This window comes from Inhella gelatinilytica (assembly GCF_016093295.1).
In the GTDB taxonomy this organism is placed as follows: Bacteria; Pseudomonadota; Gammaproteobacteria; order Burkholderiales; family Burkholderiaceae_C; genus Inhella; species Inhella gelatinilytica.
This window is the reverse complement of sequence record NZ_JAEDAL010000001.1, coordinates 221,972-445,935: the sequence shown is the minus strand read 5'-3', so window position 1 is coordinate 445,935 and position 223,964 is coordinate 221,972. Positions and strand designations below refer to the sequence as shown.

Annotated in this window: 215 protein-coding genes and 1 riboswitch (2 of these 216 running past the window's edge); of the genes, 128 read left to right on the top strand and 87 right to left on the bottom strand. The window is 67.0% G+C overall.

Translation table 11 applies throughout. The annotated features are described in order from the left end of the window. Positions 1-671: the 5' portion of a phosphatase PAP2 family protein gene (locus tag I7X43_RS02140; RefSeq protein ID WP_198099240.1), read on the bottom strand. It extends 85 nt beyond the left edge of the window; the window shows 671 of its 756 coding nt (coding positions 1-671); its start codon is at positions 669-671; its stop codon lies beyond the left edge, outside the window. Between the two features lie 117 nt (positions 672-788). Between I7X43_RS02140 and I7X43_RS02135 the strand changes: the two genes are divergently transcribed. Beyond that, the gene (locus I7X43_RS02135) at positions 789-1,652 is read left to right on the top strand and encodes a DUF6502 family protein (protein WP_198099239.1); all 864 of its coding nucleotides are present in this window, start codon (positions 789-791) and stop codon (positions 1,650-1,652) included. A 10-nt stretch (positions 1,653-1,662) separates the two neighbouring features. On the opposite strand, the gene I7X43_RS02130 is transcribed toward I7X43_RS02135, so the two are convergent. Beyond that, the gene (locus tag I7X43_RS02130) at positions 1,663-2,442 is read right to left on the bottom strand and encodes a class II glutamine amidotransferase (RefSeq protein WP_198099238.1); all 780 of its coding nucleotides are present in this window, start codon (positions 2,440-2,442) and stop codon (positions 1,663-1,665) included. Positions 2,443-2,495: 53 nt separating this feature from the next. Here I7X43_RS02130 and gshB point away from each other — a divergent pair, with 53 nt between their 5' ends. Next, on the top strand, positions 2,496-3,470 hold the full coding sequence (gene gshB / locus I7X43_RS02125) for a glutathione synthase (protein ID WP_198099237.1): 975 nt from the start codon (positions 2,496-2,498) through the stop codon (positions 3,468-3,470). A 21-nt stretch (positions 3,471-3,491) separates the two neighbouring features. Next, positions 3,492-5,396 carry an ATP-binding cassette domain-containing protein gene (locus tag I7X43_RS02120; RefSeq protein WP_198099236.1) on the top strand — a complete coding sequence of 635 codons (1,905 nt, stop codon included), beginning with the start codon at positions 3,492-3,494 and terminating at the stop codon, positions 5,394-5,396. Here the strand turns inward: I7X43_RS02120 and I7X43_RS02115 are convergent. Beyond that, positions 5,386-6,009, bottom strand: a complete 624-nt coding sequence (locus I7X43_RS02115) for a DNA-binding transcriptional response regulator (protein ID WP_198099235.1) — start codon at positions 6,007-6,009, stop codon at positions 5,386-5,388. The two genes, I7X43_RS02120 and I7X43_RS02115, sit on opposite strands and share 11 nt — an antisense overlap. A gap of 86 nt (positions 6,010-6,095) precedes the next feature. On the opposite strand from I7X43_RS02115, the gene I7X43_RS02110 reads away from it, so the two are divergent. Continuing rightward, positions 6,096-7,661, top strand: coding sequence for a GGDEF domain-containing protein (locus I7X43_RS02110; RefSeq protein WP_198099234.1), 1,566 nt, complete (start codon positions 6,096-6,098; stop codon positions 7,659-7,661). On the opposite strand, the gene I7X43_RS02105 is transcribed toward I7X43_RS02110, so the two are convergent. Continuing rightward, the gene (locus I7X43_RS02105) at positions 7,650-9,059 is read right to left on the bottom strand and encodes an aminotransferase-like domain-containing protein (protein WP_310737505.1); all 1,410 of its coding nucleotides are present in this window, start codon (positions 9,057-9,059) and stop codon (positions 7,650-7,652) included. The two genes, I7X43_RS02110 and I7X43_RS02105, sit on opposite strands and share 12 nt — an antisense overlap. A 94-nt stretch (positions 9,060-9,153) precedes the next feature. Here I7X43_RS02105 and I7X43_RS02100 point away from each other — a divergent pair, with 94 nt between their 5' ends. The 39 genes from I7X43_RS02100 to I7X43_RS01915 all read left to right on the top strand — a co-directional run bounded on the left by I7X43_RS02100 (position 9,154) and on the right by I7X43_RS01915 (position 41,257). Further along, positions 9,154-9,750 (top strand): LysE family translocator, encoded by a 597-nt coding sequence (locus tag I7X43_RS02100; protein ID WP_198099232.1) that lies wholly within the window; start codon positions 9,154-9,156, stop codon positions 9,748-9,750. An 80-nt stretch (positions 9,751-9,830) separates the two neighbouring features. Continuing rightward, positions 9,831-11,039 carry an aminotransferase-like domain-containing protein gene (locus I7X43_RS02095; RefSeq protein WP_198099778.1) on the top strand — a complete coding sequence of 403 codons (1,209 nt, stop codon included), beginning with the start codon at positions 9,831-9,833 and terminating at the stop codon, positions 11,037-11,039. Further along, the gene (locus tag I7X43_RS02090; protein WP_198099231.1) at positions 11,036-11,800 is read left to right on the top strand and encodes an SAM-dependent methyltransferase; all 765 of its coding nucleotides are present in this window, start codon (positions 11,036-11,038) and stop codon (positions 11,798-11,800) included. The genes I7X43_RS02095 and I7X43_RS02090 overlap by 4 nt, the downstream gene beginning before the upstream one ends. Next, complete coding sequence (locus I7X43_RS02085) at positions 11,797-12,264, top strand: GNAT family N-acetyltransferase (protein WP_198099230.1); 468 nt, start codon at positions 11,797-11,799, stop codon at positions 12,262-12,264. The genes I7X43_RS02090 and I7X43_RS02085 overlap by 4 nt, the downstream gene beginning before the upstream one ends. Continuing rightward, positions 12,261-13,097: a PhzF family protein gene (locus I7X43_RS02080; protein WP_198099229.1), complete on the top strand. Its 837-nt coding sequence runs from the start codon at positions 12,261-12,263 to the stop codon at positions 13,095-13,097. Before I7X43_RS02085 ends, I7X43_RS02080 begins: the two co-directional genes overlap by 4 nt. Further along, a complete protein-coding gene (locus I7X43_RS02075; protein ID WP_198099228.1) occupies positions 13,097-13,819 on the top strand; it encodes an alanyl-tRNA editing protein in 723 nt (240 codons plus the stop codon). The genes I7X43_RS02080 and I7X43_RS02075 overlap by 1 nt, the downstream gene beginning before the upstream one ends. Positions 13,820-13,825: 6 nt before the next feature. Beyond that, positions 13,826-14,326 (top strand): 2'-5' RNA ligase family protein, encoded by a 501-nt coding sequence (locus I7X43_RS02070; RefSeq protein ID WP_198099227.1) that lies wholly within the window; start codon positions 13,826-13,828, stop codon positions 14,324-14,326. 19 nt (positions 14,327-14,345) lie between these two features. Further along, entirely contained in the window at positions 14,346-14,861 is a 516-nt protein-coding gene (locus I7X43_RS02065) for a GNAT family N-acetyltransferase (protein WP_198099226.1), read from the top strand. A gap of 34 nt (positions 14,862-14,895) precedes the next feature. Continuing rightward, complete coding sequence (locus I7X43_RS02060; protein ID WP_198099225.1) at positions 14,896-15,795, top strand: SMP-30/gluconolactonase/LRE family protein; 900 nt, start codon at positions 14,896-14,898, stop codon at positions 15,793-15,795. Between the two features lie 148 nt (positions 15,796-15,943). Further along, complete coding sequence (locus tag I7X43_RS02055) at positions 15,944-16,420, top strand: ATP synthase subunit I (RefSeq protein ID WP_198099224.1); 477 nt, start codon at positions 15,944-15,946, stop codon at positions 16,418-16,420. Positions 16,421-16,438: 18 nt separating this feature from the next. Beyond that, positions 16,439-17,305, top strand: a complete 867-nt coding sequence (gene atpB / locus I7X43_RS02050; RefSeq protein ID WP_198099223.1) for a F0F1 ATP synthase subunit A — start codon at positions 16,439-16,441, stop codon at positions 17,303-17,305. 68 nt (positions 17,306-17,373) lie between these two features. Beyond that, the gene (gene atpE, locus I7X43_RS02045) at positions 17,374-17,643 is read left to right on the top strand and encodes a F0F1 ATP synthase subunit C (RefSeq protein WP_127682566.1); all 270 of its coding nucleotides are present in this window, start codon (positions 17,374-17,376) and stop codon (positions 17,641-17,643) included. Positions 17,644-17,679: 36 nt separating this feature from the next. Then, entirely contained in the window at positions 17,680-18,150 is a 471-nt protein-coding gene (locus tag I7X43_RS02040) for a F0F1 ATP synthase subunit B (protein WP_198099222.1), read from the top strand. After that, entirely contained in the window at positions 18,151-18,684 is a 534-nt protein-coding gene (locus I7X43_RS02035; protein ID WP_198099221.1) for a F0F1 ATP synthase subunit delta, read from the top strand. Between the two features lie 41 nt (positions 18,685-18,725). Beyond that, positions 18,726-20,279, top strand: coding sequence for a F0F1 ATP synthase subunit alpha (gene atpA, locus I7X43_RS02030; protein ID WP_198099220.1), 1,554 nt, complete (start codon positions 18,726-18,728; stop codon positions 20,277-20,279). Positions 20,280-20,330: 51 nt separating this feature from the next. Further along, complete coding sequence (gene atpG / locus I7X43_RS02025) at positions 20,331-21,209, top strand: F0F1 ATP synthase subunit gamma (RefSeq protein ID WP_198099219.1); 879 nt, start codon at positions 20,331-20,333, stop codon at positions 21,207-21,209. A 32-nt stretch (positions 21,210-21,241) separates the two neighbouring features. After that, positions 21,242-22,657, top strand: a complete 1,416-nt coding sequence (gene atpD, locus I7X43_RS02020) for a F0F1 ATP synthase subunit beta (RefSeq protein WP_198099218.1) — start codon at positions 21,242-21,244, stop codon at positions 22,655-22,657. A 125-nt stretch (positions 22,658-22,782) separates the two neighbouring features. Further along, complete coding sequence (locus I7X43_RS02015; protein ID WP_198099217.1) at positions 22,783-23,205, top strand: F0F1 ATP synthase subunit epsilon; 423 nt, start codon at positions 22,783-22,785, stop codon at positions 23,203-23,205. A gap of 86 nt (positions 23,206-23,291) precedes the next feature. After that, on the top strand, positions 23,292-24,056 hold the full coding sequence (locus tag I7X43_RS02010; RefSeq protein WP_198099216.1) for a beta-ketoacyl synthase chain length factor: 765 nt from the start codon (positions 23,292-23,294) through the stop codon (positions 24,054-24,056). Next, entirely contained in the window at positions 24,053-24,817 is a 765-nt protein-coding gene (locus I7X43_RS02005) for a lysophospholipid acyltransferase family protein (RefSeq protein ID WP_198099215.1), read from the top strand. Before I7X43_RS02010 ends, I7X43_RS02005 begins: the two co-directional genes overlap by 4 nt. Then, positions 24,814-25,077: a phosphopantetheine-binding protein gene (locus tag I7X43_RS02000; protein WP_198099214.1), complete on the top strand. Its 264-nt coding sequence runs from the start codon at positions 24,814-24,816 to the stop codon at positions 25,075-25,077. The genes I7X43_RS02005 and I7X43_RS02000 overlap by 4 nt, the downstream gene beginning before the upstream one ends. 10 nt (positions 25,078-25,087) lie before the next feature. Further along, on the top strand, positions 25,088-25,366 hold the full coding sequence (locus I7X43_RS01995; RefSeq protein WP_198099213.1) for an acyl carrier protein: 279 nt from the start codon (positions 25,088-25,090) through the stop codon (positions 25,364-25,366). Between the two features lie 13 nt (positions 25,367-25,379). Beyond that, complete coding sequence (locus tag I7X43_RS01990; protein ID WP_198099212.1) at positions 25,380-25,919, top strand: COG4648 family protein; 540 nt, start codon at positions 25,380-25,382, stop codon at positions 25,917-25,919. 19 nt (positions 25,920-25,938) lie between these two features. Beyond that, positions 25,939-27,657 carry an ApeI family dehydratase gene (locus I7X43_RS16305; RefSeq protein WP_246480092.1) on the top strand — a complete coding sequence of 573 codons (1,719 nt, stop codon included), beginning with the start codon at positions 25,939-25,941 and terminating at the stop codon, positions 27,655-27,657. After that, positions 27,654-28,385 carry a glycosyltransferase family 2 protein gene (locus I7X43_RS16300; protein ID WP_246480091.1) on the top strand — a complete coding sequence of 244 codons (732 nt, stop codon included), beginning with the start codon at positions 27,654-27,656 and terminating at the stop codon, positions 28,383-28,385. The genes I7X43_RS16305 and I7X43_RS16300 overlap by 4 nt, the downstream gene beginning before the upstream one ends. After that, a complete protein-coding gene (locus tag I7X43_RS01980) occupies positions 28,382-29,323 on the top strand; it encodes a lysophospholipid acyltransferase family protein (RefSeq protein WP_198099210.1) in 942 nt (313 codons plus the stop codon). Before I7X43_RS16300 ends, I7X43_RS01980 begins: the two co-directional genes overlap by 4 nt. Further along, positions 29,304-30,860, top strand: coding sequence for an HAL/PAL/TAL family ammonia-lyase (locus tag I7X43_RS01975; RefSeq protein ID WP_246480090.1), 1,557 nt, complete (start codon positions 29,304-29,306; stop codon positions 30,858-30,860). The genes I7X43_RS01980 and I7X43_RS01975 overlap by 20 nt, the downstream gene beginning before the upstream one ends. Next, positions 30,847-31,275 carry an acyl-CoA thioesterase gene (locus I7X43_RS01970; RefSeq protein WP_198099208.1) on the top strand — a complete coding sequence of 143 codons (429 nt, stop codon included), beginning with the start codon at positions 30,847-30,849 and terminating at the stop codon, positions 31,273-31,275. Before I7X43_RS01975 ends, I7X43_RS01970 begins: the two co-directional genes overlap by 14 nt. Further along, positions 31,272-31,862, top strand: a complete 591-nt coding sequence (locus I7X43_RS01965) for a LolA family protein (protein WP_198099207.1) — start codon at positions 31,272-31,274, stop codon at positions 31,860-31,862. The genes I7X43_RS01970 and I7X43_RS01965 overlap by 4 nt, the downstream gene beginning before the upstream one ends. After that, positions 31,855-34,179: an MMPL family transporter gene (locus I7X43_RS01960; protein WP_198099206.1), complete on the top strand. Its 2,325-nt coding sequence runs from the start codon at positions 31,855-31,857 to the stop codon at positions 34,177-34,179. Before I7X43_RS01965 ends, I7X43_RS01960 begins: the two co-directional genes overlap by 8 nt. Beyond that, positions 34,176-34,748: a DUF3261 domain-containing protein gene (locus tag I7X43_RS01955; protein WP_198099205.1), complete on the top strand. Its 573-nt coding sequence runs from the start codon at positions 34,176-34,178 to the stop codon at positions 34,746-34,748. Before I7X43_RS01960 ends, I7X43_RS01955 begins: the two co-directional genes overlap by 4 nt. 3 nt (positions 34,749-34,751) lie before the next feature. After that, positions 34,752-35,930, top strand: a complete 1,179-nt coding sequence (locus I7X43_RS01950; RefSeq protein ID WP_198099204.1) for a beta-ketoacyl-ACP synthase — start codon at positions 34,752-34,754, stop codon at positions 35,928-35,930. A gap of 4 nt (positions 35,931-35,934) precedes the next feature. Continuing rightward, positions 35,935-36,375, top strand: a complete 441-nt coding sequence (locus I7X43_RS01945) for a hotdog family protein (RefSeq protein WP_246480089.1) — start codon at positions 35,935-35,937, stop codon at positions 36,373-36,375. Next, the gene (locus I7X43_RS01940; RefSeq protein WP_198099202.1) at positions 36,372-37,106 is read left to right on the top strand and encodes a 3-ketoacyl-ACP reductase FabG2; all 735 of its coding nucleotides are present in this window, start codon (positions 36,372-36,374) and stop codon (positions 37,104-37,106) included. Before I7X43_RS01945 ends, I7X43_RS01940 begins: the two co-directional genes overlap by 4 nt. After that, positions 37,103-38,341 carry a beta-ketoacyl-ACP synthase gene (locus tag I7X43_RS01935; protein ID WP_198099201.1) on the top strand — a complete coding sequence of 413 codons (1,239 nt, stop codon included), beginning with the start codon at positions 37,103-37,105 and terminating at the stop codon, positions 38,339-38,341. Before I7X43_RS01940 ends, I7X43_RS01935 begins: the two co-directional genes overlap by 4 nt. Before the next feature lie 24 nt (positions 38,342-38,365). Next, the gene (locus tag I7X43_RS01930) at positions 38,366-38,803 is read left to right on the top strand and encodes an excinuclease ATPase subunit (RefSeq protein WP_198099200.1); all 438 of its coding nucleotides are present in this window, start codon (positions 38,366-38,368) and stop codon (positions 38,801-38,803) included. A 3-nt stretch (positions 38,804-38,806) separates the two neighbouring features. After that, entirely contained in the window at positions 38,807-39,421 is a 615-nt protein-coding gene (locus tag I7X43_RS01925) for a 4'-phosphopantetheinyl transferase family protein (RefSeq protein ID WP_198099199.1), read from the top strand. 43 nt (positions 39,422-39,464) lie between these two features. After that, positions 39,465-40,394, top strand: coding sequence for a polysaccharide deacetylase family protein (locus I7X43_RS01920; RefSeq protein ID WP_246480088.1), 930 nt, complete (start codon positions 39,465-39,467; stop codon positions 40,392-40,394). Positions 40,395-40,414: 20 nt separating this feature from the next. Next, a complete protein-coding gene (locus I7X43_RS01915) occupies positions 40,415-41,257 on the top strand; it encodes a D-hexose-6-phosphate mutarotase (RefSeq protein WP_198099198.1) in 843 nt (280 codons plus the stop codon). Here I7X43_RS01915 and I7X43_RS01910 read toward each other — a convergent pair. Then, positions 41,244-41,618: a hypothetical protein gene (locus I7X43_RS01910; RefSeq protein ID WP_198099197.1), complete on the bottom strand. Its 375-nt coding sequence runs from the start codon at positions 41,616-41,618 to the stop codon at positions 41,244-41,246. The two genes, I7X43_RS01915 and I7X43_RS01910, sit on opposite strands and share 14 nt — an antisense overlap. Positions 41,619-41,635: 17 nt before the next feature. Beyond that, entirely contained in the window at positions 41,636-43,042 is a 1,407-nt protein-coding gene (locus I7X43_RS01905; protein ID WP_198099196.1) for a serine/threonine-protein kinase, read from the bottom strand. 60 nt (positions 43,043-43,102) lie between these two features. Here I7X43_RS01905 and argS point away from each other — a divergent pair, with 60 nt between their 5' ends. Genes argS through I7X43_RS01855 form a run of 10 tightly spaced genes read left to right on the top strand, consistent with a single transcriptional unit; the run spans position 43,103 to position 52,567 of the window. Then, positions 43,103-44,797, top strand: a complete 1,695-nt coding sequence (argS, locus tag I7X43_RS01900; RefSeq protein ID WP_198099195.1) for an arginine--tRNA ligase — start codon at positions 43,103-43,105, stop codon at positions 44,795-44,797. Further along, positions 44,794-45,465, top strand: coding sequence for an SPOR domain-containing protein (locus I7X43_RS01895; protein WP_198099194.1), 672 nt, complete (start codon positions 44,794-44,796; stop codon positions 45,463-45,465). The genes argS and I7X43_RS01895 overlap by 4 nt, the downstream gene beginning before the upstream one ends. After that, positions 45,462-46,130 carry a thiol:disulfide interchange protein DsbA/DsbL gene (locus tag I7X43_RS01890; protein WP_198099193.1) on the top strand — a complete coding sequence of 223 codons (669 nt, stop codon included), beginning with the start codon at positions 45,462-45,464 and terminating at the stop codon, positions 46,128-46,130. Before I7X43_RS01895 ends, I7X43_RS01890 begins: the two co-directional genes overlap by 4 nt. A gap of 1 nt (position 46,131) precedes the next feature. Beyond that, positions 46,132-46,809, top strand: coding sequence for a thiol:disulfide interchange protein DsbA/DsbL (locus I7X43_RS01885; protein WP_198099192.1), 678 nt, complete (start codon positions 46,132-46,134; stop codon positions 46,807-46,809). Beyond that, positions 46,809-47,417, top strand: a complete 609-nt coding sequence (gene lptA, locus I7X43_RS01880; protein WP_198099191.1) for a lipopolysaccharide transport periplasmic protein LptA — start codon at positions 46,809-46,811, stop codon at positions 47,415-47,417. Before I7X43_RS01885 ends, lptA begins: the two co-directional genes overlap by 1 nt. Continuing rightward, positions 47,414-48,160 carry an LPS export ABC transporter ATP-binding protein gene (lptB, locus tag I7X43_RS01875; protein WP_198099190.1) on the top strand — a complete coding sequence of 249 codons (747 nt, stop codon included), beginning with the start codon at positions 47,414-47,416 and terminating at the stop codon, positions 48,158-48,160. The genes lptA and lptB overlap by 4 nt, the downstream gene beginning before the upstream one ends. Then, positions 48,160-49,620, top strand: coding sequence for an RNA polymerase factor sigma-54 (locus tag I7X43_RS01870; protein ID WP_198099189.1), 1,461 nt, complete (start codon positions 48,160-48,162; stop codon positions 49,618-49,620). Before lptB ends, I7X43_RS01870 begins: the two co-directional genes overlap by 1 nt. Beyond that, positions 49,621-50,856, top strand: coding sequence for a THUMP domain-containing class I SAM-dependent RNA methyltransferase (locus I7X43_RS01865; protein ID WP_198099188.1), 1,236 nt, complete (start codon positions 49,621-49,623; stop codon positions 50,854-50,856). It abuts the gene before it with no gap. Then, entirely contained in the window at positions 50,805-52,106 is a 1,302-nt protein-coding gene (locus tag I7X43_RS01860; protein WP_198099187.1) for an ABC transporter substrate-binding protein, read from the top strand. Before I7X43_RS01865 ends, I7X43_RS01860 begins: the two co-directional genes overlap by 52 nt. Continuing rightward, the gene (locus I7X43_RS01855; protein ID WP_198099186.1) at positions 52,103-52,567 is read left to right on the top strand and encodes a hypothetical protein; all 465 of its coding nucleotides are present in this window, start codon (positions 52,103-52,105) and stop codon (positions 52,565-52,567) included. The genes I7X43_RS01860 and I7X43_RS01855 overlap by 4 nt, the downstream gene beginning before the upstream one ends. Here I7X43_RS01855 and I7X43_RS01850 read toward each other — a convergent pair. Then, a complete protein-coding gene (locus I7X43_RS01850) occupies positions 52,535-53,263 on the bottom strand; it encodes a 16S rRNA (uracil(1498)-N(3))-methyltransferase (protein WP_198099185.1) in 729 nt (242 codons plus the stop codon). The genes I7X43_RS01855 and I7X43_RS01850 overlap by 33 nt on opposite strands. A gap of 90 nt (positions 53,264-53,353) precedes the next feature. On the opposite strand from I7X43_RS01850, the gene I7X43_RS01845 reads away from it, so the two are divergent. Beyond that, positions 53,354-54,076, top strand: a complete 723-nt coding sequence (locus I7X43_RS01845) for a PepSY domain-containing protein (protein ID WP_198099184.1) — start codon at positions 53,354-53,356, stop codon at positions 54,074-54,076. A gap of 23 nt (positions 54,077-54,099) precedes the next feature. Here the strand turns inward: I7X43_RS01845 and I7X43_RS01840 are convergent, their stop codons facing one another. Next, the gene (locus I7X43_RS01840) at positions 54,100-55,776 is read right to left on the bottom strand and encodes a long-chain-fatty-acid--CoA ligase (RefSeq protein WP_198099183.1); all 1,677 of its coding nucleotides are present in this window, start codon (positions 55,774-55,776) and stop codon (positions 54,100-54,102) included. Positions 55,777-55,874: 98 nt separating this feature from the next. Here I7X43_RS01840 and I7X43_RS01835 point away from each other — a divergent pair, with 98 nt between their 5' ends. Next, positions 55,875-56,498, top strand: coding sequence for a LysE family translocator (locus I7X43_RS01835; RefSeq protein WP_198099182.1), 624 nt, complete (start codon positions 55,875-55,877; stop codon positions 56,496-56,498). A 27-nt stretch (positions 56,499-56,525) separates the two neighbouring features. Here I7X43_RS01835 and I7X43_RS01830 read toward each other — a convergent pair whose 3' ends face one another. From I7X43_RS01830 to I7X43_RS01805, 6 genes are all read right to left on the bottom strand, one after another. Continuing rightward, entirely contained in the window at positions 56,526-57,149 is a 624-nt protein-coding gene (locus I7X43_RS01830) for a transporter substrate-binding domain-containing protein (RefSeq protein WP_198099181.1), read from the bottom strand. A 218-nt stretch (positions 57,150-57,367) separates the two neighbouring features. Continuing rightward, positions 57,368-58,807, bottom strand: a complete 1,440-nt coding sequence (locus tag I7X43_RS01825) for an NAD(P)(+) transhydrogenase (Re/Si-specific) subunit beta (RefSeq protein ID WP_198099180.1) — start codon at positions 58,805-58,807, stop codon at positions 57,368-57,370. After that, complete coding sequence (locus tag I7X43_RS01820; protein WP_198099179.1) at positions 58,804-58,998, bottom strand: hypothetical protein; 195 nt, start codon at positions 58,996-58,998, stop codon at positions 58,804-58,806. The genes I7X43_RS01825 and I7X43_RS01820 overlap by 4 nt, the downstream gene beginning before the upstream one ends. Next, positions 58,995-59,309, bottom strand: a complete 315-nt coding sequence (locus I7X43_RS01815; RefSeq protein WP_198099178.1) for an NAD(P) transhydrogenase subunit alpha part 2 — start codon at positions 59,307-59,309, stop codon at positions 58,995-58,997. Before I7X43_RS01815 ends, I7X43_RS01820 begins: the two co-directional genes overlap by 4 nt. 19 nt (positions 59,310-59,328) lie before the next feature. Continuing rightward, the gene (gene panD / locus I7X43_RS01810) at positions 59,329-59,691 is read right to left on the bottom strand and encodes an aspartate 1-decarboxylase (protein WP_198099177.1); all 363 of its coding nucleotides are present in this window, start codon (positions 59,689-59,691) and stop codon (positions 59,329-59,331) included. A 37-nt stretch (positions 59,692-59,728) separates the two neighbouring features. After that, positions 59,729-60,859 (bottom strand): Re/Si-specific NAD(P)(+) transhydrogenase subunit alpha, encoded by a 1,131-nt coding sequence (locus I7X43_RS01805; RefSeq protein ID WP_198099176.1) that lies wholly within the window; start codon positions 60,857-60,859, stop codon positions 59,729-59,731. Positions 60,860-60,941: 82 nt separating this feature from the next. On the opposite strand from I7X43_RS01805, the gene I7X43_RS01800 reads away from it, so the two are divergent. The 4 genes from I7X43_RS01800 to I7X43_RS01785 all read left to right on the top strand — a co-directional run bounded on the left by I7X43_RS01800 (position 60,942) and on the right by I7X43_RS01785 (position 62,850). Next, positions 60,942-61,403 carry an NUDIX domain-containing protein gene (locus tag I7X43_RS01800; RefSeq protein WP_198099175.1) on the top strand — a complete coding sequence of 154 codons (462 nt, stop codon included), beginning with the start codon at positions 60,942-60,944 and terminating at the stop codon, positions 61,401-61,403. A 106-nt stretch (positions 61,404-61,509) separates the two neighbouring features. Next, positions 61,510-61,941, top strand: coding sequence for a VOC family protein (locus tag I7X43_RS01795; RefSeq protein WP_310737504.1), 432 nt, complete (start codon positions 61,510-61,512; stop codon positions 61,939-61,941). Next, a complete protein-coding gene (locus tag I7X43_RS01790; RefSeq protein ID WP_198099173.1) occupies positions 61,941-62,372 on the top strand; it encodes an SRPBCC family protein in 432 nt (143 codons plus the stop codon). Before I7X43_RS01795 ends, I7X43_RS01790 begins: the two co-directional genes overlap by 1 nt. Before the next feature lie 28 nt (positions 62,373-62,400). Continuing rightward, positions 62,401-62,850, top strand: coding sequence for an SRPBCC family protein (locus I7X43_RS01785; RefSeq protein ID WP_198099172.1), 450 nt, complete (start codon positions 62,401-62,403; stop codon positions 62,848-62,850). A 41-nt stretch (positions 62,851-62,891) separates the two neighbouring features. Here the strand turns inward: I7X43_RS01785 and I7X43_RS01780 are convergent, their stop codons facing one another. Together I7X43_RS01780 and I7X43_RS01775 are read right to left on the bottom strand one after the other, a co-directional pair. After that, positions 62,892-64,676: a retropepsin-like aspartic protease gene (locus tag I7X43_RS01780; RefSeq protein ID WP_198099171.1), complete on the bottom strand. Its 1,785-nt coding sequence runs from the start codon at positions 64,674-64,676 to the stop codon at positions 62,892-62,894. A 119-nt stretch (positions 64,677-64,795) separates the two neighbouring features. Beyond that, positions 64,796-65,836 carry a helix-turn-helix domain-containing protein gene (locus I7X43_RS01775; RefSeq protein WP_310737503.1) on the bottom strand — a complete coding sequence of 347 codons (1,041 nt, stop codon included), beginning with the start codon at positions 65,834-65,836 and terminating at the stop codon, positions 64,796-64,798. Positions 65,837-65,958: 122 nt separating this feature from the next. Here I7X43_RS01775 and I7X43_RS01770 point away from each other — a divergent pair, with 122 nt between their 5' ends. The 4 genes from I7X43_RS01770 to I7X43_RS01755 all read left to right on the top strand — a co-directional run bounded on the left by I7X43_RS01770 (position 65,959) and on the right by I7X43_RS01755 (position 71,893). Then, on the top strand, positions 65,959-67,569 hold the full coding sequence (locus I7X43_RS01770; protein ID WP_198099170.1) for an FAD-binding oxidoreductase: 1,611 nt from the start codon (positions 65,959-65,961) through the stop codon (positions 67,567-67,569). 16 nt (positions 67,570-67,585) lie between these two features. After that, positions 67,586-69,088: a glycerol-3-phosphate dehydrogenase/oxidase gene (locus I7X43_RS01765; RefSeq protein ID WP_198099169.1), complete on the top strand. Its 1,503-nt coding sequence runs from the start codon at positions 67,586-67,588 to the stop codon at positions 69,086-69,088. Next, complete coding sequence (locus I7X43_RS01760; RefSeq protein WP_198099168.1) at positions 69,085-70,644, top strand: FGGY-family carbohydrate kinase; 1,560 nt, start codon at positions 69,085-69,087, stop codon at positions 70,642-70,644. The genes I7X43_RS01765 and I7X43_RS01760 overlap by 4 nt, the downstream gene beginning before the upstream one ends. A gap of 121 nt (positions 70,645-70,765) precedes the next feature. Continuing rightward, entirely contained in the window at positions 70,766-71,893 is a 1,128-nt protein-coding gene (locus tag I7X43_RS01755) for a response regulator transcription factor (protein WP_198099167.1), read from the top strand. Between the two features lie 28 nt (positions 71,894-71,921). On the opposite strand, the gene I7X43_RS01750 is transcribed toward I7X43_RS01755, so the two are convergent. From I7X43_RS01750 to sppA, 4 genes are all read right to left on the bottom strand, one after another. After that, positions 71,922-72,296 (bottom strand): VOC family protein, encoded by a 375-nt coding sequence (locus I7X43_RS01750; RefSeq protein WP_198099166.1) that lies wholly within the window; start codon positions 72,294-72,296, stop codon positions 71,922-71,924. Positions 72,297-72,369: 73 nt separating this feature from the next. Further along, positions 72,370-72,936 (bottom strand): methionine biosynthesis protein MetW, encoded by a 567-nt coding sequence (gene metW, locus I7X43_RS01745; RefSeq protein WP_198099165.1) that lies wholly within the window; start codon positions 72,934-72,936, stop codon positions 72,370-72,372. Next, positions 72,933-74,063, bottom strand: a complete 1,131-nt coding sequence (gene metX / locus I7X43_RS01740) for a homoserine O-succinyltransferase MetX (protein ID WP_198099164.1) — start codon at positions 74,061-74,063, stop codon at positions 72,933-72,935. Before metX ends, metW begins: the two co-directional genes overlap by 4 nt. A 47-nt stretch (positions 74,064-74,110) precedes the next feature. Beyond that, positions 74,111-74,185: riboswitch (SAM riboswitch) on the bottom strand. A gap of 31 nt (positions 74,186-74,216) precedes the next feature. Continuing rightward, a complete protein-coding gene (gene sppA, locus I7X43_RS01735) occupies positions 74,217-76,100 on the bottom strand; it encodes a signal peptide peptidase SppA (protein ID WP_198099163.1) in 1,884 nt (627 codons plus the stop codon). A gap of 119 nt (positions 76,101-76,219) precedes the next feature. Here sppA and I7X43_RS01730 point away from each other — a divergent pair, with 119 nt between their 5' ends. After that, a complete protein-coding gene (locus I7X43_RS01730) occupies positions 76,220-77,881 on the top strand; it encodes an FMN-binding glutamate synthase family protein (RefSeq protein ID WP_198099162.1) in 1,662 nt (553 codons plus the stop codon). On the opposite strand, the gene I7X43_RS01725 is transcribed toward I7X43_RS01730, so the two are convergent. After that, positions 77,882-78,517 carry a glutathione S-transferase N-terminal domain-containing protein gene (locus I7X43_RS01725; RefSeq protein ID WP_198099161.1) on the bottom strand — a complete coding sequence of 212 codons (636 nt, stop codon included), beginning with the start codon at positions 78,515-78,517 and terminating at the stop codon, positions 77,882-77,884. A gap of 156 nt (positions 78,518-78,673) precedes the next feature. On the opposite strand from I7X43_RS01725, the gene purB reads away from it, so the two are divergent. After that, on the top strand, positions 78,674-80,041 hold the full coding sequence (purB, locus tag I7X43_RS01720) for an adenylosuccinate lyase (RefSeq protein ID WP_198099160.1): 1,368 nt from the start codon (positions 78,674-78,676) through the stop codon (positions 80,039-80,041). After that, positions 80,038-80,385, top strand: a complete 348-nt coding sequence (locus I7X43_RS01715; RefSeq protein ID WP_198099775.1) for a translation initiation factor Sui1 — start codon at positions 80,038-80,040, stop codon at positions 80,383-80,385. Before purB ends, I7X43_RS01715 begins: the two co-directional genes overlap by 4 nt. A gap of 58 nt (positions 80,386-80,443) precedes the next feature. Here the strand turns inward: I7X43_RS01715 and vapC are convergent, their stop codons facing one another. The 3 genes from vapC to I7X43_RS01700 form a co-directional block, all read right to left on the bottom strand. Further along, positions 80,444-80,854, bottom strand: a complete 411-nt coding sequence (vapC, locus tag I7X43_RS01710) for a type II toxin-antitoxin system tRNA(fMet)-specific endonuclease VapC (protein WP_198099159.1) — start codon at positions 80,852-80,854, stop codon at positions 80,444-80,446. 13 nt (positions 80,855-80,867) lie between these two features. Beyond that, positions 80,868-81,101 (bottom strand): type II toxin-antitoxin system VapB family antitoxin, encoded by a 234-nt coding sequence (gene vapB, locus I7X43_RS01705; RefSeq protein ID WP_198099158.1) that lies wholly within the window; start codon positions 81,099-81,101, stop codon positions 80,868-80,870. Between the two features lie 140 nt (positions 81,102-81,241). Beyond that, a complete protein-coding gene (locus I7X43_RS01700) occupies positions 81,242-86,044 on the bottom strand; it encodes an NAD-glutamate dehydrogenase (RefSeq protein WP_198099157.1) in 4,803 nt (1,600 codons plus the stop codon). Between the two features lie 284 nt (positions 86,045-86,328). On the opposite strand from I7X43_RS01700, the gene I7X43_RS01695 reads away from it, so the two are divergent. From I7X43_RS01695 to I7X43_RS01660, 8 genes are all read left to right on the top strand, one after another. Then, on the top strand, positions 86,329-86,502 hold the full coding sequence (locus I7X43_RS01695) for a hypothetical protein (protein WP_198099156.1): 174 nt from the start codon (positions 86,329-86,331) through the stop codon (positions 86,500-86,502). Between the two features lie 29 nt (positions 86,503-86,531). After that, on the top strand, positions 86,532-86,894 hold the full coding sequence (locus I7X43_RS01690) for a PDZ domain-containing protein (RefSeq protein ID WP_198099155.1): 363 nt from the start codon (positions 86,532-86,534) through the stop codon (positions 86,892-86,894). After that, a complete protein-coding gene (locus tag I7X43_RS01685) occupies positions 86,891-87,901 on the top strand; it encodes an alpha/beta hydrolase family protein (protein WP_198099154.1) in 1,011 nt (336 codons plus the stop codon). The genes I7X43_RS01690 and I7X43_RS01685 overlap by 4 nt, the downstream gene beginning before the upstream one ends. Further along, positions 87,898-89,412, top strand: coding sequence for an amidohydrolase family protein (locus I7X43_RS01680; RefSeq protein ID WP_198099153.1), 1,515 nt, complete (start codon positions 87,898-87,900; stop codon positions 89,410-89,412). Before I7X43_RS01685 ends, I7X43_RS01680 begins: the two co-directional genes overlap by 4 nt. Continuing rightward, a complete protein-coding gene (locus I7X43_RS01675) occupies positions 89,409-90,641 on the top strand; it encodes a helix-turn-helix domain-containing protein (protein WP_198099152.1) in 1,233 nt (410 codons plus the stop codon). The genes I7X43_RS01680 and I7X43_RS01675 overlap by 4 nt, the downstream gene beginning before the upstream one ends. Before the next feature lie 35 nt (positions 90,642-90,676). Then, a complete protein-coding gene (locus I7X43_RS01670; protein ID WP_198099151.1) occupies positions 90,677-91,828 on the top strand; it encodes an AraC family transcriptional regulator in 1,152 nt (383 codons plus the stop codon). A gap of 129 nt (positions 91,829-91,957) precedes the next feature. Then, entirely contained in the window at positions 91,958-92,983 is a 1,026-nt protein-coding gene (locus tag I7X43_RS01665) for a CPBP family intramembrane glutamic endopeptidase (protein ID WP_198099150.1), read from the top strand. 93 nt (positions 92,984-93,076) lie between these two features. After that, entirely contained in the window at positions 93,077-94,753 is a 1,677-nt protein-coding gene (locus tag I7X43_RS01660) for a S41 family peptidase (protein ID WP_198099149.1), read from the top strand. A 44-nt stretch (positions 94,754-94,797) separates the two neighbouring features. Here I7X43_RS01660 and I7X43_RS01655 read toward each other — a convergent pair whose 3' ends face one another. From I7X43_RS01655 to I7X43_RS01640, 4 genes are all read right to left on the bottom strand, one after another. Continuing rightward, complete coding sequence (locus I7X43_RS01655; RefSeq protein WP_198099148.1) at positions 94,798-96,105, bottom strand: S41 family peptidase; 1,308 nt, start codon at positions 96,103-96,105, stop codon at positions 94,798-94,800. A 65-nt stretch (positions 96,106-96,170) separates the two neighbouring features. Continuing rightward, positions 96,171-97,196: an AraC family transcriptional regulator gene (locus I7X43_RS01650; RefSeq protein WP_198099147.1), complete on the bottom strand. Its 1,026-nt coding sequence runs from the start codon at positions 97,194-97,196 to the stop codon at positions 96,171-96,173. Between the two features lie 34 nt (positions 97,197-97,230). Further along, the gene (locus I7X43_RS01645; RefSeq protein ID WP_198099146.1) at positions 97,231-97,737 is read right to left on the bottom strand and encodes a nuclear transport factor 2 family protein; all 507 of its coding nucleotides are present in this window, start codon (positions 97,735-97,737) and stop codon (positions 97,231-97,233) included. A gap of 67 nt (positions 97,738-97,804) precedes the next feature. Then, complete coding sequence (locus I7X43_RS01640) at positions 97,805-98,818, bottom strand: S41 family peptidase (protein ID WP_198099145.1); 1,014 nt, start codon at positions 98,816-98,818, stop codon at positions 97,805-97,807. Positions 98,819-98,944: 126 nt separating this feature from the next. Between I7X43_RS01640 and I7X43_RS01635 the strand changes: the two genes are divergently transcribed. The 4 genes from I7X43_RS01635 to I7X43_RS01620 all read left to right on the top strand — a co-directional run bounded on the left by I7X43_RS01635 (position 98,945) and on the right by I7X43_RS01620 (position 103,200). Next, complete coding sequence (locus I7X43_RS01635; RefSeq protein ID WP_198099144.1) at positions 98,945-100,120, top strand: sensor histidine kinase; 1,176 nt, start codon at positions 98,945-98,947, stop codon at positions 100,118-100,120. A 2-nt stretch (positions 100,121-100,122) separates the two neighbouring features. Next, positions 100,123-100,908 carry a LytR/AlgR family response regulator transcription factor gene (locus tag I7X43_RS01630; protein ID WP_198099143.1) on the top strand — a complete coding sequence of 262 codons (786 nt, stop codon included), beginning with the start codon at positions 100,123-100,125 and terminating at the stop codon, positions 100,906-100,908. Between the two features lie 88 nt (positions 100,909-100,996). Further along, positions 100,997-102,040 (top strand): S41 family peptidase, encoded by a 1,044-nt coding sequence (locus tag I7X43_RS01625; RefSeq protein WP_198099142.1) that lies wholly within the window; start codon positions 100,997-100,999, stop codon positions 102,038-102,040. A 20-nt stretch (positions 102,041-102,060) separates the two neighbouring features. Next, a complete protein-coding gene (locus tag I7X43_RS01620) occupies positions 102,061-103,200 on the top strand; it encodes an RHS repeat domain-containing protein (protein ID WP_198099141.1) in 1,140 nt (379 codons plus the stop codon). Between the two features lie 16 nt (positions 103,201-103,216). Here the strand turns inward: I7X43_RS01620 and I7X43_RS01615 are convergent, their stop codons facing one another. After that, positions 103,217-103,741 (bottom strand): GNAT family N-acetyltransferase, encoded by a 525-nt coding sequence (locus I7X43_RS01615; RefSeq protein ID WP_198099140.1) that lies wholly within the window; start codon positions 103,739-103,741, stop codon positions 103,217-103,219. Between the two features lie 43 nt (positions 103,742-103,784). Here I7X43_RS01615 and pyrF point away from each other — a divergent pair, with 43 nt between their 5' ends. Both pyrF and I7X43_RS01605 read left to right on the top strand, forming a co-directional pair. Continuing rightward, positions 103,785-104,618, top strand: coding sequence for an orotidine-5'-phosphate decarboxylase (gene pyrF, locus I7X43_RS01610; RefSeq protein WP_198099139.1), 834 nt, complete (start codon positions 103,785-103,787; stop codon positions 104,616-104,618). Positions 104,619-104,742: 124 nt separating this feature from the next. Then, on the top strand, positions 104,743-105,471 hold the full coding sequence (locus I7X43_RS01605; protein WP_198099138.1) for a dienelactone hydrolase family protein: 729 nt from the start codon (positions 104,743-104,745) through the stop codon (positions 105,469-105,471). Positions 105,472-105,487: 16 nt separating this feature from the next. On the opposite strand, the gene I7X43_RS01600 is transcribed toward I7X43_RS01605, so the two are convergent. Then, positions 105,488-105,922: a VOC family protein gene (locus I7X43_RS01600; protein ID WP_198099137.1), complete on the bottom strand. Its 435-nt coding sequence runs from the start codon at positions 105,920-105,922 to the stop codon at positions 105,488-105,490. 132 nt (positions 105,923-106,054) lie between these two features. Here I7X43_RS01600 and I7X43_RS01595 point away from each other — a divergent pair, with 132 nt between their 5' ends. Continuing rightward, positions 106,055-107,344 (top strand): sensor domain-containing diguanylate cyclase, encoded by a 1,290-nt coding sequence (locus tag I7X43_RS01595; RefSeq protein WP_198099136.1) that lies wholly within the window; start codon positions 106,055-106,057, stop codon positions 107,342-107,344. Positions 107,345-107,351: 7 nt separating this feature from the next. Here the strand turns inward: I7X43_RS01595 and I7X43_RS01590 are convergent, their stop codons facing one another. Together I7X43_RS01590 and I7X43_RS01585 are read right to left on the bottom strand one after the other, a co-directional pair. Next, positions 107,352-107,942: an NnrU family protein gene (locus I7X43_RS01590; protein ID WP_198099135.1), complete on the bottom strand. Its 591-nt coding sequence runs from the start codon at positions 107,940-107,942 to the stop codon at positions 107,352-107,354. A 62-nt stretch (positions 107,943-108,004) separates the two neighbouring features. Then, positions 108,005-108,448, bottom strand: coding sequence for an Lrp/AsnC family transcriptional regulator (locus tag I7X43_RS01585; protein ID WP_198099134.1), 444 nt, complete (start codon positions 108,446-108,448; stop codon positions 108,005-108,007). A gap of 170 nt (positions 108,449-108,618) precedes the next feature. On the opposite strand from I7X43_RS01585, the gene I7X43_RS01580 reads away from it, so the two are divergent. From I7X43_RS01580 to I7X43_RS01560, 5 genes are all read left to right on the top strand, one after another. Beyond that, positions 108,619-109,713, top strand: coding sequence for a saccharopine dehydrogenase family protein (locus I7X43_RS01580; RefSeq protein ID WP_198099774.1), 1,095 nt, complete (start codon positions 108,619-108,621; stop codon positions 109,711-109,713). A gap of 82 nt (positions 109,714-109,795) precedes the next feature. Beyond that, the gene (gene amaB, locus I7X43_RS01575) at positions 109,796-111,322 is read left to right on the top strand and encodes an L-piperidine-6-carboxylate dehydrogenase (RefSeq protein ID WP_198099133.1); all 1,527 of its coding nucleotides are present in this window, start codon (positions 109,796-109,798) and stop codon (positions 111,320-111,322) included. Positions 111,323-111,607: 285 nt separating this feature from the next. Beyond that, positions 111,608-112,498: a DUF1338 domain-containing protein gene (locus tag I7X43_RS01570; RefSeq protein WP_246480152.1), complete on the top strand. Its 891-nt coding sequence runs from the start codon at positions 111,608-111,610 to the stop codon at positions 112,496-112,498. After that, positions 112,498-112,728: a hypothetical protein gene (locus I7X43_RS01565; protein WP_198099131.1), complete on the top strand. Its 231-nt coding sequence runs from the start codon at positions 112,498-112,500 to the stop codon at positions 112,726-112,728. Before I7X43_RS01570 ends, I7X43_RS01565 begins: the two co-directional genes overlap by 1 nt. Continuing rightward, the gene (locus I7X43_RS01560; protein WP_198099130.1) at positions 112,718-114,082 is read left to right on the top strand and encodes an FAD-binding oxidoreductase; all 1,365 of its coding nucleotides are present in this window, start codon (positions 112,718-112,720) and stop codon (positions 114,080-114,082) included. Before I7X43_RS01565 ends, I7X43_RS01560 begins: the two co-directional genes overlap by 11 nt. A gap of 42 nt (positions 114,083-114,124) precedes the next feature. Here I7X43_RS01560 and I7X43_RS01555 read toward each other — a convergent pair whose 3' ends face one another. The 5 genes from I7X43_RS01555 to I7X43_RS01535 all read right to left on the bottom strand — a co-directional run bounded on the left by I7X43_RS01555 (position 114,125) and on the right by I7X43_RS01535 (position 119,573). Next, positions 114,125-114,697, bottom strand: a complete 573-nt coding sequence (locus tag I7X43_RS01555) for a hypothetical protein (RefSeq protein WP_246480086.1) — start codon at positions 114,695-114,697, stop codon at positions 114,125-114,127. Positions 114,698-114,732: 35 nt separating this feature from the next. Further along, positions 114,733-115,818 (bottom strand): alpha-hydroxy acid oxidase, encoded by a 1,086-nt coding sequence (locus tag I7X43_RS01550; protein WP_198099129.1) that lies wholly within the window; start codon positions 115,816-115,818, stop codon positions 114,733-114,735. Further along, the gene (locus tag I7X43_RS01545; RefSeq protein WP_198099128.1) at positions 115,818-116,495 is read right to left on the bottom strand and encodes a Fe2+-dependent dioxygenase; all 678 of its coding nucleotides are present in this window, start codon (positions 116,493-116,495) and stop codon (positions 115,818-115,820) included. The genes I7X43_RS01550 and I7X43_RS01545 overlap by 1 nt, the downstream gene beginning before the upstream one ends. A gap of 10 nt (positions 116,496-116,505) precedes the next feature. Then, on the bottom strand, positions 116,506-118,809 hold the full coding sequence (locus tag I7X43_RS01540; protein ID WP_198099127.1) for a TonB-dependent receptor: 2,304 nt from the start codon (positions 118,807-118,809) through the stop codon (positions 116,506-116,508). Between the two features lie 86 nt (positions 118,810-118,895). Beyond that, positions 118,896-119,573: an energy transducer TonB gene (locus I7X43_RS01535; RefSeq protein WP_198099126.1), complete on the bottom strand. Its 678-nt coding sequence runs from the start codon at positions 119,571-119,573 to the stop codon at positions 118,896-118,898. 163 nt (positions 119,574-119,736) lie between these two features. Between I7X43_RS01535 and I7X43_RS01530 the strand changes: the two genes are divergently transcribed. Further along, complete coding sequence (locus I7X43_RS01530) at positions 119,737-120,306, top strand: thymidine kinase (RefSeq protein WP_198099125.1); 570 nt, start codon at positions 119,737-119,739, stop codon at positions 120,304-120,306. 70 nt (positions 120,307-120,376) lie between these two features. On the opposite strand, the gene I7X43_RS01525 is transcribed toward I7X43_RS01530, so the two are convergent. Continuing rightward, complete coding sequence (locus I7X43_RS01525) at positions 120,377-120,943, bottom strand: hypothetical protein (RefSeq protein ID WP_198099124.1); 567 nt, start codon at positions 120,941-120,943, stop codon at positions 120,377-120,379. A gap of 302 nt (positions 120,944-121,245) precedes the next feature. Between I7X43_RS01525 and I7X43_RS01520 the strand changes: the two genes are divergently transcribed. After that, on the top strand, positions 121,246-121,707 hold the full coding sequence (locus I7X43_RS01520) for a hypothetical protein (RefSeq protein WP_198099123.1): 462 nt from the start codon (positions 121,246-121,248) through the stop codon (positions 121,705-121,707). Positions 121,708-121,750: 43 nt separating this feature from the next. Here I7X43_RS01520 and fusA read toward each other — a convergent pair whose 3' ends face one another. The 4 genes from fusA to I7X43_RS01500 all read right to left on the bottom strand — a co-directional run bounded on the left by fusA (position 121,751) and on the right by I7X43_RS01500 (position 127,267). Then, entirely contained in the window at positions 121,751-123,793 is a 2,043-nt protein-coding gene (gene fusA / locus I7X43_RS01515) for an elongation factor G (protein ID WP_375140377.1), read from the bottom strand. 114 nt (positions 123,794-123,907) lie between these two features. After that, positions 123,908-124,702 (bottom strand): GNAT family N-acetyltransferase, encoded by a 795-nt coding sequence (locus I7X43_RS01510; RefSeq protein ID WP_198099121.1) that lies wholly within the window; start codon positions 124,700-124,702, stop codon positions 123,908-123,910. A gap of 119 nt (positions 124,703-124,821) precedes the next feature. Beyond that, positions 124,822-126,123, bottom strand: coding sequence for a guanine deaminase (gene guaD, locus I7X43_RS01505; RefSeq protein WP_198099120.1), 1,302 nt, complete (start codon positions 126,121-126,123; stop codon positions 124,822-124,824). After that, entirely contained in the window at positions 126,116-127,267 is a 1,152-nt protein-coding gene (locus I7X43_RS01500) for a GGDEF domain-containing protein (protein ID WP_198099119.1), read from the bottom strand. The genes guaD and I7X43_RS01500 overlap by 8 nt, the downstream gene beginning before the upstream one ends. Positions 127,268-127,423: 156 nt before the next feature. Here I7X43_RS01500 and I7X43_RS01495 point away from each other — a divergent pair, with 156 nt between their 5' ends. The 4 genes from I7X43_RS01495 to I7X43_RS01480 all read left to right on the top strand — a co-directional run bounded on the left by I7X43_RS01495 (position 127,424) and on the right by I7X43_RS01480 (position 132,268). Beyond that, positions 127,424-128,455 (top strand): GGDEF domain-containing protein, encoded by a 1,032-nt coding sequence (locus I7X43_RS01495; protein WP_198099118.1) that lies wholly within the window; start codon positions 127,424-127,426, stop codon positions 128,453-128,455. Between the two features lie 71 nt (positions 128,456-128,526). Then, positions 128,527-129,405 (top strand): TRAP transporter TatT component family protein, encoded by an 879-nt coding sequence (locus I7X43_RS01490; RefSeq protein ID WP_198099117.1) that lies wholly within the window; start codon positions 128,527-128,529, stop codon positions 129,403-129,405. 12 nt (positions 129,406-129,417) lie between these two features. Beyond that, positions 129,418-130,431: a TRAP transporter substrate-binding protein gene (locus I7X43_RS01485; protein ID WP_246480085.1), complete on the top strand. Its 1,014-nt coding sequence runs from the start codon at positions 129,418-129,420 to the stop codon at positions 130,429-130,431. Continuing rightward, positions 130,421-132,268: a TRAP transporter large permease subunit gene (locus I7X43_RS01480; RefSeq protein ID WP_310737502.1), complete on the top strand. Its 1,848-nt coding sequence runs from the start codon at positions 130,421-130,423 to the stop codon at positions 132,266-132,268. The genes I7X43_RS01485 and I7X43_RS01480 overlap by 11 nt, the downstream gene beginning before the upstream one ends. A 26-nt stretch (positions 132,269-132,294) precedes the next feature. Here the strand turns inward: I7X43_RS01480 and I7X43_RS01475 are convergent, their stop codons facing one another. After that, a complete protein-coding gene (locus tag I7X43_RS01475; RefSeq protein ID WP_198099116.1) occupies positions 132,295-133,341 on the bottom strand; it encodes a TerC family protein in 1,047 nt (348 codons plus the stop codon). 97 nt (positions 133,342-133,438) lie between these two features. Between I7X43_RS01475 and I7X43_RS01470 the strand changes: the two genes are divergently transcribed. Beyond that, the gene (locus I7X43_RS01470; protein ID WP_198099115.1) at positions 133,439-134,317 is read left to right on the top strand and encodes a LysR family transcriptional regulator; all 879 of its coding nucleotides are present in this window, start codon (positions 133,439-133,441) and stop codon (positions 134,315-134,317) included. On the opposite strand, the gene I7X43_RS01465 is transcribed toward I7X43_RS01470, so the two are convergent. The 4 genes from I7X43_RS01465 to icmF form a co-directional block, all read right to left on the bottom strand. Then, positions 134,318-135,091: a substrate-binding periplasmic protein gene (locus tag I7X43_RS01465; protein ID WP_198099114.1), complete on the bottom strand. Its 774-nt coding sequence runs from the start codon at positions 135,089-135,091 to the stop codon at positions 134,318-134,320. A 66-nt stretch (positions 135,092-135,157) separates the two neighbouring features. Next, complete coding sequence (locus tag I7X43_RS01460; protein WP_198099113.1) at positions 135,158-136,015, bottom strand: hypothetical protein; 858 nt, start codon at positions 136,013-136,015, stop codon at positions 135,158-135,160. Next, positions 136,012-136,296, bottom strand: coding sequence for a hypothetical protein (locus I7X43_RS01455; RefSeq protein ID WP_198099112.1), 285 nt, complete (start codon positions 136,294-136,296; stop codon positions 136,012-136,014). Before I7X43_RS01455 ends, I7X43_RS01460 begins: the two co-directional genes overlap by 4 nt. A 98-nt stretch (positions 136,297-136,394) precedes the next feature. After that, the gene (gene icmF, locus I7X43_RS01450) at positions 136,395-139,676 is read right to left on the bottom strand and encodes a fused isobutyryl-CoA mutase/GTPase IcmF (protein WP_198099111.1); all 3,282 of its coding nucleotides are present in this window, start codon (positions 139,674-139,676) and stop codon (positions 136,395-136,397) included. A gap of 142 nt (positions 139,677-139,818) precedes the next feature. Between icmF and I7X43_RS01445 the strand changes: the two genes are divergently transcribed. Further along, positions 139,819-141,312, top strand: coding sequence for a hypothetical protein (locus I7X43_RS01445; RefSeq protein WP_198099110.1), 1,494 nt, complete (start codon positions 139,819-139,821; stop codon positions 141,310-141,312). Positions 141,313-141,367: 55 nt separating this feature from the next. Here the strand turns inward: I7X43_RS01445 and I7X43_RS01440 are convergent, their stop codons facing one another. From I7X43_RS01440 to I7X43_RS01415, 6 genes are all read right to left on the bottom strand, one after another. Then, the gene (locus I7X43_RS01440; RefSeq protein WP_198099109.1) at positions 141,368-142,048 is read right to left on the bottom strand and encodes a substrate-binding periplasmic protein; all 681 of its coding nucleotides are present in this window, start codon (positions 142,046-142,048) and stop codon (positions 141,368-141,370) included. Positions 142,049-142,187: 139 nt separating this feature from the next. After that, positions 142,188-143,705: a nitrite reductase gene (locus I7X43_RS01435; RefSeq protein ID WP_198099108.1), complete on the bottom strand. Its 1,518-nt coding sequence runs from the start codon at positions 143,703-143,705 to the stop codon at positions 142,188-142,190. Between the two features lie 92 nt (positions 143,706-143,797). Further along, positions 143,798-143,986, bottom strand: a complete 189-nt coding sequence (locus tag I7X43_RS01430) for a hypothetical protein (protein ID WP_198099107.1) — start codon at positions 143,984-143,986, stop codon at positions 143,798-143,800. A 36-nt stretch (positions 143,987-144,022) separates the two neighbouring features. After that, positions 144,023-144,826, bottom strand: a complete 804-nt coding sequence (locus tag I7X43_RS01425) for a head GIN domain-containing protein (protein ID WP_198099106.1) — start codon at positions 144,824-144,826, stop codon at positions 144,023-144,025. Between the two features lie 139 nt (positions 144,827-144,965). Then, entirely contained in the window at positions 144,966-146,525 is a 1,560-nt protein-coding gene (locus tag I7X43_RS01420; RefSeq protein ID WP_198099105.1) for an ABC transporter permease, read from the bottom strand. After that, positions 146,522-147,400, bottom strand: coding sequence for an ABC transporter ATP-binding protein (locus I7X43_RS01415; protein ID WP_198099104.1), 879 nt, complete (start codon positions 147,398-147,400; stop codon positions 146,522-146,524). Before I7X43_RS01415 ends, I7X43_RS01420 begins: the two co-directional genes overlap by 4 nt. Positions 147,401-147,655: 255 nt before the next feature. Here I7X43_RS01415 and I7X43_RS01410 point away from each other — a divergent pair, with 255 nt between their 5' ends. From I7X43_RS01410 to I7X43_RS01385, 6 genes are read left to right on the top strand one after another with little or no spacing between them, the layout of a single operon-like run. Next, positions 147,656-148,843: a cation:proton antiporter gene (locus I7X43_RS01410; protein WP_198099103.1), complete on the top strand. Its 1,188-nt coding sequence runs from the start codon at positions 147,656-147,658 to the stop codon at positions 148,841-148,843. Then, positions 148,840-149,958: a YbdK family carboxylate-amine ligase gene (locus tag I7X43_RS01405; RefSeq protein WP_198099102.1), complete on the top strand. Its 1,119-nt coding sequence runs from the start codon at positions 148,840-148,842 to the stop codon at positions 149,956-149,958. Before I7X43_RS01410 ends, I7X43_RS01405 begins: the two co-directional genes overlap by 4 nt. Continuing rightward, complete coding sequence (locus tag I7X43_RS01400) at positions 149,955-150,737, top strand: gamma-glutamyl-gamma-aminobutyrate hydrolase family protein (protein ID WP_198099101.1); 783 nt, start codon at positions 149,955-149,957, stop codon at positions 150,735-150,737. The genes I7X43_RS01405 and I7X43_RS01400 overlap by 4 nt, the downstream gene beginning before the upstream one ends. Next, positions 150,734-151,960, top strand: a complete 1,227-nt coding sequence (locus I7X43_RS01395) for a cation:proton antiporter (protein ID WP_198099100.1) — start codon at positions 150,734-150,736, stop codon at positions 151,958-151,960. The genes I7X43_RS01400 and I7X43_RS01395 overlap by 4 nt, the downstream gene beginning before the upstream one ends. Before the next feature lies 1 nt (position 151,961). Next, on the top strand, positions 151,962-152,414 hold the full coding sequence (locus I7X43_RS01390) for a universal stress protein (protein WP_198099099.1): 453 nt from the start codon (positions 151,962-151,964) through the stop codon (positions 152,412-152,414). Beyond that, a complete protein-coding gene (locus I7X43_RS01385; protein WP_198099098.1) occupies positions 152,411-152,896 on the top strand; it encodes a MarR family winged helix-turn-helix transcriptional regulator in 486 nt (161 codons plus the stop codon). Before I7X43_RS01390 ends, I7X43_RS01385 begins: the two co-directional genes overlap by 4 nt. Before the next feature lie 24 nt (positions 152,897-152,920). On the opposite strand, the gene I7X43_RS01380 is transcribed toward I7X43_RS01385, so the two are convergent. Together I7X43_RS01380 and aptA are read right to left on the bottom strand one after the other, a co-directional pair. Beyond that, positions 152,921-154,417, bottom strand: a complete 1,497-nt coding sequence (locus I7X43_RS01380; protein ID WP_198099097.1) for a CoA-acylating methylmalonate-semialdehyde dehydrogenase — start codon at positions 154,415-154,417, stop codon at positions 152,921-152,923. A gap of 1 nt (position 154,418) precedes the next feature. Beyond that, complete coding sequence (gene aptA, locus I7X43_RS01375; RefSeq protein WP_198099096.1) at positions 154,419-155,774, bottom strand: omega-aminotransferase AptA; 1,356 nt, start codon at positions 155,772-155,774, stop codon at positions 154,419-154,421. A gap of 83 nt (positions 155,775-155,857) precedes the next feature. Here aptA and I7X43_RS01370 point away from each other — a divergent pair, with 83 nt between their 5' ends. The 4 genes from I7X43_RS01370 to I7X43_RS01355 are packed head-to-tail and all read left to right on the top strand — an operon-like array spanning position 155,858 to position 159,421. Then, positions 155,858-156,796, top strand: coding sequence for a LysR family transcriptional regulator (locus I7X43_RS01370; protein WP_198099095.1), 939 nt, complete (start codon positions 155,858-155,860; stop codon positions 156,794-156,796). A gap of 49 nt (positions 156,797-156,845) precedes the next feature. After that, positions 156,846-157,529: a PA4824 family protein gene (locus I7X43_RS01365; protein WP_198099094.1), complete on the top strand. Its 684-nt coding sequence runs from the start codon at positions 156,846-156,848 to the stop codon at positions 157,527-157,529. A 36-nt stretch (positions 157,530-157,565) separates the two neighbouring features. Continuing rightward, positions 157,566-158,558 carry an acrylyl-CoA reductase family protein gene (locus I7X43_RS01360; RefSeq protein WP_198099093.1) on the top strand — a complete coding sequence of 331 codons (993 nt, stop codon included), beginning with the start codon at positions 157,566-157,568 and terminating at the stop codon, positions 158,556-158,558. A gap of 2 nt (positions 158,559-158,560) precedes the next feature. Then, on the top strand, positions 158,561-159,421 hold the full coding sequence (locus I7X43_RS01355; RefSeq protein ID WP_198099092.1) for an alpha/beta fold hydrolase: 861 nt from the start codon (positions 158,561-158,563) through the stop codon (positions 159,419-159,421). Here the strand turns inward: I7X43_RS01355 and I7X43_RS01350 are convergent. The 5 genes from I7X43_RS01350 to I7X43_RS01330 all read right to left on the bottom strand — a co-directional run bounded on the left by I7X43_RS01350 (position 159,393) and on the right by I7X43_RS01330 (position 164,958). Continuing rightward, positions 159,393-159,626 carry a hypothetical protein gene (locus I7X43_RS01350; RefSeq protein ID WP_198099091.1) on the bottom strand — a complete coding sequence of 78 codons (234 nt, stop codon included), beginning with the start codon at positions 159,624-159,626 and terminating at the stop codon, positions 159,393-159,395. The two genes, I7X43_RS01355 and I7X43_RS01350, sit on opposite strands and share 29 nt — an antisense overlap. A gap of 199 nt (positions 159,627-159,825) precedes the next feature. Next, entirely contained in the window at positions 159,826-160,098 is a 273-nt protein-coding gene (locus I7X43_RS01345) for a hypothetical protein (protein WP_198099090.1), read from the bottom strand. Positions 160,099-160,219: 121 nt separating this feature from the next. Further along, the gene (locus I7X43_RS01340) at positions 160,220-160,993 is read right to left on the bottom strand and encodes a class I SAM-dependent methyltransferase (RefSeq protein ID WP_198099089.1); all 774 of its coding nucleotides are present in this window, start codon (positions 160,991-160,993) and stop codon (positions 160,220-160,222) included. A gap of 65 nt (positions 160,994-161,058) precedes the next feature. Next, positions 161,059-162,606, bottom strand: coding sequence for a methyl-accepting chemotaxis protein (locus tag I7X43_RS16485; RefSeq protein WP_198099088.1), 1,548 nt, complete (start codon positions 162,604-162,606; stop codon positions 161,059-161,061). Between the two features lie 78 nt (positions 162,607-162,684). After that, positions 162,685-164,958, bottom strand: a complete 2,274-nt coding sequence (locus tag I7X43_RS01330; protein ID WP_198099087.1) for a DUF5916 domain-containing protein — start codon at positions 164,956-164,958, stop codon at positions 162,685-162,687. A gap of 28 nt (positions 164,959-164,986) precedes the next feature. Between I7X43_RS01330 and I7X43_RS16480 the strand changes: the two genes are divergently transcribed. Together I7X43_RS16480 and I7X43_RS01325 are read left to right on the top strand one after the other, a co-directional pair. Continuing rightward, entirely contained in the window at positions 164,987-165,115 is a 129-nt protein-coding gene (locus I7X43_RS16480) for a hypothetical protein (RefSeq protein ID WP_259373354.1), read from the top strand. Positions 165,116-165,210: 95 nt separating this feature from the next. Next, a complete protein-coding gene (locus tag I7X43_RS01325) occupies positions 165,211-165,765 on the top strand; it encodes a hypothetical protein (protein ID WP_198099086.1) in 555 nt (184 codons plus the stop codon). A 63-nt stretch (positions 165,766-165,828) separates the two neighbouring features. On the opposite strand, the gene I7X43_RS01320 is transcribed toward I7X43_RS01325, so the two are convergent. Together I7X43_RS01320 and I7X43_RS01315 are read right to left on the bottom strand one after the other, a co-directional pair. Next, positions 165,829-168,492, bottom strand: a complete 2,664-nt coding sequence (locus I7X43_RS01320) for a S9 family peptidase (RefSeq protein WP_198099085.1) — start codon at positions 168,490-168,492, stop codon at positions 165,829-165,831. Between the two features lie 88 nt (positions 168,493-168,580). Continuing rightward, positions 168,581-169,774 carry an MFS transporter gene (locus I7X43_RS01315; protein ID WP_198099084.1) on the bottom strand — a complete coding sequence of 398 codons (1,194 nt, stop codon included), beginning with the start codon at positions 169,772-169,774 and terminating at the stop codon, positions 168,581-168,583. Between the two features lie 97 nt (positions 169,775-169,871). Between I7X43_RS01315 and I7X43_RS01310 the strand changes: the two genes are divergently transcribed. Genes I7X43_RS01310 through I7X43_RS01290 form a run of 5 tightly spaced genes read left to right on the top strand, consistent with a single transcriptional unit; the run spans position 169,872 to position 175,883 of the window. Beyond that, positions 169,872-171,215, top strand: coding sequence for a M16 family metallopeptidase (locus I7X43_RS01310; RefSeq protein ID WP_198099083.1), 1,344 nt, complete (start codon positions 169,872-169,874; stop codon positions 171,213-171,215). 17 nt (positions 171,216-171,232) lie between these two features. Then, positions 171,233-172,648 carry a M16 family metallopeptidase gene (locus tag I7X43_RS01305; RefSeq protein WP_246480084.1) on the top strand — a complete coding sequence of 472 codons (1,416 nt, stop codon included), beginning with the start codon at positions 171,233-171,235 and terminating at the stop codon, positions 172,646-172,648. Between the two features lie 19 nt (positions 172,649-172,667). Further along, positions 172,668-174,218, top strand: coding sequence for a thymidine phosphorylase family protein (locus I7X43_RS01300; protein ID WP_198099082.1), 1,551 nt, complete (start codon positions 172,668-172,670; stop codon positions 174,216-174,218). Next, positions 174,215-175,138 (top strand): ribose-phosphate diphosphokinase, encoded by a 924-nt coding sequence (locus tag I7X43_RS01295; protein WP_198099081.1) that lies wholly within the window; start codon positions 174,215-174,217, stop codon positions 175,136-175,138. Before I7X43_RS01300 ends, I7X43_RS01295 begins: the two co-directional genes overlap by 4 nt. Before the next feature lie 7 nt (positions 175,139-175,145). Next, positions 175,146-175,883, top strand: coding sequence for a substrate-binding periplasmic protein (locus I7X43_RS01290; RefSeq protein ID WP_198099080.1), 738 nt, complete (start codon positions 175,146-175,148; stop codon positions 175,881-175,883). Between the two features lie 25 nt (positions 175,884-175,908). Here I7X43_RS01290 and I7X43_RS01285 read toward each other — a convergent pair whose 3' ends face one another. The 8 genes from I7X43_RS01285 to I7X43_RS01250 form a co-directional block, all read right to left on the bottom strand. Beyond that, entirely contained in the window at positions 175,909-176,409 is a 501-nt protein-coding gene (locus I7X43_RS01285; protein WP_198099079.1) for a hypothetical protein, read from the bottom strand. Further along, on the bottom strand, positions 176,406-176,630 hold the full coding sequence (locus I7X43_RS01280) for a response regulator (RefSeq protein ID WP_198099078.1): 225 nt from the start codon (positions 176,628-176,630) through the stop codon (positions 176,406-176,408). Before I7X43_RS01280 ends, I7X43_RS01285 begins: the two co-directional genes overlap by 4 nt. A 55-nt stretch (positions 176,631-176,685) precedes the next feature. Further along, complete coding sequence (locus I7X43_RS01275; RefSeq protein ID WP_198099077.1) at positions 176,686-177,621, bottom strand: phosphotransferase family protein; 936 nt, start codon at positions 177,619-177,621, stop codon at positions 176,686-176,688. A gap of 14 nt (positions 177,622-177,635) precedes the next feature. Next, complete coding sequence (gene aceK, locus I7X43_RS01270) at positions 177,636-179,381, bottom strand: bifunctional isocitrate dehydrogenase kinase/phosphatase (RefSeq protein ID WP_198099076.1); 1,746 nt, start codon at positions 179,379-179,381, stop codon at positions 177,636-177,638. 71 nt (positions 179,382-179,452) lie between these two features. Continuing rightward, entirely contained in the window at positions 179,453-180,124 is a 672-nt protein-coding gene (can, locus tag I7X43_RS01265; RefSeq protein ID WP_198099075.1) for a carbonate dehydratase, read from the bottom strand. Positions 180,125-180,133: 9 nt separating this feature from the next. Continuing rightward, positions 180,134-180,511 (bottom strand): hypothetical protein, encoded by a 378-nt coding sequence (locus I7X43_RS01260; RefSeq protein WP_198099074.1) that lies wholly within the window; start codon positions 180,509-180,511, stop codon positions 180,134-180,136. Continuing rightward, positions 180,511-181,689, bottom strand: coding sequence for an isovaleryl-CoA dehydrogenase (locus I7X43_RS01255; RefSeq protein WP_198099073.1), 1,179 nt, complete (start codon positions 181,687-181,689; stop codon positions 180,511-180,513). Before I7X43_RS01255 ends, I7X43_RS01260 begins: the two co-directional genes overlap by 1 nt. A gap of 83 nt (positions 181,690-181,772) precedes the next feature. After that, positions 181,773-183,011 carry a GGDEF domain-containing protein gene (locus I7X43_RS01250; protein WP_198099072.1) on the bottom strand — a complete coding sequence of 413 codons (1,239 nt, stop codon included), beginning with the start codon at positions 183,009-183,011 and terminating at the stop codon, positions 181,773-181,775. A 46-nt stretch (positions 183,012-183,057) separates the two neighbouring features. Between I7X43_RS01250 and I7X43_RS01245 the strand changes: the two genes are divergently transcribed. Continuing rightward, a complete protein-coding gene (locus I7X43_RS01245) occupies positions 183,058-183,744 on the top strand; it encodes a pseudouridine synthase (protein ID WP_198099071.1) in 687 nt (228 codons plus the stop codon). A gap of 32 nt (positions 183,745-183,776) precedes the next feature. Here I7X43_RS01245 and I7X43_RS01240 read toward each other — a convergent pair whose 3' ends face one another. After that, positions 183,777-184,250, bottom strand: a complete 474-nt coding sequence (locus I7X43_RS01240; RefSeq protein ID WP_198099070.1) for a hypothetical protein — start codon at positions 184,248-184,250, stop codon at positions 183,777-183,779. A gap of 338 nt (positions 184,251-184,588) precedes the next feature. Here I7X43_RS01240 and I7X43_RS01235 point away from each other — a divergent pair, with 338 nt between their 5' ends. Continuing rightward, on the top strand, positions 184,589-184,873 hold the full coding sequence (locus I7X43_RS01235) for a hypothetical protein (protein ID WP_198099069.1): 285 nt from the start codon (positions 184,589-184,591) through the stop codon (positions 184,871-184,873). Positions 184,874-184,919: 46 nt separating this feature from the next. Here the strand turns inward: I7X43_RS01235 and yihG are convergent, their stop codons facing one another. Further along, entirely contained in the window at positions 184,920-185,822 is a 903-nt protein-coding gene (gene yihG / locus I7X43_RS01230) for a 1-acylglycerol-3-phosphate O-acyltransferase, YihG family (RefSeq protein ID WP_198099770.1), read from the bottom strand. A 198-nt stretch (positions 185,823-186,020) separates the two neighbouring features. On the opposite strand from yihG, the gene I7X43_RS01225 reads away from it, so the two are divergent. Then, positions 186,021-188,015 carry a PKD domain-containing protein gene (locus tag I7X43_RS01225; protein ID WP_198099068.1) on the top strand — a complete coding sequence of 665 codons (1,995 nt, stop codon included), beginning with the start codon at positions 186,021-186,023 and terminating at the stop codon, positions 188,013-188,015. Between the two features lie 56 nt (positions 188,016-188,071). On the opposite strand, the gene I7X43_RS01220 is transcribed toward I7X43_RS01225, so the two are convergent. Together I7X43_RS01220 and I7X43_RS01215 are read right to left on the bottom strand one after the other, a co-directional pair. After that, complete coding sequence (locus I7X43_RS01220; RefSeq protein ID WP_198099067.1) at positions 188,072-188,545, bottom strand: cyanophycin metabolism-associated DUF1854 family protein; 474 nt, start codon at positions 188,543-188,545, stop codon at positions 188,072-188,074. After that, the gene (locus tag I7X43_RS01215; protein ID WP_198099066.1) at positions 188,542-190,848 is read right to left on the bottom strand and encodes a cyanophycin metabolism-associated ABC transporter; all 2,307 of its coding nucleotides are present in this window, start codon (positions 190,846-190,848) and stop codon (positions 188,542-188,544) included. The genes I7X43_RS01220 and I7X43_RS01215 overlap by 4 nt, the downstream gene beginning before the upstream one ends. Positions 190,849-190,933: 85 nt before the next feature. Between I7X43_RS01215 and I7X43_RS01210 the strand changes: the two genes are divergently transcribed. The 4 genes from I7X43_RS01210 to I7X43_RS01195 all read left to right on the top strand — a co-directional run bounded on the left by I7X43_RS01210 (position 190,934) and on the right by I7X43_RS01195 (position 197,029). After that, complete coding sequence (locus I7X43_RS01210) at positions 190,934-193,102, top strand: cyanophycin synthetase (protein WP_198099065.1); 2,169 nt, start codon at positions 190,934-190,936, stop codon at positions 193,100-193,102. A 17-nt stretch (positions 193,103-193,119) separates the two neighbouring features. Next, positions 193,120-195,690 carry a cyanophycin synthetase gene (gene cphA / locus I7X43_RS01205; protein ID WP_198099064.1) on the top strand — a complete coding sequence of 857 codons (2,571 nt, stop codon included), beginning with the start codon at positions 193,120-193,122 and terminating at the stop codon, positions 195,688-195,690. A gap of 89 nt (positions 195,691-195,779) precedes the next feature. Next, positions 195,780-196,724 carry a sodium-dependent bicarbonate transport family permease gene (locus I7X43_RS01200; protein WP_198099063.1) on the top strand — a complete coding sequence of 315 codons (945 nt, stop codon included), beginning with the start codon at positions 195,780-195,782 and terminating at the stop codon, positions 196,722-196,724. Further along, the gene (locus I7X43_RS01195) at positions 196,721-197,029 is read left to right on the top strand and encodes a P-II family nitrogen regulator (RefSeq protein WP_198099062.1); all 309 of its coding nucleotides are present in this window, start codon (positions 196,721-196,723) and stop codon (positions 197,027-197,029) included. Before I7X43_RS01200 ends, I7X43_RS01195 begins: the two co-directional genes overlap by 4 nt. A 3-nt stretch (positions 197,030-197,032) precedes the next feature. Here the strand turns inward: I7X43_RS01195 and I7X43_RS01190 are convergent, their stop codons facing one another. Beyond that, positions 197,033-197,335, bottom strand: a complete 303-nt coding sequence (locus I7X43_RS01190) for a 2TM domain-containing protein (protein ID WP_198099061.1) — start codon at positions 197,333-197,335, stop codon at positions 197,033-197,035. A gap of 169 nt (positions 197,336-197,504) precedes the next feature. Continuing rightward, on the bottom strand, positions 197,505-199,184 hold the full coding sequence (locus tag I7X43_RS01185; protein ID WP_198099060.1) for a DUF885 domain-containing protein: 1,680 nt from the start codon (positions 199,182-199,184) through the stop codon (positions 197,505-197,507). A gap of 104 nt (positions 199,185-199,288) precedes the next feature. Between I7X43_RS01185 and I7X43_RS01180 the strand changes: the two genes are divergently transcribed. The 5 genes from I7X43_RS01180 (at position 199,289) to I7X43_RS01160 (ending at position 204,238) form a co-directional block, all read left to right on the top strand. Next, positions 199,289-200,053 (top strand): DUF3667 domain-containing protein, encoded by a 765-nt coding sequence (locus I7X43_RS01180; RefSeq protein WP_198099059.1) that lies wholly within the window; start codon positions 199,289-199,291, stop codon positions 200,051-200,053. 108 nt (positions 200,054-200,161) lie between these two features. Then, on the top strand, positions 200,162-201,262 hold the full coding sequence (locus I7X43_RS01175) for a sensor histidine kinase (RefSeq protein ID WP_198099058.1): 1,101 nt from the start codon (positions 200,162-200,164) through the stop codon (positions 201,260-201,262). 37 nt (positions 201,263-201,299) lie between these two features. Next, on the top strand, positions 201,300-202,088 hold the full coding sequence (locus I7X43_RS01170; protein ID WP_198099057.1) for a LytR/AlgR family response regulator transcription factor: 789 nt from the start codon (positions 201,300-201,302) through the stop codon (positions 202,086-202,088). Positions 202,089-202,256: 168 nt separating this feature from the next. Next, complete coding sequence (locus I7X43_RS01165; protein WP_198099056.1) at positions 202,257-203,429, top strand: sensor histidine kinase; 1,173 nt, start codon at positions 202,257-202,259, stop codon at positions 203,427-203,429. Further along, positions 203,426-204,238, top strand: coding sequence for a LytR/AlgR family response regulator transcription factor (locus I7X43_RS01160; protein WP_198099055.1), 813 nt, complete (start codon positions 203,426-203,428; stop codon positions 204,236-204,238). Before I7X43_RS01165 ends, I7X43_RS01160 begins: the two co-directional genes overlap by 4 nt. Positions 204,239-204,247: 9 nt before the next feature. Here I7X43_RS01160 and I7X43_RS01155 read toward each other — a convergent pair whose 3' ends face one another. From I7X43_RS01155 to I7X43_RS01135, 5 genes are all read right to left on the bottom strand, one after another. Next, complete coding sequence (locus I7X43_RS01155) at positions 204,248-205,843, bottom strand: sialidase family protein (RefSeq protein WP_198099054.1); 1,596 nt, start codon at positions 205,841-205,843, stop codon at positions 204,248-204,250. Further along, positions 205,840-207,738 carry a glutathione-regulated potassium-efflux system protein KefC gene (kefC, locus tag I7X43_RS01150; protein ID WP_198099053.1) on the bottom strand — a complete coding sequence of 633 codons (1,899 nt, stop codon included), beginning with the start codon at positions 207,736-207,738 and terminating at the stop codon, positions 205,840-205,842. The genes I7X43_RS01155 and kefC overlap by 4 nt, the downstream gene beginning before the upstream one ends. Before the next feature lie 85 nt (positions 207,739-207,823). Then, positions 207,824-208,237: a type 2 periplasmic-binding domain-containing protein gene (locus I7X43_RS01145; RefSeq protein WP_198099052.1), complete on the bottom strand. Its 414-nt coding sequence runs from the start codon at positions 208,235-208,237 to the stop codon at positions 207,824-207,826. Between the two features lie 17 nt (positions 208,238-208,254). Then, the gene (locus I7X43_RS01140) at positions 208,255-209,394 is read right to left on the bottom strand and encodes a porin (RefSeq protein ID WP_198099051.1); all 1,140 of its coding nucleotides are present in this window, start codon (positions 209,392-209,394) and stop codon (positions 208,255-208,257) included. Positions 209,395-209,523: 129 nt separating this feature from the next. Beyond that, positions 209,524-213,492, bottom strand: a complete 3,969-nt coding sequence (locus I7X43_RS01135) for a two-component regulator propeller domain-containing protein (RefSeq protein ID WP_198099050.1) — start codon at positions 213,490-213,492, stop codon at positions 209,524-209,526. Between the two features lie 146 nt (positions 213,493-213,638). Here I7X43_RS01135 and I7X43_RS16520 point away from each other — a divergent pair, with 146 nt between their 5' ends. The 3 genes from I7X43_RS16520 (at position 213,639) to I7X43_RS01120 (ending at position 217,089) form a co-directional block, all read left to right on the top strand. Continuing rightward, positions 213,639-214,631 (top strand): GGDEF domain-containing response regulator, encoded by a 993-nt coding sequence (locus I7X43_RS16520; protein WP_198099049.1) that lies wholly within the window; start codon positions 213,639-213,641, stop codon positions 214,629-214,631. Positions 214,632-214,715: 84 nt separating this feature from the next. Next, a complete protein-coding gene (locus I7X43_RS01125) occupies positions 214,716-215,840 on the top strand; it encodes a dienelactone hydrolase family protein (RefSeq protein WP_198099048.1) in 1,125 nt (374 codons plus the stop codon). A 133-nt stretch (positions 215,841-215,973) separates the two neighbouring features. After that, a complete protein-coding gene (locus tag I7X43_RS01120; protein ID WP_198099047.1) occupies positions 215,974-217,089 on the top strand; it encodes an HD-GYP domain-containing protein in 1,116 nt (371 codons plus the stop codon). Between the two features lie 80 nt (positions 217,090-217,169). Here I7X43_RS01120 and I7X43_RS01115 read toward each other — a convergent pair whose 3' ends face one another. From I7X43_RS01115 to I7X43_RS01105, 3 genes are all read right to left on the bottom strand, one after another. Beyond that, complete coding sequence (locus tag I7X43_RS01115; protein ID WP_198099046.1) at positions 217,170-218,000, bottom strand: transporter substrate-binding domain-containing protein; 831 nt, start codon at positions 217,998-218,000, stop codon at positions 217,170-217,172. An 81-nt stretch (positions 218,001-218,081) separates the two neighbouring features. Next, on the bottom strand, positions 218,082-218,972 hold the full coding sequence (locus tag I7X43_RS01110) for a hypothetical protein (protein WP_198099045.1): 891 nt from the start codon (positions 218,970-218,972) through the stop codon (positions 218,082-218,084). Between the two features lie 159 nt (positions 218,973-219,131). Further along, the gene (locus tag I7X43_RS01105) at positions 219,132-219,557 is read right to left on the bottom strand and encodes a MerR family transcriptional regulator (RefSeq protein ID WP_198099044.1); all 426 of its coding nucleotides are present in this window, start codon (positions 219,555-219,557) and stop codon (positions 219,132-219,134) included. 80 nt (positions 219,558-219,637) lie between these two features. Between I7X43_RS01105 and I7X43_RS01100 the strand changes: the two genes are divergently transcribed. Then, the gene (locus tag I7X43_RS01100) at positions 219,638-220,894 is read left to right on the top strand and encodes an NADH:flavin oxidoreductase/NADH oxidase family protein (protein WP_198099043.1); all 1,257 of its coding nucleotides are present in this window, start codon (positions 219,638-219,640) and stop codon (positions 220,892-220,894) included. A gap of 13 nt (positions 220,895-220,907) precedes the next feature. On the opposite strand, the gene I7X43_RS01095 is transcribed toward I7X43_RS01100, so the two are convergent. Further along, complete coding sequence (locus I7X43_RS01095) at positions 220,908-221,390, bottom strand: Cif family virulence factor (protein WP_198099042.1); 483 nt, start codon at positions 221,388-221,390, stop codon at positions 220,908-220,910. A gap of 194 nt (positions 221,391-221,584) precedes the next feature. On the opposite strand from I7X43_RS01095, the gene I7X43_RS01090 reads away from it, so the two are divergent. Beyond that, entirely contained in the window at positions 221,585-222,382 is a 798-nt protein-coding gene (locus tag I7X43_RS01090) for a DODA-type extradiol aromatic ring-opening family dioxygenase (RefSeq protein WP_310737501.1), read from the top strand. A gap of 10 nt (positions 222,383-222,392) precedes the next feature. Here I7X43_RS01090 and I7X43_RS01085 read toward each other — a convergent pair whose 3' ends face one another. Continuing rightward, a complete protein-coding gene (locus I7X43_RS01085; RefSeq protein WP_198099041.1) occupies positions 222,393-223,145 on the bottom strand; it encodes a transporter substrate-binding domain-containing protein in 753 nt (250 codons plus the stop codon). 326 nt (positions 223,146-223,471) lie between these two features. After that, positions 223,472-223,964, bottom strand: partial view of a DUF1643 domain-containing protein gene (locus I7X43_RS01080; RefSeq protein WP_198099040.1) — the 3' portion only. The gene runs 29 nt beyond the window's last position; 493 of the gene's 522 nt are visible here — the last part of the coding sequence; its start codon lies off the right edge, out of view — the gene reads right to left on this strand; it ends in the stop codon at positions 223,472-223,474.

Genomic DNA, 223,964 nt, shown 5'->3' with positions numbered 1-223,964 from the left:
GTGGCGAGCTGGCGCGCGGCTTCCACGTCGCTGGGGAAGTGCAAGCCACAGACCACGCGGCTGTCGGCGTACTCGGCGCCGCGCTGCAGCAGGGCGGGCGCCCGTTCGGGGACGACCCGCGCCAGCACCAGGGCCGTGACCCAGCCGAAAGTGGCGTGCCCCGACGGGTAGGAGGTGCGCTGGGTCGCGTCGGGGTCGGGCTGCGAGGCACCGCTCAGGCCGCAGACGTGATCCAGGGCCAGGCGCTGGTGCGGGCGCAGGCGGGCGTGGGTCTTTTTGGCGGCGAAGGTGGGGGTGGTCGATTCGCGCACGCTACGGTTCAGCAGGTGGACCAGGGCGGGCAACTTGTCGCGGCGAATGTCCACCCCCAGCACCGGGGCGAAGCGGTCGTAAAGCCACTTGGCGTCCAGCTCGGCCGATTCGCGGCGGGCGGCATCCCCCTTCTGCCGCGCCAACACGGCGTTCACGTCGTCGCGGTCCGCGGGGCTGTCGGGTGCGGGGGCCGGCGGTAGCCAAGCTTCCGGCCGTGAGCTGCCATCGGTGTAGGGTTTGACGTCCTTGTGGCTGACGGGGGGCGACTCCCATTCGGGAGAAGCGGCCCATGTCGAGGTGAAAGCAAGGCACAGGGTCGCGGTGAGGGCGAAACCAAAAGGCAAGGGTCGGGCAGGCATGGACGGACAATTCCAAAGTTGAAGCCGGCGCATTCTGCATTTTGTGTAAAAAAATCGCAAATAAAGAATTACCCGCCCCGTCTCCCATCCCTTTTGCCCACCCCTTGAGGGCCGCGCATGCACCCCACCGCCCGAGAACAATCGCTGTACATCGCCACCTTGCTGTTGCGCCCGTTGATTCGCATCCTGGTGCGCAAGGGGGTTGAGTTGGGCGAGCTCACGGAGCTGTCCAAGCGGGTCTACGTGGAGCAGGCCGTGCAGCTCCTGGAGCAGGAGGGGCGGCGCGTCACCGATGCGGCCGTCAGCACCTTGACCGGCGTGCACCGCAAGGACGTCAAACGCATCGGCTCCGAGGCGCCGCTCTTCCAGAGCGAGCGCCGCCGCAAGAGCCTGCTCGATGCCACGCTGTCCCTGTGGAGCGGGGACGTGCGCTTCATCGATGGGCGCGGCGCGCCCCGGCCCTTGGAGCGCCGCAGCCAGGTGCGCGAGGCTCAGCTACCGACCTTCGAGGACCTGATCGAGGAGGTCAGCAAGGGCGTGCCGCCGCGGGCCCTGCTGGAGGCCTGGCTGCAGCAGGGCGCGGTGGTGCTGGACGACGCCGGGCGCGTCTGCTGGGCCCAGCACGAGCGCGTGGAAGGCGAAGACATGCAGGTCATGGCCCGCAGCGCCCGGCTCTCGGCCGACCGCCTGCACGCGGCCTGGGACAACCTGCTGGGTCGCAACCCCGCCCACGCGCTCTACTACGTCCGGGCCGAAGGCCTGCTGGCCGAGGATGTGGCCCCGCTGAACGCCCTGGTGGCACGCTGGGGCCGCCGGTTCGCCCAGCGCGTGAACCGCCTGGTGACCCTGGCCCAGACGCGCGGACGCGAGGCCGGGGGAGACCAGCGATTCAGCTTCGGCATCCAGAGTTACGCGGTGGCGGTCGACGCGCCAGACGCCGCGCTCAGTGAGGCGGCGGCGCCCTCCGATCCGGCCGCTTGAGGTCCGGGCTTTAGCTTCCAATGCGCAGCCGGTGCGCCGTGCTGCGGCCATCGGCATGCAGACACAGCGCGGTATTGGGGGCCAGGATGTCCCAGCCCTCGGCGTCGCCCTCCAGCGGCTCGCTGGCCACGATTTGCCCGTAGGCCTCGACGCGGTGGTACAGCGTGGGCGGTTGCGCGTCGCTGGCCCAGCGAAAGGCGAATACCTCGTCCCCGTCGGCCAGGGCCGCTGAAAAGCGCAAGGGGGCTTCAACGCCGGCCGCGCGCATGCGGCCCCACACGTCCTCCAGCACCGCACTCGTCGCTTCCAGCGGGCCGAAGCCATTGATCAAGTGCTGCACGATGAGCAGAAAGATCAGTTCGGAGTCGGTGCCGCCGCGCCGCTGGTGCCACAAGGGGTCTGTGAGCTGGGCTTCCAATTCGCGGTGGACCTCGCCAAAGCCGCCAATCTGGCCGTTGTGCATGAAGAGAAAGCTCGCCGCCGCAAAAGGATGGCAGTTGGCCAGCGAGACCCCGCCGCCAGTGGCCGCCCGCACATGGGCGAAGAACAGGTGAGATCGAACATGGGCCGCCAAAGCCTTGAGGTTCTCGTCGCTCCAAGCCGGCGTGACTTGTCGATAGAGGCCGGGCGTTTCGCGGTCGCCGTACCAGCCCAGGCCAAAGCCGTCGCCATTGGTCACCAGGACCGATTGCTCAGCCCTCAGACTCTGACGCACCAGTGAGTGTTGGGGACGGCAGACCAAGTCTTCCAAGTAAATCGGGTCGCCGCGATAGGCCAGAAATCGACACATGGGGCTGCACCTGAGAGTGGCAGGGGAATGGTCAGTCTGACACACTGTCCACCATGGACTTGCTCTTCATCATCGATCCGCTGGATCACATCAAGACCCACAAGGACAGCAGCTTTGCCATGATGCGCGAGGCCGCCCGGCGCGGCCATGGCCTCTGGGTCTGCGAGACGCACCAATTGGTGTGGCAACACGGCGACCGCGTGACCGCGCGCGGCGCCCAGCGCTTGCAACTGAGCGGCGAAGCCGTGGCCAGTGCCTACGGCAGCGGGCTCAAGGACTGGTGGCAGGCGCCCATCACCCGCGACTTGCCGCTGGCGAGCGTGGATGCCGTGCTGATGCGCAAGGACCCGCCCTTTGACGCCGAGTTCATCTACGCCACCCACCTGCTGAGCCAAGCGGAGCGCGAAGGGGCGCGGGTGTTCAACCGGCCCAGCGCGCTGCGCGAGCATCCGGAAAAGCTCTCGCTGATGGAGTTTCCGCAATGGACGGCGCCGACCTTGGTGAGCCGCGACGCCGAAGTGCTGCGGGCCTTCCATGCCGAGCAGCGCGACGTGATCTTCAAACCCTTGGACGGCATGGGCGGCATGGGCATCTTCCGGGTGCGAGAGGATGGCCTGAACCTGGGCGCCATCTTGGAGCAGCTCACCCACTACGGCGCGCAAACCATCATGGCCCAGCGCTACTTGCCCGAGATTTCCGAGGGCGACAAACGCGTGCTGGTGATCGACGGCGTGCCCGTCTCGCACGCCTTGGCGCGCATCCCACAAGGCGGCGAGGTGCGCGGCAACCTGGCCGCTGGCGGCCGCGGCGTGGCCATGCCGCTGACGGCGCGTGAGCGCGAGGCCGCTGAAGCCCTGGGGCCCATCCTGGCCGCCCGCGGTCTGCTGCTGGTGGGTCTGGACTTGATCGGTGGCTTCGTCACCGAGATCAACGTCACCAGCCCGACCTGCTTCCAGGAAATCAGTGCCCAGGCGGGCTTGGACGTGGCGGCGACCTTTCTAGACGCGGTGGAGCGTCGGATCGCCTGACCACGCGGGGACAATCCCCCCATGGCTCTGTTGTCTCTTACGAATGCCCACCTTGCGTTTGGGCACTGGCCGCTGCTGGATGCAGCGGATTTTTCGCTCGAAGCGGGCGAGCGCGTGGGCTTGATTGGCCGCAACGGCAGCGGCAAGAGCTCGTTGCTCAAGGTGCTGGCTGGCTTGGAGAAGCTCGACGAGGGCTTGCTGCAGCGAGAAAAGGGCGTGCGCATCGTCTACGTGCCGCAGGAACCCGTGTTTGAACGCAATGCCACGGTGTTCGAAGCCGTGGCCGAGGGGGTGGCTGAGGCGCGCGACCTGCGCGCCCGCTACGAGGCGCATGTCGAGGGCGAGGACCTGGATGCGCTGCAGACGCGCATTGAGCAGTTGGAAGGCTGGACCTGGGAGCAGCGCGTGGACGAGGCCCTGCACCGTCTGGGCCTGGATGGCGCGCGGCCGGTGGCTGAGCTGAGTGGCGGCTACAAGAAGCGCGTGGCCTTGGCCCAGGCGCTGGTGGCGCGCCCCGAGGTGCTGCTCTTGGACGAGCCGACCAACCACCTGGACCTGGACGCCATCCTTTGGTTGGAGGAGTTGCTGCGCAGTTTCAACGGCAGCTTGCTCGTCATCACCCACGACCGCGCCTTTTTGGATGCGGTTTGCAACCGCATCGTGGAGCTGGATCGCGGCCAGTTGCGGGGCTACCCCGGCAACTTTGCCGCCTTCGAGGCCGCCAAGCAGCGCGAACTGGAGAACGAGGCCCTGGCCAACGCCCGTGCCGACAAGGTGCTGGCGCAGGAAGAAGTGTGGATTCGCAAAGGCGTGGAAGCCCGGCGCACGCGCTCGGTCGCGCGCATCGCGCGGCTGATGAAGCTGCGCGAGGAACATGCCCAGCGCCGCAACCTGCAAGGCGGGGCGCGCCTGCAAGTGGACGTGGGGGAGCGCAGCGGCAAGCTGGTGGCCGACCTGGAAGACGTGCGCAAGGCCTTTGGCGAACGCGTGATCGTCGAGGGGCTCACGGCCACCTTCATGCGCGGCGACAAGGTGGGCTTGATCGGCCCCAACGGCGCGGGCAAGACCACGCTGCTCAAGCTCATCTTGGGGGAGCTGCAGCCCGACGGCGGTCGCTTGCAGACCGGCACGCGCTTGACCGTCGCGCATTTCGATCAAATGCGTGCGGGCTTGAATTTGGACGCCACGCTGGCAGACACCATCAGCCCCGGGTCGGAGTACGTCGAAGTGGGCGGGCAGCGCCAGCACGTCAACAGCTACATGGTGAACTTCCTGTTCAGCCCGGCGCGCGCCAACAGCCCGGTGCGCACGCTCTCGGGTGGCGAGCGCAACCGCCTGTTGCTGGCGCGCCTCTTTGCACGCCCGGCCAATGTGCTGGTGTTGGACGAACCCACCAACGACTTGGACATCGAAACCCTGGACCTACTGGAGGAGATGCTGATCGACTACCCCGGCACGGTGTTCCTGGTCAGCCACGACCGGCGCTTTTTGGACCGCGTGGTCACGAGCACCCTGGTGCACGAAGGCCCCGGGCGTTGGCGCGAGTTCGAAGGCAGCGTGCAGGATTGGCTGGCCCAATCTGCGCGCAGTACGGCAGCGTCCAAGGCCGATGCCAAAACCGAGCGCAAAGGGGAGCGCGCCTCCGAAGGGACGGCTGCCGAGCCTTCGCCCTCGCCTGTACCGGTGACCGCGCCAGCCGCGGCCCCCAAACGCAAGCTGAGCTACAAGGAGCAGCGCGAACTGGAGGCGCTGCCGGCACAGATCGAAAGCTTGGAAGCTGAGCAGGCCGAACTGAGCGCGCTACTCAATGGCAGCGATCTCTACACCCAAGGGGCCGATCGCATCGCCCAGGTGACGGCGCGTGCCGCGGCGGTTGACGACGAGTTGATGCACCTGCTGGAGCGCTGGACGCTGCTCAGCGATTGACCTTGGCGGCGGGCACGAAGCCTGGCACCCCGTCGAGCTGCAGGGCTTGCTCGCCTTGTCGCAGCACCACCGCCAAGACCTTGCGCCGCTGGCCGGCGTGTTGGACCTGATCACCGACCTTGAAGGGCTGGGGCAACTGCACGGGCGGCAGTTCGATGCGCCGGCTCGGGTCCAAGCGGCCCTTGCTTTCGCGCACCATGCGGGCGGCCAGATCGGGCCGTTCCTGTCGCATCCATTCCAGGCTGGCCTGCACGGTCGCCCGCAGGGTTTCGGCGGTGAAGGGTTTGCGCTGGATGAAGCGGGCATTGAGCGCCTTGGCCCGCGCCTCGAGCTCGGGCGTGATCTCAAAGCTCATCAAGCCCAACCGACACTGCGGGTGCAGCGCGCGAATGGATTCAAAGAGCGCCAAACCGTCCAGAGACTGGCCGCTGAAGGCATCGGTGAAGACGAAGTCGGGCGCCCATTCGGTGGCGAGCAGCAAGGCGCTGTCGGGGTCCGCGCAGCCACGAATGTGGTCCGGTGCAAACCCAAAACCCTCCAGCAGGCGCTGGGCGAAGGCGCGCACGCCCTCCAAGGGGTCAACGATCAGGAACCGGAGTTTGGCTGGCGTCATCGGAAAGAAGCATGACCCCGCGGGGTGATCTGCCTATTATTCGCAGATTCCTCGCCGGGGCGGCGAGACAGGGGCGGCCACACAAAATGGGACTGCGTGCGCAAAGTCTGGCTGGCGTGCTGGTGTTTGCCTTGGGTGTGGGCGGGCTGGGGTTTTGGGGCCTGAGCGGTTATTTGGGGCGAGGCTTTGACCGCATCGAGCAGCAAGCGATGCGCAAGGACTTCCAGCGCCTGATCGCCACCCTGGATGACGCCTTGGCGCAAAAGGGCCGGGGGGCGCGGGAGTGGAGTCATTGGACCGCCCTGCGCGACTACGCTCGGAACCGGAACCCGCAGTTTGCCGAGGACAACCTCAGCCCCGCCTCGTTGCGGGCCTCGGGCTTGAGCTGGTTGGCGGTACTCAGCCCATCGGGCGAATTGATTCACGCGGTGCGGGGCGAACCGAGCGCCGGGTCAACCCAAACCGTGGCCGAAGTGCTGAGCGAGCAGACCCCAGCCGGCCGTGCTCTGCGCCAGCCGGCTCCCCCCGCAGGTCGTTGCGCCTGGGTGTTTGTCCCCAGCCTGGGGGAGGAAGTCCAGGCCCTGTGTCATCTTCCGATCATGGACAGCTCGGGACAGGGCGAACCGGCGGGCAGCTTGATCACCGCGGAGCGCATGGAGGCGGCGGCGTGGCGCGACATGGGCACCCGCGCCGCGTTGGACTTGCAGGTCTATCCCCTGGGGGCGGCGCCAGAAGCCTGGGCCGTGCTGGACGAAGTGGCACCGGGTCAGGATCGTCGACCGTTGTGGGTGCTGCCCGGTGAACCGCAACATCGCATGCGCACGCAGTTGGTGGATGGCGCGGGGGCTCCCGCTGCTTGGGTGGAATTGCGGTGGCCGCGCGAACTGCGGTTGCAAGGAATCGAGGTGTTGCGTGGGGCGGGCGGTTTGCTGGCGGGGCTGGCAGCGTTGCTGGCCCTGGGCGCGTACTGGTTGGTGGACTTGCGCCTGGTGCGCCGCTTGCGGTCGCTGCAGCGGCAAATTGCCCGGGCCCGCGCGGAGGAGGACTGGACGCCGCGGCTTCGTGTCCGGGGCGAGGACGAAATTCAAGAGCTTGCGGAAGAAGGCAACCATTTGTTGCGGCGCATCCAGCAGCAAGTGACCGCGCTGGAGGCCGTGGCGCAAACCGATGCCCTCACCGGGCTGGCCAACCGGCGGGCATTTGACCCGCGGCTGCAAGCAGCCTTGGCCCTGGTGGCGCGGCAAGGCGGCGCCGTGTCGGTGGTCATGGTGGATGCCGATTACTTCAAGCGGTTCAACGATACCCACGGCCATGCTGCGGGAGACGCCGCGTTGAAGGTGCTGGCGCAGGGCCTGAACGAAGTGGCCCGTCGCGGCAGCGACCTGGCCGCCCGCTTGGGGGGCGAGGAATTCGCGCTGCTGTTGGAAGGGGGAAATCTGGGCGAGGCCCGCCAACAAGCGCAGGCCCTGCAGCGCTGGTTGGCCGCACAAGCCTGTGGGCCTGGGCAGGCGTTGGCCCAAGCCCTGACCGTGTCCATGGGTGTGGCGCAGGCCCGCCCTGGCGAAAGCCCGGGCGAGGTGATGGCGCGGGCCGACGCGGCGCTCTATCAGGCCAAGGCGCTGGGCCGCAACCGCATCGAGTCAGCGCCCTAGCAGGCGGTCCCGGGCCCGGGCCAGCTCGGCCCAAAAGCGCGCGTCCTGGCTGGTGGCGAAATTCAACCGCAGGTGGGGCCCGCCCGTGCGCGTGGGGCTGAACAGGCGCTCGGGCGCGCAGGCCCAACCCGCCTCCAGCATCTGCTGGGCCAGGGTCTCGCTGTCCACGCCGCTGTCCAGCCAGCCGAAGAGCCCGGCGGGCGGCGTGGAGAAGCCGAAACCGTGCTGGCTCGCCAGGCGCCCGCAGCGTAGGCGCGCGGCATCCAGGCGCTGGCGCAGGGCCTCGGTTTGGCGGTTCAGCGCGCGCCGGCTGAGCAGGTGGGCCAGGGCCCGTTCCAGCACGGCGCTGGTGCACAGCTCGTGCACCATCTTGCGCTCGGTGAGGGCGGCGATCGGTTCGGCGGCGCCCGCCACGAAGCCCACGCGCAGGCCCGCGCCGAGTAGCTTGGAGTAGCCGCAGACGTACAGCGTGCGCTTCAGGCCGTCGAGGGCACTCAGTCGCGGGGCATGTGGGGCGGCGAAGGGGGCGTAGGTGTCGTCCTCGACCACCAGCACGCCCCCGGCTTCGCAGCGGCGCAGCACTTCATGCGCTTGTCCCAAGCTGAGGCTGTGCCCCGTGGGGTTGTGCAGCACGCTGACGGTCACGTAGAGCCGGGGACGGTGGGCCGCGATCAAGTGGGAGAGCACGGCCAGGTCGGGGCCATCCGCGCCGCGCGGGACGGCCAGCAGGCGCAGGCCGGCCTGGCTCAGGCGCGCGTACTCGATCGGCCAGCCGGGGTCGTCCACCAGCACGGCGTCGCCGGGTGCGGCCAAGGTATGCGCAATGAGGTCGAGCGCTTGCGTGGCGCCCACGGTGGTCAGGATTTGGTCGGGCGAGGCCCCAATCCCCACATCCACCAGGCGCTGCGCCAGCAGGGCGCGCAAACCGGGGTCGCCCGCCGGGTCGGCGTAGCGCAGCAGCGCGGCTTCTTCGCCCGGGCCGCAGGCGGCGCGCAGGCCCTGGCGCAGCGGCGTCGGGTCCAGCCAGCTCAGGGGCAGCACGCCGCTGGCCGGCGAATCCTGGTGCTCGGGTCGCATGAGGTTGCGCACCAGGGTCAGGGTGTCGAACGGGGCCGCTGCCGGACTCGGCGTGGCCTGGCGTGCCGGAGCGGCGGGGCGCGGGGCGGGTTCGCGCACAAAGAATCCGCGCTGCGGACGCGCCTCCACCAAGCCGGCGGCCTGCAGCCGGTCGTAGGCGGCCACCACGGTGCTGGGGCTCAGGCCCCGCTGCAGGGCGGCCGTACGTACCGAGGGTAGGCGGGCGCCGGGCAAGAGCAGGCGCTGGTCAATGCGCCGTGCCAGGTCGGCGGCCAGGGCCTCGGCGCGCCCCTGGGCGGTGACTGTGTGGGTCGAGGTCACGATACAGATCGGAAATGTGTGATTCAAAGTGTATTGGTTCTGTATGGATTGATTTTGCAGAATCTCATCGATCCCGCCGCCCTGTGAGACTGTCATGACCCCGGAAGTCCTGCTCGCCTTTGCCCTGTTTGCCTGGGTGTCGTCCATCACCCCAGGACCGAACAACCTGATGGTGCTGAGCTCGGGGCTGAACTTCGGCTTTCGGGCCTCGGTGCCTCATGTGCTGGGTATCTCGATCGGCTTTGGGGTGATGTTGGTGGCCGTGGGCCTGGGGCTTGCCTTGGTGTTTGAACGCTGGCCCGTGCTCTACCAAGGACTCAAGGTCGTCGGCGTGCTGTACCTGCTGTGGTTGGCTTGGGGCTTGGCCCGTGCGGGCAGCCTGGCGCTGGACCGGCGCGACGGCGCCCCGCGGCCCCTGGGGTTCTGGGGCGCCGCCGCCTTTCAGTGGGTCAACCCCAAGGCCTGGGTGATGGCGGTCTCGGCCTTCGCCACCTACATGCCGGCAAACGGCCTCGGACCCGTGCTGCTGACGGCCTCGCTCTTTGCCCTGATCAACCTGCCCTCCGTGGCGGCTTGGGCGCTGTGTGGCAGTCAGTTACGTCACTGGCTGGCCGAGCCGGCGCGTCAGCGCTTGTTCAACCGCGGGATGGCGGCCCTGTTGGTGCTGAGCCTGCTGCCCCTGTTGTTCTGACACCCGACCGAGCGGTCGGGCCTCGCGGCACTGGCCGCACAATGCAACCCTTGCCTTTCACACCGGCCTTAGCCATGAGCATCACCTGGACCCTGGCGCACCGAGCGGCGCGCATGAACCCCTCCATCATTCGCGAGATCTTGAAGGTCACCGAGAAGCCCGGCATCCTGTCGATGGCCGGCGGTTTGCCGTCGAGCGACACCTTCCCGGTCGCGGAAATCAAGGCCGCCTGCGACAAGGTGCTGACCGACAACCCGCGCGAATCCCTGCAGTACGCCGCCAGCGAAGGCTTTGCACCGCTGCGCGAGTGGGCCGCCGCGCGCGTGAACGCCGAGCTGGGCATGAACGTGACGCCCGATCAGGTGCTGGTGACCAGCGGCTCGCAGCAGGGTCTCGACTTGGTCGGCAAGATCTTGTGTGACCAGGGTGCACCGGTCGCGGTGGAGACCCCGACCTACCTGGGCGCCTTGCAGGCCTTTACCCCTTACGAGCCGCAATTTCACAGCCTGGCGAGTGACCACCATGGCCCACTGTCCGAGGCCATTGCCGAATTGCCGCGCACGGCGCCCGGCACGCGTTTCATGTACCTGCTGCCGAACTTCCAGAACCCCACGGGACGGGTGATGCCCGCGGAGCGTCGTGATGCCGTGATGGCCGCCGCGCAAGCCGCTGGCGTGCCGGTGGTGGAAGACAACCCCTACGGTGACCTGTGGTTCGACGAGCATCCGGGCGCGTCGCTCTCCAGCCGCTGGGCCGAGGGCAGCATCTACCTTGGCAGCTTCTCCAAGATCCTGACCCCCGGTTTCCGCCTCGGGTACGCCATCGCCCCCAAGGCGCTCTATCCCAAGCTGTTGCAGGCCAAGCAAGCGGCGGACTTGCACACCCCGGGCTTCAACCAACGCGTGGTCTATGAGGTGATCAAGGACGGCTTCCTGGACCGCCACATCCCCAGCATCCGCGCCCGCTACAAGGCGAACCGCGACGCCATGGCCCGTGCCATCAAGGCGCACCTGCCCGCGGCCTGCGAGTACGAGGAGCCCAAGGGCGGCATGTTCTTCTGGATCCGCCTGCCCGAGGGTCTGAATGCCATCGAGTTGCTGCCGCTGGCGGTGGAAGCCGGCATCGCTTTCGTGCCGGGTGCAGCCTTCTATGCCGCCAACCCGGACTCGCGCGCGCTGCGGCTCTCCTTCGTCACGCTGACCCCGGACCAGATCGAGACCGGTGTGGCGATTCTGGGCAAGGTGCTGCACGACGCGCTGAACAGCACGCACGTGATCCCGACGCCTTGAACACGCCGATCACCTTTGCTCAGCGCCTGTCCGCCGCCGCCCACCAGGGCTTGAAGCACGCCAATCCGCTGCCTGCTGAGGCCTTGGAGGACTTGGTGGCGCGGGTGGCGCGCCCGGGCGTTCAGCGCGTGCTGGACGTGGGCTGTGGGGCCGGCGCGTCCGCGTTGGCGCTTGCGCAGGCCGCGCCCATTGCGGTGCTGGGTTTGGACCTCAACCCCGATTTCATCGCCCAAGCACGGGCACGGAGCAAAGGCCTTCCTCTGCAAGGTGCGGTGGCGTGGCGTTTGGGAGATCTGACCGCCGTGGCGGACGAGCCGCCGTTCGATGCGCTGTGGTGCATGGGTTCGTCGCAGGCGTTCGGCGGCCCTCTGGATCTGTTGCGTGGGGCCCATGCACGGGTGCGCCCCGGCGGATCATTGATCGTCGGTGAATTGGAGTGGGTGGGCGAACCGGCGGCTGCGTTCCTCTCGGACCTGGGCCTGTCCGCTGCTGACTTGTGGTCGGATGCCGCGGTGCCGGACGTCTTTGATCAGCACGGCTGGCAGATGGACCATCGGGTGGTCGCCTCGGCGTCGGCCATGGCGGCTTATGAGGCGGGGGTGGAGGCTGGGCGTCTGGCTTTTGCCGACCGGGTGAGCGAGTCGGAGCCCGAAGGGGCGGCGCGGGTGCGTGCCCAAGTGGACGGGTGGCGGGAGTTGATGGCGCGTCACGGGAGCGGCTGGCAGTTTGCGGCGCACATCTTGCGCAGGCCCGCGGCATGACGCTGCTGACAACGGAGCGCGCGGGGCGCCGCTACCGTCTGAGCGACGCCCCTGATGACTTCGATGGCGAGGCGGTTCACGCCATGCTGACCCGGGCCTATTGGAGCCGGGGCGTGCCGCGTGAGATCGTGGAGCGTGCCATGGCGAACTCGCTGGCGTTTCACTTGTGGTGCGAGGACGCACCGCGTCGCCAGGTGGGCATCGCCCGCTGGGTGACGGACCGGGCCACCTTCGCCTATTTGTGCGACGTGTTCTTGCACGAGGACCACCGGGGACTCGGGTTGGGGGACTGGATGGTGGGCCAGGGCTTGAAGCACCCTGACTTGCAGGGGCTGCGCCGCCAGGTGCTGTTCACCGCCGACATGCATGCCCTCTACGCCCGCCATGGTTTTGTGCCGTTGGCCACGCCGGAGCGCGGCATGGAGATCGTGCGCCCCAATCTTTACCTGCCCCCTGTTACATGACCTTCTCCCGCCGCTTCCTGGAACTCGATGTTTTTGCCAGCGCGCCCTTAAAGGGTAACCCCCTGGCCGTGGTGGTGGATGCCGAGGGCCTCAGTGAAGGGCAGATGCAGGAGTTGGCCCGCTGGACCAACTTCAGCGAAACCACTTTTCTGCTGCCTCCCACCGACCCGGCGGCGGACTACCGGGTGCGCATCTGGACGCCGAATGGGGAGTTGCCGTTTGCCGGGCACCCGACGCTGGGGAGTGCCCATGCGTGGCTGAGCAGCGGCGGCCAGCCGAAACAACCCGGACAGGTGGTGCAGGAGTGCGGCATTGGGTTGGTTCACCTGCGCCAGGGGGTGGATGGACGTTTGGCCTTCAACGCCCCTCCGCTGCGCCGGGCCGGCCCCGTAGACGACGCAACCCGGGCCCAGGTGGCGGCCAGTTTGCCCGGCGCCCGTTTGCTGGATGTCGTCTGGGTAGACAACGGCCCGGGCTGGCTGGGGGTGCGCCTGGCCACGGCGGCCGAGGTGCTGGCGCTGAAGCCCGACTTCAAAGCCATGCACGGGCTCAAAGTCGGGGTGATCGGACCCCAAGCGCCGGGCGCTGACACTGCCTTCGAGGTGCGCGCTTTCGTGCCCGCTCTGGGGATTCCAGAAGACCCCGTCACCGGCAGCCTGCAGGCGGGCTTGGCACGGTGGATGATTGGCGCCGGGCTGGCGCCGGATCGCTATGTCACCGCCCAAGGCGCGGCCTTGGGGCGTGCGGGTCGGGTGCAGATCGAACGGGACGGCGACCGGATCTGGATCGGGGGTGCGGTGCTGCCGCTGGTGGAAGGGAGGCTGCGTTTGTGATGGACTCCACAGAAGAGCTGTTTCGCGAGGATGCCAACCAATGGACCTGTGAGGCCAACGTTCTGGCTTTCGAGGAGGACGGCGGTTTGATCTTGGACCGCACGGTGGCCTATCCGGTGGGCGGCGGCCAGGCGGGCGACGCGGGCGTGATCCATGCGGATGGCGTGAGTTGGCGGTTCGGTGATACCCGCAAAAGCAAACAGCACCCGGGGGCTATCTTGCATGTCATCGAGGGGGCCGCACCGTTGCCGGGCACGCGGGTGATCGTGGAAATCGACGCGGACCGCCGACAGTGCCACCGGCGCTTTCACACCGCCACGCATTTGCTGTGCGCCCTGTTGCCGTACCCCGTTAATGGCTGTTCAATCACCCAAAGCTACGCGCGTCTCGATTTCCATACGGACGAGGCCTTTGATAAGGATGCGCTGAATGCGGGCTTGGCGCACTGGGTGGCTGCCGCCCGGCCGGTGCGTCACCGCTGGATCAGCGAGGCGGAGTTGGATGCCAACCCGAGCCTCGTGCGAAGCATGAGCGTTCAGCCGCCTCGGGGGCTGGGGCGCGTTCGGGTGATCGACATTGACGGCGTTGACCTGCAGCCCTGTGGGGGGACGCATGTGAACAACACCGCTGACATTGGCGCTGTGCTTGTGACCAAAATTGAAAAGAAGGCGGCCAAGACGCGCAGGGTGGTGCTGGGGTTTGCCGCCCCGGATGTCACTTGAATTGAGATGAGTGCGGGGCTTGAGCGGCGTTTGTTCCTCGCGCTTTGGCCCGGGCGTGTCGATGCGGACCGGTGCCAGCAATGGGCTGACACCGTGGTGTGGACCTCGGGCGCCCGGCGACACGGGCCTGCCGATTTGCATCTCACCTTGCATTTTTTGGGGGCAACGGCTGAAGCGACGCGGCAGGCGCTCGAACAACAGCTGCCGCGGGACATCGACCCCATCGGGTTGCAGTTCGATCGCTGGCAGGATTGGGATGGCACGCTGGTATTGAGACCATCGGCCGTGCCGGCGGCTTTGGTGGACCTGCAGGCTGGCTTGGCCGAGACGCTCGCTTCGATCGGCCTGCCGGTGGATTCGCGGCCCTTTCGCCCGCACGTGACGGTCGCCCGCAAGGCCGGCGGTTCACGCCCTGCCACCGCGCCCAATTGGTCGTGGCGCGCCAGCCGCTTGGTGCTGGCGGAGTCCCGTCAGGGCTATCACCCGCTGTGGATCAGCCCGACCTGACTACACTTTGTGGCCCATCATGAGTGCGCCCGACATTCAATTGCTGACGCCGGCTGAGGCTGCGCAGTGGCAAGACGCCCGATTCATCATCCGTGAGTACGCCCAGGAACTGGGTGTGGATTTGTGCTTTCAGGGCTTCGAAGACGAGTTGGCCGCACTGGCCGAGCACTACGGGGAGCCGGATGGCTTGTTCTTGCTGGCGTTGGTGGATGGGGCGGTGGCGGGATGCGGCGGATTCCGGCCCTTGCCCGACGTCGACTACCCCAATGCCTGCGAGATGAAGCGCTTGTATGTCCGCCCCGCCTTTCGGCGCTTCGGATTGGGCCGAATGGTGGCGCAGGCGCTGATCGACCGTGCGCTGGAGGCGGGCTACAGCACCATGCTGCTGGACACGCTGGACGACATGGAGGCCGCGCGGGGGCTGTACGAGAACTTGGGGTTCGAAGAAGTGCCCCCGTATTACTTCAACCCCATTCCCGGAGCCCACTACCTCAAGGTGGATCTGACCGCACCGCAAAGCGGGTATTACGCGTAGCAATTACGTCGCGTTACGCCCCTAGAGTGGCGGCATGCATACCGAAACGATTCAGGTCCTGGGTTCGCACCGCTGTGAGCTGGGCGAGTCCCCGTTGTGGCACCCCCAGGAACAGGCGCTGTACGCGGTGGACATTGCGCGCCGTCACATTCTGCGTTGGCGCGACGGTGCGACGGAGCCCGAATGCTGGTCGGTGGCGTCGGAGCCCAGTTGCCTGGCTCTTCGCGCCCAAGGTGGGTTGGTCGTTGCGCGCCGCGATGGTCTCTGGTCGTTTGATGCGGCAACGGGGCGCAGCGAGTGCATGCAACCTCCGCCCTTTGACCCCGCGCGCCAGCGCTACAACGATGGCAAGGTGGACGCGGTGGGCCGCCTGTGGGTGGGCACCATCGATGATGCTCGCCGCCCCGATGCGCACTTGTACCGGCTCAATCCAGGGGGCGCCCAGGCCATGGCGGCGGGCATTACCACCTCCAACGGACTGGCCTGGAGCCCCGATGCCCAGCACCTGTACTGGGCGGACACCAAGGCCCACGCGATTTACCGCTTGCCCTATGACCTGGCCACCGGAGCGATCGGTGACCGCCAAGTGTGGGCGCAGTTTGCGGCCCGCGACTCCAGTCAACCGCTTAAAACCTATGGCGGGCGGCCGGACGGGGCGGCGGTCGACGCGGAAGGGGCGTATTGGGTGGCGATGTTTGAAGGACAGCGGCTTCTGCGCTTGAGTCCGGCGGGAACGGTGTTGGCCGAGATTCAACTGCCGGTTCGCTGTCCAACGATGCCCTGCTTTGGCGGGGCGGACCTGCGCACGCTGTACATCACAACGGCGCGAGAAGGTCGGTCAGCGGAAGAGCTGAAGAGCCAGCCCTGGGCGGGCGCGCTGCTGATGTTGCGGGTGACGGTGCCCGGAATGCCCGTCGTTCCGGCTCGAATTTGAGGCCGAGCCCCCGCCCTTTCTGCCACACCGCGGGCGCCTAGAGGCTGCGCTCAATCAAAAGTCATGGCGCCAAACCCTAGGTTTCCCCCTATACTCCCAGGGTTTTGCTGACCGGTGTTGCCGGGCGCTTCTCGCTTTCAGGTGTTGCATGACAGAACCCAACCGCTCTGCCGGCGACCCCTGGTCCGAAGAAGAGGCCCAGTCTCAGCCTGTTGCCCCTTGGACCCGCGAGCAGGTTCAGGCGCTGGAGTCGCGGCAACCTGGGTTGTCGCCGTGGCGTGTGGTGATGGTGCAGGCGCTGGTCGGCGCGGTGCTGTCGGGGTTGTGGGCTCTTTTGGGGTCCGCGCCACGTCCGCAGGCGGTTTCCGCCATGTGGGGTGCTGCTGCGGTAGTGCTGCCCTCGGCCTTGATGGCTTGGGGCTTGCGTCGACGCGGTGTGCAGCCGACGGCCGCACTCCTGGCCTTTGCGGTGTGGGAGTTGGTGAAGGTCTTGTTGACGGTGGCCATCTTGGTGGCGGCTGTCAAAACATTGCCCGCATTGAGTTGGCCAGCCTTGCTGGTGAGCTTGATTGGGTGCTTGAAGGTGCATGTGTGGGGCCTCTGGGCTTTGCGCAAATCAAATTAACGAACAGAGCGGACGACGATGAGCAGCGAACAGCACGCGCCCAGCGCCGGTGAGTACATCCAGCACCACCTGCAGCATTTGCAGAAGGACTTTGCCTTCCAGGATGTCAAGCAGACGAGCATTGTTGATTTCAGCCTGTTCAACTTTGACTCGCTGGTGTTTTCGATCTGCATCGGCGCCTTTGTGCTGTTCCTGATGTGGCGTGGCGCACGCCAGGCCAGCTCCGGCGTGCCGGGGCGCGGTCAAGCGTTTGTCGAAATGCTGGTCGAGTTGGTCGATGGCCAGGCCAAGGGCGTGATTCACAACGAACAGAGCCGCCGCTTTGTGGGCCCGGTCGCGTTGACTGTGTTCGTGTGGATTTTTGGCATGAACTTCATGGACATGCTGCCGGTCGACTTCCTGCCCCTGGTGGCGCAGAAGCTGGCCCATGATCCGCACCATGCCTACCTGCGCGTCGTGCCCTCGGCCGACCTGAGCACCACCTTGGGCATGTCCACCATGGTGCTGCTGCTGTGTATCTTCTACAGCGTCAAGATCAAGGGTCTGGGCGGCTGGGGCCATGAGCTGATCGCGGCGCCGTTTGGTGACCACTGGGCGCTGTGGCCGTTCAATTTCCTCATGCAAATGATCGAGTTCCTCGCCAAGACGGTCTCTCATGGCATGCGACTGTTCGGCAACATGTTTGCCGGCGAACTGGTGTTCATGCTGATCGCCCTGATGGGCGGCGCGTGGGCGCTCAATGCCACCGGCATCAGCCTGGCATTGGGTCATGTGGTGGCGGGCACGATCTGGACGTTGTTCCACATCCTCGTGATCGTGCTGCAAGCCTTCATCTTCATGATGCTGACGCTGATTTACCTCGGCCAGGCCCATGATGCACATTGATTGCGCCCACTAAGGCGTCTCTTTCTCTTTCTTTTCCGTTCCCTTCTCACCCTTTTGGAGATCTCAAAATGAACGACATCCTCGGTCTGGTTGCTCTGGCTTGCGGCATCATCGTTGGTCTGGGCGCTATCGGCGCTTCCATCGGTATCGCGCTGATGGGTGGCAAGTTCCTGGAGTCCTCGGCTCGCCAGCCGGAGCTGATGAACCAGCTGCAGACCAAGATGTTCATCTTGGCCGGTCTGATCGACGCTGCTTTCCTGATCGGTGTGGCCATCGCCCTGCTGTTCGCGTTCGCCAACCCGTTCGCTGCCACCTTCCTGGCCACCGTCGCGAAGTAATCACCGCTCCCTTTCACGCTTGAAAGGAATTAAGCCGTGAACATCAACGCAACCCTGTTCATTCAGTGGATTCCGTTCCTCGTTCTGGCCTGGTTTACGGCGCGCTTTATTTGGCCGCCGATCACCAAGGCCCTGGACGAGCGTGCGGCCAAGATCGCTGACGGGCTGGCTGCTGCCGATCGCGCCAAGGCCGAACTGGCCAATGCGAACAAGGCCGCAGGCGACCTGGCGGCTCAGGCCCGCACCGAGACGACCAAGCTGATTGGCGACGCCGAGAAGCGCGCTGCTGCGCTGATCGAAGAAGCCAAGCGCCGTGCCGAAGAGGAAGGGGCCAAAATTTTGGCCCAGGCCAAAGCGGACGCCGACCAGCAGGTGATCCGTGCCCGCGAGCAACTGCGCGACCAAGTCGCCGTGTTGGCGGTCAAGGGTGCCGAGCAGATCCTGCAGCGCGAAGTCAACGCCGGCGTTCACGCCGAGTTGCTGACTCGTCTGAAGACGGAGCTGTAAATGGCCGAACTCGCCACCATTGCACGTCCCTACGCGGAAGCGCTGTTTCAGGTCGCGCAAAAGCACGACCTGAACGGCTGGCGCGAGCAGATCGACGCCCTGGCCCTGGTGGCGGGCGACGACGGCCTGCGCCAATTCGCTGCCCATCCGAAGACTTCGGCCAGCCAGGTCTTTGACGTGATGGTCGAGGCGGCCAAGCTGCCGTTGGCGGATGGGGTGCGCAACTTTCTGCGCACCGTGCTCGACAACGGTCGTTTGGACGCGCTGCCCGCTGTGGCTTCGCAATTCCATGCGCTGGCCAGTGCTGCCCAGGGCGTGGCGGAGGCCACGGTCGAGAGCGCCTTCCCCATGGATGCCGCCCAACTCGGCGAGCTGACCGCGGTGCTTGAACAGCGCTTCGGGCGCAAGCTCAAGCCTGAGGTCAAGGTCGAGCCCAGTCTGATCGGGGGCGTTCGCGTCACCGTCGGCGACGAGGTGCTCGACACCTCGGTGCGCGCCCGCCTGGATCGCATGAAGACCCAGCTCACCGCCTAAATATCCAACGCCTGGGGCTGGACCCTGGGCGGGAGACCAAGATGCAATTGAACCCTGCAGAAATTTCCGAACTGATCAAGAGCCGCATCGAGGGCCTGGCCCCGAGCGCGGATGTTCGCAATCAGGGCACCGTCGTTTCGGTGTCCGACGGCATCGTCCGCATTCACGGCCTGTCGGAAGTGATGCAGGGCGAAATGCTGGAATTCGCGGCGGATGCCAGCGGCCAACCCAGCTTTGGTCTGGCCCTGAACCTCGAGCGCGACTCCGTCGGCGCCGTGGTGCTGGGTGCTTACGAGCACATCTCCGAAGGCCAAACCGTCAAGTGCACGGGCCGCATTCTGGAAGTGCCCGTGGGCCCCGAATTGGTGGGCCGCGTGGTCAACGCCCTCGGCCAACCCATCGACGGCAAGGGCCCGATCAACGCCAAGATGACGGACGTGATCGAGAAGGTCGCCCCGGGCGTGATCGCCCGTAAGTCGGTGGACCAGCCCGTGCAGACCGGCCTGAAGTGTATTGACACCATGGTGCCCATCGGCCGTGGCCAGCGCGAGCTGATCATCGGTGACCGTCAGACTGGCAAGACCGCGGTTGCGATCGACACGATCATCAACCAAAAGGGCCAGAACATGGTCTGCGTCTACGTCGCCATCGGTCAGAAGGCGTCGTCGATCAAGAACGTGGTGCGGGCTCTGGAAGCCAACGGCGCGATGGACTACACCATCGTCGTGGCCGCTTCGGCCTCGGAATCGGCGGCCATGCAGTACGTCTCGGCCTATTCGGGCTGCACGATGGGCGAATACTTCCGCGACCGCGGTCAAGACGCCCTGATCATTTATGACGATCTGTCCAAGCAAGCGGTGGCCTATCGCCAGGTCTCGCTGCTGCTGCGTCGTCCGCCCGGCCGCGAAGCCTTCCCCGGCGACGTGTTCTATCTCCACAGCCGTCTGTTGGAGCGTGCCGCGCGCGTGAACGCCGACTACGTGGAAGCGTTCACCAAGGGTGAAGTGAAGGGCAAGACCGGTTCGTTGACCGCTCTGCCCATCATTGAAACCCAAGCCGGTGACGTGTCCGCCTTCGTGCCGACCAACGTGATCTCGATCACCGACGGTCAGATCTTCCTGGAAACCAACCTGTTTAACTCGGGTATCCGTCCGGCCATTAACGCCGGTATCTCGGTGTCCCGCGTCGGTGGTGCCGCCCAGACCAAGCTGATCAAGGGCCTGTCCGGCGGTATCCGTACCGACTTGGCGCAGTACCGTGAACTCGCGGCCTTCGCGCAGTTTGCTTCCGATCTGGACGCCGCCACCCGCAAGCAGTTGGACCGCGGTGCCCGCGTGACCGAACTGTTGAAGCAGGCCCAGTACCAGCCGTTGCCCATCAGCCTGATGGCCGCGTCGATCTACGCCGCGAACAAGGGCTATCTGGACGACATCGAGGTGAAGAAGGTCCTGTCGTTTGAACATGGTTTGCACCAATTCCTGAAATCCAGCCACGCCGCTCTGTTGGCCAAGCTGGAGGAACAGAAAGCCATGGACAAGGATGCCGAAAGCGAACTGAACAACGCCATCGCGTCGTTCAAGAAGTCTTTCGCTTGATCTGACCACCCTGGGGGCCTTCGGGCTCCCGCTTCCCACTAAGGAGAAGATATGGCGGCAGGCAAGGAAATCCGCACCAAGATCAAGTCGGTCGAGAACACCAAGAAAATCACCAAGGCCATGGAAATGGTCGCGGCGGCCAAGATGCGCAAAGCGCAGGACCGCATGCGCACCGCCCGTCCTTACAGTGACAAGGTGGCGACGATCGCCGGGCATCTGTCGATGGCCAACCCCGAGTACGTCCACCCGTTCATGGTGTCCAACGACGCCAGCAAGCCGGTGGGGCTCGTGCTGGTGACCACCGACAAGGGCCTGTGCGGTGGCTTGAATACCAACATGCTGCGCACGGTGACGGGCAAGCTGCGGGAAATCGACCAAGCGGGCAACAAAGCCGAAGTCGTGGCCATTGGCAACAAGGGCTTCGGTTTCATGAACCGCATTGGTGCTTCTGTGGTGGCCCATGCGACCCAGCTCGGCGACACCCCGCACCTGGACAAGTTGATTGGCCCCGTGAAGGTGCTGCTCGACAAGTACGCAGCAGGCGAATTGAGCGCGGTGTATCTGTGCTTCACCCGTTTCATCAACACGATGAAACAGGAGCCCGTGATGCAGCAGCTGTTGCCTTTGAATGCCGAGGGGCTGAAGGCCAAAGCCAAGGCTTCGCACGCCTGGGATTACCTGTACGAACCGGACGCCCCGACCGTCATCGACGAGCTGCTGGTGCGCTACACGGAATCGCTGGTGTACCAAGCCGTGGCGGAAAACATGGCCTCGGAACAGTCGGCGCGCATGGTGGCCATGAAGGCCGCTACCGACAACGCCGGCAACCTGATCAAGGAACTGAAGCTGGTCTACAACAAGACCCGTCAGGCCGCGATCACCAAGGAACTGTCGGAAATCGTTTCGGGTGCCGCCGCCATCGGTGGCTGATGAACTGAATCAGCAAGACAAGGAAATACGAAATGACGCAAGCGACTCAAGCTCAAGGCAAGATCGTTCAGTGCATCGGCGCCGTGGTGGACGTGGAGTTCCCCCGTGACCAGATGCCCAAGGTGTACGACGCCCTCAAGATGGACGGCTCGGCCCTGACCCTGGAAGTGCAGCAGCAGCTCGGCGACGGCGTGGTGCGTACCATTGCCCTGGGTTCGTCCGACGGCCTGCGCCGTGGCTCGGTGGTGTACAACACCGGCGACACCATCAAGGTGCCGGTGGGCAAGGCCACCCTGGGCCGCATCATGGACGTGCTGGGCAACCCCATCGACGAGCGCGGCGAGGTCTCGCACGAGCTGACCGCCTCGATCCACCGCGCGGCTCCGGCCTATGACGAGCTGAGCCCTTCGCAAGAGCTGCTCGAAACCGGCATCAAGGTGATCGACTTGATCTGCCCGTTCGCCAAGGGCGGCAAGGTGGGTCTGTTCGGTGGCGCCGGCGTGGGCAAGACCGTGAACATGATGGAGCTCATCAACAACATCGCCAAGGCGCACAGCGGTCTGTCCGTGTTCGCCGGCGTGGGTGAGCGCACCCGTGAGGGCAACGACTTCTATCACGAGATGTCGGACTCCAACGTGGTGGTGCAAGAGAACCTGAGCGAGTCCAAGGTCGCGATGGTCTACGGTCAGATGAACGAGCCCCCGGGCAACCGTCTGCGCGTGGCCCTGACCGGTCTGACCATGGCCGAAGCCTTCCGTGACGAGGGCCGTGACGTGCTGTTCTTCGTGGACAACATCTACCGCTACACCCTGGCCGGTACCGAAGTGTCCGCGCTGCTGGGCCGTATGCCTTCCGCCGTGGGCTACCAGCCGACGCTGGCCGAAGAAATGGGCCGTTTGCAAGAGCGCATCACCTCGACCAAGGTGGGCTCGATCACGTCGATCCAGGCCGTGTACGTCCCTGCGGATGACTTGACCGACCCGTCGCCGGCCACCACCTTCGCCCACTTGGACGCCACCGTCGTGTTGTCGCGTGACATCGCCGCGCTGGGTATCTACCCCGCCGTGGATCCGCTGGATTCGACCTCGCGCCAGATCGACCCGAACGTGGTGGGCGAAGAGCACTACAAGACGACCCGCGATGTGCAGGCCGTTCTGCAGCGCTACAAGGAACTGCGAGACATCATCGCGATTCTGGGCATGGACGAACTGTCGCCGGAAGACAAGCAGGCCGTGGCCCGTGCGCGCAAGATCCAGCGCTTCCTGTCGCAGCCGTTCCACGTGGCCGAAGTGTTCACCGGCACGCCGGGCAAGTATGTGCCGCTGAAGGAAACCATCCGCGGCTTCAAGATGATTGTGGCCGGTGAGTGCGATCACCTGCCCGAGCAGGCCTTCTACATGGTTGGCACCATCGACGAGGCCTTCGAAAAGGCCAAGAAGATTCAATAAGCGGCGCAATCGGGCGGCAGGCGTTGTTACTGTGCTCAGCGGACATGAGTCCGCTTCCGCGCGGCGCCTCGCCTGACGCCCGTCTGCTGGCTTCTTGAATCTCTTGGATGCAAAGGAAGAAAGACATGGCAACGATTCACGTCGATGTGGTTTCCGCCGAAGAGAGCATCTTTTCGGGCGAGGCCAAGTTCGTCGCGCTGCCGGGCGAGAACGGCGAGCTGGGTATCCTGCCCCATCACACGCCGCTGATCACCCGCATCAAGCCCGGCGCGGTGCGCATTCAACGTGCAGATACCGACCAGGAAGAGTTCGTGTTTGTTGCCGGCGGCATTCTGGAGGTTCAGCCTCACGGCGTCACCGTGCTGGCTGACACCGCGATCCGCGGCAAGGACCTGGACGAAGCCAAGGCCAACGAAGCCAAGGCCTTGGCCGAAGAGGCGCTGAAGAACGCACAGAGCGATCTGGACCTGGCCAAGGCCCAGAGCGAACTGGCCGTGCTGGCCGCTCAGATCGCCGCGATGCGCAAGCTGCGCGGCATGAAGCACTGAATCGGTGGGGTTCAGTAGGCCTCAGCCGCCCTGAATCGATCGCCCGACGAGGCCCGCGTACAGCGGGCCTTTCCCTTTTTTGCGTGATGGCATCACAAGCCCGAGCACTCTCCGTCATTCGATGGTCGGCCTGGACGCCGGGATTGGCGACGCCAGAGGCCTGGTGCCGGGCGCTCAGCGATCCGAACGCCTGGCCACCATCGGCTGTCGACGAGGCTGCGGTCCCGCCCCTTTCCGAAGTGCCGCCGATGGTGCGCCGGCGGATTGACCCGCTGGGGCGCGCCGCCCTTCAGGTTGCTTACGGTGCCCAGGCGGGTGAGGCGCCCGAAACCCTTGCCAGCACGCCCGTTGTTTTCGCGTCCCGTTGGGGCGAGTTGGATCGTTCCCTGGCTCTTCTGCAGTGTTTGGCGCAGAGTCAGCCCCTGTCGCCCACTGCGTTCAGTCATGCGGTTCACAACGCCATCCCCGCGCTGTACTCAATTCAGCGGGCGATCACGGCGCCCGTGAGCGCGGTGTCGGCGGGCCGATTCAGCCTCGAAGCCGCATGGATCGAGGCGGTGACCCTGATCGCCGAGGGTGCGCCCCGTGTCTTGGTGGTGGCCGCCGAGGCGCCCCTTCCCAGCCCATACGCCCCCAGCGTTTGGGAACCCTTGCGCGGCCTGGGGCTGCTGCTCAAGGCGGCAGAGGCCGGTGAAGACGCAATCGTTCTGCGACCCAAGGAGGTGGATCTTGCCGAAGGTGTGAAATCGGCGTCCCCTTTCCCCCCCGATGTCGCCGCCTTGCGCTTCCTTCTGGGCTGGGCCCCCGAAAGAGCCTGGTGTCAAGGCCTCTGGTGCTGGAGTCGCGAATGAGCTGGTCACGCCTCTGGCGGGTTCCGGTGACGGGCGCGCTGTTTGGCACATTTGGTTTGGGCGGGGTGGTGCTGGGATTGGTTGCCTTCCCCTTGCTCAATGTGCTGATGTGGACGCCTGCGACGCGCATCCGTTGGGCGCGCCGCTGGGTCCAGCTTGGCTTTGGCGGGTTTGTTGCCTTGATGCGCTGGGGCGGCATCGTGGATACCCGCATCGTGGGTGCCGAGCGACTAAATCGTCGCGGTTTGCTGATTTTGGCCAGTCATCCCACCTTGGTGGATGTCGTGGCTTTGATCTCGGTGACGGACAATGCGGACTGCGTGGTCAAGGCGAGCTTGGCTCGCAACCCCTTCACCTGGGGCCCGGTGCGAGGCTGCAATTTCATCCTCAACAGCGGCGGCCCCGAGTTGTTGGACGATTGCCGCGCCAGCCTGGAGGCCGGTGGCAATCTGGTGATCTTCCCGGAAGGCACCCGCAGCCGCCCCGGCCAAGCTATGCAACTCCAACGCGGAGCCGCTCAGTTGGCCTTGCGTGCGGGGGCTGACATCACGCCGGTCACCATCCGTTGCGAGCCCCTGGGGCTGACCAAAGGTCGGCCCTGGTGGCGGACCCATGACCGCGTCATGCGTCTGACCTTGGAGGTGGGCGAGGACATTGCCGTCGCCCCCTTCCTGGAGGCGGCGGGTGGGGAGATGCCGTTGGCGGCGCGCCGTTTGACGGCGCACTTAAAAGATTTGTTTTCTAGGGAGCACAAGGCATGAACGAAGCCCTTGAGTTGGAAATCAAAAACCTGCTGATTGAGTCTCTCAATCTCGAAGACATGGCACCGGCGGACATTGACACCGAGGCCCCTCTGTTTGTCGAGGGCTTGGGCTTGGATTCCATCGATGCCCTGGAATTGGGCCTGGCCCTGCAGAAGCGCTACGGCCTGACCCTGTCGGCGGACTCGGCGGAGACGCGCCAGCACTTCCGCTCCATCCGTGCCCTGGCGCAGTTCGTGGCGGGCGCGCGGAAGGCCTGAGGAGAATCTCATGACGAATCAAGAAATTTTTGAGCGGCTGCGGGCCATCCTGGTCGAGACGTTCGATATCGAACCCGAACGCATCCACCCCGAAGCCAAGTTGTACGACGACCTGGACATTGACTCCATCGACGCGGTGGACCTGATCGTCAAGCTCAAACCTCTGGTGGGCAAACGCCTGCAACCCGAAGCGTTCAAAGCCGTGCGTACCTTGCAGGACGTGATCAACGCGTTGCAGGGTTTGTTGAACGAGGCCAAGGAAGAAGGCTCGCTGCCCAGCGTGGCCTGATCGAAAGCCCGGCGTGGCCAAAGTGCTGGGAGCCGCCTTGCTGGCGGCCTATCCGCTGCTCGTGTATTGGGGCCTGGTGCAGGCCCAGGCCGAGCCCCGGGAGGTGGCCTTGTTGCTGGCGGCGCTCGGCGTGCTGCGCTTCGCCCTCACGCGCAGTCGCGTGGCGTTGGCGTTAGCCGGCGGTGCGATGGTCCTGGCCGCGGCGAGCGTTTGGTTCAACGAAGGACTGCCCCTCAAGCTGTATCCGGCCGTGGTCAATCTGGGTTTTTTGGCGCTGTTCGGCTTTAGCCTCTGGCAGGGGCCGACGGTGGTGGAGCGCATCGCCCGCTGGCGCGAGCCCCATCTGGATGCGCGGGGCGTGGCTTACACGCGGCGGGTGACCCAGGTGTGGTGCGGTTTTTTCGTTTTCAACGGCGGTATCGCCCTGGGCACGGCCCTGTGGGCCTCCGATGCGGTTTGGGCGTTCTACAACGGCGCCTTGGCCTATGTGCTGATGGGGGCGTTGATGGGTGCCGAATGGTGCGTGCGGCGCCGTGTGCGCGCGGCGCCTTGACGCGGGAAGGTCGCGAGGGATGTGGCGTGAGTTGACCTTGGGCTTGGCGGCCCCGATCGCGGAGGCCCGCTTGCAGCAGCCGGTGGGCTGGCGCGGCCAGCAGCCTGTTCGCTGGTCGGATTGGCTCGCCGAGGCCCAGGCCTGGCGCCTAGCGCTAGAGCGGCAGCCTCACCCCGCGAGTGCCCTCTATTTCGAAGATGCGCTGAGCGCAGCCGCCGCGCTGTTTGCGGCCTGGCACGCCGGGCGCACCGTGTGGTGGCCGGGCGATGCGCTCCCGGCCACAGCCCGACGTTTGCAGGAGCTGGGCATCCCTTTGGTTGGGGACTGGCCCCAGGCCCTCGCGCCCCTGCGCCTGGATGAGGCCGCGTCCGCTGAGCCGGCGCTCGACCACGCCGTCTGGTCCCCATTGGATCCGGAGGCCGAGGCTTTGGTGGTCTTCACCTCGGGAACGACCGGAGAGCCGGTCGCCTTGCCCAAGCACTTGCATCAGCTGTTTGATGAGGTGCGTGCGCTGGAAGCGGCCTTTGGCATGCGCTTGCAGGGTGTGGACCGGGTGGTGGCCACGGTCAGCCACCAGCACATCTATGGCTTGCTGTTTCGGGTGTTGTGGCCCCTGGCCGCTGGCCGGCCCTTGGTGGCGCAGCGCGTGGCCTATCTCGAGGACTTGGGGGCCGGCACGGCGCGTTTGGCCGTGGTAGCGAGCCCTGCGCACCTGAAGCGGCTGGAGGCCAGCCAATTGCAGCCTTTGGCACCGCGCCTGGCGGCCTTGTTCTCCTCGGGCGGGCCGCTTCCCGCTCAAGCCCTGGCGCCTTGCTTTTCACAGCTGGGTCAGACCCCCATCGAGGTGTACGGCAGCAGCGAGACCGGCGGTGTGGCATGGCGCCAGCGCGCGCCGGGCGCCGGGGAGGACGCCGCCTGGCGCCCCTTGCCGGGCGTGACCTGGGAGCTGCGGGACGAGCGGCTCTACCTGCGCTCACCGCACTTGCCGACACCCGATTGGTGGCCCACGCAGGATCGTGCCCGTGCCGCATGGGATGGGTTTGAGTTGCTGGGGCGCGCCGATCGCATCGTCAAGATCGAGGAGAAGCGCGTTTCGCTGACGGCGGTGGAGCAGGCCCTGCGTGGCTGCGGCGAAGTCGCCGATGTGCGCCTCGTCGTGTTGCCCGGCTTGCGCCATGAGCTGGGTGTGGTCTTGGTGCCGGATGTGGCGGGATGGGCGTCAATTGAGCGCGGGGGCCGCGCGGCATGGCTCGCCCAGCGGCGGGCGGCGCTGGCCGAAGTGCTCGAACCCACGGTGCGTCCGCGCCGCTATCGGCTGATGGCCGAGCTGCCGGTGAACGCCCAGGGCAAGACCCCGCAGGCCGTTTTGCAGGCCCTGTTCGATCCGCTGCGCCCTGCGGTGCGGTCGATGACGCGCCCCGACGAGGGCGTGCGGTTCGTGCTGGATGTCGAGGCTCGTCACCCGGGTTTCGAGGGGCATTTCCCGGGTCATCCGGTGCTGCCCGGCGTGGTGCAACTCGATTGGGTGGAGCGCTTGGCGCGCGAGGTCTTTGCGGACTTGCCGCCGCACGTGAACGGCCTCGAGCAACTGAAGTTTCAGCAAGTCATTCGGCCGGACAGCTGCGTGGAGTTGCGTCTGCAGTGGGACGCCAGCAAGCGCCAGCTGCGTTTCGCTTTCAGCAGCGAAGTGGGCGCACATGCCAGTGGGCGCCTTTGCTTTTCCGGGGCGACGGCTTGAAGGTCACGGCCCTGATCCCGGTCTTCAACCACGGCACCCAAGTCGGGGCTGTGGTGCAGCGTTTGCGCGCGCAGGGCTTGCCCGTGCTCTTGGTCGACGATGGGTCGGCGCCAACCCATGCCGAGGCCCTCGATGCGCTGGCCCGCACCCCGGGTGTGCAACTGTTGCGCCTGCCGCAGAACCAAGGCAAGGGCGGGGCGATGCTGGCGGGTTTCCGCGCCGCGCAGGCGGCGGGCTTCACGCACGCTTTGCAAATCGACGCCGATGGCCAACACCACGCACCGGATGCGCAGCGCTTTGTCGAGGCCGCGCAGCAGCATCCCGAGCGCCTGATTTGTGGCCATCCGATCTACGACCACAGCGTGCCCAAGGGGCGTCTCTACGGCCGCTACGCCACCCACATCTGGGTGTGGATCAACACGCTTGGCTTTGCGCTGCGCGATTCCATGTGCGGCTTTCGTCTCTACCCGCTCGCAGCCACTTGCCGTTTGATCGATGAAGAGCCCATCGGACGACGCATGGACTTCGACACCGAGATCGCGGTGCGGCTGATGTGGCGGGGCCTGCAGGTGATCAACGTGCCCACGCGGGTGCACTACCCCGTGGACGGCGTGTCGCACTTTGACGTGTGGCGCGACAACGTGCGCATCAGTTGGATGCACACCCGCTTGTTCTTCGGCATGTTGCGCCGGCTGCCGCTGCTGCTGTGGCGCAAGGTGGTGGCATGAAGGCCACGCACTGGGCGGCTTTGGGCGAGCACACCTTTGTGGGTGGCGTCTGGCTGCTGTACGCCGTGCACCGGATGCTGGGCCGCGGGTTCTTTCGTGGCCTGATGTTCCCGGTCGTGCTGCTTCACTGGTGCACCCGTCCCGGGCTGCGCGCCGCGTCCCTGCAGTATTTGCAGCGCCTGCACCGCGCCCAGCCGGGCGTGTTCGCGCGCGCACCCGGCGCGTGGCAGGGTTTGATGCACGTGCGCCTGTTCGCGGAGACGCTGTTGGACAAGCTGTTGGCCATGGCCGGGCGCTACCCGTTCGAGCGGGTGCGTGAACAGGGTTTGGAGCAACTGGAAGCGGCGAGGGCCAGCGGGCGCGGCGGCATTTTTGTCACGGCCCACATGGGCTGCCTGGAGCTGTGCCGGGTGATGGGTCAGCGCAAGGCGGCGCTGGACCTGACCGTGCTGGTGCACACGGCGCATGCCCAGGCCTTCAATCGCATCTTGGAGCGCTTGGACCCGCAGGCACGCGTGCGTGTACTGGAGGTGAGCGACTTCGGCCCCGCCACCGCGCAGCAGCTCTTGGCGGTGGTGGAGGCTGGCGGCTGGGTGGCCATTGCGGGCGATCGCGTGCCCTTGCACTCGCAGCAAGTGGCGTGGGTGGACTTCTTGGGCCACCCGGCCCCGCTGCCCGTGGGCCCTTATGTGCTGGCCGCGCTGCTGCGGTGTCCCTTGCTGTTGTTGGCCTGTGTGCACCAAGGGGCGGGCTACTCGATCCGCGTGGCGCGTCTGGCCGAGCGCGTGCTGCTGCCGCGCGGCCAGCGTGCGCAAGCGCTGCAGGCCCACGCCCAAGCCTACGCCGATGCCTTGACCGCGCTGCTGCGCGAAGCGCCTTATGACTGGTTCAACTTCTATGCTTTCTGGGAACGTCCCGATGCCCTCCAACCTGCCTGAGGTTTTGTTCGACGGTCAGCCGCTGCGGCTGGAGGACGTGGTGGCGCTGGCCCGCCGTCAAGCGGTGGCGCGCTTGAGCGAAGCCACCGCCTTTGTGCGTCGCATCGATGCGGGGGCCGAATTCGTCGCCCGCCTGTTGGCCGAGGACGGCGTGGTCTACGGCATCACCACCGGCTATGGCGACAGCTGCACCGTCAGCATCCCGCCCGCCCTGGTCGAGCAACTTCCCCAGCACCTCTACACCTACCACGGCTGCGGTGCGGGCGCACTCTTGAGCCCCGAGCAAACGCGTGCGGTCCTGGCCGTGCGCCTGCAGTCCTTGGCGCAGGGCGTGTCGGGCGTCAGCTACGCGCTGCTGCGCCAATTGGCGGCGCTGCTGGCACACGACATCCTGCCCCAGATCCCCAGCGAAGGTTCGGTCGGCGCGAGCGGGGATTTGACGCCACTCAGCTACGTGGCGGCGGTTCTGTGCGGCGAGCGGCAGGTGTGGTTCCAGGGCACGTCGATGCCGGCCGCGCAGGCGCTGGCCGCGGTGGGCCTGACCCCGCACCGTCTGCGCCCCAAGGAGGGCCTGGCCATCATGAACGGCACGGCGGTCATGACCGCCCTGGCGTGCCTGGCCTGGCGCCGGGCGGACCAGCTCTCGCGCTTGGCCACGCGCTGCACGGCCGCGAATGTTGTGGCCAGCCAGGGCAACGCCCATCACTTCGACGAGACCTTGTTTGCGGCCAAGCCCCATCCGGGCCAGCAGCGGGTGGCCGCGCGCTTGCGTGCCGACTTGGCCAGCGATCGCCCCAGCCGCAACGAGCAACGCTTGCAGGACCGCTACTCGCTGCGTTGCGCCCCGCATGTGATCGGGGTGCTGGAAGACAGCTTGCCCTTCCTGCGCCAGCTCATCGAGAACGAGCTCAACAGCGCCAACGACAACCCCTTGATCGATGCTGAGGGCGAGCGCGTGCTGCATGGCGGTCACTTTTATGGCGGACACATCGCCCTGGCCATGGACACGCTGAAGACCGCCGCGGCCAACATCGCCGACCTGCTGGATCGCCAGCTCGCCCTCTTGGTGGATGCCCGCTTCAACCACGGCTTGCCGGCCAATCTGTCGGGGGCGGTGGGCGAGCGGGCGGCCATCAACCACGGGCTCAAGGCGCTGCAGATTTCGGTGTCCGCGTGGACGGCCGAGGCGCTGAAGCACACCATGCCGGCCTCGGTGTTCAGCCGCAGCACCGAATGCCACAACCAAGACAAGGTCAGCATGGGCACCATTGCCGCGCGCGATGCCTTGCGGGTGCTGGACCTGTGCGACCAGGTGGTGGCGGCCCTTTTGATCGCGGCCCGTCAGGGCCTGGGCCTGCGCGAGCGTTTGGCTCCGCTGAACCTGGGGCCCACCCTGCAGGCGTGGCAGGCCGATTTGAACGGCCGCATCGCCTTGATCCAAGAAGACCGCGCCCTGGATGGCGAGTTGCAGGCCCTTTTGTCGGCACTGCGGGACGAGGCCTGGCGCCCCTACGAGGATGCACATGCCGGGGCGTGAAGATCCGCGCTTGGTGCACGAGGTCGAGCTGACCCCGGCCTTCCATGACCTGGACCCGATGGACGTGGTCTGGCATGGGCGCTATGTCCAATACCTGGAGGTCGCGCGCTGCGCCCTGCTGCAGAAGTTCGACTACGACTACCCGCAGATGAAGGCCAGTGGCTATGCCTGGCCCATCGTGGATTTGCAGCTGAAGTACGTGGGCGCGGTGGAATACGGCATGACCCTGCGGGTGCGCGCCGCCATCACGGAGTGGGAGAACCGCTTGCGCGTGGACTACCTCATCACCGATGCCGCCAGCGGCCGCGTGCTCACGCGCGCCCACACCGTCCAGGTGGCGGTGGTGTGGGCCACGCGCGAACTGCAGTTTGTGTGCCCGCCGGTGCTGTGGGAGAAATTGGGGGTGACGCGATGAAGCGCCGCACGGTCTGTTGGGCCCTCGGTCTGTTGCCTCCGCTCGTGCGGGCCGACACCCTGAGCGACATCGGCAAGCGTTTGCACCAGCCGGCGCTGGCCCGCGGACGCTTCGAGCAGGAGCGTTGGGTCAGTGGCTTTGCCAAGCCGATCAAGAGCACGGGTGACTATTTGCTGCTGCGTGGCAAGGGCCTGATTTGGCGCACCTTGACCCCGTTTGCCTCGCAGCTGGCGCTGACGCGCGAGGCCATCCGCGGCGACGCGGTGCAGCTGGAGGCGAGCAAGGAGCCCAGCGTGCGCGTGGTCACACAGCTCATGCTGGCGCTGCTGGACGGCGACTTGGTCGCCCTGGGTGCGCAGTTCCACACGCAGGCCGAGTTGGTGGGCGACAAGGGCTGGCGCGCGCAATTGCAGCCGCGCCATGCCAGCCTGGCCAAACTGTTTCAGCGCATCGAATTGGACGGGGATCGGCAGCTGCGGCGCATCCAACTGCTGGAGACGCAGGGTGATCGCAGCCTGATTCGCTTGGACGACCAAGCCCGCGCTCCGGCCGCCCCCAGCCCCGAGGAGGCCCGTGCCCTTGCTTGAGCGAACCTGGCGCCGCGCGGCCTGGGGCTGGGCGGGCGTTCTGTTGTTGTTGGCTGCCGCCTTGGCCCTGGCCGCGGGGACGGGGCGCGTGCGCTTGAACACCGACGTCTTGGCCATGCTGCCCAAGGACGAACGTCGCCCCGAAGTGGAGCGCGCCTTGGGTCAGCTGGCGAAGGCGGGCGACGGCCGGGTGGTGGTGCTGGTGCAGGCCGATGACGGCGGGGCTGCGGCGGACCGCTTGGCCGCCGCCTTGCGCGCCCAGGCGCCGCAGGCGGTGGTACGCGACCGTGTGCCCGACGACCAAGCCAGCGCCTGGCTGTCTTTTTTTGCGCCTTACCCGGGGGCGCTGCTGACCGATGGGCAGCGGCGACAACTGGAACAAGGCGATCGGGCGGCCCTGGGCGCGCAGGCGCTGGCCAGCCTGTTGCAGCCGCTGGGCCTGCCGCGCGTGGTGCCGTGGCGGGAGGACCCCTTCAACACCTTGGGCGCTTGGCTGGCCCAGCGTGCCAGCCAAAACGCCGTGCGGGTCGAGGCCGGGCGCTTGCTGCTGAAGTCTGCCGATGGCGTCTGGGCGCTGGTGATGGTCGAAGGGACGGGCAGCGCCTTTGCCCTGGCCGATAACGAGCATCTGGCCGCCGCCGTGGCCGCTGGGCGCGCCGCCGCCGCACCGGCGCGGGTAATGGCCGCGGGCGTGCCCTTGCACGCCCATGCCGCGGCGGCCCAGGCGCAGCGGGAGATGCACGCCATCGCCGCCGCCTCGCTGGTGGGGGTGTTCCTGCTGAGCTGGCTTGCCTTCGCGCGCGTGCGGCCCCGCTTGTTGGTCTTGCTCTCGGTGGGCAGTGGCTTGCTGTGCGCGGTGGCGCTCACGGTGGCGGTCTTTGGTGAGCTGCACCTCATCACGCTGGTCTTTGGCGCCACCCTCGTCGGGGTGGCCGAGAACTACGCCAGCAGCTATTACGCCGCTCGTGTCGGGCGTGCGGCGGCCGACCGCTGGGCCGTGATGCGCGAGCAGCTGCCGCCCATGGGATTGGCCCTCAGCACCACCCTGGCGGGCTACCTGCTGTTGGCCGGCACGCCTTTCCCGGGCCTGCAACAGGTGGCCGTGTTTTCGGCCGCGGGCCTGGTGGCGGCCTTCGTCTCCACGGTGCTGTGGTTCCCGTTCTTGGACCGCGGCGAGGTGCCCCCGCGTCCGTTGATGCGCGGCCTTTCGCGGGTGTGGGCGGCCTGGCCTGTGGGCAGCTGGTGGATGGGGCTGCCGCTCGCCGCGCTGCTCGTCGTGGGCCTTTTGCGCGTCCAGGCCAACGACGACATCCGCTTGCTGCAGTCCACACCGCCCGAGTTGATGCGTGACCAGGTGGAGCTCGGTCGGCGCCTGGATCTCCCCAACCTGGCGCAGTTCTATTTGCTGGAAGCGGCATCGGCCGAGGCCTTGCTGCAGCGCGAAGAAGCCCTAAAGGCCCGCTTGCAGCCGCTGGTCGATCAAGGCCTGATCCGGGGCTGGCAGGCCGTCTCCGATTGGGTGCCGTCGGCGGCGCGCCAAGCCAGCGACCGGGCCCTGGTGGCGCAGCGCTGGGCCGAGGTGCGGCCGGCGCTGGAAGCGCAGTTGGATCAAACCCTGAGCGCCGCCGCGCCGCGGGGGGATGCCTGGTTGACGGTGGAGGCCTGGCGTGCTGCGCCGGTGTCGGAGACCGCGCGCCATCAATGGCTGGGCCCCGATGCCCAGGGCCACTGGCACAGCGTACTCTTGCTGCGCGGTGCGTCGGCTGCCGCACAGCCGCGGTTGGCCCGCTTGGCGCAGGACTCGGATGGGGCGGAGGGGGTCGAGCGAGCGGCCTCCGGATCGGCCGTGCGCTGGGTGGACAAGGTGGGCGAGGTTTCGACCCTGTTGGCCCGTCAGCGCGTGCGCATGGGCGTGGTGTTGGCGCTGGCCGTGGGGGCGGTGGCGTTGCTGCTGGCGTGGCGTTTTGGCCGTCAGGCCTGGCGGGCCTGGGTGCCGACCGTGCTGGCCGGCGCCGGGGCCGTGGCGCTGCTCGCGGCCTGGGGCGCGCCCCTGCAGCTCTTCCACGTGTTGGCCCTGCTCTTGCTACTCGGCGTGGGTGTGGACTACGGCATCTTTTTGTTGGCCCAGCCGGACCGGCGCGACGGCCGCAGCTTCCTGTCTGTGACCTTGGCGGCGGCCTGCACCTGGTTGTCCTTTGGCCTGCTGGCGCTCTCGGCGACCCCGGCCTTGCAGGCTTTTGGTTGGACCCTGGGCCTGGGGGTGCTGTTGGCGTGGTTCTTTACGCCCTTCTTCATCCCGCGGGAGCGTCGCCTATGAACCGACGTGCGTTCGTCTGGGTCGGCATGCTGCTGGGCTTGTGCGCCTGCGCGACGCCTGTGGCACCGCCCAGCTTGCCGGGGCTGCGCGTGGCGCCAGCGGCCTTCGGCCAAGAACTCCATTTGGCGCAGCGCTTGACCGTGCTGGAGGCGCCGGCGGCGGAGGGCGCTTCCGCCGATGGGCCTGAGCAGCGCGAGCGCCCCCTGGAGGTCGTGCTGCAGGTCGATGCGCAAACGGTGCGCTTGGCGGCCTTGGCCATGCACCAGCGCGTGCTCAGCCTGGTCTGGGACGGTGTGCACATGCAAGTGCAGCGCCATCCTTTGTTGCCCGCGGCGGTGGACCCCGAACGGGTGCTGCGCGACATTGCCTTGGTCTATGCCCCCCTGGGTGCCTTGCAGGCGCTGCTGCCGCCGGGGTGGACGCTGGAGCAAACCCACGCCGGGGAGCGCGTGTTGCGCCACGCCGGTGAGGCCCGTGTGTGTGTGCGGCGCGTGGATGCCCAGCGCGCCGAGATTGACAACCGGGCGGAACGGTATCGGCTGCGCATCGAATCGCAGCCCTTGGAATAAACCATGTCGGCCTACTTGAATCATTTGGGTTTGATCTGCGCGGCGGGCGACAGCCCGGCCGCGTTTTGGCGGGCCTTGACGGCGCCTCAGCCGTCGGGGGTGACCCCGGAGCCGTGGCGGGACGGGCGCAGCTTGCACTTGGGGCGGGTGCGGCAGCCGCTGCCGCAGCTGACGGCCGCGCCGCGCTGGCAGAGCCGCAACAACGCACTGCTGGCGGCCGCCTTGGCGCCCTTGTGCCAGCCCACTGCCGAGGCTTGCCGTCGCCATGGCGCCGAGCGGGTCGCGGTCGTGCTGGGCACCAGCACGTCGGGGGTCGGGGAGAGCGAGGCCGATTGGCAGCGTTGGGCGCGCGACGGTGCCTTGCCTGCCACCCATGACCTGCATCGGCAGGAGATGGGCAACCCGGCCGAATGGCTGGCCCAAGCCAGCGGGGCCGCCGGACCGGCCTACGTGATTTCCACCGCCTGCTCCTCGAGCGCCAAGGCCCTGGCCAGCGCCGCCCGTTTGCTGCAAGCCGGTCTGGCCGATGCCGTGCTGTGCGGGGGCGCGGACAGCCTGTGCGACTTCACCGTGGCCGGCTTCAGCGCTCTGGAGGCCGTGAGTGCCGAGCGCTGTCAGCCCCTGGCGGCCGAGCGCAAGGGCATCAACATCGGTGAAGCGGCCGCGCTGTTTCTGATGACCCGTGAACCCGCCGGGCCCGGTGCGGTGCGCCTCGCCGGTTGGGGCGAGGCCAGCGACGCGCACCACATCTCCGCGCCAGAACCCAGCGGCCGTGGGGCCGAGGCCGCCATGCGCGAGGCGCTGCGGCGCGCTGGCTTGCAGCCCCAGGACATCGGCTACATCAACCTGCACGGCACGGCCACCCCGCACAACGATGCGATGGAGAGCCAGGCCGTGGCACGGGTGTTTGGGCTGGACGTGCCCTGCAGTTCCACCAAACCCTTGACCGGCCACACCTTGGGCGCGGCGGGGGCCCTGGAGGCCGCGGTGGCGTGGTTGACCTTGCGCGGCGAGGGCAGCCTGCCGGTCCATCACCTGGGGGGCGCGCGGGACCCGGGCTTGCCGGCCCTGCGCCTGGTGCAGCCCGGGGAGCGCCTGGCGCAAGCTCCGCGTGCTGTCTTGTCAAACTCCTTTGCCTTTGGCGGCAGCAATGCGGCCCTGGTCTTGACACGCGATGACTGAATCCATGGATGCTTTTGTGCCGCATCGCGGCGCCATGAGTTGGCTCGATCGCTTGGTCGAAGTGGGTGCGGAGCACGCCGTGGCCGAGGCCACGCTGCGCCCCGACCACCTGCTGGTGCGCGACGGGGGGTTGAGCCCCAGCACGGGGGTGGAGTACATGGCCCAAACGGTGGCGGCCTGGGCCGGGGCGCAACGCCGCGCCGCCGAGGGGGCACCCACCATCGGCTTTTTGCTGGGCACGCGCCGCTACACCTGCGAGCGCGACCGCTTCCGCGTGGGGGAGACGCTGTGCATCCGCGTGCAGCGCCTGTTCCAGGCCGACAACGGTTTGGGGCAATTCGAGGCCCAGATCGAGATCGGGTCCGAGTGCGTGGCCCGTGCCCATTTGAATGTGTTCGGCCCGGACGATCCCGCGGCCTTTTTGCGAGGGGAGACACCCACATGAACGCCGATCAAACGATCTTGGTGACGGGCTCCAGCCGGGGCATTGGCCGCGCCATTGCCTTGCGTCTGGCGCGCGATGGCTACGACGTGGTGGTGCATTGCCGCAGCCGGCGTGACGAGGCCGAGGCCGTCGTGGCCGAGGTGCGCGCGCTGGGCCGCAAGGCCCGCGTGCTGCAGTTTGATGTGGCGGATCGTGCGGCCACGCAGGCGGCGCTGGAGGCCGACCTCGAACAGCACGGCTGCCCCTATGGTGTGGTGGCCAATGCGGGCATTGCGCGCGACAACGCCTTCCCGGCCATGCCGGCCGAAGATTGGGATGCGGTGATCCACACCAACCTCGACGCCTTCTACAACGTGCTGCACCCGCTCACCATGCCGCTGGTGCGGCGCAAGAAGCCGGGCCGCATCGTCACGCTGGCCTCGGTGTCGGGGATCATGGGCAACCGCGGGCAGGTCAACTACAGCGCGGCCAAGGCCGGCATCATCGGTGCCACCAAGGCGCTGGCGGTGGAACTGGCCAGCCGCGCCATCACCGTGAACTGCGTGGCGCCGGGGCTGATCGACACCGAGATGGTCGATCCGCATCTGCTGGAAGAGGCGCTCAAGATCATCCCCGCCAAGCGCGTGGGGCGGCCCGAAGAAGTGGCGGCCGTGGTGAGCTTTTTGATGGGACCGGATGCGGCGTACATCACGCGCCAGGTCATCTCGGTCAATGGAGGGATGGTGGGATGAAAACCGGGAAACGGGTGGTCTGTACGGGCGTCGGTGCGCTCAGTCCGCTGGGGCACGATTGGCCCCATATCGAGGCGCAGTTGCGAGGCCGGATCAGTGCCGTGCAGCGCATTGCCGAGTGGGACGAGATCGAGGGCTTGAACACCCGCGTGGGCGCCCGCGTGCAGCCGTTTGAGCTGCCGCGCGAGCGCTACAACCGCAAGACCATGCGCTCCATGGGCCGCGTGGCCTCCATGGCCTGTTTTGCCACCGAAAAAGCGTTGGCGCAGGCGGGCCTCTTGGGCGACCCCTTGGTCACCAGTGGCCGCATGGGCATCAGCTGGGGCAGTTGCTCCGGGGAGCCGGCGGCGTTTGCCGACTTCTCGTTGATGATCAAAGAGAAGACCACCGAGGGCATCAACGCCAACACCTACATCCGCATGATGGCCCACACGGCGCCGGTCAACATCGGCGTGTTCTTTGGCATCACGGGTCGCATCATCACCACCAGCAGTGCCTGCACCTCGGGCTCACAGGGCATCGGCTACGCCTACGAGGCCATCCAGTCGGGCAAGCAGGTGGCCATGGTGGCCGGGGGATCGGAGGAGCTGGACGCCAGCCAGGCCGCGGTGTTCGACACCCTCTTTGCCACCAGCACGCGCCACAACGACCGCCCCACCCAGACACCCAGCCCCTATGACCAGGATCGCGATGGCCTGGTGCTGGGCGAGGGGGCGTGCGCACTGATCTTGGAAGAGCGCGAGCACGCCTTGGCGCGTGGCGCGACAGTGCTGTTTGAGATCGTGGGCTACGGCACCAACAGCGACGGCGCCCACGTGACCCAACCCAAGGCCGAGACCATGGCCCAGGCCATGCGCCTGGCGCTGGAAGATGCCGGCTTGGATGCCGCGGCCATCCCCTACGTGAACGGCCACGGCACCGCGACCGAGCACGGCGACATCGCCGAGACCCAGGCCACGCAGGCCGTGTTTGGCAACCGGATTGCCATCTCCTCGCTCAAGAGCTACATGGGCCACACCCTGGGCGCCTGCGGCGCACTGGAGGCCTGGCTTTCGGCCGAGATGATGAAGTCAGGTTGGGTTTGCCCCACGCTCAATCTCGCCTCGATTGATCCTCACTGTGGGGACATCGCGTATGTCATGGGGGGCGGGTGCGACCTCGATGCTGAGTACGTCATGAGCAACAATTTCGCCTTTGGCGGGGTCAACACCTCGTTAATTCTGCGTCGTGCCTGATAGGCACCTTCATGGGAGTTCAAGATGAATGTTTTTCGACTGCTGGTTTTGACGGTGATGGCTCTGGGTGCGGGTGCCGTGCAGGCTCGCGACACGTTGCTTAACATTCCTTTGGCCGATGTTTTGGCCATGCCGGAAGCCAAACAGAAGCTGGACCCCAGCTTCCAGTTTTTCTTGGCGGGGGCCAAGACTCCCAAGGTCGAGAAGAACCTGGGCGAAGGCGTTACCAACCAAAAAACCAATGGTTTTGGTAAGTCTGACGACTTTGGCTGCCGTTGGGTTCTCCTGTCCGCTTTGATTCGCCTTCAGGAAGAGGGAAAACGCAATGGCGCCAACGCAGTCGTTGACTTGGTAAGCTACTACAAGAAAAACGAAACCAAGAGCGACACCACCCTGGAGTGCCACGCCGGTGGGATTCTGATTGGCGCGGCACTCAAAGGCCAGTACGCCAAGATCAACTGAGCCATGGCCTGGGCGCGGCTGGAGCGCGTGAGCGCGGTGCTGGCGTCCATGCCCGACCCCCAGGCCTGGTGCGAAGCGGCGGAGGTCGCGCGCAGCCAGGCTTTTTCACGGCCCGAGCGCCAACAGCGTTTCTGGGCGGGGCGCTGGCTCTTGCGGGAGTTGCTGCAGCAGGCCCGGGGTGGCGTGAACCCATTGACGGTCGATGCTCAGGGCTGCGCCTGCGACCCCCAGGGTTGGCATCTGAGCCTGAGCCACAGCGGGGACTGGATGGCCGCGGCCGTGTGCGCGATGCAGCCGATTGGGGTGGATGTCGAGGTGCCCAAGCCGCGGCGGGACTGGCAAGCCTTGGCGCTGCATTGCGACTTCGAGCCTTGCCAGACGGCGGAGGACTTCTACCGCCAATGGACCCTGGTCGAGGCGTGGTTCAAGGTGCAGCCCCCCCCGCAGGAGGCCTATGGCTGGAAGCGCTGGCGCTGGCTGGCGCATGCCCAGGGGCCGGCGGCCTGCTGGGCGGGCGAGGGGCTGAATCTGGCCTTGTATGGCTGGCCCGACGAAGGCCGCCTGCAGGCGGCCGTCACGTTGCGGCCCTTGGGGCGCTGGGCGGCCCAGTTGAAGTGAGGGTGGTTTTTTACAATCCGCCTCGATTCGGACAAGGGATTGAATGATGAACGTGGGCGACGGGGGGCGCAGCCCCCTCGACCAATGCAGGCCCACGGGGTGGCGGCTCGGCTTCGGCTTGTTGGCGCTGCTGTGGGCGGTCGCTGTGCAGGCGCAGGTGCCCATGCGCTACCTGCTGAGCTTTGACGACGGCCCCAGCGGCCGCGAGGGCGCCAGCAACCCCACCGAGCAAGTGCTCAATACCTTGGCAAACAACGCCATCCAGCCGGGCATCAAGGCGCTCTTCTTTGTGCAGACGCGCACCTCCAGCGGTGGGGCCACCGCGCGCGGCAAGGAGCTGTTGCGACGCGAGGCGGCAGAGGGGCATGTGCTCGGCTTTCACACCGCCACGCCCGGGCACCAAAGCCACCGACGCATGGAGAGCGAGGCCTTGCGCGAGGCGCTGGCGCTGGGCCTGAGCGACCATGAGACCCTGCTGGGTCGCCGTCCGACCTTGGTGCGGCCGCCCGGGTGGGCCTATGACGCCCGCACCCTGGGGCTGTATCACGAGGCGGGACTGTCCATGCTGCTGACCGATTTGAGCGCCAGTGACGGCAAGATCGTGTGGCCCTATTACTCGTGGCGGCGCCGCAGCCACCTGCGGCATCAGCTGCGGGAGCTGGGGCCCCGATTGCAGGCGTTGCCGGTGGCGGACGGCGTGCGGCCCGTGGTGGTGACTTTCCACGACCCCAACCCCTTCACGGCCGAGTGTCTGGAGGAGTATTTGCAATTGCTGGTCGAAGAGGCACGCGCCCTGGGCCTGCCACTGGATGCGCGGCAACCTTTTTATGCCGAATCGACCGCCTTGGCGCAGGCCGCCGCGGCGCGCGTGGTGCGCGACGCGGAACCTGTGCAGCACGTGGCCGGGTTTTGGTCCTCGTGGCGCGAAACTCTGTTGGGCGACTGGGGACGCACCGCTCACCAGCGACCGTAAGTTTTATTGGAACGGACGCCATGAACCCGTCTAAAAACGATGCCCTGGTGACCCTGCGCGCCCCCGACGGTGCCCAAGCCACCGTCAGCCTCCACGGCGGTCAGCTTCTCAGTTGGATCCCGGCGGGCGGCGAAGAGCAGCTGTATGCCTCGCCGCTCAGTGTCCCTGCGGCGGGGTCGGCCCTGCGGGGCGGCGTACCCGTGATCTTTCCCCAGTTTGCGCTGCAGGGGCCGTACCCCCGCCATGGCATCGCCCGAACCCGAACCTGGTCGCTGGTGCAGCGCGAGCAAGGGGTGCAGGGGGACGCATTGGCCGTGCTGCGCCTGGAGGATGACGCCGATACCCTGCGGCTGTGGCCCCATGCGTTCGCCCTGGAGCTCACGGTGCGCATTGCCGGGTCCCGGTTGGAGATGGAGCTGGCGGTGGAGAACCGGGGCGAGGCGCGCTTCAGCTTCCAAGCCGCTCTGCACAGCTACTGGCGGGTGCAGGACCTGGGCCGCGTCCAGATTGAAGGTCTGCAAGACCGGCGCTATTGCGAGAGCGACACCGGTTTGGAGGGCGTGCAGCACAGCCACCGGCTGGAGTTGCTGCCCGGCAAAGCCATCGACCGCATCGTCTATGGCCCGGCCTCCACGCTGCGCCTGGTGGAGCTGGGTGAGGCCACCACGCGTCGGCTGCTGATTGAGAGCGAGGGCTTTGACGACGTGGTGGTCTGGAACCCGGGTGCCGACCATGGCTTGCCCGACCTGCCGGCCGCAGACTGGCAGCACTTTGTCTGTGTGGAGGCCGCGCAGATCGAGCACCCCCCGGTGTTGGAACCGGGGGACGAGTGGGTGGCGCGTCAGGCCCTCACGGCGCGCTAGCCGCCGCGTCCTTCTGGCACTTTTTGACGAAGCTGTTGCGGGCCGCCCCGTGCAGCTTCTTCTCTTCGGCTTGGGCCAGGCAGGCCTCCCCCGGCTTGTCGGCTGCGGGGGCTCTGCTGGCTTCGCACTTTTTGATGAAGCTGGTGGCAGCGGCGCCATGCAGCTTTTTGGCATCGGCCTGGGCCTTGCAGGCCGACGGGCCGCCGCCCGCGTCCGCATGGCATTTCTTGAGAAAACTGGTCTTGGCGGCACCGGCGAGCTTGCGTTCGGCGGCTTGTTCTTCGCAGGTGCCGGCGAGCGCCATGTGGGGCGCCGCGAGCAAGGTCAGCAAAAGGGGGGCGAAGGAGAGGGGGTTCTTCATGAAGAGCTCCTGGGGGACTACATGATGCGGCGCGGATGCACCAGGTGTTCGTGCGCCGCATGCAAGCGACGCACCAGCACTTTGATGAAAGCGCGGTCGAAGCGGTGCTGGCATTCGCCCGAGAGCGAGCCCAGCAACTGGGGGGTGAAACTCACCGTGGTGCAGACCTCTGTGACCCGCACATCGGTGGTGTGGCGGCGAAGCTCTTCGTTGGGGGCCAAATAGGCCATTTCGCCCACCGACGTGCCGGTGCCCAATTGCGCCACGGCATGGCCATCTCGGATGACCTCAACCGCGCCCAGCGCAATGATGTGAAAGCTGTTGCCTTCCTGGCCGCGTTTGAACAAGTGATGATGGACGGGGTAGCGGCGCCACCGGGCACGGCGCACTACCTCCCACAGCTCCACGTCATCAAACTCACGGAAAAAGTCCAGGGCGCGTAACAGGTTGAAGCGCTCCGAGTCTTTCACTTCGGTGAAGCGCGCCAAGGGAATGAGCTGTTTGGCCACCAAATCCGACAACGCCTGGGCGAATGTCCCCCAGTTCGGAAAGCGATCTTCCGGACGTTTGGACAGGGCACGAAGAACAGCGGTGTCCAATTCGGGGGCGACGCCCTCTCGCCAATGGGAGAGCGGTTTTGGTTCTTGGTGGTAAATCTGATGCATCAAGGCCATCTGGGACGGTGCATCAAAGGGCGGCCGCCCGGCGATCAGGTGGTACAGCACCGCTCCGAGGGCATATTGATCGGCTCGCGCGTCCAGGTCATTGCCTTCCAGTTGTTCGGGGGGCATGTAGGCCAGCGAGCCCACGCGGTGGATTTGTGTCTGATCACTTTGCAGGTGCAGCGCTGACCCGAAGTCACTGACCTTCACGTCCACTGCTTGCCCCTGGTCGTCCAGTACGGTGAGCAGGTTGGCGGGTTTGATGTCGCGGTGGATGACGCCCTGGCGAAAACAGTAATCCAGGGCCATGGCGCACTTGAACCCCAGTTCCACGATTTGATCCAGCGGGAGCAGCCGATCCGCCCGGCAAAAGTGCCGCATGGTCACCCCGGGTACAAACTCCATCACCAAATAGGGCTCGGGGGCGTCCGTGACCGCATCCAGAATTTGCACCACATTGGGGTGAGAGAGCCGGCCGGCGAGGGACGCTTCGGCGGCAAAGAAGTGGTTGCGCATGTTCACCGAACCCTCGGCGCCGCGCGTGGCCTCCTTCCAGGGGCGTACCCGCTTGATGGCGACATGTCGGTCCTGAAACGCGTCGTGCGCCAAAAAAACATCCGCCGTGGCACCGTGCCCCAAGCACCGAATCACCTTGTACTTGCCGATGTGGCTGGGCAGGTCCAACTGCGACGGGGCTTCGCTGCCAGGGAAGGTCGAGGCCGGCAGGCTGGCTTCGGTGGGGCCGGGGGCTGGGTTGGGCATGCGCGGATCCTGCCATTCCTTGGCGCTGGCGACCATTAGGGGGTGCCTAAAATCCACAGCATGATTCATGCCACTCAGGCCCTGCTCGAAGCCTTGGGCGTTGCGCTGCGCGCAATTGCCCCCGAGACCCCCCTCACCCCCGCCTTTGAGGCCCCCAAGCAAGCCAGCCATGGTGATTTGGCGGTCACGGTGGCCATGCAACTGGCGCGCGGACTCAAGAAGAACCCCCGTGAATTGGCCACGCAGCTGGTCGAGGTGTTGAGCGCCCAGCCGGCCGTGCAGCAGTGGGTGGACGCGATTGAAATCGCGGGTCCGGGCTTTGTGAACCTGCGCCTCAAGCCCGCCGCCAAGCAGGCGGTGGTGGCCGAGGTGCTGCAGGCCGGCGCCGCGTTCGGGCGCCAGGCGCCGACCACCCGCCGGGTATTGGTCGAATTCGTGTCCGCCAACCCCACGGGCCCGCTGCACGTGGGCCATGCGCGCCAAGCCGCGCTGGGGGATGCCGTCTGCAGCCTGCTGGCCACCCAGGGCCACCAGATCACGCGCGAGTTCTATTACAACGATGCGGGTGTGCAGATTGCCACCTTGGCGAACTCAACCCAAATGCGCCTCAAGGGCTTCAAGCCCGGGGACGCCGAGTGGCCCGAGAGTGCGTACAACGGGGACTACATCCAGGACATCGCGGACGCCTTCTTGCGCCAGGAAACCGTCAAGGCCGACGACCGTGAGTTCACGGCTTCAGCGGATGTGAACGACCTGGAGGGCATTCGCCAGTTCGCGGTGGCTTACCTGCGGCACGAGCAGGACTTGGACTTGCAAGCCTTTGGCCTGAAGTTCGACAACTACTTCCTGGAGTCCAGCGTCTATGCCGGTGGGCAGCTGGAGAAGGCAGTCGAGCGCATCGTCGCCAGCGGCAAGACTTACGAAGAGGGCGGTGCGCTGTGGTTCAAGTCCACCGACTACGGGGACGACAAGGACCGCGTGATGCGCAAGCAAGACGGCGGCTTCACCTACTTCGTGCCCGACGTGGCCTACCACGTCAACAAATTCGAGCGCGGCTACACCCAGTGCATCAACATCCAGGGCACCGATCACCACGGCACCATCGCCCGCGTTCGCGGCGGCCTGCAGGCCCAGGGCCTGGGCATCCCGCAGGGCTTCCCGGACTATGTGTTGCACAAGATGGTGACCGTGATGCGGGGGGGCGAAGAGGTCAAGATCTCCAAGCGCGCCGGCTCCTACGTCACCTTGCGCGATTTGGTCGACTGGACCAGTCGTGATGCGGTGCGCTTCTTCCTCATCAGCCGCAAGGCCGACACCGAGTTTGTGTTCGACATCGACCTGGCGCTCAAGAGTACCGATGAAAACCCCGTGTTCTACGTGCAGTACGCCCACGCACGCATTTGCTCGGTGCTGAAGAACTGGGGCGGGGCGGTTCAGGCGCTGGGCTCGGCCGACCTCTCGGGCCTGACGGCGCCCACGGAGATGGCGCTGATGAGCAAGCTGGCTGACTACCCCAAGATGCTGACGCTGGCGGCGCAAGACTTGACGCCGCATGATGTGGCGTTCTACCTGCGTGACTTGGCCGGCGCCTTCCACAGCTATTACGCGGCTGAGCGGTTCATCGTTGATGATCCCAGCCTCTGCCAAGCCCGCATGGCCTTGCTGGCTGCAACGCGGCAGGTGATTGCCAACGCGCTGGGCGTGCTCGGCGTTTCAGCCCCTGAGTCCATGGCCCGGGAAGGGAATACGGAATGAGTGATGTGAAAAAGGCGCCCTCGGCCGCCAAGGGCGGACGCCAACGCGGTGGCTTTGGCCTGGGGCTCGTGGTGGGGCTCTTGCTGGGCTTGGGGATCGCCTTGGGCGTGGCCTTGTATGTCACCAAGGTGCCCGTTCCCTTTGTCGACAAGGTGCCGCGGCGCGACGCGGATCTGGATGCCGCCGATGCCCAGGGCGCCAAGGGGTGGAACCCAAACCAAGCGCTGGGTGGCAAAAGCCGCGCGGCCAGTGGGGTGGTTGCACAACCCGCCGAGGCGGCCAGCGAGCCCGGCAAAGCGCCGCCCCCAAGCGCGGCGGCACCGGTGCCTGCCGCCGCTTCGGCCGCGCAGGCACTAAAACCTGCAGCCAGCGCCGCGGTCGCGATTCCTGCTGCGGGTGCCAAGCCCGATCCCGCCAAGGTGACCGATCCCAATGCGGTGTATTTCGTCCAAGCCGGCGCGTTCACCAAGCCGGAAGAGGCGGAGCAGCAGCGGGCGCGCCTGGGGCTGCAGGGCTTCAATGCCAAGGTGTACGAGAAGGAAACCAATGGTCGCCTGGTGTATCGCGTCCGCATCGGTCCCTTTGAGGTGAAAGCCGAAGCCGAAGCTTTGCACCACCAAGTGCAGGAGGCGGGCCTGGAGTCCACCCTGGTGAAGACGCAGAAATGAAGTTCAACCGTCGTACAGCTGTCGCCGCCCTGAGTTTGCCGGCGGCCCCCGCGTGGGCGCAAGGCGCTCCCTTTGCTCCCCTGGCGGGTCAGCACTTTGTGCGGTTGCGCCAGCCCCTGCCACGCAGCCCGGGCAGCAAGATCGAACTGGTGGAATTCTTCTGGTACGGCTGCCCGCACTGCTACGAGCTGGAGCCGCACTTGCAGGCCTGGCTCAAGCAGTTGCCCCCGCAGGCCGAGTTCCGGGCCGTTCCCATTCCCATTCGCGGTTACTCAGCCCTGCACCAGCGACTCTTCTATGTGCTGCAGGCCATGGGCGTTGAGCCCCAGTTCCGAGCGGCGATTTTTGACGCGCTGCACAAACAGAACCTGATGCTCGGCAGCCCGGCGGAAATGGTCAAGTTGCTTCAGCCCTTGGGGTTGGACGTGCCGCGGTTTGAGCGGACTTGGGACGCCTTTGATCCGCGCGGCTTCAGCGCGGCGCAAATTCGTGCGGGCGACAAACTGGCCCAGGACTACGGGGTCGACTCCGTGCCAACTTTTGGCATTGGGGGCTTGTACGTGACGTCCGAAAGCATGGCCGGTGCCAACGTTTCGCATGCGGAAGGCCTGCGTCGCACGCTGCTGACCGTCGATCATCTGATCAAGAATTTTGGGAAGGTTTGACATGAGCTTGGGTGTTCTGACTCGACGCGAGGGATTGGCGTTGTTGAGCGCTGCGGCGCTACCGGGCATCGCGGTGGCGCAAGGTGAACCCAAAGTGGGACGCCATTTCCGCAAACTCCGCCAACGCTTGGCCAGCAGTGGCAGCAAGATCGAAGTGGTGGAGTTCTTTTGGTACGGCTGCCCGGCTTGCAATGCCTTTGAGCCCACCCTGCAGGCTTGGGTCAAACAACTGCCGGCCACGGTGGAGTTCCGCCACGTTCACATCGGCGGCCGGGCGCAACAGCGCCCCCACCAGCGCCTCTTTTTCACGCTGCAGGCCATGGGCGTGGAACATCAATTCCGGTCGGCCATCTTCAATGCGATGCACCAGCAGCGCAATCCGTTGGATACCCCCGAGGCCATGATCAAGTTGTTGCAGCCCCTGGGGTTGGATGGGGCCAAGTTCCAGTCCATGTGGGCCGCCCTGGACCCCAAGGCCTTCAGCGGCGCCAAGATCGTGCAGGCGGACAAGTTGACCGAAGCCTATGAACTGGACGGGGTGCCCATGTTGGGTATCGGCGGCCTCTACACCACTTCGCCCTCGCAAGCTGCCGGTGGGGAGCCCATGAGTGCATTGGAAGGCGGGCGCCGTGCGGTGGCGGTGACCGAGTTCCTGGTGCGCAACTTCGGGAAGGTGTGATGCGTCAGACCGTGATGTGGCTGGGCCTGGCGCTCACGTGCTTGGGTGCGCCCGTTGCCGAGGCGGCCAAGGACGATCGGACCAAGCCGATTGCGATTGAAAGCGAACGATCGGGAACCTACAACGACCGCAGCAAGCGCGTGGAATGGGAAGGGCCGGTCTTGCTGACGCAGGGCAGCTTGCAATTGCGGGCGGCCCTGCTGGAGGTCGAGGAGCGCAAGGATGGCAGCCACCATGCCCGGGCCCTCAGCAAGGGGGGCGAGCCCGTTCGGTTTGCGCAAGCCCTGGATGCCCCGGGCGAGCGCCTGGAAGGTCAAGCGGATCGCATCGAGTACGACAGCGGCAACGACACCGTCAACTTCGTGGGGGGCGCGTTGGTGCGCCGACTGAAAGGGGCCCAACTGCTCAGCGAACTCACGGGCGCGACGATTTTGTACAACAGCCGCACGGAAACGGTTCAGGTTCAGGCGGGACAGAGCTCCCCGCATCCCCAGGGCCGCACCCGCATGGTGATGATGCCGCGCAGCGCCGCGGCCTCCGAGGCCGCACCCGCTGCCAGTGCCGTTCCCTTGAAGTCCACGCCGGCCCTGCCGCCCGTGCGCCGATGACGACCAGCCGCCTGGAGGCCGAAGGCCTGCAAAAAAGCTACGGCGTGCGCAAAGTCGTCAAGGACGTGCACGTGCGGGTTGATGCGGGTGAGGTGGTCGGTTTGCTGGGCCCTAATGGGGCGGGCAAGACCACCAGTTTTTACATGATTGTGGGTTTGGTGCGGGCCGATGCGGGGGTGATCCGCATCGATGGTCACGCTGTGCAACATCAACCCATTCACCGGCGCTCGCGCTTGGGGCTCTCCTACTTGCCGCAAGAGGCGTCCATTTTTCGCAAGCTGAACGTCGAGGAAAACATCCGCGCCGTCTTGGAGCTTCAGGTCGATGAGCGGGGCAAGCCGTGGGCCAAAGCCCGCATCGACGAAGCCTTGGAGCGCTTGCTGCACGAGTTGTCGATTGAAAAGCTGCGCGCGGCCCCTGCGCCCGCCTTGTCCGGCGGGGAACGTCGTCGGGTGGAAATTGCCCGAGCCCTGGCGACGCAGCCCCGTTTCATCCTGTTGGACGAGCCCTTCGCCGGGGTGGATCCGATCGCGGTTCTGGAGATTCAGCGCATCATTCACTTTCTGCGTGAGCGTGGGATTGGGGTCTTGATCACCGACCACAACGTGCGTGAAACCTTGGGCATTTGCGACCGCGCCTACATCATCAGCGAGGGCGCCGTGCTGGCCGAAGGCGATCCCGAGTCCATCGTGGCCAACCCGGACGTGCGCAAGGTCTATCTGGGCGAACACTTCAAGATGTGATGCGCGCCGGATTGCAGCTTCGTCAGAGCGCCCACCTGGCGCTCACGCCGCAGCTGCAGCAGTCGATCCGGCTGCTGCAGCTCTCGACGCTGGAGCTGCAGCAGGAGATCCAGCAGATGCTGGATCAAAACCCGCTGCTGGAGCTACAAGACGAGGATGAGGGTTCGCCCCCGCCGGAGGGGCTCCTGCCCGACCGGTTGGCCGAGGTCGAGCGCGCCGACTCGGAGGAAACAGAGCGCGAGCTGGTGGCCGATGACTTCGAACGCACCGAGCACGACGACTGGTCCAACGGCACGGAGGGCGATGATTTTGATGGCATTGCCGAGTTGCCGAGTCGCGCCCCGGCCGACGAAGGGGGCGACGACCGCCCGGAGGCGGCAGCGCCGCTCCTGAGTTTGATGGCGCACCTTGAGCAGCAGACGGCGGGCTTGAACCTCGCGGACGAAGACCGCGCGGCCTTACGGCTGCTGATGGGCTGTCTGGACGAGCGGGGATACCTCGTTGAACCCCTGGAGTCCCTGGCCGAGGATTTTTCGCGGGATGAGGCCTTGGATGAGGTCTTGGACCGTCTGCGCATCGCCTTGGCACTGTTGCAGAGCTTGGATCCGGTGGGCGTGGGCGCTCGGTCCCTGCCCGAGTGTCTGAGCTTGCAGCTGCGTCAGCACGGGGACCACCCCCAGCTGGCCCTGGCCCGGACCTTGTGCATGCAGCACTTGGAGGTGCTCGCCCGCAAAGATTGGCGCCGGCTTACCCAACTCACGGGAGCGCCGGTCGAGGCCCTGCGGGAGGCCCTGGGCCTCATCACGCGACTGGAGCCCCATCCCGGGCGTGCCTTTGCTGCCGAGGTGGGGGTGCCTGTGGTGCCGGACGTGCTGGTGCGTCGCCAGGGGCGGGGCTGGCGGGTTCGCATCAACCCGGCCGTTCGCCCGCGCATTGGCATTCACGCCTACTACGCCCAGTGCTTGCGACAGAACCGCGGCTCGCCGCTGGTTGCCCAGCTGCAGGAGGCCCGGGGCTTTCTGAAAAGCATCGAACAGCGACTGGACACGATCGAGCGGGTGGCCCAAGCCATCGTGGACCGCCAAAGTGGCTTCCTGCAGCATGGGGAACTCGCGATGCGGCCCTTGGTGCTGCGAGAGATTGCTGAAGAACTGGGGTTGCACGAGTCCACGGTGTCCCGCGTGACCACGGCCAAGTACATGGCCACGCCGCAGGGCGTGTTTGAACTGAAATACTTTTTTGGGTCAGGTCTGTCCACGGAAACGGGCGGCGAAACCAGCAGCACCGCCGTCCGGGCCTTGATTCGCCAGTTCATCGAGGCGGAAGATGCGGCCAAACCCCTGTCCGATCAAACCCTGGCGGAAATGTTGGAGGCCCAGGGCATCCAATGCGCTCGCCGCACCGTCGCCAAATACCGCGAGGCCCTGAAGATCCCCGTGGCGGCCCACCGAAAGAACTGAATGCCTGCACCTGCGTCCCACGTCTTGTTTTTGCCCTGCCCCGGGGGGGTTGAACCGCTGCTGGCGGACGAGTTGCAGCAGCTCGGCTACAAACCCGATCCAGCACGCGGCGGGGTGCGCGTGTTGCGGGCTGGCTTGATTGATGCCATGCGTTTGAACCTCCACAGTCGCTTGGCCACGCGCGTCCTGGTGGAGTTGGCCCACGGTCGCTATCGCGACGAGGCGGACCTCTACCGACTGGCGGGCGAGGTCGACTGGGACGCTTGGTTGACCCCGGACCATCGCTTTCGCGTCGATTGCACGGCGCGTCAAAGTCCGCTCAAGAGCTTGCACTTTGCAGCCCTCAAAGTGAAAGACGCCCTCTGTGACCGCCTGCGCGACGCCCATGGTGCGCGGCCCAGCGTGGACACCCGCCACCCGGATTTGCCGCTCTTGCTGCACTTGGAAGCCGAACACGCCACGCTCTACGCCGACACCAGTGGCGAACCCCTGTTCAAGCGGGGATGGCGTTACGACAAGGGCGATGCGCCGCTGAAAGAAACCCTGGCGGCGGCCATGCTGGCGGCGGCGGGTTGGCGCGGTACGCCCGAGAGCGGCGGCGCTTTGAACGACCCCTGCTGTGGCAGTGGCACCATCGCCATTGAGGCGGCCCAGTTGGCTTGTGGCATGGCGCCGGGGCGGCAACGCGAGTTCGCGTTTGCGCATCAGTTGCCCTTCGCCGAATTGTTCCCCGAGTGGCAGCGCCTGTTGGCGGAGGCCAAGGCCCAAGAGCATCCTCCGGCGGTCCCCATCTTTGCCAGCGATGTGGCTTTCCGCATGGTGGATTTTGCCCAACGCAACGCGGAGCGTGCTGGCGTGGCGCACGCGATTCGCTTTCAGGGGGGGGATGCGCTTGAGCGTCCGGCCCCTGCCTTGCCGCCCGACCTGCCCGGTACCTTGATGCTCAACCCGCCCTATGGCGAGCGCATCGAGGTGCGGGGCAAAGCCGGCGACCACGTTGAACGACCGGCCCGGGAAATCGCCGAGGGCAATGATTTCTTTTCCCGCTTGGCGGCGCATTGGAAGCGCCAGTACACCGGCGCCAACCCCTGGACCGCGTGGATGCTGACCCCAGACCGCGAACTGCCCGGGCGCATGCGCTTGAAGGAAAGCCGCAAGATTCCCATGTGGAACGGCCCCATTGAATGCCGCTTGTTCCGGTTCGACTTGGTGGCCGGCTCGGCCCGCAAGGCCTGACCGTGGATCGGCGGGCGCTGCTGGCGACCGCGTGGGCCTTGGGGGCCACCCGCACGGTGGCGGCGGCCGCCCGTGACAACGCGTTGTCCGTGTTGTGGATGTTCTCCACCGGCGAACAGCGTGATTTGTGGGTGCGCTTGGTGGGCGAATTCGCCCAACAGTTTGAGGGACCGCGGCCCAGCAGTCGGGAACTGGATCAGGCCACCTACAAAGAGGAATTCGAAAAGCACCTTCGAGCCCAGCCCACGGCCGACGTGATGCTGTGGTTCGCGGGGCACCGCTTGGCGGAGTGGGTGGAGGCGGGCCTCATTGAACCGCTGGACGATGTGGCGCGGGAAGGCCAGTGGGCCGAATCGTTTCTGCCCGCCGCCCTGGACGCCGTGCGGGTTCGGGGGCGGGTGTACGCCCTGCCGTTGTCGACCTATCAGTGGGGCTTTTATTACCGACGCTCGGTGTTCGAGCGGCTTGGCCTCAGTCCGCCCGTGGACTGGGAGGGCTGGCTCAAACTAAACGATCAACTCCGAGCGGCAGGGCTGGCGCCGATTGGATTGGGGGCCGCCGACCTGTGGCCTTTGGGCGGGTGGTTCGACTATTTCAACCTGCGCTTGCATGGGCGAGCCTTTCACTTGGACCTGCTGGCGGGGCGTCAGAGTTGGTTGGATCCGCGGGTGGCGGCGACTTTGTCGCGCTGGGCCCAACTCATGGAGCGCGGGGACTTCCAGGCCGGGGCGTCCGCGCGGGATTGGCGGCAGGCCTTGCCCTATGTGTCGCGCGGGCTGACGGGCACCATCCTCATGGGCAATTTCGCCGCCCTTCAATTCCCGCCGGCGGTTCGCCGTGACCTGGGGTACTTTCCGTTTCCGACCTTGGACGCGCGGCAGCCGCCGGCCGAGGTGGCGCCGCTGGACGTGTTGATCGTGCCGCGCCACGCACGCAATCCGAAGCGGGCGATGCAGTTCCTGCGATTTGCGGCCCAGGCCCGGGTGCAGACCCAAATCAATCAGGCGATGGGCATGATTCCCCCGCATCGAGGGGCTCAATTGGGTGCGAGCCCGCTGATTCAGGCGGGTGCCCAGGTGCTGGCCCAGGCCGCCGGGGGCAGCACCCAGTACTTTGATCGCGACGCTCCGGGGGCGTTCTCCAACCCCGCTCTGGCGGTGCTGCGCGACTTCCATGAGCGACGCTTGACGGTGTCGCAAACGCAGCAGCGACTTGAAGCGTTGCGCCGCTCCCCCACAATGAACCCATGAAACCTGTTTTTCGCGCCCTGCTGGCCCTGTTGGCCGGCATGATGGTCGCCGTGGCGGTCATTGCTACGGTGGAAACCGCCAGTCACCAGATCTGGCCGATCGCCAACGTGGGGGTGAATGCCCGAGATCCAGCGGCCATGGCGGCCTTGATTCAGAGTTTGCCCTTGGGCGCGCTGGTGTCCGTGGTCTTGGCCTGGTGCGCTGGCGCCGCGTCTGGGGCCTGGATGGGCTACCGGTTTGCGGTGGCCCCGCAACAAGCCTCCGTGGGCTTGGGTGTTGCTGGGGTCATATGGCTGGCCACGGCGGCGAATCTGGCCGCTATCCCACACCCCACCTGGATGACGCTGGCTGGCCTGCTCGGTGTGCCCCTCAGCGGCTGGGCCGTGGTGCAGTGGGAACGTCGGCGGATGGGCTCTGCGACGCGGTCCTCAAAGGCCGTTGAGACCCCACCAAGCCAGTAAGGCCAGCGGCGCCGTATCAGCGCGCAGCACGCGCGGGCCCAGGCCCACGCGGACAAAGCCCGCGCGAAGGGCCGCCTCTTCCTCTGTTGCGCTCAGCCCGCCCTCGGGCCCCGAGAGGCTGAGCAGTGCGCCTGAAGTCGCCGAACGGCGGGCGGCAGGGGCGCCGGGGCTGAGCACCCAGCGACACTCCCCGGGGGGCGTGGCGGGCAGCTGACTCAGCCAGTGGCTCAAGGTCTGGACGGGGCCGATGTGCGGGACGCGAACCCGTTCGCATTGCTCGGCGGCCGCTTGCGCCACGCCCTGCCAATGAGCGCGCTTTTTTTCGGCCCGCTCGCTCGAGAGTCGCAGCACCGAGCGCTCGCTCATCAGCGGTTGGAGGGAGACAGCGCCCAACTCGGTCGCTTTTTCCACGAGGAAGTCCATGCGATCGTTGGCGGGCATGACCAGGGCCAGATGCAGCGGTGCGGGCAGTTCATGGTCAAGCGCGCGGGCGCTCAGCAGCTTCACGCGCACGGTTTGGCGCCCCATGACCAGCACCTCGGCCTGCCACTCGAGGTCGCTGCGCCCGTCAAAGCAGCGCAGCACATCGCCCGGCTGCGCGCGCAGCACCTGCACGTGGCGGGCGGGGCCCGGGGGCAAGTCCAGTTCCTGGCCTTCGGGCCCAAGGGGCAGGTCAATGTAGAAGCGGGCATTCATCGCGAAATCTCCAAGCCGACATCATCGCTGGGCTGGCTACGATCGCGACCCACTTGAACCGTTTGAACGCACTGAACACAAAGGATCATCATGACGTGGGGCGCCCGTTTCTTTCGTTGGCACCGCTGGCTGGGGTGGATCGTGGCCGTGCAGGTGCTGGCCTGGGTGCTGGGCGGTGTCATTTTTAGCTGGGTCCCCTTCAAGGCCTGGGTGAAAGCGGAGGCCGACGTCGCCCGTCCGGTGGTGCGGCTGCCTGCGGGGTGGGCGGCCGCTCTGGCGGCGCACCTGGACCGGGAAGGGGGGCAGGTGTTGCAGGTCAGCAGTGTGGCCACGGCCCGAGGGCCGGCGCTGCGCCTGCGGTTGGCCGAGGGCGAGCGCTGGGTGGACATGGCGGGGCAGACGCTGAGTCCGCCGGACGAAGCCGCCGTGCGTGAATTTGCTCGGCAGGTGTACCGAGGTCCTGCGGAGCGTGCGATCCGTATCGAGCGCTTGGAGCGCGCGCCCCGTCGACTGGGCATCGTGCGCGAGTTGCCGGGGGCGCGACCCCTGTGGTGCGTCCACTTCGACGATGCCCGCCGCACGCGCTTGTACGTGGATGCGCGCAGCGGCGAGTTGCTGGCGGTCCGCAACGACGCCTGGGTGCTCTACGACTTTTTCTGGCGGCTGCACTTGATGGACTACAGCGAGGGCGAAGACTTCAACCACCCGCTCATCCAGGGGGCCACGGCGCTGGCGCTGGGGCTGACGCTAACGGGCCTGGTGTTGGCGGTACTGGCGGCCCGCCGCAGCCTGCGGCGCCGACGCAGTCCCTAAAGGCCCCCGGCGGGAGTTGGAATTCAGGCCGTGGGCTTGTCCCGCAGTTCCCGGCGCAAGATTTTTCCGACCGGTGTTTTGGGCAGCTCGTCGCGGAACTCCACGATCTTGGGCCGTTTGTAGCCGGTGAGATTGGCCTCGCAATACGCGCGCACGGCGGCCTCGGTGACGGCCGCGTCCTTTTTCACCAGCACGACCTTGACTGCCTCCCCGGCCTTTTCATCCGGAACCCCCACGGCGGCACACTCCAAGATGCCGGGCATTTGCGTCAACACGTCTTCAATTTCATTGGGATAAACATTGAAACCCGACACCAGGATCATGTCCTTCTTGCGGTCCACGATCTTGAAGTAACCGCGCTCGTCCACGATGCCCACATCGCCGGTGCGGAAGAAACCATCGGCCGTCATCACCTTGGCGGTCTCGTCAGGCCGCTGCCAATATCCCGCCATCACCTGGGGGCCCTTGATGGCGATCTCACCTGGCTGCCCTGGCGCCGATTCGTGGCCTTCGTCGTCCAATAGCTTCAGTTCGGTGTTGCAGACCGGCAGCCCAATCGTGCCGGTGTAGGCCGTGCTGTCCGTCGGGTTGCAGGTGGCCACCGGTGAGGTTTCCGACAGCCCATAGCCCTCGCAAATCGGGCAGCCGGTTTTCTCCAGCCAGAGCTTCGCTGTCGCCTGCTGAACGGCCATGCCGCCGCCCACGCAAATCACCAGATGGCTCCAGTCCACGCTGTTGAAGTCCGGGTGATTCGCCATGGCGTTGAACAAGGTATTCACCGCCGGGAAGCTGTGAATCCGATGCGCACTGAGCTCCTTGAACACGGCGGGAATGTCTCGCGGGTTGGGAATCAACACATTGACGCCGCCCATGTGCAGGGAGAGCATCAGATTCGCCGTGAAACCGAAGATGTGATACAGCGGCAGTGCGCAGACCGTGTGCGCTTGTTCCCCCGCGGGAATCTTTTTCAGCGCGGGCTGATACCAGGCTTCGGCCTGCAACACATTGGCCACCAGGTTGCGGTGCAACAGCACCGCGCCCTTGCTGACCCCCGTTGTGCCCCCCGTGTACTGCAACAGGGCGATGTCGTCGGCTTTCAAATCCGGCCGCTGGTAGGGGAGCGCGCGGCCGCGCTTGACGGCGTCATTGAAGCGCACCATGCCGGGAAGCTCCAGCGGCTGGAGGTTGTTCTTCTTGCGCACCACGTAGTTGATGACCAGGCCTTTGAGGAAGCCAAAGCTGTCCCCGATGGCGGCCAGCACGACGTGCTTTGTGGGCACTCTCTCGGCCACCTCTTTGAACGTGGCCAAGAAGTTTTCAACAATGATGAGGGCTTTGGCGCCGCTGTCCTTGAGTTGGTGCTCCAGCTCGCGGGGGGTGTAGAGCGGGTTGACATTCACCGCCACAAAACCCGCGCGCAGCACCGCAGCGATGGCCACCGGGTACTGAAAGATGTTGGGCATCATGATGGCGACCCGATCCCCTTTGGTCAGCCCCAGGCTTTGCAGGTAAGCGGCGAGCGCGCGAGACGAATCGTCTAGTTGCGCAAAACTCTTGCTCGCCCCCATCATCTTGTAGGCGGGCTTGGGGCCATGATGGGCAAACGCCGTTTCGATCAAGTCCACCAGACTGGCGTACCGCCCTGGGTCGATGTCGGCCGGCACGCCGTCCGAATAGTGCTTGAGCCACAGTTTTTCCACGTCGCCTCCTGTGCAGGACCGATGGATTCTGCGAGCCGAGCCGCCCCCTGGGGCTAGGGAATTGGCCTAGGCCCGGGGCCTTCCCTAAGATGACCGCCATGCTCAGCCCCGATCAAGCCCTTGCCTTCTTGTTGGCCGCCCTGGTGGTCACCGCCTCGCCAGGCCCTGACAACCTGATGGTGCTCGGTTTGGGCATGTCGCGGGGGCGATGGGCGGGTTTGGTCTTTGGGCTCGGCTGCGCGCTGGGGTGCCTGAATCACACCCTCTTGGCGGTCTTGGGGGTGAGCGCCTTGGTGGCGGCCAGCCCCGCCGCGTTCCTGGCGCTCAAAGTGGCCGGTGGGCTGTATTTGGTTTGGATGGGGGTCCAGGCCCTGCGCAGCGCTGGAGGGGCCTCGGTTGGGTCCCAGGGCGTCTCGTCGGAATCGCTGGGGCGCTTGTTTCTCAAGGGGTTGGTGGCCAACGCCATCAACCCGAAGGTGGTGCTCTTCTTCCTGGCGTTCTTGCCGCAGTTTGTTCAACCGGCTCGGGGCCCGGTGGGTTGGCAATTGGCCCAGCTTGGGGTGATCTTCACATTGCAGGCGGCCGCCTTATTTGGGCTGTTGGGTTGGTTCGCTGGGGCGATCGGCCAGCGCCTGCAACAAAAGCCTGGGATCGCTATGTGGTTGGATCGGGCGGCGGGGGTGGTCTTTGTGGGGCTTGGGGTGCGGCTGGTGTTGGGCTGAGGACTCGACCCGATCGGGCTTCGGACTTCAGGGTTGGGCAAACTTGGTGCCGATGACCGATTCCACAATTTGTTCCAGCCGGCCTTGCTTCATCAGTCGGTCCTGGGCACGTGTCAGCTCGGTGAGCGTGATCCGCCCATGTTGGATCCGAGCGCAGTAAACCGAAGTGCGTGTGATCTCTACGCCAGTGATGTGGAGCCGCGCGGCTTGGCCGGCATCGCGCTGCCGTTGGTACAGCACGTCAATGTCGCGCATGACCGTGAAGTCCACGCGCCCCGCCAAATGCTTGCTTAGGGCCGAGCTCTCATGGGTCGCATCGTCGCGCCGCAGCCGCTTCGACGCAAAGGCTACTTCCAGTTTTGGATAGTGATATCCGCCCACGGTGCCGATCAAGGCGCCTTGCGGCAGATCTTCCAAGTTCGTAAGCGGATGAGGATGGTTGGCGATGATGAACTCTCGAATGGCCATAAACGGTCGAGGCCACTCATATAGACCCAAGTGACTGGCGGGTATCCAGTCCGGTGACGTCAAACACCGCAAATCTGCACTGCCTTTTTCGGTGACAAATTCTTCGCGCCGCCGGGGCACCACCACCAATTCCGCGGGACGCCCCAATTCCGCAGCCAGCGCTTCTTGCCAGAGTTTCAGCACACCGCCAGTCAGTCGTGGCGTTTGTCCAGCACTTCGCTCGAACTGCCCCAGAGGCATGGTCCACGATTCCGACACCAAGAATCGAACCGGGGGCTTTTGAGCACCGGGTGGGGCTGCAAGCGCGACGCCGCCAAACAGTACCGCCACCCCCGCGAGGAGCCGGACCCTGTGGGGCACCCTTGTCAACCGCACCTGTTGCCCGCCCATGGCCCAGTCTCCTACTCCACCGCCTTCACCATGTCTTCGACGACCTTCTTGGCATCGCCAAACACCATCATGGTCTTGTCCATGTAGAAGAGTTCGTTGTCCAGACCCGCGTAGCCCGCCGCCATGGAGCGCTTGTTGACGATCACGGTCTTGGCCTTGTAGGCCTCCAGGATGGGCATACCGTAGATGGGTGAGCCCTTGACCATGGCGGCGGGGTTCACCACGTCGTTGGCGCCCAGAATGATGGCCACATCGGCCTGGCCGAATTCGCCGTTGATGTCCTCCATCTCAAAGACCTGGTCGTAAGGCACTTCCGCCTCGGCCAGCAGCACGTTCATGTGGCCCGGCATGCGGCCAGCCACCGGGTGGATGGCGTACTTGACCGTGATGCCCTTGTGCGTGAGCTTCTCGGCCAGCTCCTTCACCGCGTGCTGGGCGCGCGCCACGGCCAGGCCATAGCCCGGCACGATGACCACGGTCTCGGCGTTGCCCAGGATGAAGGCGGCGTCGTCCGCGCTGCCGCTCTTGACGTTGCGCTGCTGCTGTGCCCCTTGTGCCACCGCTGCCTCGCCGCCGAAGCCGCCCAAGATCACGCTGAAGAAGCTGCGGTTCATGGCCTTGCACATGATGTAGCTCAGGATCGCCCCCGAGCTGCCCACCAGCGAACCGGCAATGATCAGCATGCTGTTGTTCAGCGAGAAGCCGATGCCAGCCGCCGCCCAGCCGGAGTAGCTGTTCAGCATGGACACCACCACCGGCATGTCCGCGCCACCGATGGGAATGATGATCAGCACACCGAGCACAAAGGCGATGGCGCAGACCAGGGCAAAGGCGGTGGGGCTTTCCGTGTGGGTGAATTGGGCGATCAGCACCAGCATCGCGACGCCCAGCACGGCGTTGAGCAGGTGCTGACCTTTGAACGACACCGGCGCGCCCTGGAACAAGCGGAACTTGTACTTGCCGCTGAGCTTGCCGAAGGCAATGACCGAGCCGCTGAACGTGATGGCCCCGATGGCGGCGCCCAGGCACAGCTCCAGCCGGTTGCCCGGTGGAATGTGATCGCCCCGGGCGATGCCAGGGATCAGCGCAAAGGGCTCGGCCACGGCCGCCACAGCAATGCAAACCGCGGCCAGGCCGATCATGCTGTGCATGAAGGCCACGAGCTCCGGCATCTTGGTCATCTCGACCCGGTTGGCCATGGTGGCGCCCAAGCCACCGCCCAGCACCAGGCCGGCCAGCACATAGACGAGACCCGAGGCCGGGTTGGCCGCGCCCAGTTGCTCGGCCAGTTTGAGGATCAGCGCCACGGTGGTGAAGGCGGCGATGCCCATGCCCACCATGCCAAACAGGTTGCCGCGAATGGAGGTGGTCGGGTGCGAGAGGCCCTTGAGCGCCTGGATGAAGCAGACCGAGGCGACGAGGTACAGCAGGGTGACGAGGTTCATGCTCATGCGTGTGCTCCGGCCGCCGTGGCGTCTTTGGCTTGCTGAATCTTGTGGGCGATGAAGGCATCCAGCAGCCAGACGCTCAGTCCGCCCGCGACGCCCCAGACCACGCCGGCCGCGCCCCAGATGCACAGGCCCGTGACGAGCGCTGAGACTGCCGAAACCGCGTGCGCGGCGATTGCGAGAAGCGCCTTCATGCCTGGCCTCCTGCCGACTTCTTGTCCTTCTTCTTGAACATCTCCAGCATCCGACGCGTGACCAAGAAGCCGCCAAAGACATTGACGGCGGCCAGGGCCACGGCGAGCACGCCCATGGTCTTGCCCAGGGGGCCTTCGGTCAGGGCCGCGGCGAGCATCGCGCCGACGATAACGATGGCCGAGATGGCGTTGGTGACCGCCATCAGCGGCGTATGCAAAGCGGGGGTGACGTTCCACACCACGTGGTAGCCCACGTAGATGGCGAGCACAAAGATGATGAGGTTCAGGACCAGGGGGCTGACGCTGTCCATGGTGGTCTCCGGGTGAGGGTCAAAAAGTACGCAGGGCCTTGATGCGGTTGCCGTCTTCCAGCAACACCACCTTGGGTTTGTAGACCTCGGCCTCGGCCTCGGTCATCGGGGCGTAGGTGCAGATGATGAGCAGGTCGCCCACCATGGCCTTGCGCGCGGCAGAGCCGTTCAGCGAGATCGTGCCGGAACCGCGCGGGGCTTTGATGATGTAGGTCGAGAACCGCTCACCGTTGTTGATGTTGTAGAGCTCGATCTTCTCGAACTCGCGCATGTCGGCGGCGTCGATCAGGTCTTCGTCGATGCCACACGAGCCCTCGTAGTGCAGGTCGGCTTCGGTGACGGTGGCGCGGTGCAACTTGGCCCGCAGCATGAGGCGATTCATGAAAACAATCCAAACAGAAAAAATCAGGCGCGGCCAATCAAGCGCGGGTCACGGCGCCGTCGCGGGCCACCAAACAGGCGGTGACGATGTCGTCGTCCGCCGGCAGCGTGAAGCGGGCCTCTTTGTCGATCACCAGCTTGAGGAAATCGAGCACGTTGCGGGCATAGAGCGCCGAGGAGTCGGCGGCCACCGTCGCGGGCAGGTTGTCCAGCCCAATGATCGTCACGCCGTGCACCTGGGCGATCTGGCCGGTTTGCGTCAGCGGGCAGTTGCCGCCCACGCCACCCGGGCCGCGGCCGGCCGCCAAGTCGACGATGACCGAGCCGGGCTTCATGCTCTTGACCATGTCTTCGCTGATCAAGGTGGGCGCCGGACGTCCCGGGATCAGCGCGGTGCTGATCACCACGTCCGCCTGCGCCACGCGTTTGGCCACCTCCACCGCCTGGCGGCTGAGCCAGCTCGGCGGCATGGGCTTGGCGTAGCCCCCCACGCCCTGGGCCGCCTCGCGCTCTTCGTCGGTCTCGTAGGGCACTTCGATGAACTTGGCGCCCAGGGACTCGACCTGCTCCTTCACGGCGGGCCGCACGTCCGAGGCCTCGATCACCGCGCCCAGCCGCTTGGCCGTGGCAATGGCTTGCAAGCCCGCCACGCCCACGCCCAGGATGACCACGCGGGCCGCCTTGATGGTCCCGGCCGCCGTCATCAGCATGGGGAAGAGCTTGGGGTAATGCGTGGCCGCCAGCATCACAGCCTTGTAGCCGGCGATGTTGGCCTGGCTGGAGAGCACGTCCATGCTTTGCGCCCGCGTGGTGCGCGGCGCGGCTTCCAGGGCGAAAGCGGTCAAGCCGGCGCTGGCCATGGCCTGCAGGCCCTCGCGGTCGAACGGGTTGAGCTGGCCGACGAGTACGGTGCCTGCTTTCATCAGCCCCAGCTCTTCGGCATTGGGTCGCTGGACTTTCAGCACCATCTCGGCGCCCAAGGCGGCAGCGCGATCGCCCAACTCGGCGCCCGCGGCCTCGTAGGCCGCATCCAAACAGGCCGCCGCCTGTCCAGCGCCGCGCTCCACCACGATGCGGTGTCCTTGGGCTTTAAGCTTCTTGGTGGTTTCTGGGGTCACGGCGACACGGGTTTCGCCAGCCGCGCTTTCGCGCGGAACGCCAATCAACATGGGTGAACTCCTGGGGCCGGCGGGGCCGGCAATAGCCGGCGCAGCTTACACAATCCCAACATCATTCCATCCAGGAGTAACGATGAGCGCACGCTGGAAGCCCAATGTCACGGTGGCGGCCTATATCGAACACGAAGGCAAGCTGATGTGGGTGCGCGAGATGACCTCACGCGATGGCGTTCGCATCAACAACGCCGCCGGCCACCTGGAGGCCGACGAGGATCCGCTGCAGGCGGTGTGTCGCGAGGTCTTGGAAGAAACGGGCCACCCGTTCCAGCCCGAGGCCATCTTGGGCTTTTATCTCAGCGACATCCGCATGACCGACGGCGAGCCGGTGCGCTTCTTGCGCATCGCGTTTGTGGGCTCGGTCGGTCCGCGCGAGCGCGAGGTGCTGGACGAACCCATCATCGAGACACTGCTTTTGAGCCCAGAGGAAATCCGCGCGCGCCCTCACGAGCTGCGCTCGCCGCTGATGCTGCGCGGCCTGGACGACTACGGGGCGGGGCGGCGCTTCCCGCTCGATCTGATTCGGGTGCAGGGCTGACCCAAGCAGCCCGCCCTTTGCTTGAAGCGGCCGGCTTCTCGGTCGACACTCCGCACTTCCCGTTGTCGGCACTTTCCCCCACCCAATGGAGCGCCCCATGGCAAGAGTGAGCACTTATCTAAATTTCCCCGGCCAGTGCGAGCAGGCTTTCAGCTTCTACCGCGCGGTGTTTGGCGGCGAGTTCGAAGGGGGCCTGCACCGTTTCGGGGACATGCCGCCCAACAGCGAGTGCCCGCCCCTGTCCGAGGCGGACCGCCAGTTGGTGATGCACGTCTCGCTGCCCATCTTCGGCGGCGCCCATGTGTTGATGGGCAGCGACGCGCCGGACAGCATGGGCTTTGACTGCAAGGGCGGGAACAACCTCTACATCAACCTACAGCCCGACACCCGCGCCGAGACCGACCGCCTGTTCGCTGCCCTGGCCGAGGGCGGGACGGTGGAGACGCCGCTGCAAAACATGTTCTGGGGTGCTTACTTCGGCAGCCTCAAGGACCGGTTCGGCATCCAGTGGATGTTCAACTGCGAGCAGGCCCCGTGATGGGACAAGACTTGAACTATTCGGTTGAGATCTTGGCGCCGCGGGAGCGGGTCTGGGAGCAGATGCTGGGCGAGGCTGGCTATCGCGACTGGACCGCGGCCTTCTGTGAGGGCTCGACCTACCAGGGGCGCTGGGAAACCGGGGCGGACATGCTGTTTCTCGGCCCCTCGGGCGATGGCATGCGCGCGCGCATCGAGCTGGCGCGTGCGCCCGAGGCCGTCAGCATTCAGCACCTGGGCGAACTGGCGGGCGGGGCTCCCAAGGAAGGTTCGGACTGGCAGGGGGTGTTCGAGCGCTACCACCTGCTGGTGCAGGGCGGTGGCACCCGCCTGGAGGTCGAGCTGACTCAGGTGCCGCAGGCCTACGTCGAGATGATGAACACGATGTGGCCAGTCGCCCTGCAGCGCTTGAAGCAAGCGTGCGAGGCCTGAATCCCCCAATCCTGTCGGAGGCGTTCCCATGCCCAACACCCTGAACCTGCAACGCGTGCTGCGTGCGCCGCCCGAGCGCGTCTACAAGGCCTTCATCACCCCCAAGGCGATGGAAAAGTTCTTGCCGCCCTATGGCTTCACCGCCGAGGTGCACGAGCTCGATGTTCGCGTGGGCGGCCGCCACCGGGCCAGCTTCACCAACTTTGGTACGGGCAGCAGCCATTCGTTCGGCGGCGAGTTCCTGGAGATCGTGCCGGGCGAGCGGCTGCGCTACACCGATCGCTTTGACGATCCGAACCTGCTGGGCGAGATGCAGGTGACGATCGAGTTCCGTCGCGTGCTGTGCGGCACCGAGTTGCGCATCACCCAGGCCGGCATCCCCGACGTGATCCCGCTGGAGTTCTGCCAGTTGGGCTGGCAGGAGACGCTGGACCAATTGGCCCGCCTGGTCGAGCCGGAGATCCCGGACGGGGCCTGAGCCCCGGGGGCTCGCGGCCCGGCTGGCGCGCCGGGCCGGGGTTAAGGGGCGCTGTGGCGCTCCAGCAGGTCCCCAAAGCCGGCGTTCTGAACTTCCTCGGGGATGCGGGCGTTCGCCGCCAGGGCCGCGGCCCAGTCTTGCTGCGCCGCTGTGGCCTCGCCTCGCTGCCGCTGGCTGAGGCTGCGGCCGACCAAGGCCCAGGCGTGATCCGGCTTGCGCTTCAGCGCTTGATTGAAGGCCTTGAGTGCCTCCTCGGGCTGGTTGCGCCGCAGCTGCAGCCAGCCCAGGCTGTCGCGGAACGCGGGGTTTTCTTCGTCGCCCTCAATGGCGGCTTGGCAATCTTTCAGGGCTGCTTCCAATTGCTGGCTCAGGCGTGCACGCAGCCAGCAGCGGGCGTTCAGGACTTGCAGGCGGTCGGCGTCTTTGGGGCGGGGGGCCATCCACAGTTCCCACTGGCGCAAGGCTTCGGGCAGGTGATCCAAATGGGCGTACAGATTCGCCATGTCACGCCGGGGCTCGGCTGTTTGGGGCAAACGTCGATCGAGTTCCTGCAGATCGTCAACCGCAGCCGTTCGTTGCTTCAACGTTGTCCGAATCTGGGCACGCAGTAGGCGCGCGGCATGCAGTTCGGGCGATAGGTGCAGGGCTTCGTCCAAGTCGCGGAGGGTGGCTTCACCGCGGCGCGCGGTGTTCAGCACGCGCGCCCGGGCCAGTCTGACGTCGGGCGATTCCGGTGCCAGGGCCACGGCGCGGTCCAGGTGCTGCAGGGCGGTGGCGGTGTCACCGCGCGTGGCGGCAGCGCTGGCCACGCGCACCAGGCCCGCGGCGTCCGTCGGTACGGCCTCGTTGCGCGCGGCGCCTTGTTGCGCATCCTCGGTGCGGTTGACGGCGCCCTGCGAAAAGATCGGCCCGCCGTTCCAGGTGGCGTAGAGCTTGCGTTGGCGGTAGGAGACGTAGATGCGGTGGGACAGAAAGTAATCCAGGCCCAGAATCAGGTCGAAGTCGCGGCTATGGGCTTCGCTTACCTTGATGTTGAGCTCACTGACCTTTTGTCCGCCGAGTTCAAAGCTGCGCAGGGGCGCTGTCCACACCCGTAGACTGCCCTCACCGCCGCCGCCAATGCGGCCCAGTTCTTTGAAGGAATCGCGCTCCATGCCGGCGCGCCGCGCCGCGCTGAGGTTCAGGATGCTGGCAAATGCGCCCGTGTCCAGGATGGCATTGAAGCGCTTGTTGTTGACCTTCACGTCGACCCGCAAGGTTTTGTCGCGGGGACCGCCCTCCAAGTCGGCTTCGATCACCGGCACGTCGTTGGCCCAGTAGACCGGGTGCACTTCCTCGCAATCGCCTTTGAGAAAGATCAGGCGAACCATTCCCTGGGCCAAGTCGTATTCCATGTCGGTCAGGCCCAGGAAATTGCGCCCCAGGATGCCGCGGATTCCCAGGCCCAGTTCGTTGCCGCCGACCAGGAACTCGACGTTCTTCAGTGGCAAGCCGTGGAAGTTCACTTCGTCGACCTTGGTCACTTGGTAATCAATGGCGCCGGCATAGCCTTCCACTTGGAGCCCCGCGGGCGCCCGTTTGAGCGGCAAGCCCAGTTCGGTGGCAGTGCTGGTTTTCAGGCTACTGAAAAACGCGCCGGTGTCCAACAGCATGCGCAGCTCTTGGCCGGCCACGGTCAGGGTCACGATGGGGCGGTAGTCCACCAATTCCACCGGCACCTCCAGCGCCTGGCGTTTGCAGGGCGTGGCGGCCAGGGCCGGAGGGGTGGCGAGCGCGGCCAGCAGCGAAGCGGCCGCGAGAACGGGGGCAAAGAGTGTGGAGCGCATGAAGTCCCTGAAGGTGGGCCCTTGTGCCGCGCAGGCGGCCGGGCTTTTTTTCGCGGGAGGCACTCTAGCGGTGGGCCGGGGCGCAGGGGGCCCTGGTCAACCCGAGGGCGCGGCCGGGCTCAAGTTTGTTGGTGGCGCCACTGCTGGGGCGTGCAGCCCTCCCACGCGCGAACGGCGTGGCTGAAGCTGCTCTGCTCCGCGTAACCGAGCAGAAAGGCAATTTCGGTCAGGCTCAGGGCAGGGTTGCGCAGGTACTGCCGGGCAAGCTCGCGACGGGTGGCGTCGAGCAAGGCTTGGAAGCTGCTGCCCGCTTCAGCCAGGCGGCGCTGCAACGTGCGCGGCGAGAGATGGAGAGCCGCGGCCACGGGGGCGACGCGAGCACCATCCTGGGCCAGCCGCTCGGCGATCTGCGCACGCACCGCGGTCAGCAAGTGGTTCTCGGCCGCCGGATGTTGCATCAGGGCTTGCTGGCGCGCAGCCAGCATCTGGGCGGCGCGCTGCTCCAACAGGGGGAAGAGCGCTGGGTCCGCCCCGGGCACGGGCTCGCTCAGCAAGGCCGCGGGGAAGCGTGCTTCGGTCACCGGCGCGTCGTACTGCACGGCCAGGCCCCAGGCCGCATCGCGGGCGGCTCGCTCCAGCGGGTCGGCGGGGGCGGCGTGGGGAAAGGCCAGGCTCAGCACGGGCAGGCGGCGGCCCGCGAGCCAGGTGGCAAAGCTGAGGATGCTGGCCATGATGGATTCGGTCAGCTGCCGCCCGGGCAACTCGGTGAGCCAAGGGCTGTGCCAGCGGTAAATCGCTTGGTCGCCGTCGAGTCGCAGCTCGCTGCGGCCAAGGTCGTGCGCCAGGCCCTCGAAGCGGCGCGTTTGCTCGATGGCATCGCCAAAGCGCGGGCAGGAGAGCAGCACATGGCCGTAGGCGACGAAGTGGCTGGCCTTCATGCGCGTGCCCACCCGCACGCCGAAGTCGCCCTGCACGCGCCCCCCGGCTTCGAGCCAAGCGATGTAGTCCGGCACCGGCACGGCCTCCTCCGGCCATGCGGGTGGGCCCAGGCCCAAGGCCTGGGCTTCATCCAGCGCCGCCTGCGCATAGGCCCGGGCCACACGGGCCTGGGCCAGCGGGGGCAGGCCGAGCTCGGCGAGGGTGGGGAGGGGGCGGGGCACGGCGGCGTTCACAGTGGGTTGGCGCGAATTCACAATTGCCGCTGGCGGCGACGCGCAAGCTTAAGCGCTGGGTTTTGCCTAGCATGCGGGGCTGACCCTTGGAATCACGCTGGGAGATCCACATGCGACGCTGGAACGGTTGGGGCGACGACACCATTCAGGCCCACCTGCCGCCGGGGGCTTCGGAGTTCCTGAGCAGCCAGGTGGGGGTTCCTGTGCCGGGTAAGGATGCCGACCTGGCCGCCGTGTGCGCGCAGATCGAGCGCGAGCAGCCCTCGCGTCTGACCGGGGCGTGGGCCCACCCGCTGGTGGAGACGGGTGCCGAGGCGCGGCTGCGAGGGAGCTACGGGCAAAGCCTGGGCGATTGGATTGCGCTGCGCCATGGCCGAATCGGCCGGGTGTGCGATGGGGTGGCCTTCCCCGAGGGTCGGAGCCAAGTGCGGGCGTTGCTGGACTGGGCCGCCGCACACCAGGTGCGCGTCATTCCCTGTGGCGGTGCGACCTCGGTGGTGGGCCACCTGAGCCCGCGCGCAGACGACCCGTCGCCGGTGCTGAGCCTCAACCTCACCCGCATGCGGGCCCTCACCGACCTGAACGAGGCCGCCCAACTGGCCACCTTTGAGGCCGGCGTGTTGGGCCCGGACTTGGAAGCGCAGCTGCGCGCCCGCGGCTACACGCTGGGCCACTTTCCGCAGAGTTTTGAATACGCCTCGCTGGGCGGCTGGGTGGTCACGCGCAGCTCGGGCCAGCAGAGCCTGCGCTACGGCCGGGCCGAGCAATGGTTTGCGGGGGGCACGCTGCTCACGCCGGGGGGTCAGCTGGACCTGCCCCCGCTGCCTGCCAGCGCCGCGGGTCCTGACTTGCGCGAGTGGGTGCTGGGCAGCGAGGGGCGCTTCGGCGTGCTGACCGATGTGACCGTGCGGGTGAGCCGCTTGCCCGAAGACGAGCGATTCCTGGGGCTCTTCCTGCCCAATTGGGAGGCCGGCTTGGCTGCGGTGCGCGAGCTGGCGCAGCGCAAGACGCCGCTCTCCATGATGCGGCTGGCCAACGCCGTCGAGACGCTGACCACGCTGAAGTTGGCCGGGCATGCCGGGCAAATCGCCTGGCTGGAGCGCTACCTGGCCTGGCGCGGCTGCGGCGAGGGCAAGGTGCTGTTGTTCCTGGGCTTGACTGGGCCGCACGACCAAGTCGTGGCTGCACAGCGCGAGGCGCTGCGCGTGGTCAAGGCCCACGGTGGCGTGTCCACGGGCCAGATGCTGGGCAAGAAGTGGGCCGCCAAACGCTTTGCGGGGGTCTACCTGCGCAATGCGCTGTGGGACGCTGGCTACATGGTGGACACCATGGAGACCGCCATCCCCTGGGGCGGCACGACGGCCATGGTGAATGCGCTCGAAGACGCCGGGCGCGCGGCTCTGGCCGGCTTTGGCGAGCGTTGCCACGCCTACACCCACCTGTCGCACGTCTACAGCAGCGGCAGTTCGGTGTATTCCACCTTTGTGTTCCGCCGCGCCGCCACGGTCGAGGAGGCGCATGCGCGCTGGTGGGCGCTGAAGACCGGCGTGAGCCGCGCCATCGTGGCCCAGGGCGGCACCATCAGCCACCAGCACGGCGTGGGCAAGGACCACGCGCCCTACCTGGGGGCTGAAAAAGGCGCGGCCGGCCTGGCCGGCATGGACGCCCTTATCCAGCACTTCGACCCGCAGGGCGTGCTGGCCAGCGGCAACCTGCGCTGAGCGCGTGGGAGGGCCCATGCAACCGATCCAGGTCGACCTGCTCGTCATTGGCGGCGGCATCTCCGGCGCAGGCATTGCGCTGGAGGCCGTGCGTCGTGGCGTGAAGGTGCTTCTGGTCGAGCGCGAGGACTTTGCCGCGGGCGCCAGCAGCCGCAGCAGCAAGCTCGTGCACGGTGGCCTGCGCTATCTGAAGCAAGGCGCGGTGCACCTGACTTGGGAGTCGGTGCGCGAGCGTGACCAGTTGCTGCGCGACGCCCCCGGCCTGGTCGAGCCCCTGCCCTTTTTGATGGCGCACCGGGCCGGCGAGCGCACAGGCCCCGGTGTGGTCCAGGCGGGCCTGGCGGTCTACGACCTGCTGGCCGGGCGCCGCACGCGCGCCTATGCGGACCCGGCCGAGACCGCCTGGCGGGTGCCGGGCCTGGCGGCCGAACGCGGCGCCAGCCTGTACGAAGACGCCACGACCGACGACGCCCGCCTGACCTTGCGCGTGCTGCAGGAAGCGCGGCTCTTGGGCGCTGAGCTGCGCAACCGCACCCAGGTGGTGGAACTGCGGCGGGACGCGCAAGGCCAGGTGGCAGGGGCGTTGCTGCGCGGGCCGGATGGGGTGCAGCAGGCGGTGGTCTGCCGCTGTGTCATCGCGGCGGCGGGTGCTTACCTGGGGCCGCTGGCGCAGCAGCTGGGCCTAGCCGCGCCCCGGCTGCGGCCCTTGCGCGGCTCGCACTTGCTGCTGCCGCTGTGGCGTCTGCCGCTGGCTTGCGCCGTGGCCTGGGCCCACCCGCGCGATGGCCGCCCGGTGTTTGCCTATCCCTGGCAAGGCGCCCTGCTGGTGGGCACGACGGATCTGGACCACCCCGACCTGAGCGTGGCGCCAAGCCTCCAGCCCGAGGAGCAGGCCTATTTGTTGGGTGCGCTGAACCACGCCTTTCCGCGCGCAGGCCTGGCCGCGGCGGACGTGCGCAGCAGCTGGGCCGGCGTGCGCCCGGTTGTGGCCCAGGACGGGGCGGACGCGGTCGACCCCTCGCAGGAAAGCCGCGAACACCTGGTGTTGGCTGACCGCGGCCTGGTGGCCCTGAGCGGCGGCAAGCTCACCACCTTCCGGCGCATGGCGCGTGAGGCCCTGGCCCGTGCCCGTCCGTGGCTGCCCCTCTTGGGCCCCGAGACGGGGGCGACCATCCTGCCGCGGCCCGCGCCCGAGCGAGGCCTGAGCCTGCGGCTGCAGGGTCGATTTGGGGCCTTGGCCCGGTCCGTGCAGGCCGCGGGCGCCGAGCGCTTGGGGGGCACGCAAACCCTGATCGGCGAGGTGCGCCACAGCCTGCAGCATGAGCAGGTGCATCACCTGGACGATTTGCTGCTGCGCCGCACCCGCCTCGGGCTGCTGGAGCGCGACTTTGGCGCGGCCCTTTGGCCCGCGCTGCAGCCCCATTGCCAGGAGTTTTTGGGCTGGGATGCCGTGCGCTTCCACCAGGAGGTGGCGCGTTACCAAGCCGTGATGGCCGCGCAACACGGGGTGATTCGTTGAAAGACCTGCTGCTCTCGATTGACCTGGGCACGCAGTCGGTCCGGGCTTTGCTGTACGACTTGCGTGGCGACCTCATCGGCCGCCAGCAACAGGTGTTCACCGACTACCAGCGCGAGCAGCCGGGTTGGATGAGCCATGACGGCGAGGGCTTTTGGCGGGCCGCCGCCAACTGCTGCCAGCGTCTGTGGGCGCAAGAGCCGGCCTGGCGCGCGCGCGTGGCCGGCGTGGGCGTCACCACGCAGCGGGGTTCCATCGTGCCGATGGCGGCAGACGGGGCCTGCCTGGCGCCCGTGTTGATCTGGCTGGACCAGCGCCGCGCCAGCCGCTTACCGACCCTCTCCCCACTGTGGCGCGGCGCTTTTGCCCTGGCCGGTGTGGCCGGCACCATCGCGGCCTTTCAGCGTGAGGCCGAGGTCAACTGGTGGGCCCAGCACGCGACGGATGTGCACCGGCGCGCGCACAAGTTCATGCTCGTCTCGGGGCTCCTGAACCAGCGCCTCACGGGCCGCTTTGCCGATTCCATTGGCTCCCAGGTGGCGTATTTGCCGTTTGACTACAAGCGCCATGCCTGGGCCGGGGCGCACGACTGGAAGTGGCAAGCCTTGGCGGTGCGGCCCGATCAGCTGCCCGATTTGCTGCCGGTGGGCAGCGTGATGGGCACGGTCACCGCAGCAGCGGCGCAGGTCAGCGGCATCCCCGAAGGCACGCCCGTGCTGGCGGCGGCGGCCGACAAGGCCTGCGAGATCCTCGGGTCGGGGGCGCTGCAGCCCGAGGTTGGGGCCCTGAGCTATGGCACGACGGCCACCATCAATATGACCAGCGCCCGGTATGTGGAGCCCACGCCCTTTGTGCCGCCCTATCCCGCCGCAGTGGCGGGGCACTACAGCGCCGAGGTGCAGATCACGCGGGGCTTCTGGCTGGTGAGCTGGTTCAAGGAGCAGTTCGGCCACCCCGAGCGGGTGGCGGCCGAGAGCCTCGGCGTGGCGCCCGAGCAGCTCTTTGACGAGCTGGTGGCCCAGGTGCCGCCCGGGTCGCTGGGGCTCACCTTGCAGCCCACCTGGAGCCCGGGCATTCGCACTCCTGGGCCCGAGGCCAAGGGCGCCATCATCGGGTTTGGCGAGTCCCACACCCGCGCGCACCTGTACCGCGCCATCCTCGAGGGCCTGGCCTATGCGCTGCGTGAGGGCCGCGAGCGGCTGGAAAAGCGCAGCGGGGTTCGGTTCTCGGAGTTGCGCGTCAGCGGCGGTGGGTCCCAGAGCGATGCCGCCATGCAGCTCACGGCCGATGTGTTCAACCTGCCGGTGGCACGGCCTCATACGCACGAGACCTCGGGGCTGGGTGCGGCCATGGATGTGGCCGTGGGCCTGGGCTTGCACGCCGACATGCCCACTGCCGTGGCCGAAATGACCCGCGTGGCGCGGTGGTTCGAGCCCCAGCCCGGCGCGGTGCAGACCTACGACCAGCTCTACACGCAGGTCTACCGGCCGCTGTACGGCAAGCTGCGGCCGCTGTACCAGGCCATTCGTCAGATCACGGGTTACCCCGCCCCCGATTGAGGGGGAACGAGCGTGGTTTTGTGCTCATTCCCCGACGGTCTCCGTCGTTTGCAGTGTTGGTCGGGGATGGGATTCTGAGTATCCTGGATCGCGTCAAGGCCCTGTGGGGCTGGGAGGTGAGATGGAGCGAGCCAAGCTGATGGTTGTGGATGACGACCCGATTTCATTGGGGTTGTACGAAGCCGTCTTGAGCGATGACTTTGATTTGGAGCTGCTCTCCAGCGGCGTGTCATGCCTGGAGCGCATGGCCGAGGTCAAACCGGCGGCGATTTTGCTGGACGTCGAGATGCCCGAGTTGGACGGCTACGAGACCTGCCGTCGCCTGCGTGCGCAGGATCCGGAGGGGCCGCCCGTTCTCTTTGTTTCAGCGCGCGACCAGTTGCAAGACCGCATGATGGGCTACGACGCCGGCGGTACCGATTACGTGTGCAAGCCCTGGCAGGGGCCGGAACTGGTCATCAAGGTCCAACGCTTGCTGGCGGCGGAAGAACAGCGCAAGGCCCTGGCCCGTGAGCGCGATGAAGCCATGGACGCGGTGCTCGGTAGCGCCGACATGGCGGGTGAGCTTGGCGTTGTGCTGGATTTCCAACGCGGCCTGAACGACTGCACGGATTACCAAGCGCTGGCCAAGAGCCTCTTGGATGCGGTGGAGCGATATGGGCTGGATGGCTGCGTTCGGGTGTCAGGCCGCTCGGGTGCGGTGTCAATGAACCGCGCGGGCCTGTGCACCTCGCTGGAATGGTCCATTCTGGAATCGCTGGCGGCCAAGCCGGGCGGCGCTCGCATCCAGGCCATGGGCCCCAACACGGCGTTCAATTTTGGGGCACTGATTCTGTTTGTGCGGGCCTTGGCGGGTCAGGGCGGTGACACCGGTCGCATGGAGCGGGCGGTGGACAACGTGGCGCTGCTGCTGGAAAGCGCCGTGGCGCGTTTGGCGGCCATCGACAGCGGCCGCGCGGCCATGGACCTGGAACACCTTCGCCACATCGTGTCCATGACCAAATCGGCCCTGGCGGAAGTTGCCCAGCGCAATCGAGCGATGGTGGACACCGTGCGCAAGACCTTCGAAGGGCTGCAGTCCGACTTGGACGACAGTTTCCTTCACCTCGGTTTAATGCAGAGGCAGGAAGACTTTTTAAGTGAACTTGTGCGGGCTCAGTCTGAACGGGTCTTGCAGGCCTTGGCCGAAGGGCAAAAGACCGAGCGCGTGCTGCAGCGCATCGTGGCGGAGCTGAGCGCCGGTCTTTGAACGCGGCGCCACTCGTGCGGGCGGATGCTTAGGCTTTGACGATGCAAAAGGCGTTGAGCTTGTTGCCGTCCAGATCGCGGAAATAGCCCGCGTAAAAGCCTTCGCCGCGCAGTCCGGGCGCTCCTTCGTCTTGGCCCCCCAGCGTCAAGGCTTTGGCGTGCAGCGCGTCCACCTTGGCCGGGCTGTCGACGACCAGAGCAATCATGGTGCCATTGCCCGCGGTGGCCGGCTGACCATCAAAGGGCAGCATGACCCCAAAGCCGGGTTTGTCCATGCCGGTTCCCCAGGCATAGCCACGCCCAAAGTCCATGATGCGCCGAATGCCGATCACCTCAAAGAGGGCGTCGTAGAAGGCGGTGGCGCGGGGCAGGTCGTTGGTTCCGAGCGTGGTGTAGCCAATCATGGGGAGCTCCAGCAGTGGGGTTGGGGGGGAATCCGACGGACAGTCTACGCAGTCCGGGCCCTGCCGCTCGGTCTCAGGCCTTTTGAATCACGAACACCGCGACGGGACAGCGCCAGTTGGCGCCCCAGTTGACCCGCTCGTGGCCGCGCAGTCCGAATGAGTCCAGCACCTTGACGCCCAAGCGCTCGCACAAGAGCGCGAAATCCGCGTGGGTGCCCACGCGGATGTTGGGCGTGTCGTACCACTGATAGGGTAGGGTGCGCGTCACCGGCATGCGGCCCGCCAGAACCTGCAGCCGGTTGGGCCAGTGCGCGAAATTGGGAAAGCTCACGATGCCGATGCGCCCCACTCGCACCGTTTCCTTGAGCATGGCTTCGGCATGGCGCACCTGCTGCAACGTCTGCAATTGCAGCACCACATCAAAGCTCTGGTCCTTGAACATGGCCAGGCCCTTTTCCAGGTCCAACTGCAACACGTTCACGCCCCGGGCCGCACAGGCCAACAGCTTGCTGTCGTCCAGCTCGACGCCGTAGCCGGAACAGGCTTTGTGGCGGATCAGCGTGTCCAGCAACTCGCCGCTGCCACAGCCCAAGTCCAGCACGCGGCTGCCCGCCGGGACCAAATCGGTGATGGCGTTCATGCCTGGACCTCCCCAGCGATTTGATGGAAGCGGTGGCGCAGCAGTTGGTGGTAGCGCGGGTCGTCGAGCAAGAAGGCATCGTGCCCGTGCGGGGCGTCGATCTCCGCATAGCTCACGTCGCGGTTGTTGTCCAAGAGCGCTTGCACGATCTCGCGCGAGCGCGCCGGTGAAAACCGCCAATCGGTGGTGAAACTGGCCACCAGGTATTTGCACTGGGCACGGGCAAAAGCCCGAGCAAGGTCACCATCGAACTCGGCCGCGGGGTCAAAGTAGTCCAGCGCCCGCTGAATCAACAAGTAGCTGTTGGCATCGAAATAGCCGGCGAACTTGTCGCCTTGGTGGCGCAAATAGCTCTCAATCTGGAATTCGACTTCCTGGGTCGAGAAAAGCGGTGTTTCCGCGCGGCGTTCGCGGCCAAACTTGGCGTCCATCACATCGTCACTTAGGTAGGTGATGTGACCGAGCATGCGCGCCACCTTGAGGCCCCGCGCGGGCAGTACACCGTGCGCGTAGTAGTGGCCGCCGTGGAAGTCGGGGTCGGTGACGATGGCACGCCGGGCGACCTCATTGAAAGCCAAGTTCTGCGCCGACAGGCTGGGTGCCGTGGCGATGGCCAGGCAGTGGCGCAGGCGCCTGGGGTGGCGCAGGGACCAGGACAGCGCCTGCATGCCCCCCAGGCTGCCGCCCAGCACGGCGGCGAGCTGGGCGATGCCAAAGTGGTCCACCACCCGCGCTTGTGCGTCGACCCAGTCTTCGACGGTCACCACCGGAAAGTCCGCGCCCCAGGCGCGACCGGTGGCGGGGTTCGGGTGCATGGGCCCGGTGGAGCCAAAGCAAGAGCCCAGGTTGTTCACGCCGATGACGAAAAACCGGTCGGTGTCCAAGGGCTTGCCGGGGCCAATCAGGTTGTCCCACCACCCGAGGTTGCCCTGCTCGTCCACCCCCGCCACATGGTGGCTGGCATTGAGGGCGTGGCACACCAACACCGCATTGGATTTTTCGGCGTTCAGTTGCCCGTAGGTTTCCACCATCAGGTGGTAGGGCCCAAACAGGGTGCCGCTGCGCAGGGGCAGGGGGGCGTCGAAGGGGATGCGGTGGGGCGTTCCCAGGGGGGCGTGAGCGGTCATGGCAAGCAGAAAAAACAAAACCGGCGCCGCGGGAGGTGCGGACGCCGGCTTGGGTTCCTGCGTCCTTTTAGCGGCATTTATTGAGCGCCCGCAATCTGGAACAAATCGGCGCTGAATCGGGGCTCAGTATAGCGAGCCCCGCCCAAACAGGGGTTATGGGGCCGTGCACAGGCAATGCACGTGCACCGAACCGGGCAGCTTGCCCTGGCCCGGGCGGGCTTGGCTGGTTTCGACCATCCAGTTCAGTTCGGCCGCGGCTTCGCGCACGGGGGCGGGCAACTCGGGCAGACCCAAGCCGGTGCGCAGGGCCTTGAGCACGCTGCGGGCCTGCGGCGCGGCCGCATCGCCAAAGCTGTCCAGCAGTTTGGCGACCTTGCTGCGCTCTTCCTCGATGAAGGCCACTTTGGGTTCACCCTCCAGCTTGGCGCGCTTGGCGGCTTCTGCAATGGCATCCCCGAACGACCCCAACCGGTCCACCAAGCCCCGTTCTTGTGCTTGCTGTCCGGTCCAGACGCGGCCTTGGGCCAGGGCGTCGACTTCTTCGACCTTCTTGCTGCGTGCCGCGGCCGTCTTGGTGATGAACTCGCGGTAGATGCCATCAATGCCGGCCTGGACAGCCTGGGCCACGCGCGGGTCCAGCGGACGACGCGGGTCCCCAGCGCCCACCAACCAACTCGTGGTCACGCCGCCCGTGTGCACGGGGATCTTGTCCAGCAACTTGTCCGCTGTGGGCAACATGCCAAACACGCCAATGGAGCCGGTGATGGTGCTGGGTTCGGCGATGACTTGATCGGCACTCATGCTGACCCAGTAACCGCCCGATGCGGCCACATCGCCCATGGACACCACGACGGGCTTGCCGGCCTTGCGGGTGAGCTCCAGTTCGCGGCGGATGAGCTCGCTGGCGAAGGCCGAGCCGCCGGGCGAGTTAACGCGCAGCACCACGGCGGCGACGTTCTTGTCTTCGCGCGCCTTGCGCACCAGCGCGGCCGTGGAGTCGCCGCCAATCGAGCCGGGCTTGGCACTGCCATCTTGAATACCGCCTTCGGCCACGATCACACCGACACGCTGCCCGACAACGGGGGCTTCCTTGGCGTGGGCCAAGTAGGTCTTGTAGTCGACTTTTCGATAGCTGTTGCCATCGTCATCTTTGGCCCCCCGCTCCATCAGGAGTGCCCGAACCTCGTCGCGCTGCTTGATGCCGTCAATGAGCTTGGCTTCCAACGCCACTTGGGCGGTATCGCCTTTCAAGGCGGTCAGGCGCTCGGGGATGCCGTCGATGTAGCGGGCCAAACTGCCCTTTTCCAATTTGCGTGCGGCCTCAACGCCACTGGCGTATCGGCTCCACAAGTCCCCAAAGAGTTCGCCTTCGCTTTCTTTGGTGGCCTCCGAGGGACCGTTGGTGAAGTAGGGCTCACCGAAATTCTTGTACTTGCCGGCGCGCAGCACGTTGGCGCTGACGCCGACCTTCTCAAACAGGTCCTTGTAGTAATTGCGATAGCGACCGAAGCCTTCGATCAGCACCATGCCCATGGGGTGTAGGTAGACCTCATCGGCCAGCGCCGCCAACTGATAGCCGCGCTGGTCAAAGCTGTCGCCGTAGGCGATGAGTTTTTTGCCGCTTTTCTTGAACTCCGCCAGCGCGGCAGCGACTTCGCGTTGGTTGGCCTGGCCGCCTCCGGCGTACCCGCTGAAGTCCAGCAGCACCTGATGCACCTTGGCGTCCTGTGCGGCGTGTCGCAGCACGCGCAGCACATCGCGCAACTGCACCTGGTCGGAGGGCTGGCCTTGCAATTCGCCCATCAAGCGGTCGCGGGGGCTGCCGCTGAACTGTTCGACCAGACGGCCATCCAGATTCAGCACGAGCGTGGTCTTCTCCTTCAGTGGCTCCGGTCCGCGATGGACGAGGCTGGCCACGATCACGGTCAGCAACAGCAGCCACAGCAGATTCAGCGCGAAGCGGCGGCTGCTGTCCAGCCACCCCCACACACGGGCCACGACGCGACCGAGCGGCGCCAAAGCGGTCTTGACGGACATGAGGAACACCTCCAAGTTAGGGCCGGGGATTCTAGGGAGCACCCCAGGGGAGCGGCCGTTCGTCACACCCTAGGATGGGCCGATCCCGGTGCGGTGGTGCATCGGAGGGGAGACGCCTCATGCAGCGATGGATCCGCGCCCTGAATCAGCAGTTTCCTTTGCGCTATGTCACGTGGTTGGCCTGCGGATTTGGTTTGGCGTTCACGGCCTGGACCTGGTTGTGGTCGGAGCGCGGCAGTTGGCTGGTGCTGACCTTCGCCATGCTGGTCCTGCTCGGGTTGCGGGATGTCGTGCAGACCAAGCGGGCGGTCCTGCGCAATTACCCGGTCATCGGGCACTTTCGGTTTTTCCTCGAGTTCATCCGTCCGGAGATTCGCCAGTACTTCATCGAGAGCGACAACGAGGCGGCGCCGTTTTCTCGGCAGCAACGCTCACTGGTGTACCAGCGGGCCAAGGGCGATCCCGACAAGCGCCCCTTTGGCACGCAGTTGGATGTGGGGGCTTCGGGCTATGAATGGATCAACCATTCTTTGGTACCGACCGTACTGGCGTCGCATGACTTCCGGGTCACCATCGGCGAGCATCGCAAGCAACCGTACCAAGCCTCGGTGTTCAATATCTCGGCCATGAGTTTTGGCGCTCTGTCTGCCAACGCCATCAAGGCCTTGAATGCCGGGGCGAAGAAGGGGGGCTTTGCCCACGACACGGGCGAGGGCTCGATCAGTGAGCACCATCGCGTGCATGGCGGGGACTTGATCTGGGAGATCGGCTCGGGCTACTTTGGTTGCCGGGATGCCGAGGGGCGGTTTGACCCCGAGGCGTTCAAATTGAACGCCCAGAGCCCGCAAGTCAAGCTCATCGAGATCAAGCTCAGCCAAGGGGCCAAGCCCGGCCACGGTGGGGTGTTGCCGGGGGCCAAAGTGACGCCCGAGATCGCCCGGGCGCGGGGCGTTCCGGTGGGCGAGGACTGCATTTCACCCGCCGCTCACTCGGCGTTTTCGACGCCGGTGGAGTTGCTGGAATTCGTGCAACGGTTGCGCGAGTTGTCGGGTGACAAGCCGGTGGGGTTCAAGCTGTGTATCGGCCACCCTTGGGAATGGTTCGCCCTGTGCAAGGCCATGCTGAAGACCGGCATCCGACCGGATTTCATCGTGGTCGACGGGGGCGAAGGCGGCACGGGGGCGGCGCCGCTGGAATTCACCAACCATGTCGGCACGCCACTGCAGGAGGGGTTGCTGCTGGTCCACAACACGCTCATGGGCCTGAACCTGCGCGATGACATCGCCGTTGGGTGCGCCGGCAAGGTGACGTCGGCCTTTGACATCGCCCGGTTGATGGCCCTGGGCGCGGATTGGTGCAACGCCGCGCGGGGCTTCATGTTCGCGCTGGGCTGCATTCAGGCGCAGGCCTGTCACGCCGGGCACTGCCCCACGGGGGTGACCACGCAAGACCCGCTGCGTCAGCGCGCTTTGGACCCGGGTGACAAGGCCGAACGGGTGTATCGCTTCCACAAGAACACGTTGCACGCCCTCCAAGAACTGGTTCAGGCGGCCGGGTTGCAGCATCCAGCGGAAATCTCCGCCGCGCACATCGTGCGGCGCGTCAGCGTTCAAGAGGTCAAGCTACTTTGCAATGTGCTGCCCTTTTTGGCGCCGGGCAGCTTGCTCCATGGTGACCTGCCCCATGCGGTCTATCAGGCGTACTGGCACCTGGCCAGCCCCGACAGTTTTGCGCCGCAAGGCCCGCTGCCCGCGCTCTTGCACGGGCGCAGCCATTCGTAGTCAGGCGGTCACGACGGGCGCCGTGGCCGAAAAACTGGGGCGCTGAGCCAACTTCTCGGCGTGGCGCGCGAGATTGGGGTGGTCGGTGGCCCAGTCCAAATGCGGGAAGCGGAAGCGCAACCAATCCAGGCAGCAGCCTACCGCAATGTCCGCGAGCGTGAAGTGGCTGTTGGCGCACCAGGGCTTGTCGCCCAGTGCGGCATCCATGGCCTGCAAGCCCGCATGCACCTTGCTCAGTTGGCGCTCGCACCACGCTTCGCTGCGCTGCTCGGGGGGGCGACCGGTCCATGTTTGCTCTAAACGCACCAACACGGCAGCATCCAACACTCCGTCGGCCAAGGCTTCCCAGGTCCGCACCTCAGCACGCTCGCGCCCTTTTTCGGGGATGAGCTTGCCCACGGGTGAGAGGGTGTCGAGGTACTCGACGATGACGCGGGAATCAAACATCGATCCGGTGATGGAGTCGTGCCCGCCCTCCATCACCAAAGCTGGCACCTTGCCGAGCGGGTTCACCTGCAGGATGTCGTCGCGGGCCCAGACGTCTTCCAGCACGAACTGGTAATCGAGCTTCTTTTCCGCCAGCACGATGCGCACCTTGCGCACGAAGGGGCTGGTGGTGGATCCGATCAGCTTCATCAAGGACATTGGGGGACTGCAAAAGCGGCGCGAGGCCGGTTCGGACCATTCTATGCAGCGCCCCTCTTCAGAATTGACTCCAGGTTCCCCCGGATTGCGGGCTTCTAAAATTCGCGTTTTCGTCTTGAAGCGGGGGCCGACGCCACCCGAATACCCATGGAACTGACGTCGCTCACCGCCCTGAGTCCTCTTGATGGCCGCTACGCCGGCCGCATGTCCAGCCTGCGTGGGCTGCTGTCGGAGTTCGGCCTGATTCACCGCCGCGTGCAGGTGGAGGTGGCTTGGTTCATCGCCCTGTCTGATGCGGGCTTCAAGGAGTTCAAGCCGCTCTCCAATGGCGCGCGCAACCGTCTGCGCCGCCTGGTGCGCAACTTCAGCGTCGCCGATGCCCAGGCCATCAAGGACATCGAAAAGACCACCAACCACGACGTCAAGGCCGTGGAGTACTGGATCAAGCGCAGCTTCGAGGGCCATGCCGAGTTGATGGCGGCCAGCGAGTTCGTGCACTTCGCCTGCACCAGCGAGGACATCAACAACACCAGCCACGCGCTGATGCTCAAGAGCGCCCGCGACGAAGTCATGCTGCCGGCCCTGGACGGCATCATCGCCACGCTGCGCGGCATGGCGCACCAGTTCGCGGCGCTGCCCATGCTCTCGCGCACCCACGGCCAGACGGCCAGCCCCACCACCGTGGGCAAGGAGATCGCCAACGTCGTGGCCCGCCTGCAGACGGCGCGTGCCCGCATCGCGGCCGTCAAGCCGCTGGCCAAGATGAACGGCGCCGTGGGCAACTACAACGCCCACCTCTCGGCCTGGCCCAAGCATGACTGGGAGGCCTTTGCGCAGAACGTCATCGAAAAGCAGCTCAAGCTGACGTTCAACCCCTACACGATCCAGATCGAACCGCACGACTACATGGCCGAGCTGTTCGACGCCTTCACGCGCGCCAACACGATCTTGGTGGACTGGTCGCGTGACGTCTGGGGCTACATCTCGCTGGGCTACTTCAAGCAAAAGACCAAGGCGGGGGAGATCGGCTCCTCGACCATGCCACACAAGGTCAACCCCATTGACTTTGAGAACGCCGAAGGCAATTTCGGTCTGGCGAATGCCGTGCTGACGCACCTGAGCCAAAAGCTGCCGATCAGCCGCTGGCAGCGGGACCTGACCGACTCCACCGTGCTGCGCAACATGGGCGTGGCCCTGGGCTACACCTTGCTGGGCTACGACAGCCTGGGCAAGGGCCTGGGCAAGCTGGAAGTGAATGAAGCCGCGCTGGCGGCCGACCTGGATGCTGCCTGGGAAGTGCTGGCCGAGCCCATCCAGACCGTGATGCGCCGCTTCGGTCTGCCCAACCCCTACGAGCAGCTCAAGGAGCTGACGCGCGGCAAGGCCATCACGGCCGAGTCCATCGCTGCCTTCATCGAGGGCCTGGACCTGCCCAAGGCCGAGAAGCAGCGCCTGCTGAAGCTGACGCCGGGCGCTTACACCGGCCAGGCCGCCGAACTGGCGCGTCGCATCTGAGCCCCTCGCGCCCGGTTTACAGCACCGAGCTCGGGCGCCTGTGCCCGGGCTGCGGCGCTGCGGTGAACGCCTGCACCTGCAAGCGGTCGTCGGCCCCCGTGGGCGACGGCCACGTGCGGGTGCGCCGCGAGACCGGCGGCCGCGGCGGCAAGACCGTGACCACGGTGCGAGGCCTGCCGCTGGACGAAGCAGCCTTGCTGGCCGTCGCCAAGCAACTCAAGGCGGCGTGCGGGAGCGGTGGCACCTGCAAGGACGGCGTCGTCGAGATCCAGGGCGATCACGTCGAACGCATCATGGCCTGGTTGACCGGCCAAGGCTGGAAGCCCAAACGCGCAGGCGGTTGAGGTCAGGTGTCGGCTCTTGAGGCATTAGCCTTCGGTCCCCTGCCGCTGTCGCCAAAACTCAAGCCGTGGAGGCGACCCAGTTCTCCAGCAACAGGCCCGGTACCCGCTCGAATTCGCCCAGGTTGTTGGTCACGAGGGTGAGTCCTTCGCTGCGCGCGTGGGCCGCGATGTGCAGGTCGTTGACGCCGATCGGGCGCCCCGCCTTCTCCACCGCGGACCGTATGGCGCCATAGTGCTGTGCGGCCTTGGCGGTGTACGGCAACACGTCGAGCAGGCTTGCGAACTCCTCGACCACCGCCAGGTTCTGCGAAACCTTTGCGCTTGTCTCGGCCCCGTGGAACAGCTCACTCAAAGTAATCGCCGAGATGGCCATGCGGCCTGCGTTTTCGTTGAACAGTCCCATGACCTCGATGGGGCGCTGCTTGATGACGTAGATGACGATGTTGGTGTCGAGCAGGTACTTCAGCATGGCGGCGATCGCGTCAGAGGGCTTCGCGTTCGGGCTGTTGCTGGGGGGGGCGCTCGTTCATGAAGTCGTCGGAGGCGCGAGGGCCATTCAAGAAAAACTCGTCCCAGGTGCGGCCCACGGGCGAAATGATCCGCTCCACCCCGCGGGCGCGCACTTGAACCTTCTTGACGCCGTCCGGCAGGCGAACGTCAGCGGGCAAACGCACCGCTTGCGACCGGTTGTTGGTGAAGACCGTGGTGATGCTCATGGCGGCGCCCTGGTGGGATATGCCAGAAGTATATGGCGCTGCCGTCGCGGGCGGCCGGCCCGATGTCAGTCGTCGTTCAGAGACTGACAGGGGGCGCCGCCCGCCGGTTCTTGGCTGCAACCTGCGCCGCGGCGCTGCGCTCAAACGAGGTTGCGCAACTCCCGCATCGCCACGGACAGCATCGCCAGATCCGCCTGCCGCGTTTCCGTCAAGTCGGCGAGCAGACGCTGTGCACGCTCCAGCGTGGCAGCGTTGAGCTGCTGCCAGCGCGTGAGCATGTCGTCCAGCGAGCCGCTGCCGCTGGCCAGCACGTCTTGCGAGAGCTGGCGCTGCAGGCTGGCGAGGTCGTCCGCCAACGCGCTCTTGGCGCGGCTCTGCCAGTAGCTGCTGGCGGGCAGTTGCTCGATCAAGCCGGCAAGCCTTGAGAGGCCCAGCTGGCGCGCCACGGCTACGTGTACGGCGCTCACCTCGTCAAAGCCGCGCTGCACCGAATCGGCTACTTCGGCCACGTCTAGCGCCGAGAGCAGCGATTCGGCCGCCGCCACGCGGGCGGCCAGCGCAGCGGGCACTCCCGCAGCGATCCAGCGCTGGGCTGGCTCGCTGGTTTGCGCCTCGGGCGCCAAGCGGGCGGCCAGCGCGCTGACCGCCGGTTGCAGGCGCTCGATCGTGGGCTGTAGGGCTTCACTCAAGCGGCGCGAACGCAGGAACCAGGTGGTGGCGCGCGCGGTGAGCTGGCCTTCCTCGATCAGCAGCTCGGCCTGGATGGCATCGGGCACCTGGTTGTCCAGCGCCTCAACCTGCTGCCACAGCGGCACGTGGCCGAACACCTCGCGCGCCATCAGGTAGGCGCGCACCACCTGCGCGGGCTTGGCGCCCGTCATCTCCACCAGGCGGTGCACATAGGTGGCGCCGACGCGGTTGACCATGCTGTTCAGCACATGGGTGGCGATGATTTCGCGCTTCAGCGGGTGGCGCGGGATGTAGTGGCTCAGTTGCTCGCGCAACGGCGCCGGGAAGTAGCGCTGCAGCGCGGTGGCGACCCAGGGGTCCTCGGGCAGGTCGCTGTTCAGGATCTCGTCGAACAGCCACATCTTGCTGTAGGCCAGCAGCACCGCGCGTTCGGGCGTGGTGAGCTGGCCGCCGGCGGCCTTGCGCTCGGCAATCTCGTCCTCACTGGGCAGGAACTCGATGGCGCGGTTCAGGCGGCCGGCCTTTTCCAGGAAGCGCATGAAGCGCGCTTCTTGCTCCAGCAGTTCCTTGCCCAAGCGGTTGGTGACGGACAGCACCTGGGTCTGGAAGGTGTTGTCGCGCAGCACGAGCTGGGCGACCTCGTCGGTCATCTGCGCCAGCAGGGCATTGCGCTGCTTCTCAGTCATCTCGCCATCCGCCAGGGCCAAGCCGAGCAGGATCTTGATGTTGACCTCGTGGTCCGAGGTGTCGACGCCGGCCGAGTTGTCGATCGCGTCGGTGTTCAGGCGCACGCCCGCCTGTGCGGCCTCGATGCGACCGCGCTGGGTGAAGCCCAGGTTGCCGCCTTCGCCCACCACCTTGCAGCGAAGCTCACGGCCGTTGACGCGCAGCGCGTCGTTGGCGCGGTCGCCCACCTGGGCGTGGCTCTCGCTGCTGGCTTTCACGTAGGTGCCGATGCCGCCGTTGTAGAGCAGGTCCACCGGGGCCTTCAAGAGCGCGTGCATCAGCTCCAGCGGCGTCAGGCGCTCGGCGTCAATGCCCAGCCGCTCGCGCACCTGGGGCGAGAGGGGGATGGACTTCTCGCTGCGCGACCAGATTCCACCGCCCTCGCTGATCAGCTGGGGGTTGTAGTCGGCCCAGGAGGACCGGGGCAGGGCGAACAGGCGCTGGCGCTCGGCGAACGAGGTGGCGCAGTCGGGGTTGGGGTCTAAGAAGATGTGGCGGTGGTCAAAGGCGGCCAGCAGCTGGATCTGGGTGGACAGCAGCATGCCATTGCCGAACACATCGCCCGACATGTCACCCACGCCCACCACGGTGAAAGGCTGGGTCTGGCAGTCGTGGCCCATTTCGCGGAAGGCGCGCTTGACCGACTCCCACGCGCCGCGGGCGGTGATGCCCATGGCCTTGTGGTCGTAGCCCACGCTGCCGCCGCTGGCAAAGGCGTCGCCAAGCCAGTGGCCGTACTCCAGACTCACGGCGTTGGCGTAGTCGCTGAAGGTGGCGGTGCCCTTGTCGGCCGCCACCACCAGGTAGGCGTCGTCCGGGTCGTGGCGGTGGATGTGCGGCGGCGGCACCACCTTGCCCCCGACCAGGTTGTCGGTCAGGTCCAAGAGGCCACGCAGATAGTTCTGGTAGCAGGCCACGCCTTCCTTCATGAAGGCCTCGCGGTCGTTCGCCGGGGGCGCCTTCTTCAGCACGAAGCCGCCCTTGGAGCCGACCGGCACGATGACGGTGTTCTTGACCATCTGCGCCTTCACCAGGCCCAGCACCTCGGTGCGGAAGTCCTCCAAGCGGTCGCTCCAGCGCAGGCCGCCGCGCGCCACCTTGCCGCCGCGCAGGTGCACGCCCTCGAAGCGCGGCGCGTAGACAAAGATCTCGAACAGCGGGCGCGGCTCGGGCAGGCCGGGCACGCGGGCGCAATCGAACTTGAAGCTGAGGAACTCGCGGCGCGGGCCGGCTTCACCACTGTGGCCCTTTCCGGTACGCCAGAAGTTGGTGCGCAGCGTGCACTGGATGAGCGCCAAGAGCTGGCGCAGCACGCGGTCTTCCGAGAGGCCGCTGACCTTTTCCAGCGCCAGCTCGATGGCGCGCACCTGCGAGGCCTCGCCCTCCGGGTTGGCATTAACCGGGTCAAAGCGCAGCTTGAACAGCTGCACCAGCATGCGCGCGATCGGCGCATGCGTGCCCAAGGTGGCCTCGATGGTGGCCTGGCTCAGGGCAAAGCCGATCTGCTTGCAGTACTTGGCGTAGGCGCGCAGGATGACCACGTCTTCCGGCGGCAACCCGGCGCGCAGCACCAGCTTGTTGAAGTCATCGTTCTCCACCTGGCCCGCGAAGACCTGGGTGAAGGCCTGCTCGAACAGCGGCGCCATGGTTTGCACGTCGATGTGATCGGGCACCTGAGCGCGCAGGTCGAAGTCGTGCACGGACACCCGGCCAGCGGCGATGCGGTGGTTGTGCTCACCCATCACGCGCACGCCCATGTGTTCGAGCATCGGAAGGCTGTCGGACAGCACCACCGCGCCACCCAGGCGGTAGACCTTGAAGCCCCATTGATCGGGCTCGGCCCCGAGCGGGCGGTACAGCGCCACGGCCACCGGGTTCTCTGGGCTCAGCTGCGCAAACTTGCGCACATCGGCGACGGCGGCGCGGGCGGAGACGCGGGCGCGGTAGTCGGCTGGGATGCTGCCCTCCCAGGCCTTGAACAGGGCCAGGCCGCGTGCCTCGCCCTCGGCCTCGACCAGGGCGTCGCGCAGCTGGTCGCTCCAGCGATGCGCAGCGGCGGCCAGCTTGGCCTCCAGGTCCTTGCGCTCATAGGGGGGAATGGCGCCCGGCGTGGTGCGCACATAGAAATGGATGCGCGCCAGCCCGGCCTCACCCAGCATCACCTCGAAATCGGCGCTGCTGCCGGCAAAGGCCGCGAGCAGGATGTCGTGGATGCGCATGCGCAGCTCGGTGCCAAAGCTCTCGCGCGGCACGTAGACCAGGCAGGAGATGAAGCGGTCGAAGGGGTCGCGGCGCAGGAACAGGCGCAGGCGCTGGCGGTCACCCAGCGCCAGGATGCCCATGGCGGTCTCGTACAGCTCGTCGTCAGTGCTTTGCAGCAGCTCGTCGCGCGGGTAGGTTTCCAGCGTGTGGGCCAGCGCCTTGGCGCGGTGCGAGCCCTTGGGGTAGCCGGCGCGGCGGGCAATGGCCTCCACCTTGCCGCGGATCAGCGGCGTCTCGGCCACCCGGGCCATGTAGGCGGTGGAGGTGTAGAGGCCCAAGAAGCGGTGCTCGCCCACCACCTCGCCGGCGGCGTTGTAGCGCTTCACGCCCACGTAGTCGGTGTAACCGGGGCGGTGCACGGTGCTGCGCTTGTTGGCCTTGGTGACCACGAGGACCGGCAGCGGCGCGCGCGCCAGCGCTTTGGCTCCGCTGGGCAGCACGGCGAAACTGGCCGAACGCAGCTCCTCGGCGGTTTCGCGCAACACGCCCAGGCCCGAGTTGGGGACCAGGTGCAGCACGGCCTCGTCGTTCTCGTTGCGCAGCTCATGCTGGCGGTAGCCCAGCAGGGTGAAGTGATCGTCGGCCAGCCAGTTCAGGAAGTCGCGGCTTTCGGCCACGGCGGCCGGGTCCACCGAGGCGGGCAGCTGATCCAGCTCGGCAATCGCTTCGCCCAGACGTGCCAGCATGGCCTTCCAGTCGCCCACCGAGGCGCGCACATCGGCCAGCACCGCCTCGATGCCCTGCACCAGCGCCTGGCGGTGCTCGACCTCCACGATGCGGTCCACCTGAATCTGCATCCAGCTCTCGCGCGGCAGCTCGCCGGCGTCCGCGGGGCGGGCGAGCTGGGTCAGGTTGCCAGCGCTATCGCGCGCCACGGCAAAGAGGGGGTGCACGATGAAGTGCAGCGTCAGGCCCTGGCGGTTGATCTCGACCGTGGTGGAGTCCACCAGGAAGGGCATGTCGTCATTGACGATTTCCAGCACCGAGTGGCGCGCGGCCCAGCCGTCTTCGCCCACGTTCGGATTGATCAGGCGCACTTTGGGAGTGCCCGGGGCCCGCTGTTGACCAAACTGCCAGTGCGACAACAGCGCGCCGGCCAAGTCCTCGGCGCTCTCTTGCGCGAGGTCGTCCGCATCAAACTGGCTCAGGCAATCCTGGGCGAACAGGCTGAACGCCGGGCGTCGCTCGGCACTCAATCGGGCCGTGGCAATGGCATCGATCTGGGACAGGCGTTCCGCCCGCAGGCTGCCGCTGGCTGCTTCCATGTGGGTCTCCTATTTGAGTGGGGGCATCCTAGTGCCGGGTGGCCCGCGCGGCCATGCCAGCAGCGAAACAGGTAATGCACCGGATGCAATCCCTTTGGGGTCGGTGGCGTTTTGGACACGGCAATCCGCCCCCGTCAAGGGCTGACCCCGTAGCGGTTCAACCCGGCCGCGCTTCACTTCGTCGCAGAACGCTGGCGCTGGGCGCAGGCGAGGGGCATGCTGCAGGACTTTCCGCGTGTCGGCCCGGCCGACAGTCTTCGACCCCTCTCCTGGGCATGTCCTGCATGAAGCGAATCGTCCTGTTCTACGCCATCGCCTTCACCGAAGACGGCCGGGTGGTGGCCGATCTGCAGGACCCCAGCGGCGCCTTCCCCAAGGTCACTGGCGTCACCGAGACGGCGGACCGGCTCTACCTGCACACCCTCAACCCGCGCGGCCTGGCCTGGCTGGCGCGCTGAAGTTTGTCCTCGACTGACCGGAGCACACCATGCCCATCCTCACCCGTCGTTTGGCCTTGATCGCCGCGTTGACTTTGCCCCTGGCCGCCTGGGCCCAGGCCCCCGGTTGGATCGGTCTGGAGACCGATGTGGCCGTCAGCGGCAGCTTCTTCAACGCCCGGGTCCAGACCATCACAGTCAAGGGCAGCAAGCCGGGCTCGCCGGCCGAACGCGCGGGGCTCAAGCCCGGCGAGCGGCTGCTGCAGGTGCAGCAAGTCGTGGTGGCTGGGGCCGAGCCCGATGCTGTGCGCGCGGCGCTGAAACTGCAAGTCGGCCAGACCCTGGCCCTGCGCGTGCGCGCCGTGGACGGCCAGGAGCGCACGCTCAGCCTGGTGGCCGAGGCCAAGCCATGAAGCGCGTTCTGCTCGCCGCCCTGGCCCTGGCCTGGGCATTCGGGGCGCAGGCCCAGGTGGGGGTGCGCGACCTGACGCTGCGCGCCGCCGATGGCCGCCCCGCGCCGGCCCGGCTCTGGTACCCCACGGCCAGCTCGAACCTGCAGCCTCAAGGCGCCACCCGCATCAGCGAACCCTGGCAGGCCGCGCCCGACGCGCCGCCGCTGCCGGGGGCTGCGCCCGCGCCGCTGATCCTGCTGCTGCACGGCACCGCCGGCCACCGCGACGGCCTGGGCTGGCTGGCCACGGCCTTGGCCCGTGAGGGCGCCTGGGTGCTGGCCGCCACCCACCCGGGCAGCGGGCCGGGGTCCAAACCGGCCGACATCCTGCGCCCCTGGACCCAGCCCGAGGATGCCCGCGCCTTTCTCGACCAGTTGCCTGCCCAGCCCTGGGCCCAGCACATCGACCCCTCGCGCCTCGCCGCCGTCGGCTATTCGCTCGGCGGCGCCAGCGTGCTGCAACTGGCCGGCGCGCGCATGGACCTGCAGCGCCTGGCCCCCTTCTGCGCCCAGCACGACACCGGCGCCTGCCGCTACTTCCGCCCCGCCTTCACCGCACTGGACGCCGAATGGCAAGCCCGCGCCGCGCGCCCGCAGCACGAGCCGCGCCTGCGCGCCGTGGTGGCCCTGGCGCCGGGTCTCACCGAAACCTTGGAGCCGAGCAGCCTGCGCGCCTTGCCCACCCCGCTGCTGCTGGTGAGCGCGGGGCAGGACGGCCAACTGCCCCCCGCGCTGCACGCCCGCCCGCTGCACGCCCAGCTGCCCGCCGGCACACGCCACTTAGAGATTGCCGATGCCGGTCACTTCATCTTCATGCCGCCCATGAAGCCCAATGCCTGCGCCGTGCTGGCCGAGGACGGCGAGGAATTCGTCTGCTGGGAAAGCCCGCAGATGCCGCGCGCCCAGGCCCATGCACTGCTGCTGCAGGAGCTGCAGGCCTTTCTGCGCGCCCAGGGAGTTTTGAAATGAAGCCCTGGTTCATCGGCGCCTGCCTGGCGTTCTGCCTGCTCAAGCCCAGCCCTGCCGCCGATTTGTTGATTCGCGACGTGCGCGTGCTCAGCCCCGGCGAGCCGGCACAAGCGCGGCGCGACGTGGAGATCACAGCCGGCCGCATCGCTGCCATCCACGCCCATGACCCCGCGCGCCACGCCGCGCGCGTCATCGACGGCGGCGGCCGCACCCTGGTGCCGGGGTTGATCGACAGCCATGTGCACCTGGCCAATGCCAGCGGCCTGCGCCGGCGCGACACCCCGCGCTTTGCCGAGCTCTACGCCGCCTACCAGGCCCAGCTGCCGCGCAGCTACTTGTTCCATGGCTTCACCACCGTGGTCGATCTGCAGGCGGACGCCGACACGGTGGCGCGCCTGCAGGCCACGGCCCTCGCCCCGCGCGTGCTGCACTGCGGCCCCGGCCTGCCGCTGGCGCGCGACTTCCAGGCTCTGGACTACCCGCCCGGCCAATTCCTGCAGGCCTACCCGAACTACCTGCACGACCGCCACACGCAAGCCCAGTTGCCCGCCGGTGAAGACCCGGCGCGCCATACACCGCAGGCCGTGGTGGCCGCGCTGGCCGCAGAGGGTGCGCGCTGCATCAAGCTGGTGTTCGAAGAAGCGCTGTGGTGGCCTGGGGCCGAGCCGCCGGACTTCGACCTGCCCTCGCTGGCCATCCTGCGCGAGGTGGTGGCCGCCGCGCGTGCGCGCCAGCTGCCGGTGCTGCTGCACGCCACCACGCCGAGCGGCCAGCAACTGGCACTGGACGCCGGTGTGGACGTGCTGGCCCATGGCCTGTGGGAGTGGCCGGGCGCCTGGAATGCCGCGCGGGCCCCCGCGGCGCTGAGCGAGCTGGCCCAGCGCGTGGCGCGCAGCGGCATCGCCCTGCAGCCCACCTTCCGCGTGCTGCGCAACGACGAGGCCTTTTACGAGCCCGCCTTCCTGGACGGCGAGTCCCTGCGCCGCGTGCTGCCGCCGGCCCTGATCCAGCACCTCAAGACCGACGCCCAAGGCCAGCGCGCGCTGGCCCACAACCGCCTGCGCCGCATCGCCCCCAAGGTGGGCCTGGCGGCCGACGCCGTGGCCAGCCCCGCGGCGCTGCAGGACTTCTTCCGCCGCTACAACGCCCGCTACGAAGCCCTGATCGGCGCCCAGGCCGCCGCCGGCCAGCGCCTGCTGTTCGGCTCCGACACCGCCACGGGCGGCCTCGGCTGGGGCCACCCGCCCGGTCTCAATGGGCGGCTGGAGATGGACGCCTGGCAGCGCGCCGGCATCCCGTTGGCCACTCTGTTCGAGGCCCTGACCCTGGGCAACGCCCGCGCCTTCGGGCTGGCGCAGGAACTTGGCCGCGTGCGCCCCGGCTGGCGCGCCGACTTGTTGCTGCTGGGGGCCGACCCGCTGCAGACCCTGCAGGCCTACGACCGCATCGAGTGGGTGATCCGCGACGGGCAGGCGATCCCGCGCGGCGCCTTGGCGGCAGACCGCCCATGATCGTGGCGCTCGGCTTCGCCGCCGCGCTGGCGCTGTGGATGGCGCTGAGCTTGGCCCTGCCCGCACCCAGCGGCCTGCGCACCGCCGCCAACCGCTGGCTGGCGGCCCTGCTGCTGGTGTTGGCCGCGGTCATCGGCGAGGCCCTGCTGCTGCACCAACCCAATGGGGCGCAGCGCTGGCCGCACGCCATGGCGGCCACCACCACCTTGCCCTTGCTGTTCGGCCCGCTGGTCTGGGCCTATCTACGCCGCCTGCTGGAGCCGGCGCAGGATCCGGCACAGGGCCCGGCGCATCCGCCGCTCTGGCACGGCCTGCCCTGGCTGCTGGCCCTGCTGGCCTGGGCGCCCTACTACCTGCAGCCGGCCGAGGCCAAGTTGGCGCAGTGGCGCCTTGCGGAGGGCATCAGCCCGGCCGTGCTGGCCTTTGCCCTCTTCAAGCTGCTGCACTTCGGCGCCTATGCCTGGGCCTGGGCCCGCTGGGTGCGCGCCCACCGCGCGGTCGCACCGGACGAGTTGCCGCTGCGCCATCTGTGGCGCCTGCTGCAGGCGCTCGGCCTGGGCGCCGGGGCCGTGGGCCTGCAGTTCGGCCTGGAGGCCTGGCGCGGCCAGGACTTCGCCTGGAACGCCGACCTCAGCGGCGCCGCCGTGCTGTCCCTGTTCGTGCTGGGCCTGGCCGCGCTGGCCCTGCGCGAGCCCCTGACCCACGCGCGCCTGCCGGCCCCGGAGGCCGCGGCCGAGCCTGAAGCAGCGGCACCTGCACCCGAAGCGGCGGCACCGGAGCCCGCCAAGTACGGCGAGCGCGCCTTGCCCAGCAGCACCCGCAGCGACTACTTGGCCCGCCTACAGACCTGCATGGACGAGGAGCAACCCTGGCGCGACGGCGAGCTGTTGTTGGACGACCTGGCCGCGCGCCTGGCGCTCACGCCCAAGGAACTCTCGCAACTCGTCAACGACACGCATGGCGCCCAGTTCCAGGACTTCCTGAACCGCCATCGCGTGGCCGAACTGCAGCGCCTGCTGCGCGACCCCGCCCGCGCTGGCCGGTCCATCCTGGCGCTCGGGCTGGAGGCGGGCTTCAACAGCAAGAGCGCCTTGAACCGGGCCTTCAAGCGGCATGCGGGGTGCACGCCGAGTGAGTGGGCCGGTGCCAATTGCGCGGCGTGTGGATCGGCAGCTGATGTCGAAGATGATCATGGTCCCATGAGGCACCCGAAGAAGCTCCCTGAATGAACTTGACACCGTATTCCGAAGGGCAGGCTTGACCGATGCAGCTGCCAGCGCTTTTGACCGCTGTGGGCGCCATCCAAGGGGGCGTGCTGGCTGCAGCCCTGATGGCCAAGCCCCGTGGCCCGCGCCGGGCCAATCGCTTCATGGCGGCCTTGCTGGGGGTGGTTGCGTTGGCGCTGCTGGGCGACTTTCTGCGTCTGGACGCGCAGTGGAGGCACTGGCCGGCCAGCTATGTGGCGCTGAGCAGCCTGCCCTTTCTGTTTGGCCCCTTGCTGCTGGCGTACGTGCAAGTACTCACCGGCAGCGCGGCGGCGTTGAAGGGGCGCCACCTGGGGCACGCACTGCCCTGGGTCGTCAACTTGGTGCTGTTGACGCCCTGGTTGATGCTCCCGGAGCCGCAATTGATCGAGCGGATTGGCGCCGGACTTGCAGCGCCGGCCGCTGGGGTGAATCTGTTGGCCCTGGGCAAGGCAATCAGCCTGCTGGCCTATACGGGCTGCGCCATGCTGCAGGTGCGCCGCTGGCAGAGGAGCCTGCGCGACCAGTTCTCCAACCTCGACCGCGTCAACCTGCGCTGGCTGAGCGGCTTGCTGGTGCTGTTCCTGGTGCTGGAGTGCGTGTTCCTGAGCTATTTGCTGGGGCTTTGGCCGCCCGGGAATCCGGTGGGGGCTGCCGATACCGCCATCAGCCTGCTGCTGACGCTGCTGGTGCTGGCCACCGGCGTGTTGGCCGTGCGGCAGCCGCAGGTCTTTTCCGCTGAGCCGAGCCTGGCCACCGAGCGCCCTGCTGAAGCAGCGGGGCCGCCCCGCGGCTTGCGCAACCTGCCCGCGGATCGCGTGCCGGCGTTGCGCGAACGCTTGCAGCGGCTGATGAGTGAACAGGCGCTGTATCGGGATCGCGAACTGTCGCTGCGCGGGTTGGCGCAAGCCTTGGGAGCCAGCCCCCACCAGGTTTCAGAGTTGCTCAACCAAGAATTGGGCTGCAATTTCTTCGATTTCATCAACGGGGAGCGGGTCGCTGCCGTGCAGCGCGGCCTGCGCGAACAGCCCGAAGCCACTGTCTTGGACTTGGCGCTGGAGGCCGGTTTCAACAACAAGTCGACCTTCAACAAGGCGTTTCGCCGCGTGGCCGGCTGCACCCCCACGGAGTGGAAGGCGGCCCAGGGAAACCGCCAAGTGGTTGATTTGTAAGGGGGTGGCCAGGGCGAAACGGCTCAGTCGATCGACTCTTACCCGCGCAGGGCAAGCTTCGGCCGAGGCGGTCGACGGCAAGAGGAGCCGGCGCCGAGGATGCGGAGACGTTTCCTTCCGAGTTCACCCATGTCACCTTCCGTTCCGTCTTCCGTGCGCGCCTGGCCGGCCTTGTTCGAGGTCCTGGCGCTTTCCCTGCTGGGGGGCCTGCTGGCCATGCTGCTGGCCGCCGCCTTTGGCGTGCGCCTGAGCAACCCCTTGGCCGCGCTGCAACCCAGCGCGTTGCCGGCCTCCTGGTTGCCGCTGGCCCAATCGCTGGCCCAGGTGCTCTTGTTTCAATATGGGGGCATTGCCTTGCTGGTGACCGCGATCTGGTGGCCGCGCGGCGACCTGCGGCAGCGCCGCCTGGGCCTGGGCTGCGCCGGCAAGCCGCTGCTGAAGCTGCTGAAGCTGGGGCTGCTGGCGGCGTGTTTGCTGGCCCCCTGGCATCTGGGCCTGCTGCTGGCGGATGCACAGTGGGACCTGGGCCCGACCGAGCCCTGGCGCCAGGCCCTGCTCGATGCACCCCAAACTTGGGATTTCTGGGTCCTGATGGCGGTGGCCAGCTACGGCCTGGTGCCTGTGCTGGAGGAAATCTTCTACCGCGGTGTATTGCAGGGCCGCTTGCAGCAGGTCATGCCTCCGGGGCTGGCCATCTTGCTGAGCAGCCTGCTCTTTGCGCTCAGCCACTCCCAGTACCACCAGCCCAATCTGTTGAATTTGGGCACCTTCGCGTTTCTTCTGGCGACCGCGCTGGTGCTCGGTGGCCTGTACTGGCGGACCGGCTCGCTGTGGCCGGGCATGCTCGCCCATGGCGTGATCAATTTGCCGGCACAGCACGGCGCCGCGGGGCTCATGGTCATGGCGCTGATGGTGGGTGTGGCGTGGTGGGGACGTCGCATCCTTGCCGATTGGGTGACGGAGCTGCTTTGGGTGCTGCACCCGCGCCGGCTCGGCAAGGCAGCGATCGCCCTGGCCTTGGCGACCCTGAGCTTTTCCCTCTTGAGTGCCTGGGCCGCCGGCATGGCCCTGCTGCTGGCCCTGGCGCTGCTGCCCGTGGGTTTGGGCTGGGATGCGTGGCTGCGCCGCGGGCGAAAAAACGCCGCCTCCAACTGAAATCCGTCCCAAAACCGGTTTCGCGTCGCCATTTCAGCGTCGTTTCCCCACAGTGCACCCCAACCGGGCACGGTGCCTGGACTGGAGAACACGATGCGAACCCTGAGCCTGCTGGCGGCCGCCTGGCTGCTGGCCGTCCCCGCCCTGGCCGCGCCCAGCCGGCTGGCCGATCAACTGGGCCGTGCCGACGCGGCCTTTGCGCAGTCTGATTGGGCGCAATACCGGGCGGTCTACGCCGAACTGGCCGCCGCCCACCCGGACAACGGCCTCTACGCCTACCGGCTGGGCCGGGCCGAGCGCAGCCTGGGGAACCGGGCCGCGGCGCGGGCGGCGTTCGAGCGCGCGGTGCAGTTGGGCACGCAGCAGGCGCGTGCCGAGCTGCATCTGGCGGCGCTGGCTGCGGAAGCGGGCGACGGCGCGGCGGCCGTGCGCTGGTTCGAGGCGGCCCGCGCCCACCACCTGGTGAATGCCGAGCAGGCCTTGCTGGGGGAGCCGGCCCTGGCCGCGCTGGCGCAGCAGCCGGCCTGGCGTGAGCGCCTGCTGCCGCGCTTGGCTGAAGGGGCCGATCGCCCGGCCCGCTGGGCGGCCGACTTGGACTTTCTGGCCCGCCGCCTGCCCGAAACGCATTGGCGTCTGGAGGCCCAGCTGCCGCGCGAACGCCTGCAGGCCGGCCTGCGGGCACTGAAAGCCGACGTGGCCAAGCTCGCCGACTGGCAGGTTCACCTGCGTCTGCAAACCCTGGTGCGCGAGGCCGGCTCGGGCCACACCAGCTTGGTACCGCCGATGCAGGGCGCGGGCGCCTTTCACCGCTTGCCGCTGCAGTTCGCCGCCTTTGCGGACGGCTGGCATGTGCAGGCCACTGCACCCGAGCACGCGCGGTGGCTGGGCGCCCGGCTGCTGAAGGTGGGCGAGGCCACGCCCGAGCAGGCGCTGGCGCGCCTGACCCCGCTGCTGCAGCACGACAGCGAGACCGGCCTGTTGCGCGTGGGTCAGCGCCTGATGGCGCTGACCGAGTACCTGGCCTTCGTGGGCCTGAGCGAGGCGCGCGACCAGGCCACCCTGCTGCTGCAACGCCCCGGCGCGGCGCCCGAGCGGGTCACGCTCCGCGGCCAGGCCTTGGACATGCCGGCCCTGCAGCAACTGGTGATGGCCCTTGAAGCCCCGGCCGGCTGGCTTGCGGCACGCCAGGGAGACGCCCCCTTGCACCTGAGCGAACCCGAGCAGCCCTTCTTGCTGCAAGCGCTGGACGGCGGGCGCGTGTACGCGCAACTGCGCCGCGTGAGCGACGGCCCGAGCGAGACCTTGGCTGCTTTTGCGCAGCGCCTGCAACAGGCGCTGCAGGGCGCCAGCGGTCTGGTGCTGGACCTGCGCCACAACAGCGGCGGCAACGGCGAGCTGCTGGAGCCCCTGCTGCAAGCGCTGATCCGCAGCCCGCAGCTCAGCGAACGCGGGCGCCTGCATGTGCTGACCAGCGGACGCACCTTTTCTGCCGCGGCTTTGTTGCTGGGCGACCTGGAGCGCCAGTTCCCCGGGCTGATCGTGGTGGGGGAGGCCAGCGGTGCCGGCCCGCACCATGTGGGCGAGGACAACCTGATCTTGCTGCCCAACACCGGCACTCTGGTGCTGGCGGCGAGCCGGGTGTTCGTGCGCAGCTTCAGCGACGACCGCCGCCGCAGCGTGGCGCCGCACCTGCAGGTGGCCGAGCGCTGGGCGGACTATCTGCAAGGGCGTGACGTGCTGCTGGAGGCGGCGCGCGCGGATGGGCAATGAGGCGTGCTAGGGCGCCCTAAGGTGGGCGAAGGCGCCCGTGCCGTTCAGGACCGCGGCTGGGCGGCCAGTTGCAGCGCCCGATCCAAGGCCTGCTCGCCGGGCACGGCCACATGGGGCTGCACCCCTTGGCCTTCCAGCCGTTGCCCGGCCGCGGTGACGTAGTCCGCGCTCGGCACCATGAGCTTGAAGCCGTCGGGCAGGTCCAGGAAGACACTGGCCAGCACGGCCCCTCGGGTGCGCTCGCCCACCAGCTGAGCGCGGCCACTGTCGCCCAGCCAGGCCGCCAGCAACTCGGCGGCGCTGGCGGTGCGGGCGTCGGTGAGCACCCAGACAGCGCCGGTGAAGGGCTGGGCCACGGGGCGATGACGCAAGGCGGTCAAGGCCTGGTCTCGAATTGCGGCCTGAAAACCCATCAAGCTGCGGTCTTGCAGGTCGGCGGCTTGGGCGCGGGCGGGGGTATCGGGCAACTCGCTGTGCTGGTTCCACCAGCGCGGGCCGATGAACACCCCCATCAAGGCTTCGGCCCCCCCCAACTGCGCGGCCACATCCAGGCCGCCGAATTCGCCCCCTTGGTTGCCCCGCAGGTCCAGGATGAGCTGCTGGGTCTTGAGGCCCGGCAGTTGCTCGAATGCGGTCGCAATTTGTTGACGGACGCTGGTGCCAATGAAGTGGCGCAAGCTCAGCAGGGCGACGCCGTGGCCCAGGGGCTTCAGCTCAACCGCTTGGGCTCCCGGGGGCAGCAGCCGGGCCAGGCTGTCCATCAGCGCCGGCGTGCTTTGGTTGGGGCGCCAAAAGCGGAAATGGGAGAACGCCTTGCCGTCCCATTGCCGGGCCAGACCGAGCAAGAAGGCGAGGTCATCTTGGGCGTTCTCGGCCACGCGGGCCACCTGCGCGGCGTAGTGTTGCCAACTGGGGTGCTGCAGGGCCGCCGGCCGGTACACCTGGCGTGTGGCGGTGTCCAGCATATGGGCGGCCAGCTGTGGGTAGGGCCGCAGGGCGCCCGGCGGGCTGGAAAACGTCACCGCCAGCGGCCCGCGCATGCTGCCGGCCTGAATTTCTCCGCGGCCGGTTTGACTATCGATTTGCAGGGGTTGGGGTGGGTTTTGTGCAAATTGCAATTCCCCGGCCAAGATATTGCCGCCCACGAGTTTTAGGCGCAGCATTCCCTCACTGCCGGCATGCCGCCCGACACAGAGTTCGGGGGTTTCGGCGCGCATTTCAAAACGGGCGTGAATATCCCCCCAGTTGGCACTGGTGAGCTGGAGCTGCCACGTGCCGTCGCAGGCCGGCGCGGCGTGCAGCAGGGGGGAGAAGAGCAGGCTGGCAAGCAGCCGGAAGCAGGGAAGTCGCATGGCGAGGGCCGGAGAGTTGCAAAGGCCCGGAGCATGCGTTCAGGTGGGGCGCTCGTCGTCTGGATTCATGTTTCCGGACCCTGAACTTGGGCGCGGTAGGCGCTGGGGCTGGTGCCCGTGTAGCGCTTGAAGGCTTCATTGAAGACGCTCTTGGAATTGAAACCGGCCTCCAATTGCAGGGTGAGCAGTTTGTCCCGCCGGCCTTGCGCCAATTGATCACACACCCATTCCACCCGCGCCCGGTTGACGAAATCACGGAAATGGGGCGCGGGCGCAAACTGCTGAATCCGCTGGGATAACTGGCGGGGGTTTTCTTGCCACAAGGTGGCCAACGCGGTCAGAGATAACTCGGGATCCAGAAAAGGTTTCTCCTGCTGCCAGCGCACGAGCAGGGTTTGCCAGCGCAGGCGTTCCTGGTCGCTCCCTTCAGGGGCGGGCGGCGGGGCGGGCGCCAAGGCTTGCAATTCTTCGACCCGGAGCGCCGAAATGCGCAAGGGCTGGCGCAAGCCCTGCCAGAGCAGCACGTACACGCAGCCCAGCAGCCCCGCCAAACTCAGCCCTTGCAGCGCCGCCGCTCCCGGCAGGTCCAGGGCGCGCAGCGGCAGGCGCAGCGCGTCCAACACCGCAATCCCGGCCAGCACCCAAAGCAGCGCCAGCAGCCAGCGCAGGTCGGCCCCCGCATGGGCCCGCAACTGCGCTGCTTGCTGGCGCTGGCGGTGCAGCGCCCACAGGGCTGCCGACCAGTACGCGAAAAATTGAAGCGCGGCCACCAGGGCCCAGGGCGGCTGCAGGCCCAGGCCCGCAGCCACGGGAGGCAAGGCAGCCGGCAGCAGGTGGACAGCCGCCGGTGCGCCCAGCGCCTGGGCGCGAACCAAGTGCCGCACCCACAACCAGAGCAGGGGCCCGTGCAAAAGGCCCAGAGACTGTGTGAGGCCCGTCAGCCCCAGCGCGGGCGCCGCCAGATTGGCGCCCATGTGCAAGGCCAGCACCCCCAGCCACGCTGCCAAGGGCAGCATGAGGCGTTGACTGAGCAACCAAGCGGCCAGTAAAAGGGACTGCACAGCCAGCAGCCCCATCAGGGAATCAATCATGAGCGGCGCAGGTTACCGCAGCGCCGCTCAGGCCTCAGCGCGCGGCGGCGGCCTGCCGGACTTGGCGCAGGGCGGTGGCAAACGGCTTGTAGTCCGCCGTGTCCAGGTGTTCCAGCACCTTGCCCTGGCGCACCTGCAGGCGCACCACAAAGGGCATGCGGGTGTCCACCACCGCGCCATCGGCCAAGCCCAGGCTCCATTCCAGTTCGCCCACGAACACCATGTGTTCGCCCGAGGCGAATTGGCTTTGGGGGTGGAAGCGCATGGCGCGGATGGCAGCGTAGGTTTCGCGGAACGCCTTCATCAACTCGGTCTTGCCCTGCTTACCCACGGCCCCGCCGAAGACCACATGGGCCGTGGCGTCGTCGAAGCGGATGTGCTCGTCCAGCAGCGGCTCCAGGCGGTCCCAGTCGCGGGCGATGTAGGCCTCGAAGTAGGGCCGGGCCACCGCTTCGGTTTGCGCCGAGCGCTCGGCGAGCGTCGGGCGGGGCGGCTGCGCCGGTGCAGCTGCCGGAGGGTTGGCCGCGGTCGCGGTACCCACCAGGGCAGTCAAAAAGAGGAGGGGAAGGAGCCCTCGAGGCAAGGGGGATTTCATGGGTTTCAGGCTTTCAAGGCTTAGGGATGGGAAACAGGGTGGTGAGGGCGACGGTCAAGGCGTCGGCGGCAGGTACCGCCAGGGTGGGGCGAATGCCTTGCCCTTCGATCCGACCGCTGTGCCACGCGTGGTAGTCCGCCACCGGCAGCATCAGGACCCAGTCGGTCCCCGGGACGTCGAAGGGTTTCTGGGTCAGCATTCGGCCGGCCGTGCGCTCGCCCACCACGCCCACGCGCTGGGCTCTGAGCAGGGCGTCGACGGCCATCTCGGCTGCGCTGGCGGTGCGCGGACTGGTCAGCACGGCCACCGGACCGGCGTAGTGCGGGGCCAGGGGCTCGAACTGAATGCGAGTGAAGGGCTGGGTCTGCACCGTCGTCCAGAAGCTCTGCAACGACCAACCCCGCCAAGCCGGTGCTGCGTCCAGGGCTTGCGCCTGCGGGGGCGAGTGAGTGCGCCGCGGCAAGAAGACGCCGGTGTCCAGCGGCTGATCAATCAGGTGCCCCACCAGGGGGCGAACGGCAAACGCGCCGCCGGGGTTTTCTCGCAGGTCCAGGATCAAGGCCCGGGCGGGGCGGGCCACGATGGCTCGGTAAGCCGCGCTGATGGCCTCTTGCGTGTCCCGCCCCATCAAGGTGTGGACGGCCAGCACCGCCACCTCGCCGTGCCAACTGAGTTGCACGGCGCTGGGACCCACGTTGAGCGCGTCTAGGTGCTGCGCCACGGCCTCGGCCGACCCGGGTTGGGGGAGCAGTTGCACATGCGAGAACGGGCCTTGGGTCGCCCACAGACGATTAAAGCCTTCGACAAAGGCCGCCCGATGGGGTGCCTGCGCGGCCAAGCGCTCCAGCGAACGCTTGAAAGCCGCCTGGCTGTCGTCGGTCCAGCGATCCGGGTCGTGGCTGTGGGTGCGCAGCAGGGTGTCAATGGCTTGCAGTGGACCCGTCCACCTGTCGGGCGGTGTGGCGTGGGCCTCGGGGGCCCACAGCGTGGACCCGCACAACAACAGGGTTCGAAGAAGACTGAGCATGGGGGCTCCCGTTAGGGTTCCCATGCTGGCGCGAGCCCGCCGCCTTGGGTGGGCTTTGGGACGAAGCCCCGTTGCCCTGCCACCAGCACCCGGGCGTGCCGGCGCGGGGCGGCCTACAGTCTGGCCATGCCTTCCCCCCCTTTGCCTCACGCCGCCGAGGTTTTGGCTTCGCAACCCCTGACCCGCCGCGGTGTCGCGCGGGCGGTGGGGGGAAGCCTGCTGTTTTGGAGCCTGGTGACGCTGGCGCTTGCCGTCAGCGCCGCGGTGGACCAGCAGCGGGCGGGGCGCGTGGTCACGGTGCTGGAGATGCTGGCCCGGTTTTGGCCCACCACGCTGCCCCAGATGGGGTTCACCGCCCTGATCGCCCTGGTGCTGCAGGCGCACCCCGAGGTGCTGGAGCGCCCGCGCCGCGTGTTGGCGGTGGCCGCGGTCGGAGTTCCGCTGTATTTGCTGATCGCCACGCCGCTGGTGGTGCTGATCCAAATGGCGCAGCAGGGCCAGCCGCTGGCGCGCTTTCCCGAGGCGCTGGGGCAATGGCCCGCCATAAATGTGTGGATTGATGCCATCAGCTCGTCGGGCGCCTTGGCCGCGCAACTGGGCTGGGCTTATTGGCGACAAACGCAGCGCCAGCAGCAGCTCATGCTGCAGACCCAGGCCGACAACCTGCGGCTGCGGCTGACTTTGCTGCAAGGCCAACTCGAGCCGCACTTTCTCTTCAACACCCTCAACAGCATCGCGGCCCTGGTGCGCGGCGCGGAGCGCACGGTGGCGCTGCAAGCCATCAGCCGGCTGTCCGACCTCTTGCGCTACGCCCTGCGCGCCAGCCAGCAGCGCTGGGTCAGCGTGGCCGACGAGTTGCGTTTTGTCGACGACTACGTGGCCCTGCAGCGACTGCGCTTTGGCGATGCGCTGCGCTGGGATGCGCGCGTGGAAGGCCCGGACTGGGCCCGCTGGGCTTGCCCGCCGCTGCTGCTGCAGCCCTTGGTGGAAAACGCCGTGCGCTACGGGCTGGAAGCGGCGGAGCCCGGCGAGCACGCCGACTTGAGTCTGGTCGTGCGCCCCGAGGGCCGCACCCTGGTGCTGTGGCTCAGCAACCCGCGCCCCGCCGAGGCCCAGCTGATGCGGGGCCACGGCCTGGGGCTGGCCAAGACGCGCGAGCGCTTGCAGGTGCTCTACGGGGACCGTGCGCGCATCGAGACGGAGGCCAGCTCGCAGCGCTTTGAGCTGTGCCTGCGCTTGCCGCTCGAAGACTTGGACGCCGCCCTGGACGCGGTGGCCGGCCCCGAACCGGAGCGGGGCTGAGCATGCCCCGCGTGTTGATCGTCGACGACGAGGCCCTGGCGCGCAGCAATTTGCAGTGGGCGCTGGCCGAGCGGCCGGCCTGGCAGGTTTGTGGGCTGGCCGCCAGTGCGGCCGAGGCCCGCGTGCTGATGGTGCAGCGCCCCCCCGATGTGGTGCTGCTGGACATCCAGATGCCGCGCCAGCATGGCCTGTCCTTCGCCGCCGAACTGGCGGCCCTGCCGGAGCCGCCGCTGGTGATCTTTGTGACCGCGCACGACGAGCATGCGCTGGCGGCGTTTGAGGTGCACGCCTTGGACTACCTGCTCAAGCCCGTGGACGACGAGCGGCTGGACCAGGCCCTGGCGCGGGCTGAAGCCCTGCTGCTTCAGCGTCAGCAGGCCCTGCAGGCCGAGAGCCTGGCCGCCTTTGTGCGCGAACAAGCCGCCCCCGCCGGGTCTGGCGCGCCCCCGGCGCTCAGCCAACTGGTGGTGCGTTCGGTGGGCGAGCTGGTGCGGGTGGCGGTGGCGGACGTGCGCTGGCTGCGCTCGGCCGGCAATTACGTGGAACTGCATCTGGCCGACGGGCGGCAGCTCTTGCACCGGGCAACCTTGAGCGCGCTGGAGGCCCGGCTGGCACCTGGCGACTTTCTGCGCCTGCACCGCACGGCCCTGGTGCGGCCGGGCGAGATCACGCGCCTCACGGTCGAAGGCGATGGCGTCTACAGCGCCCACTTGACGGACGGCCACACCGTGCCCGTGAGCGAACGGCACGTGGCGGCGGTGCGGGCGCTGTTTGAGCCCGGCGGCTGATTGCACCGCGTCGGGGTTTCGTCCCTGACTTCCGAGGGGGCCGGCCCCAGGCTTCGAGACTGACGCCGCGTTCCCTCTCGGAGTTCCCATGTTGTTTTCTTCTCGTGTCCGCGCCTTGGCTCTGGTGGGCCTGTTCAGCGCCGGCGCTGCCCAGGCCCAGGCCCTGGATGCCGCCACCCGCGCCGCTACTGAAAAAGCCGCGCTGGCGGCGCTGCAGCAGCATTACGTGTTGCCCGACCGGCTGGCCGATTTGCCGCAGCGGCTGAACGCGCAGCGCGCGCGGCTGGAGGCCGCAACCGATGCGCCGGCCTACGCCCGAGCCCTGGGCCAGTTGCTGGCGGAACTGACGAACGACCGTCACGTCAACGTGGCCTACAGCGCCGAGCCCCTGCCCGCCGTGGTGGCGGCCACCGCGTCCAGCCCGGAAGAGGAGCGGCGCCGCCACCGGTTTGTGAACCAGGGGGTGACGAAGGTGGAGCGCCTGCCGGGCAACCTGGGCTACCTGGACCTGCGCGTCTTCAGCGAAAAGGGCGATGCCGCACCCAAGCTGGCCGCGGCCATGACCCTGCTGGCCGACACCGAGGCCCTGATCATCGACCTGCGCCACAACGGGGGCGGGCGGCCGGAGACGGTGGCCTACCTGTCCAGCTTCTTCTTCAAAGACCGCACGCACTTGAACGACATGGTGTGGCGCACCCCGCGCGGCGAGGAGCGGGATTCCTTCTTCACAGAGCCGGTGGCGCTGCATTACGACAAGCCGGTGTGGCTGCTGATCTCGCCGCGCAGCTTCTCCGCGGCCGAGGGCTTTGCCTACAACCTGCAGCAGCTCAAGCGCGTGCAGATTGCCGGTCAGCCCAGTGGTGGCGGCGCGCACCCGGGCGGCATGCACCGCCTTGGCGCGCACTTCAGCCTGTTTGTGCCGAGCGGTCGCTCGGTCAACCCCAAGACCGGCACCAACTGGGAAGGCGTGGGTGTGCAGCCCGATGTGTTGCTGCCCCCCGCCGACGACGCGCTGCGCGTGGTGCAGCTGCGCCTGCTGGAGGCCCAGAAGGCCCAGATCCAAGACCCGCGCCTGTTGCGCGGCCTCGAAGCCCGTCTGCAAGAGCTGCAGGCTGCCGCGCCGAAATCCTGAACCGATCCCCTCGAATCGCCATGAACTTCAAACGCCCCGTTCTCTTCTTGCTCTGCGCGCTGGCCCTGGCAAGCGGCGCCTCGGCCGAGCGCCTGCAGTACCACCGCCACCTGGTGTTCCGCGAGTCGCCGATGGAAGACCTGCGCGGTCGCCACGAGATCAGCGCCGAGCAAGCCAAGACCACGCTGCACCACCGCTTCCGCTACGACGACCAGGGCCGCCTGACCGAGGTGCGCCGCGCGGTGGGCGACACGGTCACGCGCAACCCTGGCAGCTTTGAAGGCTTCTTCTGGTGGGCGCCCCAGGTGCGCATCGAATACCTGCCGGGCAGGGAGATCCGCAGTTTCTACAACGAAGCCGGCGACCGCATCGCGGCCCACGGGCCGGTGTGGCGCATGGAGTTCACGCTCGATGCCCAGGGCCGCCGCAGCACGCTGCACTACTTCGACAAGGACGGCCAGCCCGTGGAGGGTCAGTGGGGTGCGCACCGTTACACCTGGGAGTACCCGGAGCCCGGCGTGGTGATCGAGACGCGCCACAAACTCAATGGCGACTCGGCGCCGTTGCGCCCAAACTTCCTGTTCCATCGGGTGCGCCTGGAGTTCGGCCACGACGACCTGCTGGACACGATGCTCAACATCGACGCCCAGGGTCAGTTGGTGGCCACCAACTCGGGCTCGGCCGTGGATCGCATCGTCTACGACCCCTGGGGGAGCTTCGTTCGCTGGCAGGTCTACGACACCCAGCGCCGCCCCAAGAACGGCAACGACCCGATGGTGGCCACGGGCGAGCATGTGTACGACGGCCTGGGCCAGGCCATCATGCTGCGCGGCTTTGGCGAGCAGGGCGAGGACCGTGCCCTGGACGGCACCAGCGGCCCCACGACCTACGCGTACGACGCGCACGGCAACCAGACGCGCCAGCAGCTCCGCAACATGAAGGGCGAGCTGGACTTCGAGGTGCGGCTCAGCTACAGCGCGGAGGGCAGCCGGCTGGAGTGGGTGCGCTATTTCGACGGCCAGGGCAAACCCAGCTCGCCCCCGGGTCTGCCGCCGGCGCTGGCCGGCATGGTGGCGCAGCAGTTGCAGTACGACGCGCGCGGACTGCGCACCGCGCCCATCCGCTATGGCGCCGACGGAAAGCCCTTGCCGGCCCGCTGAGTGGGGGCTGGCGGGGTCAGCCCGCCGCAGCTCGCCAGCGCCAATGCTGCGTCGGCCCGTCGGGGTTCCCGGGGCTGTGGGGCTGCAGGTGCTCGGCGACAAAGCCCAGGTCCTGCAGCAGGCGGTTGCTGGCGTGGTTGCTGGGCGAGGTGATGGCCAGCAGCTCCCGCAGGCCCAGTTGGCGCGGGGCGTACTCCAGGCAGGCGCGGGCGGCCTCGCGGGCATAGCCCTGGCCCCCGTGGCGGGTAAGGAAGCCGTAGCCCAGGTCGGGCAGGGGCAGGCTGTCGCGCTTGAAGATGCCGCACATCCCCAGCGGTTCGCCATCCAGGCGGCGCTCCACCAGCCAAAAGCCGTGGCCGTGTGTTTGGTAGGGGGTGATCAGACGATCCTGAACCCAGGCTTGGGCGGCCTCGCGGGTGCGCACGCCGGCGTCGCGAATGCCGGCGATCCAGGCCGGTTCGTTGATGAGGCCGAGCACGAAGTCCGCGTCCTCCAGGGCGAAGTGGCGCAGGTGCAGTCGGGGGGTGCTCAGAACTCGCATGGGGCGGGACAATAGCCCACCTGGACTTTCCCCGCCGCTGCGCATGCCCACTTTCTTCGACCGCCTCCAAGCCGCCATTCAAGCCCGAGATTCCCTGCTGTGCGTGGGGCTGGACCCCGATCCCGCCAAATTCCCCGGCGATTGGCAGGGCGATGCGCGGCGCATTGCGGACTTTTGCTGCGCGGTGGTCGATGCCACGGTGGACCTCGCCGCGGCCTTCAAGCCGCAAATCGCGTACTTCGCCGCCGCCGCGGCCGAGGACCAGCTGCAGCGCGTCATCGACCACATCCGCGCCAAGGCCCCGGACATGCCCATCGTGCTGGACGCCAAGCGCGGCGACATCGGCGCTACGGCCACGCTCTACGCCAAGGAGGCGTTCGAGCGCTACGGCGCGGACGCAGTGACGCTCTCGCCCTACATGGGCTTTGACACCATCGAGCCTTACCTGGACTACACCGACCGCGGCGTCTTCGTGCTGTGCCGCACCAGCAATGCCGGTGGTGACGACTGGCAGATGCAGCGCCTGGCGGACGTGGACGGGCAGCCGCGACTCTTTGAAGAATTGGCGCGCCGGGCCCAGCACGAGTGGACGCGCATTCCCGGCCAGATCGGCCTCGTCGTGGGGGCCACCTACCCGCGCGAGATCGAACGCGTGCGCGAGCTCGCACCCACGCTGCCGCTGCTAATCCCGGGCGTGGGGGCCCAGGGCGGGGACGCCGAGGCGACGGTGCGGGCGGGCTGGCGGGCCGAGGCGCCCATCCTCGTGAACAGCTCGCGCGCCGTCCTGTACGCCGGTCGCACGGTGGCCGAGGTGGGCCCCGCCGCGCGCGCGGTGGCCGAGGCCACGCGGGCCCAGTTGCAGGCGGCGCGAGGCTGAGCCCATGCAGCGGCGGCCGCTGATCGCCTGGGCTGGTCTTGATTCGTTTGATTAACCCCTTGCTGCCCCCCGAGACTCCGCTGCATCGCTCGGAACTCTGGTGGGGCGATGACCTGAGAAAACCGTGAACGCTCCGTTGCCTCCCCATGCTGCCTTGACCCTGCCGGCCTCCGGGCCGGTGGACCTGCTCTTCCTGCTCATGCACGGCGCTGGCGCCGATGGCCAGCAGATGCAGGGTCTGGCCCAGGCGCTGACCGCGGCCTACCCCCAGGCGGCGGTGGTCTGTCTGGACGCGCCGCTGGCGCTGCCGAGTGAGGCGGTGCGCGGCTTCCGGTGGTACGAGGAGGCCCCGGGCGCGGCGCCGGAACTGGCCGCCCTGGCCGCCATCCCGCCCCTGCTGGAAACGGTGCGGCGCTGGCAGGCGCATTTCCACCTGGAGTGGCCCAGGGTGGCACTGGCCGGCTTCTCGCAAGGGGGCACGCTGGCGCTGGAGGCGGTGATGAGCACGCCCCAGTTGGCAGGCCGGGTGCTCAGCTTTGGGGCGGCGCCGCTGGCGCGGCCGCGTCAGGCCCCCGAGGGTGTGTGCCTGCACCTGTTGCATGGTCTGCAGGACGAGGTCGTGCCCTACCGCCACGTGGTGGATGCCGCCCAGACTTGGGTGGCGCTGGGCGCCGACATCACCGCCGACGTGGTGCCGGGTGTGGGCCACGCCCTGGATGAGCGCCTGATCACCAAGGCCTTGCACCAGTTGCGCACCTTCATCCCGGCCCGCCTGTGGCGCGAGGCGGCGGTGACCGCCGCCGAGATGGACCAGGCCGACCAGGAGGCGCTGGGGCGCGGCAAGCCGCACTGACGGTTCTCGGGCGGGCTTACCAGCTCCCCGTGTTGGGCATCGAGGCCCAGGGCTCGGCCGGGGGCAGGGCTGGGCCGTTTTGCAGCAGCTCGATCGAGATCTGGTCGGGCGAGCGCACGAAGGCCATGCGGCCGTCGCGCGGCGGCCGCAGGATCGTCACCCCCGCCGCTTGCAGCCGGGTGCACAGGGCGTAGAGGTCGTCCACGCTGTACGCAATGTGGCCGAAGTTGCGGGCGCTGCCGTAGTCCTCAACGTGGCCGTTCTCATCGGGCCAGTTGTAGGTCAATTCCACTTGAGCAGCCTCGTCCCCTGGCGCGGCCAGGTAGACCAGGGTGAAGCGGCCGGCCGCATGCTCGCTGCGGCGCACCTCGTGCAGGCCCAGGGCGTCGACATAAAAGCGCAGCGAGGCGTCGAGGTCGCGCACGCGCACCATGGTGTGCAGGTATTTCATGTTGGGCATGGGAAAGGGGAGGCCTGCATTGTGTCCAGGGAAACCCGCCCCCGGGGTTGAGGGGGCAAGGGCGGCCCTGCCGGGCTTGAGACCTGTCTACGATGGACTCCTCCGTTTGGAGGAGTAGGCCCAGTGATCGAGATCCACGCCGCGGACGACAACCCCGCCGAAGCGTTTCGGGCGCTGCGGGTGCTGCTGGATGCCGTGGGCGCCTGCATCTTCACCAAGGATCTGCAGGGGCGCTACACCTACGTCAATGCGCCCATGCTGGCGTTGATTGGCGGCCCGGCCGAGGCGGTGCTGGGCTCGGTGGCCGACCGGTATGTGGACCCTGACGGCGCGGCCCGCATCCGAGCAGACGATGTGCGCGTGCTGCAGAACGGCGAAGACATCGAGCGCGAAGAGGTCAACGTCCTGGCCGCGAGCGGAGAGCGCCGTGTGTTCTGGACTGTCAAGCGCCCCATGCGGGATGCCCAGGGCGGCATCATTGGCCTTTGCGGCGTGTCCACCGACATCACCGAACGCAAGGCGATCGCGGCGCAGTTGGAGGACCAGCGGCAATTGCTGCAAGCGGTGCTCAACCACATTGACGCCTACGTCTACATGAAGGACGAGTCGCGCCGCTACCGTTATGTGAACGAAAAGGTGGCGCGTGAGTGGGGCGTGTCGGCGGCACAGGTGATTGGCAAGCGGGATGTGGAGGTCATGCCGCTCGAACAGGCCGAAGGGTTCTGGCGCATGGACCAGCAGGTGTTTGAGACCAATGCGCCGCAGATGGCGGAAGAGTCGTTTGTGGGGCCGGATGGCGCCATCACCTACCACTGGTCCGTCAAGGTGCCGGTGAATTACGAGGGCAGCCGCACGCTGATTGGTCTTTCGACCGACATCACGGAGTTGGTGCAACTGCGCGAGCGGCTGCGTCAGCAGGCGATCACCGATGGCCTGACGGGACTCTTTAACCGGCGACATTTCAACGAGATCGCGGAGAAGGAACTGGCCCGCGCCCGTCGCCACCAGCATGCAACGACGCTGCTGATGCTGGACATCGACCACTTCAAATCCATCAACGACCGCTTTGGCCACCCGATGGGCGATGCCGTCTTGCAGCGGGTGGCGCAAGTTCTTCAAGCCCAGTTGCGCCGCGAGGACACGCCCGCGCGTGTGGGCGGTGAAGAGTTCGCCGTGCTGCTGCCCCGGACGGATCGAGAAGCCGCGTGCGTGTTGGCCGAGCGCATTCGCGCCGCGCTGAGTCAGGACCGCGGGGTGCTGCCCGAGGGGTTGGGGCTGACGGCCAGTTTGGGGCTGGCCGTGAGCGAGGGGGGACACACCAAGCTGGAGCAGCTCTACGCCGAAGCCGACGCGCTGCTCTACCAAGCCAAGCAGACCGGCCGCGACCGCGTGTGCTGTCGCGCCGCCAGCTGAGACGGGTTCAGCGCGGGCTCACGCCCAGCCAAGCGCTGTGCACCCACAGCGCGAACACCGCGTAGAACACCGTGCCGCCGACCAGCGCAATCGCGGTTTGGCCCCAGGCCGGAGCAGCGGGCGCGGCGCCCGGCCGCCGGCGCGCGGCGCGGAAGTCCAGCACGGCCCAGATCAAAAAGCCCCCAAACAGCAACAACTCGCTCGGCTTGTGGTTCACGAGCAAGTGGGCCAGGGCCCAGAGCTTGACCGAGAGCAGCATGGGGTGGCCGAGCTTGACCTTGAAGTGGCTGCGCGGCAGGTGGTAGGCCACGATCAGCCAGCAGGCCGGCAGCATCAGCAAAGCGGCCAAGTGGCGCAGCCCGAGGGCCATGCCGGCGGGCAGGGTCAGCAGCGGCAGTTCGGTGTGTCGCACGCCCGCAAAGCCCCAGAGCAGGAGCCCGAACCCCAACAGCGAGATGCCGCTGTACAGACCTTTCCAGCGCGCCGCACCCAAACGCTCGATCTGGCGCGCGCGCCAGCCGTCGGCCACGATGCGGACCGAGTGGACGCCCAAAAAGAGCACCAACCCTAAGTAAAAAGCAATCGTTTCGAGCGGCATGACGTCGGGCCTGGATCAGGCAAGTGAGGGGGCCTCGGGATTGTGGCGGCTGTGCAAAGACCTCACGCCACGCGGTCCACCCGCATGGCCAGCAGCACCGAGGAGTTGGTGCGCAGCACGCCGTCGATCTCGCCGATCTCGTCCAGCAGGGCATCGAGCCGCTGGGTGCTCGGGGCGCGCAGCACTGCCAAGTAGTCGAACTCGCCGCTGACCGCGGCGAGTTGGCGTAGCTCCGGAATCAGAGAGAGGCGTTCGATCACGGCCTTGGTCAGCTTGGGGCTGACGGCCAGGTTCACAAAGGCCTGCACGCCCTGCGTGCCTTCCGTGGCCGCCAGCCGCACGGTGTAGCCCACGATGGCCCCGCTGCTTTCCAAGCGGGACAGCCGCGCCACGACCGTGGTGCGTGCCACACCGAGTTGCCGCGCCAAATCGGCGGTGGCCGCGCGGGCATTGGCTTGCAGCAGGGCGATCAAGCGGCGGTCCAGGTCATCCAGGGCTTGGCTCATGGTTTTCCCTATTTATTCGATAACGACGAAAAATGATGACGAAACGTCGATGCAGACCTATTTTCCGACGAACTTGACGTTTCTTTCGTCGGCGGAATTTTCTACAGTTCGCTCCATGGCCCGCCGGGACGGCGCGGCTCCGACATCAACCCTCGAAGAGATCCACCATGATGAAGATTGCCCTGCTCGGCGCCGGTCACATCGGCCAAACCATCGCCCGCCTGCTGCACGCCACCGGCGACTACCAGGTCACCGTGATGGACAAGAGCCCCAAGTACCTGGCGGTGCTGGCCGCCGAGGGCATCGCCACCAAGGAAGTGGACAGCGAGAACAAGGCCGCCCTGATGGCCGGCGTGCGTGGCAATGACGCCGTCGTCAACGCGCTGCCCTACCACCTGGCCATCACCGCCGCCGAAGCCGCGCTGGAGTGCGGCTGCCACTACTTCGACCTGACCGAAGACGTGGCCGCTACCAAGGCCATCATGGAAATGGCCAAGGACGCCAAGACCGCCTTCATGCCCCAGTGCGGCCTGGCTCCCGGCTTCATTGGCATCGTGGCCCACCACCTGGCCAAGCAGTTCGACGAAGTGCGTGACGTGCAAATGCGCGTGGGCGCGCTGCCCGCCTTCCCGACCAACAAGCTGAAATACAACCTGACCTGGTCGGTCGACGGCCTGATCAACGAGTACTGCCACCCCTGCGAAGCCATCCACGGCGGCGACTTCATCCAAGCCCTGCCGCTGGAAGGCCTGGAGCACTTCAGCCTGGACGGCGTCGAGTACGAAGCCTTCAACACCTCGGGCGGCTTGGGCACCCTGTGCGAAACCTGGAAGGGCAAGGTCCAGAACCTGGACTACAAGACCGTGCGCTACCCCGGCCACCGCGACCTGATGAAGTTCCTGCTGGAAGACCTGGCCCTGGCCGGCGACCAGGAGAAGCTCAAGGACATCATGCGCAAGAGCATGCCCGCCACCATGCAAGACGTGGTGCTGGTGTTCGTGACCGTGTCCGGCATGAAGAATGGCCAACTGCTGCAAGAAGTGTTCGCCCGCAAGATCTTTGCCGATCGTGACGTGAAGGCCCCGCTGTCGGCAATCCAGATCACCACGGCTGCCGGCATCTGCACGGCTGTGGACCTGTTCCGCCAGGGCAAGCTGCCGCAGAAGGGCTTTGTGCGTCAAGAAGACGTGGCCCTGCCCGACTTCCTTGCCAACCGCTTCGGCATGGCCTACGAGCAGCAGCGCAACGTCCAGTCGATTGCTTAAGCTAGCCACCTTGCGCTAAACACCCAGCGCCGCCGCCCTGTCTCAGTCAGCGCGGCGGCGTTTCTGCTTCCAGGAGAATTCAATGAGCACCATTTCCACCCAAGCCCACGACCTGCTGGCCCGCATGGGCGTGGCCAAGCGCCTGTACACCGAAGGCACGCTGACCGCCCGCTCGCCCGTGGACGGCGCTGTGACGGGCAAGGTCGTCGAAGGCACGGCCGCGGACATGCAAGCCGCCATCGCCCAAGCCCATGCCGCCTACCTCGAGTGGCGCGTCATCCCCGCCCCCAAGCGTGGCGAGCTGGTGCGCAAGTTCGGTGAAGTGCTGCGAGCCCACAAGACCGACCTTGCCGCCCTGGTGAGCCTGGAAGCCGGCAAGATCGCCAGCGAAGGCCTGGGCGAAGTGCAGGAAATGATCGACATCTGCGACTTCGCGGTCGGTTTGAGCCGCCAACTGCACGGCCTGACCATCGCCAGCGAGCGCCCCGGCCACCGCATGATGGAACAGTGGCTGCCCTTGGGCGTGGTCGGCATCATCTCGGCCTTCAACTTCCCCGTGGCCGTGTGGGCCTGGAACTCGGCCCTGGCCCTGGTGGCCGGCGACACCTGCGTGTGGAAGCCCAGCGAGAAGACCCCGCTGACCGCCCTGGCCACGCAAGCCCTGTTCGAGAAGGCCGTTGCCGCCTACAAGGCCGACGGCCATGCTGCGCCGGAAGGCCTGTCGATGCTGATCAACGGCGGCGCTGCCGTCGGTGAAGCCCTGGTCACGGACGCCCGTGTGCCCCTGATCAGCGCCACCGGGTCGACCCGCATGGGCCGCATCGTGGGCCCGAAGGTCGCCGCGCGCTTTGGCCGCTGCCTGCTGGAGCTGGGTGGCAACAACGCCCTGATCGTCAGCGACAAGGCCGACTTGGACCTGGCCGTGCGTGCCATCGCCTTCGGTGCCTGGGGCACCGCCGGCCAGCGCTGCACCACCACCCGCCGCGTGATCGCCCACGCCTCGGTGCACGACCAACTGGTCGAGCGCCTGGAAAAGGTGCGCGTGCAACTGAAGATCGGCAACCCCTTGGCCGACGGCACCCTGGTGGGCCCGCTGGTGGACAAGCTGGCCTTCGACGCCATGCAAGCCGCTCTGGGCCAGGCCAAGGAACAAGGCGGTGTGGTGCGCGGGGGTGAGCGTGCGCTGGCCGCCGAGCACCCCGAGGCCTTCTACGCCGCCCCGGCCCTGGTGACCATGCCGGCCCAGACCGAAGTGGTGTGCCACGAGACCTTCGCGCCCATCCTCTACGTGCTGAAGTACGAGAACCTGAGCGACGCCATCGCCCTGCAAAACAACGTGCCCCAAGGCCTGTCCAGCGCCATCTTCACCACCGACATTCGCGAGGCCGAGGCCTTCATGTCGGCGGCCGGTAGCGACTGCGGCATCGCCAACGTCAACATCGGCACCTCGGGCGCCGAAATCGGTGGCGCCTTCGGTGGCGAGAAGGAAACCGGCGGCGGCCGTGAGTCGGGCTCGGATGCGTGGCGCCAGTACATGCGCCGCGTGACCAACACGGTCAACTACAGCAACTCGCTGCCGCTGGCCCAAGGCGTCAAGTTCGACGTTTGAGGAACTGACCCACCAACCCCGAGACGGCGGAGCCGTCTCCCCCTCAAGGGGGCGCCACGAGTGGCCCGGCGAAGCCGGTTCCACCCTGGCCCCATATCTTCTGGGACTGCCCAGGTGGGCGGCCCAGTCTGCTTGAAGATTCACTCGATGAGTTCTGCTGACACCGGCGTCTATCGCCTCGTCAAGGGCATGCTCGGCGTCTCTGCCGCCGATGCCCTGTTCACCCAACTGGAAATCGACCCGCGCTTGCTCAAGCCCGTGGGCGAGACCGTCAGCCGTGCCGAGATGGCCCAGGCGCTGAACATGGTGTTGTTCTACGACCTGCACGAGCGCGTGCCCGAGGGGCACGACTACGTGCAGGACGTGATGGCCGCTGGTCAGAAGATCACCTTCGACCACGGCGCCCTGCGCACCGTGGCTTGGCCGTCTGGCGCGCTGCCGCCGGGTGAGGCCGCCATCTCTAGAGTGCTGCGTCCGCTGGGCTTTGTGGTGGCCGACACCTACCCGTTGCCGCGCCTGAAGATGACGGGCCGCGCTTGGGCGCACACCGATTTCCCCGAGACCATCGCGCAGTTTTTTGTGTCGGAGCTGCACCCCGAGCAGTTCAGCGCCGAGTTCCAAGCCGCGGTCACCCGCGTGCTGGCCGATTCGGTCGACCCGCTGGGCCCGCAAGACATTGGGCGCCTGGAGCGGCTGGGCCGTGACAGCAGCCTGCCCTGGATGGACGCGCTGGCGCTGATGCCCAAAGTGGTGGCCTGCTTCGGTCGCCAGCACGGCGGCTTCTCGCTCAAGGACTACGAGACCTTGCTGGCCGAGAGCGCCGAGATGGCCTGGATTTCGACGGAGGGCAACGCCTTCAACCACGCCACCGACCGGGTCGAGGACCTGGAGGCCTTGAGTGCGCAGCAGAAGAAGCTGGGCCGCTCCATCAAGGATGCCATCGAGGTCAGCCGCAGCGGTCGGGTGTTGCAAACCGCCTTCAAGGCCGCTCAGGTCGAGCGCGAGTTCCTGACCGAAGACGGGGACTGGGTGGCGCGCCATGTGCCGGGCAGCTTCTACGAGTTCATCCAGCGCGAGCGCCTGCAATGCGGCCGCTTGGACCTGGCGTTTGACGCGGGCAATGCGACGGCCATCTTCAAGATGACCACGCACGAAGCCCTGGAAATCCTGAACTGATGCGCTGGCTCTTCGGCTTGGCCGCCCTGGCGCTGACCGCCCTGGTGTTCTGGGGCGCGGCGGCGCTGGTGGGCCTGATTTTCGGCCCCAAGTCGGCCACGTCTTCGGGCTCCGCCTCGTGGACGGTCATGGTCCCGGTGGTGATCGGCTTGGTGGTGCTGGTGGCTGTGCGTCTGCGCATGGCCCGCGAAAAGCGCCGCCGTGCGCGGCAACACGACGATGACGCTTGAAGCCTTTTTGACGGCCGTGGGCCCCGCAGCCTGCGCCGAGATTGAACCCCGTTACCTGCAAGGGGCCCGCTACGGTGCCGGCCACGCCGCCGCCGTGCTCAAGCCCGCCACCGCTGCCCAGGCGGCCGAGTGGCTGGCGCTGGCGCAGCGCCACGGCGTGGCGGTGGTGCTGCAAGGCGCCCACACAGGATTGGTGCAAGCGGCCACGCCGAACGGGCAGGTGCTGCTCTCCACCGAGCGGCTGCGTGAGGTGTTTGAGTTTGACCCGCTGGACCGCACGCTGCGCGTCTCGGCGGGGTTCAAGCTGAGCGAGGTCAACCAGCGTCTGGCCGAGCACGGCTTGCAGTTCCCCATCGACCTCAGCGCGGACCCCAGCATTGGCGGCATGCTGGCCCACAACACCGGCGGCACGCGCATGTGCCGCTATGGCGACGTGCGCGCCAACACCCTGGGCCTGGAAGTGGCCCTGGTGAACGGCGAGGTGCTGCGGTTTGGCCATGGTCTGGCCAAAGACAACTCGGCCTTGGCCGTGCAACAGCTCTTTATCGGCAGCTCCGGCAGCTTGGGGCTCGTCACCGAGGCCACCTTGAAGCTGGCCCCGTTGCCGAAGCAAAGCGCCGTGGCCCTGGTCGCCCCTTCGGGCTTGGACGCGGTGTGGCCGCTCTATCAGCGCTGGATGGGCGAGTTCGGGGCCTTGGTCTCGGCCTTTGAGGGCCTGAGTGCCCCGGCCTTGGCGGCGGCCATCCATGTGCAAGGTGGTGCTTCACCCTTCGCGACGGAATTGCCGCCTTACAGCCTGTTGATCGAACTCTCCTCAGAGCTCTCGCCCGCGCAGCTCAACCTGCGGGAGCTCCTGCACGCGGCCTTGGAGTCGGCGTTTGAATCCGGCGAGGTGGTGGATGCCGCGTTGGACAACGACGAAGGCCTTTGGGGCCTGCGCCACGCGGTGAGTGAAGGCCTGCGCGAGCAAGGCGCCGTGATCGGCTTCGACATCAGCCTGCCGCGCAAGGCCGTCTGGTCCTTCCGCGAAGCCGCCACCGCCTGGTTGGCCGAGCACTTTGCGCCGGCCCAGGTGTGCGACTTTGGCCACCTCGGCGACGGCGGCCAGCACTTCAATTTGGTCTGGCCCAAGGCCGCCGCGCCGCTGGCCAAAGACGACAGCCTGCGCCTGCGCACCGGCATCTACGCCTTGGTCGCCCAGCACGGCGGCAGCTTCAGCGCCGAACACGGCCTGGGCCCGCTGCTGCAAACCACATACGATCAGCTCACCCCCGCACCGCAGCGCGCGCTGGCCGGGGCCGTGCAGGGCTTGCTCAACCCCGGGATGGGCTTGGGGCAGTTTCGGTTCGGGTGATGGCCGTTTGACGAGGCGGGCCAACGGCCTGGCCGCGTCGCCTCAGCGCTTCTTGCCCTTGAGCGGCGCCACGCGCATCGCGACCTCGGCCCAGGCGGATTTTTCTGCCTGCGGCGAGGGGGCGGGTGCCGGGGCGCGTTGGGGCGCTGGCGCGGCGTCCGGGGCGGGGGTCAGCACCTCGCCCAGCAAATCCAGCAGGCGGCCGCGGGCGCGCAGGGGGTGGCGGCGGTAGTAGGTCAACACCAGGCCGACGATGAAGCGCTCGTCGTCGTCCTGAGGCACGCTGGGGCTCAAATCCGCCGGGGAGGGGGCAGTGCTGGGAGCCGGAGCGTTCAGGGCGCCAGGGGCCGTCCCGTGGTCCTGGTCCATCCAGAAGGCCGGCTTGTGGCACAGCTGCTCAAACTGGCGCGCCAGGCGCTCGCCGATTTGGCGCGAACGGCTTTTGATCTGGCTCCAGTAGCTGGGCTGGATCTGCAGCCGTTCGGCAAAGCGCCGCTCCAGGCCTCGCAAGGCAGCGGCATCGGGGTGTTTGACGGTGGCGGCGACGAACTCGTCGAACAAGCGCAGCGCGTTGTCCAGACGGATCTGCGCGACGTCGCGGGGCGCGTGGGGCATGGGGGCGAATGATAAACGGCCCTTGCCTTAAAGAATTAGGTTTGACGCACCCAATCGGTGTGGAGTTCGCCCGGATGGGACGCGCCGCACAGGGCGAGGGCGATCTCGAACTCGTCGCGCAGCAGGCGCAGCGCGTGGGCCACACCGCGCGCGCCTTGCGCCGCCAGCGCCATGACGGCGGGGCGGCCGATGAAAACGGCATTCGCCCCCAAGGCCAGGGCCTTGACGACGTCGGTGCCGCGGCGGATGCCGCCGTCGACCAGCAGCGGCCAGTCGGGCCCCACGGCCGCGCGCACGGCCGGCAGGGCGTGGGCAGTGGGCCAGGCGGTGTCCAGGGTGCGGCCGCCGTGGTTGCTGACCCAGCCCGCGGCCGCGCCCAGGTCGTGCGCGCGCCGTGCATCCTCGGGGTGCAGCAGGCCCTTGAGCACGACGGGCAGCGGGCTCTCGCGGATCAGTTCACCCACCGCGCCCCAGGTCGGCGCGTGGGCCAGCAGGCCGCCGCACAGCGGTGGGTGTTCAAACGCGGGCAGGGGCGGGTGGCTGCCGGGCACGGCGTTGGCCTTGGACAGCGCCGCCGGCAGCACAAAGCCGGCACGGCGCTCGCGGTCGCGCGCACCGTGCACGGGGGCGTCCACGGTCAGCACCACGGCTTCCATCCTCGCTTGCGCGGCGTGCTCCACGAGCGCCAGGGTGCGTGCGAGCGAGCCTTGCCAATAGGCCTGCGCCCACAGCGGGCCGCGCCCCGGATCGTCGCGCACCAGGGCACTCAGCTCGGCCCAGGGCGTGCTGCCTTGGCTGGAGAGCACGCAGGCCGCACCTTGGGCGGCGGCGGCCAACACCGTGCCGCACTCGGCCTCTGGGTGAAAGAGCGCATGGGCGGCCACCGGGGCGATGCCGATGGGGTGGGCCCAGCGCCGCCCCAGCAGCTCGATCTGGGTGTGGGCGGTGGTGAGGTTGCGCAGCACGCGCGGTACCAGGTGCAAGCGCTGCCACGCCTCGCCATTGGCGTGCATCGTGGTCTCGTCGCCCGCGCCGCCGGCCAGGTAGGCCCAGACCTCGGGCGGCAGGCCCTCGCGGGCCAGGGCCTCGAAGTCACCGAGCTGGATGGCGGTGGCGCCCATCAGGTGTCCGCCCACAGGCGCAGCAGGTTGTGATACGTGCCCATCAGGCGCACGGTGTCGTCGGTCTCGCCGTGTTGCTCGCGCAGCCGCATCAGGGCGAGATCGAGATCGAAGAGGATGCGGCGCTGCTCTCCACTGCGCACCAGGCTTTCGATCCAGAAGAAGCTGGCGCGGCGCATGCCGCGGGTCACGGGCTCCACGCGGTGCACGCTGCTGGCGGGGTAGAGCAGGGCCTCGCCGGCGGGGAGCTTGACGCGCTCCTGCCCAAAGGCGTGTTCCACCACAAGCTCACCCCCCTCGTACTCGTCCGGGTCGGCCAGGAAGACGGTGCAGCTCAGGTCCCCGCGCACGCGCTGGCCGCCCAGGTGGCGGATGGCGTTGTCCACGTGGTTGCCGTAGGCGTTGGCAGCCCCGGCGTAGCGGTTGAACTGCGGGGGCACGATCTTCTTGGGCAGGGCGGCGGTCAGGAAGAGCGGGTGGGCTTCCAGCGCGCCGAGGATCAGGGCTTGCAGCTCCTGCGCCTCCGGGCTGGAGAGGCGCAGTTGCTCGTTGTTCTTCACGGCCACGGCCTGGCGGCCGGCCGTGGCGCTGCCGTCCTCCCAGGGGCCTTGGTCCAGCAGCGTCCGGGCGCGGCGCACAGCGGCCGGGCTCAAGACCTCGGGGAGACGGATCAGCATGGCGTGCTCCTTAGAACTTCAGGCTGGTGGTGATTTGGACCATCCGGCCCGCCCCCGGCACGTAGTGACCGGGATAGAGCTGGTCGGCATAGAGCTTGTTGGTGAGGTTGCTCACATTGGCCTTGATCGCCACCCGGTTGTGCACCAATTGGTACTCGGCCATCAGGTCGGCGGTGGTGAAGGCGGCCGCCTCAAAGCCCGGGTTGCGCAGCGGGGTTTGGCTGCTGCGGTGGTTGAGGCCGGCACCGAATCGCCAGTCGGCGCCCCATTGGTAGGTCAGCCACGCGGTGGCGGTGAACTTGGGGGTCAGGCTCGGGCGGTCGCCTTGCACCTCGCCGGAGGTGGCCGAGCTGACGTCGATGGTGGCCACGGGCATCCACACCGTGCTGACAAAGAGCTCCCAGTCCTTGCCGATCTTGCCGGCCACGTCCAGCTCCAGGCCGGCCACGTGGCGGCGGCCGGAGAGGGTGACCACGTTGGTCAAGAGGGGGTCGGTGTTGCGCTCGTGCAGCTTGGTGGAGCGGAAGAGCGCAAAGCGGGTGCTCAGCCGGCCGTCCTCGGAGTCGATCTTGCCGCCGGCCTCCAGGTTGATGGCCTGCTCAGGGGGGATGTTTTGGTTCTCCTTGGACAGCGAGTAGGCGTCGCCCGAGGTGTTGAACGAGGTGGCGCCCGAGACGTGGAAGCTGGCGCGCTCGTTTGGCTGGAACAGCGCACCCAGGCGCTGGCTCCATTCGCTGACGGTCATGCGGTAGCCGGTGGTGCCGGTGGCCTGGAACTTGTCAAAGCCGTGTTGGCCTTTGCTGCCGGTGTAGGTGTAGCCCAGGGTGTCGTAGTCGCCCACCAAGTGGTCGTGGCGCAGGCCGGCCAGCAACTTGAGCGTCGGTGCCACCTGCACCAGGTCTTGCACATAGAAGCCCTCGGCGCGCGAGCGGTATTCGCTGGTGCGGAAGAGCCGGCGGCGTGCCTCGTCGATGGCGGCGCCGTCGGCGGGCGCACCCACCGAGGTGTTCGGCTTGGTCAGGCCCACGGCTTGGCTGAATTCGGCGCGCAGGGCGGCGGGCACGACGCTCAAGAGATCGCCCTCCACCGTCTTGCGCTCGTGCGCAAGGTCCACCCCGGCTTGCAGCTCGTGCTGGAGGCCGGCGAATTGCAGGCGGCCGCTGTAGTCCGACTGCAGAGCGGCGGTGTCCAGCGCCTGAACCTTGAGCGCCGAGCCGCGCGTCAGCACCGTGCTGGGCGTGAGGGTGCTGGCGATGACGGGCCTGCCGTCGGGCTGCAGGGTGCTGGCGCCAAAGCGCATCACGCTGGCGCGCAGGTCGCGCTCGTAGTGTCCCACGCGCAGCACAGCGCGCAGCTCTTGGCGCGGTGCGAAGCGGTGCACGTGGGTGAGCGTGGCGCTGCTGGCCTGGCCGTGGTTGCGGTCGCTGGTCAGGCCGTAAGTCGTGGTTGGGGCGGCCGGCAGCAGGGTCGTCGCGGGGTCGAGGACGGCGGGTTGCCCGGCGGCGGCCGGCGGCACGCTGCGCAGCCAGGGCAGGCCGTAGTTGATGCCGTTTTCGTTGTTCAGGTGGTAGAGCGTGAAACCGAACTCGTCGCGCTCGCCGATGGCGGTGCGCAGGTTCACGGCCAGGCCTTGTTTGTCCACGGCCGAGCCGGTGCCGTTGTCGTCGGCCTTGGCAATCAGTGTGCCCACGCGCAGGGCGCTGCTGTCGCTCAGGCGGAAGTTGAAGTCGCCGACCTTGCGCATCGTGTGGTGCGAACCGAGCGTGAAGTCCACTTGGTGCTCGTCGATCAAGCGGGCGCTCTTGGTGACCTGGTTCACCGCGCCGCCGGTGGAGCCGCGGCCAAACAGCATGGAGGCCGATCCGCGCAGCACTTCCACGCGGTCGTAAAAGAAGGTGTCGCGGTCGTAGAAGGCGGGGTCGCGCAGGCCATCCACAAACACGTCGCCGGTGGCGGCCAGGGGGAAGCCGCGCAGGCGGATGTCCTCCTCGCCGCCTTCGGCCGCCAAGAAGCTGATGCCGGCGGTGTTGCGCAGCACGTCCTTGAGGGTCTCAAGGTTGCGGTCGTCGATCAGCTTCTCGGTCACCACGGTCAGGGACTGCGGCACGTCGCGCAGCTCTTGCTTGCCCTTGCCGATGCGGGTCTCGGTGGCTTGCACGCCATCCTTGCCTTGCGGCTCTTTGGGAGCCTTGGCCTTGACGGTGGGCAGCTCACGCTCGGGTGCTGCGTCAGCGTGCGCCGGCAGCTGCAGGCCAGCGGCCAGGGCGCCCAAGGGCATCAAAGGCAACCAGCGGCGCAAGGTGGGTGTGTTCATGGTGTCTCCAAGTCAAAGGCAAAAGGGGGCCCAGCGCCCGCGGGGGGCGCGGCAAAAAATCGGGGGTAGGGTGGGCGGCGTGCGCCTCAGTCCAGCTCGTACTCCAGCCAAGCCTGGGCGATCACCTCGATGGGGTGGCCGTCTTCCACGATGGGCTGGATGCGGGCGCGCTGCATGGCCTCCAGCGCTTGGGCATCCAAGCGGGCAAAGCCCGAGCTGCGGCTGAGTTGGATTTCGCGCGGGCTGCCTTGGGTGTCAAAGAGCACGCGCAAGCCCACCCGGCCCGACTCCCCCGCGCGTCGCGACAGGCGCGGCACCTCGACGGCGGGTTCGACGCGGTAGCGCAGGGCCGAGGCGGGAACGACCTTGGGCGAGGTGACGGCTGCGGGCGGGGCGCTGGTGGGACTGCCCTGCGGGTTGGGCGGGCTGACGGCGTGGGGAAGTAGGGCCGTGGTCGACGGCGTCACAACGGCCGGGACTTCGGGGGGAGGAAGCGTCACCGCCGCGGGATGCGGCGGCAAGGGCAGGGTGGCGGTTGCTCGGGGCGCGGAATTGGCTCGGGGGCGATCGATCGGCGGCCGCTCGGCGATCAGGTGCACGGCCAGGGGCTCGGGCGCCAGCGTGCGGATGGCAGTTCGCCCGCTTTGCCCGAGCGCGAGCACCACGAGCGCGTGCACTACCACCACCAAGGCTCCGCTGCGCAAGCGGCGGGGCTCGGGGGTCCAGCCCGGTGGGGCAAGGGGCAGCAGGGTGGCGGAGGGCATGGGAACTTGCGGATGACAGCGAATGAGTACAACTGTATTGCAAATGCGAATGATTCGCAACACGGATGTTGAGTGGGTGGAAACGCGGGCCTGCGGCTTGGCGAGACAATCCGCGCCCGAAACGGGGCGGTCGGACGCCCCATCCTTGAAACCTGGGGCCGCCATGGCAAAACTTTTTTGGCGCTACGGCGCGATGGCTGCCGGCAAGACGCTGGCGCTACTGGGCGTGGCCCACAACTACGAACGCCTGGGCCGCAGCGTGGCGCTGTACACGGCGCAGATCGATGACCGGTTCGGCGCCGGGGTCATTGGGACCCGATTGGGGCTGCAGCGGGAGGCGCAAACCTTCAGCGCCGCGCACGAATTTCGTGCGGCGGATTTGCCGACCGACACCGCCTGTCTGCTGATCGATGAGGCCCAGTTCCTCACCACCGCGCAGGTGCGGCAATTGCATCAAATCGCGGTGCTGCATGGGGTGCCGGTGATTTGCTACGGCTTGCGCACGGATTTCCAAGGCAATGGCTTTGAAGGCGCAGCGGCCTTGGGGCTGCTGGCCGACCAGATCGAAGAGTTGAAAACGGTCTGCGGCTGTGGGCGCAAAGCCAGCTTCAATGTGCGCGTGGACGGCGAAGGGCGACGGGTGCGCGAGGGCGAGCAGGTCTCCATTGGCGGGGATGCCCAGTACCACGCGGCGTGCCCGTATTCCTTCTATACCGAGGCCTGCAAGCCCTGAGCCGCGGGTTCGGGTGAAAAAAAACGCCGCAACCCGACGGGCTGCGGCGCTGGAGGGGGCGTTGACCGGCTTAGAAGCGGTAGCTCGTGCCCACACCCACGTGGCGCCCCTGGACCTCGGCACCCTGCACTTCGTATTTCTCGCTGACCACGCGTACAAAGGCGCTCAAGCCCTTGGGCCAGACGTGCTCGGCTTGCAGCACCCAGCCGGCCTTGGCTGACATGTCGTAGTTGCCGATGTAGCTGGCGCCGGAACTCGTCAGCTTCACGCCGTTGGCCTTGCGCACGCCACCGCCGAAGCGCCAGCCGTCGCCCCCTTGAAAGAAGCCCAGCACTTCAATGGGCCAGCGCTGGAATCGCACTTCACCATTTTTCGCGGCGCTGTTGTCGACGTGATAACCGATGTTGGCTTGTACGGTCAGCGGCAACGAATCCATTTGAACTTCAAAGCCGCCGAACAGGTGCACCAAGCCGCCGCTGCGCACGTCTTGGTGCGAGCCATCGGTAAAGCTCACGCGGGCCAGCTTCTCGCCGCCGGCGGTGAAGGAAGCGCCGATCACGGGGCGCACGGTGGTTTCAGCCTGCGCCATGCCGGCCACACACAGGGCCGCAGCCGCCCAAATCGCACGAAGGGTCATAGGGTTCTCCCGAAAAAGGGCGGGATTGTGCCCAGCGTGTGCCATCCACCATCCACCCGGTTGGGGGGTGGGCTAGAGGGGCGCCAACGACGGGTTTTTGCCAGATCAAATCGGACTCGCGCTGAATCCAACGGGCACGGTTGATGGGCAAGTGAAGGGGGTGAAGCCCGCCTTTATCGGCGGATTGATCTTGGGCACCCGCCTCACAGTGGGAGGCCGTTTGAGCAGGAGGCCCCATGCAGATTGCGTTGTTGCCGGCGTTGTTCGAATCACGGCGCGCGGGTCAGGCGCGCTAGCCCGCCGTGTTCACGATCCGCTTCTTGACTGCGCAGCAGCGGGCGGAGCCGCCCTTGCCGCAAAGCGTCCTGCGCGATGCCTTGGAAATCATGCTGGCCTTCAAGTGCATCGCGCCCGGCATCGTGGTGGAGCAGGACGGCGCCCGTATCGCCGAGACCCGCGATGGCCGCTTGATTCATCCCCAACTGGACGACCACATGGAGGTGGCCTTGGAGCAAGAGCATCCCCCAGAAATCAGCTACAGCCGCGCGGCGCAGTTGCTGGGTGCGTACCGCGGTGCAGCGGCACAACTGGAGACCGCCCACCGGCTGGAATTCCCGCTGTTGTGTACCCGCTTGTTGGCGCTCGAGGCCACCCTGTTGGCCCACGCCGCCCGCGATGGGCTGGACCTCGACGCCCAGGGCTATCGCAGCGCCCAGGCGTTGATTGAAGAAACGCGCGACGGAACCCACTTGAGGCTGATCTGAGGGCTGGCCGTGCGACGGGGCCCCAGCGATGGGCGCTCCAGAATCAGTCGGTGTCGTCTTGCACCTTGTAGGCCGCGGCCAGCTGCGCCTGGGTGTTGGGCGGAACGGGGTCGTAATGACTGAAGGCCAGGGTGTAGCGGGCTTGGCCGCTGGTCAGGGCGTTCAACCGCGTTTGAAAGGCGGCGAGCTCGGCCAAAGGAGCCAGCCCTTGCACCACCAGTTGGCCCGGAATGGCTGCGCGCGTTCCGGTGACTTGCCCCCGGTGGCTGGCCAGATCGCCCGAGACATCCCCAACACTGGCTTCCGGTGTCAGCACTTCGACCTGTACCACGGGCTCCAGGACCACCGGGCGGGCCTCGCGGACGGCCAATTGCACGGCCTTCTTGGCGGCGGTTACGAACGCGATTTCTTTGCTGTCCACACTGTGGTGCTTGCCGTCGAAGACGGTGACCTTGAGGTCGACCAAGGGATAGCCCGCCAGGACGCCCAGCGCACAGGCTTCACGCACCCCTTTCTCCACCGCCGGGATGAAGGCCGTGGGAATCACCCCGCCTTTGACATGGTCGACAAACTCGAAGCCCGTGCCGCGCTCTTTGGGCTCCACCTTGAGCCACACCTCGCCAAACTGTCCGGCACCACCACTTTGCTTCTTGTGACGGTAGTGGCCTTCAGAGTAGGCGGTGATGGTTTCGCGATACGCAATGCGTGGGGGTTGGGTCTTGACCTCGAATTTGAAGGTCTCTTTCAAGCGTTCCAGTAGCACCCGCAGGTGCAATTCCCCGAGCCCGTAGACCACGGTCTCGTTGGTCTGCGCAGCCTGCTCGAGTTTGAGGCAGGGGTCCTCTTCGACCAAACGGTGCATCACATCCCACAAGCGCTGCTCGTCGCCATGGCGCGTGGGCGAAAGGGCCAGGCCATGGACCGGGGTGGGAACGGTCAGCGGGGCCAAGTGGATGTGCTCGTCCTCGGTGGCGTCATGAAGCACGGCGTCCGGGTGCAATTCATCCAGTTTGGCCACGGCGCAAATTTCGCCGGGGCCCGCCTGGTCCAGCGGAACCTGGGTCTTGCCTTGCAGGGCAAACAGGTGGCCGACACGGACGGGCTTGCGACCATGGCCGACGTAGAGCTGCATGTTCTTCTGCAGCGTGCCTTGGTGCACGCGCAGGAAGCCCAATTTGCCCAGGAAGGGGTCGGCCCGAACCTGGAACACATGGGCCAGCACGTGGGCCTCCGGATCGAGGCTGACGCGGACCGCTTGGGCCTCGGCGCCCTCGCCGCTCAGGAACTCCGGGGGGTTGGCCTCGCCCGGGTTGGGGAGCAATTTGTCGATGACGGTCAGCAACTCGGGCACGCCCACGCCACTCTTGGCGGCACAAAAGCAAACCGGGATCAGGTGCCCCTCGCGCAAGGCCTGTTCCAGCGGCGCGTGCAATTCGGTGGCCGGCACATCGCCGTCATTCAGGTAGCGGTCGACAAAAGCGGCGTCCACCTCCACCACCTGCTCAACCAGGGCGCTGTGGGCCGCCTCGACCGACCCAAAGTCACTGCTCCCCGTGGCTCGGAAAAAGCAGTCCGCCACGCCCCCGGCGTGGGGCAGGTTCAGCGGCAAGCACTCCTTGCCGAAGGTGGCTTGGATCTGTTCCAACAGCGCGGGCAGGTCGACGCCCGGGGCATCGATCTTGTTGATGACGATGACCCGATCGCGGCCGCGCTCCTTGGCGGCGTCCAACATGCGCTGGGCCATCAGCTCGATGCCGCGTTGGGCGTCGAGCACGACCACCGCGGTCTCCACGGCCTCCAGCGCGGGCAGGGCCTGCCCGGTGAAGTCCGGACTGCCCGGGGTGTCGATCACGTGCACGCGCAGGCCGTTGTGCTCGAAATGCAGCAGGCTACTTTGCAGCGAATGTTGCATGCGACGCTCAATCGCGTCGTGGTCGCTGACGGTGTTGCCTTTTTCGACGGCACCCTGCGCCGGCACGGCACCGGCCGCATGCAACAGGGCCTCGGCCAAGGTGGTTTTGCCGCTGCCAGCGGGGCCCACCAAGGCCAGGGTGCGAAGGGAAGCGATGCGATTCTGAGCGGCCATCATGAACTCCGTCACACGATGACCCCAGCGTATCGACGGCCAGACGGCGACGCAAGCGGCAGTTGCGGGGGGCTTGAAACGGATCAAGACCGGGGGCGACCCCCGCAGCGTGGGTCAGGACGCGGCCGTGCCGCCCAAAAAACGTCGGTGGTAGTTGGCGGGGAGATCCGCCAATCTCAGCATCAGCGGAAAGTCGGCGCAGCGGAAGTCGGGATCCCAGGCCGGAGCGCCCAGCAGTTGCGCATTGGCCTTCAAGTAGCCCCGCAGCAGGGGGGGCATTTCGACGGACGATGCGGCGGGCGCCAAGTGCAGCGGCGTGCGGGGTCGCACCTGCCATTCAATGGGCGCCAGGTGGCGCGGAGCCAATTGATTCCAAAGGGCCCAAGCGTTCTGAGCCCCGTGGCGGGCGTCCACGCTCGCGCAGCCAATCAGCAGGTCCAGTCGGCGGCGCTGAAGGTGCTCGGCAATGGCGCCCCACAGCATCAGGACGGCGGCGCCACGCCGATAGGCGGGCGCCACGCAGGCGCGTCCCAATTCAGCGATGCGGTGGCGTTCATGGCGCAGGCGAATCAGATCAAACGCGGAATCGGCGTAAAAACCCCCGATGCGACGGGCGGCGTCCGCCGTCAGCACGCGGTAGCACGCGACCACGGGGCCGGGCTCGCCCGTGGGCGACTCAGCCCGCAGCAGCAAATGCTCGCAATGCTCATCGTAGAGGTCCGCGTCGTGCCCGGCCGGGGTGCCCCGAGGGGGGCGCAGCAGGGCCCCCAACTCCTGTGAAAACACCTGATGGCGAAGCCGCTGCGCTTCCCGAAGTTCATCCAGGTGCTGGGCCCAGTGGATGGTCAGACGGCCGCTCGCCAGGGGCGCTGCGGGAGATGAATAGAGGGGGGTTGAGATGGCCAGCATCACCGATCACTTTTTGCATTGAAGGTGCCGGCCATGCTGCCCCTCATCCATGACACGGCTGTGTCGGATTGATGGCAGTCTTGTGACAGCGCCCTGAGCGATCTGCTGAAGGGCCGTGGCTAGGTTGACTGGGTCCCCGCCACCCACACCGCCTCGAGCAGTCGCTCGTCGCCCAACATCAGCCAGGCGAACAGGCGCTCATGCAAGCTGTCGGCGCGCCCCAAGCGATGGTCCAGCACCGAGCCCGCGTCGGCCCAGCGCCAGCAGCACACATCGGCCACGCAACCGGGCTCCAGGCGGCCGATTTCGTGACCAAGCTGAAGCGAGTCCGCATTGCCCGCAGTGGCGGCGTGCAAGAGCGTGAAGGCGTCCAGCCGCTGGCCCTGCAGGGCGGCCACCTGGTATGCGGCGGCCAGCGTGCGTTGCAGCGAGAGGCTGACCCCACCGCCCACATCGCTGGCGATGGACAGGCGCACGCCCTCGGCGGCCCGGCCGCGCCAGTCGAACAGGCCACTGCCCAGAAAGAGGTTGCTGGTGGGGCTGTGGGCGATCACCGAACCAGTGGCGCGCAGCGCCGCGCGGTCGTTGTCGTCCAGCCAGATGCCGTGGGCGAGCGTCGAGCGCGGGCCGAGCAAGCCGTGGCGCTCGTACACGCCCAGGTAGCTGCGCGCTGTGGGGAAGAGCTGGCGCACCCAGTCGACCTCGGCGCGGTTCTCCGCCACATGGGTCTGCAGGTAGCTGCTGGGGTGGGCGGCCAGAAGCGCGCCCGCCAGGTCGAGCTGGGCCTCGCTGCTGGTGGGGGCGAAGCGCACGGTGTGGGCATAGGCATTGCGGCCGCGGCCGTGCCAGCGCTGGATCAGCTCGAGGCTGTCCCGCTCCGCTTCAGCCACCGTGTCGCGCAGGCCCTCGGGCGCATGGCGGTCCATCAGGCACTTGCCGGTGATCAGGCGCATGCCGCGCGCTTCGGCCGCCGTGAACAGGGCGTCCACGCTGCCCTTGTGCACGGTCGGGAAGACCAACGCCGCGGTGGTGCCGTGGGCCAGCAATTGATCCAGGAAGCGGGCGCTGCCGGCGGCGGCCACCGCCGGGTCGGCCCAGGCCTTCTCGGCCGGGAAGGTGTAGCGGTTCAGCCAGTCCAGCAGCTCGGTGCCGTAGCTGGCGATGACGTCGAGCTGCGGCGCATGCACATGGGTGTCGATGAAGCCCGGCAGCAGCAGCCGACCCGGGCGCTCGTCGCGGGGCCAGCGGGCATCGGGGGCCTCGGCCTGCACGGCGACGATGCGGCCGTCCTCGATCAGCAGCCAGTGGTCAGGGCGCCAGCGCACACCGGGCGGCGGGGCGTCCAGCGCAGCATCGGGCGGCGGGGCGTGGATGAAGTCGAGCAGGTCGCCACGCAGCGCCAGGCGGCGGGGCTCAGTCATGCGGGGCCAATCCCGGTTCGGCGCACAGCCGGCCCCGTCCTTGGTGCTTGGCGGCCCACAGCCCCGCATCGGCGCGGCGCACCATGTCCTCGACATGACGGTCGCCCGAGCGCATCAGCGACCAGCCGGCGCTGTAGTCGAGCACGAAGCCCAGCTCTTGCTCGGCCGAGGACTCCAGCGTGGCGCGAATGCGGGCATCCAGGGCTTCCACACCTTCCCCTTGCGTGCGGGCCAGCAACACCCCAAACTGCTCGCCACCCAGGCGCGCTGCGCAGTCACCCGGTCGAATGGCGTTGCGCATCAATCGAGCGAGCAGCCCCAGGGCCTCGTCGCCACTTGTGTGACCATGCAGGTCGATCACCTGCTTGAAGTGATCCACGTCCAAGACCATGAGTGCGAGCGGTTCGCGATGTCGTCTGGCCACGGCCATCATCTCGTTGCCCCGCTGTTCAAAGGCCCGGCGATTGGCCAGCTGAGTCAGGGCATCGGTCTTGGTTTGGTGGCGCAGTCGCCCATCGGCCTCCCCCCGCCAGCCGGCCAGCACCGCGCTGGTCATGCCCCAGGACGCCAGCATCAAACTCCCGTACAGCGCCAGGCTCCAGGTCGCGGGCGGTGGCGCCCCCCAAAGGGTCATGCCTTGGTGGATGAAGAGCAACTGAGCCGGGAGCAGGGTCAGCGCCCACAACCGACTCCAACGGGTGTGCAGTTCCGGCGCTTGCGGCGCGGGCGCCACCAGCGCCACGATCAGGACCGCCACCAACAGGGCCAGCCAACTCGCGGCAAGACCTTCCACCAGCAGGGGTTGGTAAAACCACGCCCCAGCGAGCAGGGGCGGGCCGGCGAGCCCCATCACCCAGGCGGTGTGGCTGAGGGGTCGCTTGCCCATCCAGGCCTGCACCCCGCGCTGGGCAGCCACCACAGCCGCGCCGAGCGCGGCAAAAGCCAGCAATTGCACGGCAGAAGGCAGGGGCCAGTGCGCATGGATCAGGGCACCCACCGCCACGGTGCTTTGTAGCCCGAGACTGAGCTGCACCCAGCGCATTGCCACGCTCATGGGACGGCCCACCAAGCGTGGCAGGGCGGCCGTGAACCACAGCACATGCAGCAGCAGGGCGGTCAGGAGCGTGGGCAGGTGCAGTGTCATAACGGTCAAGCATAGCCCGCCGGGGCGTTACAGCGGGGGGCGATGGGCCCCGTCGGGGACGCTCCGGCGCGGGCCGGGAAAGGGCCGATGCGCAAGCGCCGAGGGCATGCCTACACTCGGCCCCTTCTATCCCCGCCCTTTGCGGCCCAACGGTCCATGGTGCCTGAACCCTCGTGCGCGCGCTGGCTCCCCCGGTTCTGGCTGGGTGGACTGGTTGCGGCTGGGCTGTGCGGGCTGGGGGCACTCTGGGCGGTGTGGACCACCGGCGCCTGGGCGGCGGCCTTGGCTTGGGCCGGCGGCGGGGTCGGCTGGGCCGCCTTGGCCGGGGTCGCCTGCGTAGGGCACCGCCTGCTCCAAGCCGTACAGTCGCAAAACCAGCAAGCGGTTCATGCGCAGCAGCAAATCCAGACCTTGCAGCAGGCCTTGAAGGCGAAGGATCAGCAACTGGCGGAGTCCGAAGCGCAGGGCCGCAGTTTGATGAGTCAATGGCAGGACTCGCTCAAGGCCCTGCAGGTTCAGCATCGCGACTTGCAGGACGCCCATGCCGAGTTGGCCCTGGTTGCGGAATCCGACTCCCTTGGGGTGCTGGGCAGTCGTCGGGCGCTGGAGGAGCGGCTCAATCGCATCGTCCACGCCGTGGGTGAGCGTCGGGCGCAAGCTCCCCGCTACGCCTTTTTGATCGTTGATCTGGATGAGTTGCAATCCATCAATGCGAAGTGGGGCCGTCATGTGGGCGACTTCGTTTTGGGCGTGGTGTCCACGCGCTTGGCATTGGCCCAGCGCGAAGGCGATTTACTGGTGCGGTGGGGTGGGGAGGAATTCCTGGCGCTGATCCCCGCCGACGATCCGGCGGCGGCACGCGCGTGTGCGGAGCGGCTGCGTTTGGCCGTGGCGGCCCACCCGGTGGCGTTGCCCTGGGGCGAGGTGGTTCAGCTGACGGTGTCGGTGGGCTATGCCTGCTGGCCCTTTGCCCCTGAGCGCGCCCTCAGCTGGCAAGAGGCCGTGCTGGTGGCGGAATGGGCCATGCAGCAGGCCAAAGCCAATGGCCGCAACCGCAGCGTGGGCGGTGTGCCGGGGGAGCCGGGTCTCAGTCCGGAGTCAGCAGACGGTGCCATGACGCCGATTCGATTGGCGCAATGGGCTGCCGCTGGGCAGATTCGAGCGCTGGCGGGGTTGGGGAACTCTTAAAACCTGCGCTCGACAGCTGCCCCGGGGAAGTGGGGCTTTCATTGTCGTGTCACCCCTGGCAGGATGGTTCGATGAGTACGCTTTCACTTCGGCGTGGGCCCGTTTCTTGGTGCGGAGGGGTCGTACTGATCCTGGCATCGGCTTTGGGCGGCTGCTCCACCCAAGCCCTGCTGGCGGATGCTTTGGCGCAAAACCAACAGACGGATGAGGACGATGTGGGCCTCGCCCGCGAGGCCAGCGCCTTTTATTTGAAGCTGTCGGAGTCGGTGCTGCGGGAGCAGCCGGGGCACGCCCGCTTGGGGGTGGCGGTCGCCTCGGGTTTTGCGCAATACGCCTACGCGTTTGTTGCTTTTGAGGCCGAGCGCCGGGAAGCGCAGGACCCCAAGGGAGCGCAAGCCGAGCGAATGCGAGCCACGCGACTGTTTGCACGCGCCGAGGGCCATGCGCGGCGGGCGCTGGCCACCCCGATACCGGACTGGGAGGCGCGCCTGCGGGAGGACCGCATGCCCAGCCTCAGCCCGGAGCAACGGGCCCTCGGGTATTGGTTGGCGGCGGCCTGGGCCGCGCGCATCAGCCTGTCCAAAGATCAACCCGAGGTCGTCGCGGACTGGCCGCTGGCGCAGCGCCTGGCGCTGTGGGTGTGGCGGCAGCAGCCCGACTGGGGCGAGGGGGACGTGGCGGCGCTGCTGGGCAGCCTGGAAGCCAGCCTGCCGGGCGGGCAGTTGGCGAAAGCCCAGGCCTACTTTGCCCAGGCGCAGCAGGCGTCCGGGGGGCGCAAGGCCGGGATTTGGGTCGCCCAGGCCGAAGCCTTGGGGCTGCAGGACCGCGGGCAATGGGAGGCGTGGCTGCGCCAGGCCCTTCAGGTGGCCGATCGCCATCGCAATCTGGCCAACGCGGTGATGCGGGAGCGGGCCCAGTGGCTGCTGGACACCGCCGATGACCGGTTTTGACAGGGGGATGACATGACGATGCACCGACGCGGAGCCCTGATGGCGCTGGCCGCCTGGCTGGCCCACGCACCCGCAACCCAAGCCCAAGGCCTGATGCAGCTGCGCATCGGTACCGTGGCGCCCAAGGGCTCTTCGCACCACCAGCAACTGCTGGAGATGGGCGAGGCCTGGCGGGCCGCCCAAGGCCCAGGCGCGAAAGTGACCGTCTTCACCGACGGCAGCCAAGGCGGTGAACACGAATTGCTGCGGCGCTTGCGCATTGGCCAGTTGCAGGGCGCCATGATGACCGTGGTGGGCTTGCGGGACATCGAGCCCAGCGTCTCCGCCTTGCAAAACCTGCCGCTGCTGTTTCGGAGCTGGGACGAAGTCGATGCGGTGCGCGAGAAGCTGCGGGCGGGCCTGGAGAAGCGCTTCCTCGACAAGGGTTTTGTGGTTGTGGCCTGGGGGGATGCGGGGTGGGTGCGGTTCTTTTCGAAAACCGCGGCCGTGCGCCCTGACGACTTCAAGCCGCTGAAGTTCTTCAGTTGGGGGCCGGAAACCGAGCAGCAGGCGCTGATGAAGGGCCTGGGCTACACGCCGGTGCCGCTGGAAACCAATGACGTCTTGCCCGCCTTGCAGACCGGCATGATTCAGGTCGTGCCCACCACGCCCTATTTCGCGCTGGCCACGCAGGTCTTCGGCCCCGCCCCGCACATGCTGGACCTGAACTGGGCCCCGGTGGTTGGGGCGGTGGTGGTGACGGCCAAGGCCTGGGAGGCCATGAGCCCCGCCGCACAGGTGGCGCTGAAGGCGGCGGGCGAGAAGGCGGGGGTGGCGATTCGCGCGGCCGCCCGACGCGAGGTCGAAGAATCGGTCGAAGCCATGCGCAAGCGCGGGCTGCAGGTGCACAAGCCCACGCCGGAGCAACTCAAAGAGTGGACCGACTTGGCCGAGAAGCTGTACCCCAAGCTGCGGGGCAGCCTGGTGCCCGCCGAAACCTTTGATGAGGTCATGGCCCATGTGAAGGCGGTACGTGGTGGGCGCTGAGCGCGAAGACGCGACCGCCCCGGGGCGGTCGGTGTGGGCGCGGGTGTCTGATTGGGATGCCTGGCTGGCCGCCGCGGCCCTGGCCGCGATGGTGGGCCTGCCGTTGGCGGAGATGGTGCTGCGCAAAACGGGCACGGGCCTGGACAACGCGGCCGCCCTGGTGCAGCACCTGGGGCTGGTGGTGGCCCTCTTCGGGGCCGTGGCGGCGGAGCGCCATGGCCACCTGGCCACGTTGGGCAGCGACTTCGGCGCCAGCTTGGCCGGGCCCCGCGTGATGCAGGTGCTGGGCAAGGGCGGGGCGGCGTTGATCTGTGGCGTGCTGGCCTGGGCGGCGGCGCAGTTTGTTCAGGCCGAGCGCCAAGGGGCGATGGTCCTGGCCTATGGGCTCCCCGTCTGGTGGGTGCAAGCCAGCTTGCCGGCGGGTTTTGCCCTGCTGGGGCTGCAGTTGGCGGCCCACTGCTTTGGGCCGGGGCCGTGGCGGCGGGTGCTGGCGCCGCTGATTCCCCTTGCGGGGGCGCTGGCCGCGGCCTGGGGCGAAGGGCAGGCGCTGCCGTGGATCCCCGCGCTGGGCGTGCTCATGGTGCTGTTGGTGATGGGCACGCCCATCTTTGCCGTGCTGGGGGGCTTGGCGGTGGCCCTCTTTTGGAGCGAGGGGCTGCCGCTGGCGTCGGTGCCCCTGTCGCACTACCAAATCACCGTCAACCCGTCGCTGCCGGCGCTTCCGCTCTTCACCTTGGCGGGCTTGTTGCTGGCCCGCACGGACGCCGCGCAGCGCGTGGGTCGGTGTTTAACGGCGACGTTTGGCGCCGGGCCCTTGGGCACCGTGCTGGCGGTCGCCCTGCTCTGTTCGGCCTTTACCGCCTTCACCGGGGGCAGCGGGGTCACGATCTTGGCCTTGGGGGGATTGCTGCTGCCGCTTTTGATGCAATCGGGCTACCCCGAGCGCAAGGGCATCGGGCTGGTGACCAGTGCCAGTGCGCTGGGGGTGTTGCTCGCGCCTTCAGTGCCCATGATCCTGGTGGCCATTCTGGTCAAGGTGCCCATCCGGGACATGTTTTTGGCCGGTCTGCTGCCCGCTCTGGTGATGGTGGCCAGCTTGTTGTTCTTTGGCGGTTTTTGGCGCCTGGGCCGGCGGGGCGAAGCGCCAGCGGTACCCGCGTCCTTCCCCCAACGCCCCCCGCTCGGGGCCGCGCTGTGGGCGGCCAAGTGGGAACTGGCGGCGCCCGTCGTGGCCCTCAGTGCCATGTTGGGGGGCTGGGCCACGCCCACGGAGGCGGCCGCGCTCACCGCGGCGTACGCCTTGCTCACCACCGTGGGGATCCACCGTGAACTGGACGCACGGGCCCTGGGGCGCTGCTTGGGGGATTGCGCGCAGATCATCGGTGGGGTGATGCTGATCCTGGGCATGGCGCTGGCGCTCACCAATTTCTTGGTTGATGCGGGCATCCCGGACCTGGCGGTGGAGCAGGTGCCGCAGTGGCTGCCCAACCGCTATGCGTTCTTGGTCGCGCTGTGCGCTTTCTTGTGCGTGGCGGCGGCGCTGATGGAGATTTATGCCGCCATCGTGGTGCTGGTGCCGCTGCTGCTGCCGCTGGCGCAGCACTACGGATTGGACCCCTTGCACTTTGGCATCTTGTTCCTGGCGGCCATGGAGGCGGGCTTCTTGTGCCCGCCGGCCGGCATGAACGTCTACTTTGCGGCAGCGCTGTTCAAGAAGCCCTTGCCCTATGTGGCCAAGGCGGTGGGGCCCGCCTTGATGGCTATTTTCTTGGGCACGGTGCTGCTGGCCCTGCTGCCCCCGCTGGCCACGGCCTTGCCCCACTGGATGGCGGGCTGACCGGGCCGGCGCGGGGCGGCCTGGGCTTAGCTCTCCTGCCCTGTGCCCGGGGCCGGCAACGCCGCGGGGCCGGTGCGACGCAGGATCAACGGGTCCGGCCGGGCGAGCGACAGGCCCACGCCCGCCGCCAGGATGCTGATCGTCAGCGTCAGCGACACCCAGGACGGCGGGTGGCCGAGGAACGGCGCGAACAGGACCTTGGCGCCAATCATCACCAGCAACACGGCCAGGGCGTGCTTCAGGTAGTGGAAGCGGTGCAGCATTTCGGCCAGGGCGAAGTACAGCGCCCGCAAGCCCAAGATGGCAAAGATGTTGCTGGTGTAGACCAAGTAAGGGTCGGTCGTCACCGCCAACACGGCGGGAACCGAGTCGATGGCAAAGATCAGGTCCGCGGTTTCGATGGCGCACAAGGCCAAGAACAGCGGCGTCACCCACCATTGCTTGCCTTTGCCGTCGCCGACATCGCGGCGCACCCAAAACTGGTTGCCCTGGAGTTGGGGCGTCACGCGCAACCAGCGGCGCAGGGTTTCGAGGCCGGGAATGCTCGGCGGCTCGTCTTCCATGCCGCTGCGCGGCCACATGCGCCATCCCGTCCACACCAGCAGGGCACCAAACACGGGCAGCATCCAGTCGAAGCGCTGAACGAGCGCCGTACCGCCGCCGATGAGCAAGGCGCGCAACACGATCACGCCCAGGATGCCCCAGAACAGCACCCGGTGCTGAAGGTGCCGGGGTACTTGCAGGGCGGCGAATACGGTGGCGATGACGAACAGGTTGTCGATCGACAGCGCCTTTTCAATCACGTAGCCCGTCAGGTAAGTCAAACCCGCGTCTGAGCCCTGCTGGACGGCGATCCATCCCCCGAACGCAACGCCTGCGGCGATGTAGCCTGCCGATTGCCACAAGCTGGCCCGGATGCTGATCTCCTTGTCCCCTCGGTTCAAGACCCCCAGGTCCAGCACCAACAGGGTCAGTACGATGCCCATGAACAGCAGCCACGCCCAGACGGCTTGCCCCAGGAAGGGCTGGTAAAGCCAGGGCAGCAGGGCCGAGGTGGTTTCGAGTGGCGGCATGGCGCGCTCCTTGTTCTTGAAAAGCCGCGACTGTAGAAATTCAACTATTCTTAAAAAAGCAGTTGATTGCGAATAAATAATCCTTAAAAAAGAGAATATGAACGAATTCAGCTACCGGCACCTTCACTACTTTTGGGTTGTGGCGACCGAGGGCAGCATGTCCAGAGCGGCCGAGCGGCTGGGCATGGCGGTGCAGACCGTGAGCGCGCAGGTCAAGGCCCTGGAGCGCGACTTGGGCCATGCCTTGCTCAAGCCGGCCGGCCGGGGATTGGCGTTGACCGAAGCCGGCCAGGCCGCTTTGCGGGTGGCCGATCAGATTTTTCAGATTGGAGATCAGCTGCCGACCGTGGTCCGTGAGGCCGGCTCGGTGCCGGCGGTGCGCTTGCAGATCGGCGTGGTGGACAGCCTGCCCAAATGGGTGGTGCAAGACCTGCTGCGTCCGGTGCTGAGCACTCCCCACTTGCACTTGATCGTCCAGGTCCACGAAGAAGAGGGTTTGATCGCCGATTTGGCCCTGCACAAACTGGATGCCGTGTTTTCAGACCGCATTCCCACGGCCGGCGGCGTCCGTCTGCACGGCCACGAGGTGGGGCGCTCCGCCGTCTCGTGGTATGCCGCGCCCGCGTGGCAATCCGTGGCCCAGCGGTTTCCACAGGCTTTGGGCGAGGTCCCGGTACTCTTGCCCACGCGCCATGCCGCCTTGCGACGTCAATTGGATGCTTGGTTCGAGCGCCACGGCGTTCGGCCACGCGTAGTCGGGGAGTTTGAGGACAGTGCGTTGCTCAAGGCCTTCGGCGCCGAAGGCATGGGCGTTTTTCCGGCCGCCGACTTGGTGCGGCCGGCGCTCACGACCCACTATGGCGTGGCGCCCGTGGGGTTGTGTGACGGCGTGGAAGAACGCTTCTATTTGGTGACCGCGCACAAGCGCGTGGCGCATCCGCTGCTGGCCCCGTTGGTTCAGGCACGGACGGTTTGATCAGCGCAGCGACTGTTCCTGCAGGCGGCCCTGCCAAGCTGGGTCGCGGGCCAGCAGCGCCACGCCTTCACTGAGCTGCTTGTGCAGCGCGGGCTGATCGTGGGGCACCAGGATGTGGCGTTCGTATTCGTCGTGGGGTTTGGGGGCCACATGAAAACGGCCCCGCAGCCCGGGGCGCCGCGCCAGCAAGGTGTAAAGCGTGCGGCGGGTGATCACCGTGGCGTCCGCCCGCCCGAGCGACAGCATCATCAGCGCGGTTTCGTCACTTTCGCTTTCCTCGCGCGGAATACGCCCGGCTTGGACCAGCTCTTCGATGCCCGCGTAGTAGTAGCCGCGGGGCAAGGCCATGCGCACGCCCACCAACGAGTCCGGCCCGGTGTACGCCACGGGGTGGTCGTGGCGTGACACCACCACGTCGGCATCGCGCATCACCGGCGGGGTCCAGAGGTAGCGCGAACGCTCGGCGTCGCGGAACCAGGTGGGGTGCACGCCCAGAATCGCCCCGCGCAACCGCCCGGCCACCAAGTCCGCTTCCAAGCGCCGCCGCGGCAGGTATTCCACCCGACAGCGCAGGCCCGGCACCCGCAGGCTGAGCAAGTCGGCCAACTCGTAGTACAGACCTTCTTTGCGGGTCAAGTCCAAGTACGGCGGCTTGAGGTGATAGCTGTACAGCACCGTGTCCTCGGCCGCGCTCGCGGTGAGCGGGGCCCAGCCCAACAGGCTCAGGCTGCCCAAGCAGGTGCGGCGGGACAGGGGGGCGGAGGGGAGGCGCACAGCGAAATGGGAGGCAGAGAGTTAGACGACTGTAGACCCGTCGCGGTGGCAGCGCCAGTGCCCGAGTCAAGGGGGTGGGAGTCGGGACGGTGCGTAAAGTGCCCCCAACTCCGGCATCGCTTGGTGCAAGGTCAAAAGCGTGGCCAGGCGCTGGGGGTAGCTGGGGTCGATCTCCAACTGTGGCAGCCGGGCTCGCAGGGCTGAGGCGGGCACCACCAGCCAGTCGTGGGGTTGTCCCGTGGGGTCGCCGCGGCTGGGGTGGGCGCTGAGGCGTGTCAGGTCGCGCAACTGGGGGTGCTGCGCGTCGAATTGATCTTGCCGGGTGGAGGCCTCCCGCAGCGCGGCGGCCCCACTTGAGCCCAGTCTGAACCAAGCCTGCCAGGCTCCCAAGCGGTCCTGACAGTCGCGAGCTGAGCCGTGAAGCAGCACCGGACCGCTCAGACGAATGGAATGCGCCGCCGGCAGCAGGTAGTTGGCGCAGGCTGAACCGCACAAGCCAAACACGATGACCGGCGTCCTCCAACGTTGGAGATCTGCGGCCAGTTGCAGGGCCACCGCCTCATCGCCGCCCGCGCTGCTGATGAGCAACCGCGCGGGTGCGCGCGAGGCTGCGGCAGCCTGCCACTTTTTCAGCAACGCCTGATCGAGGCGTCCAGTCAGGATCCAATTCCCGCTGGTTTGAGCCTGGAAGGTCCCGGACATTTTGGCCATCAGCAGCGCGTTGACCTCGTTTGCATCCAGGTCCGAGAACTGACCAGCGACGTCTTGGATCTTCAGCGGAACCTGGGGGGCACGAACATCGCAGGTGGCCGCGCTGATGACGATGGCCGCATCCGTTCGATCAGGGCGCACCAACCCGGCGACCACTCCGCCAACGCCTACGAGAAAGAGCGCCGTCCACCCCAAGGCCTTGTGGAATTTCATAACAAGTTCGGTCGCTGGGCGCGTGCAGTCGCCGCGCGGCGGTACGCGAGCCAAGGCCTCACGATGAAGTGGTGGACGCACAGCGGCCACAGGACGAATCCAGAGCAAAAGATCAGCAGATCGAGGTTCAGCAAAAACTCCGATCCGGGAACGTAGCAGTCCCCGGCTTCTGGGCAACCGATGGAGCGGCTGTAGGTTTGACGGAGCCTGAACTGAGCGATGGGCAGATAGGCGACAGCCAGCCACCAAATCTGGTGCACAACGAACAGAAGCACTCTCATGGCGGCATTGTGGGCTGCGCAGTGTGGCGTGAGCCGGCCGTTGGCGCGAAGAAAAGGCCTCCCGAAGGAGGCCTGCGGGATCGCGTGGTGGCGTGTGCTTACATGCTGCGCCGGTACTGCCCGCCCACCTCGAACAGGGCCGACGTGACTTGGCCCAGCGAGCAGACGCGCACGGCGTCCATCAGGACTTCGAACACGTTGCTGTTGTCGATCACGGCCTGCTGCAGGCGCTTGAGCATGGCGCCGCTCTGCGCGGTGTTGCGGGCTTGGAAGTCCGCCAGGCGCTGAAGCTGGCTTTGCTTTTCCTCGTCGGTGGAGCGGGCCAGTTCGATGCTCTCGGGTACGGGGTCGCCCGCCGGGTTGCGGAAGGTGTTGACGCCGATGATGGGGTACTCGCCCGTGTGTTTGAGCATCTCGTAGTGCATCGATTCTTCTTGAATCTTGCTGCGCTGGTAGCCCGTCTCCATGGCGCCGAGCACGCCGCCGCGGTCGGCGATCTTTTCGAACTCGGTCAGCACGGCCTCTTCGACGAGCTCGGTGAGCTCGTCAATGATGAAGGCGCCCTGGTTGGGGTTCTCGTTCTTGGCCAGGCCCCACTCGCGGTTGATGATGAGCTGGATGGCCATGGCGCGGCGCACGCTCTCTTCGGTCGGGGTGGTGATGGCCTCGTCGTAGGCGTTGGTGTGCAGCGAGTTGCAGTTGTCGTAGATCGCGATCAGCGCTTGCAGCGTGGTGCGGATGTCGTTGAAGGCGATCTCTTGCGCGTGCAGCGAACGGCCCGAAGTCTGGATGTGGTACTTGAGCTTCTGGCTGCGCTCGTTGGCGCCGTACTTGTCGCGCATCGTGGTGGCCCAAATGCGGCGCGCCACGCGGCCGAGCACGGTGTACTCGGGGTCCATGCCGTTGCTGAAGAAAAAGCTCAGGTTGGGCGCAAAGTCATCGATGTGCATGCCGCGCGCGAGATACGCCTCCACAAAGGTGAAGCCGTTGCTGAGCGTGAAGGCCAGCTGCGAGATGGGGTTGGCGCCGGCCTCGGCGATGTGATAGCCGCTGATGGACACCGAGTAGAAGTTGCGCACGTTGTGGTGCACAAAGTAGCTCGCGATGTCGCCCATGACCTTGAGGCTGAACTCGGTCGAGAAGATGCAGGTGTTTTGGCCCTGGTCTTCTTTGAGGATGTCGGCCTGCACGGTGCCGCGCACGTTGGCCAGCACCCACTCTTTGATCTTGGCGGCTTCGGTGTCGGTGGGCTCGCGGCCGTTATCAAGCTTGAACTTGTCCAACTGCTGATCGATGGCGGTGTTCATGAACATCGCCAGGATCGTGGGCGCGGGCCCGTTGATGGTCATCGAGACGCTGGTCGAGGGGTTGCAGAGGTCAAAGCCGCTGTAGAGCACCTTCATGTCGTCCAGCGTGGCGATGCTCACACCCGAGTTGCCCACCTTGCCGTAGATGTCGGGGCGCGGGGCTGGGTCGGCACCGTAGAGCGTGACCGAGTCGAACGCCGTGGAGAGGCGCTTGGCGGGCATGCCTTCGCTGACCAACTTGAAGCGGCGGTTGGTGCGGAAGGCATCGCCTTCGCCCGCGAACATGCGGGTCGGGTCTTCGCCCTCGCGCTTGAAGGCGAACACGCCGGCCGTGTAGGGGAAGCTGCCGGGCACGTTGTCCAGCATCAGCCACTTCAAGAGTTCGCCCTGGTCCTCGTAGGTGGGCAGCACGACCTTGCGGATCTTGGTGCCGGAGAGCGACTGCTGCACGAGCTGGGTGCGGATCTCTTTATCGCGGATCTTCACGACGTACTCGTCGCCCGCGTAGGCCTTGACCATGTCCGGCCACTGCTGCAGCAGCTTGCGCGATTCGGGCAGCAGGCGCTCTTCCCGTTCCTGGGCCAGGGCTTCCAGCGTGGCAGGCACCTCGTGCTGGCAGGCTTTGAGCATGGCTTGCGAGGCGCGCAGTTGTTGCACTTCGCGCGCCAGCTTGGCTTGGCTGCGGGCGCGGGCCTTGTAGCCGCGCACGGTGTCGGCGATCTCGGCCAGGTAGCGCGTGCGCGCGGCCGGCACGATGGGCACTTGGTGGGTGCTGTGGCGTGTGGCCACCAGCGGGAGGCGCCCGGCATCGAGTTGCAGACCTTTCTCGACCAGCACGGGCTTGAGCGCTTGGTAGAGCGCGGTCACGCCGTCGTCGTTGAAGCGGCTGGCCATGGTGCCGAAGACCGGCATCTGGTCGGGCATCACCGTGAAGGCCTCGCGGTTGCGCTGCACCTGTTTGGCCACGTCGCGCAGCGCGTCCTGCGCGCCCTTGCGGTCGAACTTGTTGATGGCGACGAACTGGGCGAAGTCCAGCATGTCGATCTTTTCGAGCTGGCTGGCGGCGCCGAACTCGGGCGTCATGACGTACAGGGGCACGTCCACCAGCGGCACGATGGCGGCGTCGCCCTGGCCAATGCCCGAGGTCTCGACGATGACCAGATCAAAGCCCGCGGCCTTGGCGGCGGCGATGCAGTCCGGCAGCGCCTGGCTGATCTCACTGCCGTAGTCGCGCGTGGCCAAGCTGCGCATGAAGACACGTGAACCGTTCTGCCACGGGCCGGTCGCGTTCATGCGGATGCGGTCGCCCAGCAGCGCGCCACCGCTCTTGCGGCGCGAGGGGTCGATCGAAATCAGCGCGACGCGCAGGCGGTCGTCTTGGTCCAGGCGCAGGCGGCGGATCAGCTCGTCGGTCAGCGAGCTCTTGCCCGCGCCGCCGGTGCCGGTGATGCCCAGCACCGGGGCGGTGCTCGCTTTGGCGGCCTCGTGCAGCGCGGCCTTAAAGCCGGCATCGGCCGCTTGGTTTTCGAGGGCAGTCAGCGCCTGAGCCAGCGAGCGCCAAGCGGCCTCGGTGTGGCCCTGGAGGGCAGAGACGGCGGTGGGGGCATAAGGCGACAGGTCCCGGTCGCAGCGCATCACCATCTCGCCGATCATGCCCTGCAGGCCCATGCGCTGCCCGTCCTCGGGGCTGAAGATGCGCACGCCGTGGGCGGCTAGGTCTTTGATTTCGGCCGGCACGATCACGCCGCCGCCGCCGCCAAAGACTTGGATGTGCTCGCCGCCGCGCTCTTTGAGCAGCTGCACCATGTACTTGAAGTACTCGACGTGCCCGCCTTGGTAAGAGCTCACCGCAATGCCCTGAGCATCTTCCTGCAGGGCGGCCGTGACGACCTCATCCACCGAGCGGTTGTGACCGAGGTGGATCACCTCCGCCCCCATGCTTTGCAGGATGCGCCGCATGATGTTGATGGCGGCGTCGTGGCCGTCGAACAGACTGGCCGCCGTCACGAAACGCACCTTGTGGGTGGGACGGTATTGGGCCAGCGCCTTGTGTTCTGCGTGGGAATGGTTCATGGCGGAAAAGGCAAGAAAACCCAGGGCCGAGCGGCGCCTTGTGAGCACCGGGGCTTGCGGGCGGAAGCCCGCAGTTTAGGGTTGGCCCGAGTGTGGCCGATGCGCAGCGGTGCCGGGCCTTCGTCTCTGCACAATGCCGCTCATGAAAAAACGACTCGTTTTCTCGGTTTCTACCCGACACGTGGGCGTTGCTGCCTTGCTGATGTGGCTGGCGACCCCGGGCTTTGCCAACGACGGACGCAACCGCTACGAGCAGGGCGTGCCGGCGCAGCTCTTTCACTGGCACGAACCCGCCGGGGCGGGTTCAGGCTATCGCGTTCTGGCTGAAGACCAGGCGGGTGGGGCCGATGGCGACCCGGCGTACCGCTGGGTCACCCGTCCGGCCCTGGCCTTGGTGCGGCTGGCCAGCCGGCGCACGCACGAGGTCCTGGGGGCGGCGCCCCTGCCGTACCCGGTGTTCGATCTGGCCAGCGAGAACGGTGATACCCCGCTCAAGATGGAGGCGGAGGGCGCGCGGGGCCGTCACCCGGGCAATTCGCACGATGGCGGCTGGAACCTGGACCTGGGCTACTACCTCAGCAGCGAAAAAGGCCAAGTCGAAACGCCGGACTACGCGGCCTGCACCGAGCACCACAAGGTGGGCGCTGAAGGCAAGCTGCTCGAAGCCCGCCAGTGCACTGGCCCTGCGGACCGGCTGGACACGCCGCGCCAAACCTTCTTCCTGCTGGAGCTGCTGCGCATGGACCGCGCCCAGTTCGGCGGGGAGTGGGTGGAGGCCATTGGCATCGACGCCGAGGTGCGCGCGGCCGTGCTGGTCCAAGCCCGTCAGTGGGCGGCGCAGCGTCGGCATGGGGTGACGCCGGCCTTGGTGGAGGCGCTGGGCGCGGTGTTTGCCTCCAGCCCGTACGAGGGCTGGGCCACTTCGCACCACCACCACATCCACCTGCGGCTGCGGGCGTTGGACACCAGTGGCCGCTACCGCGACGCGTTCAAGCGCTTGATCGACGCCGACCAAGCGCTGGAAGCCCGCTTGCTGGCCGGCAGCGCTGCGGCGGCCCGCGGCTGCGCCTTGATCACGGAGCTCTCCTCGTTCAACCTCGCCCGCTCGTTGGACCTGCGCGTGACGGGCTGCACCCAGCCGGCCGAACTGATGGGGCTGCGCTTCCGTTTCCAAGGGGGTGCATGGAGCCCCCCGCTGGACCCGCTGGACCCGCTGCACCACGTCATCCCCGCGCCCACCCGTGCGCAGTTTTCGACCGCCCCGGCCGAAGTGGAGTTGGCGTTCGCCGATGGCCAGCGGGCGCTCCTGCGCCGCGAGGTGGCCCTGCCCGCGCAAGCGCCTTGGCTGCGGGTGCGCGTCGAGGCCCGCGACTTCGTGGCCCGCACGCGCGCCCTGCCCGAAGGTCTGGACGTCACGCTGGATCACCCGCCGGCGCACGCGGCGCTGATCACCAGCCTGGACTTGCTGGTCTGGCGCCAAGGCGCCACGGCCCCCGAGCGGGTGAGCTTGAGCCCGGCGAGCCCACGCGCGACGGTGACGGCACCAGAGACCGTGGAGTCGATGGAGGCCGAGGTCGGGCTTTCCAAGCGGGTGCGCTTGCGGGTGCCAGTGCCCCGCTCCGCTCCGGCCTCCTGAGGCAGGGGCATCGTCCCGGGCCAGTGACCCTGTGACCCATCGCGGATCTTTGCCCCTACTTCGGGTTGGCGCGGCAGTGCTCGATAGCGCGATTGAGCGGCGTGGCCAAGCCCTTGGGGTCCTGTGGACTCAAATAGAAGCCAGTGGAGCGCGTTTTACCCAGGGTGGGGGAGACGCCCTCGGGCCAAACGGGTTTCAGTTCCTCGTAGATGGATCGGGGTACCACCACGGCATCGACCAGATTCAGACGCAAAGTCTTGCCCAACTCTTCGTAGGTGTTGGCGCCCACCACGCGGGCGTAGCCCGCCGCCGTTTGTTCGGCCTCCTGCGGTGAGCCCAGGCGGGCAGCCACGCGCAAACTCTTGTCGGCGGGATTGATGGGGCGCAGGGACAACCACAGGTCTGGGTTGTCCCACAGCGGCTGGCTTTGCAACATGCGGGCGGCGCGCTCTTCGCTAAAACCCATCGGGAAGGCCACGTCGAGTTGGCGTTCCACCACCATTTGAATCAAACGGCGTGTGGGCAAGGCCTGCCAAACAAACCGGGCGTCCAAGGTCTTCGCCACACAGTCGAACAGCTTGCGCTTGAACTCCTCTTCGATGCGGAGTTCACCGTCTTTCAACTCGTAGCCCGGTAGGCCTTCCACAACGCCCGCCTTTACCGTGAGCGTAGCGCCCGCCACCGGCGGCGCGAACCCCGGGGCCGCAACGATGAACGCCAAAACCCAACTGCGCATGGGGTCGCTCCTCGAAGGATGATGGACGGCTGCACCAAGAGGGCACGCGCCGCAGGCCGAGAAACTGTACACCGCCGCTTCCGTGTCCACCTCGGAGGGGCGCCCTATGGAGCCGGCACCTCCGGCGTACGACCGGCGATCAATGCGAGGTGCCCTCGCTGCGCGTGAGCTTGTTGTGCAGGTTGTACTTGCCCACGGGTTTGCTCATGGGCAGGCGCTTGACTTCCTTGAAGGTGGCCGCGTCATAGACGATCAGGGCGCCGTCCATCTCCCACAGGCTGGCCAGGGCGTATTGGCCGTCTCGGGTGAACTCGATGTGGGCCAGAGTTTTGCCAGGCTCGCGCACCTCGGCCACCACCTGCAGCGTGCGCTTGTCGATGACGGTGAGCCGGTCCTTGGCCTTGGGCGCCATCATGGAGTCGACCCAGGCATAGGGGGTTTTTTCGTGGCTGCGCATGAAGAAACCCGGGCCCGGCGTCGCGATGGTTTTGACGGTCTGCCAGTTGGTGAGGTCGATGACGTCAATGGCGCCATCTTTGAGGTTGGGGCTGGCCAGTACGCGGCGGCCTTGGTAGTCAAAGGTGATGCCCGAGCCCAGGTGCGGCATGCCGGCAATGGGCAGGTTGGCGACCTTGCGGCCGGCGTCCAGGTCCACCACCTGCGCCGTGGCCTGACCGTCGCCTTGCGGGCGGCTGGCGCCCAGGGCGTGGCGGTAGGCCGGGTCGAAGAAGAAGTCGTCCAGCGGCTCTTCCAGCTGAATGCGACGCGGCGCGGCCGGCGCCTTCTTGCCGGCGTAGGAGATCTCCCACAGCTCGGGCACGTCTTTGAGGGCGACGACAAAGCTCTGGCGCGGCGCGGCGTCGTAGACAGCGGAGACGCGCGAGCTCTCCACGCCGCTGCGCGCCGCATGGGTTTGCACCAGTTTCAGGTCGTGGTCAAACAGCACGACGCTGTGCGGCAGGTAGTTGGCGGCGATGACCCAGCGCCCGTCGCTGCTCACCGCCACGTTGCGCATGTTCAGCCCGGCGCGCACCTCGGCCACCAGCTTGAGATTCCAGAGGTCGTACTTGCTGATCCAACCGTCACGTGATCCGAAGTAGACAAATCGCCCGTCGGGGCTGAACTTGGGGCCGCCGTGCAGCGCGTAGCGGGTAGGAAAGCGGTGAATGCGCTCAAAGCGGTCGCCATCCAGCAGGCTGACGTGGTGGTCGCCGCCCTCGACGACGATGAACAGGTTCATCGGGTCGGCCTTCCACTGCGGCTTGTTGGGCAGCTTGCGGGCGTCGGTGTGCTGAACGCGCGAGGCCTGGATGTCCAGCTCCGTCCACGCCGGCGTGGGGCGCATGGGCTGGTAAATCAGCTCGGTCAGCGCCTGAATGTCCGCGGGTGAGAGGCTGGCCTGAAATGCCGGCATCTGGGTGGCCGGGCGGCCCTCCGCAATGGTTTTGCGCGCCTCGGCGGGGCGCAATCGGGCCAGTGATTCGGGCAGCAGGGCCGGGCCCATGCTGCCGGTGCGCTGGGCGCCGTGGCAGCTGGCGCAGTGCTGCTGGAAGAGCGCGGTGGCATGTGGGGCGCTCGGGCTGTCTTGCGCGGCCTGGGCGAGCCCGAGGGTCAGGCTGAGGGTGGCCGTCACCACCGTGAAGAGGGTGCGTTTCATGTCCGCCATGATGGCGACCTTCATCCCCCTTGCCCTTGACCTGGATCGACCCGGCGCGCAATGGCCGGGTCGAGCCCGTGGGCTGGAACGGTTCAGCGCCCCAGGATCCGGGCCGGCAGCATCAGCACGGCGCGCAGCAAGGCGAAGGCGGCTTCAAAGGTGATGCCGATCAGCCGGAAGGGGAGCGAGAGCAGCCACACGAAGGGCCACGCCACCAGGGCCAGCAGCGCCAGCGGCCAGCAGAGGAAGAGCAGCAACAACCAGACCAGGAAGCCGAACATGGGGGGACCTTTCTGCGTCGTTTTGCGTGGCGACGTTTAGCGCGCGCTGATCTCGCCCGAGCCGCTGATCTGGCTCTTGACTTGGGGGCGGCCGGCGTAGCTCAGGTCGCCGCTGCCGCTGAGGGTGGCTTCCAGCTCTTGGCACACGCCCACGTCCAGATCACCACTGCCCGACAGGCGCGCCTTGATCTTCTGGCCACTCAGCGACGCCGCTGCAACATCGCCGCTGCCGCTCAAGTGCCAGTCTTGACGCTCGGCCGTTCCGGCCACTTGCACGTCGCCCGAGCCCCGCAGGCGGGCGGTGAGCTCGCGCACGTCGAGCTGGCCGATCTGCAAGTCGCCCGAACCGCTGAGGTCCAGCTCCAGGCGCTCGCCCTTGTAGCGGTCCAGCTTAGCGTCGCCGGAGGCGCTCAAGTGCAGGGCTTGCAGCTGCTTGAACTGCACCGTCACCCGCAGCTCCTGGCGCGTGGAAAAGCTCGCACCGGGCTTGACCCCAACCACCAGTGTGTCGCCCTCGACCTGGGTGGTGATCATCGACTCGATGTTGTCGTCGGCGCGCACTTGAGCGCCCTCGCTGTTGCCTTGCACCAGTACCACATCCACCGGGCCGCTGACCTTGACGCGGCTGAACGGCGAGAGCGCGCGGGCCACTTCCACCGCTTTGCCCGAGCCCTTGATGCGGTGGGCCGAGTGGCCCACCGAAGTGGTGCCCCCCACGTGGACGCTGAAGCCGTTGGTCTCCTGCTTCACGTTGATGGACCATTCCTTTTCAGCCGCCTGCGCGAGCGGCAGCAGGCTGAGGCTGGCGAACAGGACGAGCGGGGCGCGGAAGCTTTTCATGGTGAGGACCCAGGGGTTCGAAGTGGCGTGACTGTGCCGAGCGGGCGCCAGGGTGTCGCGGGGCCTGCGATCAAATGCGCCGTGACGAGGATGAACTGCAAAACCTCTGGATTGAGGGTCGAGGTTGGGCACGCAGCGTTTAGCGCCGGCGCGCCTGCCACAAGCCCACCGTCAAACCCATGACAGCGACCAGGGCGGTGAAGGCTGGCATGGCGGTCGGCGCCACGCCGTTGAACCCCAGCCAATCCAGCGCGCCCACCTGCGGGGCCTGAACCGCCACAAACAGCCAAAACAGAAAGAGCGCCAGGAAGGCCCGCCCGCCGCCGCTCAGCCGGCCCAACACCAGCGCCGCCGCACTGGCCGCCGCCAGCCCGGCTGCCAATGGCGTCAACAGCGCTGGCTGCTGGGCGATGGCGGTGGCGCAACCCGCCAGCCCCAGCCACGTGGCGGCCGCCCAGCGGGTGAGCACCCGCCGCGGCGCGCCACCGGGCAAGCTGGTGGAGAGCGCTAGGGTGCCGGCCTGCTGCGTGTCGCGCGCCCCCAATTCGGCGGCCCACAGGGCCCAGCCCGCCAGAACCGCGGCCACCCCGGCGCCCAGGTGCGCGGGGGGCACGGCCGAGGTTCCGAGCCAGGCGGCAACCAGCCACACCAAGGCGAGGGGCTGGCTGATCAAGCTCAGCATGCCTTCGGCCCACACGCCGGCCAGGGGCAGGCGACCGACGAGCGGCAAGAGGCGGCCCAAACCGCGGGTGAACGGGCTCAGGCTCCACGCCACCGCGCGGCCGAGGCGACCGTGCGCGGCGGCGGCGCTACGGGCGCGAACCCGGTCCGGGCGGTAGCGGTGGAACAGCGGCAACGCCAGCAGCAGGGGCAGCGCGGCCAGGGCCAGCGCGCCCAGCCGCCAGGCCACCATGGGCAGCGTCCACAGGTCGGGTGGGAACGCCCGCAGGGGTAGGTTGGGGTCAAACGAATTGCCCCCAATCGCGATGTGGGGGGTGCCCAGTTGCTGGGCCAATGCGAACACCGAGGTGGCCAGGCCACTGAAGTCCAACAGCAAACTGGCATTCAGCCCCTGGAGGTGTTCGTTCAGTGGCATGAGGGCAAAGAGTGCCGTCCACACAAAAAAGTAGAGGACATCGCCTCGTCGCCCCATCAGCGGCGCCCAGGCATCAAAAAGCGTGGCGCAGCAGGCGGTCCACAGCAACTGGGGCACCAGCATCAAGAGGTAGTGCTCGACGTACACCCAAGGCAACCAGGGGCCTTCACCGCGAAGGGCATGCAGCGCCCAGGTGCCCATCAGCAGCACCCCGGCCAGGGCCATCAGGTAGGCAAAAGCGCCCAGGGCGCGGCTCAGCAGCAAGGTTTGGTTGTCGACCGGCGAGGCCGCGAGCACGCCGGCCATGCCGCTGCGCAAGTCCTCTTGAACGCGCCCCCGCGCCAGGTAAAAGCCCGCTAAACCCAGCAGCACGCTGCCCATGGCGGCGCTGCCATAGGCCAAGGTGCCGCTGCTGTAGGCCAAGCGGTGTTTGTTGGCCTCGAGCAAGGTCAGGCCGCTGGCGGGGTCGGCGATCATCAGCCAGGTCACCGCCAGCACGGCCAGGGCCACGATCAGGGTGCCGGGTCGCCGCACGCGCAGCAAGAACTCCGCCCGCAGCAACGCGGCGAAGGGCGAATGCCGGCGGTGCAGGGCGGCGGTCACGCAGCCACCCCTTCGGGTCGGGCGTAGCGCAGCGCCATTAACGCTTCTTCCAAGCTCGGTGGGCTGGTTTGGGCGCCCTCGAAGGGCGCGTGTGCCTGGGCGACGCGGACCCGCACGCTGCCCTGTCGGTCGCGTTGCGCGTGCAGCACCTGCCATGCCCCGCGTCGAGCTTCGTAGTCCGCAGCGTCGAGCTCGCCCGCCCACACCTGGCCGCTGGCCCGCTGCAGCAGGGTGTCGGGCGTTTCATAGGCGCTCAGCCGCCCGCGATTCAGGATCGCGAGGTGGGTGGCCATGTTTTCGACGTCCGACACGATGTGCGTGGAGACGATCACCAGCTTGCGAAAGCCAATTTCGCTGAGCAGCTGCCGAAAGCGCAGGCGTTCTTCGGGGTCCAGTCCGGCCGTGGGTTCATCCACCACGAGCACGTCCGGGTCGTTCAGCAGCGCCTGCGCGATGCCCAAGCGTTGGCGCATGCCGCCTGAAAAGCTCGCCGCTTGACGGTGGGCGTGTTCATGCAGGTTGACCTGCTCCAGCAGGCGCCGCAGCCGGGCCGGATCGCGGACGCCCTTGAGGGCCGCGAAGTACTGCAGCAACTCCAAGGCGGTGAGGTTGGCGTACACGCCGAAGTCCTGCGGCAAATAGCCCAGGCGGCGGCGCATGGCCTCGGGCTGGGCCACGATGTCCTGTCCCTCCAGCAAGAGGCGACCTCGCGTGGGCTTGATCAGCGTGGCGAGCATTTGCATCAACGTGGTTTTGCCGGCGCCGTTGTGGCCGATCAAACCCAGAACGCCGGGCTGGAGGGTCAGGCTCACGCCGTCGACCGCAAAAGTCTTGCCGCCGTCAAAGCTGCGGCTGAGGTTGTCCAGTTGCAGCATGGGCGCACCTGTTGTGTGAAGAAGGCGCGCAGCGTAGGCCGACGCGGCGGGGGCCGCGAGCGGTGTGCGACAGGCTGTCCGTTCAGGTGCATGAAGAGTGGGTTCGGGGCGAGGGCCAGCCGGCGGTTCCCCGGGGCCACCCCGTGCAAATCCTGAGTGGCGCATCAACATATTGACAATATATTTGCTAGGTATATATGCAAGTGAAACTTTTGGGCTCACGGAGCCGTTGCACGATCACGGAAGGGGAATCGAATGAATCCAGCGGATTCGATCTGGCTCATGACCGCCTTGGCGGTGGTGGGTGCTTTGGGGGCCGAGGTGGGGGTGCGAACCGCTGGCCTGCCGCGTGTGTTGGGTTATTCGCTGGTCGGAGCCATGTTGGCGCTGACTGGGCATGGGGTTGCCTTGCCCCTCAGTGGCTGGTCACGCGGCGTGGTGGACAGCGCAGCGGCGGTGCTTCTGTTTGAGGTGGGGGCCCAACTGCGTTTGCGATGGCTCGCAAGCAATCGGTCCATGTTGCTGGTGTGTGTGCTTGAAGCCAGCCTGACCGCTGGACTGAGCTTTGCTGTCCTTTATTGGCTGGGGGTGGGTGTGCAGGCTGCCGCTGCTGCAGCGGTGGCGACGCTGCCGGCATCAGTGGCGGTGGCCGGGCGTGTGGCGCGCGAGCTGGGGGCGCAAGGCCAGGTGGCGCAGCGCATGGCCGTGTTGGCGGCAACGGGCACCTTGGCCGCCGCGATCTTGATGGTGCCGCTGCTCAGCATGATTCATTTGGGGCAGGCGCCTATCGCGTGGCTTGCGCTGAGTGAGTTGTCGCTGTCCATGGCCAGTGCCTTGGCGCTGGCGACGGCCCTGGCCTTGGCGATTGCGGGTGTGACGAAATGGATGAACCTGCGGCAGGAGAACACCGTGTTGCTCGTGCTGGCCCTGATTCTGTTGGTCAGCCACTCGGCCCGCTTGGTCGGAACGTCCACGCTGTTGGTGCCGTTGCTGGCCGGCGCCCTGCTGCGCAACATCAGCGACCGGGCCTGGCCTTGGCCGCAGCATTTCGGCACGGCCGGGGGGCTGTTGGTGCTCATGATGTTTGTGGTGGTGGGCTCCGCCTGGTCAGTGGGCACGTTGCAGGCGGGCTGGTGGATGGCGTGCGCCTTGGTGGCCGCGCGCTTGGCCGCCAAGACGCTGGCCGTTTTGGCCCTGCGTCGTCCGTCCGGTTTGAAAGAGCGGCAAGGGTTGGCGTTGGCCATCACGCTTATGCCGCTGTCAGTCACTTGTTTGCTGTTGCTCAACGAGTTGATGGTGGCCGCACCCAGCGTGGGCGCGCAAATCGCGCCAGTGGTGCTGTCCGCCCTGGCGATCCTGGAGTTGACGGGGCCCTTGGCTGTCCGCTGGGGGCTGCGGCGAGCGGGTGAGGTCCCGGTTGAAATCAAACGGAGTGAAGCATGAGCTTGCCGGTCTTTTCCCAGTCGCGGCCGCTGACCTTGGGCGTGGAGTTGGAACTCCAAATCGTCAACACCCATGACTACAACTTGACGCCTCAGGCCGTGGATCTGCTGCGGCAGATGAGAGGCGTGTCGATTCCGGGCGAAGTCAAGCCGGAAATGACGCGCTCCATGATCGAGTTGTCGACTGGCATTTGTGAAGACCATGCCGATGTCCTGAGCCAATTGCGGGAGATCCATGGCGCGCTCCAGCAGGGTGCTAAACGGCTGGAGGTGGCGCTGTGTGGCGGGGGCACGCACCCCTTCCAGGACTGGACGGCCCGTCAGATCTTTGACCGTCCGCGTTTTGCGGAGCTATCGGAGTTGTACGGTTATCTCTCCAAGCAGTTCACGGTGTTTGGGCAGCATGTGCATATCGGTTGTTCGGGCCCGGATCAGGGGCTGCAACTGCTGCATGGGCTGTCGCGCTACATCCCGCACCTTATTGCGCTGTCGTCGTCGTCTCCGTTTGTGCAAGGGGCGGATACCGGGTTCGACTCGGCCCGCTTGAACTCGGTTTTTGCCTTTCCCCTGTCGGGGCGTGCGCCCTATGTCTTGAGCTGGGAAGCGTTCACTGAATACTTCCAGAAGATGCGCCGCACCGGCGTGGTCAAGAGCATGAAGGACTTCTATTGGGACATTCGACCCAAGCCGGAATACGGCACGATCGAAGTGCGGGTGATGGATACCCCGTTGACTGTCCGCAAGGCGGCGGCCATCGCCGGTTTCATCCAATGTTTGGCGCGTTGGATTCGCACCGAGCGGCCGTTCGAGCTCTCGGAGGATGACTATCTCGTCTACACCTTCAATCGTTTCCAAGCCTGTCGCTTTGGGCCGGAAGCGACCTATGTGGACCCGAGCACTGGCGAGCATCGACTCCTGCGTACGGAGCTCGAAGACCTGTTCGCTCGCTTGGAAGTGCATGCGATGGAGCTCCGTGCGGAAGGGGCCATCCAGCATTTGCGCCACGAACTGCTAGATATTGGCAACGATGCGGGGCGTTTGCGCCGCCTGTATGCCCACGGGTGTGACTTGGGCGAGTTGGTGCGCGAACAAACCGTGATTTGGAGCGAGGCATGAAACCCGAACCGCTGCGCATTGGACTGTCGGCGCGCTTGCTTCATCAGCCCCCACGGGAGCTGGGTTTTCGTAACAAGACCTTGCATTACCTGGAGCAAAGCATTGCGCACTGGGTGCTGGGGCGAGGGGCTCTTGTCTTCATGATTCCGGCACTGGGCCAAGGCGCGGAAGTCGAACGCCGCCAAATTGCGCTGGGCGAATACGCCGCTGCGCTGGATGGACTCGTTTTGCAGGGCGGCGCCGACATGAGCCCGCAAAGCTATGGCGAGCTGCCGCAGCGCCCGGAATGGGAAGGCGACCCGGTGCGGGACCGCTATGAGCTCGAATTGTTGGAGGTGTTTTTGCGGCGAGGGCGACCGGTGCTCGGCATCTGCCGCGGCTGCCAGTTGATTAACGTGGCCTTCGGGGGCACGCTCTACCAGGATCTTTCTACCCAGCGGCCGGACGCCATTACGCACTACGACCCTGCGCAGTACGACCAACTGCACCATGCCATCGAACTCGTACCGGACAGTCGTTTGGCCGCCCTGTATCCGGAGGTTCACTCGGCCAAGGTCACCAGCTTGCATCATCAAGCCATTGCACGCTTGGGAGGCGACCTGCAGGTGGAGGCCATGTGTCCGGACGATGGCATTGTGGAAGCCATACGTGGCAAGGGCGTTGACACCGTAGTTGGCGTGCAGTGGCACCCTGAGTTCCATCCGGATCATTCGGATTGGCTGAGTGCTGAACCTCTGATGGATGACTTTCTCGCCTTTGCGAAGGCGCGACGCCAATGAATGACGCTTTGCCTCTGGTGCTGCAGGTCTTGCCTGGTGCGTGGCCTGCCTCCAATCCTCTGATCGTGTTTGGCTTGTTGCTCGCATTCGGCGTGCTGGGCGGCACCCTGGCGGCGCGGATACGGTGGCTACCTTCGATCACTGCATTCATGGCGCTGGGTCTGCTTATCGGACCCAGCGGCATCGGGCTCCTATCGAAAGAGGCGCTGCTGAATTCCCGCATCCTGGTGGACATCGCCCTGGGCCTGATTCTGTTTCGCTTGGGCGGGAGCCTTCACCCCCAGCGGACGCTAAAAAATCGACGTTTGGTGGTCACCAGCGTGGTGGAGAGTTTGGCGACGGCGATCGCGATTGGGTCGCTCTTGATGCTGTTTGGCGCTGGCGCGGGGGTTGCGGTTCTCGCGGCCTCGATGGCGGTTTCGTCTTCGCCTGCGGTGCTGGTGCATGTGGCAGAGGAACTCCATGCGCGGGGCACCATCGTTGAGGGGGCGAAGGCCCTGGTGGCTGGCAACAATCTGTTGTCGTTTGTGTTTTTTAGCCTGGCGTTGCCGGTGGCCCTGTTGGGGGCGCAATTTGACGTGGTGGGCGCTTGGGCTCTGCCAGCCTATCAATTGCTCGGGGCGGTATTGGTTGCTGCTGTGGTGTCGGTGTTGGTCACGCAGATTGCACGGCTGACTCGCAGCGCGGACAGCCACTACCGATTCGCCTTGGTGGTGGGCGCAGTCACGCTGGCCTTGGGGTTGGCGAAGGCCTTGGAGGTGTCCGGGCTCTTTGCGGGGCTGTGCCTGGGTATTGGCTGCCGCTGGCTGCAAGGGCGCACACGATTGACCCGCATCGAATTCGGCGGGGGGGGTGATGTGTTCTTTGTCATCCTCTTTGTCTTTGCCGGCGCCAAGATCAACCTCATGCAAGTGTGGGAGGTTCTGCCCCTGGCAATGGCTTTCGTGGCGACCCGGACCGCGGTCAAATTCGTGACGGTGTACTTGGCGTCACGGGCCTACGGCGTGTCGCATCGGAGCGCAACCGGGCAGGGCTTGTTATTGGTGCCCATGGCGGGGCTGGCTATTGGTCTTGTGCAGACCTCAACGGGGTTGATGCCCGAATACGCCGGTCCGGTGGCGGCCATCGTGTTGGCCTCCGTGGCGATTTTTGAAACCCTTGGCCCGCCCGTCGCCGCTTTTGCGTTGCGTTATGGCGGAGCCGTCCCGGTGAAGGAGAGTTGAGGTGACGATCAAACGTCTGATGGTGGTGCTGGAACTGACGCCCTGGAGTGCGTCGGCCGTCCAGCAAGGGCTGGCGCTGGCAGGGGCGCTTGCGGCCGAATTGGTGTTCTTCGTGCCCCTGCCGGCGCTGGGTTCGGCCATGGGCGATGCGTTCACCCTGATGGTGGAGTCGGGCGAGACGACCGATGCGGCATTGCGCTTGGAGGCGGCGGAGCGTTTACGCCAAGCGGCTGAGGCGGCGGATCACGCGGGTATCCTTCACCATGTGGCGGTTCAACGCGGTGGCGACCTTTCCAGCCTCGTGGTCGAGCAAGCGCGCCGCTGGCACTGCGCCTACATCTTGGTGGGGGCGCCACCGCAGAATGCCGTCATGCGCTTGTTGTCTGGCAACCTGATTCCCGCCCTGATCACAGCATCTCCAATTCCCGTCTTGGTTTGTAAGGATGAGCAGTGAAGGCAGTCCCCCACGGATCGGAAACCGACACCCCGGAGCGGTTGCTGCGTCAGTTCCGTGTGGTGTTGCGGGCGGTTCGAGCGCACTTTCAAGCCGTTGAACGGGAAGTTGGAATAGGCGGTGCGCAACTGTGGGCACTTGCCGTCATCGACCAGCGGCCTGACTTGGGGGTGAATGAATTGGCTCGCGCCCTCAGCATCCGCCAGCCCAATGCCAGCAGCATGGTGAAGCTTTTGCATTCGGCCGGCTATGTGGAGACCCGTCGCGACGCTCAGGACAAGCGCTTCGTCCGCTTGCGTGCGACGCCTGAAGGGCAACGCCTGCTGATGCAGGCGCCTGGTCCGGCAGCGGGTGTGTTGCCCGCGGCGCTGAAAGACCTCACACCGGAGTCCGCGCGGCAACTGGAGCGCAGCATGGGGGAATTGATCGCGCTGCTCCAGGCGGACCCCGCGCTGGCCGACGAACCGCTGGCTCAGCTTTGAAAGGTCCGCCCGCTCAGGCGAGGCTCAGCTGTTCGATGGGAAGCTGAACACCGCGGACTCCCGTACCCCGCCGCTGGGCCAGCGCTGGGTGATGGTCTTGCGCTTGGTATAAAAGCGCACGGCGTCCGGCCCGTAGGCGTGCAGATCGCCAAAGAGGCTGCGCTTCCAGCCGCCGAAGGAGTGGTAGGCCACCGGCACCGGCAGGGGCACGTTGACGCCCACCATGCCGACCTGGATGTGGTCGGTGAAGTAGCGCGCCGCCTCCCCGTCGCGGGTGAAGAGGCAGGTGCCGTTGCCGTACTCGTGGCTGTCGATCAGCTCCATGGCCTCGGCCAGGCTGTGCACGCGCACCACGCCCAGCACCGGGCCAAAGATTTCTTCTTGGTAGATGCGCATGCCGCGCTTGACATGGTCAAAGAGGCAGGGGCCGAGGAAGTAGCCGTCCTCATGGCCTGGCACCTGGAGGCCGCGGCCATCCACCACCAGCTCGGCGCCTTCTGCCACGCCCTGATCGACATAGCCGCGCACCTTCTCAAGGTGCTGGCGCGTGACCAGCGGGCCCATGTCGGGGTTGCCGGTGTCGCCCGGGCCGACCGTCATCTTGGCCATCTCCACCTTCAGCTTGGCCACCACGGCGTCGGCCACCTCGTGGCCCACGGCCACGACCAGGGGCACGGCCATGCAGCGCTCGCCACAACTGCCGAAGGCCGCGCCCATCAGAGCGGCCACCGCGTTGTCCAAGTCCGCATCGGGCATCAGCACCGCGTGGTTCTTGGCGCCGCCCAGGGCTTGCACGCGTTTGCCGGAGGCGCTGCCGTGGCGGTAGATGCTCTCTGCAATCGGCGTGGAGCCGACGAAGCTCACGGCCTTGACGTGCGGCGAATCCAGCAGCGCGTCGACCGCCTCCTTGTCGCCGTGGACAACGTTCAGCACGCCGGGCGGCAGACCGGCTTCCAAGGCCAGCTCGGCCACCAAGAGGGCGGAGGAGGGATCGCGCTCCGAGGGCTTGAGCACAAAGGTGTTGCCGCAAGCCACGGCCATGGGCCACATCCACAGCGGAACCATGACCGGGAAGTTAAACGGCGTGATGCCGGCGCACACCCCGAGCGGCTGGAACTCGCTCCAGGAGTCGATGCCGGGGCCGACGTTTCGGCTGTGCTCGCCTTTCAGCAGCTCGGGTGCATAGGACGCATATTCGACGTTCTCGATGCCGCGCTGCAGCTCCCCGAGGGCGTCGGCCAGCACCTTGCCGTGTTCGGCGGTGATGAGCTGACAGATGCGCTCGGCGTTGGCTTCCAGGAGTTCCTTGAGCTTGCTCATCACCCGCGCGCGCTTGAGCGGCGGGGTGTTGCGCCAGGCCGGGAAAGCTGCCTGTGCGGCCGCGATGGCCTGCTGCACGGTCACGGCGTCGGCCAGTTGCACCTGGCGGCTCACGCGGCCGGTGGCGGGGTTGAAAACATCAGATTGACGGCTGCCGCCGTCCACCAACTGGCCATTGATGAGGTGTTGGATGGGGGGCATGTCAGGCCACTTCCGAGAGGGATTCGCCCAGGGCGTTGATCAGGCTGTCGAGCTGGGCCGGGGTGCTGATGAAGGGCGGCGCGAGCTGAATGGTGTCGCCGCCATAGCGCACGTAGAAGCCCTTTTTAAACATGGACATCGCGATCTCAAAGGGGCGGCGGGCCGGTTCACCGGGGTGGGCGGTGATAGTCAAGCCGGCCGCGAGACCGTAGTTGCGGATGTCCGCCACATGCCGGGCGCCGCGCAGGTTGTGCACCTTCTCTTCGAAGGCCGGGGCCAGAGTGCGCACCTGGTCGAGCGTGTGCTCCTGCTCCATCACCGCCAGCGTGGCCAGGGCCGCCGCGCAGGCCACCGGGTGGGCGCTGTAGGTGTAGCCGTGCGGCAGCTCCAGCAGGTAGTCCGGCCCGCCGGACTGCATGAAGCTGTCGTAAATCTCTTGCTTGGCGACCACGCCGCCCAGCGGCTGCACGCCGTTGGACACCTGCTTGGCAAAGTTGAGCAGATCGGGCGTGACACCAAAGGCCTCTGCACCCGTCCAGGCCCCCGCGCGGCCAAAGCCGGTGATGACCTCGTCAAAGATCAAGAGGATGTTGTGCTGCGTGCAAATCTCGCGCAGGCGCTGCAAGTAGCCCACGGGCGGGATCACCACGCCGGCCGATCCGGAGAAGGGCTCGACGATGACGGCGGCGATGGTGCTGGCGTCGTGCAGGGCAATCAGGTTCAGAAGCTCGTCGGCCAGCTCGGCGCCGGTCGGCGGCATGCCTTTGAAAAAACTGCCGCTGGGGGGCTGGGTGTGGGGCAGGTGGTCGGCCTCGATGCCCTGACCAAAGGTCTTGCGGTTGCCGACGATGCCCCCCACCGAGATGCCGCCGAAGTTCACGCCGTGGTAGCCCTTGACGCGGCCGATCAGGCGGGTCTTGCTGGCCTGACCCTGGGCGCGCCAATAAGCGCGGGCGATCTTCAGCGAGGTGTCGGCGGCCTCTGAGCCCGAGGCGGTGAAGAACACCCGGTTCAGGCCGGAATCCTTCGGCATGCGCGCCACGATCTGGTTGGCCAGCTCGAACGAGAGCGGGTGGCCGAACTGGAAGGCGGGTGAGTAGTCCAGCGTCGCCAGCTGGCGCGCCACCGCGTCCACCAGCTCAGGGCGGCCATGGCCCAGGCCGCAGCACCACAGGCCGGAGAGGCCGTCAAAAATTTGACGCCCATCCGCTGTCGTGTAGTGCGTGCCCGAGGCAGCGGTGAACAGTCGCGGGGCCGCTTTGAACTGCCGGTTGCCGGTGAAGGGCATCCAGTGGGCGGCCAACCATTCGGGGTCGGCAAAGGACGCTTGCAGCGAGTGGGTGTCGGCCAGGTTCATGCGGTCTCCTCGGGGATGGGGGGATCTTGCGCTTTTATTTGCTTGAATACGATGGCGAAATATCCCAGCTCAGTTGAGTTTTTATGCAACCAAAAAAATCAAGGGCTCTGATCGGGCAGTTGGGTGACGTGGATTTGCGCTTGCTGCGGGTGTTCAAGGCCGTGGCCGATTGCGGCGGAATGGCGGCGGCCGAACTGGAACTGAACATCGCCATCTCCACCATCAGCCGCCACGTGAAGGACTTGGAGCAGCGCTTGGGGCTGGTGCTGTGCCGGCGCGGCCGCGGCGGCTTTGCGCTCACGCCCGAGGGGCGGCAGTTGGTTGAGGCCGCCGAGCAGCTGCTGAGCGCGACCGATGCCTTCCGCGGCCGCTTGCACGAGATCCACCAGCGCCTGGGTGGCGACTTGCATATGGCGGTGTTTGAGAAAACCGCCAGCAACCCGGCGGCACAAGTGCCGCTGGCACTGAGCCGTTTTCGCGACCAGGCCCCCGATGTGATGCTGCACGTGCACATTGGGTCGATCAGCAGCATCGAGCGGGGCGTGATTGACGGCCAGTTCCACTTGGGGCTGGTGCCCGAGCACCGGCGCTCGGAGCGACTGGTCTACACCCCGCTATTTCGCGAAACCATGGTGCTGTATGCCGGGGTGGGTCACCCCTGGTTTGAGACCCGGGCGCTGCGGCCCGGGTGGGCGGACTTGCGCCACCAGGCGCTGGCAGGGCTGGACTATCACTCGCCCAACCTCATGCTGGCCCATGCGCGGCAACTGAGCCGCCAGGCCAGCGCGTCCGACCAGGAAGCGGTGGGCTTGCTGGTGTTGTCTGGGCGCTTTGTCGGCTTTTTGCCGGATCACTATGCCGCGCCCTTTGTTGAATCCGGTCGGCTGCGGGCCGTGAATCCAGAGGTCCTTGCTTACCCCTGTACCTTCAGTTGCGTGATCCGCCGGACGCCGGCGCCGCCCCGTGCGGCTCAGGCGTTTGTAGCGGCGCTACAGGCGGTACACGCCAAGTCCTTGGCCTGATTCGGGCCGTGCGCACAATGCAAGTTGTTATCCCCCTTTCGGAGGTCGTATGAAGACATTGAAATTCGGGCTGGTGGCCGCTGGGTTGCTGGTCGCGGCGGCCAGTCACGCGGGCGCGCCCATGGCCACGGAAGATGCCGATGTGCTGAGCCCGGGGCAGTGCGAGTGGGAGACCGTGGCCGAGCGAGCCAAGGCGGCGGGCATTTCAGCCCACGGTTGGAACACGGGCTTTCAATGCCAGGCGATCTTCAGCACCCAAATGGGCTTGGCCTTCGGCCGCGCGACGGCCGAGGGGGTGAGCGCGAGTTCACTGACCTTGAGCGGCAAGACGGGGCTCATTGAGCGCAAGGGCGATGGCCTGGGCCTGACGCTGGCCTGGGGGCTCGAGAGCCTGCGCCTGCCCGGGCGCAGCGGCTATCGCCAGGATGCCCACTTTGCCAAGTGGGTGATGAGTTATGGCCTTGGCGCCTGGACTGTGCACGGCAACGTTGGGTGGATGCATTCCAAGCTGGCCGATGAGACCGTTCGGGCGACGGCGCTGGGTGTGGGCTACGCCCTGAACGATGCGGTGGAGCTGCTGGCTGAAAGCTACGGTGAACAGGGCAGTCCGCGCAGCTACGGGGTGGGGGTGCGCACGGTGGTGAACGACTGGACGTTTGGCGCCATGGCCACGCAAGACCGCGGCAGCCCCAAGACGCGCAGCTTCACGCTGTCGGCCAAGATGGGGTTCTGAGCCCATCCGCGCCCCTGCTTGCATTCGGAGTTCGTCATGACCGACTACCTCGCCTATCGCGCCCACCAAGAAGATGGTCGGGTGATGTCTCGCCTTGAAACCCTGGCGCCCCAACCCCTTGGCGTGGGCCAGGTGCGGGTGGCGGTTCAGTGGTCAGGCATCAACTACAAAGACGCGCTGGCCGCCACGGGGGCGGGCAAGATCATGAAGCGGTTCCCGCTCGTGGTCGGGATCGATCTCGCGGGGGTGGTCAGCGAATCGGCGGACCCGCGCTACGTTGTCGGTGAGCCCGTGATCGTTGTCGGCTGCGGCATCGGCGAGGAGAGCGATGGCGGTTTTGCCGAACAAGCCGTGGTGCACGGGGATTGGATCGTGCGCTGCCCTGCGGGACTGAGCCTGCGCGATGCCATGGCCATCGGGACGGCCGGCTTCACCGCGGCCATGGGCATTCAGCGCCTGGAAGACAACGGCCTCACGCCCTCCGCCGGCCCGGTGTTGGTGAACGGTGCGACGGGCGGCGTGGGCAGTCTGGGCCTGAACATGCTGGCGGGCGCGGGCTACCGCGTGACCGCTTGGACCGGCAAAGCCGACGCCGCCGACTGGCTGCGGGGCCTGGGCGCGGCCGAGGTGATGCTGGCGAGCAGCCTGCCCGAGAAAGTCCGCCCGCTGGAAAAAGCCCTGTGGGCGGGCGCGATTGACAACCTGGGCGGCGCCCCGCTCGCGTGGCTGTGCGCGACGATGCAGCCGCTGGGTTCCATCGCCAGCATCGGCCTGGCCAGCAGCCATGAGCTGCACACCACGGTGATGCCTTTCATCCTGCGCGGTGTGAACCTGCTGGGCATCAACAGCACCTATTGCCCCGTACCCTTGCGCGAGAAGGTCTGGGCCCGCCTGGGTGGCGACCTGAAGCCTTCCGGCCTGGCCACCATCGCCCAACGCGAGGTCGGATTGCGGGAACTCCCCACGGTGTTTGAAGACTACCTGCAGGGGCGCGTCACGGGCCGAACCCTGGTTCGGGTGGGAACTTGAGCATGCGGATTGAAATCGAACCGGGCGTCCGCTTGTTTGTCGATGTGGAAGGCTTGGGCTATGTGGTGGACGGGCCTCGCCTGCGGGAAAAACCCACGCTGATCTTGATCCATGGCGGACCGGGCTTTGACCACACGGGGTTCAAGCCGTTCTTTTCGCAACTCGCTGATCTGGCGCAAGTCGTCTATTACGACCAGCGCGGGCATGGCCGTTCCGATCAACGTCCAGCCTCCGAATGGACTTTGGATACCTTCGCGGACGATGTGGTGCGCTTGTGCGAGCGGCTGGGCATCGTCAAGCCCATCGTGCTGGGCCAGAGCTTTGGCGGGTTTGTGGCGCAGCGCTACCTGGCGCGTCACCCCGATCACCCGGCGCGGGTGATCCTCTCCAGCACCACCCACCACATGGGGTTGGTACGCAAGAACGCCTGGTTCGGTCGCCTGGGCGGCCCGGCTGCGGAGTCGGCATCGCAGGCGTTTTGGTCGAATCCCTGCGCAGAAACCTGGGCGACCTACGAGGTGCAGTGTCGGCCTCACTACAACACCCAGCCCCAGGACGGCGAAGCCAGGCACCGCCAGGTGTTCCGTCCGGAAATCCTGTTCACTTCGGCGGCCGGCGAGCAGCAGCGCATGGATCTGCGGCCCGGCTTGGCGGGCGTGCGCTGCCCGGTGCTGGTGATGGCGGGCGATACCGACCCGGTCACGCCGATTGAAGATGCCGAGGAGATCGTGGCCGCGCTACCGCCTGCCTGCGTGCAGTTTGAGCGCTTCGCTAATGTGGGCCACGGCCCGTGGCGCGATGACCCGGTGCGCACGCTGGCGGTGCTGCGCCGGTTTATTGGGGGCGAGGCTTCGAGGGCCTGAGGGCGCCGGCTGCCGGCGGCTCGGCCAGGAGTTGAGCCCCAGCGGGCGCGGGCACCGTGATTTCGATGCGGGGCAGGACCACCACCGGGGCGGCGGCCGTGGCGGCCGCCGGGTTGAACACCGTCAACGCCACGGCGCTGGCGACGCTGACCCCAGCCGCCATCACGGTCATGGTGAGAAAGTCAACGGCGCGCAATGTGCTCATGGCGACCCCTTGGGGTTGAAACGGGCGATGGTGGGAAGTCTGGCGCCTTCACGGACGGCGCGCGAGTCGGGTGTGACGAGCGGCGGAATGCCGGGGGTGAATTGCGCTGGAATCGGGTGAACGGCCGTGATCCGACAGGGCGACCCGAGTACGAAAAAGCCCGGCCAGGGCCGGGCTCGGTGGGCAACGCGGTGGACGATCAACACACCGCGGTGCTGGGCGCACAGGCTTCGGCTTTCGCCAACTGTGCGGCGTCCGTGGATGCCCGCTTGACCGTCACCACCACTGTGGGCAGGTGGGGCACCTCAGGGCGCTTGGCCGTGATCTCCACCCGGGGCAGCATGACCACCGTCTCGCTCACGCCATCGAGGGCGGGCTGGAAGGTGGCCAGAGCGGCGGCGCTGGCGAAGCTCAGACCCACCATGGTGGTGAAAGTCAGGAGGCTGGCGATGCGCGACGGGGTGGTGTTCATGGTGGGCTCCTCGGGGTTCAGCGTTGCGATGACTGAACTGTGCGCGAAGCCCTTTGAGCGCGCGAGCGGCTTGCGATGAACCGCAGAAATCACGCGCTGAATCGACGGGGAAGTGGAGCGTTTAGCCCAGCCAGGCGCGCGTTTGGTAGGGCAGTCGCACCTGGCCTTGGCGCTGGTGTCGATCAAACAGGTGACCCAGCGCCCGGACGACCGCGTTGCCGTCGTGGCTTTCACGTGAGGGCATGTAGGAGCGGCTGAAAACCAGGGCTTCCAGCCCCTCAGCGTCGAGCAACTGGTGATGCGGGCCATGCCAGAACTGAGCGCCCGCGCCCAAGAATTGGGCGGCCCGCTCCAGCTCGTTGTCCGCCACCTGCGCCGCCCGAGCGGCCCCGCCAAACTGTGCGAACAGGGTATTCAAATCCTGGTGGATCGGGGCGGCCTCGTCCCGGTCGTTCCAGATCAGGGCCACTCGCCCGCCCGGCTTCAGCACCCGGGTGCATTCGCGTCGCGCGGGCACGGGGTCGAACCAATGAAAGCTTTGGGCTGCCGTGATCAGGTCCACACTGTGGTCGTCGGCCGGCAGGGCTTCAGCTAGGCCCGCTGCGCTTCGGTAGTGGGGGACGTTGGACAAGCGGGCATCGCATGCGGCACGCATGGCGGCGTCGGGCTCGACGGCCAGCACCCGCCATCCACGTGCCAAAAGACCTTGCGTGAACAGTCCCGTGCCAGCCCCGATGTCCAGCACCTCCGGGTGCACCGGCAGATGCGAAGCCAGCCAGTCAAAGAGCGCGGTGGGGTAGTCCGGGCGCGCCGCTTGATAGGCCGCGACTTTGGTGGAAAAGAGCTGCGTACTGTTTTGGCCGAAGGCCTGCTCGAGCGGGGACTTCCAGGGCATGACGCCATCCTAGCGGTGGCCTGTCTTCAGCGCGACGCCGCTCCAGCGGACCAGCGCCCAGCGACTCAGAGACGGAACACCCCCACCACCCCGGTGAGGGCGTGGGCTTGCTGGCGCAGGCTCTCTGCCGCCGCGGCCGCCTGTTCCACCAGGGCCGCGTTTTGCTGGGTGGTGCGATCCAAGTCGGCGACGGCTTCGCTGACTTGCCCGATGCCCTGGGCCTGTTCGCGGCTGGCGTGGTCCATTTCGCGAATCAGGCTGGCGACCCGCTGCACCTGGCTGACGATCTCGCCCATGGTGCGGCCCGCGTCGGCCACCTGCCTGCCCCCCGCCTCCACCCGGTCCACACTGGCGCCAATCAAGCCTTTGATCTCCTTGGCGGCTTCGGCACTGCGACTGGCCAGCAGGCGCACTTCGCCGGCCACCACCGCGAATCCACGCCCTTGTTCGCCGGCTCGCGCCGCCTCCACCGCTGCATTCAGCGCGAGGATGTTGGTTTGAAACGCAATTCCGTCGATGACCCCGATGATGTCGGCGATTCGCTTGGAACTGGTGCTGATGTCGTTCATGGTGGACACCACCTGCCCCACCACCTCGCCTCCCCGCTCGGCCACCTCACTGGCCGCAGTGGCCAATTGCGAGGCATTGAGCGCCGTTTCGGCGTTGTGCCGCACGGTGGCGCTCATCTGCTCCATGGATGCGGCTGTTTCCTCCAAGCTGGCGGCTTGCTGTTCGGTGCGCATGGACAAGTCGGCGTTGCCACTGGCAATTTCGGACGTGCCCGTGGCGATGGAGTCGGCGCTCTCCCGCACCTGCCGAACCAAACGCCCCAGTTGATCGTTCATCTCGGCCAGCGCCGCCAGCAATTGCCCAATTTCGTCGTGGCCCTTGGCCTCGATGCGGGTGCTCAAGTCCCCCGCGGCCACGGCCTGCGCCAAGCGCAAGGCCTTGCGGGTGGGGGCGGTGATGGAGCGGGTGATGCGCCAGCCCAACGCTGCCCCGAGCACCAGCGCCGTGGCGGTAAGCAGCCCCACCAGCCATTGGCTGCGGGCCTGTGCGGCTTCGGCCGCTGCGTATTCCGCTTGGACCTGACGCGTTTGCAGTGCCAACAGCGCACCCAGGTGCTGGGCCACGGGCGGCGCGTATTCAGCCACTTTGCCCAGGAAGGCGTTCTGCACGCCATTGAAGTCACGCTCCTCCAGGGCTTTACGGGCTTCGGCCAGCCCCTCGCGCGCGTAGGCCGTGCGGGCCGTCATCAACTGCGCGGCCAGGTCTTTTTCTTCCGCACTGAGGCTGCCCGCCAGATAGGCTGCCAAGAGCCGGTCGGACTCTTGGGCGTTACTGCTCAATTCCTGCAAAGCGCGCGCGGTGGCGGAGTCGTTGCGCAGCAACTGCGCTTCGGCCAGCAAGTAGCGGTCGCGTATGGCCATGGCGTTCACGCGCCCGAGTTGCTCCAGAGGCACGGTGCGCTGCTGGTACACCGCCTTCAGCCGATCGTTGCTGTGGCCCAGCTCCACCCAGCCCACGACCGCGACGCACAGCAACAAGGCCAACAGCGCAATGAAAGACCCGCCCAGCCGCTGGCCCACGCGCAGTTTCAGAAAGAAGTTCATGCATCCTCCGGTGCGCCGAACGAGGGGTCGGCGGCACGGTCGATTCTGGCCCGCGCCGGCGCTCGTGGGGCGCGAACTTCAGAGGGCAAACCCCTGCTGGTACTTCACAAACAGTTCCCGCTGCTGCACGGCCCCCAGTGCCGGGCGACTGAGGTTCAGGCCCAGGCTCCAGCCCCTGAGCGCGCCCGCGCGGGCCAGCCACGTGAAGGTGGTGGTGCGGTCGCGATGTTGGCGAGCGGCCAAGCCGGGCTCCCCCCGGCGCTCGCCCAAGCCCCGCTGCTGGACCCAGCGCAGGGCCTGCTCGGGGCTGAGCAGAAGCAAGAGCTTGGTCTGAGACTGCCGCTCCCGCAGGGCCCACTCACTCCCGGAGGGGGTTTGCAGATGGTTCAGCGCCCAGCGCTGCTCCAATTCCAGCCCCCAGCCGGTTGGCAGGACCGTGCGCCAGTTGAACTGACTGCTCAGACTCAAGCCCCGAACCACCCTGTCCGCTTCGACGTCTACCCGTTCACCCCAGGTGAGGTCGGCCTGCGCGAAGTGCCACCGCGGGCCGGGGTGGGACTCAAAGCCCAGGGTCCAACTCCGGGGCCGGTGCAGTGGCCCTCCCGCCTGGGCCCGCTGACGTTCCTCATTGGCATGGACCCACAGTCCGGTGTCCCAGGGCCCCAGAAGCCAGAAGCCCGGTTGCACGGCCTGCGCGCTGGCTTGGCGCTGCAGCACGCCGTGCTCCGGGTCGCGCAGCGCTCGGGTGTCCAGCAGTCGCACCATCCACTCCCACTCCACGAGGGGGCCCGACTCGGGGTGAATGGGGCGCACCCACTCCAGCGTTCGCCGCTCAATGCCGGCCTGGGGCACAAAGCCGTTGTCGTTCACGAATCGCGGGGAGATGTGTTCCCAGTGCGCGTGCCAGCGCAGTCCCTCGCCCCGGTGTCGCCATGACACCCAAGCGGCGTGACCCCGTTCGGAGTGCGCCGAGGGGCTCGCGCCCGGACCGGTTCGGTCCTCGCTCATGAGCCAGTGGCCCCGCCACTGATTGGCCTCCGACGGCTCTCCCTGAAAGTCCAGCCCTAGCAAGCGGGTTTGGCCCCCGCCTTGCCAATCGCGGACGGAGACCAAGCCAGCCAGCGCCCAGTCGTCGTGCCACTGCATGCGGTGGCGCGCAAAGAGGGCGCGCGAGGCGCGCGCTACCGCCTCGGCCTCGGTCCCGAAGGGCCCCGGCCGCCAGCGCTGGCCCCCGCCGGCATCGTGCAGTGCCAGTGCCGTGGCCTCGGCCTGGGCTCCGCGCCAGGTGGCGCGAACGCCCCAGCGGGGGTCCGCCACGGTGCGGGAATAGAACGCCAAGAGCCCGCGGGCCACGCCCCAGTCGTCGGGCATGACGTGTCCCAGCACCTCACTGCTCTCCAAGAAAAAGGACCGTTTTTCGGCTTGAAAGAGGGCGAATCGGGTGTTGCCGGCCAACTGCGGTTCATCCAACTCCACTTGCGAGAAGTCCGGGCGCAACGTGGCATCCAGCACCCAATCGGCGCGCGGACGCCACTGCAGTTCGAGCCCCAAATTGGCCTGCGGGCTGGCGCGCTCCGGGCGGCCACGCCGCAGCGTGAGTTCACTGCGCAACACCCGGTGCTCCGCCCGGGCCAGCCGCTCAGGGAGCACCTCGTCGAGGCCGGACAGCGTCTGCATCTGGGCCAGCAGGTGGGGGTGCTCGCGATTCAGTGCCGTGCTGGTAAAGGTGAGCGCGGGCTCGCGCGGTACCCGCCGGCTGACCATGACGCGCCAGGGCAAGACGCCCTGCAAGGGGTAGCGCAGCGCGCTCAGCGGCCAGCGGATTTCGACGCTGTAGCCATCCGGCAAGCGGTGGGCTGCGGCCTCGACTTCCCAGAAGTCGGGGGCGGTGTCTTCATCATCCGCGGCGGCGCTGTACAAGCCATCGTGGATCACACCCGCTGCGTTGACCCGCACGAACTGCGCAACTTGTTGACGCCCCGTGGGGTCGATCCACACCGTCAGGCTGTCCTGATCGGGCCAGACCTGATCGCGGCGCGCCAGCGGGGCCCGCAACTGCTGGGGGTCGGGGTCCCATGCCCGCAGGCCGATCACCAGGGCCTCGGCGGTCAGCAGCAGGCGGACCTCGGTTCGATAGGGCCCGGCATCGGGGGCACTGTCGGGACGAAAGCGTTGAAAGGCCTCGAAGGGCGGGGCTTGGCGCCACAGGGCTTCTTCCAAGCGCCCGTCGATCTTCACCGGTGGCGCTGGGGACGTGAGCGCCAGGACGGGCAGCTGTGGGGGCTCGGACAGGGGGGCCGCAACCAGCGGCGCCGCCGCGCCCAGCAGCGCGGCGATGAACAAGATTCGCATGGCAGTAGGAGGCCGCGTTGAAGCGGACATGAGCATGAAGTTGGGCGGGCCGGTGCGGGCGCGCCAGCGGAGCCAAGGCGCGGGCCTTGGCGAGGCGTTAGCAGGGGTGCAGAACCTTCATGTCGACCTCCGGGATGGCGCGCGAGCCGGCGCCTGAGCGGATGAGCTGCGCAGTCTAGGGGGCACATCGCTTTGCATCAAGCCCTGAGCTTTGTCAAAATCCTCCAATACCCCACATGTGGTGAGCTCGCCATGTCGAATCGGTTGCCTTTTTCTTTCAAGCCCTGGGCGCTGTCCACTATTGACAGTGAGGGATCAGTGTTTGATGCCACCGCTACTTCGTTGTCTTTGGGGGCGTTTGGCGATCGGGTAGTTCCGGCTGTGGACGCCCTAAATCTTGCCCTGTTACCGATCGGCCTCACGGATCTGTGGGCATCCGTCGCGCCAGTGGAAGTGCTGGAGGGGGATGGGCTTTTGGAACTCGTCGGTGTCGCTGAAGCTCAGGGGGCTCACCCGTACCAGGGTGCACCGGTAGCTATTGAGTTGCGAGTCGAATCACCAGACACCTGGGTGCTGGCTCCTGGCGTCACGCCGGCGACCTACGCTTGGCTTGGCGACAATTTCGATTTGGTGCGTTTGGCTCGTGTTCACGAAACCAAGGCCGGACTGCTGGAGTTCAGTCCGGACATCGACGACTGGGTCCAGTCGGCCGGCTGGTCCATCCTGATCGGCAGCGGCTTGTTGCCCGACCCCTTCAGCACCGTGGACTGGGTGGGGGTGGACCCCAGCGCGCCGACCGGTCTGTAAGGACTGCCCTGCAAGAAAAAGGCCACCCGTGAGTGGCCTTTTGTATTCGCCGGTCGATGCCGTTTACGGCGCGCGCCCCAGGTGCTGCAGCCAGAAAGCTTCGTACTTGCGGTGCCAGCCAGCGGTCTTCACGGCGCCGCCCATGCCGTGCTCTCCCTCGGGGTCGAGGAAGAGATCCACCAAGGTTTCCTTGCCCGACTCCAGCAGGGCGCGGTAGACGTTGACCGTGTCTTGATAGAGCACGTTCGGGTCCATCATGCCGTGCACCAGCAGCAAGGGCTTCTTCAGATTTTTCGCGAGCGGCAACAGCGAATACTTGCGCAGTGTGGGTTTGCTGCGGTCCACCGCGCCAATGGTGCGACCGCTGTACCAACTGTTGTAGTTTTCCCATTCGGTCGGGCCCGCTCCGGCGATACCCGCCGCATACAGGTCGGGCCGGGTGAAGAGGGTGTGCTGGGTTTGGAAGCCGCCAAAGCTCCAGCCGTTCAGGCCAACCCGCGCCCCATCCACGCCGAGGTTCTGCACCATGTAGCGGTGCAGGTCTTCCAGGTCCTCGGTCTGGGGCACGCCCGGTGCTTCCCAATTGGCGTCGGAAAAGCGCCGGCCGTAGTTGGAATGCCCCCGGGTGTCGAGGGTGACCATCACGTAACCGTGGCGCTCGGCCATGTACATCGAGAACTGGTACGCGGTGGGCTGATAGCTGTCCAGTTCCACCGAATGACGGTCGTTCAGGGGCCCGCCATAGACGTAGGCCACGGCCGGCCGCCGATCCGTGGCTTGCCAGCCCTTTGGTTTGAAAACATAGGCTTGCAAGAGGTCGCCGTGCCGGTTCTTAAAGCTGAACCGTTCCGGCACCCGGGTACGCATCAACCCCGCCCAGGCCGGGTCGTGGCTTTGCGTCAAGACCTTGGCCGGTGCGCCCAGCGTCAATCGCTTCAGCTCCGGGGGAGCGGCCCAGTGGCCGGCGACCGCCACCGCCTGACGGCCGTCTTCCGAGACTGCGGCATTGCGGTGGTAGTCCCCGGCCGCCCCCAACGCCTGCATCGTCCCATCGGCGACGCCAAACCGATAGACGTTCATGGCGGCCCAATCGTCTTTGTTGGCCAGCACAAAGCCATGGCGGCTGTCGCGCGTGTAGCCGAGCACCTGGTGGGCCTCAAAGTCCCCCTTCAGCAGGGCCCGCAACTGGCGGGCCTTGAGGTCCAAGGCATAGGGCTGACGCCAGCCCCCGTCATCCAGCACGGTGACCAGCGTTTGCCCGTCCGGTGTGAAGTGCGGGCGCAGCACGTTGACCACCTCATGACCCACGTCGCCCCGGCGCTCGATCACGACTTCGGGTTTGGCTTTCTCGTCGGCGTTGCCGAGATACACGCGCAGCAGTTCCCGCTCGCGCTCCCAGGTGGCAAAGGTGTAGCGCTGACCGTCGCGACTCCACACCACGGGGCTCATCTCAAACCACACGTCTCCGCCTTTGTGGGTGAACACTGGTTCGGGTTGGGCGGCGGGGGCGGCCCCTTCGGCCGGCACGGCGCGGATGTAAAGCGCGGTGGGGAGCACCTGCCGCTTGTCATCGGAGACCTCCCGGTCCACCTTCTTGGCGGTCGCGAAGCGCTGGTCGTAGCCCATGATTTCCACTTGCCGCCCCGCCTTGGGCGGCGGTTTGCCTTCCTCGCCCAAGGGGGCCTGGGCCAACAGGGCCATCCAACGGCCATCGCGGCTCACCGTGGTCTGAGCGATCTTGTACTTCTTGTCGACGTCGTCCGCGTGGACCAATTCACGGTTGAGCGTTTGTACCGAGAGGCCCTTGAAGCGCAGGCGCAGCACCCGCGTCTCATCCTGCACAAAGAGCGATTGGTCCCCGGGGCCATAGGCGAGTACGCGCAAGCCGCGGTTCATGCCCATCAGCAGTTGGGGCTTGTCCTGCCCGGCCTGCCAGCGGAACAAGGCCCCGCGGTATTGGAAAACCAGCTCCTCGGCCTCTTGCGCCCACACGAATTGCGCCACGCCGGGGTACAAGTCCTCGGGTTTGAGCTTGTTCTTCTGCTGTTGTTTTTTCAGCTCGTCCCGCCACTCCCAGTCGTCCTTCTTCAACTCGGGGGCCGATGCCGCGGGGGCTGGTGTGGGCGCAGCCGGTGTGGCGGGAGCCGGGGTGGTGGCAGGCGCTTTGCCCGCCCGACGCGCGGCCAAGGCGGCCATGGCCTTCTTCTCCTGCTCCGCGTCTGCCTTGTCGGCCGCCTTCTGGGCCTCGTCTCGCTGGTGTTTGGCCTGAGCCTGGGCCTTGAGCTTGTCCAGCGCGGCGCGCTCCCATTGCGTCAGGTCCACGGGTTCGCCCCGCAAATAGGCGGCCTGTGCCTCTTCCTGGGCTTGTCGGTCTTGCCAGTCCTGATGGCGCTGCTGCAGCTTGCGGGCAAAACGTGCCTGCTCATCGGGGCCGTCGAAGGGGGTCATCGCGCCCGGCGAGGTCAGGCGCTGGGTCTGACCGGTGCGGGTGTCGTGCACGTACAGGTCCAAGCCGGGTTCCCCATGCGGGTTCCAGCGGTAGGCGACATAGCGACCGCTGGCACTGAATGCGGCATCCCGTGCGGCTTCGCCGCGGTAGGGTTGGGCGCGAAACAGGCGCTCCAGCGTCAGGGGCTCGGCGGCCGCAAAGGCCGGGGCTGTGCTCGCGCTGCCCAGCGCCAAAACGGTGGCGGACAGCAGGGCTGCAACGTGTGCACGCAAAACCATGGGGAGGTTCCGAAGGAAGCAAAACTTGCCATTTTCGAAAGCTCAGACGCCACAGCCAAAAGGCATGGCCCGACGCGACCGGACATGCTCATTCGTTGAGGGCTTTCCAGCCCCACAGCCATCCCACGCCGAGTGCGCTCAGTGCCGCCAGGGCCGCCCCGGTCACGAATGTGGCGCCCGAGCCCCATTGCTGCCACAACCAACCCGCCAGAGCGCTGGCCAGCAACAGGGCGACGCCACAGGCGAGGTTGAACACACCGAAGGCCGTGCCTCGCAGGTCGGCCGGGGCAAAGCGGGCCACCAGGGCCGCCAGCAAGCCCTGCGTCATGCCCATGTGCATGCCCCACAGCGCCACACCCGCAGCCAAGCCCCACCAGCTGTGGGCGGAGGCCAACACCAAGTCTGCGCCCACCAGCACGGCCATGCCCCCCATCAGCAGGCGCTGAGGTGGCACGCGGTCCGCCAGCCGACCAAAGGGAAAGGCGGTGGCGGCATACACCACACTCATCACCACCATCACCAAGGGCACGCCTGCCGGGGGCACCTCCAGTTCCGCGGCGCGCAGGACCAAGAAGGCCTCGCTGAAGCGAGCCAAGGTGAAGACCGCGCCCAAGGCCACCACGTGCCACAGGCCCTGGGGCAAGCGGGCCAGTTGCGAGCGCTGCAAGGGATTCACGCCGGCGCGGCGTTCTACCCCGCCGGAGTCTTCAACGCCCATGAGCACCAGCACGACGGCCAAACCCGCCGGCACGACCGCCACCCAAAAGACCGCCCGGTAGTCATTGGCCCAGAGCAGCATCAGGCCCACGCCCAGCAGCGGCCCGAGGAAGGCGCCGATCGTGTCCAAAGCCTGACGCAGACCGAAGGCCGCCCCTCGAATTTCGGGCGGCGTGACATCGGCAATCAGGGCATCGCGCGGGGCGCCGCGAACGCCTTTGCCAAAACGGTCGGCCAAGCGTGCCCCAACGACCCAGCCTGCGCTGGAGGCCAGCGCAAACAAGGGTTTGCTCAAGAACCCCAGGCCATAGCCGAGCAGCACTAAGCCCTTGCGTTTGCCCAGCCAGTCGCTCAAAGCCCCCGAGAACACTTTCACGATCAAGGCGGTGGCTTCCGCCGCCCCCTCGATCACACCCACCCAAAAGATGCTCATCCCCAAGGTGCCCACCATGAAGAGCGGCAGCAGGCTGTGGATGATTTCCGAGGAAATGTCCGTGAGCAGACTCACCATCCCGAGCACCCAGACGGTGCGCGGGATGGCGGTGCGGGCAGTGGATGCAAGCATGGCCCAGTATCCCCGGCGGCGCCCCGCATCCTCGGGACGCCGCCCGCTCGCGTTTGCGCTACGCTGCCCGCCCAACTTCTGACTTGAGGGAGGCGCCATGTTGCGCTCCGTGCTGGTGCTGGGGCTGTTGGCCTGCAGCAGCCTTGTGACCCTGGCGGACACCTGGAAGGTGCCCGTCGCCCGTAAGACTTTGAGCAACGGGTTGACCGTGCTGATCTCCCCCGATGCCAGCTCGCCCACGGTGGGCGTGAGCGTGGTGTACCGCGTGGGCATGCGCCTGGAGCCGCGTAACCGCACGGGTTTTGCACACCTGTTTGAGCACCTGATGTTTCAGGGCACGCCCCAAGCCCCCAAGGGCGTCTTCGACCGCGTGGTCACGGGCGGCGGCGGTGACAACAACGGCTCGACCCGGCCGGATTTCACCAATTACGTGGAGACCGCGCCCGCCTCCGCCTTGGAAGCCTTGCTGTGGCTCGAGGCCGACCGCATGAAAACCCTGGACTTCAGCGCCGAGTCGCTGAAGAACCAGCAGGACGTGGTGAAGGAGGAAATCCGCGTCAACGTGCAGAACAAGCCCTACGGCGCCGTGATGTGGATTGACATCGGCCAATTGGCTTTTGATAAATGGGAAAACAAGCACGACGGCTACGGCAGCTTTGAAGACCTGGAGAACGCCAGCCTGGAGGATGTGCGCGCGTTCCACCGCGACTACTACGGCCCCAACAACGCCGTGTTGTCCATCGCGGGCAGCATCACGCCCGAACAAGGCTTTCGTTTGGCGCAAAAGTATTTCGGAGGCATTCCGGCGCGGCCCACGCCCAAGCCGACCGATTTTTCGGAAGGGCTCAACACGGCGGAGCGGCGGCTCGCCCAAACCGACGCTCTGGCCCAACTGCCGGCCGTGACGGTGGGTTGGAAGTTGCCCAATCGGGGCTCCCCCGACCAGGCGGCGTTTGCCGTGTTGGGCGAGTTGCTGGCAGGTGGTGAGGCCTCGCGCTTCTACCTGGGCTTGGTCAAGGGGCGCGAGCTCACGCTGAACCTGGACTCGCTCTACGGGCTGACCAGTGCCTGGGAATACGACGGCCCGAGCCTGTGGACGCTGTTTGCCGTCTACAAGGCGGAGCACACGGCGGACGCCGTGCTGAGTGCGCTGGACCAGGAGATTGCGCGCGTGGTGAAGGACGGTGTCGACGCCCCGACTTTGGCGCGCATCCAGACCCGACTCAAGGCCAATTGGTTCAACGGACTGGAGAACTTCATGCAACGGGCGGACCTGCTGGCCCGACTGCAGACCCTGTGGGGCGATGCCGAGGTGGTGAACCGCATTCCCGGCTGGATCCAGGCTGTGACTAGTGCCGACGTGCAGCGGGTGGCCCGCACCTATCTCACGGTCGAAAACCGCTCGGTGATTGATCGCCGTCCGACGCCCGCCAAGCCTTGATGCGCAGGAGTTCCCCCATGTCTCGGTTCCCTACTTTGATGCGTGCGGCTGGCCCGCTGGCCTTGGCCCTGTTGGGGCTGCCCGCCGCGGGCAATGCCCCGCTGCCTGCGGATCTTCCGGCGTTCGCCCCGGAGCAGACCATCCCGCCCCCCACCGTGCACCGCACCACCTTGCCCAATGGCTTGCAGGTCTGGGTCGTCCCCCGCTCCGGCCCGCCCCGGGTGGATTTCGTGCTCAGTTTGAAAGGGGCCGGCTTCACGGCCGACCCCGCAGATCGGCCCGCTGCCGCCAAACTGCTCGCCGCCCTGCTCAACGAGGGCACGACGCAGCGCTCCGCCCAGGCCATTGCCGAAGCCGCCCAGGGCATGGGCGGCGCGGTGGGCGCCAGCGCCGGTCGCGATGGGTTGACCGTGCAAGCCCATGCCCTGGCCTCCCAGGCTGAGCCCATGCTCAAGCTGCTGGCCGAGGTCACTCGCCAGGCCAGCTTCCCCGAGGCCGAAGTGGCCTTGGCGCGGGCCAATGCCCTGCAGGCGTTGAAAGCCGCCAGCGCCGACCCGAATTTCTTGGCGGACGGCGCCTTGGGGCGTGCGGTGTACGGTGACCATCCCTATGCCCGCACCCAAGAAACCGAGGCGGGCTTGCAGGGCATCACGGCCGAGTGGTTGCGCACGGAGCACGCAGTCCGCTTCCGCCCCGATCGCGCCTTGCTGGTCATTGCCGGCCGCGTGCAACCGGGTCCGGCCCTGCGCTGGGCCCGCGTCGCGCTGGGGGACTGGAAGGCCCAGGGCGCCCCGCGTGCGGTGGCGCCTTTGGCCCCGGCGAGCCTGCCGCGCCAGCACCAACTCATTGCGCGGGCCGGCAGTGTGCAGGCCACCCTGCGGCTCGGCCGACCCGGCATTCCCGCTCAGGCTGAGGATGTTCCGGCGCTGCGTCTGGCCGGAACGATCTTGGGCGGCAGCTTTTCCAGCCGCATCAACATGAATCTGCGCGAAGAAAAAGGCTACACCTATGGCGCCTATGCCGGGGACGGCACCTATCTGCTGGGTGGCGTGGTGATGGGCGGTGCGGATGTACGCAACGAGGTCACGGGCGCGGCCATGGCGGAGTACGGCAAAGAGTTCAAACGTTTGGCGGACGAACCCATCAGTGCGGAAGAAATGGCCATGAACAAGCGCTACGTCGCCGGAAGCTACCTGCTGACCATGCAGATGCAAGCCGCCGTGGCGCAGTCTTTGGCGGGCAATTGGCTCAAAGGTTTGCCGCCCGCGGCCTTGTCCGACTATGTGCCGGCCATTCAGCGGGTGAGTGCGGCCCAGGTGCAAACCATGGCCCGGCGCTACTTTGATCCGGCGACGTTTTCTTGGATCGTGGTGGGAGATCCTGCACAGATTGCCGAACAATTGAAGGCGCAGGGCCCGTTCAACACGCCCTGATGGTCTGAAGATCGGTTCTATGCAACAACCCACCCTGCATGTGCGGCGCGTCGGCATCGATACCTGGCGCGAAAACGTGGCCTATCTGCACCGGGACTGTCCTGTCGTGCGTGCCGAGGGTTTTCAGGCGCTTTCCAAAGTAACCGTCCAGGCCAATGGGGAAGTCATCTCGGCGGTCCTCAATGTGGTGGACGACGAGCGCATCGTGCCGCCGTGTGACTTGGGCCTTTCCGAGGAGGCTTTTCGGCGACTGGGGGTGGCCGAAGGCCACACGGCGCGCATTGAACATGCCGAGCCCCCGCCCTCCATTGCTGCGCTCCGACGCAAGATTGCGGGGGAGCGCTTGGGCCGCGACGACCTGCACGCGGTGATGGCCGACATCGCCGGTGCGCGCTATTCCAAAATTGAGCTGGCTGCCTTCGTCGTCGCCACCAACCAGTATGAGCTGGACCGCGACGAGGTGTTGCACCTGACCGAGGCCATGATTGCCGCGGGTCGCCGCATCGACTGGCGTGCCGACCTGGGCCATGCCCCCGTGGTGGACAAACACTGCATCGGCGGTATTCCGGGCAACCGGACGTCGATGCTGGTGGTCCCCATCGTCACGGCGCACGGCATGCGCTGCCCCAAGACGAGTTCGCGGGCCATCACCAGCCCCGCGGGCACGGCCGACACCATGGAGGTGATGGCCGAAGTCGAATTGCCCATGGACCGCCTCCAGGCCATCGTGCGCCAAACCGGGGGCTGCATTGCCTGGGGGGGCACCGCCGATCTCTCGCCTGCCGATGACATCTTGATATCGGTCGAACGGCCCTTGGCGATTGACTCACCAGGGCAAATGGTGGCGTCCATTCTGAGCAAGAAAATCGCGGCGGGCTCGACCCACCTGGTGCTGGACATTCCCGTGGGGGCCAGTGCCAAGGTCCGGACCATGCCCGAAGCCCAGCGCCTCAAGCGGCTCTTTGAATACGTGGCCGGCCGCCTGGGTCTGCAGTTGGAGGTGATGGTGACCGACGGTCAGCAGCCGATCGGTCGGGGGATTGGCCCGCTGCTGGAAGCGCGCGACGTGATGCAGGTGCTGCGCAACGACCCCATGGCCCCGCAGGACCTGCGCCAAAAGGCCTTGTGGCTGGCGGGCCGCATGATCGAATTTGACCCCGACGTGCGCGGCGGCGAGGGCTGGCACCTTGCCCGAGACATTCTGGAAAGCGGCCGTGCCCTGGCTCAGATGGAAGCCCTGATCGAAGCCCAAGGGCGGCGAACGCCGCCGGCGCCGGCCCCGTTGATGTTTGATGTTCTCGCGCCCACCGCTGGGACCTTGGTCAGCGTGGACAACCTGCGACTGGCCCGCATTGCTCGCCTCTCGGGCGCCCCACAGGTGCCGGAGGCGGGCTTGGATCTGGCGGTTCGTTTGGGGGACACGGTGCAGGCCGGACAGTTGCTTTATCGCCTGCATGCCCGCTTTGAGGCCGATCTGGCGTTTGCCCGCCAACTCGCTGAGGCTGACAACGGGTGGGTCATCGGCGCCGCCACCAGTGTCACGCCCCCGCTGGGGAGTGGCGGGCGATGACGGCCTGGCCTCGCCCTGACGTGCTGCTGGCTTGGCCTGACGAGGCCCCGCTCGCACGGGCTCTGGCTCAGGTCCTGGGCTGCCCGATGCATGAGGTGGAGATTCACCGGTTCCCCGATGGCGAAAGCCGCTTGCGATTGCCGCCCCACTTGCCGCCCCAGGTGGTGGTGTTGCGGGGCCTTCAGAACGCCAATGCCCGGCTGGCCGAATTGCTGCTGGTGTCGGGCGGTGCGCGCGAGCTCGGTGCCGAGACCCTGACCTTGATCGCGCCTTACTTGGGCTACATGCGGCAAGACGTGGCCTTCAACCCGGGCGAAGTGGTGAGCCAGCGTCACTTTGGGCGGGTGTTGGCCCAGTCGTTCGAGGCCGTTGTCACTGTGGATCCGCACCTGCACCGGGTGGCAACCCTGGCGGCTGTCTTGCCCGGGCGCCAGGGGCTGGCGCTCTCTGCTGCGCCGCTCTTGGGGCTGTGGGCGGCCCAGCAGCGCCCGGGCGCGTTGTTGCTGGCACCGGATGGTGAGGCTGAGCAGTGGGTTCGCGTGGCGGGCGAAGCCGCCGGCCTGCCTTGGGCGGTCTGCACCAAGGAGCGCCAGGGTGACCGCGAGGTTCGGATCGCCCTGCCGGACGTGCCTTGGGTCGGCCGGGACGTGGTGTTGGTCGACGACGTGGCGAGTACCGGGCGGACGTTGGCCCAAGCCGCCCGGCTGGCTCTGGCGGCCGGTGCCGCTTCAGTGAGCGTGGCCGTGACGCATGCCCTTTTTGGGGGGGATGCGGAGGCCCAGGTTCGCGCCGCTGGCGTGCAAGCTATTTGGAGCACCGACTGCATTGCCCACCCCACGAACGCCCTGAGCGTGGCGCCACTGTTGGCGGCGGCATTTTCCGGTGAAGCCCGGGGCTTGGCCCCGCTCTCTCCGGGCTGAGCGCGGTATGGATCGTCGGGACGTCTTGCTCGCGGCCGGGGCCGCCGCTCTGCCATCGGCGCCAGCGCTGCGCGTGGCCTTGCCTGCCACCTGGGGCCCGCCCTTCGTTATGGCGGACGGTGGCCCGGGGCCCGCGGGCATCCTGCCCGATTTGATGCATTTGCTGGGATTGGAAATGGGCGTCCCCGTGGAATGGGTGCGCTTGCCCGCGATGCGGGCGGTCACGGCCATGGAGGCCGGCGAAGTGGACCTTCAGTGCCCCATGCACCCCGACTGGTGGGGTAGCCCCGTGTCTGCCGGGCGCTGGAGTGCCCCCATCTTGACGCTGCGCGATGTGTTGGTGGCCGCGCCCGATGGCCCTACCCACTGGCCCGTGAAGCCCGTGCCGTCCCATCCGTGGCGGGTGGGTACCGTTCATGGGTATCTCTACCCCGCACTGAAGTCTGAATTCGTCAGCGGGCGCATGATTCGGGACGATGCCCCGGACCAGGCGGCGGTGCTGGCCAAGTTGGCCCGCTCCCGTGTTCCCGTTGGGGTGGTCAATGAATACGCACTGCACGCTTTCAACCGTGAACGTGCCCGGCATGAGGGCCTGCGCTTGCTGCGGGTGGTCTCCGAAGTCGAAACCCGCTGCTTGCTGGCGCCCCAGCCTCGCCATGAACCGCGGCTGATCTTGGAGGCCCTGGACCGCTTGCGGCAGTCCGGTCGTCTCAAGGCCGTGCTCGACAAATACCGGCGCTCTTAACGATGCGGAAGAGTCGGAAGTCGGCTCAGGATTGCAGGCTCAAGCGTTCCACCCGAATCTCTTGCGCAATGCCTTGGATGTAGGCCTGAAACCCCGGATCTTCTCCCCGGAGCAGCTGCGGCAGGCTGAAAAAGAAATCATCGCGGGCGCACCATTCGCGCATGTAGTCGTCCCAACTGTTCCAGCGCCGCCGCTCACTGGCACTCATGTCTTCCTTGTAGGCCACCAGATAGGCTCGCTCGAAGAGGCTCACCAGCATGTCAAAGATGATCAACATGCGTTCGCGTTGCTCTGCGGTGGGCGCCTCCAGGGCCGGCGCGCTGCGCAACTGCAGGTCGCTGTTGGCCAGCACCACCTTGAGAAAGTCGTTGTAGGCATTGGCCAGCAGTAGGTAGGCCTCCTCCTCTTCGTTCTCGCGCTCCGCCCGCTCTTGGCGCATGAACACCCAAATGGCGAAGGGCAGGCCGATGACCGTCACCAAGTAACTGCCTTGCTCCAGCCACAGCGGCCAATTCCAGTCGATCATGGTGAGTGCGGCGGCGCACCCGCCGCATGGGGGGCGGCCAAGGCCCGATTCAGCTTGCTCTCCAGCGTGGCCAGGGTGAAAGGCTTGAGCAAATAGTCGGTGACCCCCGCCGCGATGGGGCCGTAGCCCAGCACCCGCAGCAGGCGCAGCAGCAATTCACGCATCTCTACCACGTCTTCCACCACCAAGATCGGGTGGGCGCGGGTTCGGGAATCGCTCATGCCCTGCCTCCCTTTCGCGTTGTTGAGCCCCGGCGATGGTAGAGGAAGACGGATCTCAGATTGGCCACAGATGGCGGGCCAACGCGGGCAAGGTGGGTGTGTCCGCCCACCCCGGACACCCGGCCAACTGAATGGGCAGGTGGCTGTACCGGTGCAACAGCAGCAATCGCAACTGCACTGTGCGGGCGGCCTCGTCAAAGGCGACGCCATAACCGGCAAAAAAAGCGGCCACGCGCTCGCCATGGCCCGCCGCCAAGAAGGCCAGCGGGCCGCCCCAGTCGTAGGCGCAGGGGCCGATCAGCCCATCCCCAAAGTCAAAGAGGCCGATAACGCGCTCCCCCTGGGGGTCCACCATCAGGTTCATGGGCGTGAACTCCCCGGTCAGCAGCACCTTGGGGTCCAGCGGAACCGGTCCAGCAACAAAAGCCTCGACTTGCGCCAGCAACTGCGGGGGCAGGCCCGTGCGTTGTTGCCGCGCCCAGCACCCGGTGCGTTGCCGGGCCAAGAAATCCGCCCACAACGGCGCCAGGGTTTGTTGGTCGCCCACGGGCACGCCATGCACCTGTCGAGCCAATTCCCCGATCTGGCGCAGCAGCCCGTGCCGCCGCGCTTCGTCCAAACGGGGCCACAAGGCGGTGAGGGTTTGCCCCTCCAGCCGGTTCATCAGCAGCCAAGGCCAGCCCTGCACGTCGCCTGACGCCTCCAACCGGGGCGTTGGAACGGTTAACTGGCCTTGCAGTCGGATGAGCAGGCCCCGCTCGAACGCCCAGTGGTCGCGCAAGAAGGGTGGAAAGACTTTCAGGATCCAGTCGGCCCCCACTTGAACCACCAGGGCCGTGCCCTCACCCAAGGGCAGCACCCCCTCCGGCAAGCCGAGCTGCCGAGCCAAGCCCTGCACCCAGGTAAGCCACCGCACAGGGTTGTCGTGCAACTCGTCGAAAGCGCGGGGGTCCCGGAGGTCGGGCCAGGGTAAAGGGGCGGGCGTATCCATGGGCACCGGCTGTGTCAGGTTGGCGCAAACCGCCGACTGGCGTCGTAGGGGAAGACATCGTGAACATGCCCCGCGAGGATCTTGTCCTTGTGACCCTGCCAATAGGCCGGATCGAGCAAATCAGCGTGGTGCTTCATGAAGGGCTCGCGCACGCCGGGGTGGCCGAGCAGGAAAGGGCCAAAGGTTTCGGGAAACACATCGCCCTTGTTCACGGCGTACCAAATTTCGCCGCTCATCTCGTCTTCTTCGTTGCGCGCCGCCGGCACTTTGCGGAAATTGCAGTCGGTCAGGTACTCGATTTCGTCGTAGTCGTAGAAGACCACTTTGCCTTGGCGCGTGACGCCAAAGTTTTTCCACAACATGTCACCGGGGAAGATGTTGGCCGCCACCAAGTCTTTGATGGCGTTGCCGTACTCCCGCACGGCGTGTTCGCGCTGGGCGTCCGTGGCATCTTGCAAAAAGATGTTCAGCGGCACCATGCGGCGCTCGATGTACACGTGCTTGAGCACGATGTCGTCCCCACTGTCGTCCAGCAAGCTCGGGCAAAAGTGGCGCAGCTCCTTGATCAACTCATCCTCAAACCGCTGACGTGGAAAGGCGACATTGCTGTACTCCAGCGTGTCCGCCATCCGGCCCACCCGGTCGTGCTGTTTGACCAGCAGGTACTTGCTCTGGATCTGCTCGCGTGTCGTGTCCTTTTGCGGTGGGTAGAAGTCTTTGATCAGCTTGAATACGAACGGAAAGCTGGGCAAATCAAACACCAGCATGACCATGCCCTTGATGCCGGGAGCGATGCGGAATTTGTCGGACGAATGCCGCAGGTGGTACAGCAGGTCTCGATAGAACAGGTTCTTGCCGTGCTTTTGGAGGCCAATGGCGTTGTAGAGCTCCGCGCGGGGCTTGCGGGGCATCAGGCTGCGCAAGAACTGCACCGTGGCGGAGGGGACCTCAAAGTCCGCCATGAAATACGCCCGCGCAAAGCTGAAGAGCATCAGCAAGTCATCTTCGCCAAAGAGCATGGCGTCGATGACCAAACCTCGGTCTCCGTGCAGGATGGGCAGCGCAAACGGCAACTCGTGAAACCCGTTGATGATCTTGCCCACCACGTAGGCGCCCTTGTTGCGGAAGAACAGGCTGGACAGCACCTGCACCTGGAAGTTCGCGCGCCAGCGCTCGCCCCCCAGCTGTCGCTCAACCGCCGCGCCCACCGCAGCGGTGTCCCGCTCGGGGTCTTCGAAAGGCGTCTTGAGCTGGAAGTTGGTGACGATGCGTCGAAACGTTTGCGGCAACTTGCCGGGTTCCGGGTAATAGGCCCGGTAGGTGGGCTTGGCGGCGGGTTCGTCGTTTTCGATGTATTCCGTGCTGACGGCCGGGCGCACGAACAGAAAGTCGTTGTGAAAGTAACTGTGGTGCAGGATGCGGGTGCACACCGAGTTGAAGAAAGTCTCGGCCAGTTCGGGTTGCAAGTGGTTGGTCAGCAGACCGATGTAGTGCAGCTTGATCTGCTGCCAGACTTCCATCGGCAGCTGAGAGGCTTCATAGCCCAACTCCAGCAGTTCCACGCATTCACCCACCCGCTGGTCGTAATAGGCGATGCGCTCCGCCTGGGCCTTTTGTTGGCCGTGCCAGTCGGCGCGCTCAAAGCGCTGCTTGGCCTGAGCCGTGGTTTCACGAAACAGCCGGTAGTGGCGGTTGAAGCCCCCCAGCAAAGCTTGCGCGATCTCGTAGGCGCGGGGATCGTTGAGCTGGTGCGGAAACATCGGCGGGCCCTCGGTGACCAGAGGGCCCTAGCCTAGCGGCTGAAATCGGTACAGGCTTCGTGGCTGTGGGGTCAGCCTTCTAAATCAGCACCGTAGCGGCGTGCCACCCGCGCTACGCCCGCTTGGTAAGCGGGCCATACATCGTCCAGCGCTCCGGCCGTGATGCGGAGGTCTTCCAAGAGGCCGTTGTGCAGGCCATAGACCCAGCCATGCACCACCACGCTCTGGCCGCGCGCCCACGCATCCTTGACGATGGTGGTGTGGCAGACGTTGCGGGCTTGCTCCAGCACGTTCAACTCCACCAGCGCATCCACCCGCAGGGCCTCGGGCACGCGCTCCAGCAGCGCCGCGTGCTGGTCGCGCACGTCCTGCACATGGCGCAGCCAGTTGTCGACCAAGCCGACGCGGGTGCCGGCCAGCGCGGCTTTGACGCCCCCGCATTGGGAATGCCCGACGACGATGACATGCTGGACCTTGAGGGCGTCCACGGCGAACTGAATCACCGACAGGGCGTTCAAGTCGGTGTGCACCACCAGGTTCGCCACGTTGCGGTGAACGAACAGCTCACCAGGCAACAGGCCCACCAAGTCATTGGCCGGTACCCGGCTGTCCGCACAGCCAATCCACAGGTACTGTGGGGTTTGCTGTCCGAGCAGACGGGTGAAAAAACCGGGCTGGCGCTGCTCCATGGCCGCCGCCCAGGTCCGATTGCTGTCAAACAGCTCTTTGAGGTCGTGACTCATGGTCAGGGATCAACGCGAGGTGCTTGCCGGCACGCGCGCGCCCAGCCAGCCCATTGGGCCCAGCAGCAAACTGCAGCCAAAGATCCACCACAGCGTCAGAGTGCCCCCGTCAAACGCCAGGATGCCGAGGGATCGCAGCACCAGCACGGCGATGGCCACCATGCCCAGCAACAAGCACAGGGCTCCACTGGCCCGAGTGAGCCACTGAATCGGGCCGTCATTGGCGGGAATGACAAAAAGCCCGTAACCCAGCAGCGTCAGACCCGGATAGGCCAGCCCGGCCGTCCAACCCGGCTCCAGGGCAGTCGCCCCCAGCGCCGATGCGGTCAACACGCCGCCTGAGAGCAGGCCCAGCACGACCATCAAGGCGCCAAAGGCCAACAGCATCACAGCGTCTCCGCAAACAACTCACGCCCGATCAGCATGCGGCGGATCTCGCTGGTGCCGGCGCCGATTTCATAAAGCTTGGCATCGCGCCAGAGGCGGCCCAGCGGGTATTCGTTGATGTAGCCGTTGCCACCAAAAATCTGCACGCCCTCGCCAGCCATCCAGGTGGCTTTTTCAGCACACCAAAGAATCACGGAGGCGCAGTCCTTGCGAACCTGGCGCACGTGGGCCGCACCCAGCTTGTCCAGGTTTTTGCCGACGGTGTAGCAGAACGACCGACCGGCTTGCAGCACGGTGTACATGTCGGCCACCTTGCCTTGGATCAGCTGGAACTCACCGATGCTCTGGCCGAACTGCTTGCGGTCGTGGATGTAGGGCACCACGTTGTCCATCACCGCCTGCATGATGCCGATCGGGCCGGCGGCCAGCACGGCGCGTTCGTAGTCCAGGCCGCTCATCAGCACCTTGGCGCCCTGGTTCAGGCCACCCAGGATGTTCTCGGCCGGCACTTCCACGTCTTGGAACACCATCTCACCGGTATGGCTGCCGCGCATGCCCAGCTTGTCGAGCTTTTGCGCCGTGAAGAAACCCTTCATGCCCTTCTCGACGATGAAGGCGGTGACCCCGCGCGCACCCAACTCGGGCTCGGTCTTGGCGTAGACCACCATGGTGTCGGCGTCGGGGCCGTTGGTGATCCACATCTTGCTGCCGTTCAGCAGGTAGTAGCCGCCCTTGTCCTCGGCCTTGAGTTTCATGCTGATGACGTCGGAGCCGGCACCTGGCTCGCTCATGGCCAGCGCGCCCACGTGTTCGCCGCTGATCAGCTTGGGCAGGTACTTGGCCTTTTGCGCCTCGTTGCCGTTGCGCTTGATTTGGTTGACGCACAGATTGCTGTGCGCGCCATACGAGAGACCCACCGAGGCGCTGGCCCGGCTGATTTCTTCCATGGCCACCATGTGGGCCAAGTAGCCCATGTCGGCGCCACCGTACTGCTCGGGTACGGTGATGCCCAGCACGCCCAGGTCGCCCATCTTGCGCCACAGATCCATGGGGAACTGATCGCTGTGATCGATCTCGGCCGCGCGCGGCGCGATCTCGGCCTCGGCAAAGCTGCGCACGGCATCGCGCAGCGCGTCAATGTCTTCACCGAGTTGGAAGTCGAGGCCGGGGAGATTCATGGGGTTACCTGCGGTTTCATGTCAATAACCCCGCCATTTTAGAGAGCGCCCCCCAACTGTCGCAGGCGGGCTTCTCTAGCGGCTCACGCGCCGACCACCCGGCCCCGTCCCGCCCGCTTGCCTTCGTACAAGCGCGCATCCGCCCGCCGCAGCAGTTCGGGCCACGTGTGGCCGTCTTTCGGTGTCGCTGCGACGCCCGCGGTGGCGTCCAGTGTGAGGGGCGGAACCCCTTCGCCCTGCAACGGCGACTGGCGCAGTGTCTGGAGCAGGTTCTCCATCAGGTGACGCGCTTCTTCGGCCTGCGTTCCGGGAAGGACCAGCACAAACTCTTCCCCACCATAGCGGATGACGCTGTCCAGTTGCCGCACCCCGTTCTGGAGCACTCGCCCCACGTGCTGCAGAGCCAAGTCGCCCACCCAATGGCCTTGGCTGTCATTCAGCGCTTTGAAGTGGTCCAGATCCACCAGGACCAATGCCGTCGAGCGGCCCTGGTGTTCGTCCAAGCGCAAGATCGCCGGCACCTCACGCTCCAGGTAGCGGCGGTTCAGCAGCCCGGTCAGCGCGTCGCGTTGCAATTCGCGCTCCAGGCTCTGCAGGCGCCGCTGAAACGAAAGCACCGCCAACAAATCCAAGGCGGCCGGTTCCACACCCCGACGCCATCCTCGCAACCAAGTGGCCCCCACGGCCCCGAGAAAGAAGGCCACCACGGTCTTGCCGATCAGCACGGCCCGCAGGTCGTCCCAAACCAGGCGCTGGGGTCCGATCAAGGCTTGAAACGCCAGGGTGTCGACCAGATTCACCAGAAGAAGACTGACCACCACGCTGCCCCAGAGGCTGAAGCCCCGTCGCAGCAACACCTGCAACAGCACCACCACGCCGATGAGTCCGACAACCAGGAGCCCATTGCCGACCAAAAGAACCGCGCCGCTGAACACCATGCTGCGCGGGTCCAACGGCGCATGCAGGATGACGTCTGGATGGGCCACCAACGCGGCGAGCAGGGCCATGAACCAACTGGTCAGCACACTCAGGGCCACCAGGCCCCACAGCAGCTGGCGCGTGGGGCCGGCCCCCAAGCGCAGATAGGCCATCTGCACGGTGGCCAGCAGGGCCACAAAGGACACCAGTGAACCGAGTTCGGCGGTACCCAAACCCGGCAGGGTCAACACCACGTGCCCCGCGACAAAGTACTTCAATCCTTCCAGCAGGGCCATGCAGACCATGGCGGGCGCCAGGCCGTGGCGGTCATACAGAGACAGGGCGACCAAACACAAACCAAAGCTCAGCAGCGCAAAAGTCAATGCCAGAAAGATTGGAACCATCGCGAACGGTCGGCGTAGCGGGCACGCCATACCCTAGCATGTGTCCATGCAGCTACAGCAAATCCTGTTCAGCCAAGGGTTCGGCACCCGTCACGAATGCGCAGGCTTGGCCGTCCAAGGCCGGGTGCGGGTGGGGGGACAAGCGGCCCTGGACCCTTTTGCCGAGTACGAACCCGACGGGCTGCAGTTCGAGGTCGACGGCGTGCCTTGGCCCTACCAAGGGCAAGCCTTGGTGGCGCTGCACAAGCCGGTCGGCTACGAATGCAGCACCAAACCCAAGCACCATCCCAGCGTGCTGAGCTTGCTCCCAGGGCCCTTGCGGGTTCGGGGTGTGCAACCCGTAGGCCGTCTAGACGAAGACACCACGGGCCTGCTGCTGCTCACCGACGACGGTTCGCTCATTCACCGCTGGACCCACCCCAAGAAAAAGGTGGCCAAGGTGTACGAAGCGACGCTCAAGCACCCTATGGAGGAGGCGGCCCGGCTGCAGTTGCTCCAGGGGGTAGTGCTGCACGATGATCCCCAGCCGCTTCAAGCCGAGGCCGCTGAGTTGATCGACTCCACCCACTTGCGGATCACCTTGACCGGTGGGCGGTACCACCAGGTGAAGCGCATGGTGGCGGCGGTGGGGAACCGGGTTGAGGGGCTGCACCGCAGCCAGTTTGGGCGCTTGGCCCTTCCCGCGCATCTGCAGCCGGGCGAGTGGTGCTGGATCAACGCGACGTCCGTCTGACCCCGAGAACCCTCGCCCGCTGCCGTTCGCTGTCAGTACAAGGCCACCGCCGCGGCGACCGGCAGTGCCGTGAGCGCCACACGGTTGGTGTCCTTCCCCTCGTCGGATTCGGGCCGAATCGCCAGACGGAAGGCGAAGCGCTGGGGCGCGCGAGCCACGCTGGCCGCTTCGCATTGGACGTTTTGCATGGCCTGGCGCACCGCCCCCCGGTAGGGGTTCCAGTGCCCTTGGGTTTGCACTTGATCCACCGCGCCCTCGCGGATGTCGAAGCGCACCACCATGTCGGCGCTTCCCCCGGTGCGGGACAGCGCGCGAGCGAGTCCCACGGTCAGTTGCGCCGTTACGTCCGGGCACGCTTGCAGCACATCCGTTCGGACGGGGAGGGCTTGCCCTGCCACCTCGACCCGTTGCAAGGGTTGCAGTGCATGGGGCGGTGTGGCGGCACCGACGCCCACGGCTCCGGTCATCAGCACCAGGGAAACGGTCTTGATCAAAAAGCGGCTCATGGTGGTCTCCTTTTCGAGCCAGTCGACACATGGCCCTTGCGAGTTCAAACCTCGCAAGGCAGAGACCCCGAGCCACTCAGTGTCGCGCGCCGCCCAGCGGCTCGGGATGGCAGCAAACAAAAAACGTCTGCTGGAGCCAATCCTGCGCCGAATCGCCCCGTGCACCGAAAGTCACACTGCTGATTGGTGCCATGCTGGGCGGGTGGCGCCGCGAAAGCGCGTCGCAAAGCTGTGACTTCTTGCCGTCCCCCTGGGGCCGTGCCCGTCGTTACCCCGATGCGGGGAGGGGCGCTTCGCGGTAAATTGGCGCATCCCCGCACCCTGCCTGAGGTCAGCCCATGAAAACCATTGCTTTGATTGCCCTGTTGGCCCCTGTGGCCGCCTTTGCGTCGTCGGATCAAACCCTGCGCAACGACTGTTCCAACCGCAGCACCAGCACCAACGAATACGAATTCGTTTACACCAAAGGCAAGCTGGGCTGCAACGAGCGCCAGTACAACCAATACTTGGCCAGCTTGGATCCGGCGCTGGTGATGGGGGCCAACCCGACGGCGGCAGGCAAGCCCGCCATCGAGGAGCACAAGTTCACGTACCGCAAGGGCAAGCTGAAGTCGGGTCAATAAGCCCCGTTCACCTCGCGATCGATGAAGCCGGCCCCGGGCCGGCTTTTTACTTTTTGAACTCCTGCAGCACCGCGTCGATCTCGCGGTCTTTGGCCTCCCAGACTTCGTTGAGCCAAGTCTGAAAGCGCGCCCGGAAGGCCGGATCGTCGGTGTAGTCCCCTTGAACCAAATCCAGGGGGATGGCTCGCTCCTGCACCAGCATCACCACCCGTCCGCTGCGCCCACAGAGCAGGTCCCAAAACGTCGGGGCGCCATCGGGGTAGACCAAGGTCACGTCCAGCAGCGCCCGGAATCGTTCGCCCAGGGCGCTGAGCGCCAGCGCCAACGCGCCGCCTTTGGGCTTGAGCAAGTGGCGGTAGGGCGAGGCCTGACGCGCGTGTTTCGCCAGCGTGAATCGTGTGCCCTCCGCAAAGTTCATGACGCTGGTGGGGGCGTGGGCGAAGCGAGCACAACTCTTGCGCGTGGTCTCCATGTCCTGGTGGCGCAGTGCTGGGTTCTTGCGCAGCGCGGCTTTGCCATGACGTTTCATGAACGGGAAGTCCAGTGCCCACCAGGCCAAGCCAATGACGGGTACCCAAATCAACTCTTGCTTGAGGAAGAACTTCAGAAACGGAATGCGCCGGTTGAAGCCCCGCTGCAGCACAAAGATGTCCACCCAGGACCGGTGATTGCAGTTCACCATGTACCACCCGCCCGACTTCAGGTGATCGGCCCCACGGACCTCCCACGGCGCGGGGTTGCTCGCAGCGATCCAGGCGCTGTTGCAGGCGATCCAGCTCTTGGCAATGCGATTCAACCAGGGATCCAGCGCGCGACGCACACTCTGCAGGGGGAGCAACAGCTTGAGCAGAGACAAGGCGAAAAGCGGTGTGCACCAAAACAGCGTGTTGAGCGCCAACAAGAGGGAATTCAGGGCCCCAAGCAGGGGGGCGGGCAGCCAAGTCAGCATGAATCGAGCGCGGGTCACCAGGAAAACCGGGATTGTCGCCGCTGCACCTCAACTCGCGACGGGGCGCTCCCGCACGGGCGCCGCCCCACCGCTCACCCGCAGTTGAGGGGGTGGAACATTCGGTTACCAAATTGGGCGCGCCCGGGGCGGGGACACTTCGGGACCACAAACGCCCCCTTCGAGGGCGAGGGATTCCCCATGAAACGATTTTTCTTGCCGGCGCTAACCGCTGGCCTGTGCAGTCTTTTGGTCGCTTGCGGGGGTGGCGGATCGTCGACCCCTGCACCCACGCCAACGCCGCCAACACCGCAACCGCTGGCCGCGGTTGATGCGTGCGCGAACAGCAGCAACTTTGCGGTGACGAGCCAAGCGCCGACCGCCCCGGGGCGTCCGGCTGCTGTGGGGGTCCTGAATTGCCAAAGCGTGGGTGAACTGACCCAGTTGAGTTGGACGCAAACCGAAGGGCCAGCCGTCAGCATGCAGTCGGCCCGCTCCCAGCTCATTGCGTTCGAGCCGCCGCAAACGGGGCGCTATGGATTTCGCGTTCAGTTCGTGGACGCGGGGGGGCAGCCCCAGTCGCAGTCCGTCAACGTGGACGTTGCCGGAGCGTTCCCCACGCCCCTGATCAGCCCCCGCACCAGCCAAGCCGTTCGAATGGGGGGCAAAGTGTCCCTCCGCGCTTGGCCGTCGCCCGGGGTCGGCGCCAGTCAGATTTCCTGGACGCAGCTTGAAGGCCCCGTCGTGACCCTGGACACCCAGGACCCCACCGTTGCCTTCTTCACCGCCCCCACGGTGACGCGAGACACGGTGATCCGTTTGCGGGTGACCGCTACCAGCCAGGGGCGCAGCGACAGCGCCGACGTCACCGTCCTGGTGGAGCGCCACGCCCAGGCAACAACCGGGGATGCGTCGGCCCTCTGGGAGGGCTACCACGTCTCTCGCGTGTACCCCTACATCGCCAGTAGCCCCCATGCGGCTCACTTGGTGCCTTGCACGTATGCGGCCAATCAGCGGGACACCTCGCTGTGTTCGCTGGAGCGGCTTCCCCTGCTGGCGCAAGAAACCCTGGGTCAGCCGCCCGCCATTGATCAGGTGATGAACCGGGTCTTGGTGTCGCACGACTGGATGGGGGTGAACTTCCGCCGCTTCTTGGAAACCCATGACACCCGGGGGGATTTCCGCCGCATGCTGATGTCGACCACCGCCGTGGTGATTGGCGCTCAAGTTCGCCCGTCGTTCTATTACGCCGCCACCGGGGCCATCTACTTGGATGCCGACAACTTCTGGCTCACCCCGGAAGAGCGCGACACCATTAATGAGGCGCCGGACTACCGCGGTGCGTTTGGCAAGACGCTGCAGTACGACATGCTGTGGCGTTACACGATCGGCAATGCCAGCATCTACAGCTACTACGCTCCGGATCAACGGGTGACCCGTCCCATCGGTGACTTGCTGGCGGATGCCGGTCCCTTGATGTACCACGAGCTGGGCCATGCGCTCGACTTCACGCCGCCCGCAGCCTATGCCGGTCTGGACCGCAGCAAGACCCTGTGGGACAACATTGCGCCCCGCTATGGCGCCAAACAGCTCACCTCGGATCGAGCGGGTAGCCTCCACCCGTTGATCTCGACTGAACTGCAGGGCTTGGGCCAGGTGAAGTTCCATGGGGTGACTGCATCGGCGTTGCAGAACAGCTATACCCCGTCCCAGATCGCCGGCTTCTTTGCGCCCGACCTGGCGACCGACGAGTACGCCTACTCGACCTCGCGCGAAGACACGGCCATGACCTTCGAAGAGGTGCTGTTGACGCGGCGTCTGGGCTACCGTCGTGACGTGGCCGTCACGCCCGCCATTCAGGCTGGCGACACCAGCCGCACCATTTTGGTGACCTGGGGGCAGCGGGGCCGGATTGGCGACCCGCGGCTGCACCCGCGTGCGCGCTTGGTGATGAACGATTTGGCGCCTTGGTTCGACACCACAGAGCTGGGCCAGCTGCCGGCGCCGACCCCAATGCGCGCGGGCGAGAGCTGGTACAGCAATCTGTTCCTCGGTAGCGAGCCGCTGCGCAAACCCTTTGCTGCGGGCGGCCCGCTGCCCACGAAGGAAGAGTGGGGGGTGTTCCAGAAGGAGCTGAAGCGTCGCCATCACGCCCGCCACGAAGGCCGCCCGACGCTGGACCGGCACGTGCACTGAGCGCAACATTAAAAAGCCGCCTCAACGAGGCGGCTTTTTTGTGGGCGCCGGAGTTCTCAGAGAAACCGTTCCAGCAAGCGGCGCGAGCCCCGATCCAGCGCCCAGCGGTCGGCCACATAGAGCTGCAAGCCGTGACTCGTGGTGATCAACAGCCGCCCTTCACCCAATCGACGAATGTCCTCTTCGGTCTTGAGGATGAACTCCAAGCCCCCCTTGTCGGTCTCCACGGTCCATTGGCTGGGTGTCGAAAACGTGCTCACGGCCACCAAGCGCTGCAGCAGGGGGCGGAATTCCCGGGTGCGCAGCTCCGCAAGCAGCAAGTCGCGCGGGCCGGCAGGCAAGTCCGCCAAGCGGTCCACCCAGGCCAATTCATGACCATCCGCGCCCACCAGACTCAAGCCCTCATCGGGGGCGCTGATCGGGTGGGCTCGAACGGGGTGCACGCCCGCGTGCGCGGCCCCACTCGCATCGGTGAGCACCAATCGGCCAAAGGCATCGCGGTGCAGGGTCCAGTCGATTACTGTGCTCATGCGGCCACCGTGTGTTGATTGGGGTTGGGGGCCACGACCATCAGACCCTCTCCTTCATCATGTTCCTCCGCCCGACGGGCCTGGGCTTCCCACAGTCGCCAATAGTGGCCCTGTGCGGCGATCAATTCGTCGTGTCCTCCGACTTCGACGATTTCGCCGCGGTCCATCACCACCAAGCGATCGGCCTTGCGCAAGGTCGACAAGCGGTGGGCAATGGCGATGGTGGTGCGCCCCTTCACGAGGTTGTCCAACGCCTTCTGGATCTCTTTCTCGGTCTCCGTATCCACCGCGCTGGTGGCCTCATCCAAGATCAAGAGAGCCGGGTCAATGAGCAAGGCTCGGGCGATCGAGATGCGCTGGCGTTCGCCCCCGGACAGTCCTTGGCCTCGTTCGCCCACCAGGCTGTCGTACCCGTGGGGCAAGCGCAGGATGAATTCATGGGCGTGGGCGGCACGAGCGGCGGCGACGATTTCTTCCCGCGTCGCTCCTGGCTTGCCGTAGGCGATGTTCTCGGCAATCGTGCCAAAAAACAGGAAGGGCTCTTGCAGCACCAGGCCGATGTGCCGCCGGTAGTCCGCCACCTTGATGCGTCGCAGGTCCACGCCGTCCACTCGAATCGAACCCTCGGTCACGTCGTAGAAACGGCAAATCAGGTTCACCAGGGTGCTTTTCCCCGAGCCGCTGTGCCCCACCAAGCCGATCATTTCGCCCGGCTGAATGTCCAGGTCCAGGCGTTTGATGACTGCGCGACTGCCATACCGGAAATGCACGCCTTGCAAGGACAGCGCCCCGCGGGCCTGGTCAAAGGGCACGGGCTGGGCGGGGTCGGGCACATTGGAGACATGGTCGAGGATGTCAAAAATGCGCTTGGCGCCGGCCGCCGCCTTTTGGGTCACCGACACGATGCGGCTCATCGAATCCAACCGGCCGTAAAAGCGGCCGATGTAGGCCAGGAAGGCGGTCAACACGCCCACCGTGACCGAACCGCGACTGACCAACCAAATGCCCGTCGCCCACACCACCAAGAGGCCAAACTCCGTCAGCAGGGCCACCGTTGGGCTGAACAGACTCCAGGTCTTGTTCAGTTTGTCGTTCACCGCCAGGTTGTTCGCATTGGCTTCTTTGAAGCGCAGGGCTTCTCGCTTTTCCTGGGCGAAGGCTTTCACCACCCGAATGCCGGGAATCGTGTCGGCCAGCACCGAAGTCACTTCGCCCCATACGCGGTCGATCTTTTCAAATCCGGTGCGCAGGCGATCACGCACCAAGTGAATGAGCCAGGCAATGAAGGGCAGGGGAATCAGCGTGGCCAAGGCCAAACCCGGGTGAATGCTGAACAGGATGACGGCCGTCATCCCCAGCATCAGCACATCCGTGATGAAGTCCAGGGCATGCAGCGACAGGAAGACCGAAATCCGATCGGTTTCGGAGCCGATCCGCGCCATCAAGTCGCCTGTGCGCTTGTTCCCGAAGTACTCCAGCGACAGACCCAGCAAGTGCTCAAACGTGGCCGTCCGCAGATCGGCGGCGATGCGCTCGGACACCAGGGCCAGGATGTAGGTTTTCGCCCAACCCAGCACCCAGCTCACCAGCGCGGCGCCGAAAAGACCCGCGAGCAACCAACCCACCAGGGTGGTGTTGATGGGCTGGCCGTTCTGGAACGGAATCAGCACCTGGTCCATCAGCGGCATGGTCAGGTAAGGCGGCACCAACGTGGCGCCCGTGGCCCCCATCATCAACAAGAAGCCCAGCAGCAACTGCCCTTGGTAGGGCTTGGCAAAACGCCCCAATCGCAGCAGAACCCAGGTCGAGGGCGGCGTATGGAGTTCCCGATGGCAGGTGGGGCATTCCTCGCTTTCAGGTGGCAACGGCGCTTGGCAGGTGGGGCAAAGCTCGGCGTCGTCGGCTCGAGCCGGCTGGGGCTTCCCGGCCAATTCGTCCTGCGATTGCGCAAAGGCATCTTGCAAGCGCGTCACGCCCAGTTGATCGGCCAAGGTGAAGTGCCAATGCTGCTCACGACCCAGCGCGGTACCCAGCTCCAGGCAGCCTAAGCCGGCATGGTCGTGGCACCGCAGCGTCATGCCGGAGACCACCGGCCACACCTGGCGTCCATCCGCCCCGAGGGCCAGCAATCGGAACCCGTGCCCAGACTGAATCAAGGCCAGCAGCCCCGCGTCAAACCGCAACGCCCGGTTCAGGTCAACGCTGGCTGCCGCGATGACGTTGTCGCCAGCCTGGACTTCTGCCTGCAACGAGGCCCAAAGCGGGTGCTGACGCAGGGCATCACTGATGGGAAAAGCTTGCATGGGACGAAAACGAGAAGAGTCGTCGGGCATTGTGCCTCTCCGATTCCGCGCAGAATGCACCCTATCTGAGCCCCACGGCCCGACCATGAGCAAGAAAAACGACATCCAACTGTTGCGCATCAGTTACCTGCGCGGCCCCAACATCTGGACCTACCGGAGCTGTCTGGAGGTGTGGCTGGATTTGGGGGAATTGGAAGACCACCCCTCGCACCTGCTGCCGGGGCTGAACGACCGTCTCACGACTTGGTTGCCCAACTTGCAGGAGCACCACTGCGGTGTGGGCGAGCGCGGTGGGTTCCTGCAGCGTCTGCAGGAGGGCACCTGGATGGGACATGTGTTGGAGCACGTGGTCATCGAGTTGCTGAATCTGGCCGGCATGCCCACGGGCTTTGGGCAGACCCGATCCACCACGCAGCGGGGCGTCTATCGCATGGTGTTCCGGGCGCGTGATGAGCAGGTGGCTCGCGCGGCGCTGAAAGAGGGGCATGCGCTGTTGATGGCCGCCATCAACGATGAGCGGTTCGACGTGCCGGCCGCAGTGGCGCGACTTCGGGACACCATCGACGACTGTTATCTGGGCCCCAGCACGGCGGCGATCGTCGCGGCGGCGACCGAGCGGCGCATTCCCCACATTCGGCTCAATGATGGCAATTTGGTCCAACTGGGGCATGGGGCCAAACAGCGCCGAATCTGGACAGCAGAGACCGATCGAACCAGTGCCATTGCCGAAGGCATCGCGGGGGACAAAGACCTCACCAAAACCCTTCTCAAAGCGGTGGGGGTGCCTGTCCCGGCGGGGCAAGTGGTGCGCAGTCCAGAGGAGGCTTGGGAAGCCGCCCAAGATTTGGGGCTTCCCGTGGTCGTCAAGCCCAGCGATGGCAACCACGGTCGGGGGGTGACCCTGGACCTCAAAACGGAGCAAGACGTTCGCGCGGCCTTTGCCCTGGCCGACTCGGAGGGCTCGGAGGTGCTGGTGGAGCGATGCATCCCAGGCAATGAGCACCGCATGCTGGTTGTGGGGGGCAAAGTGGTGGCGGCCGCTCGCGGCGAGTCAGCCTGGATTCATGGCGACGGCCGGCACAGCGTGCGTCAGTTGATTGACTTGCAAATCAACAGCGACCCGCGCCGGGGCTTGACCGAAGACTTCCCACTGAACCGCGTGATGCCCGAAGAGGATCCGGTGGTCATGCTCGAACTGGAGCGGCAGAACCTGCGTCCGGAATCCGTGCCCGCGCATGGCCAGCGGGTTCTCATTCAGCGCAACGGCAATGTGTCGATTGACTGCACGGCCGAAGTCCACCCCGAAGTGGCGTTTCAGGTGGGGCTGGCGGCTCGCACGGTGGGCTTGGACATCGCCGGCATTGATCTGGTTGCGGAAGACATTGGCCGTCCGCTGCACGAGCAGGGCGGCGCCGTCGTCGAAGTCAATGCCGGCCCGGGCCTGTTGATGCACCTGAAGCCCGCCGAAGGTGTGCCCCAGCCCGTCGGGCAGGCCATCGTCGACCATCTGTTTGCTGAGGACGAGAGCGGCCGCATCCCCATCGTGGGCGTCACGGGCAAGCAGCACACCACCCCGATTGCCCGCCTGGTGGCCTGGCTTTTGCACCTGCACGGCAAACAGGTGGGCCTGGCTTGCAGCGCTGGCCTGTTTTTGGGACCTCGGCAGGTGGAGAAACACATCAAACGCCCGTTTGACGCTGCACACCGCCTGCTGATGAATCGGCGCGTCGATGCCGTGGTGGCAGAGAACGATGCAGGTTCCATCCTGAACGATGGGCTGGCCTATGACCGTTGCACGGTTGGGGTCGTCACGGACCTGAACCTGGACGCCAGCCTGCAGCATCACGATGTGCAGGAGTTGCCCCAGCTCTTCAAAGTGCTGCGCACCCAAGTCGATGTGGTGCTGCCGGAGGGAGCGGCCGTTTTGAATGCCGAAGACGAGCAAGTGGCCAGCATGGCCGAACTCTGTGATGGCGAGGTCGTGTTCTACAGCTGCAGCGAAACCGCCGCCCCGCTGACGGCCCACTTGCACGGCGGCGGTCGGGCTGTGGTGTTGAGAGGAACGCAAGCTTGGCTCTTGAGCAGTGAGGGCCAGCAAGTTGGCGCAAACGTGGATTCCCTGTTGCGCCGTTATCAGGGCGCCGGGTTGCATTGCGAGGCTGGGGCCGTCTTGGCGGCCGTGGCAGCGGCCTGGGCCTTGGGCATTTCGCCCGAATTGATTGCCGCCGGTCTCGAAACCTTCATTCCCGCCTGATTGAGAGAGCAATCCGCATGGAAGTCTCCCGCGTCCGCGCCCTCCGGGGCCCCAACATCTGGAGCCGCCACCTCGCCATCGAAGCGGTGGTGGTGTGCTCTGCCGCCGAGTCCGACCTGCGCCAACTGCCCGGGTTCGAAGCCCGCCTGCGCGCGCTTTTCCCGGGCGTGGGCTCGCTGCATGGCCCCAAGCAAGAAACCATCAGTTTGGCGCACGTGATTGAGCAAACGGCGCTCGCGCTTCAAGCGCAAGCGGGGTGCCCCGTCACGTACAGCCACACCCACCGCACGCCCACCGAGGGCCACTACCTGGTGGTGGTGGAGTACTCGGAAGAGGATGTGGGGCGCTTGGCCTTTGATGAAACCGTCAAGCTGGTTCAAGCGGCGCTGGACGGCCGCAGTGACTGGGACCATGTTGCGGTTACCAAGCAATTGCGCGAACTGGACGAGGATGTTCGACTGGGGCCTTCCACGGGCAGCATCGTGAATGCCGCGGTCGCCCGGGGCGTACCCTACCGACGCTTGACCCAAGGGTCGTTGGTTCAGTTTGGCTGGGGGCACAAGCAGCGTCGCATCTGGGCGGCAGAAGTGGACGCCACCAGCGCGGTGAGCGAGTCCATCGCCCAAGACAAAGACCTGTCCAAGCGCCTCCTGCAAAGCGCCGGCGTGCCGGTGCCGCACGGGCGTCCCGTTGACGATTTGGAAGACGGTTGGGCTGCCGCTCAGGAAGTGGGTCTGCCCGTGGTGGTCAAACCCCAAGACGGCAACCAAGGCAAGGGCGTGACCGTCAACGTTTCGACCCGAGAAGGCTTTGACGCGGCCTACAAGGCCGCCGAAGAAATCGGCGACGTGATGGTGGAAAAGTTCCTGCCGGGCGCCGACTACCGATTGCTCGTGGTCGGGAACCAACTCGTGGCGGCGGCCCGACGTGACCCTCCCCAGGTCAGCGGGGACGGGGTGCATACCGTGCGTCAACTGGTGGACGAGGTGAACAAAGACCCGCGCCGTGGCGATGGTCACGCCACCTCCCTCACCAAAATTCGTTTGGATGACATTGCCATCACGCGTCTGGCCATGCAGGGGCTCACTCCGGACTCGGTGCCCGAGAAGGGGCAGCGCGTTATCTTGCGGAACAACGCCAACCTCTCGACGGGCGGTTCAGCCACCGATGTCACGGACGACGTCCACCCCGAAGTGGCGGCGCGGGCCATTGCGGCGGCCCAAATCGTGGGCTTGCACGTGTGTGGCGTGGATGTGGTGGCGGAAACCGTCATGCGCCCGCTGGAAGAAGTGAATGGCGGCATCGTGGAGGTGAACGCTGCCCCGGGCCTGCGCATGCACCTGTCGCCGTCGTACGGCAAGGGCCGCAATGTCGGCAAGGCGGTGATCCAAAGCATCTATGGCGCGGACAAGAACGAAGACGGCCGGATTCCGGTCGTCGCCGTGACGGGCACCAATGGCAAGACGACCACCGCGCGGTTGATTACCCATCTTTTTGCCACCAGTGGGCTCAAGACGGGCATGACGAACACCGATGGGGTGTACGTGGATGGACGCCAGATTGACAGCGGTGACTGTTCCGGGCCCAAGAGCGCGCGAAACGTGCTCATGCACCCCGATGTGGAAGCGGCCGTGTTTGAGTGCGCCCGCGGGGGCATCTTGCGAGAAGGGCTGGGCTTTGATCGCTGCCAAGTCGCCGTTGTGACCAACATTGGGGCCGGCGACCACTTGGGTCTCAATTATTTGGAGACCGTCGAAGACATCGCGCGGCTGAAGTCCGTCATCGTTCAAAACGTGGCGCCCTCGGGTTACGCGGTACTGAACGCCACCGACCCGCTGGCTGTGGGCATGGCGGCACAATGCCCCGGTCAAATCATTTATTTCGGCGCCGATCGCCATCAACCCTTGATGGCCACCCACCGCGCCCAGGGCAAGCGGTGCGTCTTTGTCGATGAAGGGGCCGTGGTGGCGAGTGATGGTGCCTGGCGCGAGACGATTGCGCTGCGCGATATACCCATCACCCGGGGCGGCTTGCTCGGCTTCCAAGTTGAAAACGTCATGGCTGCGGTCGCGGCCGCCTGGGGCGCGGGATTGGCGTGGGATGCCATTCGCCGCGGTCTGGCCAGCTTCAACAGTGATGGCGATAACGCGCCGGGCCGTTTCAACATGATGGAGTTTCGCGGCGCCACGGTGATTGCGGACTACGGCCACAACCCCGACGCCATGCGCGCCTTGGTCGCCGCCATTGAGGCCCTGCCCGCGCAGCGTCGCAGTGTGGTCATCAGTGGGGCGGGCGACCGGCGCGACCAGGACATCGTGGAGCAAACCCAAATTCTGGGCGCCGCGTTCGACCACGTCGTGCTCTATCAAGACGCCTGCCAGCGTGGCCGCGAAGACGGCGAGGTGGTGGCCTTGCTGCGCCGCGGACTCGAAGGCGCCACCCGCGCTGCCCGTGTTGACGACATTCGTGGCGAGTTCCTCGCCATCGATCACGCCTTGCAGCACTTGAACGAAGGCGACTTGTGCTTGGTGCTGGTGGATCAGGTGGAAGAAGCCCTGGCCCATTTGCGCCGGCGCTGCGCGGAATAAGTGGCGCGCCGCGGGCGGCGCGCCACTTGACGCGAAGCCCAAGTCCGCGGTGAGGCAAGGCTGTTCAGTTCCCGGGAACAATGCCGGCCATGCTGGATGTTGTGGTGTTCTTTTTCGTGCTCGGGGTTTTTGCGCGCGTGGTCAAGAGTGACCTGCGCCTGCCCGAGGCCCTCTATGAAACCCTGACGATCTACCTGCTGCTCGCCATCGGCCTCAAAGGGGGGCTGGAGTTGAGCCGGCAGCCCCTGATGGCGCTGGCGCCCCAGGTGGGGGCGGTCATGCTGCTGGGGGCGCTGATTCCCTTGGGCGTGAGCCCGTTGCTGCGGCTGGCCGGGCTGCGCGCGGTGGATGCTGCGGGCTTGGCCGCCCACTATGGCTCGGTCAGCGTCGTGACCTTTGCCGTGGGCCTGGCCGCCGTGCAGCGGGCGGGGCTGCCCCATGAAAGCCATGCGGCCTTGTGGGTCGCCGTGATGGAGGCGCCGGGCTTGGTGGTCGGCATCGTGCTGGCGCGCCTGGCGATGGGCCGCGAGGGCGGCAGCCCCTTGCGCTGGGGCTTGCTTGCCCACGAGGTGCTGCTCGGCAAGTCGGTGCTGCTGCTGCTGGGTGGGCTCTTGATCGGCGCCGTGGCGGGGGACGCTGGCGTGGCCCCCATCAAGGCCGTGTTTGTCGACCCCTTCAAGGGCGTGCTCGCGCTGTTTCTGCTGGAACTGGGCCTGGTCGCGGGGGGGCAAATTCCGGCTCTGCGCAAACACGGCATGAAGCTCGTGCTGCTGGGCTGCGTGCTGCCGCCCCTGCTGGCCTTGGCTGGTGCTGCGACAGGGTGGTTGCTGGGCCTGCAGGCCGGCGGCGTGGCCCTGCTGGCCACGCTGGCCGCGAGTGCCAGCTATATCGCCGCGCCGGCCGCCGTGCGGGTGGCGGTGCCGCAGGCCAACACCGGTTTGGCGATTGCCTGTGCGCTCGGGGTGACCTTCCCCTTTAACCTGCTGATTGGCATCCCGCTGTATTTGAAGCTCGCGCAGAGTTGGACCCCATGAGCCTGACCAAACACCGCAAGACCCAACTCAAGATCGTGGCCGAGGCGGCGCTGGAGCCTCGCCTGCTGGCCGAGCTGCGCCGGCACCAGATTCAGGCCTGGACGCTCTACGAGGTGCGCGGGGGCTTCCCCGAGGGCGAGCGTGCGGGCGACTGGGAGGGCGACCGCAGCATCGAGCTGCGCGTCACCTGCGATGCGGCCGTGGCCGATGCCATTGCCGAGACGGTGCTGCAGCGCTTCGCTCCGCACTACAGCGTGCTGGTCAGCTTCACCGAAGTCGAAGTGCTGCGCGCCAATTTGTACTGAGGTTCAGCCCTGGCGGCGCGCCTGCAGCGCGCGCAGCTCCTCGGCCATCATGCGCTCGCGCAGGCCCTGGCCGGTCAGGCTGATCAGGGTCACGATGCCGTGAATGGTCAGGCCCAGGCCCCAGCCCCAAATCGGCACCAAGCGCACGCCCTCACCGCCTTTGAGCAAGCCCAGCAGGGCCAGGCCAGCGTTCACCAAGATGAAAACCGTGAGGTGGACCAGAAAGCCCATCTTCTGGTCCACCCGTTTCTTGGCCAGGCGCTCCAGTTCGGCGTCGGTCGTTGCGGGGGTCAGGCTCGTGTTCATGGGGCAGCTCCGTGAGGCGTTGAAGGGACAAGGCCGGCATCGTGCCGATGGCCCTCGCTGGGTTCGAGCGTCCTGCGATGAAGGGCCGGCACGGGCGCTGAATGGGGATTGGCAAGCGTGAGTGGTGAGCAGCGGGTGCACGGGCGCACGTCGAGGGCGCGCCCCAGACTCACGGCTGCGGCTTCAGCTCCGCCGCCAAGCAACCCAAGGGCACGGTCCCCAAGGCCAGCAGGCGGTCGTGGAAGTCGCGCAAGCTGAAGCGGGTCCCCAGCGCTGCTTCGTGCTCGGCGCGCAGGCGGCGGATGTGAACTTCACCCAGCTTGTAGGAGAGCGCTTGGCCGGGCCAGCCGATGTAGCGGTCCACCTCGGTGCGCACCTCGTGCTCGCTCAGGGCCGTGTGGTCGCGCAAAAAGGCTTGCGCTTGCTCGCGGGTCCAGCCCAGCGCGTGCAGGCCGGTGTCGATCACCAGGCGGCAGGCGCGCCACATCTCGTAGCTGGCACGCCCCAACTCCTCGAAGGGGCTGCGGTAAATCCCCATCTCGCGTCCCAGGTATTCCGCGTACAGCGCCCAGCCCTCGGAGTGCGCGCTCAAGTCGCCCGCGCGGCGGAAGGGGTGCAGGCTCTCGTTTTCCAACTCCAGCGCGAACTGCAGGTGGTGGCCGGGCACGGCTTCGTGCAAGGTCAGCGCGGGCAGTTGCAGCAGCGAGCGGCTGGCCAGGTTGTGGGTGTTGACCCAGTACAGCGCGGCTTGGCCCTTGGGGGCCGCCAGGTAACGGCCGGCGGTGTAGTGGGGGGCGAAGCTTTCGGGCACGGGCTCCACGCCAAACGGTTGGCGCGGCAGGTGGCCAAAAAAGCGCGGCAGCACCGCGTCCACCCGCTTGCAAATGCCGCTGGCCGCGTTGAGCAGGGCCTCGCCACTGGTGGGGATGAAACGCGGGTCCACCTGCAGCGCGCGCAAAAAGCTCGGTAGGCTGGGGCCGGCCTCGCCGCAGGCGACCTGCAGCGTCGCCATGTCGTGGCGGATGCGCTCGACCTCGGTCCTGCCCAACTCATGCACTTGATGGGGCGTGAGCGGCAGGGTGCTGAAGTTGCGCACGCGGGCGGCGTAAAAGGCGTCGCCCTCTGGCATCGCTGACGCCCCGACCGCTGGGCCGCTGCGGGCAGCGGGCCAGTAGCGGGTCTCCAGAAACTGCAACAGGCGACGGTAGGCGGGCAGCAGGTGGCCCTCGATGGCTTCGCGCGCCAGGGCCGCCAGGTGTGGGTGTCGCCGCAGCGGTTCGGTCAGGGGCGTCCAGAAGGGCGTCTCTTCTGCCCGGGCACAGGCCGCCATGCGGCGCACGGGGCCCTCCCGCCCGGCCAGCACCAGAGCCGGCTGCACCCGGCCAGCGCGCAGGCCGTCTTCCAGCAGGCTGTGGTGGTCGTCCAGGTAAACCGCGACGGCTTGCAGGCGCAGCAGATAGGCCTCCACCTGCTCGGCGTGGTCCAGCGGCTGGTCCCGCCAGAGCTCGGGCAGGTAGCTGTAAAAGGCCTGGTCGGCGTCAATGGGCATGAGCACGCCGCCCAGCGCGTGCTCGTCGATCTGCGTGTCGAGCTGGTGCGCCAGCACGGCGGCGTTGACGCGGTTCGGGGCGCTCAGCTGGGTCGTGTCGAGCGCGTCCAACTGTGCGCGCACCTGGCGCCAGTGGGCCAGACGGCGTGCCCGGCTCTCGGCGTCCATGCGTTCCATGCGGTGGTTGTGCTCGGTCAGGCCATTGAGCGTGGCCAGGCGGGGGAACTCCCGCAGACGCCAGTGCCATTCGGCGTTGAGCAGGGTCTCAAAGGCGTGATCGGGTTCGAGCGGGGCGGTCATGGGCAGTGCGGCGGGCCTTGGATTGAGGGGCATCTTCGCCGCTGAAAGGCGCCGATGGGGCGGGACAATGCGCCCCCCTTGCCCTGGCGCCCGAGGAGGGCCGCATGACCCCGCATTGCCTGAACTGCAGCACCCCGCTGAACTCGCCCTATTGCCCCCAGTGCGGGCAAAGTGCCGGCGTGCATCGCTACACGCTGGCGGGTTTGCTGCACGACGTCCCGCATGCGGTCTTCCATGTGGACCGCGGCTTGTGGCCCACGCTGTGGGGCGTGCTGGTCCGGCCGGGGTCGACCATTCGGGGCTACCTGGAGGGTCAGCGGGTGCGCCATTTCAACCCGCTGACCCTGCTGGTGCTGTGCGCCAGCCTGTATGTGGCTTGCTATGGGCGGGCGGACTTCCTGCCCCAAATCAGCCGGCTGGGTGGGGAGCACATGGCGGCCATGGGTTTTGACTTGCTGGGTTGGTTCACCCGTGCCTTTTCTTTGCTGATGCTGGTGGCCGTTCCCCTGCAGGCCTGGGCCAACTGGCTGTGTTTTCGGCGCGAGCGCTACAACCTGGCCGAGCACATGGTGGCCGTGGCCTTCATTTCCGCCGCCACCACCGTTTTGATGGTGGTCCCCCTGTTCCCCCTGCTGTGGGGGCTCAGCCGCCAGGGCCCCGCGGCGCAGGCGTGGATTGGGCCCTTGTGGCTGGTGGGGGTGGCGCTCACCACCTCGTACCAGAGCTGGGCGCTGGCTCAGGTCTTTGACCGCCCCGGCCTGCGGCCCAAGGCCAGCTGGCGCGTGCAGGGGGGCATGGTGCTGCTGCTGCTGATGGTGGCGGTGCCGGCCTTTGTGATGGGCGTGGCCTGGGTGGTGCTGCGGCGCTGATGGGCGCGCCTCTCCATCGGCTCCCGCCGACCCGCCATTCGCCGGCGGAATCCGCCATTCGCCGCTGGCCCGGGCCGGTCGGCCTGCCTGTCTCTAGACTGCGGACCCATGCAAACCGCCCAAGCTTCCTGCGCCGACATCCCGTGGTGGCGTGACTGGCGCCAATACCTGGCGCCCGGACCCCTGCGCCGTTTCAGCGCCGAGGAGTTGAAACGGGGCGGCGACCGGCCCTGGCCCCTGGGGGCGGATCGCTACGTTTACATCAACATCCTCATCTTGCTGGCCGTGAATTGGCCCCAGATGACGCCGGGTCTGCGGGTGGTGTTGCCGCCGGTGACGCTTGCCGTGACCTGGGCGGCGCTGGCGGGCTGCCACTGGATCTGGGCCAACCCCAGCCGCTGGCGCTTGGGCTGGGCGAATGCGGCTGGGGGACTGGTGTTTGCCGGCATGGCCGTGGCGCTGCGCCTGACCCGCGAGCCCGATACCCGCGAGCGCTCCATGCTCTTGCTGGCCCTGGCCCTGTCGGCCTTTGTGATGGTGGTGACGGCCTGGTGGTTTCTCGCCATCTACCGCGCCCAGCAAATCGAGGCGCGGCTGCGCGAGTTGGACGACCAGGAGGCGCAGCGCCGCCTGCAGCACCGCTTGGCGACGGCGCAGATTCACCCGCACTTTGTGTTCAACACCCTGGCCTCACTGACGCAATGGGTCGAGACGCAAGACCCGCGGGCCGCGCCGCTCTTGCGCGACTTTGCCGCCTACTTGCGCGCCACCCTGCCGATGTTTGAGAAGGAGAGCCAGCCGCTGCGGGAAGAGCTGGAACTGGTGCGCCGCTACCTGGCCATCATGGCGGCCCGCATGGGCGAGCGGCTGCGTTGGACGGTGGAGGCTGACCCGGCGCTGGCCGAGTGCCCCGTGCCGCCGGGCAGCGTGCTCACCTTGACCGAGAACGCGATCACCCACGGGCTGGAGCCCAGCCTGCGTGGCGGGGAGCTGCACGTGCGGGCCCAAGCCCAAGCGGGCCGATTGACCCTGAGCGTGCAAGACACGGGTGTGGGTCTCTGTAGCGGCTCGGAGCCGGACGAACCCGGCATCGGTCTGGCCAACACCCGCCAGCGCTTGCAAGCCCTGCACGGCCCGGGCGCCACGGTGAGCCTGGCCGAACGCCCTGAGGGCGGCTGCGAATCTTTGATGGTGATCCCTCTTCAGTGAATGCCTCCAGTCTTGCCACGGCTCGCCACCCCCTGTTATGACCAAAATTCTGATTGCTGACGACGAAGAAGCGCCCCGCGAACACCTGCGCCGCCTGCTGGAGGCCACTTGGCCCGAGGCGGACTTGGTGGCCGCATGCAGCAATGGCGTGGACGCCTGGGACGATGCGCTGGCCCTGGAGCCCGATGTGTGCTTCCTGGACATCCGCATGCCGGGGCTGACGGGCCTGCAAGTGGCCCAACGACTGGCGGGCCTGGAGGCACCGCCCAGCGTCGTGTTCGTCACGGCCTTCAACGACCACGCCTTGGCGGCCTTTGATGCGGGGGCGGTGGACTACGTGGTCAAACCGCTGGACGCCGAGCGCCTGGCGCAGACGGTGGCCCGGCTGCAGGCGCGGCGCCGCCATCCCTCGGCGTCGGGGTCGGCTCCAGCGGCCGGGGCTGAACTCCAGGCCCTCTTGCAAAGCCTGCTGCCCGCCGCCCGGGCGACCAAGCCCCGCCCCATCCAGGCCAGCCTGGGCAAGGAGGTGCGCCTGATCCCACCCGAGGATGTGCTCTATTTCGAGAGCGACAGCCGCTACACGCGGGTCGTGTACCGCAGCGAGGGGCAGGACGGGGAGGCCCTGATCCGCACGCCGCTCAAAGAGCTGGTGGCCCAACTCGACCCCGACCAGTTCTGGCAGGTGCACCGCTCGGTGCTGGTCAACAGTCGGGCCGTGCTCAGCGCCCTCCGCGTGGATGAGAACAACCTGCAGCTCACCCTGCGCGGTCGCAGCGAGAAGCTGCCCGTGTCGCGCCAGTTCCAGGGCTTGTTCAAGGGGCAGTGAGGGCGGAAGGCCGGGTGGGATCCGCCCTTAGGCCACCATGCGTGCCCCATTCATGCGCTCTGCGTCACCATCCATGACAGGCCGGGCGCGAGTCGCCCCAAACCGGTGGGCCGGTGATGCCCGACTTTCTAGAGTCACGTCCATGGTCTTCAACACGCCCTTTTCGCCATGAACAGCACCTCCTCTCCTCTGGCCCACGGCAATCGGTTTCAGCGCGCTTACCACCGCTGGGCGGCCCCCCATTACGCCCGCATGGCGCCGGACTTGCGCGAGCAGGTGGAGGCCATTGACCGCCACCTCTACACCCGCCAAGGCCTGGGCACCTGGCTGGGCGTCGTTGGCGCCCTGGTGGGCACCACGCTGGGCTTGCGGGCCAGCGGCTTCCCTTGGCTTGGGGCGGTCCTGCTGGCCCTGACCGGCTGGGGCGTCGTGTTGATGATGGGCCTGAACCTCTGGCTGCAGCCAGACAAAATGGCCAAGTCCTTCGGCTCCCTGCCCAAGGTGGCGTTGATGCTCGTGCTGGGGCTGACCGGAGCCCTGTTCGGCACCTGGGTGGGACACACGGCCAAGCGCGGGTATGTGGATTGGTCGGCCTACGTGGCGACGTTGCAGGGCAAGCTCACCAGCTTTTTGCCGGGCTTGGTGGTGGGCATGCTGGGGACCTTTCTGGTGCTGTGGAGCCTGGCTGCGGTGCGCCGCGGGGTGCTCCGGCGCCAGCGCGACCAGGCGCGGCTGGAGGCCGAGCGCGATGCGGCCACGGCCGAAGCCCGGCAGGCGCAACTGCGGGTGCTGCAAGCCCAGATTCACCCGCACTTCATCTTCAACACCCTGGCGGCCTTGCAGCACTGGGTGGACAAAGGCGATGAGCGGGCAGCCCCCTTGCTGCGCGAAGTCACTGCCTTCCTGCGCGGCGCCACGGAGCTGTTGGGGCGCGACTCGGTGACGCTGGCCGATGAATGGGCGCAGGTCGGGCACTACCTGGCCATCATGAAGGCGCGCTGGGGCGATCGCCTGCGCTACGAAATGGACGCAGCGCCAGCGCTGATGGAGCGAACCCTGCCCCCTGGCGTGCTGCTCACCTTGGTGGAGAACGCTGTGGAGCACGGCATTGCCCACCGGCTGGGCGGCGGCGCCCTGCGGGTGGCGGCAGCCTCCCACACCCAAGGCTGGCGCGTGACGGTGGAGGACGAGGGGGTGGGCCTCGCCCCCGGTTGGCAGCCCGGTGTGGGCTTGAACAATGTGCGGCAACGGCTGGCGCACCATGCCGGCCCGGCTGCCACGATTACCCTGGCGCCCCGCCCGGAAGGCGGCTGCCTTGCCACGATTGAGATTCCGCAATGAACACACGCCCCACCCTGTTGATCGCCGACGACGAAGAAGCCCCCCGCGAGCAGCTGCTGGACGCCTTGGCCCAGGTGTGGCCGCAGGCCAACGTGGTGGCGGTGGCCCATCACGGCGCCGATGCCTGGGACCAGTGGCTGGAGCATGAGCCCGAGGTTTGCTTTCTGGACATCCACATGCCGGGCCTGAGTGGCATCGAAGTGGCGCAGCGCATTGCCGGCCGCAGCGCGGTGGTGTTCGTGACGGCCTATGGCGACCATGCCTTGGCCGCGTTCGACGCGGGCGCGGTGGACTACGTGCTCAAGCCGGTGGAGGAGGCCCGTCTGGCGCAAGCCGTCCGCCGGGTGCAGACGCGCCTGCGTCCGGTTTCGGAAGCGCCCCCCGCCGCGGGCGAGAGCGCTGCGCCCGCGCCATCACCGGAGGCCCTGCAAGCGCTGCTGGCCAAATTGGCCCGGGACCTGCAGCGGCCGGCCAAGCCGGAGGTGCTGCAGGCCTCGGTCGGCAAAGAGGTGCGCATGATTCGCCTGCGCGACGTGCTGTTCTTCGAGTCCGATACCCGCTACACCCGAGTCGTTTACCGCGCCGACGGCGAGGACGCCGAGGCCCTGATTCGCACGCCGCTCAAAGACCTGCTGGCCCAGTTGGACGAGCAGCTCTTCACCCAGATTCACCGCTCGGTAATCGTCCGCAGCGAGGCCATTGCCAGCGCCGTGCGCGACGACGCCGGCAACATGCACCTGCGCTTGCGTGGGCGCGACGAGCGCTTGCCGGTGTCGCGCCAGTTTCAGGGCCTGTTCAAGGGGCAGTGAGCCCCGGCATCAGCGCAGCCGGTTGCGCCGCTGCTCCAACCAAGCCTGAGTGGCCGCGTGGCTGGCGACGCGCAGCGCCGGGTCATCGGGGCTGTGCCCGGGCTGGCGCTGCACGCGGTAGGCCAGCGCGCTGGCGGTGGGCCCGCTGTCGAACAGGAAGACGTCGGTGCGGTTGCTGAGGTCGTTCTGCGAGAGCGAGAGCAACGAGGTCCACTGCGTGCCGCGGTTCACCAGGCCCATGTAGTCGCCCAAAAAGAGGCCGCGCGCGTCCGGCGCTTTGGCGAGGTCGAACGGCCCCCAGACCCGGCTCTCTTGCCACGTGCTGCCATCGCGGCTCGTGGCCAGCCAGGCGCTGGTGGGCAGGGTGGTGGCGTCGGGCGTGTCGTCCCGCAAATCGAAGTACAGCAAGGCCACGCTGCCATCGGCGCGGGCAGCCAGGTTGGGGGTGAAGGCGCCGGCATCCAGCCGCCGGTTCACCGCCTGCGGGGCACTCCAGGTTTGGCCCCCATCCACGGAGCGGCTGAGCACGATGCCGTCGGTGTTGCCCGTGGGGTGAAAGCGCGCGTCCTGCCAGGCCAGCCACAGGCTGTTGTCGCCGCCCACGGCGACGGTGGGGATGATGCCGCCGCTGCGAATGGCTTGGTTGGTCTGGGGGTCGCGCACGCCCACGGTGCGGTGCTCGGCCACGCGCACGGGGGCGGACCAGGTGAGGCCCTTGTCGTTGGAGCGAATCACCCCCACCCAGTTGGTGCTGAGGCTGCCCACGGTGTCGATTTGCGTGAAGACATTGACCAGGCGACCGTCGTTCAGGACCACGATGCGGTTGCCGATGGTCTGGCTGATGCCGCCCGCCACGCTGGGGCTGTAAATGATGCGCGTGGGCTCCCAGTTCGCGCCGCGGTCACTCGATCGGGCCAACAGCGTGGGGCCGAAGCCGCTGCTGTCCAGACGGTCCCACACCGCGTAGACGTAGCGCCCATCGGTGCGGTCGGCGGTCAGGGCGTTCTTGTCATGGAACAGCGTGCCGCCGTCTTGCGCCAGCGTTTTGACGGGCTCCCAGGTGACGCCGTTGTCCAGTGAGCGGGTGGCCAACATGGCGCTGACCGATCCGGCTTGGAACGAGGTGCCGCTGAACGCCAGGGCCATGGCGTGGATCGCCCCGTCGGGGCCGATGTCCACCCAGGGGTCGCTGGCGCGCTCGTAGTCGCCCGCGCTGCTCGCCACGGCGCCGCCGCATCGGGAGAAGGGGTGCAGGGTTCGGCGCCACGTCACACCGCCATCCGTGCTGACGGCACTCATCGTCGCCCGCGCACCGCCGTTGTTCCAGCGGTCTTGCTGCCAACCGGCGGCCAAGACGTTGGGGTTCCCCGGGTGGGCGGCCAGCCAGGGTTCGACCTCGCTGTTCGTGTAAACCGTGCCCGTGGTGCCGCCCGTGCAGTTGGTGGCAATGGGGCTGGGGGCGCTGACCTTCCCACTGGTGGGCAGGGCGAAGGGGGCGGGAGCGGGCGGTGGCGCGGGGGCGGGCGCTGGGGCGGAGCCCCCGCCGCCGCCGCAGGCGCTCAGGGCCAGCAGCAAGAGTCCCGCGATGGGGGTTTCGAACTTCATGGGGCCTCCTGGTTGTGGGCTGAGGGCGGGGCCACGGACGCTCCCGCGGGGTGGGGCGCTTGGGCTGCCCGCTGGGCGGCCCACAGCGCTTCCAACTGCTCACGGCCCTGTTTGGACAGGGCAATCAGCTGCGCCTCGTTGCCGAAGTGCGGCAGCATGGCTTCGAGCTGCTCAATATTGTGGGCGCGGAAGGCCTGAGCCAGCGCCTGCGCCTCCGGCGACGACAGGCCCAGCAGCTCCAGCACCTGGCGGCTGCTGACCAGGGCGCTCTCGAAGGTTTCACGCTCCACGTGCTGCACGCCGGCGCGGCGTAGCAGGTGGTAATGCGTGACGTTGCGTGCCCGGGCCACGATCTGCAGGTGAGGGAACTGCTCACGCGCCAGCCGCGCCAGCGCCTCGCTGGCCGCCCCGTCGTCCAGGGCAATCACCAGCACCTGGGCGCGGGCCGCGCCGGCCGCGCGCAACAAGTCCAGGCGCGTGGCATCGCCGTAGTAAGCCTCCCAGCCAAAGCGGCGCACGCTGGCCACCTGCTCCGGGTCGTTGTCCAGCACCGTGGCCTTGCGGCCCTGGGCGGAGAGCACCCGGCCCACGATCTGCCCATAGCGGCCAAAGCCCGCCAGGATCACGGGTGCCTCCTGTTCCTGGGCCTCGTCCAGCCGCGGCGGTAGGGGGCGACCCTCGCGGTCGCACGCGGCCAGGCGCGGCAACCACCAGCGCTCCAAGGCGCCCAGCAGCAAAGGGGTGACGAACATGCTCAGCGCAATGGCCCCCAGCAGCATGGAGGCCTGTGCGCTGCTCAGCACGCCCGCGCTCTGGCCGGTCTGCGCCACGACGAAGCCGAACTCGCCCCCCTGCGCCAACAGCAGCACGAAGTAGGGTCGCTCGGCCGCTGCCAGGCGCAGGCCGCGCGCCATCCCCACCAGCAGCACGGCCTTCAGGGTCAGCAGGCCCAGCAGCAGGGCGGCCATCTGCCCGGGCGCGGCGGCGAGCACGCCGAAGTCGATGCTCATGCCCACCGCCATGAAGAAGAGACCCAGCAACAGACCCTTGAAGGGTTCGAGATCGGTTTCGAGCTGCTTGCGGTACTCGCTCCCTGCCAGCAGCACCCCGGCCAGAAACGCGCCCAGGGCCATTGACAGGTCGGCCAGACGCATCAGCGCGGCCGCGCCCACCACCAGGAGCAGGGCGGCGGCGGTGAAGAGTTCGGGCAGACGGCTGCGGGCAATCCAGCGCAGGGCCGGCCGCAGCAACCAGTGGCCCCCCCCCACCAACAAGGCCACCACGCCCAGGGCCTGGGCGGCAGCCAGGCCCGCGTTGCCGCCGCCGCGGCTGTCGCCCAGCAATGGCACGCCGGCCAGGATGGGGATGGCGGCAATGTCCTGCAGCAGCAGCACGGCGAGCACCATTGCCCCCATGGCGCTGCCCATGAGGCTGCGCTCCGCCAGCGTGCCCAGGCCAATGGCGGTGGAGGACATTGCCAAGGCCAACGCACCCACCAAACTCACGGCCCAGGGCAGCCCGAGCAGCGCACCGGCAGCGGCCAGCAGTGCCGTAGAGCCCAGCAATTGCAGGCTGCCCCAGCCAAACACCGCGCACCGCATGGCCCACAGCCGCCGCGGTTCTAGTTCCAGGCCGACCAGAAAGAGCATCAGCACCACGCCAAACTCGGCGCCGTGCAGGATGGCCTCGGGGTCGCGCACAAAACCCAGGCCCCAGGGGCCGATCAGGAGGCCAGCGATCAGGTAGCCCAGGATGGCGCCCAGCCCCAAGCGCTTGGCCAGCGGCACGATCAACACCGCGACGGCCAAAAAGAGCAAGGCCGCTGAAAGCCAGTCGCTGGGCGGGACTGGGGTCAAGGCGGTGGCCGTTGGCGCGGTGGAGGCGGGAAGGGTCATGTGGACAGCGGCTGGAGCGTGAGACGAAAAAGCCCCCGGCAGGGGGCTTGGGTTGAGCCAGGGGCAGGTGCGGGTGGCCGGCCGTTCACTCGACGGTCATCACCACCTTCACCGTACCGTCCACAGCAGATTTTTCGATGTAGCCAATCGCATCCGTGTGGGCGGCTACGAATTTCTTGATCTCCGCTGCTGAGGCCAATTCCTTGGGCGGAGTGGCCTTGCCCGAAAACGCCAGCCGGGCCCAAATGGCCTTGACCTGGCTGGGCGTCTTGCTGGCCGCCTTGCTGTAGAACAGCTCGCGCGCGGCGCTGGATTCGGGTAAATCCAGGGCCTGGCTCAAGCCGCCGGGCAGGCTGCTGGCCTTGCCCAAATAAAAGGCCGCGACCTGCTCCGCATTCAGCCCGTCAGCCGCCGCCTTGGGGTTGACGATCACGACCACCTGTGCCTGGGCCCACAGCGGCAAGGCCAGCAGCAGCCCACAAAGGATTTGGGGTTTCATTTCGGCTCCTTCCGCGGTCAGAAGACCAGGTCGTAGGACAGGCTGATCAGGCGGCTGTGCCCTGACAGCGGCGAGGGACTGGTGTCGCGCACGCGGTCGAATTGCAGCTTGACCGCACCGCCTTTGTGCACGTCATAGCGCAAGGCCAAGGTCCGGGTGCTGAGTTTGACCGGCACATAGGTGTCGAGGTCAAAGTCGCTTTTTTCCTTGTAAGCGCTCAGGCCGGCGGTGAGCGTGAACTTGCCCATTTGGTGGCCCAGCGTCATCAGGTAGAAGTCGGCGTCGTACCCCGCAGCATCCATGCGACGGGCCTTGCCAAACTCACTGCGCCACTGCCATTCATCCCAATCGCCGTTCAGCACCAGCCCCATGAAACTTTGCGGTGCGCGCGTGCTGCCATCGAACAGCTCGACGGCGGCGCCGGCCGCCCGGTCGCGGATGGAGAAATTCGAGCGGGTGTAACTCACGCGGCCAGTGAACCAGTCCTTGCTGAACTCGAGCGAGGCCCCACGCAGGCTGCCCCAGCGCACGTCAAACTTTTCGTCGTAGAAGATGGTCGAGTAGGGATTTTTGCGGCTGTTCTCCCCGCCTGCATAGACTTCAGCGCGGAAGTTCCAGTCGCCCATCGATTGACTGTGGGAGAGGCTGGCGCCGTTGTAGTTGACGACGTCCCAGCCGTACACGTCGGGTGTCGGACGCACGGTGTTGTAGGCAAAGCCCACATCCTGAAAGTCGGAGTAGTAGTACAGCGGTATGCGCTTGCGCCCGACCTGGAGTTTCCAATCCGGTGTGGGGCTGTAGCTGAGGTAGGCCCACTCCAGGTTGACGTGCTGGTCGCTGAGCGTCCGGGCACTGACCTGCGTCACCGCCGTGAGCTCCTTGCTGAGTTTCCACTCGCCCTGAATGCCGGCGCGGGTCTCTTCGCCCGCCGTCCATTTGTTCTGATACACGCCGCCATGGCCCCAGTCGACGATGGCGCGGGTGCAACTGTCGTTGTGCTGGGTGGCCATGGCGTCGGTGGCCACGCAAGCACCGCTGGTGCGGCCGACCACCAAAGAGGCAAAGCCACTGACCTTGAAGTCTTGCGCGCTGGCGGCGCCGGCGGCAAGGCTGAGGGCGGCAGCCACGGTGGCACGAAGGGCGGTACGGGGTTTCATCGGGTCTCCTCGAAAAGTGTCCAAGACCATCCGCCCAAGCCGTGCGCCAGGCAGTGCTGGGGTTATACCGAGTTCGCCACGATTTGTCTGGTCGGGCGTGTGCTGCGGGCAACGACGCGGGCGCCCCATTCACGGGGTGGCGTCGGGCGCCTGGGTGGGTTGCCGCAGGGGCAAGTGAACGGTGAACACCGTGCCCACCCCAACGGTGCTTTGGACCTCGATGCGGCCGTCGTGGGCGGCGACGATCTGGCGCACGATGTCCAGGCCCAGCCCACTGCCCTCACCGGACGGTCGGGTGGTGAAGAAGGGCTCAAAGATGCGCGGCAGGATGTCCGGCGGAATGCCCGAACCCGTGTCTTGCACCGTGACCTGCAACTCGTCCCCGTGCTGCCGCAGGGTCAAGGTCAAGGTGCCGCGGTGGTGCATGGCCTGCAGGGCGTTGTGGATCAGATTGGTCCACACCTGGTTGAGTGCATCGGCCTGGCACCACAGGGGTGGGACGGTCTCGACGTGCTGGACCAATTCCACACCGTGCCGCATCACGCTCTGGTACAGCGTGAGCACCGTGCCCAGTTGTGCGGCGACATCCGAGAATTCCAAGGCCCCATCGCTGCTGCTGCGAGAAAACGTCTTGAGCGCGAAGACGATCTTGCTGACCCGTTCGATGGCCACATTGATGTTGTCGGTGCCGCTGATGACCGTGCCCAGACTGTGAGCCAGGGCGATCACGCGCGGCCCCTGGGGCAGGCGCAGCAAGGGCAGGGCTTCGTCCAGGCAGGATTCGGCCTGCAAATCCACCAAGAGTTGGGCCGTGTGGTCGGGGTCGGGCAGGCCGTGCTGCGTCAATGTGCGGGTCAATTGCCGAACCACCGCCCGCTCTTCGCGGCTGCTGCGCATCCCCCGGTGCTGCTGGCGGGCTTCGACCAGGCCGAAGAATCGGCGCAGGTTGTCGTCGTCGAGCGTCCGAATCAGCGCGGGCAGTGCCGCGAGCGCGGTGGTCAGGGCTGAGTGAATGTGGGCGCCGCTGGACTTGATGGCCCCAATCGGGGTGTTGATCTCGTGCGCCACGCTGGCCACGAGTTGGCCCAGCGAGGCCATTTTTTCGGATTGCACCAGGCGGCTCTGGGCCTGCATCAGGCGCCGCAGCGACAGGCCATTGGCCACGGCGATGGCGGTGTAATTCGCCAGCGCTCGCAGGAAGTCCAGGTGCTGGGCGCTGAAGGCGGCGATGCGCCGGCTTTGCACGGTCAGGCAGCCCAGGACCTGATCTTCCATCACCAGGGGCAGGTAAAGGCAGGACTGCATCTCAACGCCCGCCACCACGGGCGGTACGTGGCCCAGGTAGGCCAGCAAATCGGAGCGCTGGGCGGTCACCAGTTCTTTGCGCTGCCGCACACACCAGGTGCCCGCCCGCCGGGCGTCGCTCAAGGTGAGGTTGACAGGGGCCAGCCGCACGCCGCACTCATAGACGTAGTCCATGCGTAGCACCTGAACGCGCTCGTCCACGCTGCCGATGCCAAAAACATCCACATCCAGCCGTTTGGCGACCTGCTCATGCAAGCGTTGAAAGATTTGTTCCAGGTCCAGGCTGGCCGTCAAGCCCTGGCCGATGGCTTCGAGCTGCACCAAGTCCGCCGTTCGCTCCGCCACCTGCTGTTCGAGCTGGCGTTGGCGCTGCCGCAAACGCTGGGTGCGCCAGCGCCACCCTGCGGTCAGGGCTCCGAAGGCCGCCAGGCCCAGGGCCACTGCGAACCCCGCCGTCTGCCAGAACGCGGGCAAGATTTCAACCGGGATCGTCAGCTCGTGCGGGCTCCACTCGCCCAGGCGGTTGCTGCCCTGCACCCGCAGCGTGTAGCGCCCCGGCGGCAGTTCGCCGTAATGCGCGCTGCGCTGGCCGGCGTTGGTGTCCACCCAGTCTTTGTCGTAGCCCTCCAGGCGGTGGCGGTAACGCAGGCGCTGCGGGGCGCTGTAGTCCAGCGCGGCGTACTCCACGGCAAAGCTGCGCTGCTGCGGTTGCAGCACCAGGCCCTGGGCCGGGAGCATCGCCGGCAGAGGGGCGCCATCCACGCGAATCTCCGTCGCCACCACCGGGGGGTGATGGGCCCAGCGCCTGAACTGGGCGGGGTCAATGATGGCCACCCCCTGCGTCCCGCCGAACATCAAGAGGCCGTCATCGGTCTTGGCGTAGGACCCCACCCAGGGCGTGCCCAGGTCCAGCCCGTCGGCGCGGCCCAGCTCTTGTGCCTGCGTGGCCTCGCGGTTCAGCACAAACCACTGGGTCCAGATCCGTCCCTCGGCGTCTTCCAGCAGGTTGCCGCCAAAGTACTGACCCGGCCGCCCCACCTGGGTGCTGATGTCCTCGAACTCGGCCCGCTCCCCGTCCCAGCTTTTCAGCCGTTGCAGGCCTTTGCGCGTGTCCACCCACAGCCGGCCTTGGCGGTCGACCAACAAGCCGTTGACATCGTCCGAGAGCAAGCCCCCCTGTTGCAGGGGCAGGCTGCGGATGCGGCGCAGGGCCTTGGCTTCGGGTTCCCACACCACCAGACCTTCCTCGGTCCCCGCCCAAACCCGCCCTGCGGAATCCTCGGCCAGGGTGTCAATGCGGCTACGCATTGGTTCCCCATTGGCGAGGGTCAGGGTTTCAAAGCCCAGGCCTTCGCCCCGCCATCGCGCCAACCCGCCCCAGGTGGCGACCCACAGCTCGCTTTGGCGGCTCCACAGCAGGCGCGCCACCCGGTGGTCGGGCAGACCCTGGGCCAGCGAATGGTTATCCCACCGTGCGCTGCCGGGACGCAGGCGTTGCACACCCTGGTTACGCGTGGCGGCCCACAAGGAACCGTCGGGTCCCGATGCCAAGCCGGTGATGAGCCCGTTGTCCAGGCCACTGATGCCGGGCCGCTGGCCGCCCACGCGGCCGCGCTCGCGGTCGATGCGGTCGATGCCTCCCCGCGCCAGGCCGAGCAGGATTTCTCCGCTCGGCAGCGGCAAGACGGAGTGCACGTCAGCATGGCTGAGCAGGCGCCCATCCTCGGCACTGCCGCGCAGCATGCGCACGCTGGAACTGGCGCGGTCGTTACGCTGCAGCCCCCCACCCCAGGTGCCGATCCAGTGCAGGCCCGCGCGGTCCACCCATTGGGCACGAACATCATCCAAGGCCAGGCCGGAGGTGCGCGAGAGGTCCCGCTGCATTTTTTGCAGCGGCAGGCCCCGATCTGCCGTCACAAAGTACAGCCCATCGCGCCCCCCCAGGGCCATCACCCCATCGCGGGGCTGGGCGATGGACTGGACGGCTTGCGGCCCCGCACCCGCCGCCAGCCAGTGCACCGCGCCGGTGCCAGGCTGCAAGCGGGCAGCGCCCCGCTGCTCACTGCCCAGCCAGATCTGGCCGTCCTGCGCCTGGAACAGTTGCGTGATGTGGGTGCTCGCGCCGGCCCCAAGCGGCACGGGCTCAAAGCCAGTTGCGCGCCGAACCTGCAGCCCTTGGTCCGTGCCTACCCACAAACGCCCATCGCGGTCGAGCAAAAGACTCTGGATCCGGGGCGCCTGCGGCCCGGCGGCCCCCAGTCGATGCACCGTGAACGCGGTAGCCCCGGCCGGCAACTCGCCCAGCCCCTGATCGGTCCCGACCCAGAGCGACCCGCGCGCATCGGTCACCAGGGCGTTGATCCGGCTCGCCGGTACCGAGCCTAGTTGCGCGGGGTTGTGGACGTACCGTGTGAAGCGCTCGCTGCGCGGGTCGTAGACCGCGAGTCCGTCCGTCAGCGTGCCGACCCACAGCCGGCCATCGGGGGCGGCCCACAGGCTGTTGATGAAGTCCCCGGGGAGGGAGTGGGGGTCGTCGCGGTGGTGCTTGAACAGACGGAAGCGATAGCCGTCGTAGCGCACCAGGCCGACCTGGGTGCCGATCCACAGGAAGCCCTGGGTGTCTTGGGTGAGGCTGACGACCACGCCAAAGGGGATGGACTCGGCATCCCCGACGGTTTCCAAATAGGGCTCCGCCAGCCGGAAGGGTGTGGGCGCCGCACCGGCTCCGTGGGCGGCCGCCAGCACCAGGACGAGTGCAAACCAAATCCGGCGAAAAAGGCGGGGGAGGGGCACGTTGGTCTCGACAAAGGCGGCCTGCAGCGCGCAATCCAGGCGGCTGATGTTGCCACTGGTGCCTCGGTCTTGGGGGACGACTAGGGTTTACGCGGTCGAGAAACGCGGGGGTCTCCGGCAAAGTTGCCGCGCAGGGGGACGGTGCCGTGAAAGAAGTGGTGGTTTGCGTCGATGACGACAGCACGGTGCTGCGTGCGTTGCGCAGCTTGCTGATGGCGCGGTTGGAGCCGGGCAGCCGCATCGAGATCGCCGAAAGCGGTGACGAAGCCCTGGAGTTGCTGCAAGAACTCGATGACGAGGGCCTGCCCTGCAGCGTGCTGGTGTCCGACTTCATCATGCCCGGCATGCGGGGCGACGAGCTGTTGGTGCGGGTGCATCGCCGCTGGCCCGAGGTGCTCACGGTCATGCTGACCGGACAGAGCGACTTGGAAGGGGTCAAGCGGTCCATCAACGAGGCGGCGTTGTACCGCTTCATTGAGAAGCCCTTTGACAACGACGACATGGTGATGACGCTGCAGCGCGCCCGCGCTGCATTTCGCCAAGCGCGCGAGTTGGCCGCCCGCACGGCCGAGCTGGAACGACTGAATCAGGAGTTGGAGGCCATCGTGGCCGAGCGGACCCAGCAATTGGAGGCCGCCAACCGTGAGCTGGCCGCGCTGTCCCGGACCGACGCGCTCACGGGGTTGGCGAACCGCCGCTGTCTGGACGAGGCGCTGGAACACGCGTGGCGCCGGGCGGGCCGGGCGGAGCAATCCTTGGCCGCCATCCTGCTGGACATTGACCACTTCAAACAGGTCAACGACCAACACGGACACGGCGTGGGCGACTCTGTGTTGGTGGAGGTGGCCGGCCTGCTGCGGCGCGGCGTGCGGGCCACGGACCTGGCGGGTCGCTGGGGCGGCGAAGAGTTCCTCATCCTTTGCCCCGACACGGACCGGGACGGTGCGCTGGCCTTGGCCGAGAAACTGCGGGCGGCCGTTGAGGCCCATGCGTTTGAGGTTGTGGGCCGCAAGACTAGCAGCTTTGGTGTGGCCACGCTAAACCCGAATGAAGCGCTGGCCGACCTGCTTCGCCGCACCGACGAGGCGCTGTACCGCAGCAAGCGCGAAGGTCGGAACCGGGTCACCCAGGGGGACTAATCCCTGCGCCGGCGCGTGAGGCTGCGGCCCATCATGCCCTGGACGTCATCCGACCGGGGGCCCGTGATTGCTGAGAATGCGGTCATGCTGATTTCCTTCCTGCTGTGGTTGGCGCTCATCTGCGCTGCCCCCGGGGCCCACGCGGCCCCCTTGATCCCCCAACCCCACGGACCCCACGCCGTGGGGTTCCAACGCTTCCAGCAAGCAAACGGCGCGCGGCCCGCGCAAGTCCTCATCTGGTACCCGGCCGCAGCGCCTGGACAGCCGCTGCGGTATGCCGACTATCTGGCCACCCGGCTGACGGCGTTGCGCATCGACCGGTCGGATGACGACATGCGGGCGCTTCGGGCCCAGCAGGCGGAGCAGCTCACCCGGCGCCTGGGCCCTGCCGCTGCGGCCGTTCTGGGGGCGGACATGCGCGCCACGCGCGATGCTCCAGCGGCGCCGGGCCGGTTCCCGGTGGTGGTGTATGCGCCGGGCGTCGGTGGGCCCGCGGATGAAAACGCGGACCTTTTTGAATACCTGGCCAGCCACGGCTGGGTGGTGCTTTCCAGCGTGGGCCTGGGGACCGACGGCAAAGACGTTGACGAGACGCTGGCGAGCGTGGAGCCCCAGGTGGCCGACCTCCAAGCCCTGATTCAACGGGCCCGCACCCTGCCCAACGCGGATGGGGATCGACTCGCCCTGATGGGCTGGAGTTGGGGTGGCATGACCATTTTGTTTGCAGGGGAACGGGACTCCGGCGTTCGCGCCCTGATCAGCCTGGACGGAACCCGCGAGCCGGCCCTGACCCGCTTGATTGAAGTGAAGCGCTTTCGCGCGCCCTGGCTCTATGTGTCCCGGTCACCCGACACGATTGCGCAGATCAACCGGGCGGGTATTGATACCCGCTTCAGCTTGCTGAACGCGGCGGAGCACGCCGCAGTCGATCAATTGATCGCGTTCCCCTTGCAGCACGCCGACTTTGTGTCGCGTCGGTTGCGTGAGGCTTCCGACGCCGCCTACGACGAATACAGCCGCGAGGAGGTGCGGCAGGCGCTGGGCTGGGTGGCGCTCTATGTGCGGCAGTTCTTGGCGGCACACCTTTTGGATGACCCCGACGCACAGCGCTTTTTGAGCCGCAAGCCACGCGAGCTGGGGGCGCCCGCGCACGCCTTCCGGTGGGAGCGTCGCTCAGCCGCGAAGCGGGGGGGCTCCGAGGGCCCCTGAACGGCTCCTCATTGCTCGCTGTCCGCTCTTCGCCGCAGCAGGGCTGGCCTGGACCACCGCGGCCCAACTTGACAGAACGCGCCAGCGGGGTCTCAATGCGCGTAGGCGGGGGGGGCCGTCTCAAGGGGTTGCGGTGCAATTGCTCAAACTGGTCGCCAGTCAAATCAAGGTGGGGCAGCCCTTGCCGTTCAATGTTCGCGACGAGCACGGGCATTTGTTGCTGGCGGCGGCGCAGGTGATTGGCAACGAGCGCCAATTGGAAGCCTTGCTTGCGCGGGGCATCCACGCCGACGTGCAAGAAATCAAGCAATTGGCGGCGGGGCGGAAGGTGGAGCCACAGCGTCCAACGCTTTTTGCCCGGTGGGGCCGGTGCTATTGGGCTCTGGATGCGTTGGCTCGAGAGCCCTTGTCCGCCGATGAATTCCAGCAGCAGGTCACCGAGTTGGGCGACGCGGTTTGCGCCGCGGTGACGCAAGCGCCGGATGTCGCCATTTTTCTGATGCTGCGCCAGGAGTCGCACCACCTGCGCATGTACGGGCTCACCCATTCGATCTACTGCGCGGCGCTGACCGCGCTGCTGTCGGCCCGCATGCAGTGGACGCCCGAGCGCCAACGCTCGGTCATGATGGCCGCGCTCACCATGAACCTGGCGTGCCTGGAGTTGCAGGGGCGTTTTGCCGTTTACGGTCGGCTGACGCAAGAGCAGCGAGACGAGCTGCGCCTGCACCCCGACGCCGCAGTGGAGCGACTCAAGCGCGCGGGGGTCACCGACGAGGTGTGGCTGCGGGCCGTCGCCGAGCACCACGAGCATGTGGACGGTAAAGGCTACCCGCGGGGTTTGGTGGAGGTCAGCGAAGACGCGCAGTTGGTCCGCTTGGTCGATGTGTTCCTGGCCAAGATCAGTCGGCGGGAGTCTCGGCCGGCTCTGGATTTGCGGGAGGCCGAGCGCCAAGCCTACGGGGAGTACCCCAACAGTCCCTTGGTGGCGGCGCTCATCCGCGAGCTGGGCCCACTGCCGCCGGGCGAGGTGGTGGTGTTGGCGAACGGCGAGCGCGGGGTGGTGGTGCGACGGGGGCCGAACCCGCAGGCGCCCCTCGTGGCCACGCTGACCGACAAGCGGGGCATGCCGGTCCAGGCCTCGGCGAAGCGCGACACCGCGCAGCCCGAGTTTGCCGTCAAAGCGTTGGAGCCCGACCGGGTGTTGGTTGCCCGCCTGCCCCCAGAGCGGGTGTACGGGCTGATTGAATGAAGCTGACGGCGCCCGAATGTCCCTGCGCTGAGGCCGCGACGCCCGAGTTGCTGGGGCGTCGGTCGGGGGCCGTGCTGACTTCAGGGGCCGGGTGACTCCGGGAGTGGCCGATAGCCTGCGTCCAGCAAGGGACCGGGGTAGCGTTCCCGCAGTTGCCGCCACAGGCGGGCACGAACCGTCGGCGCCGACAAGGTGGCGGCCAGCAACTGGCGGTCGCTCGGCGGCAGGGGGTCCAACGCCAAATAAAAGCCCGTCGTGCCCCAGTCGAGCTCCGGCAGCGCGCGTGCGCTCAAATGGGTGGCCAGCTCCCGCAAGTCGGTCTGTTCCGCTTGCAGCAAGTGGCCTTGCAAGATGACCGGGTTCATCAAAGCCGCATCGGCCAGCCCTTCGCGCAGGGCCCGCAACACGCCGACGGTATCGGCTTCCACCACCAAACGTTCGCGCTGGCGCAGCTGGGTCAACAGTTCGCGGTAGGCGGGCCCGTTGTCCACCCCGCGCAGCACCGCCACCCGCAGCGTGCTGTCGTGGAGCAGCGTGGTCGTGTTGATCACGTGGGTCGACAGGGGACGCAGTGCCACCAGGGTGGGGCGCACCTGCAACATGGCCACGTGCTGACCAAAGGGGTCGCGCCGGTCGGTGCGCTGGGCCGGCAGCATCAGGTCCGAGCGACGTGCCAGAAACAGCATTTCCTGCCGCGCCCGGGGCATGGGCTCAAAGCGAAAGCGGCAGCCAGTCGCGCGGCCGGCCTCTTGCAGCACCTCGACAAAGGCCCCTCCGGGTTGCCCTTTGTGCACCGTCACCATCAGCCCCAGGGGCGAGACGGGCACATAGATCTCCCGGGAACATCCCGCCCGAGCCGCCGGGGCAAGCAGCAGCCACAGCATGGTGAGCAAGGCGACGAAGGCAGGCATGGCGAGGGGGCAATAAAGACTGTCGTTTGTACGACGATCTTGGCAGCAAAGCCATGGGGCTACACCTGAACCGCGTGCGCCTCACTCTGCCTCGCGCAAGCCCATGGCGCGACGCACGGTGGCCTCCTTGAAGGTGGCCCAGCCCGCGGCGTCCAGCGGCCGGCTGGAGAGGCGCTGCAGTTTGAAACTGCTCCAGTCCGGGTTGTCCGGCACCGGGTGCTCGAAGCGTTCGATCAGCCGGTCTTGGGCGTTGACCCAGAGCCAGCCGGTTTGACCGCCGAACGCCGGCCCGCTCACTTCGTAGCGGTGCACGGCCACCTCGTCGTCGAGCGTCTCGTCGCCCACATAGCGGAACCGCGCCAGGCCCTTGTCCTTGAAGCCGCCGTCGAGCGTGCCGGCGTTGGGCTTGAAGTGCTGGCGCAGGAAGGCGAAGTCCGGGTCCACGAGGCCGACCTGAAAGTCCGCGCGCGGGTTCTTCAGCAGTGGCAGGGTGAGGTTCAGGCCGCTGAGGTCAAAGTTGTAGACGTGGGCTGGCAGGTGGCTGGCCGTGACCGGCATCTGCGTGCCCGCCACTTGGGCGATGCGCCGCGCGGCGCCGGGCTCGGCGTCCATCTGCATCTGCAGGCGCTCCTGCCCCGGCCCGCGCTCCAGGTGGTTGTAGGAGCGCATCCAGGCCTCGCTCAGCGTTTGCGGGTCCAGGCGTGCGCGCACCAGGGCCAGGTAGCGCCCATCCGCCTCGGCCTTCAGCACTTCCACCTCCAGCGGTGCGGGAAAGTAAAGCGAGAGCACGGACCGCTTGCTGCCGTCCAGGTTGGACTTCACGTAGTGCACCACCTGTTGCGTTGGCGCTGGGCCTTGGCGGTTGTAGGCGTCCAAGGACGAGGTGGCGGCAAGAGCGGGCAGGGCGAGGCCCAGAGCCAAAGCGCTGGCGGCGGCGAGCCGGACGGGTCGGAAGGGACGCAAGAGTGACATGGGTGGCAACTTGAAAACACGACAAGCCGCGCACCTTAGGGTGGCAGCCCGCGCTTGTCGCCTGCCCTGCGACCGTCGCGCCTTACGGTGCCCTCAAGTGCATTTTTGAGGGCGTGGCTGCGGGCGGGGTGACCCCGTTGTAACGGGGCCATAGCGGCGTCAGGCCAATCGGCGACTGCGTTTGGGCTGCGCGGGTGCGAGCGGCAACTCCACGCAGCGGCCTTGTTCCCATTGGCTCGCGCACTCCGTCATCAGCCGCGTGAGCTCGGCGTCTTGCTCATCGAGTTGCTGGCGCATGGCCGCAATCTCGGCGCGCCGCTGCTCCAGTTGGGCCAGGATCTGCGCCTTGGCTTGGCTCGGGGCCTGTTCGCCGTCCCAGGCTTGGAAGAGGCTGCGCAAGCTGTCCAGCGTGAAGCCCAGGCGCTGCGCCAGCTGCAACACCTGCAGGCGCTTGAGCGCTGCGGCGTCGTAATCGCGGTACCCATTGGCGCCGCGAGGGCTGGCCGGAAGCAGGCCGCTGGCCTCATAAAAGCGAATCGCCGAGGGCTTGATGCCCAATGTTGCCGCCAATTCACCAATTCGCATGGCTGGGCTCCAAAAACACTTGACCTTCAAGTTGACTTGAATCTTACGCTTGCGCCTGTGTTCAACCGGAGCCCTTTTCCATGCCCGCCGTCGACCTTTTTTCGCCCCTGATCCTGCCCAACGGTCAAACCCTGAAGAACCGCCTCGTCAAGGCCGCGATGGAAGAGTCGCTCGCTCAGGACGGTCAGTTGCCGGGCCAGGGCATGCACCGTCTCTACCGCACGTGGGCCGAGGGGGGCGTGGGTTTGCAAATCACCGGCAACGTGATGGTGGCCGCCGATGCCATGACCACACCCGGCGGGGTGGTGCTTCAAGCCGGGACGCCGCTGGCGCCATTCAAGGCCTGGGCAGACGCCGCCCACAGCCAAGGCGCGCGGGTGTGGATGCAAATCAGCCACCCCGGGCGCCAAGTGATGGCGGCGCTGGGCAACCCGGGGTGGGCGCCGTCGGAGGTGCCACTCAAACTGGGGCAACACAGCAAGCTCTTTGCGCAGCCCAAGGCGCTGGATGTGGCGCAGATTCAAGTCATCGTTCAACAGTTTGCGCAGACTGCCGCGCAAGCCGAGGCGGCGGGCTTTGATGGGGTGCAGATCCACGCCGCCCACGGCTACTTGATCTCGCAATTCCTCTCGCCCCTCGCGAACCAGCGAAGCGATGCCTATGGGGGCGCCATCGAGAACCGCGCCCGATTGCTGCTGGAGGTGGTCCGCGCCGTACGCGCGGCGGTTCGGCCCGGGTTCGCCGTCGGGGTCAAGCTCAATTCGGCCGACTTTCAACGCGGGGGCTTTAGCGAGGCCGATGCGCAGGCGGTGGTGGGGCTCTTGAACGCCGAATCCATTGACCTCTTGGAACTCAGTGGTGGCAGCTACGAGAGCCCGGCCATGCAAGGCCGCACGGCCGATGGGCGAACCCTGGCACGCGAAGCCTATTTCCTGGAATTCGCCAAAGACTTGGCGGCCGTTGCGCAGATGCCGGTAATGACCACCGGGGGCGTGCGCCGCCGCGAGGTGGCGCAGCAGGTCGTGGACAGCGGCATCGCCGCCGTGGGCTTGGCCACGGCGCTGGCCATGGACCCCCAGCTGCCTGCCCGCTGGGCCCGCGGGGACCTGACCGTGCCGCCGCTGCCCATCGTGCCCTGGCGCAACAAGGCCTTGGTCAGCCTCACCACCATGGCCATGGTGCGCCGGCAAATGCACCGCTTGGCCGCGGGGTGGCGGCCCAAGGCCCGCTTGTCGCCCTGGTTCACCTTGGTGTGTGACCGCTGGCAGGGCAAGCGCCAGGCCCAGCGCTACCGGGGGTGGCGGGCGACCGACGCCGCCGAGGCGCCGCGCCTGTGAGGCTTGCTGAGGCTCAGGGGGTGGCGCGCACGGCGCTGACCGCCAGGATGCGGGGCTCGGCGCCCGTGGGGTCAACCAGATAGAAACCTTGGAAACGCTGAGCGGCGGCACCCTTGGTGCTCCCCACCACGGCCCGCGTGTCCAAAGCGCACAGCCCCCCTACGGGGGTCACGCGCAGCAGGCTCAGCAGGTGATCGTCTTCTGGGCTCAGGGTGGGGAAAAGCTGGGTGAACAGGCGCGCCACGCCGGCTTGACCGTCGGCCACCACGCCACCGGGCTGAATGCGCAACTGCCCTTGGGGGTGGTACAGGGCGGCCATGCCGGCCGGGTCGCGGGCTTGCCACCGGGCGTCCACTTGCGCCAACAGGCGCTCGGCCGCCGCACGAAATTCGGCGCTTTCACAGGCGCTGTTGGCCTGGGCTGGAGCCAGCCCGGTGGTGGTGATCAGGGCCGCGATTTGAAACAGGCGGCGCAGCACAGGGGGAGTCGGATTCATGTCGGGCGCCCTCGTTGGGGTGCGGGTTCAGTTGCGAAGGCCTGCACTGTGCAGAGGCCGTCGCGCTCGGGCGACCCCGATGCGACGAGCCGCGCCGTCAGGCGGCTGAGCCACGACCGGCGGGTGGTTTGCCGCCGCCCGGGCGGCCTTCACAATCTCCTCTCCGAACGATTCATGGACGGTTGGAGACGAAGGTGAACCCTCGCATGCCCGTTGCCTATGTTCCCCACGCGGGTGGACCCGTGGGCCATGTCGAGATGGGGCTACCGCCCGCCGAGGTGGCTGGCTGGATTGCGTACTGGCAGTCGCTCCGCGCGCTCCCCCCTTGTCCGCCCAAGGCGGTGCTGGTGATATCGGCCCACTGGGAGGCCCCGGTACCGACGGTGATGAGCGCGGCGCAGCCAGCGCTGCTGTTTGACTATGGGGGCTTTCCGCCCGAGGCCTACCGGCTGCGCTGGCCCGCGCCGGGCGACCCCGCGTTGGCGGCCCGCGTGGGCGTCCTGCTCAATCGGGCCGGGTTCAATACCGCCGAGGACCCGCTGCGGGGCTATGACCATGGCACCTTTGTGCCCCTGAAGTTCACCTACCCTGACGCGGCGGTTCCGGTCGTGCAACTGTCCTTGATCGCGGGGCTGGACCCTTACCTGCACATTCGCCTGGGTCGAGCCTTGGCCCCGCTACGCGATGAAGGCGTGTTCCTGGTGGGCAGTGGCGACAGTTTTCACAACTTACGAGGCTTTCAGCCGTCTTCCCGCGAGGCGGCGGAGCAGTTTGATGCGTGGCTCAGCGCGGCGGTCACTGCACCCGCGCCAGAGCGGGAGGCCCGGTTGGTGGCGTGGTCCCAGGCCCCGTTTGCGCGGCATTGCCACCCACGGGAAGAGCACCTGCTCCCCCTCATGGTGATGGCCGGTGCAGCCGGGGACGATGCGGGCCAAGTCAGCTGGCGCGGCCCGTTTATGGGGCTGCCCCAAACGGGCTATCACTTCGCCTGAACCGGGCCGGTCAGGGTTTGCTGCTGGCCCCCGGCCGGTTCAGCTTGAGCTGCCACCCCGCGTAGTCGCGCTCGGCGTCTTGCCACACCCGGGCCGTGAACCCCGAACGCTCCAAGTCTTTGAGCGCCGAATCCAGACGCGGGAGCCAGGCGGCATGCCGGGTGTGAATGAGGTGGAAAAACGGCACCACCAGCAACGGTTCGGCCACCGTGCAAAACCCCTCTCGTTCCACGGCCGTGCGCATGGCCGGGGTCAAAGGCAGGGCGGCCAGGTCCGCCATGCCGCCCTGCACATAGCGCAGCGCTTCATGGGGGTCGAGCGCGGGCACCTTGGGGCCGGCGGGCAGCGCGGCCTCCAAGGCGCCGCTGCCGCGCTGCAGCGTGACGCGCAGCCGCGCCAGCTCGGCCAGTTCCAGGCGCGGGGCGCACGGGGGTTGGCGTACCGCCACGTACTCCACCAGCCTCAACGGTACGCCGACCTTCAGGGCAAACGGCAGTTTGGCGGCGGACTGTTCGGTGCGGGCCAGCACGGCATCCAAGTCGCCCGAGCCCAGCAAACTCTCCCCCCGCAGCAAAGGCACAGGCTCGAAATGGGCCTTTAGGCCGATGCGGGCGTAGGCTTCGCTGACGATGCGATGAAAAGGCCCGGCCGCTTGCTGGTCTTCAAAACTGCCCACGCGCCACGCATCCGCCGCTTGGGCGTTCAGCGGCGTGCCCAACAGCAGGGTGCCCAAGGCGACCGCCAACCCGAACCCTGAAACCATCCGGAACTCCTCATTCGCCGAGGCGTGAGCCTAAACCAAAGCCCACAGGGGAGGCCAGGGGTTCAGCGCGGCGCTGAAGCGGCGGGAGCGCAATTCGCAGCTGGATCGATTACGTATGCTCCAGTCGAGCCGCCCACGGTGGCGCGCACCAGGGGATGTCTCAAAGCACGATTTCAGTTCCACGTGCTATTCGTCGTCGGCGTTCGCGGGGCATGATTTGACTCAGGCATCGCACGAAGCTGAAGCGCCACATCGGCATGGAGGGCCGCCAGCAGCGGAGCTGGCGCACAAACGGGGACGCCCCCAAAAATATCACCGCAATGCCGTCAGGGGATTCCCGAGCTCAGCGCGATACCGCTCGGCGGCGGCAGCCAGGGGCGCAGCGGGGTGCTCGCGGCGACATAGAGCGGGTGGCGCGGATGCCCTGCTTGCGTCTGGCCCAGGCAGTGCAGGGTCGGGAAGAGACGGGCCACGGCGGTCCCGCGGTGCAGCAGTTCGCCGTGTTGGCCCCAGGCGGCGACCACCTGCGCGCTCTCCTGCGCCAGGCGGCGCAACCACCCGGCATTTCGCGGGCCGATGGCGGCCAGAGGCCCGCCGGCCGTCACCGCGCGGCGCAAGTCATCGGGGTCCGGTGAACGCAGCGCAAACAGGTTCCCAACCGCCAGTCCGCCAAACCCCCAGGCCTGCGCAAAGCCCATGCAGCGTCGGATCGTCGGGTCGTCCTGCCGCGCATCGGCCGTCGAGGGGTTGAGCATCACGAAGAGCACCGTGGGGGCAGTGTCGTCCCAGCGCCGCCACAGCGCGTAGCGGTAGCGGCGG

Coding starts and splice junctions, on each gene's coding strand:
- I7X43_RS02135 (WP_198099239.1), top strand. CDS start 789: ATGCACCCCACCGCCCGAGAACAATCGCTGTACATCGCCACCTTGCTG.
- I7X43_RS02130 (WP_198099238.1), bottom strand. CDS start 2,442: ATGTGTCGATTTCTGGCCTATCGCGGCGACCCGATTTACTTGGAAGAC.
- gshB (WP_198099237.1), top strand. CDS start 2,496: ATGGACTTGCTCTTCATCATCGATCCGCTGGATCACATCAAGACCCAC.
- I7X43_RS02120 (WP_198099236.1), top strand. CDS start 3,492: ATGGCTCTGTTGTCTCTTACGAATGCCCACCTTGCGTTTGGGCACTGG.
- I7X43_RS02115 (WP_198099235.1), bottom strand. CDS start 6,009: ATGACGCCAGCCAAACTCCGGTTCCTGATCGTTGACCCCTTGGAGGGC.
- I7X43_RS02110 (WP_198099234.1), top strand. CDS start 6,096: ATGGGACTGCGTGCGCAAAGTCTGGCTGGCGTGCTGGTGTTTGCCTTG.
- I7X43_RS02100 (WP_198099232.1), top strand. CDS start 9,154: ATGACCCCGGAAGTCCTGCTCGCCTTTGCCCTGTTTGCCTGGGTGTCG.
- I7X43_RS02085 (WP_198099230.1), top strand. CDS start 11,797: ATGACGCTGCTGACAACGGAGCGCGCGGGGCGCCGCTACCGTCTGAGC.
- I7X43_RS02080 (WP_198099229.1), top strand. CDS start 12,261: ATGACCTTCTCCCGCCGCTTCCTGGAACTCGATGTTTTTGCCAGCGCG.
- I7X43_RS02075 (WP_198099228.1), top strand. CDS start 13,097: ATGGACTCCACAGAAGAGCTGTTTCGCGAGGATGCCAACCAATGGACC.
- I7X43_RS02070 (WP_198099227.1), top strand. CDS start 13,826: ATGAGTGCGGGGCTTGAGCGGCGTTTGTTCCTCGCGCTTTGGCCCGGG.
- I7X43_RS02065 (WP_198099226.1), top strand. CDS start 14,346: ATGAGTGCGCCCGACATTCAATTGCTGACGCCGGCTGAGGCTGCGCAG.
- I7X43_RS02060 (WP_198099225.1), top strand. CDS start 14,896: ATGCATACCGAAACGATTCAGGTCCTGGGTTCGCACCGCTGTGAGCTG.
- I7X43_RS02055 (WP_198099224.1), top strand. CDS start 15,944: ATGACAGAACCCAACCGCTCTGCCGGCGACCCCTGGTCCGAAGAAGAG.
- atpB (WP_198099223.1), top strand. CDS start 16,439: ATGAGCAGCGAACAGCACGCGCCCAGCGCCGGTGAGTACATCCAGCAC.
- atpE (WP_127682566.1), top strand. CDS start 17,374: ATGAACGACATCCTCGGTCTGGTTGCTCTGGCTTGCGGCATCATCGTT.
- I7X43_RS02035 (WP_198099221.1), top strand. CDS start 18,151: ATGGCCGAACTCGCCACCATTGCACGTCCCTACGCGGAAGCGCTGTTT.
- atpA (WP_198099220.1), top strand. CDS start 18,726: ATGCAATTGAACCCTGCAGAAATTTCCGAACTGATCAAGAGCCGCATC.
- atpG (WP_198099219.1), top strand. CDS start 20,331: ATGGCGGCAGGCAAGGAAATCCGCACCAAGATCAAGTCGGTCGAGAAC.
- atpD (WP_198099218.1), top strand. CDS start 21,242: ATGACGCAAGCGACTCAAGCTCAAGGCAAGATCGTTCAGTGCATCGGC.
- I7X43_RS02015 (WP_198099217.1), top strand. CDS start 22,783: ATGGCAACGATTCACGTCGATGTGGTTTCCGCCGAAGAGAGCATCTTT.
- I7X43_RS02010 (WP_198099216.1), top strand. CDS start 23,292: ATGGCATCACAAGCCCGAGCACTCTCCGTCATTCGATGGTCGGCCTGG.
- I7X43_RS02005 (WP_198099215.1), top strand. CDS start 24,053: ATGAGCTGGTCACGCCTCTGGCGGGTTCCGGTGACGGGCGCGCTGTTT.
- I7X43_RS02000 (WP_198099214.1), top strand. CDS start 24,814: ATGAACGAAGCCCTTGAGTTGGAAATCAAAAACCTGCTGATTGAGTCT.
- I7X43_RS01995 (WP_198099213.1), top strand. CDS start 25,088: ATGACGAATCAAGAAATTTTTGAGCGGCTGCGGGCCATCCTGGTCGAG.
- I7X43_RS16305 (WP_246480092.1), top strand. CDS start 25,939: ATGTGGCGTGAGTTGACCTTGGGCTTGGCGGCCCCGATCGCGGAGGCC.
- I7X43_RS01980 (WP_198099210.1), top strand. CDS start 28,382: ATGAAGGCCACGCACTGGGCGGCTTTGGGCGAGCACACCTTTGTGGGT.
- I7X43_RS01975 (WP_246480090.1), top strand. CDS start 29,304: ATGCCCTCCAACCTGCCTGAGGTTTTGTTCGACGGTCAGCCGCTGCGG.
- I7X43_RS01970 (WP_198099208.1), top strand. CDS start 30,847: ATGCCGGGGCGTGAAGATCCGCGCTTGGTGCACGAGGTCGAGCTGACC.
- I7X43_RS01965 (WP_198099207.1), top strand. CDS start 31,272: ATGAAGCGCCGCACGGTCTGTTGGGCCCTCGGTCTGTTGCCTCCGCTC.
- I7X43_RS01955 (WP_198099205.1), top strand. CDS start 34,176: ATGAACCGACGTGCGTTCGTCTGGGTCGGCATGCTGCTGGGCTTGTGC.
- I7X43_RS01950 (WP_198099204.1), top strand. CDS start 34,752: ATGTCGGCCTACTTGAATCATTTGGGTTTGATCTGCGCGGCGGGCGAC.
- I7X43_RS01945 (WP_246480089.1), top strand. CDS start 35,935: ATGGATGCTTTTGTGCCGCATCGCGGCGCCATGAGTTGGCTCGATCGC.
- I7X43_RS01940 (WP_198099202.1), top strand. CDS start 36,372: ATGAACGCCGATCAAACGATCTTGGTGACGGGCTCCAGCCGGGGCATT.
- I7X43_RS01935 (WP_198099201.1), top strand. CDS start 37,103: ATGAAAACCGGGAAACGGGTGGTCTGTACGGGCGTCGGTGCGCTCAGT.
- I7X43_RS01930 (WP_198099200.1), top strand. CDS start 38,366: ATGAATGTTTTTCGACTGCTGGTTTTGACGGTGATGGCTCTGGGTGCG.
- I7X43_RS01925 (WP_198099199.1), top strand. CDS start 38,807: ATGGCCTGGGCGCGGCTGGAGCGCGTGAGCGCGGTGCTGGCGTCCATG.
- I7X43_RS01920 (WP_246480088.1), top strand. CDS start 39,465: ATGATGAACGTGGGCGACGGGGGGCGCAGCCCCCTCGACCAATGCAGG.
- I7X43_RS01915 (WP_198099198.1), top strand. CDS start 40,415: ATGAACCCGTCTAAAAACGATGCCCTGGTGACCCTGCGCGCCCCCGAC.
- I7X43_RS01910 (WP_198099197.1), bottom strand. CDS start 41,618: ATGAAGAACCCCCTCTCCTTCGCCCCCCTTTTGCTGACCTTGCTCGCG.
- I7X43_RS01905 (WP_198099196.1), bottom strand. CDS start 43,042: ATGCCCAACCCAGCCCCCGGCCCCACCGAAGCCAGCCTGCCGGCCTCG.
- argS (WP_198099195.1), top strand. CDS start 43,103: ATGATTCATGCCACTCAGGCCCTGCTCGAAGCCTTGGGCGTTGCGCTG.
- I7X43_RS01895 (WP_198099194.1), top strand. CDS start 44,794: ATGAGTGATGTGAAAAAGGCGCCCTCGGCCGCCAAGGGCGGACGCCAA.
- I7X43_RS01890 (WP_198099193.1), top strand. CDS start 45,462: ATGAAGTTCAACCGTCGTACAGCTGTCGCCGCCCTGAGTTTGCCGGCG.
- I7X43_RS01885 (WP_198099192.1), top strand. CDS start 46,132: ATGAGCTTGGGTGTTCTGACTCGACGCGAGGGATTGGCGTTGTTGAGC.
- lptA (WP_198099191.1), top strand. CDS start 46,809: ATGCGTCAGACCGTGATGTGGCTGGGCCTGGCGCTCACGTGCTTGGGT.
- lptB (WP_198099190.1), top strand. CDS start 47,414: ATGACGACCAGCCGCCTGGAGGCCGAAGGCCTGCAAAAAAGCTACGGC.
- I7X43_RS01870 (WP_198099189.1), top strand. CDS start 48,160: ATGCGCGCCGGATTGCAGCTTCGTCAGAGCGCCCACCTGGCGCTCACG.
- I7X43_RS01865 (WP_198099188.1), top strand. CDS start 49,621: ATGCCTGCACCTGCGTCCCACGTCTTGTTTTTGCCCTGCCCCGGGGGG.
- I7X43_RS01860 (WP_198099187.1), top strand. CDS start 50,805: ATGCCGCTTGTTCCGGTTCGACTTGGTGGCCGGCTCGGCCCGCAAGGC.
- I7X43_RS01855 (WP_198099186.1), top strand. CDS start 52,103: ATGAAACCTGTTTTTCGCGCCCTGCTGGCCCTGTTGGCCGGCATGATG.
- I7X43_RS01850 (WP_198099185.1), bottom strand. CDS start 53,263: ATGAATGCCCGCTTCTACATTGACCTGCCCCTTGGGCCCGAAGGCCAG.
- I7X43_RS01845 (WP_198099184.1), top strand. CDS start 53,354: ATGACGTGGGGCGCCCGTTTCTTTCGTTGGCACCGCTGGCTGGGGTGG.
- I7X43_RS01835 (WP_198099182.1), top strand. CDS start 55,875: ATGCTCAGCCCCGATCAAGCCCTTGCCTTCTTGTTGGCCGCCCTGGTG.
- I7X43_RS01825 (WP_198099180.1), bottom strand. CDS start 58,807: ATGAGCATGAACCTCGTCACCCTGCTGTACCTCGTCGCCTCGGTCTGC.
- I7X43_RS01820 (WP_198099179.1), bottom strand. CDS start 58,998: ATGAAGGCGCTTCTCGCAATCGCCGCGCACGCGGTTTCGGCAGTCTCA.
- I7X43_RS01815 (WP_198099178.1), bottom strand. CDS start 59,309: ATGGACAGCGTCAGCCCCCTGGTCCTGAACCTCATCATCTTTGTGCTC.
- panD (WP_198099177.1), bottom strand. CDS start 59,691: ATGAATCGCCTCATGCTGCGGGCCAAGTTGCACCGCGCCACCGTCACC.
- I7X43_RS01805 (WP_198099176.1), bottom strand. CDS start 60,859: ATGTTGATTGGCGTTCCGCGCGAAAGCGCGGCTGGCGAAACCCGTGTC.
- I7X43_RS01800 (WP_198099175.1), top strand. CDS start 60,942: ATGAGCGCACGCTGGAAGCCCAATGTCACGGTGGCGGCCTATATCGAA.
- I7X43_RS01790 (WP_198099173.1), top strand. CDS start 61,941: ATGGGACAAGACTTGAACTATTCGGTTGAGATCTTGGCGCCGCGGGAG.
- I7X43_RS01785 (WP_198099172.1), top strand. CDS start 62,401: ATGCCCAACACCCTGAACCTGCAACGCGTGCTGCGTGCGCCGCCCGAG.
- I7X43_RS01780 (WP_198099171.1), bottom strand. CDS start 64,676: ATGCGCTCCACACTCTTTGCCCCCGTTCTCGCGGCCGCTTCGCTGCTG.
- I7X43_RS01770 (WP_198099170.1), top strand. CDS start 65,959: ATGCGACGCTGGAACGGTTGGGGCGACGACACCATTCAGGCCCACCTG.
- I7X43_RS01765 (WP_198099169.1), top strand. CDS start 67,586: ATGCAACCGATCCAGGTCGACCTGCTCGTCATTGGCGGCGGCATCTCC.
- I7X43_RS01755 (WP_198099167.1), top strand. CDS start 70,766: ATGGAGCGAGCCAAGCTGATGGTTGTGGATGACGACCCGATTTCATTG.
- I7X43_RS01750 (WP_198099166.1), bottom strand. CDS start 72,296: ATGATTGGCTACACCACGCTCGGAACCAACGACCTGCCCCGCGCCACC.
- metW (WP_198099165.1), bottom strand. CDS start 72,936: ATGAACGCCATCACCGATTTGGTCCCGGCGGGCAGCCGCGTGCTGGAC.
- metX (WP_198099164.1), bottom strand. CDS start 74,063: ATGACCGCTCACGCCCCCCTGGGAACGCCCCACCGCATCCCCTTCGAC.
- sppA (WP_198099163.1), bottom strand. CDS start 76,100: ATGTCCGTCAAGACCGCTTTGGCGCCGCTCGGTCGCGTCGTGGCCCGT.
- I7X43_RS01730 (WP_198099162.1), top strand. CDS start 76,220: ATGCAGCGATGGATCCGCGCCCTGAATCAGCAGTTTCCTTTGCGCTAT.
- I7X43_RS01725 (WP_198099161.1), bottom strand. CDS start 78,517: ATGAAGCTGATCGGATCCACCACCAGCCCCTTCGTGCGCAAGGTGCGC.
- purB (WP_198099160.1), top strand. CDS start 78,674: ATGGAACTGACGTCGCTCACCGCCCTGAGTCCTCTTGATGGCCGCTAC.
- vapC (WP_198099159.1), bottom strand. CDS start 80,854: ATGCTGAAGTACCTGCTCGACACCAACATCGTCATCTACGTCATCAAG.
- vapB (WP_198099158.1), bottom strand. CDS start 81,101: ATGAGCATCACCACGGTCTTCACCAACAACCGGTCGCAAGCGGTGCGT.
- I7X43_RS01700 (WP_198099157.1), bottom strand. CDS start 86,044: ATGGAAGCAGCCAGCGGCAGCCTGCGGGCGGAACGCCTGTCCCAGATC.
- I7X43_RS01695 (WP_198099156.1), top strand. CDS start 86,329: ATGAAGCGAATCGTCCTGTTCTACGCCATCGCCTTCACCGAAGACGGC.
- I7X43_RS01690 (WP_198099155.1), top strand. CDS start 86,532: ATGCCCATCCTCACCCGTCGTTTGGCCTTGATCGCCGCGTTGACTTTG.
- I7X43_RS01685 (WP_198099154.1), top strand. CDS start 86,891: ATGAAGCGCGTTCTGCTCGCCGCCCTGGCCCTGGCCTGGGCATTCGGG.
- I7X43_RS01680 (WP_198099153.1), top strand. CDS start 87,898: ATGAAGCCCTGGTTCATCGGCGCCTGCCTGGCGTTCTGCCTGCTCAAG.
- I7X43_RS01675 (WP_198099152.1), top strand. CDS start 89,409: ATGATCGTGGCGCTCGGCTTCGCCGCCGCGCTGGCGCTGTGGATGGCG.
- I7X43_RS01670 (WP_198099151.1), top strand. CDS start 90,677: ATGCAGCTGCCAGCGCTTTTGACCGCTGTGGGCGCCATCCAAGGGGGC.
- I7X43_RS01665 (WP_198099150.1), top strand. CDS start 91,958: ATGTCACCTTCCGTTCCGTCTTCCGTGCGCGCCTGGCCGGCCTTGTTC.
- I7X43_RS01660 (WP_198099149.1), top strand. CDS start 93,077: ATGCGAACCCTGAGCCTGCTGGCGGCCGCCTGGCTGCTGGCCGTCCCC.
- I7X43_RS01655 (WP_198099148.1), bottom strand. CDS start 96,105: ATGCGACTTCCCTGCTTCCGGCTGCTTGCCAGCCTGCTCTTCTCCCCC.
- I7X43_RS01650 (WP_198099147.1), bottom strand. CDS start 97,196: ATGATTGATTCCCTGATGGGGCTGCTGGCTGTGCAGTCCCTTTTACTG.
- I7X43_RS01640 (WP_198099145.1), bottom strand. CDS start 98,818: ATGCTCAGTCTTCTTCGAACCCTGTTGTTGTGCGGGTCCACGCTGTGG.
- I7X43_RS01635 (WP_198099144.1), top strand. CDS start 98,945: ATGCCTTCCCCCCCTTTGCCTCACGCCGCCGAGGTTTTGGCTTCGCAA.
- I7X43_RS01630 (WP_198099143.1), top strand. CDS start 100,123: ATGCCCCGCGTGTTGATCGTCGACGACGAGGCCCTGGCGCGCAGCAAT.
- I7X43_RS01625 (WP_198099142.1), top strand. CDS start 100,997: ATGTTGTTTTCTTCTCGTGTCCGCGCCTTGGCTCTGGTGGGCCTGTTC.
- I7X43_RS01620 (WP_198099141.1), top strand. CDS start 102,061: ATGAACTTCAAACGCCCCGTTCTCTTCTTGCTCTGCGCGCTGGCCCTG.
- I7X43_RS01615 (WP_198099140.1), bottom strand. CDS start 103,741: ATGCGAGTTCTGAGCACCCCCCGACTGCACCTGCGCCACTTCGCCCTG.
- pyrF (WP_198099139.1), top strand. CDS start 103,785: ATGCCCACTTTCTTCGACCGCCTCCAAGCCGCCATTCAAGCCCGAGAT.
- I7X43_RS01600 (WP_198099137.1), bottom strand. CDS start 105,922: ATGAAATACCTGCACACCATGGTGCGCGTGCGCGACCTCGACGCCTCG.
- I7X43_RS01590 (WP_198099135.1), bottom strand. CDS start 107,942: ATGCCGCTCGAAACGATTGCTTTTTACTTAGGGTTGGTGCTCTTTTTG.
- I7X43_RS01585 (WP_198099134.1), bottom strand. CDS start 108,448: ATGAGCCAAGCCCTGGATGACCTGGACCGCCGCTTGATCGCCCTGCTG.
- I7X43_RS01580 (WP_198099774.1), top strand. CDS start 108,619: ATGAAGATTGCCCTGCTCGGCGCCGGTCACATCGGCCAAACCATCGCC.
- amaB (WP_198099133.1), top strand. CDS start 109,796: ATGAGCACCATTTCCACCCAAGCCCACGACCTGCTGGCCCGCATGGGC.
- I7X43_RS01570 (WP_246480152.1), top strand. CDS start 111,608: ATGGCCCAGGCGCTGAACATGGTGTTGTTCTACGACCTGCACGAGCGC.
- I7X43_RS01565 (WP_198099131.1), top strand. CDS start 112,498: ATGCGCTGGCTCTTCGGCTTGGCCGCCCTGGCGCTGACCGCCCTGGTG.
- I7X43_RS01560 (WP_198099130.1), top strand. CDS start 112,718: ATGACGCTTGAAGCCTTTTTGACGGCCGTGGGCCCCGCAGCCTGCGCC.
- I7X43_RS01555 (WP_246480086.1), bottom strand. CDS start 114,697: ATGCCCCACGCGCCCCGCGACGTCGCGCAGATCCGTCTGGACAACGCG.
- I7X43_RS01550 (WP_198099129.1), bottom strand. CDS start 115,818: ATGGGCGCCACCGCCATCCAGCTCGGTGACTTCGAGGCCCTGGCCCGC.
- I7X43_RS01545 (WP_198099128.1), bottom strand. CDS start 116,495: ATGCTGATCCGTCTCCCCGAGGTCTTGAGCCCGGCCGCTGTGCGCCGC.
- I7X43_RS01540 (WP_198099127.1), bottom strand. CDS start 118,809: ATGAACACACCCACCTTGCGCCGCTGGTTGCCTTTGATGCCCTTGGGC.
- I7X43_RS01535 (WP_198099126.1), bottom strand. CDS start 119,573: ATGCCCTCCGCCACCCTGCTGCCCCTTGCCCCACCGGGCTGGACCCCC.
- I7X43_RS01530 (WP_198099125.1), top strand. CDS start 119,737: ATGGCAAAACTTTTTTGGCGCTACGGCGCGATGGCTGCCGGCAAGACG.
- I7X43_RS01525 (WP_198099124.1), bottom strand. CDS start 120,943: ATGACCCTTCGTGCGATTTGGGCGGCTGCGGCCCTGTGTGTGGCCGGC.
- fusA (WP_375140377.1), bottom strand. CDS start 123,793: ATGGCCGCTCAGAATCGCATCGCTTCCCTTCGCACCCTGGCCTTGGTG.
- I7X43_RS01510 (WP_198099121.1), bottom strand. CDS start 124,702: ATGCTGGCCATCTCAACCCCCCTCTATTCATCTCCCGCAGCGCCCCTG.
- guaD (WP_198099120.1), bottom strand. CDS start 126,123: ATGACTGAGCCCCGCCGCCTGGCGCTGCGTGGCGACCTGCTCGACTTC.
- I7X43_RS01500 (WP_198099119.1), bottom strand. CDS start 127,267: ATGACACTGCACCTGCCCACGCTCCTGACCGCCCTGCTGCTGCATGTG.
- I7X43_RS01495 (WP_198099118.1), top strand. CDS start 127,424: ATGGTGCCTGAACCCTCGTGCGCGCGCTGGCTCCCCCGGTTCTGGCTG.
- I7X43_RS01490 (WP_198099117.1), top strand. CDS start 128,527: ATGAGTACGCTTTCACTTCGGCGTGGGCCCGTTTCTTGGTGCGGAGGG.
- I7X43_RS01485 (WP_246480085.1), top strand. CDS start 129,418: ATGACGATGCACCGACGCGGAGCCCTGATGGCGCTGGCCGCCTGGCTG.
- I7X43_RS01475 (WP_198099116.1), bottom strand. CDS start 133,341: ATGCCGCCACTCGAAACCACCTCGGCCCTGCTGCCCTGGCTTTACCAG.
- I7X43_RS01470 (WP_198099115.1), top strand. CDS start 133,439: ATGAACGAATTCAGCTACCGGCACCTTCACTACTTTTGGGTTGTGGCG.
- I7X43_RS01460 (WP_198099113.1), bottom strand. CDS start 136,015: ATGAAATTCCACAAGGCCTTGGGGTGGACGGCGCTCTTTCTCGTAGGC.
- I7X43_RS01455 (WP_198099112.1), bottom strand. CDS start 136,296: ATGAGAGTGCTTCTGTTCGTTGTGCACCAGATTTGGTGGCTGGCTGTC.
- icmF (WP_198099111.1), bottom strand. CDS start 139,676: ATGAACCATTCCCACGCAGAACACAAGGCGCTGGCCCAATACCGTCCC.
- I7X43_RS01445 (WP_198099110.1), top strand. CDS start 139,819: ATGAAAAAACGACTCGTTTTCTCGGTTTCTACCCGACACGTGGGCGTT.
- I7X43_RS01440 (WP_198099109.1), bottom strand. CDS start 142,048: ATGCGCAGTTGGGTTTTGGCGTTCATCGTTGCGGCCCCGGGGTTCGCG.
- I7X43_RS01435 (WP_198099108.1), bottom strand. CDS start 143,705: ATGAAACGCACCCTCTTCACGGTGGTGACGGCCACCCTCAGCCTGACC.
- I7X43_RS01430 (WP_198099107.1), bottom strand. CDS start 143,986: ATGTTCGGCTTCCTGGTCTGGTTGTTGCTGCTCTTCCTCTGCTGGCCG.
- I7X43_RS01425 (WP_198099106.1), bottom strand. CDS start 144,826: ATGAAAAGCTTCCGCGCCCCGCTCGTCCTGTTCGCCAGCCTCAGCCTG.
- I7X43_RS01415 (WP_198099104.1), bottom strand. CDS start 147,400: ATGCTGCAACTGGACAACCTCAGCCGCAGCTTTGACGGCGGCAAGACT.
- I7X43_RS01410 (WP_198099103.1), top strand. CDS start 147,656: ATGAATCCAGCGGATTCGATCTGGCTCATGACCGCCTTGGCGGTGGTG.
- I7X43_RS01405 (WP_198099102.1), top strand. CDS start 148,840: ATGAGCTTGCCGGTCTTTTCCCAGTCGCGGCCGCTGACCTTGGGCGTG.
- I7X43_RS01400 (WP_198099101.1), top strand. CDS start 149,955: ATGAAACCCGAACCGCTGCGCATTGGACTGTCGGCGCGCTTGCTTCAT.
- I7X43_RS01395 (WP_198099100.1), top strand. CDS start 150,734: ATGAATGACGCTTTGCCTCTGGTGCTGCAGGTCTTGCCTGGTGCGTGG.
- I7X43_RS01380 (WP_198099097.1), bottom strand. CDS start 154,417: ATGCCCCCCATCCAACACCTCATCAATGGCCAGTTGGTGGACGGCGGC.
- aptA (WP_198099096.1), bottom strand. CDS start 155,774: ATGAACCTGGCCGACACCCACTCGCTGCAAGCGTCCTTTGCCGACCCC.
- I7X43_RS01370 (WP_198099095.1), top strand. CDS start 155,858: ATGCAACCAAAAAAATCAAGGGCTCTGATCGGGCAGTTGGGTGACGTG.
- I7X43_RS01365 (WP_198099094.1), top strand. CDS start 156,846: ATGAAGACATTGAAATTCGGGCTGGTGGCCGCTGGGTTGCTGGTCGCG.
- I7X43_RS01360 (WP_198099093.1), top strand. CDS start 157,566: ATGACCGACTACCTCGCCTATCGCGCCCACCAAGAAGATGGTCGGGTG.
- I7X43_RS01355 (WP_198099092.1), top strand. CDS start 158,561: ATGCGGATTGAAATCGAACCGGGCGTCCGCTTGTTTGTCGATGTGGAA.
- I7X43_RS01350 (WP_198099091.1), bottom strand. CDS start 159,626: ATGAGCACATTGCGCGCCGTTGACTTTCTCACCATGACCGTGATGGCG.
- I7X43_RS01345 (WP_198099090.1), bottom strand. CDS start 160,098: ATGAACACCACCCCGTCGCGCATCGCCAGCCTCCTGACTTTCACCACC.
- I7X43_RS01340 (WP_198099089.1), bottom strand. CDS start 160,993: ATGCCCTGGAAGTCCCCGCTCGAGCAGGCCTTCGGCCAAAACAGTACG.
- I7X43_RS16485 (WP_198099088.1), bottom strand. CDS start 162,606: ATGAACTTCTTTCTGAAACTGCGCGTGGGCCAGCGGCTGGGCGGGTCT.
- I7X43_RS01330 (WP_198099087.1), bottom strand. CDS start 164,958: ATGCGAATCTTGTTCATCGCCGCGCTGCTGGGCGCGGCGGCGCCGCTG.
- I7X43_RS16480 (WP_259373354.1), top strand. CDS start 164,987: ATGAGCATGAAGTTGGGCGGGCCGGTGCGGGCGCGCCAGCGGAGCCAA.
- I7X43_RS01325 (WP_198099086.1), top strand. CDS start 165,211: ATGTCGAATCGGTTGCCTTTTTCTTTCAAGCCCTGGGCGCTGTCCACT.
- I7X43_RS01320 (WP_198099085.1), bottom strand. CDS start 168,492: ATGGTTTTGCGTGCACACGTTGCAGCCCTGCTGTCCGCCACCGTTTTG.
- I7X43_RS01315 (WP_198099084.1), bottom strand. CDS start 169,774: ATGCTTGCATCCACTGCCCGCACCGCCATCCCGCGCACCGTCTGGGTG.
- I7X43_RS01310 (WP_198099083.1), top strand. CDS start 169,872: ATGTTGCGCTCCGTGCTGGTGCTGGGGCTGTTGGCCTGCAGCAGCCTT.
- I7X43_RS01305 (WP_246480084.1), top strand. CDS start 171,233: ATGTCTCGGTTCCCTACTTTGATGCGTGCGGCTGGCCCGCTGGCCTTG.
- I7X43_RS01300 (WP_198099082.1), top strand. CDS start 172,668: ATGCAACAACCCACCCTGCATGTGCGGCGCGTCGGCATCGATACCTGG.
- I7X43_RS01295 (WP_198099081.1), top strand. CDS start 174,215: ATGACGGCCTGGCCTCGCCCTGACGTGCTGCTGGCTTGGCCTGACGAG.
- I7X43_RS01290 (WP_198099080.1), top strand. CDS start 175,146: ATGGATCGTCGGGACGTCTTGCTCGCGGCCGGGGCCGCCGCTCTGCCA.
- I7X43_RS01285 (WP_198099079.1), bottom strand. CDS start 176,409: ATGATCGACTGGAATTGGCCGCTGTGGCTGGAGCAAGGCAGTTACTTG.
- I7X43_RS01280 (WP_198099078.1), bottom strand. CDS start 176,630: ATGAGCGATTCCCGAACCCGCGCCCACCCGATCTTGGTGGTGGAAGAC.
- I7X43_RS01275 (WP_198099077.1), bottom strand. CDS start 177,621: ATGGATACGCCCGCCCCTTTACCCTGGCCCGACCTCCGGGACCCCCGC.
- aceK (WP_198099076.1), bottom strand. CDS start 179,381: ATGTTTCCGCACCAGCTCAACGATCCCCGCGCCTACGAGATCGCGCAA.
- can (WP_198099075.1), bottom strand. CDS start 180,124: ATGAGTCACGACCTCAAAGAGCTGTTTGACAGCAATCGGACCTGGGCG.
- I7X43_RS01260 (WP_198099074.1), bottom strand. CDS start 180,511: ATGCTGTTGGCCTTTGGCGCCTTGATGGTCGTGCTGGGCCTGCTCTCA.
- I7X43_RS01255 (WP_198099073.1), bottom strand. CDS start 181,689: ATGAATCTCCCCGGCCTCGACTTCCAACTCGGTGAAGACATTGACGCG.
- I7X43_RS01250 (WP_198099072.1), bottom strand. CDS start 183,011: ATGGTTCCAATCTTTCTGGCATTGACTTTTGCGCTGCTGAGCTTTGGT.
- I7X43_RS01245 (WP_198099071.1), top strand. CDS start 183,058: ATGCAGCTACAGCAAATCCTGTTCAGCCAAGGGTTCGGCACCCGTCAC.
- I7X43_RS01240 (WP_198099070.1), bottom strand. CDS start 184,250: ATGAGCCGCTTTTTGATCAAGACCGTTTCCCTGGTGCTGATGACCGGA.
- I7X43_RS01235 (WP_198099069.1), top strand. CDS start 184,589: ATGAAAACCATTGCTTTGATTGCCCTGTTGGCCCCTGTGGCCGCCTTT.
- yihG (WP_198099770.1), bottom strand. CDS start 185,822: ATGCTGACTTGGCTGCCCGCCCCCCTGCTTGGGGCCCTGAATTCCCTC.
- I7X43_RS01225 (WP_198099068.1), top strand. CDS start 186,021: ATGAAACGATTTTTCTTGCCGGCGCTAACCGCTGGCCTGTGCAGTCTT.
- I7X43_RS01220 (WP_198099067.1), bottom strand. CDS start 188,545: ATGAGCACAGTAATCGACTGGACCCTGCACCGCGATGCCTTTGGCCGA.
- I7X43_RS01215 (WP_198099066.1), bottom strand. CDS start 190,848: ATGCAAGCTTTTCCCATCAGTGATGCCCTGCGTCAGCACCCGCTTTGG.
- I7X43_RS01210 (WP_198099065.1), top strand. CDS start 190,934: ATGAGCAAGAAAAACGACATCCAACTGTTGCGCATCAGTTACCTGCGC.
- cphA (WP_198099064.1), top strand. CDS start 193,120: ATGGAAGTCTCCCGCGTCCGCGCCCTCCGGGGCCCCAACATCTGGAGC.
- I7X43_RS01200 (WP_198099063.1), top strand. CDS start 195,780: ATGCTGGATGTTGTGGTGTTCTTTTTCGTGCTCGGGGTTTTTGCGCGC.
- I7X43_RS01195 (WP_198099062.1), top strand. CDS start 196,721: ATGAGCCTGACCAAACACCGCAAGACCCAACTCAAGATCGTGGCCGAG.
- I7X43_RS01190 (WP_198099061.1), bottom strand. CDS start 197,335: ATGAACACGAGCCTGACCCCCGCAACGACCGACGCCGAACTGGAGCGC.
- I7X43_RS01185 (WP_198099060.1), bottom strand. CDS start 199,184: ATGACCGCCCCGCTCGAACCCGATCACGCCTTTGAGACCCTGCTCAAC.
- I7X43_RS01180 (WP_198099059.1), top strand. CDS start 199,289: ATGACCCCGCATTGCCTGAACTGCAGCACCCCGCTGAACTCGCCCTAT.
- I7X43_RS01175 (WP_198099058.1), top strand. CDS start 200,162: ATGCAAACCGCCCAAGCTTCCTGCGCCGACATCCCGTGGTGGCGTGAC.
- I7X43_RS01170 (WP_198099057.1), top strand. CDS start 201,300: ATGACCAAAATTCTGATTGCTGACGACGAAGAAGCGCCCCGCGAACAC.
- I7X43_RS01165 (WP_198099056.1), top strand. CDS start 202,257: ATGAACAGCACCTCCTCTCCTCTGGCCCACGGCAATCGGTTTCAGCGC.
- I7X43_RS01160 (WP_198099055.1), top strand. CDS start 203,426: ATGAACACACGCCCCACCCTGTTGATCGCCGACGACGAAGAAGCCCCC.
- I7X43_RS01155 (WP_198099054.1), bottom strand. CDS start 205,843: ATGAAGTTCGAAACCCCCATCGCGGGACTCTTGCTGCTGGCCCTGAGC.
- kefC (WP_198099053.1), bottom strand. CDS start 207,738: ATGACCCTTCCCGCCTCCACCGCGCCAACGGCCACCGCCTTGACCCCA.
- I7X43_RS01145 (WP_198099052.1), bottom strand. CDS start 208,237: ATGAAACCCCAAATCCTTTGTGGGCTGCTGCTGGCCTTGCCGCTGTGG.
- I7X43_RS01140 (WP_198099051.1), bottom strand. CDS start 209,394: ATGAAACCCCGTACCGCCCTTCGTGCCACCGTGGCTGCCGCCCTCAGC.
- I7X43_RS01125 (WP_198099048.1), top strand. CDS start 214,716: ATGCTGATTTCCTTCCTGCTGTGGTTGGCGCTCATCTGCGCTGCCCCC.
- I7X43_RS01115 (WP_198099046.1), bottom strand. CDS start 218,000: ATGCCTGCCTTCGTCGCCTTGCTCACCATGCTGTGGCTGCTGCTTGCC.
- I7X43_RS01110 (WP_198099045.1), bottom strand. CDS start 218,972: ATGTCACTCTTGCGTCCCTTCCGACCCGTCCGGCTCGCCGCCGCCAGC.
- I7X43_RS01105 (WP_198099044.1), bottom strand. CDS start 219,557: ATGCGAATTGGTGAATTGGCGGCAACATTGGGCATCAAGCCCTCGGCG.
- I7X43_RS01100 (WP_198099043.1), top strand. CDS start 219,638: ATGCCCGCCGTCGACCTTTTTTCGCCCCTGATCCTGCCCAACGGTCAA.
- I7X43_RS01095 (WP_198099042.1), bottom strand. CDS start 221,390: ATGAATCCGACTCCCCCTGTGCTGCGCCGCCTGTTTCAAATCGCGGCC.
- I7X43_RS01085 (WP_198099041.1), bottom strand. CDS start 223,145: ATGGTTTCAGGGTTCGGGTTGGCGGTCGCCTTGGGCACCCTGCTGTTG.